Source organism: Cyanobium sp. LEGE 06113 (assembly GCF_015207615.1).
In genome coordinates this window covers 109,647-326,704 of sequence record NZ_JADEWM010000002.1, presented here as the reverse complement: position 1 = coordinate 326,704, position 217,058 = coordinate 109,647, and the positions used below count along the sequence as shown (strand labels likewise).

Genomic DNA, 217,058 nt, shown 5'->3' with positions numbered 1-217,058 from the left:
CATCCGAAACGAGCTGCGCCAGTGCCGCGGCCTGCGCAAGCTGCACCTCGAGACCGCCCGGCTGGGGGCGGGGCTGCAGATCCTGCACTGCGTGCTCTTCCCCGACCCCCGCTTCGACCTGCCGGTGTTCGGTGCCGACATCGTGGCCGGACCGGCCGGGGTGTCGGCCGCGATCGTGGATCTCTCCCCCGTGGACGATGCCCTGCCTGGAGCCATCGAGGCGGCCCTCGCGGCTCGCCCCCGGCGCAGCTACGCCCAGGAGCGGGAGCTGCCCGGCTGGGGCTCGATCTTTTCGCCCCATGTGCGCTTCATCCGCCCCGTGGGTCCGGAGGAGGAGCAGGCGTTCATCGACGAGGTGGACGAGGTGCTGGAGGTGCTCACCGCCGCGCTGCGGGACACCCCGCCTCAGCCCCTGGACGACCCCGCTACCGTCGGTCGATGGAACGGCCAGCTCCGGTACTGCAAGCAACAGAAACAAAACGACAAGACACGGCGGGTGCTGGAGAAGGCCTTCAGCCCGGACTGGGCCGACCGCTACATCGAAGAGCTGCTTTTCGACGATCCACCGGCCCTGTGAAGCTGCTGGGTGTGGAAACCTCCCGGCGCAGGCTCCTTCTGGCTGTGGGCGGCACCGTGCTGGTGGTGCTGGTGGGTTGGGCCGTGGCGCAGCGGCTGAGGACTGCGTCCACGTCGATGCCGGCCCAGACCGCTGGCAGCGCTGAGCGGCCCGCCGCCCCGGAGGCGGTCGCGGCCCTGGGCCGTCTCGATCCGAGCGGCGAGGTGCGCAGCCTGGCCGCCCCGATCAGCGGCATCGGCGGCAGTCCTCGCATCACACGTCTGCTGGTGCAGGAGGGCGATGCGGTGAGCGCCGGCGACCTGCTGGCGGTGTTTGACACGGCCGCCCCGCTGCAGGCCCAGCGCCGCGTGGTGGAGGTGCGCATCGCCAATCTGCGCAGCCGCCTCACCGTGCAGACCCGCGACATCGCCCGCTACCGCTCCCTGAGCCGCCAGGGCGCCATTCCGAGCGGTGAACTCGACACCCGCGAAACCACCCTGCTCGAGCTCGAAGGTCAGCTGCAGGAGGCCCTGGCCGAGCGCGATCGCCTTGAGGCCGATCTGAAGCTCACCTCGCTCAGGGCCCCGATCAGCGGCACGGTGCTGCGGCTCCATTCGCGGGTCGGCGAGCGCCCGGGTGAAGACGGCGTGCTCGAACTGGGGGCGAACCAGCGCATGGAGGCCTTGATCGAGGTCTACGAGAGCGACATCAACCGGGTGCGGCTGGGGCAGGCCGTGAGCATGACCAGCGAAAACGGCGGCTTCGAGGGCAAGCTCAGCGGCGAGGTGGTGCGAATCAGTCCCCAGGTGCGCCAGAGGGCCGTGCTCGAGACCGATCCCACCGGCGACGTGGACGCCCGCATCGTGGAGGTGCGGGTGAAGCTCGACCCCGATGATGCCCAGCGGGTGCGCGACCGCACGGGCCTCAAGCTGATCGCCCGCTTCACCCCCTGATGTTGCAGCGCCTCTGGCAAGCGCGCCGGATTCCCCTGGCCTGGCTGCTGCTCTCCCGCCAGCCCCTGCGGCTGGCGGTGGCCCTGGCGGGCATCTCCTTCGCGGGGATCCTGATGTTCATGCAGCTGGGTTTCCGCGATGGGCTGTTCGACGCCAGCGTCACGATCCACAAGCTCTTCGACGCCGATCTGGTGATGATGAGCCCCCGCACCATGAGCTCGATCGGCATGGCTGGCTTTCCCCGGCGCCGGCTGATCCAGGCCATGGGGGATCCCGCCGTGCAGGGCGCCACCCCCGTGCACTGGAACCTGCTGCTCTGGCGCAACCCCGTGAGCGGCAACACCCGCTCGATCCTGGCCCTGGGCTTCGAGCCGGCCGATCCCCTGTTCCTCGACCCGGAACTCGCTGAGAAGGCCCGCAGCCTCACCCAGAAAGGGCGGGTGCTGTTCGATGAGCGCTCCAGGCCGGAGTTCGGCCCGATCGCCGAGTGGTTCAAGCAGGGCCGCACGGTGGAAACCGAAGTGGCGGGCACCCGGGTGCGGGTGTCGGGGCTGGTGACCCTGGGCCCCTCCTTCGGCGCGGACGGCAACATCCTCACCAGCCGCGAGACCTTCCTGCAGCTGCTGCCGGGCACGCCCCCGGGCAGCATCGAACTGGGCCTGATCCGGCTGCGGCCCGGCAGTGACATCGAGGCGACCCGCCAGCGCCTGGAGAGCAGCCTGCCCAGCGACGTGCGGCTGTTCACCAAGGCGGGCTTCGAGGAGTTCGAGAAGACCTACTGGCGCACCAGCACGGCGATCGGCTTCATCTTCACCCTGGGGGCCGCCATGGGCTTCGTCGTGGGCTGCGTGATTGTGTACCAGATCCTCTATTCCGATGTGAGCGACCACCTGCCTGAGTACGCCACGTTGATGGCCATGGGCTATCGGCTGCCGATTCTGCTGGGGGTGGTGGCGCGGGAGGGCCTGATTCTGGCGGTGCTGGGCTACCTGCCGGCCTATGCCGCCGGCCTGGGCCTCTACGCCCTGGTGCGCAACGGCACCAACCTGCCCGTGGCCATGAACAGCGTTCGGGCCACGGTGGTGTTCAGCATGATCCTGGTGATGTGCCTGGGATCGGCGGCCCTGGCCATGCGCCGCCTCGGTGACGCCGACCCCGCTGAGATCTTCTGATGGCCCGATCCCCGAGTGAGCCCCTGGTGGCCGTTGAGGGCCTGAGCCATTGGTATGGCGAGGCAGAGATGCGCCGCAGGGTGCTCCAGGACGTGACGCTGACCATCGCGCCAGGGGAGGTGGTGCTGCTCACGGGGCCCTCCGGCTGCGGCAAGACCACCCTGCTCACCCTGGTGGGAGCCCTGCGCAAGGTGCAGGAGGGCTCGGTGCGCCTGTTCGGCTGCGAGCTGCACGGGGCGGGTCGTTCGATCCGTCAGCAGCTGCGCCAACGCATCGGCATGATCTTCCAGGGCCATAACCTGCTGCGCTGCCTCACTGCCGAGCAGAATGTGCAGATGGGGGCAGACCTGCTGCCGGGCCTGGGCTACCGCGCCCGCCGCGATCAGGCGCGCGAGTGGCTGCGGGCGGTGGGCCTGGGCGACCACCTCAACAAGCTGCCCCACGACCTCTCCGGCGGCCAGAAGCAGCGGGTGGCGATCGCCCGGGCCCTGGCCGCCCAGCCCCAGTTGCTGCTGGCCGATGAACCCACCGCCGCCCTCGACAGCCAGAGCGGCCGTGAGGTGGTGGGGCTGCTGCGCCGCCTGGCCCGCGAGCAGGGCTGCGGCGTGCTGATGGTGACCCACGACCCCCGCATTCTCGATGTGGCCGATCGGCTGCTGCAGATGGAGGATGGCCGGCTGGCCGAGGCCTCCCTGGAGCTGGCGGGGGCCGTCGGCCCTTGAGGGAAGGGCGGTGAGTAGGATCCAGTCATCTCAACCCCCACGATGCCTCCCGTATGTCCAAGCGCAGGAATCTGAAGAAGGAAAAACAGGAACGCAACCGCGCCTACGCGCGCAAGTTCAAGAAGCGCAAGCTGCGCAACGATGGTCGCGGTGAAGGCGTGGGTAACGGCGTGACCGGCACGGCCAACAACGGCGGCGCCGCCGACTGATCAGTCGGCCTGGCTGGCGAGTGGCTCGGTGGCTGAACAGCTCTCCGCGCCAGAGCAGGGACCCCGAGGGGTCCCTTTCTCTTGGCCCTGCCCTCGAGCCTGAAGACCAGACCGTGATGCCCAGACCATGATGATGGTGGCCAGGTCATGGCGGCCGGTTCGGTGCGCTGCAGCGGGTTCATGTTTCTCAGCGTTGTCATCCCGACCTACAACCGCCTGCCGATCCTGCAGAAGTGCCTGGCGGCCCTGGAGCAGCAGGATTTTCCTGCCAGCGCAGGCGACTACGAGGTGGTGGTGGTGGATGACGGCTCCACCGACGCCACCGTGGCCTGGATCGAGGCCGAGGCGGCGGCCCTGCCGCACGTGCGCCTGCTGCAGCAGAGCCATGGCGGTGCGGCCGCGGGCCGCAACCGCGGCGTTGAGGCCGCCCGGGGCGAGGTGGTGGTGTTCATCGACAGCGACCTGGTGGTGACCCCGTGCTTCCTGCTCTGCCACACCCAGGCTCTGGAGCAGGCCTGGCAGCGCCTCGGCCACCAGCGCTGCTTCACCTACGGGGCTGTGATCAACACCTCCAACTTCAACGAGCCCACGGCGGAGCGCCACAAGCTGCGGGATCATTCCTGGGCCTATTTCGCCACCGGCAATGTGGCCATCGCCCGCGAGCTGCTGGAGCAGGCCGGGCTGTTCGACACAGGTTTTCAGCTCTATGGCTGGGAGGATCTCGAGCTGGGCGAACGGCTCCGGCGCCTGGGGGTGGCGCTGATCCGCTGCCCCGAGGCCGTGGGCTACCACTGGCACCCGGCCTTCCGGCTGGAGCAGATCGCCGACCTGATCCGGGTGGAGAGGGAGCGGGCCAGGATGGCCCTGGTGTTCTTCCGCAAGCACCCCAGCCAGCGGGTGCGGATGATCACCCAGTTCACCTGGTATCACCGCCTGCTCTGGGAGCTGCTCACCCTGGGCGGCCTGCTGAATGAGCGCAGCCTCAGGCCGGTGCTGGCCTGGCTGGTGCGCCGCGATCGGGCGGCCCTGGCGCTTGAACTCTTGCGGATTCCTCTCAATCGCCTCGGGGTGCGCACCCTGCAGCTGGAGGCACGGCGCCAGGGCCTGGCCTGAGCGCATGTTCCAGGGTCCGTGAGGCATCGCTTTGATAAGGTGCTCTGGTCCAACTTCATTCCGCACACCTGCGTGTTTCGGGTGATCACGGGCTCCAACCCAACCGGGGACGCCACCGCAATCGGTGCTGTCTGCGGAGAGTGGAGCGCTTCGATCCCTAGGCAGGTGGAGGCAAACCCGAAACCCCCCACACCATGGCTGTTGTCACTCTCTCCGAAATGATGGAGGCTGGCGCCCACTTTGGGCACCAGACCCGTCGCTGGAATCCCAAGATGTCGCGCTACATCTACTGCGCGCGCAATGGGGTTCATATCATCGATCTCGTGCAGACTGCTGTCTGCATGAATAACGCCTACAAGTGGGTCCGCAGTGCGGCTCGCAGTGGCAAGCGTTTCCTGTTCGTGGGCACCAAGAAGCAGGCCTCCGAAGTGATCGCCCTGGAGGCCAGCCGTTGCGGCGCCGCCTATGTGAACCAGCGCTGGCTGGGCGGCATGCTCACCAACTGGACCACGATGCGGGCCCGGATCGAGCGGCTCAAGGATCTGGAGCGCATGGAGGCCTCAGGCGCGATCGCCATGCGTCCCAAGAAGGAAGGGGCTGTGCTGCGCCGCGAGCTCGACCGCCTGCAGAAATATCTGGGTGGCCTGAAGAGCATGCGGCGCCTGCCCGATGTGGTGGTGCTGGTGGATCAGCGCCGTGAAACCAACGCCGTGCTCGAGGCCCGCAAGCTCGATATCCCCCTGGTGTCGATGCTCGACACCAACTGCGACCCCGATCTCTGCGACGTGCCGATCCCCTGCAACGACGACGCCGTGCGTTCGGTGCAACTGGTGCTGGGCCGGCTGGCTGATGCCATCAACGAAGGCCGCCACGGCGGCGAGCAGGGTCAGAACGACGAGGCCTGAGCAGACCAGCCTGAGCCGGAGCCCACGCTCCGCCCCCTGACTACCCTTTCACCCTGAGTTCCTCACCCATGGCTGAGATTTCAGCAAAGCTGGTCAAAGACCTGCGCGACAAGACCGGCGCCGGCATGATGGATTGCAAGAAGGCGCTCACCGAAACCAAGGGAGATGCCGACAAAGCGATCGAGTGGCTGCGCCAGAAGGGCATCGCCTCCGCTGAGAAAAAATCGGGCCGCACCGCTGCCGAAGGCGCCATCGGCTCCTACATCCACACCGGCGCGCGGGTTGGCGTGCTGGTGGAGGTGAACTGCGAAACCGATTTCGTGGCCCGCGGCGAAATCTTCCAGGAGCTGATCCGCAATGTGGCGATGCAGATCGCAGCCTGCCCCTCGGTGGAGTACGTGAACACCGATGCGATTCCAGTTCAGATCGCTGAGCGGGAAAAGCAGATCGAGATGGGCCGCGATGATCTGGCCGGCAAGAAGGAGGAGATGAAGGAAAGGATCGTGGCCGGCCGGATCGGTAAGCGCCTCAAGGAACTGGCCCTGATGGATCAGCCCTACATCAAGGACAACACCCTCAGTGTGGCTGAACTGGTCAAGCAGGTGGCCGGCAAGGTGGGGGAGAACATCCAGGTGCGACGGTTCGTACGCTTCAATCTCGGTGAGGGGATTGAAGTGAAGCAATGGACTTCGCCGCCGAGGTGGCCGCCATGCAGGCCTCCTGATCTGCTGGACCTCGACCCGATCCGATCCATCCCAGCGGACCGTTCCGCCCCCCCTGCCGTGGAAGCACTCCAGGATGCCCACCGCAGACTCGGCGCCATCAGGGCGGGGCTGGAGCAATCCAACCCCGAGCTCTACCGCCACCTGGCTCTCTACCTCCAGGTGCTCAGAGACGCTCTGCTGAATGCGATTCAGCAGGCCTGCTTTCATCTGGCCACCCAGATCGAGCCGGAGCGCTACGCCAATCTCTCCGCCCGGCAGCGCCGGCAGTGGCACCTGCGCATGGCCGACCTGGCCAGGCGGGCCAAGACCCTGCTGACGGTGGAGCAGGTGGCGGCCATGGCGGCCCAGATGGCACGGCTGCGCCAGCGTCAGGCCCAGGAGGAACGGGCCCGGTTCCAGGACTCCCTGGCCCAGGAGCCCGGCCGAACTGAATCCGGCACCCCCGAGGGCTCCAGCCGGTCGGGCCGCTCGATCGAGCTGGGTCTGGAGCCGCCGATCGATCTCCAGCGGCTGGGCTCAAGCGGCCCCGATCTGACAGGCCTGCTGCAGGGGCTCGGCCCAGGTTCGGGTGCTGGGTTCAATCCCGGATTCAGCCCGGATGTCAGGCCTGAGCCTGCCCACCAGAACTCCATCGAGCCCTCTCCCCCCGAGCCTGCGCCATCGGAGCCAGCCCCAGCCGAGCAGCCCCCAGCGGATGCGGGCCCGGCTCAGAGCCTCCAGGCCATGCTGCAGGCCTTCTCCGAGGCTCTCGAGACCGAGCGCCCAGAGGGCCCCGCACCGACCGATGCTGATGCCGGCGGCAGCGATGGCCACGGCGGCGCGGCGGGCCCGCCCTGGCAGCAGGCCGACCGTGAGCAGGACGCCCGCCACCCCTGGAGCGGCAGCCGCCTGCCCACCGACCCCATCGACCTGCTCATCTGGCTGGAGGGCTACGAGAATGCGCTCAGCCGGCGGCTGCGCAATCTCTCCCATGCCCTCAACGTCGATGGCCTGCGGCTGGGTGTGACACCGGGGTTGTTGCCCGTGGGCCTGCTCGATGCGGCCCTGCAGGGTGAGGTGGACGTGCTGCCGGCTCCCCCCAACCTGCTGCGCTTGCAGGTGCCGGCGGAGGAGAACGGCTCGGGACCCTCCATCGTCCTGGCGGCCGTGCTGCTGCGGCTCGCTGATCTGGAGTTGGAGAACCCTCGCCTGCGCACCTGCCGGCAGCGGCTGCAGCAACACGGCCTGGAGGTGCGCAGAATGGCGCAGCGTTACCGCCGGGTCCAGCGGCGGGTACGAATCCTGGAGGCGGAGCAGCTGTGGCTGGAGGACAACCGGGAGTCCACCGGTCGCCCCCCCCCGGGCAACCCCTAGACGCCACGCCTGGCTCGCCGGGCCCTGCCCCAGCCATCGAGTGGCTGCGCCTCCTGCAGCAGGCGTTGCTGCTCGAAAGTGAGCGTGGTTTCGCCGATCTGCTCGGGCGGCGGGAGCGGTTCAGCGGCTTTCTGGCCCGCAGCCTCCAGGCCCCGCCCCAGGAGATCACTGCCGGCCACTCCCGCTGCCTCGAACTCGCGGCTGCCTTTGCTGGCTACGCGGAGCTGAGTTTGGCGCGGCGCCAGAGCCTGGTGCGCGACTGCCGCCAACATCTGCACCAACTGCGCCAGGGCCTGGAGCCAGCCAGGCCGATGGGGCCGCCCCGGCTGCGGCTCATGGCTGCGGCACCGCCGCCAACGCCCACGGCTGCCGGCGGCCTGCTCCCCGACACGCCCCTGGGGGAGATCCGTGGCGTCGGTCCACGCACGGCAGCCCGGCTGGCTCAGCTGGGGCTGTTCGTGGTGCGCGACCTGGTGCACTACTACCCCCGCGACTACCTCGACTACGCCAACCTGGTGCGCATCGAGGGGCTGCGGGCTGGCAGCACCGCCACGATCGTGGCCACGGTGCGCCGCTGCCACGCCTTCGCCAGCCCCCGTAACCCCAACCTGGCGATCCTGGAGCTGCAGCTCAGCGATCCCACCGGTCGCCTGCGGGTGAGTCGCTTCATGGCCGGCAAGCGCTTCACCAGCCCGGGCTGGCTGAAGAGCCAGCAGCGCCTCTACCCGCCGGGCGCCAGCCTGGCCGTGAGCGGTCTGGTGCGCGAGACGCCCTATGGCCCGGCCTTTCAGGACCCGCTGATCGAAGTGTTGGAGAGCCCCCAGGCGCCCCTGCGCTCCGAGGCGATCGGCCGGTTGTTGCCGGTCTACGGGCTCACTGAGGGCCTCGGGGCCGACCGGCTGCGCCAGGCCGTGGCCAGCGTGCTGCCTCTGGTGGAGTCGTGGGGAGACCCCCTGCCGCCCCCTCTGCGCCGCGCTGAAGGGCTGATGGCCAGGCCTGAGGCCCTGCGCCAGATCCATGCCCCCCGGGATCAGGAGAGCCTCAGGGCCAGCCGCCAGCGGCTGGTGTTCGATGAATTTCTGCTGCTGCAGCTCGGCCTGCTGCAGCGCCGCCGCGCCCTCACTCAGCGGCCCTCCCCACCCCTGCAGAGCCCCAGCAGGAACAGCCTGGTGGCGAGGTTCCTGGAGCTGCTGCCCTTCCAGCTCACCGCGGCCCAGCGGCGCGTGCTGGAGGAAATCCGCGCCGATCTGGCCCGTCCCCAGGCGATGGCCCGGCTGCTGCAGGGGGACGTGGGCAGCGGCAAGACCGTGGTGGCGATCGCCGCCCTGCTCACCGCCATCGACGCCGGCTGCCAGGGGGCCCTGATGGCCCCCACTGAGGTGCTGGCGGAGCAGCATTACCAGAAGCTCTGCGGCTGGCTGCCCCAGCTGCACGTGACCTGCGGGCTGCTCTCCGGCTCCACCCCCGCCCGCCTGCGCCGCCAGCTGCTCAGCGACCTGACCCAGGGCACCCTGCAGCTGCTGGTGGGCACCCATGCCCTGCTGGAAGATCCCGTGGCCTTCGCCCGGCTCGGGCTGGTGGTGGTGGATGAACAGCACCGCTTCGGCGTGGCCCAGCGCAACCGGTTGCTGGCCAAGGGCCTCCAGCCCCACCTGCTCACCATGACGGCCACGCCGATTCCCCGCACCCTGGCCCTGTCGGTGCACGGCGACCTGGAGGTGAGCCAGATCGACGGCCTGCCGCCGGGCCGCACGCCGATTCAGACGCGCCTGCTGCGCGCCGGCGAGCGCCAGCTCGCCTACGAGCTGATCCGGGAGGAGGTGGCCAGGGGCCAGCGCGCCTACGTGGTGCTGCCCCTGGTGGAGGAGTCTGAAAAGCTCGACCTCCGCTCCGCCGTGGCCGTGCACCGCCAGCTCAGCGAGGAGGTGTTCCCGGAGCTGCAGGTGGGCCTGCTGCATGGCCGCCTGGCAGGTCCCGACAAGCAGGCCACTCTCCAGGCCTTTGCGCGGGGGGAGAGCCAGGTGCTGGTGAGCACCACCGTGGTGGAAGTGGGTGTGGATGTGCCGGAGGCGAGCGTGATGGTGGTGGAGCACGCCGAGCGCTTCGGGCTCGCCCAGCTGCACCAGCTCAGGGGCCGGGTGGGCCGGGGCGCGGCAGCGTCCCACTGCCTGCTCATCAACGACAGCCGCCAGGCCCTGGCCCGGCAGCGGCTCGATGTGCTGGTGCGCTCCAGCGATGGCTTCGAGATCGCCGAGATGGACCTGCGCCTGCGGGGGCCTGGCCAGGTGCTGGGCACGCGCCAGTCGGGCCTGCCTGATCTGGCCCTGGCCAGCCTCATCGACGACGGAGCGGTGCTGGAGCAGGCCCGCGACGTGGGGGGGCGGATCCTGGCGGAGGACCCATCCCTGGAGCGTCACCCCCGGCTCCTGGCCATGCTGCAGAGCCAGCGCGCCAGGCTGACTGCAGGAGCCCGGCTGAACTGAGGGCCGAGGCCCGCTGAACGCAGCGGCACGCCGTCAGGCCACACTGAAGGCTGCACTGGAGTGGCGATGCCGCGGCGTCCCTGGAATTCCGTCCCCATCGAGCCGCGGCGGGACCCCCTGGTTCCCCTGCCGCCCAACCTGTTGCGCCTGGAACCCCACCCCTACACAGCCCTGGGGGCTCCCTACGGCCCTGGAGGATCGCCCTTTCAGCTACGCCAGGAGGTGATCGACCGACTGCTCGACTCCCAGGAGGCTCTGCAGGAACAGCAGCCCGACTGGCGACTGGCCATCTTTGATGGCTGGCGCCCCCTGGCCGTGCAGGCCTTCATGGTGGAGCACACCATGCTTGAGCTCTGCCGCAAGCGCGGCGTGGATCCGGCCGAAACCAGCCCTGTCCGGGAGGCCCTGACGGCGGAGGTGGGGCGCTTCTGGGCCGATCCTGATGAGGATCCAGCTGCCCCGCCCCCCACAGCACCGGCGCAGCCGTGGATCTCACCCTGGTTGACCATCGGGGTTTGCCCCTCGACATGGGCTCGGCGATCGACGCCATCGGGCCTGTGTCCTCACCGGACCACTTCGAGGCTGTGGCCCAGGGAGCGGCCAAGCCGGCCCAGCGCACCTGGGCGCGGGGCTGCCACAGGCGACGGCGTCTGTTGCGTCAGGTGCTGCAGCAGGCCGGCTTTGCCCAGCACCCGAATGAGTGGTGGCACTTCAGCTGGGGCGATCAGCTCTGGGCCTGGAGCCGGGGCGAAGCCCAGGCCTGCTACGGAAGGGTGGAGCCGGAGCCGGGCTGAGCGGTGGCCGGCGGCGCGGAGGAGGATGCCGGCGCCATCAGCTCCAGGTAGAGCGCGTTGGCCTCATCGCGCTGCATCAGGCCCTTGGCCACGCAGCGTCGCAGGCTTGACGCCGTCATCTCCCCCTGCAGGGTCCTGAGCCGGGCGATCACGGCCGGACTCTGGTCGGCAAAGGGCTCCAGGTGGCGCTCGAACGCCTCGCGGATCGCCTCGGCTTGGCAGCTGAGCGGATCAGGGTCATAGATCGTCGGTGTGGAGGGGGGCGGCGCTGGCGACCTCCGGCCCTGGGCGGCCAGGGGGGTGACAGTGGCGGAGCTGAGCAGGGCCAGGGCAAGCGATGCGGCCCACACGGGGGGGGGGCCGCAGGAGCGGCCGCGCCGCGGAACGGTGCCCACGTCAGGCCGAAGCCAGCAGGGCCTGCACAGCAGGCCGTCCGCTTCTGGCCACGAAGTCACCGAAGCTCAGCCGGCCCCCGGCGTCCTGCCAGGCTCGCAGCAGCGGCTCGAGGGTCTGCTCCAGGTCGTCGAGGGGCATCTTCTCGAGATAGGGCTCCGCCAGCCGACTGAGGTTGGGGGTGCCGCCCAGCCACAGCTGGTACTGGTTGACGCCGCTGCCCACCAGCCCGATCTCCGCCATGTAGGGCCGGGCGCAGCCGTTGGGGCAGCCGGTCATGCGCACCAGCACCGGCTTGCTGATGGCGAGCCCCTGCATCAGGGTGTCGAGCCGGCCGATCACATCGGGCAGGATGCGCTCGGCCTCGGTGACGGCCAGGCCGCACAGGGGCAGGGCCGGGCAGGCCAGGGCATGGCGCTCCAGGGGGGGCGGCGCGTCCGGTGTCTCGAAGCCGAGGGCGATCAGCTCGGCCCGGATGCTGGCCTTCTGGGCGGTGCCGATGTTGCAGAGCAGCAGATCCTGGTTGGGCGTGAGCCGCAGATCCAGCTTGTAGGTGTCCACGAGGTGACGCAGGCCACGCTTGAGCTCGCCGCCGATGCGGCCGCAGAGCACCGGCAGGCCCACGAACCAGAGCCCGGGGCTCTGGCGATGCCAGCCCAGGTAGTCCTCCAGCCTTGGCTTGGGCTCCTGGCGCATGGCCTTGATCGGATGGGCGAAGTAGCGCTGCTGCAGCTCCTGCCGGAACCAGTCCACGCCCCGGTCGTGGATGAGGTACTTCATCCGCGCGTGGCGGCGTTGGTCGCGGTCGCCATGGTCGCGCTGCAGAGCCACGATCGCCTGCACCAGATCGAGGATGTGCTCGTAGGCCACTGACCCGAGCGGATCGGCGGTGCGGGCGAAGGTCTCCTCCTTGTTGTGGGTGCGGCCCATGCCGCCGCCCACGTAGACGTTGGCCGCCAGGGGCCGGCCCTGGGGGTTGCAGAACAGCACCAGGCCGATGTCCTGGGTGAGCAGATCCACCGAGTTGTCCCCGGGCACCGTGACCGCCACCTTGAATTTGCGCGGCAGATAGGTGCCGCCATAGAGCGGCTCGGCGGCATCGCCGCTGAACACGGCGCCCTCGGCCTGGCGGGCCTTGGCGCGGCGCACCGGCAGGTTCGGCTTGATGCGGTAGCTCAGATCGCCGTCCACCCAGAGGTCGAGATAGGAGCCCTCGGCGGCCTGGGGAGCCAGCAGATCGGCGATGGCGTCAGCGAGATCGCGGGCCGCCGGGTAGCCGCCCGTGCTGTAGGGGGCGGCGGGCGCCATCACGTTGCGGTTGATGTCCCCACAGGCGGCCAGGGTGGACCCCAGGGAGCGCACGATCGTGCCGATCACCTCCTTGAGGTTCTCCTTGCGCACCCCATGCATCTGGAAGGCCTGGCGGGTGGTGACCCGCAGGGTGGCGTTGCCGAGCCGATCGGCCAGCTCGTCGATGGCGAGATAGAGCTGGGCCGGAACGCGGCCAGCCGGGTTGCGCAGGCGCAGCATCATCTGCCACTCCTTGTCGTGGCCCTTCTGGCGCTTGTCGCGGTTGTCCTGCTGGTAGCTGCCGTGGAACTTGAGAATCTGGACGGCGCTGTCGGTGAAGTTGGGCGCCTGATTGCCCAGCTCGCTCAACAGCGGTTCGCGCAGGTGACCACTGCTGGCCTTGAGTTGTTCGAACTTCGTCGGCCCTGACGTCACGATTGCGGCAACCACCCAAAAGCCTGTTGACGGTAGCGAACAAGGCCCACCGGCAGCCTGATCAGTTGCAGACGGCTCCATACAGTTGGCGGTTGCTGTTGCGGTTGGCGTGTCCACCTTTCTTCTGGAGATCGGAACCGAGGAGCTGCCGGCCGATTTCGCTCGCCTGGCTGTGCCCCAGCTGCAGGCGCTGGTGGCCCGCGACCTGGACGACCAGCGCCTCAGCCATGGCCGCCTGGAGGTGACCAGCACACCACGGCGCCTGGCCGTGGTGGTGGACGGGCTGCCCGCCTGCCAGAGCGAGCGGCGGGAGGAGCGCAAGGGGCCGCCAGCCAGTCAGGGCTTCAAGGACGGCGTGCCGACCCAGGCGGCTCTGGGCTTTGCCCGGCGCTGCGGCGTCGAGCCGGCGGCGCTGGAGGTGCGCCCCACGGCCAAGGGCCCGTTTGTGTTCGCGCGGCTGCTGGAGCCGGGACGGCCCACCCGTGAGGTGCTGACGGAGTGCATTCCCGCTTGGATTCAGGGGTTGCAGGGCCGCCGCTTCATGCGCTGGGGGGAAGGAGACTTCCGCTTCTCAAGGCCGGTGCGCTGGCTGGTGGCCCTGCTCGATGCCGAGGTGCTGCCGGTGTGGCTGCCGGGCAGCGATCCAGAGGTGCGGGCCGGCCGCCTCAGCCGGGGGCACCGGCTGCACCCGCAGCCGGTGCCGATCGCCGCGGCGGACCAGTACGGGGCCAGCCTCGCCGCCGCCGGGCTGGAGGTGCACCGGCAGCTGCGGGCCGAGCGGATCAGCCAGGGCATCCAGCGGGCGGCCGAGGCGCTGGAGGGCCGTCCGGACCTGCCCGGCGACCTGCTGGAGGAGCTCACCGATCTGGTGGAGCAGCCGCTGCTCCTGCAGGGGGCGCTGGACCCCGCCTACCTGGCCCTGCCAGCCGAGGTGCTCTGCACCGTGATGCGGGCCCACCAGCGCTACGTGCCGCTCTACCGCCGCAACGCCGCGGTGGATCCCCTCGCCTTTGAAGCACGGGATGTGCTGCTGCCCGCCTTCCTGTGCGTGGGCAATGGCTCGCCGGACTCCCTCGACACCGTGCGCCGTGGCAACGAGCGTGTGCTGCGCGCCCGGCTCGCCGATGCCCGTTTCTTCCTGGAAGCTGACAGGGCCGTCTCCAGCCTGGAGCGGCGCGAACAGCTGGCCCGGGTCACCTTTGCCGAGGGACTGGGCTCCCTGCGCGACCGGGTGGAGCGACTCGAGTGGTGCAGCCAGGAGCTGCTGCAGGCCCTGGCGCTGCCCCCGGACGTCGCCGAGGCGGCCCTGCGGGCGGCCCACCTCTGCAAGCACGATCTGGTGAGCCAGATGGTGGGCGAATTCCCCGAGCTGCAGGGCATCATGGGCGCCAAATACCTGCTGGCCGAGGGCGAGCCGCGGGCGGTGGCCCTGGCGGTGCTCGAGCACTATCTGCCGCGGGGTGCCGCAGACGCGCTGCCCCACAGCGCTGCCGGGGCCGTGGTGGCTCTGGCCGAACGCCTGGAACTGCTGTTCAGCATCTTCGCCAAGGGTGAGCGGCCCAGCGGCTCCTCCGATCCCTACGGCCTGCGGCGGGCGGGCAATGGCCTGCTGCAGATTCTCTGGCAGCAGGGTTGGCGGCTGGATCTGCAGGGGCTGCTCCTGGCCGGCAGCCGCCGCTGGGCCAGTCTGTTTCCTGAATTCCGGATCGAGCCGGCGGCCCTGGCGGCCGACCTGGGCGACTTTCTGGCCCAGCGCATCGCCAGCCTGCTGGAGGAGGAGGGCCTGGCGGCCGACCTGGTGGCGGCGGTGGCGGGAGCCGGGCTGCCGAGGCAACGGCTGCTGGCCGATCCCGGTGCGGTCCGTCAGCGGGGGCTGTTGCTGCGCGAGCTGCGTCAGCAGGGGCGGCTGGCGCCGTTGCAGGCTGTGGTCACCCGGGCCACAAGACTGGCGGAGAAGGGAGCTCTCGATCAGCACACGCTCAGCCCCGAAGCCGTGGTGGAGCCGGCGCTGTTCGAGAAGCCCAGCGAGGCGGCCATGCTTGCCGTGCTGCAGCGGCTGGAACCACTCGCCAAGGAGGCTGCTCAGAAGGCCGCGTTGCCTGGCTTGGCGGCGCTGGCGGCGGCCCTGCAGGAGAGCGCTGCTGCCCTGGCCGCCTTCTTTGATGGCGACAGCAGCGTGATGGTGATGGCTGAAGACAGTCGCATCCGCAGCAACCGTCTGGCCCTGTTGAGCGTGCTGCGCAACCAGGCTTCGGTGCTGGCTGACTTCAGCGCACTCCAGGCCTGAAGCCTCGCTTCAGGCGCTCCGCTGGATCACTGGCCGGCCAGCACAGGTTCCCGTTCCTGATCGGCTGACTTGTCCTGGCTCGTGCCGGTGCCATTCGCCGGGCTGGCGGCTGCCTGGGCAGCCAGTTCACCGCGCATCTTGATGCCGCCCTTGATGGTGCTGACAGCCAGCATGGCGGCCACTTCATCGTCATCGCGCACGGCGCTGTCGACGGGTTTGTAGGTCTGGGGGGCAAGGGCATTGCCGCGCAGCACGGCGGCCATGGTGAGCACGGTGAGCTTGATCTGTTGCCAGGGGTTCATCGCCACCACCCGCTTGTAGAGGTAGCTGTCAAAGGTGAGGCGCTGCACATCTTTGTCATCGCACATCTCCACGAACGCTTCCCTGGCAGCGTCATTGGAGTAGAAGATGTTCTGCAGAATCTCAAGCACCTTGTAGGTGGCACCGTACTGGCGATCCCAGGTCTTGATGTATTTCTTGAGATCGGCCTGGGTCGGGATGCGCTGCCCTGCCTGGCTGCTGGCCACGATCTGCTCGGCGCACATGCGGCCACTTTTGGCTGCAAAGTAGATGCCTTCGCCGGAGCTCTTGGTCACGTAGCCCGCGGCGTCGCCCACCAGGGCCATGCGGCCCACCACGCGGCGGGGCCTGGGATGCTCAGGAATGGGGTGGGCTTCCACCTTGATCACCTCGCCATTGACGAGCCGCTTGCGGGCCCGCAGCCGGATGCCTTCCTGCAGACCCTTGATCAGAGACTGGTTGTTCTGCATGGTGCCGGTACCGACGGCCACATGGTCGTACTTGGGGAAGACCCAGGCGTAGAAGTCCGGCGAAACGTCGGTGCCGACGTACATCTCAGCGAGGTCTTCGTAGTAGCTCATCTCCTTGGCCGGCAGCCGGATCCGCTCCTGGAAGGCGATGGCCACATTGTAGTCGCCGGCATCCATCGCCTTGGCGACCCGGCTGTTGGCACCATCAGCGCCCACGATCAGGTCAACTTCGAGGGTTTTGCTCTCACCGGTGGCCTCGCCGGTGCCGTAGTCGGAGTAGGTGAGGGTGTACGGGCCCTGGCGGTTGACGCCGGTGTCGATCTTGGTCACCAGACCGTTGACCAGATGGGCACCGAGATCAGCGGCGCGGTTGCGCAGGAAGGAGTCGAGCACCTCCCGGCGGCACATGCCGATGTATTCGTTGTTGTTGTCCAAATGAATATCCACCTCCCGGTTGGAGGGAGAGATCATGCGCATGTTCCGAACCTTGCGATCGATGATCGAATCGGGAAGGTCGAATTCGGAAACCATGCAAAGTGGAATCGCCCCACCACAGGGTTTGGCGTTGTCGAGCTTGCGCTCGAAGATCCACGTCTGGATACCGGCCTTGGCAAGCACCTCGGCGGCACAGGACCCACTGGGGCCACCGCCCACCACTGCGACACGCAACATCAGTTGAATGCTCCGCCAAAAGAAAGCTGTCGGCCGAAACTAACACCGCTGCCTGGTCTGGCGGGGGGATTTCCGGTTTCGCCAAGGAGATTGTGATTTGCCGCCGGCAACAACGGGCCGACATGGATGCAATCGCGCATACCCCAGAGGCCGAATCGTGGCGCGAGTATGACGAAGCTGTAACAATTTAAGGCCTTGGCTTGGGGCGCCCGTCGGCCTGGCGCGCCTCACTGGCTCTTGGGCCCCGGGTCCGCTTGCATGGGTGCTGTGATGCCGCCCTGGCGTGGCGCTGAACCCCAGACTGCCCACCCACCGCTCCTCTGGCGTCGTGCAGCCCGATGACATCCCTGTGGCTCGCCGGCAGTTGCCTGCGGCAGCACCGACGCACCCACTGGCGCGGCTGGGGCGGCTGGGCCTCTCGCTGGTTCTGGTGCTGCTGGCCGGGGGGCTGCTGCTGCCCCAGAGCCGCCAGGCCCTGCAGCGGTGGCTGGCCCCCAGGCCGGTGGAGGGCCTCGATGCCAGCCAGACCGCCGATGGCCGCCTGCTGGGTCACTTTCCCTATGACGAGGCCGACCCCGCCGTCCTGGTGAGCGTGGCGCCGGGGCAGGAACTGCATCGCGACGCCGCCGAAGCCCTGGCCGCCATGCGCCGGGCCGCGGAGGCCGACGGCATCTCCCTGGTGCTGCTGAGTGCCTACCGCTCCAGGGCCCTGCAGCGGGAGATCTTTTTCGATGTGAAGGCGGAGCGCAACCAGAACGCCCGCGAGCGGGCCGAGGTGAGCGCACCGCCCGGCTTCTCTGAACACAGCACGGGGTATGCCATCGATCTGGGCGATGGCCGCATGCCCCAGACCCATCTCTCCGAGGACTTTGCCGCCACGCAGGCCTTCCGCTGGCTGGAGGACCATGCCCAGCGGTTCCATTTCACCCTGTCGTTTCCCGCAGGCAATCCCCAGGGCGTGAGCTACGAACCCTGGCACTGGCGCTTCGAGGGCACGGCCGAGGCGCTGAAAGTGTTCGAGCCCGCCCAGCGTCTGGCCCCCTGAGCCGGGATCAGCCTGGCAAGGGGATGGAGTAGTCTGTTTTCTTGGCTACAGACTGAACCGTAGGAATTCTCAATTTATGAGCGGCGCACATTCAGGCACGCCGATTCGCAATATTGCGATCATTGCCCACGTTGACCACGGCAAAACCACCCTCGTCGACGCGCTGCTGGCCCAGTCGGGCATCTTCCGCGACAACGAAGCGGTGCCCACCTGCGTGATGGACTCCAACGATCTGGAGCGCGAGCGCGGCATCACGATCCTCAGCAAGAACACGGCGGTTGATTTCGAAGGCATTCGCATCAACATCGTCGACACCCCTGGTCACGCTGACTTCGGCGGCGAGGTGGAGCGCGTGCTGGGCATGGTGGATGGCTGCCTGCTGATTGTGGACGCCAACGAGGGGCCCATGCCCCAGACCCGTTTCGTGCTCAAGAAGGCCCTGGAGAAAGGGCTGCGTCCGATCGTGTTTGTCAACAAGATCGACCGGGCCCGGGTGGATCCGGAGATCGCCGTGGACAAGGTGCTCGACCTTTTCCTCGAGCTCGGTGCCGACGACGACCAGTGCGATTTCCCCTACCTGTTCGGCAGCGGCATGGGCGGCTACGCCAAGCCCGACATGAAAACAGAGAGCGACACCATGCGTCCGCTCTTCGACGCCATCCTGCGCCATGTGCCGCCGCCGGTGGGGGACCCCGCCAAGCCGCTGCAGCTCCAGGTCACCACCCTCGACTACAGCGATTTTCTCGGCCGGATCATGATCGGCCGCATCCACAACGGCACCATCAAGGCGGGTCAGCCCGCTGCTCTCCTGCGCGATGACGGCAGCGTCAAGCGCGGCCGCATCAGCAAGCTGCTCGGCTTCCAGGGCCTGCAGCGGGTGGAGATCGCCGAGGCCAGCGCCGGCGACCTGGTGGCCGTGTCCGGCTTCGATGAGGTGAACATCGGCGAGACGATCGCCTGCCCGGACAATCCCGAGGCGTTGCCTTTGATCAAGGTGGATGAGCCCACCCTGCAGATGACCTTCGTCATCAACGACTCCCCCTTCGCCGGCAAGGAGGGCAAGTTCGTCACCAGCCGTCAGGTGCGCGATCGGCTGCAGAAGGAATTGCTCACCAACGTGGCCCTGCGGGTGGAGGACACCGACTCCCCCGATCGCTGGTCGGTGAGCGGCCGGGGTGAGCTGCACCTCGGCATCCTGATCGAAACGATGCGCCGCGAGGGCTATGAGTTCCAGGTGAGCCAGCCCCAGGTGATCTTCCGCACGATCGATGGCACCCCCAGCGAGCCCTACGAAACCCTCGTGCTCGACGTGCCGGAAGCATCCGTGGGTGCCTGCATCGAGAAACTCGGTAGCCGCAAGGCGGAAATGCAGAACATGGAAACCACCAGCGACGGCCGCACCCTGCTGGAATTCGTGGTGCCGGCCCGCGGCCTGATCGGTTTCCGCGGCGAGTTCATCCGTGCCACCCGCGGTGAGGGAATCATGAGCCACTCCTTCCTCGACTACCGGCCCATGCAGGGCGATGTGGACACCCGCCGCAGCGGCGTGCTGATTGCCTTCGAGGAGGGCACGGCCACCTTCTATGCCCTCAAGGGGGCCGAAGATCGCGGCCAGTTCTTCATCACTCCTGGCACCAAGGTCTACAAGGGCATGATCGTGGGTGAGAACAGTCGGCCCCAGGATCTCGAGCTCAACGTCTGCAAGGCCAAGCAGGTGACCAACATCCGCTCCGCTGGCGCCGAGGTGCTCGACACCCTGCAGTCACCTGTGCAGATGACTCTGGAACGCGCCCTTGAGTACATCGGTCCCGATGAAATGCTCGAGGTGACACCGGAATCGATCCGGCTGCGCAAGCTGCCCTCCAAAAAGGCGGCCAAGCGCTGAGCGTTCAGGTTCAGATCAAGGTCCGATCCAGGTCCAGCTCCATGCTCGATCCCGAAGAGTCAGCCCTGCTGGGCGATGCCCGCCTCGGCGCCGCCATCGCCCAATTCAATGCCGGCGACTGGTATGGCTGCCACGACAGCTTTGAGGAGCTCTGGCACGAGACGGCAGGCCCGACCCGTCCGGTGCTGCAGGGCCTGCTGCAGATTGCCGTGGGCCAGCTTCACCTCGAACGGGGCAATCGGCGCGGTGCCACCATCCTCACGGGTGAGGGGCTGGGGCGCTTGCGCGACTGCCCGCAGGACGCCCTGGGCCTGGATCTCGCAGCCGTTTGCCGCAGTGCCGGCCTCTGGCTGCAAGCCCTGCAGGGCCCTGAGCAGAACCCGAACCTGGAGCCGCCCCGGCTGCTTCCAGCCAGGGCAGCGTCGCAGCCCTCTGTAGATTGAATTCTGCGTTCAGGCAGCCCCGGTCCTTGCCCCTGTCTGCCTTCCATCCCGCCAGCGTTGCCCTGCTGGGTCTGGCTGCGTTTGGCCTCCCCGCCTCCTCCCTGGTGGCAGGAGCCAGGGCGCAGGAGATGGCCACGCCAGCGGCCGCACCCGAGACGGCCCCTCTGACCGGCGTGGTGACGATCGAATCCGACCTGCAGAGCGCCGACAACGCCACCGGAATCCTCTCCGCCAGCGGCAATGTGCGGATCGTCTACGGCGATCAGGGGGTGGTGGCCACGGCCCGCCAGGCCCAGTACTTCAGCCGTGAGGGTCGCCTGGTGCTGAGTGGCGATGTGGATGTGCTTCAAGGGGATGGCAACAGCATCCGGGCCGAGCGGCTTGTTTACTTCGTGGAGAACGAACGGCTGGTGGCCGAATCGGCCCCCGGCGAACAGGTGACCACCCTCTACCGCTTCCCCCCCACCCAGGCTCCGGACCCCGCCGCCCTGCCATGACGCTGGAGCTGAAGCAGGTGGTGCTGGCCATCGGCGGCCGGGTGCTGGTGGACCATGTCTCCCTGCACCTCGAACCGGGCGAGGTGGTGGGCCTGCTGGGTCCCAACGGCGCCGGCAAGACCACCACCTTTGGCCTGGTGACGGGCCTGATCCGCCCCGACGCAGGGGCCGTGCTGCTTGACGGCCGCGAGATCAGCAAGGTGCCGATGCCCCAGCGGGCCCGCCTCGGCATCGGTTACCTGCCCCAGGAACCGAGCGTGTTTCGCCAGCTCGACGTGCGCAACAATCTCAGGCTGGCCCTGGAATCCAGTCGCACCCCCAGGCCTCTGCGCCGCGAGCGGCTCGAACACCTGATCGAGGATTTTCACCTCAGCGCCTTTCAGCACCGCCGCGGCTACCAGCTCTCGGGCGGCGAGCGGCGCCGCACCGAGGTGGCCCGCGCCCTGGCGGTGGGAGCGGAAGGCCCCCGCTACCTGCTGCTGGATGAGCCCTTCGCCGGGGTGGATCCGATTGCCGTGGCCGATCTGCAGGACCTGATCCAGCAGCTGCGCGGCCGGGGCATGGGGCTGCTGATCACCGACCACAACGTGCGCGAGACCCTGGCCATCACCGATCGGGCCTACATCCTCTCGGAGGGCGCCATCCTGGCTTCAGGCACGTCCGAGCATGTGGGGAACGATCCCCTCGTGCGGCAGCACTACCTGGGGGAGGGTTTCAGACTGTGAGCGGCACCCCTCTGGCCCTGGATCGGCTGCAGCGCCAGGTGCTGGCGCCCTGGCGGCGGCTGCCGCTGCTGGATCGCTGGCTGCTGGGCGAGTTGTTCGGCCCGCTGGTGTACGGCGTGGCGGCCTTCACGGCGGTGTCGCTGTCGGTGGGGGCCGTGTTCGAGCTGGTGCGGCGGGTGGCGGAATCGGGCCTGCCGCTCGACGTGGCCCTGCAGGTGCTGCTGCTGGAGCTGCCCTCGTTTCTGGTGCTCTCCTTCCCCATGGCCACCCTGATGGCCACCCTGCTCACCTTCAGCAAGCTCTCCGGCAACAGCGAACTCACGGCACTGCGCAGCGTTGGGGTGCCCACCTGGCGGATGGTGATGGCGGCCGTGGCTCTCTCGCTGGTGATGACGCTGCTCACCTTCGGCTTCAACGAAGCGGTGGTGCCGCGCACCCTGAGCCAGGCCGAGGCCACCCTGAGCCGGGCGATCGGCAGGGCCGTGGCCGGCGAGCAGAAGGACAACGTGCTCTATTCCCGCTACGGCAGGGTCGAGCAACCCGATGGCAGCACCAGGCGCGGCCTCACCCACATCTTCTATGCCCAGCGTTTCAACCAGGGTGTGATGGAGGATGTGACCCTGGTGGACATGAGCCGTTCGGCCCATCGGGTGATGCTCACGGCCAAGCGGGCCCGCTGGAGTGATACTGAGGCCCAGTGGGAGTTTCTCGATGGTCGGGTGTTCGGCATCGGCGGCGCCGATTCCGACGCGATCACCTCCGCCCGCTTCGATCGCTACCTCTATCCGCTCGGCAACCAGCCGATGCGGGTGGCCAAGCTGCCCACCGACGCCAACGAGATGACCATCGGTCAGGCGCGCACGGCGGAACGGCTGCTGCGGGAATCGGGCGACGAGCAAGCGGCGCGCAAACTGCGGGTGAGGATCGAGGAGAAGTTCGCCTTTCCGGCGGTCTGTCTGGTGTTTGGCCTGATCGGCAGCAGCCTGGGGGCCAGGCCCCACTCGCGGCGCAGCCGCAGCCAGGGGTTCGGCCTCAGCGTGCTGCTGATCTTCGGCTACTACCTGGTGGCCTTCAGCTTCAGTTCCCTGGGCGTCAAGGGCACACTTGAGCCCCTGTTCTCCGCCTGGCTGCCCGTGGTGATCGGCCTGGTCACGGGCTTCGTGCTGTTACGGCAGGCCAGCCGCTGACAAGCTGACGCCATCACCAGCCAGACTGGGAGATGACTCTGCGCTGAAACCTTGCCTGATCTGCTCCACGATCCGGTTCTTGCCCTGGGCCTCGCCGCCTTCGCCCTGCTGCTGCTGGTGCTGCCTCTGGCGTTCTGGGCCCTGAGTGGCGGTCGCAACAGCTCCGTGGTGCGGGTGCTGATCGCCACGGCCAACCTCTGTCTCACCGCCCAGCTGGTGCTGCGCTGGATCGATTCCGGCCATTTCCCGATCAGCAATCTCTACGAGTCGCTCTGTTTCCTGGCCTGGGGCTGCACCCTCACCCAGCTGCTGGTGGAGCGCAGCTGGCCATCACCGCTGGTGCCGGCTGCCGCCACGCCGATGGCGCTCGGCTGCGTGGCCTTCGCCAGCTTCGCCCTGCCCGATCGGCTTCAGGAGGCCTCCCCCCTGGTGCCCGCCCTGCGTTCCAGCTGGCTGGTGATGCACGTGAGCGTGATCATGTTGAGCTACGCGGCCCTGCTGGTGGGATCGCTGCTGTCGGTGGCCGTGCTGTTCACCGACAGGGGCCGGGCCCTGGAGCTGCGCAGCAGCTCGATCGGCAGCGGCGGCTATCGCCAGGCCCAGCTGGCCTGCGATGGTCCGGGTGCCATGGCGGCGCCGATGAAGCTCTCCAGCGTGTCGATTCCGATCGCCGAGCAGCTCGATTCACTCAGCTACCGCACGATCACCGTGGGCTTTCTGCTGCTCTCGGTGGGATTGGTGAGCGGCGCGGTGTGGGCCAACGAGGCCTGGGGCAGTTGGTGGAGCTGGGATCCGAAGGAAACCTGGGCCCTGATCTGCTGGCTGGTGTATGCCGCCTACCTGCACACCCGCCTGATCCGTGGCTGGCAGGGTCGCCGCCCGGCGATCGTGGCCTCGGTGGGTCTGGTGGTGATCGCCGTCTGCTACATCGGCGTCAACCTGCTGGGCATCGGCCTGCACAGCTACGGCTGGTTCTTCGAGAGCTGAGCGCTGAGACACCAGATCTCCCCCTCTGGGGAGCCTGGCCGGTTCAGCTGTTCAGACCGCCACGGGGGCGGGCCGGCGGCTCTGACGGATGCCGGTGATGGCGTCGGCATAGCTGGGCTGGTTGAACACGCCCGAGCCGCTCACGATCGCGTTGGCTCCGGCTTCGATCACCTTCCAGGCGTTCTCGGCCTTGATGCCGCCATCCACCTCGATCCAGGGATCGACGCCCTTGGCATCACACATCCGCCGAAGGTCACGAATCTTGTCCACCTGGCTGTCGATGAAGCTCTGGCCCCCGAAGCCGGGGTTCACGCTCATGACGAGCACGAGATCGCAGAGTTCAAGGCAGTACTCGAGCGTGTCGATCGGGGTGCTGGGGTTCAGCACAGCACCGGCCATCTTGCCGAGATCGCGGATCTGGGCCAGGTTGCGGTGCAGGTGCGGACAGGCCTCCACCTGCACCGAAATGATGTCAGCGCCGGCCTTGGCGAAATCAGCCACATACTTTTCGGGCTCCACGATCATCAGATGAACGTCCAGCGGCTTGCTTGTGACCGGCCGCAGCGCCTGCACGATCAGGGGGCCGATGGTGATGTTGGGCACGAAGCGGCCGTCCATCACGTCCACGTGGATCCAGTCTGCACCGGCCGCATCGACGGCCCGCACGTCATCCCCGAGCCTGGAGAAGTCGGCGGAGAGGATCGATGGTGACACCACCAGGGACTTGCTGCTCATGGGACGGCCGCTGGGCTAGGGGAAATTCAGTGTAGTTAAGGCCCCGCCAGGCCCTTGGCTGCGCCCCCGGGCCGGCCGGGAGGCGCTGCCATCGCTGATACAGTGAGGCCCGCTTCCTGACTGAGATTCCGCACAGCAGCTGCCATCTCAGGCCCGATCACGAAGCCTCCTCCCCTCTTGCCGGACCACTGTGGATCGCACCCTTATCCAGGAAATTCTCGAAGTTGTCGAACAGGCCGCCATCGCCTCGGCCGAACTCACGGGCCTGGGCAAGAAGGACGAGGCTGACGCGGCTGCCGTGGAGGCGATGCGCAAGCGCATGGGCCAGATCGCCATGCAGGGTCGCATCGTGATCGGCGAGGGCGAGCGGGATGAGGCGCCCATGCTCTACATCGGCGAGGAGGTGGGCAGCGGCACCGGCCCCGGCGTGGACTTCGCCGTGGACCCCTGCGAGGGCACCAACCTCTGCGCCAACAACCAGCGCGGCTCGATGGCGGTGCTGGCCGCCTCAGACCGTGGCGGCCTGTTCAACGCCCCGGACTTCTACATGAAGAAGCTGGCGGCGCCCCCGGCCGCCAAGGGCAAGGTGGACATCCGCAAGAGCGCCACCGAGAACATCGAGATCCTCAGCCAGTGCCTCGGCATGGCCAAGAGCGACCTGGTGATCGTGGTCATGGACCGTGCCCGCCACAAGGACCTGATCGCCGAGATCCGCGCCACCGGCGCCCGGGTTCAGCCCATCTCCGACGGCGACGTGCAGGCCGCCATCGCCTGTGGCTTCGCCGGCACCGGCACCCACTGCCTGATGGGCATCGGCGCCGCACCTGAGGGCGTGATTTCAGCCGCCGCCATGCGCGCCCTTGGTGGTCATTTCCAGGGCCAGCTGGTGTACGACCCTGCCGTGGCCCAGACCAAGGAGTGGGAAGGGCTCACCCGGGAGGGCAACCTGGCCCGCCTGGCCGAGATGGGCATTGCCGATCCCGACAGGATCTACGAAGCCAACGAGCTGGCCTCCGGAGAGAACGTGGTGTTCGCTGGCAGCGGCATCACCGATGGCCTGCTGTTCCACGGGGTGAAATTCGAGAAGGACTGCACCCGCACCAGCTCGCTGGTGATCAGCACCCTCGACAACTCCGCACGCTTCACCGACACCGTGCACATCAAGGCCGGTGCCCAGAGCATCGCGCTGCGCTGAGCCGGCACCGATCAGCTCACACCGCGCTGCCACCATGCACATCGCCGTTGTCGGTCTGAGTCATCGCACGGCTCCAGTGGAGATCCGGGAGCGCCTCAGCATCCCGGAGCAGGCCATGGATGCCTCGCTCCAGCAGTTGCGAGACGACGATCAGGTGCTGGAGGCCTCCATCCTCAGCACCTGCAACCGGCTGGAGATCTACACGCTGCTGCGCCATCCGGAGCAGGGCATCTCCTCGATCGGGGCCTTCCTCAGCCAGCACTCCGGCCTGGCGGTGGATGAGCTCACCCCCCACCTGTTCACCTACCACCACGAGCAGGCTGTCGACCACCTGCTGCGGGTGTCGGCCGGTCTGGATTCGCTGGTGCTGGGCGAGGGCCAGATCCTCTCCCAGGTGAAGAAGATGGTGCGGCTCGGCCAGGAGCACCGCTCACTGGGCCCGATTCTGAACCGGCTTCTGAACCAGGCGGTGAGCACCGGCAAGCGGGTGCGCACCGAAACCAACCTGGGCACGGGTGCCGTCTCGATCAGCTCGGCGGCGGTGGAGCTGGCCCAGCTGAAGGTGGGCCAGGCGCGGGGGGTCGATGACCTGGTATCCCTCGATCAGGAGCAGGTTGCCGTGGTGGGGGCCGGCCGCATGGCGCGGCTGCTGCTGCAGCACCTGCAGGCCAAGGGATGCCGGGGTGTGGTGCTGCTCAACCGCACCGTGACCCGAGCCGAACAGCTGGCGGCCGATTTTCCGGTTCTGCCGGTGCAGTGCCGCCCCCTTGAGGATCTCGACCACTGCCTCAGCACCTGTTCGCTGGTGTTCTGCAGCACGGCCGCCGAGGACCCGATCATCAGCGCCGAGCGCCTGACCGGCCTCAACCGCCGCAGCTCCCTGATGCTGGTGGACATCGGCGTCCCCCGCAACATCGCCGCCGACTCCGCCGAGGTTCCTGGTGTGCAGGCCTACGACGTGGATGACCTTCAGGAGGTGGTGGCCCGCAATCAGGAAGCCCGCCGTGAGATGGCCGCCGAGGCCGAAGGACTGCTGCATCAGGAGTCTCGCCTGTTTCTGGAATGGTGGGACGGTCTGGAGGCGGTGCCCGTGGTCAACAGACTGCGGGTGCGGTTGGAGGACATCCGCGAGCAGGAGCTCCAGAAGGCCCTCAGCCGCATGGGGCCCGATCTGTCAGCCCGGGAACGCAAGGTGGTGGAAGCCCTCAGCAAGGGCATCATCAACAAGATCCTTCATACGCCGGTCACCAACATCCGGGCACCCCAGTCGCGCACCCAGCGGCGCTCGGCGATGCGGGTTCTGGAGGAGCTGTTTGAGCTTCAGGAGGACGATCCCAGGCCGTGATCTCCCTTTCCGTGACCTGCATCACCTGATCGAGGTGTTGGTCACCACAGTTGAAGCCGGGCCCGCGCCCGGCACTGCCCCGCCGGAACCCCAGTCCTGTACGGTCGCCCCATCAGAGTAGGAATCAGGAAACATGAAACGCGTTCTAGCCATCATTCTCGGGGGGGGAGCCGGTACACGCCTCTACCCACTCACCAAGATGCGTGCCAAGCCGGCGGTACCTCTGGCCGGCAAGTATCGCCTGATCGATATTCCCATCAGCAACTGCATCAACTCAGAGATCAACAAGATCTATGTGCTGACCCAGTTCAACAGTGCCTCCCTGAATCGACACCTGTCGATGAGCTACAACCTATCCGCCGGCTTCGGCCAGGGCTTCGTGGAGGTGCTGGCTGCCCAGCAGACCCCCGACAGCCCGAGCTGGTTTGAGGGCACGGCCGATGCGGTGCGCAAGTATCAGTGGCTGTTCCAGGAGTGGGACGTGGATCACTACCTGATCCTCTCCGGCGACCAGCTCTACCGCATGGACTACAGCCTGTTTGTCCAGCACCACATCGACACCGGTGCCGATCTCTCCGTGGGCGCCCTGCCGGTGGATCCTGTCCAGGCCGAGGCCTTCGGCCTGATGCGCACCGATTCCCAGGGCCACATCCAGGAGTTCCGGGAGAAACCCAAGGGTGCCGACCTGGAGGCGATGCGTGTGGACACCGAGAGCCTGGGCCTCTCCCACGAGGAGGCGGCGCTGCGGCCCCACCTGGCTTCCATGGGCATCTATGTGTTCAGCCGCCAGACCCTCTTTGATCTGCTGAACACCAATCCCACCGCCAAGGACTTCGGCAAGGAGATCATTCCCATCTCGTTGGCCCGTGGAGATCAGCTGCGCAGCTACCTGTTCAATGACTACTGGGAAGACATCGGTACAATTGGTGCCTTCTATGAAGCCAATCTAGCCCTCACCCAGCAGCCCAACCCTCCATTCTCGTTCTACGACGAAAGGTTTCCGATTTACACACGCCCCCGCTACCTGCCGCCCAGCAAGCTTCAGGACGCCCAGGTCACCGAGTCGATCATCGGCGAGGGTTCCCTGCTGAAGGCCTGCAGCGTGCATCATTGCGTGCTGGGGGTCAGGAGCAGGGTTGAAAACAACGCGGTTCTGCAGGACACCCTGGTGATGGGCTCGGATTACTTCGAGTCCTCCGAGGAGCGCAAAGCCCTGAGGCAGAGCGGCGGCATTCCGATGGGCGTGGGCAGTGGCACCACCGTGAAGGGCGCCATTCTCGACAAGAACGTGCGCATCGGCAAGGACGTGACCATCATCAACAAAGATCACGTGGAGGAGGCGGATCGCCCCGAACTGAACTTCTACATCCGCAACGGAATCGTGGTGGTTGTGAAGAACGGCACCATCGCTGATGGCAGTGTGATCTGAGGCTCCAGGGCCTAATCAGGCCAGGAGATGCTGACACAGGCGCCCGGGTTGTGACGGTTCAGCCCCGCAGGCCGGGGCTCTGGCCACACTGAGGGCACAGCCCTTTTTCCAACTGCATGGGTACGGCACATTTCGGTCTGATCGGTCTCGGCGTGATGGGCGAGAACCTGGTTCTCAATGCCGAGCGCAACGGGTTTTCGAGCGTTGTCTACAACCGCACCTACGCCAAGACGGAGGCCTTCCTGCAGGGCCGGGGCGCCGGCAAGGACATCGTTGGCGCCAAAACCCTGGAGGAGTTCGTAGCGGCCCTGGAGCAGCCCAGGCGGATCCTGATGATGGTGAAAGCCGGCCAGCCGGTGGATGACACCATCGCCTCGATTGCCCCCCTGCTGGCGGAGGGCGACCTGCTGATCGATGGTGGCAACTCCCTCTACACCGACACGGAACGGCGGGTGGCGGAGCTGGAAAGCAAGAGCTTCGGCTACATCGGCATGGGGGTGTCCGGCGGCGCCAAGGGAGCCCTGGAGGGCCCCAGCATGATGCCCGGCGGCACCCGCAGCGCCTACGACGCCATTGAGCCGCTGGTGCGCAAGATGGCGGCTCAGGTGGAGGACGGCCCCTGCGTCACCTACATCGGTCCAGGCGGTGCCGGTCACTTTGTCAAGACCGTGCACAACGGCATTGAATACGGCATTGAGCAGATCCTGGCCGAGGCCTACGACCTGATGAAGCGCTGCGGCGGCATGGGCGGCGACGCCATGGCCGATGTGCTGGGTCTGTGGAACAGCAGCGAGGAACTGGCCTCCTTCCTGGTGGAGATCACCGAGGTGTGTCTGCGCACCAAGGACCCCGCCAGCGGCGGCGATCTGGTGGAGATGATCGTGGATGCGGCCGGCCAGAAGGGCACCGGACTCTGGACGGTGGTGAGCGCCCTGGAGATGGGGGTGCCGGTGCCCACCATCTATGCGGCCCTGAATGCCCGGGTGATGAGCTCCCTGCGGCCGGAGCGCCTCGAAGCCGAGGCGGTGCTGCCCGCCCCGCCGGCCCATGCCGTCGATCTCGGCGATGCCGCTGCGGGCCTGCCCCCCCTGCGCGATGCCTGCATCGCCGCCTGCATCGTGAGCTACGGCCAGGGCATGGCCCTGCTGCAGGAGGCCTCCAAGCTGCACGACTACGCCCTCGACTTCGCGGCCATCGGCCAGATCTGGAAGGGCGGCTGCATCATTCGCGCCCGACTGCTGCAGCGCATCCAGGATGCCTACACCGCAGCGCCCGAGCTGCCGAACCTGATGCTGGATCCCTGGTTTGCCGAGCAGATCAACCAACGGCTGCCGGGGCTGCGCCAGATCGTGGCCGGGGCCGCCCTGGCTGGGATCCCTGTGCCCTGCCTCTCGAGCACGCTCGACTACATCGACAGCTACCGCACCGCTCGCCTGCCCCAGAACCTGGTGCAGGCCATGCGCGACTGCTTCGGCTCCCACACCTATGAGCGGGTCGATCAGCCAGGATCGTTCCACACCGAATGGATCAGCTGAGGCGCAACCGATGCAACCTGCCAGCACCCGATCGGAGGGCACGGCCTACAGCGTGGAGCGATGGGACAGTGGCGAGCAGCTGGCCCACCGCGCCGCCGAGCTTATCGCCACGGCCATCGACCTGGGCCTGGCCCAGCGGGATCGCTGCCAGATCGCCCTGGCCGGTGGCACCACCCCCGAGGTGGCCTACAGCCGGCTGGGGCAGGAGCGGCTGGCCTGGGATCGGGTGGATGTGCTGCTGGGCGATGAGCGCTGGGTTCCAGCCGATGACCCGGCCAGCAACACCCTGATGCTGCGGCGCTCGCTGCTGGCCCAGCCCCCCGGCAGCGGCGCCCGCCTGCACCCGGTGGCCACCGACCTGGCCAGTCCGGAGCAGGGGGCCAGGGCCTATGCCGAGCTGCTGCGCCTGCTCTGCCCCGGCGATCCGCCGATTCTGGATCTGGTGCTGCTCGGCCTCGGCGACGATGGCCACACCGCCTCTCTGTTTCCGGGCACCGGCGCCGCCCTGGAGCGCCAGCGGCTGGTGACGGTGGGCGAGGGCAAGGGACTGCCCCGGATCACGCTCACGGCGCCTGTGCTCTCGGCAGCGCGGCGGGTGATCTTCCTGGTGAGCGGTGCGGCCAAGGCCCAGGCCCTGCAGAGGCTGCTGGATCCGATGGACCTGCGGAGCGCACCCCGGCGCGGCTGGTGCAGCCCTCCACCACCATCACCGTGCTCGCCGACCACGGGGCGGCAGGGGCGCTGGCGTGATCGAGATCGTCACGGGGGATGGTTTCAGCGGCTGGCAGGCCCTGAACGACACGATCATGGGGGGCCGCAGCCAGGGGCGCTGTCAGGCCGGTCCTGGCGGTCTGCAGTTTCAGGGCGAGCTGGTGGAGGAGGGCGGCGGGTTCGTGAGCTGTCGCTCGCCCCTGTTCTCTCCGCCCCTGGATCTCTCCAGCGCTGAAGGCCTGGAACTGGAGCTGGCGGGCGGTGGGCGGCGCTTCAAGCTGGCGCTGGCCTGCGCTGACGGAGTGGCCGGACTCACGGAACTGATCCCCGGCGGTCTGCGCTGGGTGGTGGAGTTCGCCACCCAGGCCGAAGGCAGCACGCAGCTGAGCGTTCCCTTCAGCAGCCTGCGCCCCTCGGTGCGGGCCCGACCGGTGGGCCTGCCGCTGCGTTTCGATGCCTCCCGCATCAACCGGCTGCAGTTGCTGCACTCCCGCTTCGGCGATGACGGCAGCCCGAATGCGGGTTTCCGGCCCGGCCCGATCAGCTTCAACCTCCAGGCCATCCGTACCTATCCCTGACCCCAGCGACCTGCCCGAGGCCGACCTGGCCCAACGCGTGGCGGCGGCGGCCGATCTCTGCCGCAAGCCGCTGCGCCACGCCGTGCTGACCGCAAAGGATCAAGCTAAGCCGGACGCGCCCAGCCTGGAGCAGATGGCCGAGCTGCAGGACTGCTGCCTGAAGCTGGAGGTGCGCAGCCCTGCCGGAGAGCGCCTTCCTGAGGAAGACCTGGAACTGGAGCTCTACCGCAGTGGCGATGACCTCCACCTCACCCTGGCCTGGGCTGCGGACCCGGAGCTCCCCATGCTCTGGCAGGGGCGCCATCCGGTGTGGATGAGCAGCAACGGCAGTCGCTGCGAACGGCCAGGGGCGGGGCTGCCGCTGGAAGCGCTGGCGCGGCGGTTGCGGGCCCTGCTGAGGCCGGAACCGCCCGCTCCGGATCTGCTCAAGCCAGATCGGTGACAGCCCCGAGGCTGCTGCTGCTCACCAGGCGGGCGTACTTGCCCAGCACGCCCGTGCGGTAGCGGGGTTCGGGGCGCACCCAGGCCGCCCTTCGGCGCTCCAGCTCTTCAGCAGCCACGTTGAGCTGCAGCAGCAGCTGATCGGCATCCACGGTGATGCTGTCGCCCTCCTCCACCAGGCCGATGGTGCCGCCAACGGCCGCTTCCGGCGCCACGTGGCCCACCACCAGCCATAGGAACCCCCGGAAAAGCGACCATCAGTGATCAGGGCCACCGATTCCCCCAGCCCCTGGCCCACGATCGCGGCGGTGGGGGAGAGCATCTCGCGCATGCCGGGGCCGCCCACCGGCCCCTCGTAGCGCACCACCACCACATCCCCGGCATGGACGGCGCCGGCCAGGATCGCCTCCAGAGCACTCTCCTCACTCTCGAACACCCGCGCCGGCCCGGTGATCACCGGGGTCTTGACGCCGGAGATCTTGGCCACGGCTCCCTCTTCCGCCAGGTTGCCCTTGAGGATCGCCAGGTGGCCCTTGGCGTAGAGGGGCCGGCTGAGGGGGCGGATCACATCCTGGTCTGCCGGTGGGGTGGAGGGCACGTCGGCCAGCACCTCGCGCAGGGTGCGGCCCTCGATGGTGCGGCAGTCGCCATGGAGCAGGCCGGCCTCCAGCAGCAGCTTCATCACCTGGGGGATGCCCCCGGCCCGGTGCAGTTCCACCGTCACATAGCGGCCACTGGGCTTGAGATCGCAGATCACCGGCACCCGCTGGCGGATCACTTCGAAGTCGTCGATGCTGAGGGGCACGCCGGCCGTGCGCGCGATGGCGAGCAGGTGCAGCACCGAATTGGTGGAGCCGCCCACGGCCATGATCACGCTGATGGCGTTTTCAAAAGCCTCCCGGGTGAGCAGATCGCGGGGGCGGATGTCGGCGGCGATCGCCCGCACGAGCACTTCGGCGGAGCGGGCGGCACTCTCGGCCTTCTCCGGGTCTTCGGCCGCCATGGTGGAGCTGTAGGGAAGGCTGAGGCCCAGCACCTCGAAGGCCGAACTCATCGTGTTGGCGGTGAACATGCCACCGCAACTGCCGGCACCGGGGCAGGCGTTCTTCTCGATGGCGGTGAGCTCGGCCTCGTCGATGCGGCCGCCGGAAAACTGGCCCACGGCCTCAAAGGCGCTCACCACGGTGAGATCGCAGGGCCCGAGTCTGCCGGGCTTGATCGTGCCGCCGTACACGAAGATCGCCGGGATGTTCATGCGGGCCATGGCCAGCATGGCTCCGGGCATGTTCTTGTCGCAGCCGCCCACCGCCAGCAGGCCGTCCATGCTCTGGGCGTTGCAGGCGGTTTCGATCGAATCGGCGATCACCTCGCGGCTCACCAGGGAATACTTCATCCCCTCGGTGCCCATCGAGATGCCATCGCTCACCGTGATGGTGCCGAAGGTCTGGGGCATCGCCCCCGCCAGCTGGGCGGCCTGCTCGGCACGGCGGGTGAGGTCGTTGAGGCCGAGGTTGCAGGGGGTGATCGTGCTGTAGCCGTTGGCGATGCCGATGATCGGCTTGGCGAAGTCGCCGTCGCCGAAGCCCACAGCCCGCAGCATGGCCCGGTTCGGGGAACGCTGAACGCCCTGGGTGATGGCAGCGGATCGGAGCATGGCCTCAGCGGAAAGTGCCTGCAAGCAACTTACCGAGAGCCCTGACGGCCAATGCTGAGGGTTTCCAGCTGACGGCGCACATCCTCGATGGCCTCGTTGAGCTGGTGCACCTTCTGGTGCAGCTCCCGGTCATTGCTGGCCGCCAGGGAGGCCGGTGCCGGCAGGCCCTCCACCGCCCCACCGCTCTCCTGCAGCCGCGAGAGCCGCAGCACCCGCTGCTGGCGCATGCTGCCGCGGCGCTGATCCGCTTTCGACAGCAGCCACCAGCCCAGGCCGGCCGCGCCGAGCACGGCTCCGGCCAGGGCACTGATCAGCAGGGCCGAGGAGTCGCCGGCAGCGGCGCCGGCCGCCGCACCGCCTGGGTGTCTCTGACCAGCCTGGCGATCAGCCATCAACAGTGCACAAGTGTTCCAACCCTAGGCAGAGGCAGCGGCCGGGACGACAGCTCCGTTTCCGGGGATGCCGAACAGCCTTTCAGCTACAGCGCCGATACCCGGCTCAATCGCCCCATCGCCGGTCAGATCAGGATCGATGCAGCCGGCGTAGAGGGTGAGACTGGGAAACTGCTCACCGATGGCCTTCAGGCCCGGCGAGGCCACCAGGGCCGTGATCACCCGCAGCCGGTCGCCCTCAACCCCCCGCTGCCGCAGTTGGTGCAGCAGCTCCAGCAGGCTGTGGCCGGACGCCACCTCCGGTGCGAACACCAGCACGCCGCAACGGCTCTCGATCTCTGCTGGCAGCAGGGTGCCGAGGCGATCCACGTGGCGCACACGGGCCGCCGGCAGCACCGCCCGGGCCCCATCCCAGAGCCCCAGCCCGGCCGTGAGCACGGGCAGGGCCAGGATCGGCACCTCCCCATCCACCACCCGACCTTCGGTGGCGCCCAGACAGCCCTCGATGGCGGTGTTGCGCTGGGGCAACCAGTCGCGCACGGCCTCGTAGGTGAGCCAGCGGCCCAGCTCAGCTGTGGCGGTGGCGTAGACGGCCGCTGGGGTGTGCCTGCTGCGCAACACACTGAGCCAGTGGCCGATCAGGGGGTGGGGGGGAACCACCACCCGCAGGGTCATCCCCATGGTTGCCATAACTTGATGCCTCACCGTAGTTGTGCGTCCATGGCCGGCATCCGCTCGCCGCTCCACCCCCTGTCACGCCTGCTGCTGGTCGGGGTGCTGTTGCTGGGGGTGCTGGTCGGTGGATCACCGGCGGCCCTGGCGATCACCGCCCCCGAGCTGCGCGGCCAGCGGGCCGTCCAGGATCTGCAGCCCGACATGCACGGCCGCAACCTGCGCCAGCAGGAATTTCTCAAGGCCAGCCTGGATGGTTTCGACTTCAGCGAGGCCGACCTGCGCGGCGCCGTGTTCAACGGCAGCTCCCTGCGGCAGGCGAATCTGCAGGCAGCCAACCTCGAAGACGTGGTGGCCTTCGCCAGCCGTTTTGACGACAGCAACCTGGAGGGGGCCGTGCTGCGCAACGGCATGCTGATGCAGAGCCGCTTCCGCGGCAGCCGGATCGACGGGGCCGACTTCACCGACGCCGTGCTCGACCTGCCCGAACAGAAGGCGCTCTGCGCCCGGGCCAGCGGCACCAATCCGCTCACGGGAGTGAGCACCCGCGAGAGCCTCGCCTGCCGCCCATGACCACCCAATCTTCCGTCCGTCTTCCCGTCACCGTGGTGACCGGCTTCCTGGGCGCCGGCAAGACCACCCTGCTGAGGGAGCTGCTGCTGCATGGAGGCCAGCGCCTGGCGGTGCTCGTCAACGAGTTCGGCGAGGTGGGGCTCGATGGAGCCCTGCTGCGCAGCTGCGGCTTCTGCCCTGAGGAGGAGATCGGCTCGCGCCTGGTGGAGCTCACCAACGGCTGCCTCTGCTGCACGGTGCAGGACGACTTCCTGCCCACCATGCAGCAGCTGCTGGAGCGCGCCGACCAGCTCGACGGCATCCTGGTGGAAACCAGCGGCCTGGCCCTGCCGGAACCGCTGCTGGCGGCTCTGGGCTGGCCCGAGATCCGCAGCCGCACCTGGGTGAATGGCGTGGTCACAGTGGTGGATGGGGCCGCCCTGGCCCAGGGGTCGGTGGTGGCGGATCCTGCGGCCCTGGAGGCCCAGCGCCTGGCCGATCCAAGCCTCGACCACCTCACCGCCATCGATGAGCTGTTCGCCGAACAGCTGGAGTGCGCTGATCTGGTGCTGGTGAGCCATGGCGATCAACTCGATGCCGCTGGTCTCGAGCGCATCCAGGAGCGGGTGACGCCGCTGGTGCGCCCCGGCACGCCGCTGCTGCCCATGGAGCGCGGTGGCATCGATCCGGCATTGGTGCTGGGGCTGGCCGCAAAGCAGCCTGACGGCTCGGCCGCTGAGCATCTCAGTGCCGATGACCACCCCCACGACGGCGACAACCACGACCATCACGACCACACCCATGTGGCGATGGAGTCGGTGGCGCTGGAGTGGAACGGCGAGTTGGAGCGCTCATCCCTGGAGGCTGCCATCCGCCGCCTCTGCCAGGAGAAGGGGATTGTGCGGGTGAAGGGCCGGCTCTGGATGCGCGGAAAGGACAGACCCCTGGTGCTGCAGGCGGTGGGCCCGCGGCTGGAGAGCTGGTTTGAGCCTGCCGCCCAGCCCCATGCCCCCGGGGTGGAGCTGGTGCTGCTGGGCTTCGGGCTCGACCGGCACCAGCTGGAGCAGGCCCTGATCCAGCAGCCCTGATCCGGGGCTAGCGCCTAATCCAGGGGGAAATCGCCCTGGGCGCAGACCCCGTTCCAGCAGAGGGCGGGGTCGTCTGTCCAGCGGGCCTCGACGGGAATCCAGACAGGCGATGGATTGCCAGGGCTGGGTCGCTGCATGGTCACGGCCCCGCGGCCGTCATGGCGGAACTCCAGGCGCTGATCGTCGAGCAGCAGACTCCAGCGCTCTCCCAGCCTCTCCACCAGCAGACTGCAGGCGCGCCACGGGCCTGAGCTCTGGCGACAGCGCAGGGGAATCGGCTCGAGTGGCCGCACAGGTTCACGCTCAGCATGGGACCCTTCGGCCTGCGTCCCACCAGCCGGGGGCCCTTCAGGTGGAGGGCTGGCCAACGCGGGCAGCAGCAGCAGCAAGGCCACCAGGCAGCCGTGACCGAGGCAAGCCAGCATGCGGTGCCCTGCACAACGACCCCTTCAACCTGTCCACGGGCCGGGGATGGGGGCCATTGGGCTGCCAAGATTTAACAAACAACGGCTGTGTCGTGCCCGTCTTCAGCGCTCGCGTGCAGGTCTCCCTGCGACCTTCGGTTCTCGACCCTGCTGGGGAGGCCACCAGGGCGGCAGCGGCCCGCCTGGGGGTGACCAGCCTGCGCCGACTGCGCATCGGCAAGGCGATCGAGCTGGAACTGGAGGCTGCCGATGCCACTGCAGCCAGGCAGCAGGTGGAGCTGTTGGCGCAGCGGTTGCTGGCCAACCCGGTGATCGAGAACTGGAGCCTGGAGCTTCAGGAGCACGGCCAGGTCCAACCCACAGGAGCGCCGCTGTGAGCGTGGGGATCGTGGTGTTTCCCGGCTCGAACTGCGACCGGGACGTGCGCTGGGCCCTGGAGGGGTGCCTGGGGCTCGAAACCCGTTTCCTCTGGCATGAAGAGCGCGACCTGGGCGGGCTCGATGCGTGGTGCTGCCGGGGGGCTTCAGCTATGGCGACTACCTGCGCTGCGGCGCGATTGCTCGCTTTGCTCCCGTGCTCGAGGAGGTGCGCAGCTTCGCCGAGGCCGGAGGGCCGGTGCTGGGCATCTGCAACGGCTTCCAGGTGCTCACCGAAATGGGCCTGCTGCCCGGGGCACTCACCCGCAATGGCCGCCTGCACTTTCTGTGTGAGCCGGCTCTGCTGGAGGTGAATCCCGGCCCGTGCCGCTGGCTGCAGGGCTACGGGGAGAAGGAGCGCATCAGCCTGCCGATCGCCCATGGAGAAGGCCGCTATCAGGTGGAGGCTGATGATCTGAAAGCCCTGGAGGAGCACGGCCAGGTGGCGCTGCGCTACGCCGCCAACCCCAATGGATCAGTGGGCGATGTAGCCGGCCTCTGCAACAGAGCCGGCAATGTGTTGGGGCTGATGCCCCACCCGGAGAGGGCCTGTGACCCGGTCCTGGGGGGCATCGATGGCAGCCGGCTGCTGCAGAGCCTGCTCAGCTGACGGCAGCGAAGAAGTCTTTCGACTTCACGGGGTCGGGGTTCATGGTCTTGTCGCCGGGCTGCCAGTTGGCGGGGCAGACCTCATCGGGGTGGCTCTGCACGTACTGGAAGGCCTGCAGCACCCGCAGGGTTTCATCGACGCTGCGGCCCACCGGCAGGTTATTGATCGTGCTGTGCATGATCACGCCTTCGGGATCGATGATGAACAGACCGCGCAGGGCGACGCCGGCGTCTTCGTCCAGCACCTCGTAGGCGCGGGCAATCTCCTTCTTGAGATCGGCCACAAGTGGGTAGCTGATGTCGCCGATGCCGCCATTCTTGCGGTCGGTCTGAATCCAGGCCAGGTGGCTGAATTCGCTGTCCACGGACACGCCCAGGACTTCGGTGTTCTTGGCGGCGAAGTCGCCGTAACGGTCGGAGAAGGCGGTGATCTCCGTGGGGCACACGAAGGTGAAGTCGAGGGGATAGAAGAACAGCACCACGTACTTGCCGCGGTACTGGGAGAGGGAGATCTCCTTGAACTCCTGATCCACCACGCAGTGGCGGTGAAATCAGGGGCCTGCAGGCCGACGAGGCGGGTCATGCGCAAGTGCGAGCGAAGGGGGCGGAGGACGCCATCGGGCTCAGCTGAGCGAACTCGATCCGACTTCCAGTTACATCCTACAATTTATCACAAGCTTCTGCAGGCCAGGCCATAGGCTGGCAGCAACTCGTGGAGTTGATGGAATGGGTTGGGATCCAGGCGTGCTGCGCAAATACAACACCACAGGCCACTTCCGCCTGCTGAGCCAGCTGCGCGGCGAGCTCAAGGCCCATCCCCTGGTGCGCCCCAAAGAGGGCCAGACCATCGGTGAAGTGAATCGCAGCAAGGGGCTGATCCGGGCGATGGAGGCCCGGGGCACCGGTCGCAGCCGCCGCGCCGTGGCGGCGGCCCAGGCCGCAGCGGCCTTCCCGGTGGTGGTGAGCGACGAGAGCCTGGAGGCCGCCCAGCGCGACCCTGAACTGGGCCTGTTGCCCAACGCCACCGCTCTCGACTGAGTCAGCTGGGGCTCAGCGCAACACGACACAGGTCTTGTTCAAAGACCCAAGAAACGCTGGTCGTGCCAGGAGAGGCCAAGGCGGCATGGCTCGGGGGAGACTTGAACTCCCGACCTTGGGGTTATGAATCCCACGCTCTAACCAGCTGAGCTACCGAGCCCTACTGGCCTCTCCAGCCGGCTGACTGTATCAGGCGCGGGGTGGCAGGAACTGGAGCGGGTTGGCTGCACCCCGGGAGGGGGGATGGATCTCGAAGTGGAGGTGGGGACCCGTGCTGCGGCCTGTGCTCCCCATCAGCGCAATCAGGGTGCCCTGGGCCACGTCCTGGCCGGCCGTCACCATCAGGCGGCTGTTGTGGGCGTAGAGGGAGCGGCTGCCGTCTGCGTGGGCGAGGGTCACCAGATAGCCGTAACCGCCGTCATGCCAACCGGAGAAGGCCACTCGGCCCCTGCGGGCCGCCACGATCGGCGTGCCCACGTTGTTGGCCACGTCAATGCCCTTGTGCATGCGTCCCCAGCGCCAGCCATAGCCGGAGGTGAACACGCCCTTGGTGGGCCAGATCCAGCCATCGGGAACAGGCTGCCTGCTGTCGAAGCTGTTGTTTTCCGTGCCGAGGCCAGGAATCTGGGGCCAGCTGAGGCCGCCGCTGGTGGAGGGCTTCAGGCCCAGGACTGCCCGCTGCCGGACCGGTTCGGCCTGGACCAGCTTCACTTCATTGCCGGCCACCAGGCGGGCGGTCTGCATGCCGGGGTTCAGCTTCAGCAGCTCAGCCATGGTGAGGCCGTAGCGCTGGGCGATGGCCATCACGGTGTCGCCGAGGCGCACAACGCCCTTGGACTGCAGCGGGGGAGGGGACTGAAGGGGAGGCGTGCGGCGCAGCTCAGAGGTGTCGACCGAGGCCAGCAGCTTCACGGCGCGGGTCTGCTGCGCCGGTACCACCAGCCACTCTCCGCGATCAAAGCGATGGTCGGTGTCCACGTCGTTCAGATTGGCCAGCCGCTCGCTGCCCATGCTGAGGTCGCGGGAGAGCTCATCGATGCTCACCGGCTGGCGTACCTTCACCCAGAGCTTCTGGGCGCTGGGGCGTGGCCGGGCCGCCAGCAGGGTGTCGATCGAGGCGTCATCCGACTCTGCGGGAGTGAAGGCCTGGGTGACGGCAGGCACGGTGGCCGCCAGGGCTGCAGAGAGAAGGATGGACGTTTTGATTGGTGACAAAGGCTTCAAAGGTTGTTCCCCAAAACGACAAAGCTCAGTAGAGAAGCCGAGATCCCTGAGCCGCGCAGACCGTAGCGGACGAGCCCCCCAGGATCAAGTGCGTCTCGACACGGAATCCATCGGGACGGTTGCTCCCGCCCGCTGCCCCGGGACCGCACCGGGCGGGGGCAAGCCTGCCTCAGCCTGGGATCTCAGCCGCTGATCGGCTCCTGCTGACGCAGGGCCTCGAACAGCACAATCCCCACCGACACCGACAGGTTGAGGCTGCGCACCCCGCCCTCGGGATGCTGGCGTGAGCGAGCCATCGGAATGGTGATGGCCTCGTCGGCCTGGGCCAGCACGGGGGGGGGCAGCCCATCGCTCTCGCGGCCGAACAGCAGCCAGTCGTCGGGCCGGAAGCGGATGGCGGTGTAGGGGGTGGTGGCGAGGGCGCTGAGGGCCAGCAGCCTTCCTCCGCACTGCTGGCGCTGACGCTCGAAGGCGGCCCAGTCGGCGTGGCGGCTGAGGGGCACGTAGGGCCAGTAGTCGAGCCCGGCCCGCCGCAGGCTGCGGTCGCTGATCTCGAAGCCGAGGGGCTCCACCAGATGCAGCTCCTGGGCCGTGGCGGCGCAGGTGCGGGCCACATTGCCGGTGTTGGGCGGAATCTGGGGCTGATAGAGCACGATTCGTGGCATGGGATCAGCGCGGCACAGGCTCACTGATGGCCTGCAGGTCAAGGGCCCGGCCGGCCACCACCAGCCAGGAGCGCTGGCAGCGGCGGGCCAGTTCCTGCTCCAGGGCGCCGAGCCGGTCGCGGAACAGGCCGCCGATTGCCGTGGGGGGGACCACGCCCCAGCCCGTCTGCTCACTCACCAGGATCAGCCGTCCCGGGCAGGCTTCCACGGCGCTGGCCAGGGCCTCCACACTGGCCTGCCAGCTGAGCGGCGGCTGCTCCAACCCCCAGGCCACCCAGGAGCCGAGCGCATCCACCAGCGCCAGTTCAGTCGGCTGCAAGTGGCTCAGGCCGTCCGCCAGCCCCTCCTGCAGCTCCGCCAGAGCCCAATGAGGCGGGCGGCGTTGGCGGTGGATCTCAAGCCGGGCCTGCCAGTGGGGATCCTCGAGATGGCGCCCGGCGGTGGCGACATACAGCACCGGTCCAGGATGCTGCCGTGCCAGGTGCTCGGCCCAGCGGCTCTTGCCACTGCGGGCCGGGCCGGTGACCAGCTGACGGCGGGGGGCCAGGGCCCCGCCGCTGGAGTCCGGAGAATCAGCCGCCACCATTCATGTTGCGCAGGGTGGCCACAGAAGAGGGCGACACGCGGTTGAGGTAGCGGAAGATCCAGTACTTGAACACCGTGGCCAGGATCACCGGGAAGGTGGCAATGAACAGCAGGATGAAATTCTCCTGGGCGGGAAGACCGAAGTGGTTGGCCACCCCATCCAGCAGCACGGTCCAGCCCTCGGGGCTGTGAAAGCCCACAAAGATGTCTGTGAACAGAATGATCGCAAAGGCCTTGGCGCTGTCGCTCAGGCCATACACCAGTTCATCCAGAAAACTGCGCAGCACCTGAAGGTCGCGGCGCCACACCACGCACACCAGCACGAAGCCCACCAGCCCGCCCAGGTCGGCGAGCACGTTCTTGATGGCGTGGGTGCTCTCCTGATCCGCCTCCTGTTTCAGCTCCTGGGCGCGCTGGGCCAGCTTGGTGTGCAGCTCGGTGGCACTGGGCAGCTCCTGGCCCCTGAGCAGCGAATCGAATTCGATTTCGGCCCGGTACACCCGCAGTTGCTCGACGGCCCGCTCCTCCAGCTGGGGTTTGGGGTAGCTCAGAAAGGCATAGTCGGTGGCGAAGCGATCCACCAGGGGCGACACCACATAGGTGCGGCTGATCTGCTGCACGAGCACAGGCACCAGCACCAGCAACAGCAGAATCCGCAGCGACACCAGGGTGGAATCGCGGCGCCGGCGGAAGCCGGCCACCATGTTGGCCTCAGCCTCCGGATCGAGCTGGCGGCGCACCTGGTTCACCACGCCCAGCAGGCTGCGGGGCAACACCTCGGGTGTGCGGCTGATGGCGGGCAGGGGATTGCGCCTGCCGTCGTAGCGCGCCAGCACCGATTCGATCAACTGCAGCTGGCGCAGCTCCTGGCCGACCAGCTCACTGCGATGCTGCCCCAGGCTCGCCAGGCTCTGCCGGCAGACCTCCAGGGCCGCCTGGAAACGGCGCAGCAGCTGCGCCTGGGCACCGGCGGGCAGGGGCAGCACGATTTCAGGACGCACCGGGCGGTCGTTGTAGTGCTCCAGCTCGATGGTCTGAATCAGCAGGGCAGCCTCATAGCCCCGCTCCAGGTCGTGGCTGAGGTCGAGCGCCTGGGCGCGGCGGAAGGAGCCGAGCCAGTTGGTGATGGCCATGGATGCTCAGCGGGAGAAGACCCACCAGGTGGCCATCGGCACCACCGTGCCCACCACCAGCAGCACGATCACCCAGGTGAAGGCCTTGCTGTCAGCGGTCTCCTCCCGGGTGGGCACATTGGTCGGCAGTGTGGAGGCCTCCACCTGCAAGGGCTCGCCGGGATCCTCTCCGGTGTCCAGCACGGTCTGCAGGCGGGCGATGCCATCGAGGCTGGCCTGGCGGAAGCGGGCCCCTTCGCGGATCGGCTGGGCCATGGTGGTGCGCGCCGTGCTCTTGAGCAGCTCGGCGTTGAGCCGGCTGTCGAGGGCCGCAGACGCCACCACGGCGGCGGCGTTGGTCTTGGTGTCGATCAGAAACAACAGCTGGCCCTTGTCGCTGCCCTGCACCGCCCAGCGCTCCAGCAACTGCTGGCCGAGCTGGCGCAGGCTGATGCCGTAGTCCAGCCGCTCCACGGTGACCAGATGGGCCTCCACCTGGGCTGCCTGCAGAGCATCCAGCTCCCGGCTCAGCTCGCCATTGGCGGCGCGGCTCAGCACCTGGGCCTGATCAAGCACCCGCTCCTGGGGCGCATCGGCAGGAAAACTCGCCGCCGACACAGCCAGGGCAGGGGTGGCGGCTCCGAACAGGAGCAGCAGGCTCACCAGCGCCGCCCAGCAGCGCCGCAGGCTGGGGCCGATGGGGCGTGGCTGGGACAGGGGCATCATCAAGGGCCTGGGCGCGCGTGCCTTTAGTTTGCCTGCTCTGGCCAGGCCTGGCTGAAGGTCGCCTGGTTCCCATCGCGCCGCCGCTGCCATGAGCCTGCCCGCGCCAGCGAAGCTGTGCCTCAGCTGCGGGCTGCTTGGCCTGGCGCTCACGGTGTCGAACCAGCTCACGGCCGGAAGCCTCAGCCCCCCCCTGGAACGGGCCGGCGTGCTGGCCAGCCTGCTGGCGGTGGGGCTGATGCTGGTGGCCGTGCTCTGGACCAGGGCCGTGCCGGAAGCGGCGGCCCGCGCGCCGCTGACGGGCCGGGAGGGGTTGGAGCTGGCCGAGGGGCTCTCCGCTGCCGTGGCCGAGGAGCTGGGCTGGGGCAGCCGGATGCTGCTCACGGCCACCCCCGCCGCCGTGGTGCTGGTGCAGTGGAAGCAGAACTGCCTGCTGCGGCGTGGCCTGTTGGCCGACACCCCCTTCACGCCAGGGGCCATCTGCCGCCAGGCCATGGCCAGGGGCCGGGTCATCTCCCTGGTGAACCTGGCGCTCTACCCCGGCCGGGAGGAATTTGCGGCCCTGTTGCCAGAGTTGCCTGCTGTGGTGGTGCAGCCGCTGGGGGAGGCGGGTGTGCTGGTGGTGGGGGGCTGGGCGCCGCGCTGCTTCAGCCGCGCCGACCTCACCTGGATCGAGGGCTGGAGTCAGCGGCTCACAGAGCGATTGGCGGGCGTTTGCGCTCCCCCCGGGGTGCCGCCGGATCCGGCCCCAGGGACGGAGCGCGGGGAACCTGCAGCTGGGTCCTGACGCGACCGGAGCCACCGCCCCCGAAGCGGACAAAGCCATTCTCCGCCACCTTGCCCGTGAGGCGATCGGCCCGGGTCAGCTGCTTGTTGGCCTCCCGGCGCAACACCACGCCACCGCTGGCCTCCACGGCCCCACTGTCCCAGTTCCACTGGCAGCGCTGGGCGGTGAGGCGGTCACCGGGTTGGCTGAGCTGGCAGCCGGAGCCCACCACGGCCAGGGAGGTGCCGAAATCGATGCTGAGTTGATCCCCCACCAGACGGGCTTCCCCCATCTGGGCCTCGAAGGGCGAGTCGGTGCTGAGCAGGCGGCGGGGGAGGTCGATGCGGGCGTCCCGGGCCGTGAGTGTGCCGTTGCGGTCGGGGTCGTCCACCCGAACGGGGCCCTGCAGATCGATGGTCTGGCGGCGGGTATCGGCGGTGAGCGACGGTGCGCTCAGCCGCTGGGGAGCGCGGTCTGGCAGCTGGCGCTCGCCCCGCACCGGCCCGCGGCCCTGCAGGGAGCCGGTGCGGGGCAGCCAATCGACGCCTTCCATGGCCAGGCGGAGGGGATCGGGCCCGCTGCGCACCAGGGTGGGAGCACCCCGCAGCTCCAGGCGATCGGCATCGATCAGAAAGCGCGCCCGCTGGCTGGTGAGCCGCAGGTCGGCCTGGGTGGCCACGGGGTTGCGGTCCAGTTCCATCAGCTCGCGGGCCGGATACCAGCGCACCCGCTGGGCGGTGATCACCAGGGGCTCGGCCCCATCCTCGAGCCGCTGCAGCCGGGTCGCTCCCTCCAGCTGCACCACCTCGCCGTCATTGAGCACCACGCCGTTGGCGGCCGTGAAGCGGTAGGCCGGCTTGCCGTTGCTGTAGAGCACCCCCTTGAGATCGCGTGACTGAGCCACCCGGCGGCTGAGGTCGTAGCGGGTTTCCGGGCTGGTGAGTTCCCAGAGGGGCCGCCCCTGGGCGTCCTGCTGGCGCAGGTTGAGGCTGCGGAACACAAACGGCTGGGCCGCCTCCGGTTCACGCGGGCGGCTGCGGCAACCAGCCGCCTGGACCAGCAGAGCCAGGCTGAGCAGGGCAGCGCCGAAACGCCTCACAGGGGGCCGTCGAGCTCGAGCCGCAGCATCACGGGCTCCGGTTCAGGCAGGGCCTGGCCTGGCTCCAGAACGCCCCAGCGCTGGGCCTTCAGCCAGGGGGAGGCCGCCGTGGCCAGCGAGGAACCTGGACCTGGGCCGGAGTCGGCGTCGCTGCCCAGGGGCTCCTGAGCCAGCTGGGCCAGCATCCGGCCGGAGAGCTCCGGCACCAGCGGCGCCAGCAGCACCGCCACCCAGCGGGCCGCTTCCAGCACGGCATAGAGATCAGCGGCCACCGCCGCCTCCTGGCCCGGTTGCTTCATCTGCTTCCAGGGGGCCTGATCGTTCAGATAGCCGTTGGCGGTGCCGGCCAGCTGCAGCACGGCCTCGGCGGCGCGGCGAAATTTGAGGGCATCGAGACCCTCGCGCACCTCGCCGGCGGCATGGGCAGCCGCCAGAGCCAGGGGGTGCTGGTCGCTGAGGGCGGTGCCGGCTGGTGGCACGGCAGCCGCGAACCACTTGCGGGCCATCGAACTGGTGCGGTTGAGCAGGTTGCCGATCGTGTTGGCCAGGTCGTTGTTGACCAGATCGCTGAAGCGTTGCTGCTGGAAGTCGCCATCGTCCCCGAATGGGATGTCGCGCAGCAGATACCAGCGCACCGCATCGCGGCCGCAGCGCTGCAGCAGCACGTCGGGATCGAGCACGTTGCCCAGCGACTTGCCCATCTTCTGCCCCTCCCGCGTCAGAAAGCCATGGCCGAAGACCCGCTCCGGCAATGGCAGGCCGGCGGAGAGCAGCATGGCCGGCCAGTAGACGGCATGGAAGCGCAGGATGTCCTTGCCGATCACATGCAGCTGGGCGGGCCAGCCCTGCTGCAGCAGCTGATTGAGGTCGGGTGGCGCCGCCCCCGGGGCTGGGTCCTCCAGCAGGGCCGACAGATAGCCCAGCAGGGCGTCAAACCACACATAGAAGGTATGGCCCGGATGGCCCGGCACCGGGATCCCCCAGGGAAGATCGAGGCGGGAGATGGAAAAATCGCGCAGTCCCTGGGCCACGAAGTTCTCCACCTCACGGCGGCGGCTGGCCGGTTCAATGAAACCGGGCTGGCGGATCAGGCTCTCAATGGCCTCCTGGTAGCGGGAGAGCCGAAAGAACAGGTTCAGCTCATCGCGCCATTCCAGGGGCTTGCGGTGGATGGAGCACTCCGGATCCTGGGCCTCGTGGGGATCGTCCTTGAACTCCTCACAGGCCACGCAATACCAGCCCTGCTGCCGGCCCTCCACCACATCGCCACTGGCCTCCACCCGGGCGAAGAACTGCTCCACCAGCTGGCGGTGGCGGGGGTCGGTGGTGCGGATGAAGCGGTCGTGGCTGATCTGCCAGCGCTGCCAGAGATCCCGGTAACCGGCACTCACCTGGTCGCAGTGGTCCTGGGGGGAAACGCCGGCGGCCTCGGCGGTGCGTTGGATCTTCTGGCCGTGCTCGTCGCAGCCGGTGATGAAGGTGACCCGCTCACCCCTCAGGCGCTGGTAGCGGGCCATGGCGTCGCAGGCGATGGTGGTGTACGTGCTGCCCAGGTGGGCGCGGTCGTTGACGTAATAGAGCGGGGTCGTGAGGGTGTAAGACATGCGGCGGGAAATGGCCCTGTGCCGGTGCCGGATCCTACTGAGCACTCCGCTGCCTCCTCCGCCGATCAACCCCATGCAAGACGAGCGGTTTCCCATCGTGGTGTGGGGCGGCGGCAGCGGCGGTGTGGCGGCCGCCCTGCAGGCAGCCCGGGCCGGCAGTGCCACCCTGCTGCTCACCCCGGGGGGCTGGCTGGGCGGCATGGTGAGCGCCGCCGGCGTCTGCTGCCCTGACGGCAACGAGCTCAGCCCCTGGCAGAGCGGCCTCTGGGGGGCCCTGCTGAGGGAGCTGGCCCGCCGCGAACCCGGTGGGCTCGATCACAACTGGGTGAGCTGCTTTGGCTACCGGCCGGCCACGGCGGAGGCGATCCTGCGCCACTGGGTGGCCGGCACAGAGGGGCTCACCTGGTGGCCCTGCTGCCGCCTGCGGCAGGTGGACCGCCAGGGTGACCGCATCAGCCGGCTGCTGGTGGAGCGCTCGGGCCCTGGGGGGCCTGATGGCGCGGGAGCCCCTGCGGACACCGTGGCGCTCCATCCTGAGCTGGTGATTGATGGCAGTGATCGGGGCGAGTTGCTGGCCCTGGCCTCGGCCGGTTTCCGCCTCGGCTGGGAGGAGCAGGAGCTCTGGCAGGAGCCCAGTGCCCCGTCGCGGCAGCGCCTCAGCAGCGAACCCTTCTTCCAGGCCCAGCCGGTGCAGTCGCCCACCTGGGTGGCGATGGGCCGCCTGCGCGCCCAGCAGGGGTGTCCCGCCGGCAAGCGCAGCCTGCCACCACCCTTCGCCGGTGCCACCAGCCGCTTCGGCCTGGAGCGCACCCTCACCTATGGCCGCCTGCCCGCTGATCTGGTGATGCTGAACTGGCCCCTGCACGGCAACGACTGGCACGGCCAGGGCCACTGGCCCAGTCAGCTGGAGCGGGCCTTCAGCCTTGAGGCGGCTTCAGATCCCTGCGCCCAGGGAGAGCTCGAGCAGGCGATGCAGGCCCATAGCCTCGCCTTCGCCGCCGCCCTCGAGGAGGCCAGCGAGGGCTGGCTGCAGCTGGCCGAGCTGTTTCCCCTGCACCCCGGCAGCGCCGACCTGGCGGGGCCGTCGCCCCTGGCCCTGATGCCCTACTGGCGCGAGGGCCGCCGGCTCAAGGGGCTGAGCACGGTGCTGGAGCAGCAGCTGCTGCCCCAGGCCGAGGGCGCTTCCATCGCCCCCCTGCCCTGGCGGCAGGGCCGCATGGAGGCGATCGCCGTGGGCAACTACGCCAACGACCACCACTACCCAGGCCCCGACTGGCCCCTGGCCCCGAAGAGCTGCCGCTGGGGCGGGCGCTGGAGTGGCACCCCCTTCTGCATGCCCTACGGCGCCCTGGTGAGCGCCGACACGGTGAACCTGCTGGCAGCCGACAAGGCCACCAGCGTGAGCCACATGGCCAACGGCGCCACCCGCCTGCAGCCCCTGGTGCTGAACGTGGGTCAGGCCGCCGGCCTGGCGGCGGCCCTGTGCCTGCGGCTGGGCTGTCGGCCGGCGGAGCTGCCGGTGCTGCAGCTGCAGCAGGCCCTGGTGCAGGACCCCCTGGCGCCGGCTGGCCCCCTGCCCCTGTGGGATACGCCCTGGCATCACCCCCACTGGCGGCAGCGCCAGCTGGCGGCCCTGGCGGATCCGGCCCTGGTGGGAGTCGATGGCGCCCTGGCCCGGGGCGGTCGCGCCGAACGCGGTGCAGATCTGGACCCCCACCAGGCCCCGGCCGAACCCCACGAGCAGATCTGGTCTGGCCTGTTGACCCCAACCGGCGACGGAGGATACGTGCTGGAGCAGGGAACCAGCCGCTGGCCCGTGATCAGCCTGGAGCCGGCCCTGCACGCCTGGCTGCAGGAGTTGTCCGGTCCTAGGCAGCTGAGCCTGGTGGCTGCGCCAACCCCTGGGGCCCCTGGTTGCGGGTGTCGAGGCTGGCGAGCTGATCAGCTCCTGGCGATCAGTCGCAGCTGGTCGCGCAGCGGATCCACCTGCTGCACTCTCACCAGCAGGGAATCGCCCGGCTGGGCCCCCGCTGGGCACTCCGCAGCCAGATCCATGGCCAATGTCTCCAGGTGCAGCAGACCAAGCCCGTCCTGGGGCCGAAGCCAGCGCAGGAAGGCCGCCTCCCACTGCTCGCTGCGATGGGCTTCGAACCACACCTGCTGCCAGTGGCGCTGATCGTCACGACTGATCTGGATGCCCTGGCGGATCGGCGCCTCGATCGCCTGCAGCACCTCCTGCAGGGCCTCGGCATCGAGGGTGGGCTCCCCCTGCTGCTGGGCCCAGAGCTGGCGCTGCACCAGCAGGTCGCCGTAGCGGCGGATCGGCGAGGTGGCCTGGACATAGGCCTCGAGGCCGAGGCTGAAGTGCGGGCTCGGCTGGCTGCCCGTGTGCCCGCGGCTGAGGCAGCGCTTGAGGGCGGCATGGCGCACCGGGCCGGCGGGCAGAGCGTTGAGCTCGGCGTCCGGTGGCAGTTCGGCCGGCAGCTGGCTGCGGTAGGGCAGGGCCAGCCCGTGCTCCTGCCCGTAGCCCGCCACCACGGCACCGGCCAGGATCATGGCCTCGGCCACCAGCTGCCGGGACGCCCCGGGCTCGGTGATTTCCAACTGGGGCTCGCCGTCAGACACCCGGATGCGTCCTTCCGGCTGATCCATCAGCAGCGCCCCCTGGGCCAGCCGCCACTGGCGACGCCGCTGCAGCAGCAGATCCAGATCGCTGAGGTCCGGGTCCTGCGGTGGCGCCAGCTCGATCAGCTCATCGGCGTCGGCATAGCTGAGCCGGTAGGCGGGCCGCACCCAGCTGCGCAGCAGGCGGCTGCTGGCCACGGCCCCTTCCTCGGTGAGTTCCACCCCCAGGCTCCAGGCGGCATTGCGGCAGCCGGCCCGCAGGCTGAGGGGCCCGGTGGCCAGGGCCGGGGGGAACATCGGCAGGGTGCCGCTGGCCAGGTAGAGGCTGCTGCCGCGGCGCCGGGCTTCCAGGTCCAGCGGTGACCCCGCGGACACCAGGCGGCCTGGGTCAGCCACGTGGATCCAAAGGCGCAGGCCGCCCTGCGGCAGGCGTTCGAGGGCGAGACCGTCGTCGATGTCCCGGGTGTCGGGGTCATCGATGGTCACGCAGTGCTGGTGGCTGAGGTCCAGGCGCTGGTCGTCGCAGGGCTGGGGCTCGGCGGCCAGGAGGATCAACCGCTCGGCTTCCGCCTCCAGCGCGGCGCTGAAGCCTGGTGCCAGCTGCTGGCCTGCAGGGAAGGCAGGCGGTGGCGGTCCCATTGGCCCAGGTCCACCAGCAGGTGGCGAATGCCGCCGCCATCGGTCGTGCAGCGGGCCGCGTGCAGGGCGCGGGCCAGCTCCACCGGCAGGGGGGTGTCCTGGTCGCCGCTGGCCCAGGCCAGCAGCAGGTCGAGTTCAGCCTGGTGCTCCAGCGCCAGCGCCTGGCGCTTGATGGGGGCCCGCCGCCGCAGGGCGTCATGCCACTGGGCCTGGCGCTGCTGCTGCCGGGCCAGGCGATGGCGCTCCTGCCTCAGGCGGCGCAGATCGTCGAGGGGTCGGGCGCTGATGCCCTGCTGGCGGCTGCGGAACCAGAGCTGGGGGCCCTGGAGCCACTGCCAGCAGGCGGCCATCACCTGGGGTTCGCGGCTGGAGGCCACCAGCTCGGCCCAGTCGTGAAAGGGCCAGAGGCCCTGGTCTTCGCTGAGCAGAAGCCAGGCGGCGGCGAAATCGCGGCGTCGCGGCAGGCTCTGCGCCACCTCGGCCTCGCTGAAATCCCAGGGGGCAACCCCCAGCCGTGGCGGCGCTGAGGCAGCACCGGCAAGGGGAAGGATCAGCTCCACCTGGCGGCGGGGGAGCTGCTGCTGGCGGTGGTGGAAGCCCACGCTGAGCTCCAGCCTGGATCCCTGGATCTGGAGCACCACAGCGAGGTGGGCACCCCGCTCGTCGCTCACGCCGACCAGATCGCCGGGATGGAGTGCGGCCTGGGCCAGAGGATGCTCAGCCTTCGGGGTTCACGAACGGCAGCAGCGCCACGATGCGGGCCCGTTTGACGGCGTTGGTGAGGTCACGCTGCTGCTTGGCGGTGAGGCCGGTGAGGCGGCGGGGAAGGATCTTGCCGCGCTCGGTGATGAACTTCTTGAGCAGATCGACGTCCTTGTAGTCGATCGGATCACCGGGCTTGATCGGCGATAGACGCTTCTTGAAAAATGAACTGGCCATGGGAGAGAACGAAGGGAGAGGGGGAAGAAGACAGGCAAGGCCGTTGCGTCACCTGGCCACGACCAGCGCGTGGCTCAGGTGGTCGGGTTCACTTGATTTCCTTGTGAACCGTCGACTTGTTGCAATGGGGGCAGAACTTCTTCAGCTCCATGCGTTCGGTGGTGTTGCGGCGGTTTTTCTCCGTGGTGTAACGGGAGACACCAGGAGACCGCTTGGCGGGGTTGGACCGGCATTCGGTGCACTCGAGAGTGATCACGATCCGGACGCCCTTGTTCTTAGCCATGAAGGACGTTGCGCCGCGTGTGCGATGCGAAGGGGACAAGGGTGGACTTTACCTTCCCGCCCCACTCCCGCCCGGCTTCCGCCAGTCAGCGGGGGCCAGCCGCCCGTGGCTCCCTAGGATCCGCCCCTGGCTGACGCAGAACGGGAACCATGCGGGTATCGCTCCAGTGGCTGAAGGAGCTGGTCCGCATCCCAGAGTCCGGCCGATTCAGCTGGCCGACGCCTGAGGCCTTGGCGGAGCGGCTCTCCGTGGCCGGCTTCGAGGTGGAGGCGATCGAGAACCTCGCCGAACGCGCCGCCGGCGTGGTGGTGGGCCTGGTGCAGGCGCGCGATCCCCATCCCGACGCCGACAAGCTGAGTGTCTGCCGGGTGGACGTGGGCGCCGCCGAGCCGCTGCAGATCGTCTGCGGGGCCGCCAACGTGCGCGCCGGCATCCACGTACCGGTGGCCCTGGTGGGCACCACGCTGCCGGCGGTGAACCTCACGATCAAGCCGGCTGAGCTGCGCGGTGTGGCCAGCAGCGGCATGATCTGCTCGCTCAGTGAGCTGGGGCTCGAAGGCAGTTCGGGCGGCATTGCCGTGCTTGAGGAGCTCGTGGCTGAGCTGCCGGCGCTGGGCAGCCCGGTCGGTCCGTGCCTGGGGCTCGACGACGTGGTGCTGGAGCTGGCGATCACCGCCAACCGCCCAGACGGGCTGGCGATGCAGGGCATGGCGCGCGAGGTGGCGGCGCTGCTTGGGCTCCAGACCTGCCTGGATGTGCCCCCCCAGGCCTGCGCTTCTGCGCCCCTGCCGGTGAGCCCTGCCAGCCGGCAGGTGATGCAGCGCGGCGGACTGTTCAGCCTCACAGCCCTCACAGGCCTGCAGGTGGCAGAGTCGCCAGCGTGGCTGCAGCGCCGCCTGCACAAGGCCGGCATCCGGCCGATCAACAACGTGGTGGACATCACCAATCTGGTGATGCTGGAAACGGGCCAGCCCCTGCATGCCTTTGACCGCGACCGCGTGGCTGCCCTCAGCGGCGGTCAGCCCGATCCGGCCCTGCTGGGTCTGCGCCAGGCCACGGATCAGGAGCCGTTCACAGCCCTGGATGGGGAGAGCCGCCAGCTCAGTGACGAGGCCCTGGTGGTGACCTATGCCGACCAGCCGATCGCCCTGGCCGGCCTGATGGGCGGCGCCGCCGAAGCCGTGGCGCCCGACACAACCGCCATCTGGCTGGAAGCCGCGGTGTTTGCCGCCCAGGACGTGCGCCGCTCGGCCCGCAGTGTGGGCCTGCGTACAGAGGCCAGCAGCCGCTTTGAGAAGGGCCTGCCCCTGGAGGCCACCCTGGCCGCCAGCGACCGGGCCTGTCAGCTGTTCCAGCAGCTCTGCGGCGCCCGGGTCGAGCAGCGCTGGCTGCAGCAGCGGCCCCTGAGCCCGGCAGCTCCCCTGCACCTGCGCCGCGATGCCCTGCACAACCTGCTGGGCCCGGTGCTCGTGGAGGGGCAGCCGCAGGATCTGGAGGACAGCCGCATCGAGGCAACCCTGGCCGCCCTGGGCTGCAGCCTGGAGCCCGACGACGAGGGCTGGACCGTGCAGGTGCCCTCCTCCCGGGCGATCGATCTACAGCGGGAGGTGGACCTGATCGAGGAGGTGGCGCGGCTGGTGGGCTACGACCAGTTCGCCAGCCACCTGCCCGACCCCATGGAGCCGGGCGGGCTGGAGCCGGCCCAGCAGGCGGAGCGGCGGCTGCGCCGAGCCCTCTGTGGCGCCGGCCTGCAGGAGTTGTGCAGCTTTTCCCTGGTGGCCGAGGCACCGGGCCGGTTGCCGCTGGCCAATCCCCTGCTGGCCGACTACGGCCATCTGCGCGACAGCCTGCACGGAGAACTGCTGGCGGCGGCGCTGCGCAACCTGCAGAGCGGCCAGCAGGGCTTCTGGGGCTTTGAGATCGGCGCCGTGTTCACGGCAGACGGCGATCAGCGCCAGCTGCTGGCGGGGGTGATCTGCGGGGAGCGCCGCTCAGAGCGCTGGACCAGCAGCGGCAAGCCCTGCCCCCCCGATTACTTCCGCGCCCGCGGGATCCTGCAGCAGGGGCTCGCGGCCCTGGGCCTCAGCACCGAAGACCGCCCCCTCGCCGACGAGACCCTGCTGCATCCGGGCCGGGCGGCCCAGATCGTGCTGGAAGGCCGCCCGGCCGGCTGGTTCGGTGAGCTCCACCCCGCCGAGGCCGATCGGCTGGACCTGCCCCAGGGCTGCCATCTGTTCCAGTTGGAGCTGGCTCCCCTGCTCGCCGCCGCCACCCGTGCCAACCGCTGGCAGCCGGCGTTCCGTCCCTTTGCCACCGTGCCGGCGGCGGAGCGGGACCTCGCCCTCGTGGTGCCGCTGGCCACCCGGGCGGCCGCCCTGCTGCAGGTGATGCGCAAGGCGGGCAAACCGCTGCTGGAGCAAGTGGAGCTGGTGGACCGCTACCAGGGCGCCCAACTGGGCGCAGACCAGTGCAGCCAGGCCTTCCGGCTGCGCTACCGGGAAGCCGGCCGCACCCTCACCGACGCCGAAGTGGAAAAGGCCCATTCCAAGATCCGTCAGGCCCTGGAAACCCAGCTCGGGGCACAGCTGCGCAGCTGAGTCGCCTGCCGGCGCCCTCAGCCGTGGGCGGGTGGCCTGGCATCGGATCGGCGCAGCACGGCCAGAGTTTCCACGTGGCTCGTCTGGGGAAAGAAATCCAGCGGCTGCAGCTGATCCAGTGCGAACAGCTCGCCTTCCAACAGCAGTGCCAGGTCGCGGGCCAGGGTGGCCGGATCGCAGCTGAGGTAGAGGAGGCTGGCGGGAGGCCGGTGGCGCAGCGCCTCCAGCACCGCCGGCTCCAGCCCCTTGCGGGGAGGATCGAGAAACACCGCCTGGCAGCGCTCCAGCCAGGCGGGCAGCAACTCGGCCACCGCTCCAGCCTCAAAGCTCGCCACAGCCTCGAGGCCATTGGCCGCCGCGTTGTGTTCGGCCAGCCGCACCGCCTCGGGATTGCGCTCGAGGCCGTGGACGCGCCAGCCGCAGCGCGCCAGCGGCAGGCCGAAGGTGCCGATGCCGCAGTAGGCGTCGATCAGCAGGCCGGGCGGCTGGCTGGCCAGGGCGTTCTGCAGCAGGGGCACCACCCGTTCGGCCTGGGGGGTGTTCACCTGAAAGAAGGTGTCGGAAGCGATGCGCAGCTCCAGGCCGGCAAAGCGCTCCACCAGCCAGCTGCGGCCCGCCACCAGCTCCGTGCAGGGCCCCAGCAGGGTGTTGGTGGCCAGGGGCTGCAGGTTGAGCGTCACCCCCACCAGCTCCGGCCAGCGCTTCAGCCAGCGGTCCGCCCAACGGGGCAGTTGATCCAGTTCCGCGTGGCTGCTCACCAGGGTGAGCAGCAGCTCACCGGTGTGCTGCCCCAGCCGCAGGGCCAGATGACGCAGGCCGCCACCGGCCTCCAGTTCCCGGTCCACCGGCCAACCGGCGTCGTCGAGATCGGCCTTGAGGGGCGCGATCAGGGCATCGAGCCGCGGATCGAGCACCGGACAGTGGTTCATGTTCACAATCCGGTGGGTGCCGCGGCGGTAGTAGCCCGCTCGCACCAGGCCATCCTCTCGCCGCTCCAGCGGAATGATCGCCCGGTTGCGGTAGCCCAGGGTGGCCGGCGCGGCCAGGGCTGGAGCCACGCTGCTCTGCAGCCCCCCCAGACGTTCCAGGGCCTGCTGCACCCTGCTGCCTTTCCAGGCCAGCTCCGCCCCATCCTCCAGATGCTGCAGGCTGCAGCCGCCACAGCGCTGGGCCAGGATGCAGGGGGACTGACGGCGCTCGGGGGCCGGTTCGATCACGCCCACCAGCTCGGCAATCCAGTGACGCCGGGCCCGGTGCACCAGCTGGGCAGCCACCATCTCGCCGGGCAGGGCGCCTGGCACGAAACAGGCCATGCCATCCACCCGGCCCACGCCCTGGCCGTCATGGGTGAGACCATCCACCCGGAGATCCACCCGTTGCCCCACCGTTGTGCTCACCACTGAGCCTCGACCCTAGGTCGTGCAAAGGGGCGTTACACCTTGAGTGCTGACCCGTACTGGACGCGCCGGAGTCGATACAGTGACGCCTGCATCTGGTCGCTGCAATGAGCGTCGTTCGGGATCTGATCCTTCAGGCAGACGACCAGCTTCGCTATCCAAGCGGCGGCGAGCTGCGATCGATGGTGGACTACCTCAGCGGCGGCGCCCGGCGGCTGGCGGTGGTGCGTTCCCTCACCGACAACGAGAAGAAGATCGTTGACGAAGCCGCCAAACAGCTGTTCAGCCGCAAACCCGACTACGTGGCCCCCGGCGGCAATGCCTACGGCCAGAAGCAGCGGGCTCAGTGCCTGCGCGATTACAGCTGGTACCTGCGCTTGGTCACCTATGGGGTGCTGGCTGGCAGCACCGAACTGATCCAGCAGATCGGCCTGGTGGGAGCCCGCGAGATGTACAACAGCCTGGGCGTGCCGATGCCCGGCATGGTCGAGGCGATGCGCACCATGAAGGATGCCGCCCTCTCCCTGCTGTCCACCGACCAGGCCGCCCTCGCCGGTCCCTACTTCGACTACCTGATCCAGGGGATGCAGACCCCCACCTGAAGCCTTTCGGCTCCGGCACTCAGCGACTCACCACCTCCCAGGCCCCACGATCTGCCGCACCCTGCAGCTTGTGGGGCTTTTTCGTGGCGAACGCTGCCGCTGCATTGGGCGACGCGTAGCGAGCCACTTTTCGCATCCAGCTCGTCCCGCCCTGGTCTCTCGCCGGGACCCAGAGCGAGTCCCAGGAGAGATGACCGAGCCACCCTCAAGGCCTCCACCCAGATCTGTCGCATAGGGGGACATCGGTAGCCAGCCAACAAGCCACGCATGTGTCCCCCGCCAGCAGAGCAGCTCAAGATCCTGAAAGCAGGCCCTGGCGCCGAGCCTGGAACCACTGGCCACCGAGGCTGCTCAAGCCATTGGACCAAGCCAGAGAAACCCTGGGCGCGCTCATGAAGACAGTCTCAGCGGTCGCGCGTGAGTCCCTATCACAGTCTCGCTAAGAGCCGTAACTGGGACTCTCTAGAGAGCCCAGCAGGTTGGCGACTTCCTTCCCTGCCAGCGACCCTGCGTACCTGCATTAGACACAGGTACGCAGGGTCAGAGAGTTCAGTGTCTGCAGTGTCTTTCAACAGCAGGGCCAGTTTCTGGACACGATGCGAGAGGCTGTCTGGACAAGGCAATCCTCGCTCCTGAGCCCATGCATCAGTGTTGAGCCGTCTCCATGCGCAGCTCACCAGGGCTTGCGGGAGTGGACGGGAAGCCGTTCAAAGCGTAACGACGAGTGTCTGCCGCGAGCGAGCAGCCGAGTCAAGGCTGGTTCCTCCAGGGTCCAACGGCCCGGAAAGCGCAGGTGAAAACACTGAAAAAACACGATCCCACTTGTCGCTCTCGGGTCCCAGTCGGGACGCACAGGTGGCCCCACATGGGACTGGCAAGAACGGCGTAAGGCGCAGAGGCGACTCCGCGCTCCAGCCGGGTGCTGTCTCCAGCCAATCAGGTTGAACTGCGTCTTTGGGCCCCCACGCACTCCGTGTGCGAAGTCGCCCGCCCGCAAGGCTGGACGGGCGCCCCCGTTTCTGCGCCAGCGAATTCGATGGCTTGTGACAGGACGATCGGGGGGCCAAGCGAGAGGCGCAGGCGTCTCAGTCAGGTCTCGGCAAGGGACCCATAGCGGGACTCGACCGGGTCGTGTGAGATGCCTATGTTCGATGCCATTCCCGCCTCTGACGGACATCAGCATCAGCGCGTGCGGTACAGCTCCTTGAGCAGCTGGTAGGCCTCGTTCAGGCGACGCATCAGATCATCCGACCCTCCCGCGTCTGGATGGTGGGCCAGGGCCATCTCGCGGTAGGCCTCGCGGATCTGGGGCAAGGTGAGTCGTTCGCCCGGATCCGTGGGCAGCTCCAGCAACTTCAGGGCCCCCAGCAACGTCATGGTGTGCTCCAGGCTCTGGAACGAAGTGCCGCTGCGGCGCTGGCGGAAACGGTGCACGAAGCGTCGGATCAGCGTGGGGATGCGGAGCTCGAGGGTGGCACTGCTGAAGGGGTCTTCCAGCACGCCGGCCATCACCATCACCTTGGCGAAGCTGGCCGGACCCTCAGGCCAGGACGGAGCCACCAGACGCATCACCTCCCGGCCCAGCGACCAGGTGAACAGCCGCCCCTCGCTCTGGTCACTCTGGGGCCAGATGTCCTGGGCGATCCAGAGCATCGCGGCCTCGAGCACCGGCGCCGAGGCGGGCTGGGCATAGAGCTCCTGCCAGTGCTGATCTGCCCTGGCCAACGCCAGGGTGAGGCGTTCAACCGGTACCTGGGGCATCGGCTCCAGGCGGGTGGGGGGGTGCTTGGCCTCTGGATCGAGGCAGCGCCGCAATTGGTCACTGCGGCGTTGCACGAAGCCCGGCAGGTCGATGCCGCGCCTGGACCGGCGGGAGCCTGAACCACCGCTGGACTCAGGGTCAACCCGCTCGTCGGCGGCGGGCTGATCCCGGCGTGACAGCTCCGAGAGGGGATCCACCAGCAGCTCTCCCGGTCGGCTGCCGGCCAGGAGTACAAGGGCGCCGCATTCATCGAAATCGCCGTTCTGCTCAGGCGACGCTGCGGAGGATCCTGCCGCCGCTGACAGCGGCGGGGCCAGGCTGGGCGGGTCACCTTCCTGGCAGGGGTGCTCCACTGGTGCCGCCGACACGACTGCCACGCCAGGCTGGGGCGGCTCCAGAGCAGGTGGATCGACGACTGACTGGCCGCCTGAGCCTGCCGAGGGTGCTGCGGCGTCGGCCCCCAGCTCCAACTGCTGTGGTGCCAGGGATGCAGAGCCATAGAGATCCACCTCCTCGCCCTCAGGACCGAGCAGGTGGTGCAGAAGCCGCTCCAGCACAGCGCCGCGACTGCGGCAGCCGAGTTCTGATTTGAGCACGTCGATGCGGCTCACCAGCTCGGCTGAGAGGCGCAGGCTGACCTGCTTGAAGTCCCTGGGGTCGTCGTCAGCCATGCCGCCCCGAGCCCGGGTGCCAGCTCACCGCTGCATCAGCTCACGCATGATCCGTCGCTGGGCATCGAGGGCCTCCTGGTAGCGATCGAGCAGATCGGGATTGACCGTGGTGGCGGCCTGTCCCCTTGGCAAAGCAGGTGGGCGGGTGACCGCAGGGCCGGGGCGCGCGGCCTGGGGAGCGGGCATGACGCGGGCGGGCGCGGGGTTGACTGCCCTTGGTGGGGCGGCCGCCCTGGGAGCCGGGGCCGGCTGGCGGGGAGCGGGAGCCACTGGCCTGGGGGCAGGAGTGGCCGGGCTGGAAGCGGCCTGGGCCTGTTGCCGCGCCTGCACCATGGCGAGCTGGCTGATCGGAACCACACTCAGCAGATGGCCGGGCGTGGCATCAGCGGGGTAGACGAGACTGACGCGCACCGGATAGCTGCTCCCCCCACCAGGAAGATTGAGCGTGGCGAGGGAGAGACTCTCGCCCGAGCGCATACCCACATGGACCTCCTGCAGTCCTTCGGGTGTGCGGATCTGAATCGAGCCGCGGAAGGCGGTGAAGGTGTTGACGCCCGGGATCGTGGGATGACTCATCACCAGCTCGTAGGAACCGGAACCTTTCAGGTTGAGATCCACATCGAAGCGCACGCCGTAGGTGCCGACGTTGTCGAGAGAGGAATCGATCATGCGGCTGGCCAGCTGGTTCACCTGCACATCACGGGTGCCGAAATGATGGCGGTCAGTGCTGGTGAGCGGCACATGCAGGGGACCTTGGCGCTTCAGGTCATGGGTGATGGAGGCCTGATATTCATCCCCCAGGGCCACCCCGCCGACCCGGGAAAACACCCGGCGATTCTTGATCGCGGCGAGCTGATTGAGATACACGCGCCCAGGTGCCAGGCGTCGTTGATCCAGAACCCTGACCAGATCTGCATCGCTGTAGGGATTGCTGGCAGCCACCACCGCCATCTGGAACGGCCCGTTGCTGCGTCCCCGCAGCAGGGCATTGGCGATGCCGAGGGCCGGCAACTGGGTGCGGAACAGCACCACGCGGCTGCGGGCGGGGATGGTGATCGTCTCACTGAGACCACGATCCAGACTGCCCCGCAGCATCTGGACCGCCGTGGCATCCCCGGGGCCGGTGTTCCAGGGGCGGACACCCAGGGGTTTGACGCCCATCAGGTTGTTGGCCAGGTAGGGCGCCTCGAAGCTGTTGCGAACGGCACCGCGATCAAAGCTGATCTGAATGGGCCGTTGGCCCGGGTTGATCAGGATCAGCCCAAGGGTGAGCTCGGTGCGGCGCTCACCGGGGCGGATCTGCTTGCGGTAATCCGGGAAATATTTGTGGTGCATGTGCACCCCGAAGTCACCGTTGAAGGTGAACTCAGCGTTCTTCAGGGCAGCGCCGTTTTCTGCCGCGTAGGTCACCCCTGGTTCCGTGGTGATCAGAATGCCCGGACCCTCCACCTCCTCGGGCTGGTTGGAGTGCAGCACCGGCACGCTGTTGAAGTTGCCATTGAGTGCCCTGGCCCGTTGACCGGCCATCAGGGCCACGGCCGCCTGGGCGGGCTGGGCAGCGACCCCCACCGTGGCAATGGCCACCACCAGGACCATGCGACAGAGGCCGCCTGGGTTGGGCAGCAGCCTTGGAGCAACCAACGATCTCAATCGTCTAAGGGGGGAGAGTGCTGTGGTGCTGCGGTGCCCTTGGACGGGTCGGCGCCGCAGAGAATGCCTTGGAGAGCAGAAGCCGTTCAGGGAGCAACCACGCAGGCGAGGGCCATGCAAGGACGTCCGCGGCGCTGCATCTGAGCGGGAGAATCCGGATCACCTTACCGGAGCCGATCCCCGCTGGGTTCAGCCGCTGCTCCGCCGGGGCATGGATCGAGGGCCCGCTCTCAGGCGGGCCTGGCCACCGCTAGAACCTTGTTCTACGACTCCACTTCCATGTTTCCCCCCTTCGGTTGCTGTGGCCCTGCTGAGGCCGCCGGCGATGGTCTGCGCCGCCACCAGGAGCGCAAGCTGCGCATGCTGCGCTTCTGGCGCGATGGCATCGAGCGCCAGCTGGCGGCGGTGAGCGCGGCGATCAGCACCCTGGAACAGCAGATGCAGCGGGATGCTGCTGAACCCCAGGGCTGAGCAGCCAGCCCCGCAGCTCGGCGAGCCCCTTGCGCAGCCGGCGTTGCACCGTCATGGGGCTCACCTGCAGGGCCGCTGCCGTTCTCCTGTAACTCCAACCCCCCAGGATCACCTTCTCCACCACGAGCCGCAGGGGTTCCTCCAGCCGGGCCAGCAGCAGCGCGGGAGCCTCCTGTGAGCCGTGGTCATGGTCCTCGTGGCTGGCGCCATCCCCGTGGCCGGCCTCAAGCTGCAGCTCCTCCAGCGAGGGCAGACGCACCAGTCGCTCGGCGGCCATCAGCTGCTGCCAACGGGCCTGGCTCAGGCCCAGCTGGCGGCGCAGCTCCTCCTCCGTGGCGGGGCGATGGTGGGTGGCGAACCACTCAGCTCTCAGCCGGGCCAGCCGCTGCCGCTGTTCATCGAGGCGCCGGGGCAACCGGATCGGCAGAGCCACGTCGCGGAGGTAGTGGAGCAGGGCCCCCCGGATGTGGGGCCGGGCGAAGGCCTCGAAGGGCGTGGCCATGGCGGGCCGGTAGAGCTCGGCGGCCCGCAGCAGGCCCATCAACCCCACCTGGATGAGGTCGTCGAGGGGTTCCGGGCAACGGTGGTGGTAGTGCAGGGCAATCGGCCGCACCAGGGCCCTGTACTGCTCCACGCGGCGGTTGCGGGCCGCGACGCCGCTGGCGCCTGGAGCTGGGGCGAGGCCAGCGACGGATTTGGAACGAGTGGCTGTAGAGGTTGTCATAGGAGGGTGCCAACGGAAGAGTGGCTAAGAGCAACCCCATCGGGCTGCCTTGTTTCCAGCGACGCCCATCCCCCGCTGCCCTGGCAACCGTGGAACCACTGAATCTCGGGGCCTGGGCCTCAGAGCGGTGTGGCCACCCGCCGCAGCAGCTCCCAGGGGCCGTGGCACAGCAGCCAGGAGAGATCGGAGCGCTTCGTGGCCAGCAGATAGCCGGCGAACCCGAGCCCGTTGACGCTGTAGCCGGCGCAGTGCTCCTGATCCCGCCGCACCGTCAGAAACCACTCGTCATCGAAGAGCAGGTTGTAGGGATGGCGTGGCTGGGGATCGTGCCGGGGATCCCCCAGGCCGAGCTCTTCCGCATGGCGCAGGTAGAGCGCTTGCAGCTCCGAGGGATCGTTGGGGCACTGGCGGGCACTGAGCCGGTAGCACCAGGGCCAGGCAGGGCTCTCCTGGCGGAGCTGGCTGCGGAACGTCTCCACCAGGGGGCAGCTGGCTTCGCCGGCGTGGCGGGGCAGCAACTGCAGATGGCGATGGGGCTGGCTGGCCCCCGCAGCGGCGCAGCTGTTGAAGAACCAGAAGCCCGCGGTGTCCTCGGCCAGGTAGGCCACGGCCTGCCAGTCGGCCAGGGCGATCCAGCCGGCCTGGGGCGCCCAGTCCTGCGTGATCACCAGCAGGTGGCCAGGCTGCACGGGGAACTTGTTGAGCAGCAGCACGTGGCTGTGGCCCAGTCGCTCCACCTCCAGCGCCCGATCCCAGGGCAGGAAGGGATTGGGCCGAGGCCCCTCCCGGCGCAGGTGCTTGGGAGTGGCGCTCAGCAGGCGGCGCAGCACGAAGGGCTGCAGGGCGGGCTGGGCCACCAGCTCGGTGCGCAGGGGCACCAGATCACCACTGCCCTGGGCGGCCTGGGAGATCTCCAGCGCCGCCTTCCAGAGCCGTTCAACCCGCACCGGCCTTCAGACGCGCCAGCGAGGCCCCCTGGTAGTAGTGGCCGAGGATCTGGTTGTAGCGGTACCCCTGCTTGGCGAGGTCCTGGGCACCGTGCTGGCTCATGCTGGCGCCGAGATGGCCGTGGGCTTCCAGGCTGATCTGTCGGTTGGCGGCGTAGAGGCTCTCCACGATCGCGCCCTGGTAACTGAGGATCAGGCCCGCGGTGGAGGCGGCGGCCTGGCGGGTCGGCTCGCTGACGCTGGCCATGCCTCGGTAGGCCTGCCAGCGGGTGGTGTCGCCCAGATGCCAGTGCCGGTCGGCGGGCCTGGCCATGTGGGCCAGGGCATAGGAGCGGGCCGCCACCGCCTGGGCCCGCAGGGCCTCCGGCGACCAGCTGCTGGGCATCTCCGCCCCTACCACCGAGGTGATGTAGGTCTCGAGGGGGAGGTGGTTCACCAACCGCAGCCGGCCCTGCTGCTGGATCAGCCGGATGCGGCCGGCATAGGGCTGACCGTTGACCAGCAGGGCTTCGCCGCTGGTCTGGAACCAGGCTTCCGGCACGGCCTGCAGCGCACCGGAGAGACGCACCCTCTCGCCGGCACCACCCTGCTGGAGCAGGGCCCCGTCGCGGCTGAGCAGTTGCCAGGGTCCCCGGGCCGAAAGGCTGGGGTCGGCGCCGGCCCGTAACAGGGCCACGCGGATCTCGAGGTCGAGGGGGGCGGCGGCGGCGGGCTCAGCCAGCCCCAGCGAAGGGGCCTCTGGGGTGGGCAGGGGGTCCATCCTGCGGGCCTCGAGGCTGCGCAGCTGGTCGGCGTCCGCATCCGTGTCAAGGGCCGGCGGTGGCACCGCCATTAGCGTGTCGAGCAGCTCCCCCTGAACGCTGCCGTAGGACTGGGGAGCCAGGGTCTGGGCGGCAAAGCCGGTGGCCACGGCCACGACGGCCAGGGGCGTGGCCACCAGCATCTGCCGGGTGAAGGGACTATTCAACCTCAGCCCAAGCGGCCAGGAAAGTCGTCTCCAGAACCGAGATGCACGTGTCCGTCCCAAAGGAGATGCCCCGATCCGCTCAAGCGGATCATGCCTGAAAACGCGGCCTCGCACACCATGCCGCCCGGCCTGGGGGAACACTGCCAGCCCGCCACCCTGGGCAGCTCCAGCTGCTGCAGCCACCAGGGCGCTACCAACGCATGGGCAGAGCCCGTGACGGGGTCTTCATCGATGCCCAGCCCGGGCGCCAGAAACCGGAGCTGGTAGCGGCAGGTCTCGTTGAGCACAGCCGGCGCCGCCGGCCCCTCAGCAGCGAGTGGCTGCATCAGCACCAATCCAGGGCGTTGGCCGGGCGGAATGGCGCTGGCCGGCAGAACGGCTGAGGCCAGGGGGGCCGAGGCCGGCAGCAGCAGGACCGTGTAGCCGAGAGGGGACGTCCAGTGGCCCTCAACGCCGCAGGCCAGCCATGTGCTCACCAGGTTGCCCAGTTCCTGGGGCAGCGGGGCAGGCACCAGGCCACTGCTGGGCAGCACGATCCAGCCGGCAGCCAGGCCATCCCGCGTCGTTGCGGGGCTGGTGAGCAGCCTGGCCTCCAGGGGGCCGCTGAGGCTGTGGAAGCGCAGCGTCGACCCCGGCGCCACCAGGCCCCAGTGGCCCAGGGCCAGCAGCGCCGCCAAGGTGGCATGGCCGCAGAGGGGCACCTCACAGGTGGGCGTGAACCAGCGGAGCTGCCACTCCTGCTGCTGCCGCCAGAGGAAGGCGGTCTCCGATTGGTTGAGGCTGCGGGCCAGCCCCTGCAGGCAGCTGTCCGGCAGCGGCTGGTTGACCAGCACCACAGCCGCTCCGTTGCCGCTGCAGGGCCCTGAGGCAAAGGCCTCCACCAGCACGGCGGGAAGCTTCATGGCTGCGCCCACGGCTGTGGCTGTGGCTGACCCTGGACCTCGGGCCGCAGCTGGCGCTGCATCAACGCCTGGGCCGCCTGGTCTGGACTGCAGCGACCATCCAGCAGAGCCACCACCTGGGCCGTGATCGGCAGCTGCCAGCCATGGCGATCCGCCAGCACCAGGGCCGCACGGGCCGTGCGCAGGCCCTCCACCGTGGCCCCGATGCTGCGCTCCACCTCCGCAGGGGCCAGCCCCTCCGAGAGCAGCCGGCCGCTGCGGTAGTTGCGGCTGAGGTCACTCGTGGCCGTGGCCATCAGGTCGCCCAGGCCAGCCAGGCCATAGAGGGTGGCGGGCTGGCCCCCGAGACCGGCGAGCACCACACCGATCTCCGCCAGGCCTCGCGTCAGCAGGGCAGCCCGGGCGTTGGCCCCCAGGGCGAGACCGTCGGCGACGCCGGCCGCCACGGCGATCACGTTCTTGAGTGCCCCTGCCACTTCGGTGCCGATCGGATCGGGATTCGTGTACAGGCGCAGGGTGCTGCTGCTGAGCTCAGCCTGCAACCGCTGGGCCAGCGGCAGGTCGTCGCTGGCGAGCACCGCGGCGGCGGGCAGGCCCTGACGCAGTTCCGCAGCCAGGTTGGGGCCGCTGAGCACCAGCAGCGGCACCGCGCCGAGCTGGCGGCGCCAGAGCTGGCTCGGAGTGGCCAGCAGGTCGAGGTCGAGGCCCTTGGTGCAGCTCAGCAGGGGCGTGCCCGAGGGCCAATGGGGCCCAAGCCAGCGGGCCAGGCCTTCGATGCCCGCCATCGCCACAGCCGCCACCACCAGATCGGCCCCAGGCAGCACCCCGGCGGGGGCGACCCCATCGCGCCGGGACCAGCTGCTGAGGCTGTGGCCCTGCTGCTGCCACAGCTCAGCCAGGGTCTGGCCCCAGGCTCCGCGGCCGAGCACGGCGATGCGAAGGGGCATGGGGCAGCGCGGCGAGGGAGCCGTCAAGGTTGGCACCATGGGGCCTCCTCGGCTCCCCCCCGGGCCCGCTTCTCCTGAGCCGCCATGGCCCGTGCCGATTCCGTCTTCCGCTCCTGGTGTGGTCGGGCCCTGGTGGTGGGCTGCGGCGGCATCGGCCAGGCCCTGCTGCGGGAGCTGGCCCGCCGTGCGCCGGCTCTGGAGTTGCTGGGGGCCTCCCGGCGCGACTTCCGCACGGCTGAGCCTGCCGTGGCCTGGCTGCCTCTGGATGTGACCTGTGATCACAGCCTGCAGCAGCTGGGCGAGTCCCTGGCGGAGGGGCCACCGCTACGGCTCGTGCTCAACAGCACCGGGCTGCTGCATGACACCGAGCTGCAGCCCGAGAAGCGGCTGTCCCAGGTGAGCCGCTCGACCCTGGAGCGCAGCTTCGCGGTGAACGCCTTTGCCCCGATTCTGCTGGCCCAGGCGATCGAGCCGTTCCTGCCGAAGCAGGAGCCCTTTCATCTGGCCAGCCTCTCGGCCCGGGTGGGCAGCATCGGCGATAACGGCCTGGGGGGCTGGTATGGCTACCGGGCGGCCAAGGCCGCCCAGAATCAGCTGTTGCACACCCTGGCCCTGGAATGGCGCCGGCGGCTGCCGCTCGGCTGCGTCAGCCTGCTGCATCCCGGCACCACCGCCACGGCCCTCTCAGGGCCCTTTCAGGCCAATGTGCCCCCCGAGCGGCTGTTCAGCCCCGAGCGGGCCGCTGGCCACCTGCTCGATGTGCTCGAGGGGCTGGGGCCGGAGCAGAGCGGGCGGTTCTGGGCCTGGGATGGAGCGCCGATCCCCTGGTAGCGACAACGGGCTGGGCACCAGCTCAGGCGGCGTGCTGACGCAGCACCTCCAGGGGGATCACCTCCAGGGTGCTGGCCTCGGTGGCCTGCAGCCGCACCGGTGGCGCCATGCCGTCTTCGTAGGCCTCCAGCCAGCGCGGTGCGCAGACGCACCAGTGGTCGCCGGCTCGCAGGCCGGGGAAGCCGTACTGCGGCGCCGGGGTGCTCAGGTCGTTGCCCTGGGCGCGGCTGTAGTTGAGAAAGGCCTCGTTGACCACACAGCACACGGTGTGGCGGCCCAGGTCGGCGCCGTTGGTGCGGCAGTTGCCGTCGCGGAACCAGCCGGTCATCGGCTCACAGCTGCACAGCTCCAGGGGCTCCCCGAGCACGTTCTGGTCGGCCACCGGCCTGGTACTGGTCTGGGTCACGTGGTCCAAACAGACTGCGTTGGCCAGTCTGGCGAATGTGACGGACTGCCCGCCATCTCGGCAAAGTTCGGCCAGATGGTTGACGGATTCCGGGGGGGAGGCGTTAAAGGTCGGAGAGCGCGATCCAACCGTCGTTCTGTGCGCCCCCCTACATGAGCTGGGAATTCACCGAGGATGCGGCCTTCCTGGCCCTCTGCGATGCCTACAAAGAAAGTGGTGAACCCTCCGCCATGGAGTTCCTGGCCCACGGGGAGGGGGCGTTCCATTTCCAGGAGCTCACCCAGAACGCTGCTGGGGAGGGCCTCGACCTCAGCGACTCCTCTGACCTGGAGCAGTTCCAGCAGGAGGTGATCGACAGCCTCGAGGAGATGTGCAGCTGAGGCCGGAGCCCAGCCCCGGCGCTCAGCCTCGCCAGCTGCTGTGATCAGGCGTAGAAGAAGGCGATCTCCTTGGCCTTGAGCCCCTCCCAACCGGCCGCCTTGAGGCGGGCATCGAGGCTGGCCTGGTCCAGATGCTTGGAGCCGGTCTTGACCACCCGGTTGCGCATCGATTTGGTCACGCCGCTGCGGGCCCGGCGGCTTTCGAGCTCCATCACCTCTCTGTAGAGGCTGAGCATGCCTGCGGGGATGGGTGAACCGTCCAGGTCCACTCCCGCCTGGATGGCGGCATCGACACCATCAGGACCGGCAATCGCCATGGAAACTCCAGGGAGGAGCCCCCAGGCTACGGGGCCTCCAGGGCCCCCTGGCGCGCCGTCAGGCACTGAAGTAGCGGGCTTTGCTGTGCAGGGCCACCAGGGCCGTGGTGCTCTGCTCGGGCTCCAGCTGGTCGCTCTCGTCCATGCTCAGCCCGATGCGCTCAGCGCCGAGCCACGCCAGTTGCTGGCGCGAGTCGGCCACGTTCGGACAGGCCGGGTAGCCGAAGGAGTAACGGCTGCCCCGGTAGCGCTGGGCGAGCACGTCGCGCAGTGCCTGGGGCTCCTGGGCCGCGAAGCCCAGCTCGCGGCGGATGCGGGCGTGGAGCCACTCGGCGAGGGCCTCGGCCATCTGCACGCCCAGGCCGTGGAAGTAGAGGTAGTCGGTGTACTGGTCGGCCGCGAACAGCTCCCGGGCAAACTGACTGGCCCGCTCGCCCATGGTCACCGCCTGCATCGGCATCACGTCGGTGGCCACGGGCTCGCCGGCGGGGCCGCTGGCCAGGTCGCGGTAGAAGTCGGCGATGCAGTAGCGGTTGCCGCCGCGCTGGCGTGGCAGTTCGAAGCGGCCCAGCTGCTGAGCGGGGTTCCGAGGGTCAAACAGCAGCACGGCATTGCCCTGGCGGCCGCAGGGGAAATAGCCATAGGCCACCCGGGGAGTGAGCAGCTGCTCCTCGAGGCAGCGCTGCTGCCACTGCTGCAGCACCGGCTCCGCCTTGGCGACCAACATGGCCTCGTAATCCTCGCGGCTCTGCTGCTGGGTCTTGCGCAGCTGCCACTGACCGGCAAAGAGGGCGTTGCGATCGAGATAGGCGAACACCTCGTGGAGGGGAATCTCGGCCGCGCTGAGCACGCGGCTGCCCCAGAAGGGCGGTTCCAGGGCCTGCTCCTCCGGCACGGTGTCGGAGCGGTGATCGTTGGGGCCCGCCTGGGCTTTCTGGAGGCTTCTGCCGGCGCCACCTCGGCACCTGTGGCTTCCCCGTCATCTGGCCGGGTGGACGGGCTGTCGCCGGGCTCCACAGCCGGGCCGTCACTGAGGCCCACACCCTCCGGGGTGCCGTTGAGAAACCCTTGCCGGTCGTCCCAGCCCTCGGCCGCCTTGGCCTCCATCAGGGCGTCCATGAAGCGCAGATCCGCAAAGGCATCACGGCCATACACCACTTGGCCCGCATAGGTGGCGCGGCAGTCGCCGTGCACGAAGCGGGGCGTCAGCGCCGCGCCGCCGAGAATCACCGGGGCAGTGATGCCCACCTCATTGAAGGCCGCCAGATTGTCCTTCATGAAGGCGGTGGACTTGACCAGCAGGCCACTCATGGCAATGCAATCAGCCTGGTGCTTCTGCTGAGCTTCGATGATGGCATCACAGCTCTGCTTGATACCCAGGTTAATCACTTCGTAGCCATTATTTGTGAGGATGATATCAACGAGATTCTTGCCGATGTCGTGCACATCGCCTTTCACGGTGGCGATCAGAAACTTGCCCTTGCTGGAGCTCTCGCCTTCGAGCCGCTCCATGTGTGGCTCCAGGGTGGCCACGGCAGCTTTCATGGTTTCGGCGCTCTGCAGCACAAACGGCAGTTGCATCTGCCCTGAGCCGAACAGCTCGCCCACCACCTTCATGCCATCGAGCAGGAAGGTGTTGACGATGTGCAGGGCCGGGTAACGCTGCAGCGCCTCTTCAAGCGAGCCCTCCAGCCCGATGCGCTCACCATCGATGATGTGCTGCTTGAGCCGCTCTTCCACCGGCAGATCAGCCAGGGAAGGGCCTGAGGCACGGGCCTCCTTGGCGCTCACTCCTTCAAACAGGGTGGTGAGCTCTGTGAGGGGGTCGTAGGTGCAGATGGCCCCCGGCTGGTCACTCTCGAAACGGCGCTCGTCGTAGATCAGATCACGGCACACCTGCTGGTGCTCCTCACTGATCTTGACCAGTGGCAGGATCTTGGCCGGGCTCACGATGGCCGCATCCATGCCGGCCTGGCAGCACTCGTGCAGAAACACCGAGTTCAACACAATGCGAGAAGCTGGTGAGAGCCCGAAGCTCACATTGCTCACACCGAGCACCACGTGAACACCCGGCAGGTTCTCGCGGATCAGGCGGATCGACTCCACCGTGGCCATGGCATTGCCCCGGTCTTCCTCGATGCCCGTGGAGATCGGCAGAGCGAGGGGATCGTAGAAGAGCTCATGGGCCGGAATGCCGAACTCCAGGGCATCCCGGTAGGCGCGCTGGGCAATCACGAACTTGCGCTGCGCCGTGCGGGCCATGCCTTCCTCGTCGATCGTGCCCACCACCACGCCAGCCCCATACTGGCGGGCCAGTTCAAGCACCTTGAAGAAGCGTTCGTCGCCGTCTTCGTAGTTGGTGGAGTTGAGGATGCACTTGCCACCGGCCACCTTCAGGCCCGCCTCCATCTTCTGCCACTCGGTGGAATCGAGCATCAGCGGCAGGTTCACATTGGTCACCAGCCGACTCACCAGGTCGTGCATGTCGCGCACGCCATCGCGACCCACATAGTCCACGTTCACATCGAGCACGTGGGCGTTCTCCTTCACCTGGCCGCGCGCCACCGCCACCAGGCCATCCCAGTCCTCCTCGGCCAGCAGCTCACGCACCTTTTTGCTACCGCTGGCGTTGAGGCGTTCGCCGATGATCAGGAAGGAATTGTCCTGGTGATAGGGCGTGGTGCCGTAGATCGAGGCCGCCGCCGGCTCCACCTGCAGCAGCGGCCGCGCGTGGCGGGTTTCGGGGGTACGCACGGCCCGTGGCGCCGGCCTGAGGCTGGCCGCCATCTCCGTGAGGGCGCCGATGTGGGCCGGGGTGGTGCCGCAGCAGCCGCCGATCACCTGCACGCCGAGATCCTCCACGAAGTGCATCAGCTGCATCGTCATCTCCACCGGCGTCAGCCGGTAGTGGGCCACGCCGCCCACGTTCTCCGGCAGACCCGCGTTCGGGATGCAGCTCACCACGAAGGGACTGTGGGCGCTGAGGTAGCGGATGTGCTCCTTCATCTGCTCCGGCCCGGTGGCGCAGTTGAGGCCCAGCACATCGATCGGGAACGGCTCCAGAATCGCCACCACAGCCGCGATGTCGGAGCCCACCAGCATGGTGCCGGTGGTTTCCATGGTGACGCTCACCATCAGTGGCCGGCGCTCACCGGTGCGCTCGAAGGCCACCTCGATGCCCTGCAGGGCGGCCTTGATCTGCAGCACGTCCTGGCAGGTCTCCACGATGAAGAGATCCACATCGCCGGCCAGCAATCCCTCGGCCTGCTCGGCGAAGGAGGCCTTCATGGCGTCGAAGTCCACATGGCCCAGGGTGGGCAGCTTGGTGGTGGGGCCCATGGAGCCGGCCACGAAGCGGGGCTTGTCGGGGGTGCTGTAGGCGTCGGCCACCTCGCGGGCCAGTTCGGCGGCGCGCTTGTTCAGCGCAAAGGCCTGGTCGGCGATGTCGTATTCGGCCAGCACCAGGGAGGTGGCCCCGAAGGTGTCGGTTTCGATCACATCGGCGCCCACCTCCAGGAACTGCCGGTGCACGGCCTGCACCGCATCCGGACGGCTGATCACCAGATACTCGTTGCAGCCCTCCAGGGCCGCACCGCCGAAGTCCTCGGCGCTGAGATCCATCTGCTGCAGCGAGGTGCCGGTGGCACCGTCGAACACCAGCACCGGGCGCTCAGGGGCGTGCAGGCGCTCGAGGAAGCCCAGGCGCTGGGGCTTGGATCCGGCCGTAGGGGCCTCAGCGGCCGGACTCGATGACAGGGCTGGGGTCATGGCGACGTGGTCATGGCTGGGGCGTCAGCTGTCGAGGCGAAGGCGGGTCACCCAGTGCTCATAGGCGGGATCGCGGCCTTCCGTGATCGCCACGAGCCGCTCGCGCAGCCGCTCCATCACCGGGCGCTCCGTGGGCAGGTCGGTGGTTTCCACCCGCCGTACCGGCGTCACCTTGGCGGCGGTGCCGCTCAGGAACACCTCCTCGGCGATGAACAGCTCGCTCTTGTCCACGCCGCGCTCGATCACCTCCAGGCCCATGGAGCGGGCCAGTTCGATCACGCTGGCGCGGGTGATGCCCTCGAGAATGTCCTGATCCACCCCGGGGGTGATCAGCTGTCCGTCCCGCACGAGGAACAGATTCATGCCACTGGCCTCGCTCACCTTGCCGCGGCTGTTCATCAGGATGGCCTCGTCGAAACCGCTCTGCACGGCCTCCGTCTTGGCCAGGGAGCTGGTGATGTAGGCCCCACTGATCTTGCCGCGCAGGGGCAGGGAGCGATCCTCCTGCCGCGTCCATGAACTGATCCGGCAGCTCACGCCCTCCGGCGACAGATAGTCGCCCAGCTCAAGCCCGTAGATCAGGAAGTTGGTTTCGATGTTGTGCAGGCGCGGGGCGATGCCGAGGTCACTGGTATAGACAAACGGACGCAGATACACCGGGCAGCTGGGCTGGTTGGCCTGCAGAAAGGCCACGATGGCCTCGTGGATCGTGGCCTCAGGCAGATCGGTGAGCAGCAGCCGTGCGCTCTGGCTCAGGCGCCGGGCATGGCGATCAGCCCGGAACAGCAGAATCTCCCTGGGGTCGGCCGGATTGGGCAGGGCGCGCATGCCGCCGAAGGCCCCCGTGCCGTAGTGCAGGGCGTGGGTGGCCACCGAGAGCGTGGCGTCCTCGAAGCGCACAACCTTGCCACCGAACCAGGCATAGGGCAGGAACTGATGCATGGGTGCGCGGGCTGCGGGTAGGGCCTGGGTGCCCCGATCTTCTCACTGCAGCCAGCAGGATGGGGGGCATGCACAGGCTGGCGGCGCAACCGGGGGGATCGGAACAGGCTGATGCTGGCGCCTATGTGGAGCAGCCCGCGGCCCCGGTGCTGCTGCTCACCAGCGCCGACACCGATCTGGTCAGCATCGAGCGGGTGCTGTCGGCTGAGCCGGCACTGGTGGGGGCTGAGCTGCGGGGCCTGAACCTGGCGGCCTTGGCCCACCCGGCCGTGATCGACCACTACCTCTCCAGCACCGTCCGCCACGCCCGGCTGGTGGTGGTGCGTCTGCTGGGTGGGCGCGGCCATTGGAGCTACGGGCTCGACCAGCTCAGGCTCTGGGCACAGGGGAGCCTGGCTCCGGGCGGCCAGGGGGGCAGCAGGCTGGCTCCACGGCAGCTGGTGGTGCTGGCCGGCACGGCGGAGGATGAGCAGGCGCTGGCTTGCTGCGGCACGGTGGACCCCGAGCTGGCCCTGGCCCTGGGGCGCTGCCTGCGCGAGGGCGGAGCGGCCAACGTGCGGCTGGTGCTGGCTGCCCTGGGTGCGCTGGCCCGGGGGCAGGTGCCAGCGACCCCAGTGCCCCAGCCGCTGCCGGACCCCACGCCCCACGACTGGCGCGACGAAGGCGGACCGCGGGTGGGGGTGATCGCCTATCGCGCCCTGCTGCAGGCCGGCGATGTGGACCTCATGGAGAGCTGCCTGGCGGCCCTGCGGCGCCAGGGCCTCTGCCCCCGGGGTCTGTGGGTGAGTGGTCTGCGCGAGCCGGCCGTGCAGCGGGGGGTGGCCGATCTGCTGGGCCGCGAGGCGGTGGAGGCCGTGCTGTGCAGCACCTCCTTCGCCTCGGTGCAGTTCGAGGAGGCCGGCCTGGGCGCGCCGCTGTGGGAGGCCCTGGCCGTGCCGGTGCTGCAGCTGCTCTGCAGCAGCCGGCCGCGCCAGGACTGGCAGGCCAGCAGCATCGGCCTGGCCCCCACCGATCTCACTCTGCAGGTGGCACTGCCGGAGCTGGACGGCCGCATCACCACCCGGGTGGGGGCCTTCAAGCAGACGCGCCGGGCCAGTGAGCAGCTGGCCTCCGCCCTGCAGGGGTACCACCCGGACCCGGAACGGCTCGACTGGATCGCCGCCCTCACGGCCCGCTGGGTGACGCTGCGTCGCACGGCGCCCCAGGAGCGCCATGTGGCCCTGGTGCTGGCCAACTACCCCACCCGCAACAGCCGCCTGGCCAATGGCGTGGGGCTGGACACACCGGCCTCCACCGCCCTGATGCTGCGCTGGTTGCGGGACGCGTGCCTCAGCCTTGGTGACGGCCCCCTGCCCGAGGACGGTGACGCCCTGATCCAGCAGCTGCTGGCAGGCCTCACCAACGACGCCGAGAGCGGCCACCGCCCCGCCCTCGACCAGTTGCCGTTGGAGCACTACGAGGCCTGGTATGGCGAGCTGCCGGTTGAGGGCCGCAATCGGCTGGAGGCGGTGTGGGGGCCACCCGGCCAGGACGCCGGCCTGGTGCCGGGCCGCAACGGGCGGCCGGCCTTTCCGATCCGGGGGCTGCGCTTCGGCCACGTGGTGGTGCTGATCCAGCCCGAGCGCGGCTACGACCGCGACCCCAGCCTCTGTTACCACTCCCCCGATCTGCCGCCCACCCACGCCTACCTGGCCCAGTACCTCTGGTTGCGGGAGCTTTTCGGCGCCCATGTGGTGGTGCATGTGGGCAAGCACGGCAACCTGGAATGGCTGCCCGGCAAGGGCCTGGGCCTCTCGAATCAGTGCTATCCGGAGTGGGCCCTGGGGCCGATGCCCCACCTCTATCCCTTCATCGTCAACGACCCCGGCGAGGGATCCCAGGCCAAACGCCGCAGCCAGGCGGTGATCCTCGACCACCTCACCCCGCCCCTGGGCCGGGCCGGCCTTCACGGTGAGCTGCAGCAGCTGGAGGCCCTGCTGGATGAATACTGGGAGGCCTGCCAGCTGGGCAGCGAGCGACGCGTACCGCTAAGGGCCACGCTGCTGGAGCGGCTGCAGTCGCTGGAGCTGCCCCTGGGGAAGGTGGAGGAGCGCAGGGAGTCGGAGCTGGAGGCACGGCTGGAGGCTGCCGACGGCTACCTGTGCGAGCTGAAGGAGGCCCAGATCCGCCTGGGGCTGCACACCTACGGCCAGCTCCCCGCCGAGGCGCCCCTGGCGGAGCTGCTGCTCTGCCTGGCCAGGCCCCCCCAGGCGGGGGTGGCGGGCCTCACCCAGGCCCTGGCTCGGGATCTGGGCCTGGAGCTCGATCCCTGGGCCGATCCCGAGGAGCTGCCCCTGCCCACCGGTGACGGCCAGCGCCTGCTGGCCCGCGCTGCCGGCAACGCCACGGCCATCAGAACCGTGGGCGATGCCGTGGCCTGGCTGGAGGAGCACGCCCTGGAGCTCTGCCAGCAAGAGCTGGACGATTCGCCCAACCGCGGCAAGGAGGCACCCCAGCCAGCGGTGGGGGGCCTCGTGATCGGTGAGAGCACTCAGGCGACCCTGCAGCACCTGCGCCAGCAACTCCTGCCACGACTGCTGGCCTGCGCCGACGCGGAGAAGCAGGCCTTCCTGGGGGGCATCGCCGGCGAGCGCATCGCCGCGGGCCCGGCCGGCGCCCCCACCCGCGGCCGGCCCGACCTGCTGCCCACCGGGCGCAATTTCTACTCGGTGGATCTGCGCGGCCTGCCCACCGAGGCCGCCTGGGACCTGGGCCGCCGCAGCGCTGAGCTGCTGCTCGAACTGCACCTCCAGGACGAGGGGGAGCCGCTGCGCCAGCTCGCCCTTTCGGTGTGGGGCACCAGCACGATGCGCAACGGCGGCGAGGACATCGCCCAGGCCCTGGCCCTGCTCGGGGTGCGGCCGGTCTGGGACGGCCCCAGCCGCCGGCTGGTGGATGTGGAGGTCATTCCCCTGTCCCTGCTGGGACGCCCCCGGGTGGATGTGACCCTGCGCATCTCAGGCCTGTTCCGCGACGCCTTCCCCCAGCTGGTGGCCTGGGTCAACCGGGCCACGGCCCTGGTGGCCGGCCTGGATGAGGACGGCAGTGCCAACCCCCTGGCGGAGGCGGCCCGGCGCGAGGGCCACAGCGCCCGGGTGTACGGCTCCGCCCCGGGGGCGTACGGCGCCGGCCTGCAGGGCCTGATCGACAGCGGGGCCTGGGAGCAGCGGAGCGATCTGGGGGAGGCCTTCCTGGCCTGGAGCAGCTGGCGCTATGGCCCCGCAGACGGCATATCAGGCGGGACCCCAGCTGCTGGCCTGCTGGTCAGCCCAGACCGGGGTGGCCTCGAGCAGCGGCTGCGGGCCGTGCAGGTGGTGCTGCACAACCAGGACAACCGCGAGCACGACCTGCTCGACTCCGATGATTACTACCAGTTCCAGGGGGGCCTCAGCGCCGCTGCCGAGGGCCTGCAGGGCCGGGCGCCGGCACTCTGGTTCGGCGACCACTCGCGCAGCTCACGCCCCCGCCTGCACCGGCTGGAGAAGGAGTTCGACAAGGTGCTGCGCAGCCGGGTGCTCAACCCCCGCTGGATCGACGCCATGCGCCAGCACGGCTACAAGGGCGGCTTCGAGATGGCCGCCAGCCTCGACTACCTGTTCGCCTACGACGCCAGCACCGGCCGGGTGCCGGACTGGGGCTACGGAGCGATCTGCGAGCGCTGGCTGCAGGATCCCGAGGTGCGCGCCTTCCTGGAGCAGCACAACCCCTGGGCGCTGCGGGACATGGGCGAACGTCTGCTGGAAGCCCACCACCGCGGCCTCTGGGAGGGGGCCAGCGACACCCAGCTCGCCGGCCTCAGGCAGTTGGTGCTGAGCAGCGAAGCCAGCATCGAGCAGGCCTGACCTCAGGTGTTGAGGTCCTTGACCATCTGGCGGAAGGGATCGATGGCGCCGGGCTTGCCCGTGGGCTGCTGGGTGATCTGGGGCTGGGCGGTCTTGGCGGCGGCGGCCTCCTCCTTCTCCTGCTTGATGGCAGCAGGCCCCCCGGGCACGTTCACCCCGGCGGAGGAGCCCTTCTTGCGCTGGTCCAGCTGGGCCGCGGACATCTGCTGGGGGAAGGTCTTCTTCACCGGCGTGGGCACGCCTCCGGAGAGGTTCAGCCGCTGATCAGAGGCGACACCGCCGGGCATGCCTTCGGAGATCCTGTCGAGCTTGGTCTCCATCGAGGAGACCTCCACCACCATCTCCTTGTTGCCGGGGTTGTCGGCGCTGCCTGGGAAGGTGTGGCGAATGGTGTTGGAGCGCTTCATCAGGTTGACGTCGCCCAGGCTGCTGGAGGCGTCGGCGTCCAGGAACATGGCCTCCGTCTTCTTGGCGGGCTGGCGCTTGGTGACTGGGGCGCTCTTCGCATCGGAGCCGGAAGAGAACAGGCGATCAAACAGACCCATCGACTACCAAGAGAATGCTTCTACAAACCCTAGCGGCCATGGAGGTGCAGGCCATGGGTATCCGTACCACAACTCATCAATAGGCCCCGGGCCAGCAGGTCTCTGGCGATCGCCTCGCAGACGAGCGGGGTGGGCTGCCAGCGGGGCTGCATGCCGTAGTCGTACCAGGCCTCAGCGCCATCGAAACCGAGCTCGCCGCCGCGGCGATCAGCCGCTGGAAGGGCAGCCGGTAACGGGCCGGATGGGCCAGCAAGGCCAGGCCCCCTGCGGCATGGATCGCCTCCACCACGGCGGCGGCCCGCAACTCAGGACCCACCACAGCCTGGCCCAGCAGGTAGGGCGCCAGGCTGGGATGCTGTTCGGCGAAGCCGAGGGCGAGCACATGCACCAGGCAACCCTCCAGCAGGCAGCTGATCTCAACCCCCCGCCAGAGGGTGGGGGCCCGGACCCCGGCGGCTTCTGCCGCCTGAAACGCCTCGAGCACCAGTGGGTAGGAGCCGAGGGCGTGGTGGTCGGTGACGGCCAGGTGCTCCAGGCCGAGGGCCAGGGCCTGCTCGGCGAGGCCACCCGGACTGAGACTGCGTCGCTGCAGGTGGTGTGGCAATGAAAGTTGAGCTTGCTGGGACAGCTGCCGGGCTCCACACCGGCCAGCACCGCCGCCAGGGGATGCTGCGATCGGATCAGGCTGCCGGAGCGCATCGCCATCACCCCGTTCAGGCCCCGCCGGCCAGCTGCTCAGCCCTGAGCCGCCGCCAGCGGGCATAGAACTGGATCGAGGCCGCCATGGCCACCACCAGGGCCACCAGGAACCAGGTGGCCGCTCCGGTGGGGAACTGGTTCTTGAACACCACCAGCATCACCACCACCACCAGCAGCAGGGTGGGAAGTTCATTCAGGGCCCGCAACTGGCGGCCGCTCCACTGGCAGTCCTGGCGCTGCAGCTGACCCATCAGCCGGTAGCAGAAGGCGTGGTAAGCCAGCAGCGCCACCACGAAACCCAGCTTGGCGTGCATCCAGCCCTGCTGCAGCCAGGCGGGATTCACCAGCAGCAGCCCTACCGCACAGACCACCGCCACGACCATCCCCGGGGTGGTGATGATGTTGGCCAGGCGCCGCTCCATCAGGCTGTATTGCTGGTGGAAGGCCTGCTGCAGGGGCGGCTCCAACGCCTCCGCCTCACGGTGGTAGATGAACAGCCGCACCAGATAAAAAAGCCCGGCGAACCACACCACCACTCCCACGATGTGGAGGGTCTTGAACCACAGGTAGGCCTCAGGAGGCCAGGTCATGGCGAGCAACATGCCGCACTGGTGGGGCTTGTTCAGGGTAGGGGGCACCACAGGCGGCGGCCGGTGGCCTCCGAACGGGTCAGCTGATCGCCAGCATGGAAGCTGTCTGGAGCGGGCCGTGGTACAGCCAGCCTCCCCGATCGTGCTGGTCTTCGATGGGGGTTGTCCCTTCTGCCGCCACTTCGCTGAACTGAGCGAGCTGCGCAGCGGCATCCCCCTCCTCGAGATCCGCGATGGACGGGCCGACACGGCCCTGCGCCGGCAGCTGGGCGCCCTCGGCTATCACCTGCGCGACGGTGCCATGGTGCTGGAAGAATCCAGGGTTTGGCATGGCGCGGAGGCAATCGCCTGGATCTGCGCGCGAATGGAACCCAGCGCGGCTCTGCTGCGGGTGCTGGCCCCGCTGATGGCCGACAGCCAACGCAGCCGCATGCTCTACCCGGGGCTGTTGCTGGCCCGGCGCCTCGCCCTCGGCTGGCGCGGCCTGCCGGTGGATCCAGAGAGCGAGGGCCTGGCCGAGAGCGGCTGAGGCCTCAGAGTGAACGGCCTCAGGAAGAAGCGCGGGCCTTGCCTGCAGCTGCGGCGGCCTCCCAGGCGGTGACGCCGGCCAGCACAAGAAACCCACCCAGGCCGATCAGCTGGTTGCGTTGCATCAGATCAGGCTGCAGAACCGGGTCGAATCCCTGGGCCTGCAGGGCCCCGGCCACGAACCAGGCCGTGGCCAGGGCTGAGGTGATCCAGTAGGCCTTCCAGCGCCGTTGGTAGATGTAGCCCGTGCCGAGCCCCGGCACCAGGTTCAGCACAACCGCCACCCAGAGGCTGCCGCTGGCCAGAATCTGCTGCTTGCTGAGGGGTTCCATGGGCGGCAGGGGGAACAGCCAGGCACGTTGGCCCCACCTCTAGCGCACTGGAATGGGTCTGGCGCACTGGAATGGGCCCTAGGCTCCACGCCAGCACAGGTCCAGTCCATGGTCACAGAGAAGATGAAGCAGTACATCCCGCCGGCGGGCTCCGAGGCGTTCAGCTACGAGCCGGTGGAGCGTTTCGGCGAAGGTCTCACCACCAATCGGCCCTGGAATGTCTCTGCCCTCAGCGGCGTGGAGCGGCTCAACGGCCGGGTGGCGATGCTCGGCTTCCTGGCCGCCGTGGTGGGGGAACGGCTCAGCGGCGAGGGCATCGTGGGCCAGCTGGCCGCAGTGCTGCGCTGGTATCTGGGCTGATGCTGGCCATGATCCAAGGCGTGCTCGCCGGCCTGGTGGCCCTGCTGCTGCTGGTGCCCGCCCCGGCCCTGGCCACCGACCTCCAGCTGGAGTTGCGCCGCATTGATGCCACGGGCGTGGGCGATCCGATCGGCAGCCTCAGCCTGCGCGACACGCCCGGGGGCCTGGAGATCCAACCCGCGCTGGCAGGCCTGCCCCCCGGGGAGCACGGCTTTCACCTGCATGCCCTCGGCAGCTGTGAGCCCGGCATGGGTGAGGCAGGGCCTGTGGCCGGCCTCGGCGCTGGCGGCCACTGGGATCCGGACGGCAGCGGCCACCATGACGGCCCCAACGGCAACGGCCACCGCGGCGACCTGAGCCGCCTGATCGTGGCTGCCGATGGCAGGGCCCACGAGGCGGTGCGGGCCCCACGGCTGCAGGTGAGCGACCTGGCCGCGAAGGCCCTGATCGTGCATGCCGGCGGGGACACTTACACCGACACGCCGCCGCTTGGGGGTGGTGGAGCCCGTATCGCCTGTGCGGTGGTGCCCGCCTGAGCCGGGCTGAAAGGTTGCACTCGGAGCCCTAGGGTGGATCCGGGTAACAGCAACCTTTGGGTGTGATCAACATGTTCACAATTGAAAAGGCCACCAGCATCTTTCCGGAGACACTCAAGGCGGATGTGGTGCCTGCCATCACCGCCCGCTTTCGTCTCCTGAGTGCAGAGGACCAGCTGGCACTGATCTGGTTCGCCTATCTCGAGATGGGGCGCACCATCACGATCGCGGCTCCTGGCGCCGCCAGAATGCAGTTCGCGGAAGGAGTGCTCAATCAAATCAAGGCGATGAATTTCGCCGAGCAGAGCCAGGTGATGTGCGATCTCACCAACCGCACGGATTCACCGATCTGCCGCACCTATGCGAATTGGTCTGTGAACATCAAGCTGGGCTTCTGGTATCAGCTTGGCGAGTGGATGGCCGCGGGCCTGGTGGCTCCGATACCCGAGGGTTACAGCCTTTCGGCCAACGCGGTGGCCGTCCTCAGCTCCCTCAAGGAAGTGGATCAGGGCCAGCAGATCACCCTGCTGCGCAACTTTGTGGTGGACATGGGCTTTGACCCGGCCAAGGGTGAAGGCCAGCGGGTGATGGAACCCGTGGTGGCCCCCACGCCCGAAGACAGCCGCAAAAAGGTGTTCATCGAGGGGGTGATCAACCCCACCGTGAACAGCTACATGGACCTGTTGAACGCCAACGACTTCGACAACCTGATCCAGCTCTTCCTGCCTGACGGAGCCCTGCAGCCGCCGTTCCAGAAGCCCATCGTGGGCACTGATGCCGTGCTGCGCTTCTTCCGGGAAGACTGCCAGAACCTGCGGCTGCTGCCTGAGCGGGGCTACGCCGAGCCCGCCGACGGCAATTTCACCCAGATCAAGGTCACCGGCAAGGTGCAGACCCCCTGGTTCGGAGCTGGAGTGGGCATGAACGTGGCCTGGCGTTTTCTGCTCGATCCCGAGGGCAAGATCTACTTCGTGGCGATCGACCTGCTGGCCTCACCGGCTGAGCTGCTGAAGTTCGCCCCTTGAGCCCATCGCTGTGAGTGGCACCAGTTGCAGGGGCTTGCTTCTCGCCGCTGGGATCGTGCTGGGCTGGCTGCTCAGCCTGGTCGCCCTGGTCGCCCTTGAAGCGCTGGGGCTGGCTGGGGGCCTGCTCGCCGTGGCGGTCATGGCCCGCACCCTGGCCCAGACGGGCCTGTTCATCGTGGGACATGACGCCATGCACGGTGTTCTGCTGCCGGAACATCCCCGTTGGAACGACCGGCTTGGAACCGCCAGCCTGGGGCTCTACGCCGCCCTTCCCTACGGCCGCTGCCACCGCAATCACCTGCGCCATCACCGCGAGGAAGCGACTCCTGGAGACCCGGACTTCCACCCGGATCCCCACGCCGGCCCGTTGCGCTGGTATGGCCGCTTCATGGGGGGCTACCTCTCCAGCACCCAGATGGCCAGGTTGTTGGTGGGCTGGATGGGGCTCACCGTGCTGCTGCACAGCCTGGCTGGGCTGGGCTGGGACCGGGCGGCCCACAGCGTGCTGCTCGGTTGCACCCTGCCCCTGCTGCTCAGCTCCCTGCAGCTGTTCCTGGTGGGCACCTATCTGCCCCATCGCCAGCAGCGTTCCGGCTCCGGTGGTGCCACCAGCCTGGATCTGCCGGTCTGGGCATCGTTACTGGCCTGTTATCACTTCGGCTACCACCGGGAACACCATGAGGCGCCCACCGTCCCCTGGTTTGCCCTGCCCCGGCGGCGACTCGCGTCGGGCGACGCAGGCTCGGTATCCTTGGACACAAGGAATTGCTCGGACCGCTTGCCGTGATAGAGACCACCCTGGAGGGATGGACAGAGACTGAGCAATCAATCGCCCGCGAAGCCTTTGATCGGGCCTACCGCCGCGCCATCGCCAAGCTGATCGCCAGGGTGAGGGCAAGTGTGGAGGAGTTGGAGAGCGCCGACACCGTATGGCGTCTGCACGACTACCTCAGCATTGAGCGCCACACCATGGAAGGTCGCTTCGACTTCCGCCTGCAGGGCATCCTGTTTGTGTTTGCCAGCCTGGTGAAGGATGGCCTGCTTGACCTCAGCGAACTCGACGGTCTGGAGACGCAGAAGCTGGCCAAGATCACGGCGATGTCGCGCTTCTGACCCCCCCTCTGACGGACCTGGGGAGACTCCCCAGAGCCCATGGAAGTGGCCTGATCAGGGCAGAAAACCCAGGTCCCGGAGCTGGGGCACCAGCCATAGGGGGATGCCATCCAACTCCCAGCGCCAGAAATCACCACGACCGAGGTAAACAGCCTCCCGACTGAGAAACGCCTGAGCGAGGGTGGCAAGGTCGATCTGCCGAAGCGCGTCCTCGCGGTTGGAGCGACGCAGCCGGGCTGAGGCTGACTGAGCTTTGGAGCGAGCTCGGCCAGGCCATCGGGTGAGTCCCTGCAGGTCAACGGCAGTGGTGCCTGTCATGGGCTTCCGGCTGACCCCGGTAGCTGAAGAGGCCCAAAGGTAACCGCACCTGTTCCAAAACGCTCACAGCTGCGCTGCCCAGTGCAACAAACCGCCCAACGGCAGAGAAGAACCCAGCCGACCAGAATGGCCCTATGACCCATGGCCATCTTGGTTTTGCCTCCCCCGCCCTGCTGCTCTGGTGCGGGCTTGTGGCCCTCAAGCTGGTGGGCTGGCAGCAGCGCTGGCGCCAGCATCAGGCTCGGCAGCTGGGCCAGGCCTTCCAGGTCGAACTGCGGCGGCGCCAACAAGCCAGGCCGGCTTACTTCTGGAAGCGCTGATCGGTTTCCAGCCAGCGTTCCAGGGCAGCCAGGCCCTCGATCGAGGCCCAGATGGTGAGACCGAACACCAGCACCCCACCGGCCGCCAGGATCGTGGCCACCAGCAGGGGAATGGCCGCCAGCGCCACCAGGGGGATCACCACCACGGCACCCACGGCAGCCAGGCCCAGCACAGGGGCCACGAGGGCCGATGGGGGACCATGCCGGAGCGATTGAAGCGAGGCCATGGCACCCTTAGCCCATCAATGGATCCATTCTGCTCTGCACTCCCCGTGGCTTGCGTTGCCCCTGGGACGGTGAACCGCACCGCCTGCAGGGCGGTGGCCAGGGGGCCTCAGGTGGGCAGGCTGTGGCGCAGGGTCTGCTCGAACTGCACCAGGTGGCGACGGTTTTCCTCACTGGGATCCTGCAGGTAGCGCTGGCGCAGGTCCTGCAACAGGGCCGCCATGCTCGGCGGCAGCAGCGGGTGCTGCCCGGCGGCATCCAGCCCCAGCAACAGCGTTTCCACGCCACAGCTCTCGAGCAACTCCGGCTCCTGGGGAGCGGGCCCATAGATCAGCACCGTGGCGCCGGCGGGGGCATGGAAGGTGAGCAGCTCAAAGGGGAAAATCACCCTCTCCAGGGCAAAGCCACCCGATCCGCTGCAGCAGAGCATCACCAGGTGGGAGCGCTCATTGCGGTAGCCACAGTCGAGCATCGGTTCGAGCATGGGTCCACGCGCCTGGTACACCACTGTTTCGGGTCTGCCCCAGGCAAATCCGTGGTAACGCGCACCGAATCAGCCCGATGAGCAACTGCACTCATGGGCAAACGGGCTGTTTGGTGGCAGCCCCACAGAGGGATGTGGTCAGTTCTTCCTGCGGCAGTAGCCACCACCCACGTTCATCCAGCCCTCCAGGCACGCCTTGCCGTTGGTGGGCGTGACCGTGTAGTTGAAGGCCCCCAGGTTGCTGCACTTGCCGTTGAACAGATCCACATAGCCCAGCGGGCAGATGGTGCCGATCTTGGGCACCACTTTCTGGGCCATGGCCGGAGGGGCGATCAGGGCCAGGCCCGAGCAGGCCAGCAGAGTGGCCAGGGAGCGAGGCAGGAGAGGTCGCAGCACGGGTCGCAGCAGCAAAGAAAGAACGTTGTCCTCAGCATGCCTCAAAGAGCCGGCCAGAGCACCTCAATCCAGCGATCACCGCTGAACAGCCCCTGCCCCCAGCGCTGCTCGAGGTCGGCCAGGGGCTTGGCGGCCACAGCCTGGTCGGCCCCGAGCCCCTGCTCTTTCAGGGCCGTCAGGCGCTGCTGGGCCGTGGCGAGCATGGCCCGGTAGGTGGCGAGGTCGTCGCGGCTGCCGACGCTGCCATGGCCCGGAATGATGCGAGTGTCGGGCCCGGCCAGGGCCAGGACCCGATCGACGCCGGCAATCGCCCCCGCCAGGGTGCCGCCGTTGCCGGCGTCGATGAAGGGATACATGCCGTTGAACCAGACATCCCCGGCATGGATCACATCCGCCTGCTCGAAGCGCACCAGCACGTCGCCATCGGTATGGGCCGCCGGCAGGTACTCCAGATCCAGCTGTTCGCCGTTGAGCGAGAGCTGCAGGCTCTGCTCGAAGCTCACCACAGGCAGGGCCTCCGCTGGAGCCGGAGCGGTCACCAGGTTGAAGGCCGGAATGCTGGAGCCCTCCGCCAGGCGGCGACGCACGTTCTGGTGGGCCACGATGCGGGCGCCGGTGCGAGCGAAGCCGGCATTGCCGTCGGTGTGATCGAAGTGGAAGTGGGTGTTGATCAGCCAGGTGGGGTCGCTGCCTCCCAGGGCCCTCACCGCCGCGCGCACGGCGGTGCCCAGACGCTCGAACTTGGCATCCACGAGGAGAGTGCCCTCGGCTCCGGTGAGCACGGCGATGTTGCCGCCCTCGCCGCCGATCACCGCCACTGCCCCCCGCATGGGTGAGGCCAGAAAGGGTTCGGCTGCTGCGCCATGAGCACTGCGCAACCAGGGACTGTGCCATGGACTGAGCAGCCCCACGGTCAGGGCCGCACTGAGGGCAAGGACAGGCAGCCAGCGGGAGCGGGGCGGCACGGCTGTAAGACAGAGAGCAGCACCATTCTCCCGGCGGCCGGACTCCGCAGAGCTGCGGCCGCCGGGGCTCTGCGATTTCAGGCCCAAGCTTCCTCCCGCAGGGCCTGCCATTGGGTCTGCAGCGATTCCGGCACGCGCCTGGGCAGGTAATCACGGGGATCGCTGGGGCCGTGACGCAGCACAGCGTTCACCAGCAGAGCTGGGGTGCGCCCGCGGTTGATGGCGCCGTGGGGAACACCGGGGGGGATGCGCACCCAGACGCCTTCGTCTTCCCGCAGACTGATGCGTCTCAGGCTCCTTTCCTGGAGCACCACCAGGTCGATGCAGCCGCGCAGCACCATCAGCTGATCGGTCTGCTGTCGATGGCAGAAGAGCTCACAGGCCGCCTGGGGGCTGATCTCGGCGATCAACGTTTCATCACAGGGCTGGGGTCTGGAGAGAAAGGCTTGGCCGGAACGGCTGCCGGCGAAGGGCAGGAGTTCCACCTGGCGCGCAAGGGACATCAACGAAATCACAAGTGCGTGAAGTTTCGCGACCGGTTCGGCCTTGATGTCGCATTAGCTGATACCCAATGGGCCAACTCCCCTGGCCTGTGACGGTTTCCACACGGCGGGGGAGCGGGCCAAGCGGGCGCTCAGGCCATGTCGAGATCGGCATGCAGCAGATCCATCGCCGCGTGCACCGGGATCGTCACGGCGTCGCCCAGCTGGAGTGTGGCGGCCAGGTTGCTGAGGATGTTGCGCTCGTCGTCTTCCAGGGGGCCATCGGAGCGCATGATCTCCGCCGCCACGGCATAGGCGGTGGCGCGCTGGCCGGCGTTGAGCACCTCAGCGGCACGCACCATCAGGTGCTGGGGACCATCGCGGCGCAGGGTGGCCATCAGGCCATCCATCAGGCCCACCATCTGCTCAGGGGTGTAATCGCGGTAGGGATGGCGGTAGTCGAGCGCATGCCGCAGAGCCCTGGAGCCGGCCATGGTGAGGCTGCCGTCCCAGGAGACAGCCGCCAGGGCCAGGGCCACGAAGGCCACGGCGGGATAGAGGGGCGCTGTGGTGTCCAGGGCCGTGGGAGAGCTGAGCGTGGAGGTCATGGGGAGCGACGGCGAAGGGCCCTGGTTCCAGGGAGAACTCCAGCCAAGACCTGGGCCACAGCCCTTGGCGGTAGCGATGCAGACCATGCCGCCACAATGAAGAGGAATACTCAGCCCACCCCTCGACCCGGCGCTGCATCGTCCGTGGGGCCGTCGACCCAGCCCTGGTAGAACGCCTCGATCTGGCCGGAGCGCAGCATCCGCAGCAGGCTCACGTCCAGGGGCTTCTCCAGGGGGCTGTTGAGCGGCATGGCAAAGCCGTAGGTCTCCTGGGCCAGGCTGAACGGCGCCAGCTTCAGATCCAGCCGGGGATTCTGGCTGAGGTAATAGCGCAGGGCTGGCGAGTCGTAGATCACGGCATCCACCTTGCCGGCCGCGAGCTTGGCCACCGCCGCCTGCAGGGTGGGTTGCTGGCTGAGGCTGGCCCCGCTCAGACGCCCCCACTTCTCACTGGTGGTGCCCTTGACCACGGCCACGGGGCGGTTGCGCAGGCCCTCCACCGACTGGATGCCGCCACCGGGCACCCGGGCCAGGGACACCGTGAAGGCCGAGGCCAGGCCGGCGGTGATCGAGGACACGGCCAGCAGAGTGATCATCATCCACACCGCGGCAATCACCCGGCCCAGACGCGTCACCGGGGCCCGGTCGCCGTAGCCCACCGTGGTGAGCGTGACGATCGCAAACCAGAGGCCGTTGCCCACCCCGTGGAGGTAGTGGGGTGGGAAATGCTCTGGATTACGGCGCCGCTCCGCCAGCCAGATCAGGTTGCCCACCACGAACAGCGACAGCAGCAGCAGCCCGATCGACGACAGCGCCGCCACCTGAAAGAAGGGCTTCACTCGCGCCCACAGCCCCCCATCCCGCAGGGGCACCAGCACGCCCACCTGGCCGAAGAAGTAGGGCTGGGTGAACTCGATGGCCCCACTGCTGAGGCGCTCAGGGGTGATGCTGATCGGGCCGATCGCCAGGTCGAGTTCACCGCGCTCCAGGGCCTTGAGGTTGGCGGCGGTGTTCGCCTTCGGTACGAGCTCGGCCTGGAAGCTGTTCTCCTCCGCCACCACGCGCCAGAGATCAGGTGTGATGCCTTCCAGCACATCCCCCCGCCGGATCAGGAAGGGCGCGTTGCCGCTGATCCCCACCCGCAGGGGCCTGGCTGAGGCAGGTTGCAGCCCCAGGGCGGTTGGCAGCAGCAGCGCGGCGCCGACCAACGCACGACAGAGCAGGGAGGCGGCGCGGCCGGGGATGTTCAACACAACAACTGTCGCGACCCTGGCGACCCTAAGGGCCGCGAGCCGGCTCAGCAGCGGCGCTTCAGCGGCGGCCGGAGCGCATCAGCGAGACCACCAGCCACACCCCCAGCACGTTGGCGGCCACGAACAACCCCTGGCTCAGCTGGCGCAGCACCTGCAGTTCCGACTGGGTGGCCATCACCGTGGCACTCATCAACAGAGCGGCCACCAGGATCGCCAGGGCAATGCGGCGCGACAGCACGTCCAGGTTGGCCAGCAGCCGATCCAGGCCCTGCAGCTGGAAGGCAAACACCAGCTCATCGCCGCTGAAGCGCTGCAGCAGGCCGCTGAGCTGGCGCGGGGATTCGAGCAGGAGGCTGCGCAGATCGAGGCCGAACTGCATCACCCGCTGCTGGGGCAGCAGCAGGGCTCGCGCCATCAGCCGGCTCACCAGAGGTTTCATCGCCTCGCTGAAGTTGAACTCCGGCGTCAGCGCCCGCCCCACCCCCTCCAGGTTGGTGATGGCCTTCACGAACAGGCCGAGGTTGCCAGGCACCTGCAGGCCCGAGTTGCTGGCGATCTGCAGCAGATCGGCCAGGAAGTGGGCAAAGTTGAGCTGCTGCAGCGGCTTGGCGAAGTTGGCGCGGATCAGCTGGTCGAGTTGCCGCCGCAGGCCGCGCCGGTCCGCGGTGCTGGCCTTGGGCGGCGCCAGCTGCACCAGCAGATCGGTGGCGCGGGCCGGATCCTCGTTGAGCAGGGCCAGCACCAGATCCAGCACCAGGGTGCGGGTGCGGGGGTCGAAGCTGCCCACCATGCCCAGATCCAGGATCGTGATCGTGCCGTCGCTGGCCACCATCAGGTTGCCCGGATGGGGATCGGCGTCGAAGAAACCCTCCACGAAGAACTGTTCCACGAAGGCCCCGAGCAGGGCATCGGTGGCGGCCTCGACACCCCCGGCGCGCTGTTCCAGGGCAGAGCGCGCCTCCTGGCTGAGGATCGGGTCTCCCGTCAGCCACTCCAGCACCAGCACCGCCGGGCCGCTGAACTCCCGGAACAGCCCCGGCACCCGCAGCCGGCCATCCCCCACGAAGCTGGAGCGCTTCAGCACGTCCGCCAGTCGTTCGGTGTTGCCCGCCTCGCGGCGGAAGTCGATCTCGCCCTCGAGGGAGGCCACCAGTTGCTCCGCCAGGCCCGGCAGGTCGTAGCTCGACCCCAGCGGCGTCTGGGCGGCGAGGGCGGCGATCTGACGCAGCAGCTGGCCGTCTTCCTCCACCTGGCGCTCGATGCCGGGCCGCAACACCTTCACGGCCACGGAGCGGCCATCGGCCAGCTCAGCCCGATGCACCTGGCCGATGCTGCCCGCCGCCAACGGGGTGGTGGCAAAGCTGGCGAACATCTCGCTGGGCGGCCGTTGCCACTGCTCCAGCAGGCGCTGCTCCACCTCGCTCCAGGGGGCCGGGGGCACGGAACTCTGCAACCGCGCCAGGGCGCGCACATAGGGGTCTGGCAGCAGGTCCGGGCGGGTGCTGAGCAGCTGGCCGACCTTCACGAACACGGGCCCCAGCTCGGTGAGCATGCGGCAGAGCACCTCCGGAGCCGGCAGGCTCGGCTGGGTATCAGCGGCGGTACCGAGCTGGGCGCTCAGCAGACCGAGCAGATAGTCCCACTGGTGCTGGGACACCACCTTGACGATCTCGATGGCGCGGGAGGAGCCGCTCAGCATGGGGGCTTGGCCGACACTGCCGCCATGGTGGCGGCTGGGAGCAGGCTGGAGAGCCCGGGCAGGCCTGCGATGGGCGAGGCATGATCGAGCGCCAAGCTGATGGCGGCAGCGTCAGGGCTCCAGGCCTGATCCGGCCGCTGGCTCCCCGGGACATTCCCCAGGTGGTGGCCTGGGCCCGCGCGGAGGGATTTTGTCCCGGCCAAGGAGATGTGGCCAGCTTCCGCCACACCGACCGCCAGGGACTGTGGGTGAAGGAGCTCGACCAGCGGCCGATCGGCTGCATCGCCGGCGTGCGCTACAACGCCAGCTACGGCTTCATCGGGCTGTTTCTGGTGGATCCGGCCCAGCGGAGCCGGGGCCACGGCCTCGACCTGTGGCGCACCGCCATGGCCCACCTGGCTGCCCTGCCCTGCATCGGCCTGGAGGCGGCGCCCGAGCGGGTGGAGGACTACCGCGGCTGGGGCTTCCGGCCGGCCTCCCCCACCCGGCGCTGGCAGGTGATGGCGACGGGAGACGAGCGCCCGATCGATCCCCACGACGGCCTCGACCTGGTGCAGGGGAAGCGGTTGCCGCGGCGGGCCGTGCAGGCCTACGACGCCCTGCGCGAACCGAGCCCACGCCCCCACTTTCTGGCCGACTGGCTGGGCCAGGAGGCCGGCAGCGTGCTGGCCCTGATCGACGGGCAGGGCCAGTGCCACGGCTTCGGCCGGATCCGGCCCTGCCTGCTACGGCGGGGAACGGGCTGGCGCATCGGCCCCCTGCTGGCCGACAGCCCGGCGCTGGCCGAACGCCTGCTGCTCGGCATGCTGGCCCGTCACCCCGGCGTGGTGCTGATCGATGTGCCTGGCGCCAATCCCCACGGGGATCCGCTGATGCGGCGGCTCGGCTTCCAACCCCTGAGCACCGTGCTGCGCATGTACCGGGGGGAGCCACGGCGGGTGGGACTGGGCGACGTCTACGGCCTGGCCTGCCTGGAGCTGGGCTGAGACAGCCGCTGCCTGCCGCCAATCCGCCACGCGATTCCGGCTGTAGACCAGAGACAGGATTCAGGGATCACCATGCCCCGGCTCAAGATGGGATGGCCACTTCTGGCCTCACTCGGCGCCGGCCTGGCTGGGCTCCTGGTGCTGCCGCTGCTGATGCCAGGCCAGCTGCCCCTGCGCCCCGGTGCCGCCAGCGCGGCCGCCCTGCCCGATCCGGCCCTGGATCCGGGCCGTCGCCCCGGCCCCGACCAGACAGCCGTGCTGGCGGGTGGCTGTTTCTGGGGCATGGAGGCGATCTTTGAAGAGGTGCGGGGGGTCAGCAGCGTCGAGACCGGCTATGCCGGCGGCTCCGGCGCCACGGCCCGCTACGCCGAGGTGAGCCGGGGCACCACCGGCCATGCGGAGGGCATCCGCATCACCTACGACCCGGGCCAGGTGAGCTACGGGGAACTGCTGAAGGTGTTCTTCGCCGTGGCCCACGACCCCACCGAGGTGAACCGCCAGGGGCCCGATGTGGGCGAGCAGTACCGATCGGCGATCTTCAGCGACGATCCCCTGCTGCAGAACGTGGCGCGGCAGTACATCGCCCAGCTCAATGAAGCCGGCAGCTTCGCGAAGCCGATTGCCACCCAACTGGAGAGCAGCGCCCGCTTCTACCCCGCCGAGGACTACCACCAGGACTTCGTGCGGCGGAATCCACGCCACCCCTATGTGCTGGTGCACGACATCCCGAAGCTGGAGACGTTCCGCAGCACCTTCCCTGAGTTACGGCAGTAAGGACCGGTGGCCGGGGCCGGCAGCTTCGGGTGCATGGTGGGGTCCACCACCCCATGCACCAGCACCCCGATGAGCCAGCCCAATGAGCCGCCCTGGCAGGGGCTGAACCAATCGGCGCTGGTGCGGTTCCTGCTGCTGCTCGCCTGCGGCTGGGCGCTGGTGCAGCTGGTGGCGTTCTTTCGGCCGGTGCTCACCCTGTTCATCGCCGCCGCGGTGCTGGCTGTGCTGCTGGAGTACCCGGTGCGGCGGCTGGTGGGCCTGGGGTGCAGCCGGGGCCTGGCGATCCTGATCACCGGCCTGGCCGCCTTCGGCAGCGGCAGCCTGTTGGTGGCTGTGCTCGGCTTCCAGCTGGTGAACCAGGGCAGCAGCCTGCTCAACGACCTGGTGCTGGGGCTGCAGCGCCCCGATCTGCCCTTCCACGACTACTTCAGGACGATCCAGCTCGCCCAGGTGCTGGACCTGCTCCGCGACAGCCTCGGCAGCGGCCTGGGAATGATCGGCGGGGCCTTCTCGAACCTGTTCGCCGGCGTGATTCTGCTGGTGATTGTGATCTACATGCTGGTGGACAACGGCGCCACCTGGAGTCAGGTGCTGCAGCTGTTGCCTGAGGAGGTGCGCGGGCGTTTCGACCGCAGCGTGCAGAAGAATGTGCTGGGGTTCCTGCGCGGCCAGATCACCCTGATGCTGTTTCTGAGCCTGGCCAGCTTTCTGGTGTTCGCCCTGATGGGGGTGAAGTTTGCCCTGATCCTGGCGATCGTGGTGGGAGTGCTGGATGCCATCCCCGGCATCGGCGCCACCCTGGGCGTGATCGCGGCCAGCAGCGTGGTGTTCCTCACCCAGGGCCAGTGGCTGGCTCTGCAGGTGGTGATCGCTTCGGTGGTGCTGCAGCAGATCCAGGACAATCTGATCCACCCACGGGTGATGGGCCGGGCCCTGCAGATCCGCCCGGTGGTGCTGTTCTTTGCCCTGTTTGTTGGAGAGCGGCTGGCGGGCCTGCTGGGAGTGTTCCTGGCCATTCCCGTCACGGGGATGATCCTGGGCTGGGGTAAGGAAGAGGAGCAAGACTCCGCCTCCAGCCCTCAGCGGGGTGGCCCGTTGTAGATCAGTTCTTCCACGACCGTTCCATCCGGAGAGATACGAATCTCCGTTTCCAGGCTGGGGGCAAGATCTCGCTCCTGCCAGGCCGGTGGGCCGCCCATGAAGCTGAAGACGAAACCGTCGCTGTCGCTGCTCACGAGGCAGGGATTATCGAGGGCTGCGGTGGCGAACATGCAGCTCGCCGGGCGGTAGACCTGAAGCCCTCCGTTGATCTTCACGCTGCGGGTGCGGGCCGTGTTGATGGCGCGGACAGCCTCAATGGGCACCCGGTCCTGGGCCTTCAGGGGCGGAGCGGCGCCCAACAGGGCGGAAAGGGCGCCGAACACCATGAAGGCACGGGCAGCGCCTGGCATCGGGATCTGCATGACGGGCAATGGCGGTTTGGTCCGATCTAGTTCCTGACCCGGTGGAAGGCAAGACTGCAGCGCAGCTTCTTCAAGACCCACCCAGCTCAGGGAATAGGCATCTCAGGGGAAAGTCTGCTCAGGGCGGGGTCTGCTGAAGGCGGGGCCAGCGTGACGCGCCGGAGGAAGGCTTCGGCTGCAGCAGCCAGGCCATCGCGACGCTGGCGATCCATGCGATCCAGCAGCCGCACCATCATCGAGAGGCGGGGATTGGCCTGGAAGAAGGCCCGGTGGCGCTCGATGAAGCGCCAGTAGAGACCATCCCAGATGTCACACCAGGGGCCGCGTTTGACATCGCTCATCTTGAGGATGTAGTTGGAGCCGCAGATGTAGGGCTTGGTGGCAAATAGGCCACCGTCACTCATCAGGCCCATGCCGTAGACGTTCGGCCCCATCACCCACTCGTAGGAATCCAGGTAGCGCTCCATGAACCAGCGGTGCACCTCCAGAGGCTGGATCTCGCAGAGGAGCATCAGGTTGCTGATCACCATCAGCCGCTCGATGTGGTGGTTGTAGCCCGTGCGGTTCAGCCTTCCGATCGCCGCATCCAGTGGTGGCAGGCCGGTGCTGCCATCGCTCCAGCAGGGGGCCAGCCGGCGCTGGTGATGCCAGAAGTTGCTGGCGGCCTGGCGCTCGCCGTGGACGCGATCGATGCCGCGCACGAACTCCCGCCAGCCGATCACCTGGCGCAGGAAACCCTCCAGCGAGGCGATCGGTACCGGCGCGCCGGCGGCATCCCGGCGGTGCGCGTGGGTCAGGGCGGCCTGGATCACCCCGGCCGGGCTCAGCAGGCCGATGTTGAGCAGGGGAGAGAGCAGGGAATGGTGCAGGCTGCCCCGGCTCTGGCTGAGGGCGTCCTCATAGGGGCCGAAGGCATCGAGTCGCTCCTGCAGGAACCGCTGCAGCCAGGCCTCGGCGCCGTCGTGATCGAACGGGATCCAGAGGTCTCCCAGCTCGCCGGGGTGAGTGGCGAAGTGGGTGGCGATCAGCTGCCGCACCGCCGCTTCATGCGGGCTGGCCGCCACGGTGGGGAGCGGTGGCTCCTGATAGTTCTTCGGCAGCCGGCGGCGGTTCTCGCTGTCGAAACTCCAGCGGCCGCCGCTGGGGGTGCCGTCGGCCTCGAGCAGCAGTCCCAGGCGACGGCGCTGCCGCTCGTAGAAGGTCTTCATGAACGGACGGCGCCGGCCTTCGAACCAGGCGCGGCTCTGGGCCACGGATTCGAGGAAGGCGGGTGAGGGCAGCAGGGTGAGCTGCACCCCTCGCTCCCGGCAGAAGGCCTGCAGCTGCTGCTCGAAACCGCGGTCAGCGATCTCGGCCAGCCTCAGCTCCCGGTCTTCGCACAGCTCCGCCGCCAGCCGCTCCCAGAAGGAGCAGCCCTCCGAGGCCGGCAGTTCGAAATAGCGCACCGCCAGCCCCCGGGCGCTCAGGGCGTCGCGGAAGCTGCGCATCGCCACAAAGGTGTGCAGCAGGCGCAGCTGGTGGTAGCGGTAGGCCGAGGCGACGGCCAGGTCTTCGATCATCAGCACCCGGCTGGCGGGGGCGAGCTGCAGGGGTGAGGCACGGAACCAGTCGCGGTGCAGCTGGTCGCCCAGGATCAGGGTGAGGCCCATCAGCTTCGCCCCGGCGACTCCAGGCCATCGCCCGGGGGGCCCTCGCCGGCCAGACGACAGGCGCGGCGCGCCACCGCCGCCGCGTAGCCCCTCTCCACCGTGCCGCGCTCGGGGCTGAGGTGGCCGTCACGGCAGTCCACCACCAGCCGTTCCCGATGGCCCCGCTGGTCGTCCACCCGCAGTCGCAGCTGCCAGTGGTGCTTGGCACTGCGGGTGATCTCATCGGCGCACACCGGCCCCACGCAGAGGCCTGGGGCGGCCAGGGCCGGCGCCGCCCCCAGCAGGGTGACGAGCTGGAGCAGGCCGCCCAGCACCAGGGCCAGCAGCTGGAGCCAGGGCCGCCCTGGGACACGCTGAGCGCTGAGCTCCCTCAACCGGCCAGCTCCAGGGGCTGGTCAGCCTCCCGCTCGGCCGGCGGCTCCCCCTTCACGCCGCTTTCCGCCTCGCCCTGGGGATGGAAGTACTCCCACACCTGGCGGGCCAGGGCCGGCCCCATGCCGGGGGCGGTGGCGATCTGCTCGGGGCTGGCCAGCTGGATGGCATCGATCGAGCGGAAATGGGCCAGCAGGTCCTTGACCCGCTTGGGGCCCAGACCGGAGATGTCGGAGAGCCGGGAGCGCGTCATGCGCTCGCCGCGCTGCTGGCGGTGGAAACTCACCGCGAAGCGGTGGGCCTCATCGCGCAGCCGCCGCAGCAGCTGCAGCCCCAGCTGTTCGGGCTCACTCTCGAGCGGGCTGGTCGCCCCAGGCACGAACACCTCCTCCCGCTGCTTGGCCAGGGAACACACCACCAGGTCGTCGTGGAGGTTGAGTTCCCGCAGGGCCTCCATCACGGCGGAGAGCTGACCCTTGCCGCCATCGATCATCACCACATCGGGCCAGTCGTTGAGGCCGCCGGTGTGCAGGGCGGTGCCGGCCTGACGGCGCAGCTCCAGCAGGTCGGCGCCCTCGGCCTTGGCCTGGGCCCAGCGGCGGAAACGACGCCGCATGATCTCGGCCATGGCCATGAAGTCGTCGGAATGGCCGGCGCGGATCGAACTGCTCTGGATCCTGTATTTGCGGTAGTGGTGCTTGGCCGGCAGGCCGTCGATGAACACCACCTGGGAGGCCACCGCATCGCTGCCCTGGATGTGGCTGATGTCGTAGCCCTCCACCCGGCGCGGCGCCACCGTGAGCTCCAGCAGCTGGGCCAGATCCTCCGTGGCCAGCAGGTTCTGTTCGCTGGCCCGCTCGGCCCGCAACAGCTCATAGCTGGCGTTGCGCACCACCAGATCGATCATCTCGGCCTTCTGCTGGCGCTGCGGCACCGCCAGCCGCACCTTGCGCCCCCGCTGCTCACTCAGCCAGCTGCTGATCAGCTCCTGCTGGGGCAGGGGGAACTGCAGCAGCAACTCCGGCGGGATCTCCACCGACTCCACCTGGCTGTAATGCTCCTCCACCACCCGTTGCAGAATGCGTCCCAGGGCGCCCTCCTCGAGGGCTGGCAGCTCCGTGACCTCCGCCATGTAGCCCAGCCGCCCCACCAGCTTGCCGGCCCGCACCTGGAACAGCTGCACCGCCGCCACCCGTTCGCCGGCGGCCAGGGCGACCACGTCGCGGCTCACCGAGCTGTCGCCGCTGCTCATCTTCTGGTCGGCGGTGAGGGTGTCGATGCCCTGGAGCTGATCGCGCACGCGGGCGGCACTCTCGAAATCCAGCCGCTCGGCATAGCGCTCCATCTGGCCCTGCAGCAGGGCCAGCAGCTCGTCGTTGCGGCCCTGGAACACCATCGCCACCTGGCGCAGGGTCTGGTGGTAGTCCTCGGAGCTGATCTTCTGCTGACACACGCCCGGACAGCGGCCGATGTCGAAATTGAGGCAGGTGCGGTCGCGGTACAGGGGCCGGGGCCGCTGGCGCAGGGGGAACACCCGCTTGACCACGGCGAGGGTGCGGCGCAGCAGGCCCACGTCCACGTAGGGGCCGTAGAAGCGATCCAGGGGGGAGCGAAAGCGGCGCTGGCGGGTGATGAAGATGCGGGGGTAGGCCTCGCTCCAGGTGATGCAGAGGTAGGGGTATTTCTTGTCGTCCTTGAGCAGCACGTTGAAGTGCGGCTGATGGTGCTTGATCAGGTTCGACTCGAGGGCCAGGGCCTCGGCCTCACTGTCGGTGACGATGAACTCCAGCTCGCAAACCTGGCGCACCATCAGGGCGATGCGGGGGCTGTGGCCGTGGCCGCTGCCGCTCTGGAAGTAGCTGCGCACGCGCTGGCGCAGCACCTTCGCCTTGCCGATGTAGAGAATGCGGTCGTCGCTGTCCCGCAGCAGATAGCAGCCCGGCTCGGAGGGAACCTCCTTGAGCCGGGCCGCCAGCCGCTCGGGTTGCTGGATCAGGGGCGAAGTGCTCACCGCCGGCGCCGCCCTGGCGAGGGCCTCAACCGCCGTACTTCCAGCCCGTGCTGCCCAGCTCCAGGGCATCGCCGTCACGGTGCAGGGTGGCGGCCTTCACCTCGCCCACGAACACGGTGTGGTCGCCCAGGGCCACCTGGCCCACCAGCTCGCACTCCACGGCGCCGAGGGCGTTGTCCAGGATCGGCAGGCCCAGCTCGCCCATCTGGAAGGGAGCGGCATCGAAGCGGCCACCCATCCCCTTCTGGGGCTTGAAGAACACGGCAGCGAGATCCTTCTGGTCGGCGGCGAGCACGTTGAGGGCGAACTTGCCGGTGCGCTGGATGATGCCATTGCTGGTGCTGTCGGCCCGCACGGCCATCACCACCAGGGGGGGCTCGAAGGAGCCCTGGGTCACCCAGCTGGCCGTGAAACCATTCACCTCCTCCCCCTCGGCCACCCCGCAGATGAACACCCCGTGGGGGATCTTGCGCAGCAGGGTCTTCTTGGCTTCAGCGTTGAGGGTGGAGGTGGCCATGGCGGACGGGAGGCCCCGGGGGGGCACATGGAACGATCCCAACTCTAGAAACCCGGCAGGGGCAGGCATGGAGCTGGCCTCACCCATAGGCTGGCCGGATGCGCGCCCTCTACCCCGGCAGCTTCGACCCCCTCACCCTCGGCCACCTCGATCTGATCGAGCGGGCCAGCCGCCTGTTCGATGGCGTGGTGGTGGCCGTGCTCCAGAACCCCGGCAAGCAGCCGGCCTTTCCGCTTGAGCAGCGACTCGAGCAGATCCGCACCGCCACGGCCACGCTCAGCGGGGTGGAGGTGGGCAGCTTCGACGGCCTCACCGTGGAGTGCGCCCGTCGCAATGGCGCCCAGGTGATCCTGCGCGGCCTGCGGGCCCTGAGCGACTTCGAATTCGAGCTGCAGATCGCCCACACCAACCAGAGCCTTGAGCCCCGGGTGGAGACGCTGTTCCTCGCCACCGCCGTGCACCACAGCTTTCTGAGCAGTTCCGTGGTGAAGGAGGTGGCCCGCTTCGGCGGTGATGTGCACCACATGGTGCCGTCTGGAGTGGCGGAAGACCTCTCCAGGCTTTTTAATCGGAAGGAATGCGGGACGTCCAGCCATGGCTGAAGCCAATATCACGGTGCTCGATCAGATCGACCAGATCGAGGATCTGCTGCTGGAGGGCACCCGGGTGCCGTTCAGCGGCGGCCGCCTGGTGAATGAGCAGGACGCGATCGAGGTGATCGATGCGGTGCGGGAGGCCCTGCCCAGCCAGCTGACCCAGGCCGTGGGTCTGCTGCGTCAACGGGAGGACTTCATCGCTCAGGCCCGCAAGCAGGCCGAGGAGATCGTGGCGGTGGCCAGGCGGGAGCGCGAACAGTTGATCAGCTCCGCCTCCGTTCGGCAGGAAGCAGAGAAGCAGGCCGCCGAGATGCGGGAACAGGCCCGCCAGCAGGGCGACCACCTGATGATGCAGATCCGCCAGCAGGCCGCCAGCGCCGAGCAGGAGCAGCAGACCCGCCTGGCCCAGATGGAGAACCAGTTCGCCACCAGGCGTCAGCAGCTGGAACAGGAGGCGGCTGAGCGCAACAAGGTGCTGATCGAGCAGCACGAGCGCAACCGCCAGCAGGCGATGGCCGAGCTGGAGCAGGTGCGGCAGGAGGGCCTGCGCGTTCAGCGCGAAAGCCAGGCCGAAGCCGAGCGGCTCCACAACGATGCTCTGCAGTTCCGCCAGCAGACTCAGCAGCAATGTGACGCCGCCATTGCCCGCACCCGCCAGGAAGCCGCCGGCATCAGCGAGGGCGCCAACCGCTACGCCGAACAGGTGCTCGGTGAACTGGAAGGCCGGCTGAAGGAGCTCAACCAGGTGGTGGTGAGTGGCCGGCGCGAGCTGGTGCGCCTGCAGACCCCCGACATGCAGCAGGACACCACCAAGGCGGCCGCAACGGCCGAGCCCACGGCGATCGGCGGCGGTGGTCGCCGCCGCCGGCTTGCCAACCGCCTGGGCCAGCTGGCCGGCTGATCAGGCCGGGCAGAGTTGGGTCTGCTGCGCCTGGCGCAGCAGCTGGCCGATGCGGGTGTTGGGGTTGCCGGATCCATTGCTGATCGCGCTCACGTAGCGGGGGCCTCGGCTGGTGAGCAGCACCCCACTGATCGAACGCACGCCCCTGAGGGTGCCCGTTTTGCCGAAGAACTGGCCCTGCAGGGGGGTGCCCTTGTAGAGGTGCCGCAGGGTGCCGCGCTGGCCGGCCACCGCCATTGAGGCCAGGTAGTTTCTGCTGTAGGGGTGCTGGTCCATGCGCAGCAGCAGGGCCGTCACCGAACGGCTGGTGAGGCGATTGGTGCGGTCCAGGCCGCTGCCATCGGCAACGCGCACGCCCTGCATGGGTACGCCCTGCTGGGCCAGCCACTGGGTGGTGAGCTGCTGGGCCTGGGTGAGGTTCCAGCTGCCGGCGGCCTGACGCATCAACACCTCGGCGGTGAAGTTGTGGCTCTCGGTGTTGGCCAGGCTGAGCAGATTGTGCATGGGCGCCGAGTTCTCCTGGTGCAGCAGCACGGCCTCGGCGGGAACCGGGTTGGTGGCGGCCACAAACACCACCTGGAGGCTGCCGCCCTGCTGGCTGGCGCTGCGCTGCATCAGGGTCTGGAGCCGGGAGGGTGGGTTCAGCACCGAGTCGTGGATGGCGTTGCTGGTCACCGCCAACCGGGTGATCGGTGCGCCGTAGGCGTAGTAGCGGTCATCGACGCTCCAGCCCCGCGGCCACCAGGCCTGCTTGGGTTCCTCGGCCACCTGCAGGCGCACCTGAGAGCCCGGTTGACCACTGGAGCCGCCGGAGCCCATGGCCAGTTTCGTGAGCCGCTGCAGCTGGGGCAGGGCCAGATCGGGGTCGCCCTCGCCGGTGAGCCGCAGGGAGCCATCGGGAAGGCGCCAGAGGCGGGTGGCGAGGCGGTAGTCCGGCCCCAGCCGATCGAGGGCGTAGGCGGTGCTCACGAGCTTGGCGTTGGAGGCGGGCACCCGCGGCCGCAGGCCATTCACATCGGCCAGCAGCTGGCCTCGGCCATCGGCGATCGTGACGCTCCAGACACCGGCCTCGCCACCCAGCACGCTCTGAACCCGCTGCTGCAGGGCTGGACAGCTGACCTGGGTCTGGAGCTTGGGCAGGCCGATCGGCGGTGGCGCCGCCGGCAGCTGGGCCAGGGGGGCCGGCTCCAGCTCGAAGGCCCTGATCGCCGGCCTGGTCTGGGCCTGGGCGGCGCTGGCCAGCAGGGGCAGGCCAAGGCTCAGGGGCAGGGCCAGGCCCGGCGCCAGGCGGGTCAGACGGCGGTTGAAACCAGGCATGTCAGCCCTCCTCGATGGCGATTCCGGTGACGTTGCCGTTGACCCGGTAGCCCTGGCCCTCGATCTCGATCGGAGCTCCGACCTTCACGGTCTGGTTGCCGAACACCACGCCGCCGCTCGCCTTGCGGCCCTGGGCCTTGAGCACGAAGCGGGCGTCGAGGTTGCTGAAGTCGCGGCCGGTGGGATCAGTGGCCGTGACCACGGAGCCATCCGGCTGAACGGCCAGCAGGCGCCGCTGCAGGGGCTGGATGCGCTCGATATCCACCGAGCCGTGGGGTTGGTTGCGGATCACGATCGCCACCTTGCCCTCGGCCCTGGCGGCCTCAATCAGGCCGGCAGGGTCGGCCACGGGCACGCCGCGCACATCCACCAGCACCGTCACAGGCACCACATCGCCAGTGGCCTGGGCCACGGCCCCGGAGAGCTTCGGGCTCCAGATCACGCCCGCGGCGGCAAGCACCACGGCAGCCAGGGCAGCGGCATCCACCACACTCCAGCGACGGGGCCTGGCGGCAGAGGTCTCGGGGCTCATCGGCAGGCGCAGCGTTCGGCGCACTGTAAAGACGTTGGCCAGCCCGCACCAGTTGGCCCTGAACGGTGGGGCGCCGCTTCAGTTCTGCAGGCCTTCGATGAGGCTGTCCAGGGCCTTGAGGCTGCCGGCCATGCCGGCACCGCCCTCACCCGCCAGGGCCTCGGTGCGCTGCTCGGCATCGGGTTTCTGCTCAAAACCGGCCACAAAGCGATGGCCGTCGGGGTCGCGGCGGTAGAGCTCCCAGGCGGCGGGGTAAGCGCGCCGCAGCGCTCCATCGCCCAGGGGAATCAGCGCGTAGGCGCTCTGCCAGCCGGAGAGGAAGCCCTTGCGGCGTTCGCGGGCCACGCTGCCGATGCCCACAGCGGCATCCTCCAGGCTGCCGTTCAGCATCAGCACCAGTCCCCGGTGCAGGGCGCACACCTGCTCCACCTCCTCGTAATCGGCCGGGGTCGGCGCCACCAGAAGGATCACCCCCTCGCTGCCGCCATCGGCCTGCTGCAGCCGCATCTGGTCCCGCAGGCTGCCCAGCTGGGGGGCCAGGTCAGGGGCATCGCGCTTGGCCAGAGCCGTGGCGCCGGCGTCTGGGAACAGCATGCGGAGGTCATCGCGACCCTGGCCGAGGTTCGCCAGCAGGCGCAGGGCCACGGGCATCAGCCTCAGCCCCTCGAAGCGGAGCTCGGCGGTCCAGAGGCCTTTGCTGGCGCTGTCGAGGGCAGCCTGAATGGCCTGCAGGGCCTCGGCCTCGGCTGTTCGCAGATCGGCAGGGAGCATGGTCAGGCCGGGGGTTCCACGGGCCGGGAGTGGGGCGACCTTAACCAGGGCATCGCTGATCCAGCTCCCTCCAGGCTGCCGCCAGGGCCGGCGGCACCAGCTCCAGGCTGGCGGCATCAAGCCAGGGGCCCAGGCTCAGCCGCAGGCCCGCGGCGGCCGCAGCCGTGGAGTACCCCATCGCCCGCAGCACCGGGCTGGCCCCCAGCCCGGTGGCGCTGGAGCCACTGCTGCAGGCCGAGCCACTGCTGGTGGCCAGGCCATGGCGCCACAGAGCCCGCACCAGTTGCCGTCCCGACAACGGCTCGCCGCCGCTGCCGCGGGCCAGCAGGCTGATGTGGTGCGGCAGCCGCTGCAGTGGGGCCTGGCGTGGATCGACACCGGTGAGCTCCAGGCCAGGCTGCCGCAGCAGCGCGGCCAGCAGCTGATCGCGCTGGGCAGCCAGCGGGTCCTGGCCGTCGTGCTGCCGAAGGCGCTCCTGGGCCAGCTCCAGGGCCGCTGCAAACCCGGCCACCAGCGGCACGGGCTCGGTTCCGCCGCGGCGGCCGCCCTCCTGGCCGCCACCGCGCATGGGCGCAACGAAGGGCAGCCCTGGCCGCACCAGCAGGGCTCCCACGCCCCTGGGCCCCTGCAGCTTGTGGGCAGCGCAACTGAGCAGATCGACCGGCAGTTGGTCGAAGTTGAACAGCCGGTGGCCCACCAGCTGGACCGCATCCACATGCAGGGGCACCCCGGCCTGGCGGCAGCGGGCACCGATGGGCTCGATCGCCTGCACCGTGCCCACCTCGCTCTGGCCCCAGATGATCGACACCAGCCGGGTGGGCGGCTCCAGCAGCGCCTCGAACGCCGCCAGGTCGAGGCGGCCGGCACGGTCCACCGGCACCGTCTGCACCTGCCAGCCCCGCTCCTCAAGCCGTGCCGCCGCTGCCGTGGTGGCGGGATGCTCCACGGCCGAGAGCAGCAGACGACCCGGCGCCAAGGGAGCCGCCGCACCGAGCAGGGCCATGTGGATCGCCTCGGTGCCCCCCGAGCTGAACACGAGGCGTCGGCGCCGCAGCCGAGGCCGGCGGCGATGCGCATCCTGCAGCGCTCCAGCAGGTCGGCGGCCTCCAGGCCGAAGCCGTGCAGGCTGGAGGGGTTGGCCCAGGCGGTGCGCTGGGCCGCCGCCATGGCCGCCAGCACCTCCGGCGCCGGCGGAGCGGTGGCGCAGGCATCGAGGTAGAGCGGTGCCGGATCAAGCGGTGCCAGCTCAGCCACCACCGCGTCAGCCGCCGAAGCTGGAGGGGCGTTCAGCGCGGGCGCGGGTGCGGTCCTCCAGAGACGTGGTGGCCAGGTTCACCAGGTCGTCGAGGGAGCTGGAGCTGAGCAGGGCCGCCACTCGGGCCCGGGCCTGGGCGGAGGGGCAGGCCTCCGGGCGGATGCAGCCCTGGGCGCACACCGTGGCGCAGTCGATGGCGGGGGGCTGGTCAGGGGCAGCAGGCGGCACGGTGGAGTCGGCCAGAGGCTCAGAAGCGGCAGATGCTGCCTCGGCGGTGATCTCTGCTGGGGTAACGGCCTGGTCCCAGAGGGAGGGGGCCAGCACCGCATCGAACACCGCCTCGGCGGGACCGGTCATCAGCAGGTGGTCGCTTGCGGAGTCCCACGCGATCAGCAGCGGGCCCCCGGGCAGGTCGAGACGGGCGCGCCGATCGGCCAGGCCAAGGCGGTGGCACACCACCAGGGTGGCGCAGGCGCCGGTGCCGCAGGCCAGGGTGGGGCCAGCGCCGCGCTCCCACACCCGCATCACCAGATGGCCGGGATCGAGCACCTGCACGAAATGCACGTTGGTGCGGGCGGGGAAGGCGGGATGCACCTCCAGGGCCGCGCCAAAGCGCTCCAGGTCGATCGCCTCCACATCCGGCACCGGGATCACCACGTGGGGGTTGCCCATGCCCGCGGCCCCCACCGCGAAGCGCTCGCCGGCGGCCTCCAGGATTCCGGCGGGGATGCCGGCCTCGCCGCGTTCCAGGGTGGTGGGAACGGCATCTGGCTCCAGAAAGGGGGCCCCCATGTCCACCCGCACGCTGCCATCGGCCTGCAACTCGGGAACGATGGGACCCGCCAGGGTTTCGATCTGCCAGGAGCGGCCAGGGAGGTCGCCGTCGCTGTCGGCGAGAAAGCGGGCCAGGCAGCGGATGCCGTTGCCGCACATCTCCGGCTCGCTGCCGTCGGCGTTGAAGATGCGCATCCGCAGCTCGCCGCCCTCTCGGGGCGGCAGGGCCAGGATGAGGCCATCGGCGCCGATGCCGAAGCGCCGATCACAGAGCAGCTGAATGCGCTCCGCTGTCAGCCCGAAGCCGTCATCGCTGCTGGCGGCCTCGCGTGCATCGAGCATCAGGAAGTCGTTGCCCAGCCCTTGGTATTTGCTGTACTGCAGCACGATGGGAGGTCCCCAACCTGGTGTGAATCCTATGCAGAGCTTCCTCGAAGCCCGCTCCAGCGTTCTCGACACCTCCCTGCCCAGCGTCCGCCACGTGCAGGACCTGATCCGCCGGCGCCAGACCGTGGCGATCCAGGTCAGCGGCGGACCGGCACTCGAAGGGTTGATCCGCTGGCAGGACGTCCACGCCATCGCGCTGCAGCAGAGCGGCGATCCCCCCGAAGGACCGCCACTCACCCTGATCAACCGCGACCAGGTGAGCCTGATCCGCTCCCTGGGCTGAAATCGACGCTCCCCAGGCCTGTGGCACGATCACAGCTGGGATTCCGACCTGCTGACGTGAGCGAGAGCAACCGCTACCAACCGCAGGTCATCGAAGAGCGCTGGCAGGCGTTCTGGGACGAACAGCAGGCCTACCGCACCCCCGAGCCGCAGCCCGGAAGCGGCGCTGACGCCGACGGAGGCGGCGAGCCCTTCGTGGCCCTGTCGATGTTCCCCTACCCCTCGGGGAACCTGCACATGGGCCATGTGCGCAACTACGTGATCACCGATGTGATCGCCCGGGTGCAGCGCATGCGCGGCAGGGCGGTGCTGCAGCCGATGGGCTGGGATGCCTTCGGGCTGCCGGCGGAGAACGCGGCGATCGAGCGGGGCGTCGACCCCGGCTCCTGGACCGACCGCAACATCGCCGCCATGCGCAGCCAGCTGCAGCGGCTGGGCCTCTCGATCGACTGGGACCGGGAAGTGGCTACCTGCCACGCCGAGTATTACCACTGGACTCAGTGGCTGTTCCTGCAGTTCCACGCCGCCGGCCTGGCCTATCAGAAGGAGGCCACCGTGAACTGGGACCCGGTGGACCAGACGGTGCTCGCCAACGAACAGGTGGACGGTGAGGGCCGCTCCTGGCGCTCCGGCGCCTGGTGGAGAAGCGTCGCCTGCGCCAGTGGTTCCTGAAGATCACCGCCTACGCCGACCAGCTGCTCGACGACCTGCCCAAGCTCACGGGCTGGCCGGAGCGGGTGCGCACGATGCAGGCCAACTGGATCGGCCGCAGCACGGGCGCTGAACTCAGCTTTGCCGTGGTCGATGCCGACGGCCGCGACAGCGACCAGCGCATCCGCGTGTTCACCACCCGCCCTGACACCCTCTACGGCGTGACCTATGTGGTGCTGGCGCCGGAGCATCCCCTGGTGGCGCCGCTCACCAGTCCCGAGCAGGAGCTGGCGGTGACGGCCTTCTGCGATCTGGTGAGCCGCCAGAGCGACCTGGAGCGCACGGCAGACGACAGCCCCAAGCGCGGCATCCCCATCGGCGCCCGGGTGCGCAACCCCGCCAGCGGCGCCCTGATCCCGCTCTGGATCGCCGACTACGTGCTGGCTGACTACGGCACCGGCGCCGTGATGGGCGTGCCCGCCCACGACCAGCGCGATTTCGTGTTCGCCCGGCAGTACGAGCTGCCGGTGCTGCAGGTGATCATCCCGGAGGGCAGCGACGAGCACGCCTACGAGGGCGGCGCCTGGACCGAAGCAGGCATGCTGATTCACTCAGGCCCCTTCACCGGGCTCGCCAGCGCCGAGGCCAAGGCCGCGATCACCGCCGCCGCCGAGCAGCAGGGCTGGGGTGAGGGCAAGGTGCAGTTCCGTCTGCGCGACTGGCTGATCTCCCGCCAGCGCTACTGGGGCTGCCCGATCCCGATGATCCACTGCGAGAGCTGCGGCGTGGTGCCGGTGCCGGCGGAGCAGCTGCCGGTGGAGCTGCCCCGGGATGTGGCGATCAGCCGCAAGGGCGGCTCACCCCTGGCCCAGCTGGAGAGCTGGTGGCAGGTGGACTGCCCCAGCTGCGGCCGGCCGGCCCGCCGCGAAACCGACACCATGGACACGTTCATGTGCTCCAGCTGGTACTACCTGCGCTACAGCGATCCCCACAACAGCGCCCTGCCCTTCAGCCGTGAGGCGGTGGACCGCTGGCTGCCGGTGGACCAGTACGTGGGCGGCATCGAGCACGCCATCCTGCACCTGCTCTACGCCCGATTCTTCACCAAGGTGCTGCGGGACCGCGGCCTGCTGGGTTTCGATGAACCCTTCCAGCGGCTGCTCACCCAGGGCATGGTGCAGGGCATCACCTACAGGAACCCCGGCAGCGGCCACTACATCGCCCCGGCCGATGTGGCTGACCCCACCGACCCCCGCGATCCGATCAGCGGCGAGGTGCTCGACACCTACTACGAAAAGATGTCGAAGTCGAAGCACAACGGCGTCGATCCAGCCCGGGTGATCGAGCGCTACGGCGCCGACACGGCCCGCATGTTCATCCTGTTCAAGGCACCCCCGGAGAAGGATCTCGAGTGGGACGATGCCGACGTGGAGGGCCAGTTCCGCTTCCTGCAGCGCCTCTGGCGGCTGGTGGAGGCGGCCCAGGCCAGGGGCCTGCGGCTGGCTGGGTTCAGTTCGGAGGGCCCTTCCAGCGGCCTCGGCAGCGCTGACCCGCCGCAACTCAGCCCAGCCGAGCGGGAGCTGCGCCGCGCCGTGCACACGGCCATCGCGGCGGTGAGCGACGACCTCGACGGCGATGTTCAGTTCAACACCGCCATCGCCGAGCTGATGAAGCTCAGCAATGCCATGGCCGAACACCTGGAGGCCAGCGGCACCGCCGTGGCCCGGGAGGCCCTGGCCAGCCTGCTGCTGCTGCTGGCACCGTTTGCTCCCCACCTGGCCGAGGAGCTCTGGAGCCAGCTGGAAGGCGGTGGCAGCATCCACGGCCAGGCCTGGCCCCAGGTGGATGCCACGGCCCTGGTGCGCGACACGATTCCCCTGGTGATCCAGGTGAAGGGCAAGGTGCGCGGCAACCTCGAGGTGCCGGCCGATGCGGACAAGGCCACCCTGGAGCGGATCGCCCTGACCAGCGACATCGCCGCCAAGTGGCTGGAGGGCAAGCCCCCCAGCCGGGTGATCGTGGTGCCGGGCAAGCTCGTCAATCTGGTGCCGTGACAGCGTCGCTGCCGCCCCGCAGCTGGCCGGCATGGAGCTGGCCCGCATAGGGGCCCCGGCCATCGAGGCAGGCGCTGCCGCAGTGGCAGCCCAGGCTGATCGCCAGTGCCGCCTCCCAGCCCGCCGCCAGGCCGGCGCTCACTCCGGCGGCGAAGCTGTCGCCGGCGCCGTAGCTGTCGAGCACTGGACGCTGCCGCGGGGGCGCCAGAAAGGCCCCGAACGGCCAGGCCTCGCCGCCGGCTGCCCCCGCGGTGGCGATCCGCAGGGTCGGGGCGGGATCGAGGGCCCCCGGCGGCACCTGCTCGGCTGGATCGAGGCCGCTGCCGATCAGGGCGTCGAGCCGCACCCCGGCCTGCTGCAGCACCGGCAGCCGCACCCGGGGCGTGGCCGCCAGCAGCCGCGCCGCCCTGGCCTGGCGCAGGGCCGCGACATCGGCGGCCGTCACGAACACGCCATCCAGCCCGGCCAGGCTCTCCCAGGGCAGGGGATCGGCGGCCTCGGGACTGAGCCGCTCGCCGATCACGGTGATCGTGCGCTCGCCGCTGCGATCCACAAAGGTGAGGCCGCGGCGGGTCGGCGCCTGACGCCAGGCGACTTGGAGGTCGAGGCCGAGGGCCGTGAGCGCCGCCGCCGCCTGCTCCCCCACGGCATCCCTGCCCAGGGCGGTGAAGAAGGGCACCGGCCGCCCCAGCAGCCGCGCCAGCTGCACGGCCACCACGGCGCCGCCCCCCGCCGGCAACTCCAGGGCGGAGGGGCAGGAGAGGATCTCGCCCGGCCGGGGCAGGTGCTCCACCTCCAGGAACGTGACCACCTCCACATGGCCCACCACGGCCAGCTGCAGCGGCGGCAGCGGCGGCAGGGCCTCCAGGGGCAGGGGCGCAAAAGGGCTGATCGGCGCAGTGGACAACGGCATCGACGCGGCCGGGCCGTGCCCGGCGACCGCAGGCTCCACAATGGCGGTCAGTGAGGGCTCCGCGGTGCGGCTGCTGCACACCTCCGACTGGCATCTGGGCCGCAGCTTCCACGGCCACGACCTGCTGGCCGCCCAGGCCGAGGCCATGGACCGGCTGGTGGAGCTCAGCCGCGAGGCAGCGGTGGAGCTGGTGGTGATCGCCGGCGACCTCTACGACCGCGCCATCCCCCCGGCGGAGGCGGTGCGCCTGTTCACCGACACCGTGGCCCGCCTGCGCAGCAACGGGGCGGCGGTGGTGGCGATCGCCGGCAACCACGACTCCCACGTGCGCGTGTCGGTGTACGACGAGCTGCTTTCGGCGCTGGAGGTGACGATCCGGGGCCGCTGGCAGCGCTCCGATCAACCCGTGCTGCTCAGCCCCCGCTCTGGCGGCAGCCCCGTGGCCATCTATCCACTGCCCTACCTGGAGCCGTTGCTGGATGGGCCCGGTCTGCAACAGAACGCGGAGCAGCCCCTCACCAGCCAGCGCCTGCGCCACCCGGAGGTCACCGAGCTGGCCCTCAACCGCATCCGTGCCGACCTGGCCCGCCGCCCCGGCAGCCGCTCGGTGCTGGTGGCCCATGCCTTCGTGGCAGGCGGCAGCAGTTCGGAGTCGGAGCGGGAGCTCTCGGTGGGCCATGCCGAAGCGGTGCCGGTGGCCATGTTCGGGGGCTTCCACTACGTGGCGCTCGGCCACCTGCACCGCTCCCAGCAGCTGGATGGTCCGCGCCTGGCCTACAGCGGCACCCCCCTGCCCTACTCCTTCTCGGAGGAGAGCCATGTGAAGTCGGTGCGGCTGGTGGAGCTCGCCGCCGATGGCAGCCCCAGTGTGGAGGCGGTTCCCCTGGGGGTGGGGCGGCCCCTGCGCAGCCTCAGCGGCGACCTGGAGAAACTGCTGCGGGATCCCGAGCTGGCCTCTGCCGAGCAGGCCTGGGTGCGGGCCGAGCTCACCGACCCGCTGCTGCCCCAGCAGGCGATGGCGCGGCTGCGGCAGCGCTTCCCCCATGTCGTGGAACTGCGGCACCGGCGTCCCGAGGGCGAAGGCCTGAGCAGCAGCGCCCGCAGCCAGCGGATCCGGGCCGCCAGCAGTCCGGAACAGCGCCTGCTGGCCTTCTTCGCCGATCAGCAGGGCCGCCCTCCGCTGCCGGCGGAGGAGCAGCTGCTGCGGCAGGCCCTGGCGGCAGCCGGCAGAACGGGGGAGCGATGAGGCCGCATCAGCTGGAGATGCAGGCCTTCGGGCCCTACGCCGAGGCGGTGACGATCCCCTTCGATGCCCTCTCCCGCGATGGCCTGTTCCTGATCCACGGCAGCACCGGTGCCGGCAAGACCTACCTGCTCGATGCCCTCTGCTTCGCCCTCTACGGCGACGTGAGCGGGGAACGCAGCGTCAAGGGCCTGCGCTCCGACCATGCGCCGCCCCAGGCCATTCCCCAGGTGGCGCTGGAGTTCTCCGCCGCCGGAGCACGCTGGCGGGTGGAGCGCCAGGCCGCCTGCGAGGTGGCCAAGAGCCGCGGCGAGGGCACCACCAGCAAGCCCGCCCGGGCCAGCCTCTGGCGCTGCCAGGGGGAGGAACGGCAACCGGTGGCCTCTGGGATCGCCGAGGTGGGGCGCGAGGTGGGGCGGCTGGTGGGGCTGGACGCCGCCCAGTTCCGGCAGGTGATCCTGCTGCCCCAGGGCCGCTTCGCCGATGTGCTGCGGGCCAGGCCCGAGGAGCGCGAAACCCTGCTCAAGACCCTCTTCGACACGGCCCTCTACCAACGGGCCACGGAGTGGCTCTCGGAGCAGGCCAGGCAGGCCCGGGACCAGCTGGAGCAGCGGCAGAGCCAGCAACGGCAGACCCTCAGCCAGATCGCCGAGGCCTGGGCGCCCTGGCAGAGGGAGTGGCCGCAGCAGCTGGAGCTCACCGATGGTGGCCCCCCCGAGCGCGCCGCCGTGCAGGCTGCGATCGAGGGCCTGCTGCGGCAGGCCAGGGAGCAGCTTTCAGCGGCAGAGGCGGTCTTCAGCGGCCGCCAGAGCGCCCTGGGGGACTGCCGCAGCCAGCTGGAGCAGTGGCAACGGCGTCAGCAGGCTCGCCTGCGGCTGCAGGCCCTGGAACAGGAGCTGCCGGCGATCGCGGCCCTAAGGCAAGTCACTCAGCGCGCCGAGCGCGCCGAAGCGGCGCGCCCCAGCCTGGAGGCCGCCGCCGCCGCCCAGCAGCAGCTGGAGCAGGCCGCCAGCAGCTGCGCTGAGCAGCTCAACCAGTTGCGGCAGCAGCGGGATCGGGCCCAGCAGCTGCCTGAGGCCGTAGCCCAGCTGGATCTGAAGCAATGCCCCGAGCCCCGGCTCCTCAGCGGCTGCCTCAATCTGCTGGCCACCCGGGAGCGGGAGCTCGAGCAATTGCTGGGGCTGGCCCGGGAAGCTCACCAGGCCCGCCAGGCGATTCAGGAGGTGAGCCTGGCCCTCCAGGAGGCCATGGACCGCAGCCGCCAGGGCGAGGAAAAGGTGGCCGAGCAGGAGCAGGGCCGCAGTGGCCTGCTGGAACGGCTGCAGGCCTGCCGTTCCGCCCGGGATGGGCTGGCAGGGCTGGAACAGAGGGCCAGGGCGGCCCAGTCCCTCACCCAGACCCTGCAGCAGTGGCAGCGGGCCCAGCAGCAGCTGGGGAGCACTGCCGGGGCGGCCCTGGCAGCGGAAGCGCGGCAACAGCAGGCGCGAGGCCACCAGCTCGACCTGCGCGAACGGCAGCTCCAGGGCATGGCCGGCCGCCTGGCCACTGGCCTGCAGGCCGGCGAGGCCTGCCCGGTGTGTGGCTCCCTGGACCATCCCCAGCCGGCGGCGGCCCAGGCCGATGCCGTGGCCGATCAGGCCATGGAGGCGGCGGAGCGCCAACTGGAGCTGGCCACCCAGGCTCTTTCCGAAGCGCGCGCAGGCCAGGCGCGGCAGCAGGCGCTGCTGGAGGGCCTGGAGGCCCAGCTGCGGCAACTGGGCTGGGGCGACAGCCCTGTGACCGGGCCGGCCATGCAGACCTCCCCGCCAGCCCAGGCAGCCGAGGCCGCACAAGCGGCGCAAGCGGCCCTCACCAAGGCCCAGCAGGACGCCAAGGCACTGCCGCAGCTGGAGCAGGACGTCGCCAGCGTCGATCAGCGGCTGCAGCGCTACCGCAAGCGGCTGGAGGAGCTGCGGGAGGAGGGCGGCAGCCACCGTGAGCGGCTGGCCCAGCAACAGCAGCACGCGGCCACGTTGCAGGCGCGGCTGGAGCAGGGCCTGGGGGGCGACCACGACCCCAGCCCCCTGCTCGAGGAAGCCCAGGCGCTGCGGGCGGGCTTCGAGGCCCTGGCGGAGGCGGCCCGGCTGTGGAGCACGGCGGCGGCCCGGGAGGCGGAGGCGCGGCGCCGCCTGGACACCGACCTGGTGACAGCGGACTTCGCCGATCGCCGCGCCCTGGCCGAGGCCCTCGCCGCCTCGGAGCAGCGTCAGACCTGGACCACCCGTCTGCGGCAGTTCGAGCTGGACCTGCAGCTGCAGCAGAAGGTGCTCGCCGAGCCGGCCCTGCAACAGCTCCCGGAACCCAGCCCAGACCTGGCCGGCGCCGAGGCGGCCCTGGCCGCCAGCGATGCGGCCCGAAGAACGGCCCTGGCCCGCTTCACCCGCGCCGAAGGCGCCTGCGCCGCCATCACTGACCTGCTGGCGCGGCATCGGCAGGGGGAGAACGAGCTCGCCGCGGAGCTGACCCACAGTGACCTGGTGCAGGGGGTGGCGGCCCGCTGCCAGGGCAGGAGCGAACCGAACATCTCCCTGCAGCGCTGGGTGCTCTCCGCCTACCTGGAAGAGATCTGCGGCTACGCCAACCAGCGGCTGGGCCAGATGACCGCTGGCCGCTACGAACTGCGGCACTCCGATGCCAGCGGCCAACGGCGCGGCAGCCAGGCGGGCCTCGGCCTGCGGGTGCTGGACGCCTACACCGCCGAGGAGCGGGAGGTGTCGAGCCTGTCGGGGGGTGAGACCTTCCAGGCCTCCCTGGCCCTGGCCCTGGGGGTGGCGGATACGGTGCAGGCCCACAGCGGCGGCGTGGCCCTTGACACGCTGTTCATCGATGAGGGGTTCGGCAGCCTCGATGCGGACAGCCTGCAACTGGCCATGGATGAACTGGATCGCCTGCGGGAGGGCGGACGCATGATCGGCCTGATCAGCCACGTGGGCGCCCTGCGGGAGCGGATCCGCTGCGGGCTTGAGGTGATCGCTTCGGAGCGGGGCTCCCGGGTGGTGCTCGGTACGGTGACGTCACCATGAGCAGCCCTGTCCGTCTGCGCGCGCTCCAGGCTCTGCTGGCGGGGCTGCTGGCCCTCGTGCTGACCCTGCTGCCCCTGGGCCCGCTGCGGCCGGGGCTGCAGGCGATGCCGCTGCGCCAGGGCAGCCCGGAGCGGCCCCTGCCGGAGAGCAGTGAAGCCCTGGCCAACCGTTCCCCGTTCAGCCAGAGCGCCTACTACCCCCTGGCCCTGCAACCGGATCGGCAGCTCTACCGGCCCCATGCCGACTGGATGGGACAGCTGATCCTGCCCTCGGTGGAGGAGAAGGCCCTGCGCCGCGGCGACTGGGTGTGGCTGGATCTGGAGCAGGCGCCACCGGGCCAGGAGGCCCTGATCGGCCAGCGGCTCGGCCTCAGCTGGGCCGACCAGCCCCGCCTGCAGGCGATGGTGGAGGCCGTGAGCACCGATGTGCGCCTGGGCCAGGCCGCCCGTGACGCCGCTGCCGCCGCCAACGTGGTGCCCACCCGCCTGGATGGCCGCCTGGCCGTGGGGCCGCTGCAGTCCCTGGCCGGAGCCCGCCCCCAGGACAGCGTCAGTGTGCGGCTGGAAGGGGTGAGCCTCGAGGGCGACACGCTGCGGATCAGCAAGCCGCCGCTGCAGACCACTGGGCGCTGGCTGGGGCTGGTCACCGTGCTGGGGCGCGACAGCAGCAGCGGCGATCCCCACCGCTGGCGGGTGCGGCACTACGACCGCTCCGACGCTGACTTCTCCGGGGTGGAGGAGTCGATCAGGATTCCGAAGCTGCCGCCGGATCGCTTCGGGCGGGTGATGCTGGATCCGAGCGGGCTGGTGGCCTCGGAGCTGAACCCCGAGGGCTGGCTGATCAGCGGCGCCCCGGGCCCCGATGGGGTGTTCACCGTGCAGGCGCTGCAGCCGCGGGCCCTGCTGGGCCTCAAGCCCACGCAGGTGGTGCGAGGCACGGCCGCAGGGCTGAGGGAGATCGACCGCGAAAACTGGGCGAAAGCAGCCCTGCGCGGGGGCACGCTGACCAGCACCGCCATCACCTCGAAGCCCGAGGAGCTGCCCCTGGCGCAACCCGGGCAGCGGGCCCTGCTGATCCATCTGTTCGGCGGCATCGGCGGACGCGATGGCGAACCTTCCCCGGCCTGGACCACCACCGGCCATCTGGCCCTCGGCGAGGCCGAAGTGGTGCTGGATCCATTCAGCGGCGAGCCCCAGCTCGATCTGCGCTACCACCAGATCTATGCCAACAACCCCAACGGCATCGTCTCGGGCAGCCAGGACTGGAGCGCCTACGCCGGCAACCTGCAGCGGGGCTGGCTGGGCACCCGCCCCTTCTCGGATGTGCTCGTGCCCCTGGACGGGCCGCTGCTGGATGCCCTGGCCCTGCAGGCGGAAATCATCAGTGCCCGCTACCGCACGGGCGATGGCCACGGCGTGGCGCTGGTGACGCCTGCCACCTCCTGTGTGCAGGATTCCAGCCAGGCCCTCTGGATCGCCCTGGATCAACTGCGCGCCGAACAACGGCTGGCCGGGATCGCGCCTGATCCGGACAGCCGCCTGAGTCGCCTGGGGCGGGGCCTCGAGGAGCTGCTCACGCCCTTCGGCATGGTGCGCCCCGACTGGCGCCACAACGCCCAGGTGACCGCCATGGCCGGCACGGGGTTGCGCCAGGACTCCCCAGGCGGGGTCGCCCAGCCCGCCTTCATGGCCAACCAGGGGCCGGTGGCGGTGCTGCTCAGCCTGCGCTCGATGCTGCCGCGCCGGGCCCATGACGGCCTCGCCACCGTGTTCCTGCGCCAGGGGCTGCCGCTCTGGATCCTGCGCACCAACCAGATCCCCGGCAACAACCCCGCGCTGGAGCCGGTCGCCCCCACCACCGTGCTCGGGCATCTGCCGGTGGTGGGCACCCTGGTGCCGCGGCTGATGGATGGCCTGGTGCCACCGTTGCTGGGGGCTCCCCTCGGCTTTTCGGTGCTGGTGCTGCTGCTGTATGGCGCCCTGGCCCTGGGGATTGGATTCGCCAGCGGCTTCCTGAACGGAGCCTGGCGCTGGGGAGGGCAGGGCGGGGCAGGCTGGCCCGGCCTGCTGCGCCGCGCCGCTGCTCTGCTGGTGCTGCCGGCGCTGGTTGAGGAGCTGATCTTCCGAGGCCTGCTGCTCCCCCATCCGCTCGAAGGGGTGCCTGGCCCCGCCATGGCGGCCTGGGGGGCTCTGAGCGTGGGTCTGTTCGTGGCCTACCACCCCCTGGCGGCCCGCCTCTGGTACCCCCAGGGCCGGGCCGTCTCTGACGACCCCCGCTTCCTGTTGCAGTGCACCCTGCTGGGCAGCGCCTGCGTGCTCGTCTACGGCCTCACCGGCTCGCTCTGGTCGGCGGTGGGGTTGCACTGGCTGGCTGTGGTGGTGTGGCTGGAAGCCCTGGGGGGCCAGCAGCGGCTGGGGCCCAACAGCCTGGACTGACCAGCCGCCATTCCCCTCGTGCAGCGCCCAGAGCTCAGTCGAGCGGCACCTCGACAAACTCCACCAGCCCCTCCCGCAGCAGCACCTCGGCGATGGCCGGGCCCGTGGACACGGCGCGGATGCGCTCGCTGACGCGATCGAGGGCCTGCTGGGGATCGCTGCCCTGGGGCAGGGTGGCCAGCACGTCGGGCAGGGCAAGCTGGCCGATGGCGATCACCGGCTGACCGGCCACCATGCCGGCCTGCAGGAACTCCGTGAGGGTGAGGATGCCCAGGGGCGAGGCGGTGCCGGTGGCCAGGGCCAGGTTGGTGAGGCGGGTGGCGATGCTGGTGCAGCGGTGGGCGATCGATCCGGCACCCACGGCCCCGGTGATCTCAGCCACCGGGGCCAGATTCGTGGAGCTGAGGGCCGGCACCGCCATCGGGTTCGTCACCACATTGAAGGAGGGTTTGGGGATCAGGCCGAGGCCGATCCAGTAGCTCCCCTCAGCTTCGACACAGCCAAAGCCGTAGACGGCCTCACCGCTCAGGCGGGCTACGCCGGGTTCACCGGCCCCGGAGGCGGGCATGGCAGCGGCGGCGGCAGGCAGGGCCAGGGGCAGGCCGACGGCCAGGGCCGCGCTGGCCAGCAGCTGGCGCCAGCGCCGTGCGGCCGGGTCAGGGGAGAGGGCGGTCTTAGGAGCAGGCGGATAGGGGGCTGGGCGTGGCTCAGGCATGGGCTGCTGGGGGATCGGCAGCCCCCATGATTGCCGCAGCAGGCCCCGCTGGCAGGGCTTCGTCGCCATCGGCCGGGATCCGCTCCGCCAGGGCCAGGCAGGCATCCATCTCCTGCCAGAGCAGTTCTCTGCGCTCCGCGGTGACGGCATAGGAGCGGTGATGCAGATCCCGCCCCATGTAGATGAGGGCGGCGCGGACCCGGCGCCAGTCGTCCGGGCCCAGGGGCGAAGCCGGCGACGGGCCCGCTGGGCTGGCCCCGCTCATGCCACCAGCACAGGGGCCGGGCGGCGACGGGCCCGGGGGGATGACGGCCGGGCAGGTCCAGCCACCAGGCGGGCCTTGCCATGGGCAGCGCTGCTGACAGGGGCCGTGGGGCGACGCCTGAGGCCCTGGCGCAGAGCCAACCAGCCATCGACCAGCCAGACCACGGCCATCAAAACCAGAACCAGGAGCTCGGGGGCTGACGTTGAGGTGGCCGGAGCTGAGGTGGCCGGAGCTGAGGTGGTCGGAGCTGAGGTGGCTGGGGTTGGCTGCGCTTCCACGGCAGGCTGGACCAGAGCCAGAGTCTGGAGGGCCACCGGGGTTTCCAGCAGCGCGTCCCAGGGGGCCGCCGGATGGGCCCGGAAGAAGCCATCCGAACGCCTGCTCAGCAACCGTTCCGAGAGGGTGGGATTCATGGGCGCCCTGGCGCTGCGGCGCCCAGCTGGTCCTCCTGTCTTAACGCCCTTTGGCCCAGCTGCCAGTGGCAAGGGAATCGGCCTGGCCCGGGTCCGTTCCAGCGGTGGCGTCAAGCCGAGGCGGCCAGGCGCTGGCGCAGCAGGGGCAGTTCCCGATCGATCAGCTCCCGGGCCTCCTCCAGGTTGGAGACCTGGCCGAGGGGCACGCCGCTGCCATGGGTGATGCGGAACAGCGGCGGGGCCGAGGGTTCGGCGGCCAGCTCAACGCTGCAACCGCGGTGGCTCCAGGAGGCAAGGGCTGGGGGTCGGTCCATCACGCTCTCCCTTGAGTCTCATGCCTTGATTCCACTGAAGGGGAAGGGTCTTGGTTTGGCAAGGCCGCGGTGTGCGCCTGCGCACCGGGCGGGGGCGAGCGGGCAGGATGGGCCCACTGACGGATGGACCATGGAAGCGAGCTGGAAAGGTGCCGTGATCGCCAGCAGCGACGACATCGTGATGGTGGAGGGGAACGCCTACTTCCCCGCCGAGGCCCTCAACAGCGCCCTGGTGCGGCCCTCCGAGCACCGCAGCGTCTGCGGCTGGAAGGGGGAGGCCCACTACTACGACGTGGTGGTGGACGGAGCGGTGAACGCCAATGCCGTGTGGACCTACCCGGAACCGAAGGAGGCCGCCCGCCAGATCCAGGGCCGCGTGGCCTTCTGGAAAGGCGTCAGCGTGCGCTGAGCAGCGCCGCGATGCCTGCCGATCCGGCCGTTCTCGACGTTGACCTGCTGCGCTTCGAGCGGGGCGATCAGCGTGCCCGTGAGGCCGTGGTGGACGGGGTGCGCCGCAGCCTGGCCACCGGCTTCGTGACCACCAGCCACGACCTGCCCCTGGACCTGCTGGATGAGGCCTATGGCCTGCTGGAGCAGTTCTTCCAGCTGCCCCAACCCCGCAAGCAGGCCTTCCGGGTGGAGGGCGCCAGTGGCCAGACCGGCTACACCGGCACCCTGGTGGAAACCGCCGCCGGGGCGTCCCGGGCCGACTGGAAGGAGATGCTCAACTGGGCGGAGCCGATTCCGGCGCACCACCCCCTGCGTCGGCGCTACCCCCTCCTCTACCCGGAGCAAGGCCTGCCGGAGGCCGCGGTGCCGGGCATCAGCGCGGTGCTCACCGCCTTCCACGCGGCCATCGCCGCGCTACAGCGCCGTTTCCTGCGGGTGATCGCCGTGGGTCTTGGGCTGGATGAGGCGATCTTCGAGGCGATGGTGGCCGAGGCGCCCACCCTCACCCGAGCGGTGCACTACCCGCCCATGCCCCAGGCACCTGCGGGGGGCCACCTGTGGGCTGCCCCCCACGCCGACATCAACCTGATCACGGCCCTGCCCCGGGCCACAGCGCCGGGGCTGCAGGTGTTGGTGGGGGAGCAGTGGCTGCCGGCCACGCCGCCCGAGGGCCATGTGATCCTCAACAGCGGCCTGATGCTGGAGCGCCTCAGCAATGGCCTGATCCCCAGCGGCTGGCACCGGGTGATGGCCGATCCCGCCGCCAGCGGCTCCCGCCTGAGCGTGGTGCAGTTCTGCCATCCGCGACCCACCACGGTGCTGCAGCCCTTCAACGCCTGCTGCAGCGCCGAGCGCCCCCAGCGCTGGGCAGGGGAGCTGGCGGCTGATGTGCTGGAAGACACTCTCTACCGGATCAATCTGCTGACCGCTGATGGTGACGGGGGCAGCCAGGCGACTGCTCCAGCCGCCTAGCCACGCTGGTCGGCATGCTGGAGCCCTGATCCCACCCCCTCGCGATGGCCTGTTCCAGCTGCGGCAGCTGGTCGGTGAAGGCAGACCGCAGCCTGGCCGGCCGCTTTGTGTGCGGGCGCTGCGGGCGCCCGCTCGGCCTCAAGGCCGAGAAGCAGGTGAGGCGCCGCAGCGGAGGCTCGGGGCGGCGCCTGCCCCGCCCACGGCTTTGGTGGCTGCTGGGTCTGCTGGCGCTGGGAGCCCTTCTGGCCAGTCTGGAACCGGGCCGACGCAGCCCCAGGCCGTTGCCGCCCTCAGGCTCCCAGCCACCGGGACGGGCGCTCTGACCCCCTGAAGCCAGCAGCTAGCGGGAAGCGGAGCCACGGGCTGCCGCCTGGTCGCCATCCCACTGGAAGCCATCATCGTTCCAGGCGCTGGGATCCTCGATCGGCTCCAGGTGGGTCAACACATGGCTGCGAGGCAGGGCAGCGGCAATGTCGTGCTCCAGGGCGGAGCAGAAGTCATGGCCCCGCTGCACGCTCCAGTGACCCGGCACCAGCACGTGCAGGCTCACGAAGCGGCGGGAGCCGGCCACCCGGGTGCGCACGGCGTGGAAGGCCACCTGATCGCCGCTGCGGGCTGCCAGCAGCCGGGCGAGCCGCTGCTGATCGGGCTCGGCCAGGGAGCGATCCATCAGCCCGGAGGCCGTCTCACGCAGCAGCTGCCAGCCCGTGAACAGGATGTTGGCCGCCACGGCGATCGCCACCAGGGGATCCAGCACCGTGAGGCCCGTGAGCGGCACCAGCACCAGGGACACAACCACCCCAAGGGAGGTCCAGACATCGGTGAGCAGGTGCTGGCCATCCGCCCGCAGGGTGATCGAATCAAAGCGCCGCGACGCCCGCAACAGCAGCACCGCCACCAGGCCGTTGAGGGCCGTGGCCAGCAGCGACAGCATCAGGCCCAGGCCCACCTGCTGCAGGGGCTGGGGGTTCAGCAGCCGGCCAAAGGCGCTCTGCAGGATCAGCAGCGCCGCCAGCACGATCAGGGCGCTCTCGAGGCCGCTGGAGAAGTATTCGGCCTTGAAGTGGCCGTAGTTGTGCTCGCGATCGGCGGGCCTGGCCGCCAGGGTGAGGGCCCAGAAGGCCCCCAGCGCCGCCGCCAGATTCACCAGGGATTCGAGCGCGTCGGAGTACAGGCCCACCGATCCCGTGAGGCGCCAGGCCGCGAGCTTGATCACCATGGTGCTCACGGCCGCCCCAACGGACAGCAGGGTGTAGGAGCGGGGCGAACGAAAGCCGATCACAGGACCCTGGCGGGCTCGCATTGTGAAGCCCCCCGGAGCCTGGCGGCAGTCTGCTGGGCGACCGTGGGCCAGGCGAGGGCCTAATTTGCGGGCCTTGGTGTCGTCCGTTCACGCCCCTCTGCCCATGCGGTTTCTGGCCCTGCACCTCGAACCCGGCAGCGACGTGCGCCAGTCCCTGGAGCAGCTGGCCGCCCAGGAGGGCGGCCATGGCTTCGTGCTGAGCGTGGTGGGGAACCTCACCCAGGCCTCCTTCCAGTGCCCCGGCGAGGCCGGCCCCACCGTGCTGACGGGAGAGCTGGAGATCATCACCCTGCAGGGCACGGTGGCTGCCCAGGAGGTGCACCTGCACCTGAGCTTCTCCGACAACGCCTGCCAGGTGTGGGGCGGCCACCTGGAGCCCGGCACGCTGGTGTACAAGGGCGCCGACCTGCTGGTGGGGCTGTTCGATGCGGAGCCGGGCCCCGAGCAGCAGAGCGCTGAACCCCTGATGGTGCCCCTGGCCCAGGCCGCCACGGTGCCCCGGGTGGAGGTGGCGGTGCTGCCGGGCTGTCCGTTCTCAGCGCGGGCGCTGCGCATGCTGCGCACCCTTGGCATTGCTCACCGGGTGATCGAGCCCAGCCAGCCGGGCAGCGTGCCCCAGGTGTTCATCGACGGCGCCTTCATCGGCGGCTATGACGCCCTCGCCGAGCTTCACGCCCGCGGCAGCCTCGATGGCCTCCGCGGCGCCTGAAGGGTTGTGTCCGCTCAAGCCCGCCTGTTGCCATGACCCGCCTGCAGCTGCAAACCCAGGCGGGCTGCGGGCTGGCGATCGGCCGCTACCCACGCTTCCGCTACGACGCCCGGGGCGGCAGCGGCAGGCCAACCTGCACCCCTGTTGACGACAGGCTGGAGATCGTCTTCGACCCAGCCGACCTCAGCATCCCCCCGCTGAACTGGCGCACAACGCAGGTGCTGGGGCTGCCCCTACCGCCGGGGCTGCAGATCGCCATCGAACCCCTCACTCTCGCCGGCCAGCTCGTGCCGGCCAGCGGCGCCGTGACGCTGCGCTTCGAGGCGCGCTTCCATTGCAGCTGGGCCGGGCTCTACCGTCCGCCGCCGCTGCTGGTGACCACGGATCTCAGCACAGGATCGGTGGCTGGCCAGCGCCACCACGCCAAGGGCAGCCCCCTGGATGCACGCGGCCAGGGTTGTCTGGTGGGCGTGGCGCGGGTGCCCCCCAGCGGCGATCCCTGGCTCGACGGCTTTCTGGGCCTGCCGGATGACGCCCTGGCGGTGCTGCGCTGTGGGTTTGATGGGTTGAAGGGGGAAAGGAGTGCAATGGATGCCGCAGACCTTCCATAGCCAGTCGTGTGATTGACATCATTTCGGGCCGGATGCGGTTTCCCGAATCTCCATTGAGGACTACAGCCGGGATCTGCAACTAGGAACTGCAGCTGCAACGCCACCTACAGGAAGCCATCGAGATCACCAGCCGGGGAGTGAGCTTTGTGGTCAGCTCGGACACCGGTTCAGGGCAGTCAATCGGCTTGCTCATGCCGATCGGCACTGGACAGGATCAAGAGATCCGAAGGTGATCGATGATGCCCAGGGCCTGGAGATCCCGGTGCTCGGGGTGCGACTGGAACCGGAAGTCGAGCGCCAGCTCGGCAAGAGCCACAGCACCTGCATGCGCGAGGCTCTGCACCACTACCTGCAGCGCTTCGGCAACGCCGAGGAGGCCAGGCGACAGTCCCAGCTGCTGGCAGCCCAGGAGCCTCAGGGGCATTGGAGCGAGCAGCTGCCGGATTGGGGCGACTGGACGGCATGACGGCAATGCTCTTGCGCCGCGGCGTCGTGGTGACGGTGGCCAGTGCTGGGGTGTACTCCTCCAAGCCCAGGCCTGCAGTGGTGGTTCAACCTGATCGCTGGCTGCAGGCGCACCCCAGCGTCACGCTCTGCCCGCTCACCAGCACCCTGGTGGAGGCCCCACTGGTGCGCATCGCTGTGGCACCGAGCGATCGCAACGGCCTGCGCAAGCCATCTCAGCTGATGGTGGACAAGTTGTTCACTGTGCCGGTCGTTGCCATCGGCGGCATCCTGGGCCAACTGGAGCCCCAGGGGCTCATCGAGCTGGACCTGGCCCTGCGTGGCTGGCTGGAGCTGCCCTGAGGTAGCCAAAGCTCGCTCGTTCGGTTTGTCATCCCCAGGCCCGGCTTGGTCGTGAAGGTGCTGGCTGGGCCCGGCCCTTCCACCACCTGGATTCGCCATTGGCCTTGGAGCAGATCGCTGAACGGCTGCTCCAACAGGGCAAGATCATCAATCGTTCCAAGCCAGTTCGCTATGCACGCAATCCCTCTTCAAGCTGAGGATTCAGCAGCCTCGCCACTCAGCCCTCCAATCTCGGCCTGGTGCCGCTCGGCACCACCGTGAGCCCGATCGGGGCCAGGGCGATCAGCGCCAGCTTCACGTGCTGGATGCCGAAGGGGATGCCCACGATGGTCACGAAGCAGGCCAGGGCCGAGCTGAGGTGGCCGATGGCCAGCCACCAGCCCGCCAGCAGGAACCAGATCACATTGCCCACCAGCCCCAGGGGGCCGGTGCCGAAGTCGGAGCGGCCGGTGAGTTCCTGGCGGCTGATCGCCTCCTTGCCGAAGGGCCAGAAGGAGAAGTTGCCGATCACGAAGCAGGCCCGGGCCCAGGGAAGCCCCACCACGGTGAGGGCCGCCACCAGGCCGGCCAGCCACCAGCCCAGGCCCATCACAAAGCCCCCCAGCACAAACCAGAGAACGTTCAGCAGAAAACCGAGCATCCCTTCACCTCTGCGCAGCAGTGTGGCGCTGGCGCAGCTTCAGCCTGCCCCGGCTGCCCTAGTTTGACCCGGTGGCCCTGGCCCTGGCGCCTGACGCTGCCCCCCATGTTCTTCCGGATCCACCACACCCTCCACTACCACTACGACCAACCCGTGTTCCTGGAGCCGCACACGCTGCGGCTCACCCCCCGGCAGAGCGCCACGCAGCGGCTGCTGAGCCACACCCTCACAGTGCGGGAACCGCCTGCCGGCAGCACGCCAGTGGAGGAGCCCGGCGGCGCCGACACCACTGAGATCTGGTTCACGGGCCTGCGCCAGGAGCTCTGGATCCACACCACCGCCGTGGTGGAAACGCTGCGCCGCAACCCCTTCGACTGGATCCTCACCGATCCCAGCGCCCAGACCCTGCCCCTGCGCCACCCCCCCGCCACCGCGGCGGCCCTGGCCCCCTTCCTGGGACAGGCCGAGCCGAGCGTGGCGGCCTGGGCCGCAGAGCTGGCGGCCCAGGCCGGCCAGCGCAGCACGGACATGCTGCTGTTGCTGGCCGACCGCATCCACCACGGCTTCGAGCACATCGGTCGCTTCGACGGCGAACCGATGGCGCCCGCTGACACCCTGGCCCAGCGCCGCGGCGCCTGCCGCGACACGGCCATGCTCTACGTGGCGGCCTGCCGCAGCCTCGGCCTGGCGGCCCGCTTCGTGAGCGGCTACTCGATGCACCACCCGCCAGAGGTGAGTGAGCACGAGCTGCATGCCTGGGCGGAGGTGTGGCTGCCCGGCGGCGGCTGGCGCGCCTACGACCCCAGCCTCGGCCTGGCCGTGGCCGATGGCCACGTCACCCTGGTGACGGCCGCCGATCACCACCTGGCGGCGCCGGTGAGCGGCCACTACCGGGGCACCGGTGTGGGCTCCCACATGCACTACCGGGTGCGGGTGGAGGCGGGGCCTGATCCCGAGGGATTCCAGCCGCGCCAGGGCCTGGCCGTGCTGGCCGACCCACGGCTGAACCGCGACACCGCCTTCAGCCCCGAGGAGCGGCGCAGCCTGCAGCTGGAGGCCCGGCTGCCCGCGGCGGTGGAGAGCCTCGAGCAGCAGGTGGAACGGGTGTGGCAGGGCTTCGCTGGCCTGCAGGGCAGCCTCGAGCGCTTCACCTACCTGGACCGGCTGCGGCGCAGCAACCGAACCCTCTTCCACGCCTTTCTGCAGGAGCACATCGAGGCGGCCCTGCCCGTGGTGTACACCCCCACCGTGGGGCGGGTGATCCAGGGCTTCAGCCACAGCCACCAGCCGCCTGACCTGGGCGCCTACCTCACGCCGGAGATGGAACCGCGGCTGCCCGAGCTGCTGCGCCAGGCCGCCGAAGGCCCGGTGGATCTGATGCTGATCACCGATGCGGAAGGAATCCTGGGGCTGGGCGACCAGGGCGTGGGCGGCATCCACATCTGCCAGGGCAAGCTGGCCGTCTACACCCTCTGCAGCGGCCTCCACCCGGGCCGGGTGCTGGCGGTGGCGCTCGATGTCGGCACCGACAACGCCGCCCTGCTGAGCGATCCCCTTTACCTCGGCAGGCGTCAGCCGCGGCTGCGGGGCGAGGCCTACGACCGCTTCCTTGACGCCGTCGTGGCGGCGGCCCAGCAGGTGTTCCCGGGCGTGTTTCTGCACTGGGAGGACTTCGGCAAGCTCCAGGCCCGGCGGGTGCTGGATCGCTACCGCGAGCAGGCCCCCAGCTTCAACGACGACATCCAGGGCACCAGCGGCGTGGCGGCGGCGGCGGTGCTGGCGGCCTGCCGGGGGCTGGGCACCGGTCTGGCCGAGCAGCGCATCGTGATCTTCGGTGCCGGCACAGCCGGCTGCGGCATCGCCGAACGGCTGCTGAGGCTGCTGCAGGCCGCCGGCCTGAGCTCCCTCCAGGCCCGCCAGAGGATCTGGGGCCTCGATCGCCGCGGGCTGATCGTGGCAGCGCCTGGATCAGACCCCACCGCCGCCCTGGCCCGGCCTGCCGAGGAAGCAGAGCGGTTCAGCCGCAACGGCCAGGGGCAGATCGGGCTGCTGCAGGTGGTGCAGCAAGTGCGGCCCACCGTGCTGATCGGCACCTCCACCGTGGCCGGCGCCTTCGACCAGGCAGTAGTGGAGGCGATGGCCACCGGCACGGAGCGCCCCGTGATCCTGCCCCTCTCCAACCCCACCAACCTGGCCGAGGCCAGCCCCGCCGATCTGCTCGCCTGGAGTGGCGGCAGGGCCCTGGTGGCCACCGGCAGCCCCTTCGCCCCGGTGCCCTGGGACGGCCAGGAGCGCGTGATCGGGCAGTGCAACAACTGCTTCCTCTACCCCGGCCTGGGCTTTGCCTGTGTGGCCGTGGGCGCGACCCGGGTGAGTGAGGCCATGATCGATGCGGCCCTGGAAGCCCTGGCGGCCACCATTCCCGCCGCCCGGGATCCGCTGGAGCCGCTGATGCCACCCCTCACCCGGGTGCAGGCCGTGTCCCGGGCGGTGGCGGAGGCGGTGGCCCTGATGGCCGTGCAGCAGGGGCTGGCGGAGCGGGCCAGCACGCCGGCCGAGGCGCTCCAGTGTCTCGATGCAGCCCGGTGGGAGCCCCGTTACACCGCCAGCTCGGCCGTGGGGTAGGCCCGTGGCGGCACCAGCCGCTGGGACCGGGCGGGGGCGGTCAGCTGGATCGGCACCAGGCTGCGCCGGAACCAGTCGTCGGGGGGAATAGGGCTGAGCAGACGGCCCAGCACCGCCAGCAGGGCCAGTGGCTCAAACGGCGCCCGCCGGTGGGGCCAGAGGCCGCTCTGGCGGTAGAGCCGCTGCTGGAGGGTGCGCTGCTGGCGGGGGCTGAGGCCACTCCAGAGGGCCCCAAGGCGATGGCCGCGGCACGCCGCCAGCTGCAGGGGCCAGCACTCCTGGCCCCAGGTGAGCTGCAGCAGTGAGGCAGGGCCAGCCAAGGGGAGCGCCACCTGGCCAGCCTGCCGAGCGGCCGGAGCCAGGGCCAGCTCCACCCCCTCCTCGCTGATCGCCCGCAGCAGCACCGGCTGGCCATCCAGGCAGGCGGGTTCACGCACGGCGAACCAGGGCAGAGCGGAACGTCGCGGACGGTCCCAGCAGCAGCGCAGGGCGAGCAGCAACAGCAGGGCGTTGATCAGGCTCCAGCTCACCCCCAGAGCCAGGCTGGCAGGGGTGACCGGCGCCAGCGCCGGCCCAGTGGGATCCTGCGCCCAGCCGAACAGATTGAGCAGGGCCAGCAACTGCAACAGCAGCAGCACCAGCAGCGGCAGCCAGAGGCGGGGATCGGCGGCCTGCCTGCCGGCTATGGCCAGAGCCTTGGGGGTCACCTGGAAGCGCAGCGGGCGCTGCAGGGCCCAGCGGCAGATCGTCGCCACCAGCGGGATCAACACGATCCAGCGGTACAGCTCAGGCAGCAGGCCGGTACGGGCCTGGTTGCTGAACCAGCGGGCCAGCAGCAGCTGGGCGCCAAAGAAGGGCAGGGCATAGCGCAGCAGGCCTGCGGCGGTGATCTGCAGAGGCAGCACGCCCAGCACGCCGATCATCAGCGGCATCAGGGCCAGCAGCAGCTGCGGCAGGGCGTTGAACCAGTGCAGGATGCCCTCCAGAAAGGCAAGCCGCTGCAGGGGCGTCAGCCCGGCAATGCGCAGCGGACTGGCGCCGGTGCGCAGGGTCTGGAGGGTGCCGCTGGCCCAGCGGCAGCGCTGGCGCACCAGGGCCGAGGCCGTGAACGGCGCCAACCCGGCGCTCAGCTTTTCGGGCAGATACACGCACTCCCCACCCGCCGCCGTCAGCCGGATGCCGGTGGCCAGGTCCTCCGAGGAGGTGCCCGTGTCGAAGCCCCCCACGGCCAGCAGGGCCGAACGGCGCACCAGGAACGACGTGCCGGCGCACACCACCGCGCCGACGCCCTGGCGCACCGGTTCGATCCAGCGGTAGAAGCTCTCCTCATCGGGCATCAGCCAGCGCTCCAGCCGCAGGTTGCGGATCACCGGATCGGCGCTCATGTAGGTCTGGGGCGACTGCACCAGCGCCACCCGGGGCTCATCGAACAGCCCCACGCTGCGCAGCAGGAATGTGTTGAGCGGCACCACGTCGGCATCGAACACGGCGATCAGCTCGCCCTGCAGCAGGGGCAGCACGTGGTTGAGGTTGCCGGCCTTGGCATGCTCGCGGCCGGCGCGGGAGCTGTAGCGGCAGCCCAGGCGCCGGCAGAGCTCCTGCAGCTCAGGACGAGCGGCGTCATCCAGAAGCCACACCTCGGCCCGGGGGTAGGTGAGCGCCAGACAGCCCCGCAGGCAGCGCTCCACCAGCTCCAGCGGTTCGCCGAAGGTGGGAATCAGCACATCCACCCAGGGCAGGGGCACCGAGACAGAACCCGCCGGTTCCAACCGCCGCTGCACCCGGGCGGCCGCCCGTTCCGCCCGAGGGGCGATGCGCGGATCAGGGGCGAGGCTGAAGGCTAGCTGCAGGAAGCTGTGGGCCAGCAACCAGGTTTCGGCGAGCAGCACCAGCACACTCATTGAGGTGCTGAGCCAGTCGTCCAGCACCAGGGTGCTGGTGAGGCGCCACCACCAGTAACGGCCGGCCAGCAGAGCCAGCAGGGCCACGGCCCAGGGAAGGCGCATCAGAACACGTCAGGGCTGGGGCGCCGGAGCGGGCGCCGGCGGTGGGCACACCTTGTTGGTGAAGTCGCAGGCGTAGACAACCGACTTCTGCCAGCTGAGCGGAATCTCCAGCAGATCCCGCGGGCCGCTGATGCCCTGGGCCACGAAGATCAGTGCCGCGATCACATTGGCCGTGATGTGCAGCCGCCGCCAGCGCAACTGGCGCAGGATCTCCGGCCGGGCCGCCACCGAGAACAGCATCAGACCGGTGAGCCCCATGCCACCCCAGAAATGGGATTGCCAGAAGGCCGGATCGAGGGGGTTGTCACTGAGGCGCCACACCTCGGGCTGCAGTCCCAGACCAATCACACCAGCCCAGCAGAGCAAAGCGAAGCTGGCCCGGTAGATCGCCTCCTTGGCCCGCCAGAGCGCCACCAGCGCCGCCACGGTGCCAGCCAGCACGAGCAGCAACAGGCCGCTGCGGCCGGGCGTAAGTGCCGAGGGCTGCTTGGTGCTGATCACCACCACCATCGCCAGCAGTTCGATGCCCACCACCGCCGCCGCCAACCAGCGGCCGAAGTCCACATGCTCGCCGCCCACGCTGGGGGGCAGCTTCAGTTTCTGAACGCGCCGCTGGCGGGTCTGCTGAGCCAGGCGCAGCACCAGGCCGAGCAGGGGGTACACCAGCACCACCGCCAGGGCGGGGTGTATGACCCAGAGCCAGTCCGTCGTTGTCATGGGCGTAAGGGCGCTGAGCAGAAGCTGCTTGTCAACTACAAGCTAGGAAGCGGATTGGATTGGGCACGATCGTCAACACCTGCTGACGACCACGCGATGACGGGATCAATCGACCAGGAGCAACAGCTGCTCACCATTCACACCACCGTGGCCAACCTGGACGACGCCAGGCAGCTGGCGCGCCGGGTGGTGGCGGGAAGGCTGGCCGCCTGCGCCCAGCTGCAGCCGATCGACAGCCTCTACTTCTGGAAGGGCGAACTGGTTGAGGAGCAGGAGATCCGCATCAGTTTCAAGACCAGCAGGGGTCATCAGCCGGCCCTGATGGAGCTGATCCGGGAGGCACACCCCTACGAGCTGCCGGAGATCTCCACCACCCCGCTGCAGGATGTCGATCCGGCCTATCGGCGCTGGCTGATCGAGCAGGTCCAGCCCTCAGGGGCGCCGGCTCCAGCGCAGGAACCGAAGAAGGAGCCGGAGCAGGAGCCAAAGAGCCCCTGGCAATCCGATCCCATCGCCGAACGGTAGTCATGGATACAGGCACGCCCTTGGCAGCCTGTGCTCCCTTGCGGAACAAACCATGACGACTCTCCTCCAATCCCTGGCCCTGGCTGTGGTGCTGGCCGGCTCCTTCGGCGGCCTGGCCCAAGCCGAGCAGCGCGGTGGCCCCCATTCCGGTGGCTACCGGCCGCTCTCCCCTGCTGAACACGCCCAGATGAAGGACGACTGCGCTGCCCCCAGCGCCCCCTGCGGCTGGTGATCCCAGCCTCTGGGCAGCACGGCTGAACTGAAGCGCCATTGCACCCCGCTTCAGCCCGGCCTTCACTGGAGCCGGCCAGACAATCCGGCTCCTGGCCGTCGCCATGCTGCTCTCGTTGCTGCTGATCGCCCTGCTCACCGGGGCTGGCTGGTGGCTGGCCGAGGCCACCGCGATCGGCCGCCAGCTGGGCACCACCCTGTTGGTGCTGTTCCTTGGCCTGCTCACCACCAACCTCTTCGGCTGGAAGGCCGAGGCGGCGGCCGAAGCCCTGGTGACAGGGCCGCTCACCTCCCTCGCCATCGCCCTGTTGCTGCTGGCGGTGGATCTGCGCCGGGTGTGGCCCGGGGCGCAGCGGCTGCTGCAGCCCTTCGCCACGGCGGTGCTGGCGGCCGTGCTGGGCACCGGCCTGGGGGCATGGCTGCTGGGCGGGCGGCTCGGTGCCGATCTGCCGGCCCTCAGCGGCCTGTTCACGGCCACCTTCAGCGGCGGCAGCCTCAACTTCGTGTCGGTGGCCCGCACCCTGCAGCCCCCTGAGGGCCTGGTGCTGGTGGCCACCGCCGCCGACCATGTGGTGTTCAGCCTCTGGTTTCTGATCAGCCTGGCCCTGGGGCGCCGCCACAGAGCTCACCCAGCCGAATCCCTCAGCGCCACAGCCGGCGCCGAGCCCTCGGCCAGTTCTGAACAGATCGCCAGCTCCGCAGCCTGGGACCCCGCCAGTGCCCGTCCCCGCGACCTCCTGAGCCGGGCCGGCGGCGTGGCCCTGCTCTGGGGGGTGGTGATCGTGGTGATCAGCGAGGCGGCCACAGGCGTCCTCCAGAACTGGTGGCCCGGCGCCCCCGGCATCCTGGTGCTCACCAGCATCGCCCTGGCGGCGGCCCAGCTACCGGCCCTGTCCCAGTTGCGGCTCAGCTATCCGCTGGGGCTGCTGCTGATCCAGCCTTTCTTCACCGTGATCGGTCTCAATTCACCCGTGCAGGGCCTGCTGGGGGAAGGCCGCTGGGTGTTTGCCCTGGCCAGCCTGATCGTGGCCGTGCAGGCGCTGGTCGTGCTGCTGGTGGGCCGCTGGCGGCACTGGGGACTGGCCGACAGCCTCGTGGGCTGCCAGGCCGCCGTGGGTGGCCCCAGCACCGCCCTGGCCCTGGCCGGCGCCCTCCAACGCCCCGATCTGGCCCTGCCGAGCGTGGCGATCGGCCTGCTGGGCTATGTGGTGGGCACCTACCTGGGCCTGGTGATGGCCGGCCTGCTGGCGGGCTAGGGGATTGGCCGCCGCCGGGCCTGCCGTTGCTGCCATCGGGCCCCCAGAATGCCGACCGGTTCGGAGGCGCGGCGATGCCGATCATCGACGTGCGCCAGTTGAGGAAGCATTACCGGGTGGCCGAGAAGCGCCCGGGGCTGCGCGGCACCCTGGAGCACCTGGTGCAGAGGCGCCACCGGGATGTGCCGGCCGTGCAGGGGGTGAGCTTCCAGATCGAACCCGGCGAGATGGTGGGCTTCCTGGGCCCGAACGGCGCCGGCAAGACCACCACCCTCAAGATGCTCACCGGCCTGATCCACCCCAGCGGCGGCTCCGTGCAGGTGGCGGGCTGTGTGCCCTTCCAGCGCCAGGAGCGCTTCCTGCAGCAGATCACCCTGGTGATGGGCAACCGCCAGCAGCTGATCTGGGATCTGCCGGCCCTGGACAGCTTCCGCGTCAATGCCGCCGTCTACGGCATCGATGACAGCACCGCCGAGCACCGCATCGCTGAGCTGGCCGAGATGCTGGAGCTGGGCAGCGAACTGCGCCGCCCGGTGCGCAAGCTCTCCCTCGGGCAGCGGATGAAGGCCGAGCTGCTGGCGGCGCTGCTGCATCGGCCGGCCGTGCTCTTTCTCGATGAGCCCACCCTCGGCCTCGACGTCAACGCCCAGGCCCGCGTGCGGGAGTTCCTCGCCGACTACAACCGCCGCACCGGTGCCACGGTGCTGCTCACCAGCCACGACATGGGTGACATCACGGCGCTGTGCCCGCGGGTGCTGCTGATTCACCAGGGCCGGCTGTTCCACGACGGCTCATTGGAGCGGCTCACCCAGGAGCTTGCCCCCCACCGCCAGGTGCGCCTGGAGCTGCAGCAGCTGCAGCCGGCCGGCTGCTTCGAGGCCTACGGCCTGGTGGACGAGCACCAGGGCCACCATGTGCGGCTGCGCATCCCGCGCCAGCAGCTCACCGAGCAGGTGGCCGCCCTGCTCAGCCGCTTCGAGGTGAGCGATCTGGAGGTGGCCGACCCCCCGATCGACGAGCTGATCGGCGGGCTGTTCCGCCGCGAGGCCGGCCGATGAGGGGCCTATGGCGCCCGCGACGGACCTGGCGCATCGCCCGGGCCCTGCTCGTGACCCAGTACGCCTACATGCTCGAGTACCGGGCCGAAATCGCCCTCTGGGCGCTCTCGGGCGTGCTGCCGCTGATCATGCTGGGGGTGTGGAGCGGCGCTGAGGCCAACGGCGCCTCCGGGCTGGATCCGATCCAGCTGCGCCGCTATTTCCTGGCCGCCTTTCTGGTGCGCCAGTTCAGCGTGGTGTGGCTGATCCACGTGTTCGAGGAAGACACCCTGCAGGGCAAGCTGTCGCCCCTGCTGCTGCAACCCCTGCTGCCGTTGTGGCGCTATCTGGCCGCCCACGTGGCCGAGCAGGGCACCCGGGTGCCCTTCGTGGCCCTGATGCTGCTGCCCCTGGCCCTGCTGCTGCCAGGCGGGCTGTGGCTGCCTCCGGCGCCGCAGTTGCTGCTCGGCCTGCTGGCGATCGGGGCCGCCTTCCTGCTGCGCTTCCTGCTGCAGACCGTGGTGGCGATGGCCTGCTTCTGGACCGAGCGCGCCGCCGCCCTGGATCGGCTGCTGCTGATTCCCTACCTGTTCCTCTCCGGCCTGGTGGCCCCCCTCGACAGCTTCCCTCCGGGCCTGCGACGGCTGGCCCTCGCCACCCCCTTCCCCTGGATGGTCGACTTCCCGGCCCGGCTGCTGGCGGGGTTGCCGGTGTCGGCCCCACTGGGCTTCGCCACCATTGCCGCCTGGTGCGCCCTGTTGCTGCCGATCGCCGCCTTCCTCTGGCGCCGGGGATTGAGGCGCTATTCCTCCATGGGGGCCTGATGACGACACCCCTGCTCCCCTCCAGGCTCGGGCGCTACCGGCGCAGCCTGGGCCGCTTCTGGGCCACGGCCCTGAGCGCTGAGCTCGAATACCCGGCCAACTTCTGGATCGAGGCCCTCTCGGTGCTCGGCAACCTGGCCGGCAGTGTGTTCGTGCTGGGGCTGCTGTTCGGAGGGCCGCAGCGGCAGAGCACCGCCAACCTGGGAGGCTGGAGCTGGGATGAGGCCCTGGTGGTGCTGGGCCTCTACACCGTGCTGGATGGCTTCACCACCAGCCTGCTGCAGCCCAACCTGAGCCGCATCGTGGGGCATGTGCAGAACGGCAGCCTCGACTTCGTGCTGTTGAAGCCCCTGGACAGCCAGTTCTGGCTCTCCACCCGCATGATCTCGCCCTGGGGGCTCCCGGGGATCCTGGCCGGCTTCGCTCTGTGCGGCTGGGCAGCCGCCCGGGCCGGTGCCAGTTGGAGTCCCCTGGGGCTGGCACTCAGTGCCGCCCTGCTGGTGGCCAGCGCCGTGATCCTCTACAGCCTCTGGTTCGTGCTGGCGGCCCTCAGCATCTGGTTCGTGAAGGTGTGGAACGCCACCGAGGTGCTGCGCTACACCCTGGTGGCCGGCCGCTATCCGGTGACGGCCTACCCCCAGGCCCTGCGGCTGGTGTTCACCTTCGTGCTGCCCGTGGCCTTCCTCACCACGGTGCCGGCCGAGGCGGTGCTCGGGAGAGGAGAGCCCCTGTGGGTGGTGGGCGGCCTGGCCATGGCGACGGCCACCTTCCTGGGCAGCCGCTGGTTCTGGCGCTACGCCCTGCGCCACTACACCAGCGCCTCCAGTTGATCGGGCTGGGCCACCACGAGATCCTCGGGGCGGCCCCAGTCGCCCTCCACGACGTAGCCTGGCTGGTTGGCGCAGAGGTGGCGCAGGATCCAGAACAGCGGCTCGGCGGAGGGCACCTCCAGGGCCTGGCGCATCTGCTCCAGGCTGCGGGGCTGGCCATCGGCGAGCAGCTCATGCAGGCGGCCCTGCAGTTCCAGGATCGAGGCGGCGGCCAGCTTGCCGGCCTCCACGCCGGGTTGGTCGTAGGCGTTGATGTTCACCAGTTCGGCGTAGAAGCCCACGGCGCGCTCGAACAGGGCCACCAGCACGCCCAGGCTGCGGGCATCGAAGCGGCGCAGGGTGATCGAGAGGCTCTGGCGGCCGCTCTCCATCAGGGCCGTGCGAGTGCCCTGCAGGAACCCCTCCAGCACGTCCCCGGGGCACTCGCCGTTGAGGGCGGGAAGGTCAGCGGGGTCGTCGAGGGCCTCGATGAAGGTCACGAAGAAGTTGTCCACGCCATCGCGCAGCTGCTGCACATAGGCGTGCTGGTCGGTGGAGCCCTTGTTGCCATACACGGCGATGCCCTGGTTCACCACCTGGCCGTCGCGATCGAGACGCTTGCCGAGGCTCTCCATCACCAGCTGCTGCAGGTAGCGGCTGAACACGGCCAGCCGGTCGCGGTAGGGCAGCAGCACCATGTCGCGCTGACCACGGCCATGGCCGGCCACGTGCCAGGCGGCCGCCATCAGGGCCGCGGGGTTCGCCTCCAGCTCGGGGCAGCGGGTGGCGGCATCCATCTGGGCGGCGCCATCGAGGAAGGCGCGCAGATCGGCCCCCACCAGGGCGGCGGGCAGCAGCCCCACGGCGCTGGTGATGCTGGTGCGGCCCCCCACCCAGTCGAACATGTCGAAGCGGGCCAGCCACTGCTCCTGCACGGCAAGGCTGTCCAGACGGCTGCCCACCATGGTCACCGCCACGGCCTGCTGGGCCCAGTGGCCGCCGAGGCTGCCCAGCCGTTCCCGCACCTGCTCCATGGCGATGCGCGGCTCGGGCGTGCCGCCGGACTTGCTCACCACGATCACCAGGGAGGTACGCAGGCGCTCCCCGAGCCGGGCCAGGGTGCGGCTGATGCCCTGGGGATCGACGTTGTCGATGAAGTGGAAGGGCAGCCCGCAGCCCTCCTGCTGCAGGGCCTCGATCACCAGCAGGGGGCCAAGACCCGAGCCGCCGATGCCGATCCAGAGCACATCGCTGAAGGGCACCCCACCGGGGGCCTGCAGGCTGCCGGAGAGCACCCCGGCCCCGAACGCCTCGATCTGGTCGATCTCGGCGGCGATGTGATCGGCGGTGGCGGCATCCGGTGCCAGCTCAGGGGCCCGCAGCCAGTAATGGCCCACCATCCGCTGCTCATCGGGGTTGGCGATGGCGCCCCCCTCCAGGGCCGCCATCGCCGTGAAGGCCGAGGCGAAACCTGGCGCCAGGCGGCTGAGGTCGGCCTGGTTCAGGGCCATCCGACTCACATCGAGCCAGACCCCCAGGCCAGCGTGGTACCAGAGCAGGTCACAGAAACGGCTCCACTGGGTGGCGGGGCTGGAGCCATCGAAGTCGGCAGGCATGGAGTCGGCTGGGGTTGCGCCCAGGGGCGCCGGATCTGACGCCCAGAAACTAGGGCTGATCCCGGCGAGCCCCTGTATCAAGTGCCGGCCACAGGACCGTTCGGCTCCGGGATCAAAGGCTGGACAGGCTTCTTAAAATGAACTTTGGCTTTGTTGTGCTGCCTGTGCCCCTGCCTCTCGCGCCCGAACTCCGCCCTGCAGGGCAGTCGTGTCGCCGCCGTGCTGGGCTGTGATCGATTGCGCCCTGCCGGCAATGAGGCCCCTCGGGGGAGGGGTGCGGCTGAGGCGGCGGTTCGGCGTGCTGGCGGCCCTCGGCTTGGCCCTGCTCAGTCCGGCGGGGCGCTTGGAGCCCCAGTCGCCGCTGCTGATCGATCCGGGCCTGAGCGGCAGCGTCAACACGCCCGATGGCGGCACCCAGGCCGATCCGTTGCAGTTTTCGGCCAGTGAGCTGCAGGAGCTGCAGCGCCGTTTCGGTGTGCATGGCCCCCAGCCCCGCCTGGCCCAGCTGTTCACCGAGGGCATCGACCAGTTCGAGCCCCTGCGCAGCCATGCCCTGGGGAGGCTGGAGGAACTGCGGCCGGTGATTCTGAGCGAGTCGGCCCGCCACCACATCAACCCGATGCTGGTGACGGCCGTGTTGTTCGATGAGATGCGCCACGCCAAGCCAGGGGAAGATCTGCCCCTGGCGGCCCACTCCGGCCTGTTCAGCACCCATGGGCCCGCTCAGCTGGGCCTCGGCGAGATGGTGCACCAGGGGCTCCTGGAGGCCGACGCCTCCGACGAGCAGGTGATGGAGGCGCGTCGCCAGTTGCTCGATCCAGAACAGAACGTGCGCCTGCTCGTGGGCAAGTTCGCCCGCCTCAGCCACGATCTGGACTTCCCCACCGACCGCGTGCTCCAGGCCAGTGCCAGTCCCCGTGAGGCCAAGGCCCTGGCCACCCTCGCCTACCTGCACAACGGCAAGCTCGACTATCACCGCCGCATCCTGCGCTCGATGCAGGATCCGGAACTGCACGCCCTGCTCTACGGCCAGCGCCGGCCAGCCCTCTCCCCCCTGATCTGAATTCAGCTGCGGCTCAGGTCAGTTGAGGGCCGTGGTGGTGGCGGGGCGGTCACAGAAGGCCTGCAGAGCTGAAAGCCGCGTCTTCAGGGCCTGCCAGTCGAAGCTGCGGGGATCCATCCGCTCGCCGCCCAGATCCACCGCCTGGTGGGTGGTGATGTGGTCAGGGGAAATGGGGAAACGCTCCATCCAGTCGGCCAGCAGCACCGCCAGGGCGTCGTATTGCGCCGGCGTGTAGCCGCTGTGGCTGGGGCCGGTGTCCTCGCCATCGAGGGGAGTTTCCAGGCTCACATGCAGGGCGAAGTTGTTCACCGAGCCGTTGAAGTCGGGATTGGTCACGACCACTGGCCTCGGAAGGCGGAGTTGCCCGCCCCGAAGGCACGGGAGCTGGGGTCGAGCAGCAGCACCGTCTTGCCATCCAGGCCGATCACGGCGTGGTAGCTCACCTGGTCTTCGTCGCGGGGATGGGGAGTGAGGAAGGTGTTGATCGCCGAGCCGATGCCGAAGACCGTTTCATGGAGGATCACCACCCGGGGGGTGGGATCGAGGGGGTTGCCGAAGGCATCGCGGTTGAAGCGGGTGCCGTAGTTGCTGGGGTCGATCCTGAGCCGCAGGGGTGCGGTGCGCAGGCGTTCGAGCTGGGCCCGCAGCCGCGGTGAATCGGCTGAACCCGAGCCGGCACAGGTGCCGCCCGCCAGGGGCGAAGTCCAGTCGCTGGGAACGGGGGGAGCGGGGGCATTGCGCCGGCCCGCCCGGGGCGCCATGGGGGGCGAGCGCACCTCCTCCAGCAGTTCCATCAGGGTGGCCTGGCTGGGGTCTCCAGCCGAGGCACCGCCCAGGGTGGCTGCGAGCCAGCCGATGCCGGCGAGAAGAAGCACACCCGAGGCCGCGACGCCGGCCACCATGTAAGGACGCTGGCGCAGGTTCACGGCAGCTCCAGGGACAGCCAGCGATGGCGGCGGTCCAGGCTGGCCGCGTCCGCCTCGGCGTCTGGCTTGAGGTCCCAGGCCTCAACGGCGGGGGAGGCTGGTCTCAGCAGGGTGGTTTTCACCTGGCCATCGCGGGCATAGAGCAGGGGGATGCCGGCTTCAGCCGTGCTCAGGGCAGCCTCGGGCTGCAGCAGCTGGGCCACGTCGTCTGGTTGATGGAGGCGCCACCCGTGCAGGGCCAGCAATTCATCGCCCACCATCAGTCCAGCCTGCTGGGCAGGAGAGTCCCGCACAACGCGCTGCAACGTCAAGCCCCCTGTGCCACTCTTCAGCTGCCACCCCACCCAGGCGCCACTCTGGCTGCGGGGCTGGAGGCTGAGTCCCACATCGGCCAGATAGGCGGCCAGGGGGGGATCCTCCAACCCCTCCAGCCACGCCGGCAGCAGGGTCTGCAGATCCGGGGCCTGGGCGGCGAAGGCCTCCAGCAGATCGGTTTCGTGGTAGCCCCGGCCCACGCAGCCGAGCCGGCGCCAGAGCTGGCGCAGCACCACCGGCAGCCCACTGCCGACGCGGCGCAGGTGCAGGTCGAGCACGAGGGCCAGCACCGCCCCCTTGAGGTAGTAGCTGATCTGATTGTTGGGGGCATCAGCGTCAGCGCGGTAGAGCTTCACCCAGGCCTCCTCGCCGCTCTGACGCAGGCTCTGCACGGCCCGGCCCGGGGTGAGCAGATAGCGGCTGAGATCGGCGCCGAGATCGTCGAGCACCTCAGCGGCGCTGCACAGCCCGGCGCTGTGGGGCAGGAGCTGGTCCACGTAGCTGGTGATGCCCTCGGCAAACCAGAGCGTGGGGATCACCACAGCCTGGCCGTAGTCGTAGGGACTGAGCTCGGCCGGCCGCAGCCGCCGCACGTTCCACTGGTGCAGGTATTCGTGGGCCACCAGCTGCAGCAGCTTGCGGCGCCCCGCAGGCTGCGCCAGGCGGCGCCGGCCGAACTGCAGCACCGTGCTGCTGTCGTGCTCGAGGCCGCCATAGCCATTCGCGTTCAGATGAAGCACGAACAGATAGGCAGCGGCGGCAGGCCGCTCCACCCCCATCAGGCGGCAGCAGGCCAGACACACCTGTTCCACATCCCCCAGCCAGCGGGGGGCCGGCGAGGGCAGATCCTCCCCGGAAAGAGTGCGGCCCCAGCTCACCCAGCGATGGGGGACCCCGGCCACGCTGAACTGGTGACAGCGGTGAGGCCCCACCTCCACCGGCGTGTCCACCAGCTGATCGAAGCTGGTGGCCCGCCAGCCGCCGGAGGGGTTCTCAGGCAGGGGAACAAAGGCCTGCCACTGCGGCGGCAGCCGCAGCTCCAGGGTCTGGGGGCTCCAGCGCTCCCCCTCCAGCTCGAGCACCACGGCGGCCAGGGCCAGAAAGCCGTGATCGCCGTCGAGGTGGCAGGTGCGCACCGTGAGCTCGGTGGCCAGGATCCGGTAGCGGATCTCCACCGGCTCCAGATTGGGCAGCGCCACCTGCCACTGGCTGGTGCCGACGCGGCGCAGAGGCAGGGCCTGCCCCCCCTGGTGCAGCTCCAGACCCTCCAGCTGCCGCACGTAGTCGCGAATCAGGTAGGAGCCGGGCGTCCAGGCCGGCAGCGCGAAGCGCAGCTGCGGGCGCCGGGGCGTGTGCTGCAGCCTCACCCCCACCAGGTGGCTGCTGGGCTGACTGAGATCGAGCTGAAAGCGAGGGCAGGCTGGGGCAGGCGACGACACAGGCTGGTTCAGGTGCTGACGCTCACCTGGGCATCGCTGAAGTGGAGCGCAGCGTCCCTGAGGGCCATCCGGGCGGCGTAGGCGCGGGTGAGCCGACCCAACAGCCCCTGCAGGGAGCGGCTGCGGCTGAGGCGCTGCAGATCGCCCACCAGAGCCAGGGAGTTGTCGGGCTGGCGGCGCCAGCCCAGGCACAGATCCGCCTCCACCCTCACCTGCAGCGCCACGGACTGGCGCTCATCGGCGAAGCCCCGCAGCACCCCGCCGTAGCTGGGGGTGAGCCCGAGGGCCTCAAGGCTGGCGGCCAGTCCCTCAACGTCGCGGAACTGGGTGGGCAGGATGGAGAGATGGGACATGGAGCCGAGGCCCGCTTTGTCTGACCCTAGCGATCACTGGCCCAGCATCCAGTGGCCGTTGCCACCCCAGGCCGCTGTCGGTGGCGGCCAGGGGGACCGGCCGTTGCGCCTCGGCGTGATGGCCTCCGGGGCAGGCAGCAATTTCGAGGCCCTGGTGGAGGCCACCCGCCGCCCGCCTCCGGCCCTGCAGGCCGAGGTGGTGCTGCTGGTGGTGAACAACCCGGGCTGCGGTGCCCAGCAGCGGGCCGAGCGGCTGGGGGTTCCCTGCCAGCTGCTCGATCACCGGCTGCAGCCCAGCCGCGCCGCCCTCGATGCCGCCCTGATCGCAGCCTTCGATCAGGCCCGGGTGGATCTGGTGGTGATGGCCGGCTGGATGCGGATCGTCACGCCCTCGTTGATCAATGCCTTTCCGCAGCGGTTGGTGAACCTGCATCCCTCCCTGCTGCCCAGCTTCCGCGGCCTCGATGCCGTCGGCCAGGCCCTGGCGGCGGGGGTCACCCTGAGCGGCTGCACCGTGCACCTGGTGAGTGAGACGGTGGATGCGGGCAGGATCCTGGTGCAGGCGGCGGTGCCGGTGCTGCCGGGCGACAGCCGCGAGCAGCTGGCGGCACGCATCAGGCCGCTGGAGCATCGCCTCCTGCCCCTCGGGGTGTGCCTGGCCGCCCAGGCGCTCGGACTGGCGAACTAGGGGTAGAAGGGCAGCAGGGGCAGGCCGGCAGTGGCCTCCAGGCCGGCCATCAGATTGAGGCACTGCACTCCCTGGCCCGCCTGGCCCTTCACCAGGTTGTCGATCGCGCCCATCACGATCAGCTGGCCCGTGCGCGGGTCGGCCTGCACCGAGAGCAGGGCACGGTTAGTCTGCCGCACCCACTTGGTGGAGGGGTAAGTGCCCACCGGCAGCACCTGAACGCAGGGGCTGTTCGGGTAGGCGGAGCTCAGCACCGTGCGGCAGTCCTCCGCGGTGAGGCCGGGGTCGCGCAGGCGGGCGTAGAGGGTGGCCAGCAGGCCCCGCACCATCGGCACCAGGTGGGGAGTGAACTGCAGCTGGATCGGTTGGCCGGCCACCTGGGTGGCGATCTGCTCGATCTCGCTGGTGTGGCGGTGGCCCACCACGCCGTAGGGGGCGATCGCCTCGGCGGCCTCAGCCAGCAGCAGGTTTTCCTTGGCGGCGCGACCGCCGCCGCTGGTGCCGGTCTTGGCATCGATCACGATGCCGCTCGTTTCGATCAGGCCCTGCTTGAGCAGGGGCAGCAGACCCAGCAGGGAGGCGGTGGGGAAACAGCCGGGGGCGGCCACCAGGCGCGCTGTGGCCAGGCGGCGGCCCTCCCACTCGGGCAGGCCGTAGACCGCTTCGGCGCAGAGGTCGGCATCTGTGCGGGGCACCGCCTCGGCCTCGGCGCTGTACACCGCCTGCCAGGCCTCCAGGGAGCGGTAGCGGTAGTCGGCGGAGAGATCCACCACCCGCACGCCGCGCTCCAGCAGCGGCGGCACCAGCCGGGCGGCGAGGCCGTTCGGCAGGCTGAGCACGGCAAAGTCGGCGGCGGCGGCGATCGCGTCGGGGTCAGGGCTCTGCACCAGCGGATCGCCCGGCAGGGGCAGGAAGGGCGTGATCGCGCTCCAGCGTTTGCCACTGCTGCGCTCGCCGCCCAGGAAGCTCACCTCAAAGCCGGGATGGCCCTGCAGAAGCCGCAGGGTCTGGAGGCCGCCATAGCCGCTGGCACCGATCACCGCGACGCGCTTTCTGGCCATGGCGGAGCCCCGATGGAGAGGTGGTGCGGGCTTTATAAAGGATGATTGCACCGGGCCCCTGGGTCCGACCGCCCCCGTTGACCGCCCTGAGCAACCCATCCGTCGCCAGCTCCGAGGCGACCGTGACCGGTGCCATCCGCTTCGATGCCATCGCCGATGCCCTCGCCGCGATCCGCAACGGTGAGTCGATCGTGGTGGTGGACGACGAAAACCGCGAAAACGAAGGCGACCTGATCTGCGCCGCCCAGTTCGCCACCCCCGAGCAGATCAACTTCATGGCCACCGAGGCGCGGGGCCTGATCTGCCTGGCCATGGAGGGCGAGCGCCTCGATGCCCTCGATCTGCCCCTGATGGTGGATCGCAACACCGACGAGAACCAGACGGCCTTCACCGTGAGCGTCGATGCCGGCCCGGAGAACGGGGTGAGCACTGGCATCTCGGCCGATGACCGGGCCCGCACCATCCAGGTGGCCATCCATCCCGGCAGCCGCCCCAGCGACCTGCGCCGGCCGGGCCACATCTTTCCGCTGCGGGCGCGCCAGGGGGGCGTGCTCAAGCGGGCGGGCCACACCGAAGCCGCCGTCGACCTGGCCCGGCTGGCCGGCCTCTACCCCGCCGGAGTGATCTGCGAAATCCAGAATGCCGATGGCTCGATGGCGCGGCTGCCCCAGCTGGCCGCCTACGCCCGCCGCCATGGTCTGCGCCTGATCAACATCGCCGATCTGATCGGCTACCGCCTCGACACGGAGCGCTTCGTGCGCCGTCAGGCCGAGGCCGCCCTGCCCAGCAGCTTCGGGGAGTTCCGGGCGATCGGCTACCGCAATGAGCTCGATGGCAGCGAGCATGTGGCCATCGTCAAGGGCCATCCCGAGCAGGCCAGCGCGCCCGTGCTGGTGCGGGTGCACAGCGAATGCCTCACCGGCGATGCCTTCGGCTCCCTGCGCTGTGACTGCCGGCCCCAGTTGGAGGCGGCCCTGCGGATGCTGGAGGAGGCCGGCGAAGGGGTGGTGGTGTATCTGCGCCAGGAGGGCCGGGGCATCGGCCTGATCAACAAGCTCAAGGCCTACTCGCTTCAGGACACGGGCCTGGACACGGTGGAGGCCAACGAGCGGCTGGGCTTCCCCGCCGACCTGCGCAACTACGGCGTCGGCGCCCAGATCCTCAGCGACCTGGGCGTGCAGCGGCTGCGGCTGATCACCAACAACCCCCGCAAGATCGCCGGCCTGGGCGGCTATGGGCTGGAGGTGGTGGACCGGGTGCCCCTGGTGATGGATCCCGGCACCCACAACGCCGCCTACCTGGCCGTGAAGCGCTCCAAGCTCGGCCACCTGATGGGAGACGGGCCGAGCTGCCCCCTGGGGCTCACCGCCGTACTGGCCTGGAGTGGCGTCGCCGACGAGTCAGGCGGACTACCGGACGCCGCCCGGTCGGAGCGGCTGGACCATCTGCAGGCCTGGGCCCTGGAGCAGGGGCTGCTGCTGGGGCGCGAGGAGCACCCCCGCCTGCTGGCCCTGCTGAACCAGCCCGGCCTGGCTCTGCTGCTCAGTTCTGGGCGGGGGGCAGACGGCCTGCGGGAGCAGGGCATCAGCGACCTTCTACGCCGGCTGGCCGCCTGGCCGCACACCGAAAGCGTGGCGCTGCTGCTCACTCCCGATGCCCAGCGCACGGCCCATCCCAGCGCCCAGCTGCAATGCCAGCACCGCCCCCTGGCGGAGCTCCAGGGGGGCGGTGTGGCGGGGCTGCCGCTGCAGGCCGAGGCCTTTCTGGTCTGGCGCTGAGCCCGGCAGCGACCGCAGCGGATCGGTCGCGCGGCAAGCTCAGTCCTGAATGGTCAGCTTGTTGATCTTGCTGCCGTTCTTGAGGGCCTGCACCACATCCATGTTGGTGGTGTGGCCGAACACGGTGTGCACGCCGTCGAGGTGGGGCTGGGCCTCATGGCAGATGTAGAACTGCGAGCCGCCGGTGTTCTTGCCAGCATGGGCCATGGCCAGGGTGCCCGACTTGTGCTTCTGGCCGTTGATCTCGCAGTCGATGTGGTAGCCGGGGCCGCCGGTGCCGGCCATGCCGGGGGCACCATCACGGCTGTTGGGGCATCCACCCTGGGCCATGAAGCCCGGGATCACGCGGTGGAAGGCGAGGCCGTCGTAAAAGCCCTCCTTGGCCAGCTTGGTGAAGTTGGCCACGGTGTTCGGGGCGTCGGCATCGAAGAGCTCGAGCTCGATGCTGCCGGCATCCGTCTCCATCAGGGCTTTGGTCATGGGGGGATGGCAGAAAGCACGACTGTATGGGGCCGGCACGACAATGGGGCCGGTTTGCGCCGCCCGCCAGAGCGCGGCTCCCACCCGAAGCCCCCGATGCCAACACCCCCCATCACCACCACCCCCGCCCCTGCCGAGCAGGCCCCCACCAGCGCCGCGCCCGATCTGCGCCGTGCCCGCCTCGGCGTGCTGGGGGGCAGCGGCCTCTACGCCATGGACGGGCTGGAGGACATGCGCGAGATCAGCGTCGAGACGCCCTTCGGCCCCACCTCCGACAGCCTGCGGCTTGGGCGCATCAACGACCTGGAGGTGGTGTTCCTGGCCCGCCATGGCCGCCACCACAGCTTCACGCCGAGCGAGGTGCCCTACCGGGCCAACCTCTGGGCCCTGCGCTCGCTGGGCGTGCGCTGGATCCTGTCGGTGTCGGCGGTGGGATCCCTGCAGGAGCAGTTCCGGCCCCTCGACATGATGGTGCCCGATCAGTTCATCGACCGCACCCACCAGCGCCCCCTCACTTTCTTCGGCGAGGGAGTGGTGGCCCATGTGACCGCGGCCGATCCCTTCTGTGGCGCCCTCAGCCGCCTGCTGGCCGATGTGGGCGACAGCCTGATGCCGCCGGGCCGCCACATGCACCGCGGCGGCACCTACCTGTGCATGGAGGGGCCGGCCTTCTCCACCAGGGCCGAGTCCGAGCTCTACCGCAGCTGGGGCTGCGGCGTGATCGGCATGACCAACCACACCGAGGCCCGCCTGGCCCGCGAGGCCGAGATGGCCTACGCCACCCTGGCGATGGTGACCGACTACGACTGCTGGCACCAGGAGCACGCCTCGGTGACGGTGGAGCTGGTGATCGACAACCTGCGCTCCAATGCCGCCCTGGCCCAGCAGATCGTGCGGCTGGCGGCCGAGCGGGTGGGCGAGCTGCGACCCAGCAGCAGCTTTCACCAGGCCCTGCGCCATGCCCTGATGACGCCGGCCGAGCAGGTTCCCGCCGAAACGCGCCGCCGCGTGGACCTGTTCACCAGCCCCTACTGGGGGCCGTTCAGCGGCTGATCGCCCCGGCCGCTGCAGGGTCTGCTCAGCCCAACGTGGCGCCCAGGGCAGCGAGGGTGCGGCGCAGGCTGGGCCCATGGGTCGCCAGGGCCTCGGCTGCAGCGGCGGCCTCCAGCCCAGCGGCCTGCATCAGCAGGGCCAGTTTCACGGAACCGCCGGAGCGCTCCAGCAGTGTCATGCCTGCGCTGCGCTCCACCCCGGCCAGGTCGCGCAGGATGCGCAGGGCCCGGTCCTCCAGCTTGGCGTTGGTCACCGCCACATCCACCATGCGGTTGCCGTACACCTTGCCCAGGCGCACCATCACGCCGGTGGAGAGGATGTTGAGCGCCATCTTGGTGGCCGTGCCCGCCTTGAGGCGGGTGGAGCCCGCCAGCAGCTCGGGGCCGGTGAGCAGGCGGATGTCGATGCTGCAGGGCATCGGCACCTGGTCGGCGGGCACGCAGGCCATGGCGATGGCCAGGGCGCCGATGGCCGAAGCATGGGCCAGGCCGCCGAGCACATAGGGGGTGGTGCCCCCGGCCGCAATTCCCACCAGGCAGTCGCCGGGCCCGAAGCCCAGGGCCTGCAGATCGCTGCGGCCCGCGTCTTCCAGGTCTTCCAGCCCCTCGGAGCTGCGCAGCAGGGCCGGCGCGCCGCCTGCCAGCACCCCCTGCACCAGCTCCGGCGGGCTGCAGAAGGTGGGCGGGCACTCCGCCGCATCCAGCACCCCCAGCCGTCCGGACGTGCCGGCACCCAGGTAGAAGAGACGCCCCCCGGCCCGCAACCGGGCGGTGATCGCCTCGATGGCGCTGCTGAGGGCAGCGGCGGCGGCGGCCACCGCTCGCTGGGGTTCGAGGTCGTTGTCGATGAACAGCTCCACGAGCTCGGCGGTGGGGAGCTGATCAAGGCTGGCGCTGAGGGGATTGGCCTGTTCGGTGAGCAGATGGCCCCGATCGGCCCCCGTGGCGGCGGCCGGACTCACAGCAGGCCCTCCAGCTGGCGCCGAAAGGCCTCAAGCTCGGGATCGCCGCTGCTGATCGGTTCGGCCGGGGTCTGCTCACCGGCAGGATCGGCACCTTGCTGGCCGGAGGCTTGGGGGGCCTCCGAGGCGGCCACGGCGCCGGTGGCGGCGGTCTGCTCCTGCCAGGTGGTCACGTCCATGTTGCGCTCCGGCGGCGCGATCAGCAGCCGGTCCTCCGGGCTCTGGGGCAGGAAGCCCACGGGCACGAAGCGGGCCTCATAGCCCGATTCCTGGCAGAACTGCTCCATCTCAGGTCGCTCGAGGGCCTCCACACAGGGCACGGGGAAGTCCTGGGCTTCCAGCAGACCCGCATAGCGCTCGGCGTCATCGCGGGCCTCGAACAGCAGCACCACCGTGCGGCCGTTGATCTCGAGGGAATGGATCCCCTCCTGATCGGTTCCGGGATCGAAGAGCAACACGTGCACCGGCATGGGAGGAGCTGGGAGGAGGGGCGCAGGAGCTCCACTCTCTCATCGCCCGCCTGATTCCTGGGAAGCCTCCTGAGCGGGCTCCTCGGCAGCCTGGTCGGCCAGCTCCTGGAGGCGGCCATAGAGGGCTTCTTCCGCATCGGCCAGTTGATCCGGCAGCACGATGCGCACCTCCACCAGCTGGTCGCCCCGCTGGTCGCCCCGCTCCATTCCCCGGCCCCGCAAGCGCAGCAACCGACCACTGGACGAGCAGGGCGGCACCGTGAGTTTCACCGGCCCGCGCAGGGTGGGCACCACCACCACACAGCCCAGGGCCGCTTCGGCGGGGGTGAGATCAAGGCTGTACTGCACCCGCAGGCCATCGATGCGCAACCCCTCCTCCGTGCGCACCCGCAGCTGCAGAAAGTGATCCCCACCGCCGGGGGCGACGCCCTCCAGGCGCAGCCGCCAGCCATCGCCCGCCATGGCCGGTGTCCACACCTCCACGGCGGTGCCGTCGGGCAACTCCAGCTCCACCCGCTCCCCGTGCAGCGCCTGCTCGGGGCTGAGGACCACCGTGCTCTCGGCATCCGTGCTGGCCTGCACCGGAGGCGGTGGGGCTGGCGAAGGCGTCACGGAGCCGCCCGGCCCTCCCCAGTCACTCGCCGGGTCAGCGCTGCCGTCGGCATCGCCTCTGCCGCTGTGGGCATCGAAGCCATCCTCCGCAAACGGCTCCTCCTCGAAGGGTTCCGACGACGTGGCGTCAACACCCGATGCCCCGTCATCGAACGGAGTGGAGCGAGAGCGCTGCCGCTGCCCGAAGAGCGCCTCGAGGTAAGTCTCGAAACGCGGAAAGCCGCTGGCGAAGGGATCCGTGGGCACCGCCGTTCCGGAGCCTTCGCCTCGCTCCCAGGCCGCTCGGCGGCGGGGGTCGGAGAGCACCGCATAGGCCTCGTTGACCAGCTTGAAGCTCTCCTCGGCGCTGGGGTCGTTGCCGTTGAGATCGGGGTGAAAACGCCTGGCCTGGGCGCGGAAGGCACGCTTCAGGCTGGGGAGATCGGCACCCGGGTCAAGGCCGAGCACCGCCCAGTAGTCCGATGGGGCCGAGGAACGCACTGCCACAGGAGTCAGCCGTCAGCCCAGGGATCGTCATCGGACACCCGGGAGATCGACCTTCCCTGGCGGGAGGCGCCCTGGAAGGAGCCCCGGCCAGTGGGGGCCGCTGGCTCGGCAGGACGCGAGCGGGGCCGGTTCAGATCGAGGTCTGGATCGTCTGACCGACCACCCCTGGCACCATCCCAGCGATCCTCATCCCAGCGGTCGTCATCCCTCTGGACGTCGGCCCTCTGGACGTCGGCCCTCTGGTCGTCCAGGTCAAGTTCATCGGAGCCTGGGTAGTCCATCGGCTCCTCACCACGGGAGTAGCCCCGATCTCCATAGGCGCTGGCGGCAGAGCTGCGGTCGCCGTAACCGGGCTCGGCGTAGCTGCGGTCGGTGTAGCTGCGGTCGTCGTAGCCGGGTTCGCTGTAGCCGTAGCCCCGATCGCGTTGATTGCGGCCTGGCGAGCCCAGGTTGTCGTAACCACCACGGGAACGGCCGGCGGGCATGGCCCAGGGGTCACTGCCCGGCCGACTCCAGTCATCCCAGTCGTCATCGTCGGCAAACAGCTCATCCTTGAGCGAGCCCAGGGTGTTCTTGAGGCCCTGCAGCGGGCCCTGCTCACTGCGACGTTCGCTGAGCAGGCGCCGGTTCAGGGCGTACACGGCCTCCTGCAGTTGGCTGACAGCCAGCTCCAGCTCCCCGACATCGCTGCTGCCGCTCTGCTCCAGGGCCATCAGGTCCTGCACGTCGCGCAGAGCCAGCTCCACAGCCCGCTGCTGGCGCTCGGCACCGTAGGGGCCCAGTTCCACCGAGGCATCCCGCAGCCGCCGCTCCGCCTGGGCGATCAGGGTGAGGGCCTTGTTGCGGCGGTCGAGTGCGGAGCGCTTGCGCCTGTCCTCCGCCGCCTTCTCCTCAGCCTCCTGCAGCAGCCGGGCGATCTCCTCCTCGCTGAGGTTGGAGCCTCCCTGGATGCTCACGCTCTGCTGGCGGCCCGTGGTGCGGTCGGTGGCAGACACCTGCAGCAGGCCATTGGCGTCAATGTCGAACGACACCTGCACCTGGGGCACTCCGCGGGGAGCCGGCGGGATGCCGGAGAGGCGGAAGCGGCCGAGACTCTTGTTGTCGGCGGCCATCTGCCGCTCCCCCTGCAGCACGTGGATCTCCACGGAGTTCTGGTTCGCCTCCGAGGTGCTGAACAGGTCGCTCTTGCGCACCGGGATCGACGTGTTGCGTGGGATCAGCACCTTCATGGCGCCGCCGATCGTCTCCAGACCCAGACCGAGGGGCGTCACGTCGTTGAGCATCAGGTCGCGCAGCTCACCGGTGAGGATGCCGGCCTGCACCGCAGCGCCGATCGCCACCACCTCATCGGGATTCACCGACTGACAGGGCTCCCGCGGCACCAGGGTGCGCACCATCTCCTGCACCATCGGCATGCGGGTGGAGCCCCCCACCAGCACCACGTCGTCGATCTCATCGGCCGCCAGGTTGGAATCGCGCAGGGCGCGCTGCACCGGGCGCAGCAGCCGATCCAGCAGATCGGGGCAGAGGGCCTCGAAACGGCGGCGCTCCAGGCTGGTTTCAATGTGCAGGGGGCCGTCGGAGCCCGTGGCGATGAAGGGGAGCGAGATGGGCGTGCTCTGGACCCCACTGAGCTCCATCTTGGCCTTCTCCGCCGCCTCGGTGAGGCGTTGCAGGGCCTGGCGGTCACGGCGCAGGTCGAGGCCGTGCTCCTGCTGGAAGCCATCGGCCAGCCAGTCCACGATGCGGCGGTCCCAGTCGTTACCGCCCAGCTGGGTGTCACCGCTGGTGGCCTTCACATCGAACACCCCCTGGGCGATCCGCAACACCGACACGTCGAAGGTGCCGCCGCCGAGGTCGAACACCAGCACCCGCTTCACGGCGGAGCGATCGAAGCCGTAGGCCAGCGCCGCCGCCGTGGGCTCGTTCAGGATCCGCTCCACGCTGATGCCCGCCAGGCGGCCGGCGTCGCGGGTGGCCTGGCGCTGGGCGTCATTGAAGTAGGCGGGCACGGTGATCACGGCCGCCTCCACCGGCTCACCGAGGTAGGTGGCGGCATCGTCCACCAGCTTGCGCAGGACGCTGGCCACCAGTTCTTCCGGCGCGTACTCGCGCTCGGTGGCGGGGCACACCACCCGCACGTTGCCCTGGTCGTTGGCGCGGATCGTGTAGGGCACGCCCAGGCTCGATTCCTCGAGCTCGTCCCAGCGGCGCCCCACGTAGCGCTTGAGGTTGGCAAACGTGTTGCGGGGATTGAGCACCAGCTGCCGCCGCGCCAGCTGCCCCACCAGCAGCTCCTGGTCGCGGTTGAAGCCCACCACCGAGGGGGTGGTGCGGCTGCCCTCGGCGCTGGCGATCACCGCCGGACGGCCGCCCTCCAGCACCGCCACCACCGAATTGGTGGTCCCGAGGTCGATGCCGACGATGCGACCCATGAACTGCGCGGCCCCGTCACCCCTGTGGCGCCCCAAAACTACCGGGCTGGCCGGCGTTAATCACGACTTAATGCACCGGCAGGGAGCGCTTCGTACATTCCTGGGGACCGGACCGCCCGTGGACTGACCACAGCGCGCCCGGATCGCCATGACCGCAGCCGTGCCCCCCATAGCCAGCGACGACGCCTTCACGCTGCGCCGCCGACCCCCCTCAGACAAGCTGGTGGACATCGGTTTTCGCCAGCTCACCCTCTGCCTGGCCTCGGTGGTGGCCATTGCCCTGCTGGGCATCTTCATCGTGGTGCTGCGGGGCTCCCAGGACGCCATCCAGGCCTTCGGACTGCGTTTCCTCACCACCTCGGCCTGGGATCCGGTCAACGATCAGTACGGCGCCCTGATCGCCATCTACGGCACGCTGGTGAGCTCGCTGCTGGCCCTGCTGATCGCCGTTCCCCTCGGCGTGGGCACGGCGATCTTCATCACCGAAGACCTGGTGCCGACGTTCGTGCGCAACGCCGTGGGTCTGATGGTGGAGCTCCTGGCCGCCATCCCCTCGGTGGTGCTGGGCCTCTGGGCCATCTTCGTGATGGAGCCGGCCATCCGGCCGGCCCTGAATCTCCTCCACGGCCTGCTGGGCTGGTCGCCGTTGTTCGACACCGTGCCGCGTGGGCCAGGCATGGCGCCGGCGATCCTGATCCTGGTGGTGATGATCCTGCCGATCATCACCTCGATCTCCCGCGATGCCCTCAACCAGGTGCCGGTTGAACTGCGGCAAGGGGCCTACGGCGTGGGCACCACCCGCTGGGGGGCCATCACCAGCGTGATCCTGCCGGCGGCCGTCTCGGCCATCACCGGCGGGGTGATGCTTGCCCTCGGCCGCGCCATGGGCGAAACCATGGCCGTGACCATGATCATCGGCAACGCCCTCAACTTCAGCTTTTCCCTGCTGGCTCCGGGCAACACGATTGCGGCGATGCTCGCCAACCAGTTCGGGGAGGCCAGCGGCATCCAGGTGTCAGCGCTGATGTATGCGGCCCTGGTGCTGATGGTGCTCACCTTCCTCGTCAACGTGTTGGCCCAGTGGCTGGTGCGTCGTCTCAGCCTCCGCTACTGAATTCCCACCCATGGCGACCATCTCCACCGCCCGCGAAGAACGCGAGCTCACAGAGAGCCTTTTTGCGAGGCGGCCTCTCACTTTCGATCGCTCCCTGAAGCGCAACAGGATCAACCGGCTGTGCACCGGCATCGCCGGATTGTTTGCCGTGACGGCGGTGCTCCCCCTGTTCCTGGTGATCCTCTACGTGCTCCTGCAGGGCGGCCGGCTGATCAGCTTCAGCATGTTCACCGAGCTGCCGCCTCCTCCTGGCCTGGACGGCGGCGGCATCGGCAATGCCATCCTGGGCACCATGCTGGTGACCCTGATCGCCTCCCTGATCGCGGTGCCGATCGGTGTTGGCGGTGGCATCTACCTCACGGAATATTCCCAGAGAGGCTGGTTTGCCAAGTTCGTGAGCTTCGGCAACGACGTGCTGGCCGGCGTGCCCTCGATCATCTGCGGCGTGTTCGTCTACGGCATCGTGGTGGCCACCCGCATCTTCTTTGATCAGAGCTACAGCGCCATGGCCGGTGGCATCGCCCTGGCCACCCTGATGTTGCCCACGGTGATCAAAACCACCGATGAGGGCCTCAAACTCGTGCCCCAGGAACTGCGCTGGGGGGCCTACGGCGTGGGGGCCTCCAAGTTCGTGACAGTGATGCGCATCACCCTGCCGGCGGCGTTCACGCCCATCGCCACAGGCGTGGTGCTCGGCATTGCTCGGGCCGCCGGGGAAACCGCCCCGCTGATCTTCACGGCCCTGTTTTCACCCTTCTGGCCGGAGGGAGTGTTCAACCCGATTGCCACCATGTCGGTGTTGATCTTCAACTTCGCGATCATGCCCTACGAGGCCCAGAACGAACTGGCCTGGGCGGCCTCCTTCGTGCTGGTGATGATGATTCTCGTGGCCAATCTGCTGGCCCGCTGGATCGCCAGTTTCTCTCGCGCCTGAGCGCCACCTGGTTCTTCCCTGCACCTCCAACACCATGACCACCGCCAGCACGATCAGCATGTCCCACACTCCGGCCTCCGCTCCCGACACCTGCCTGGCCCTGGAGAACGTGACCATCTCCTACGGCAGCTTCGAGGCGGTGAAGAACGTCTACATGGACATTCCACGCGGCAAGGTGACGGCCTTCATCGGCCCTTCCGGCTGCGGCAAATCCACGGTGCTGCGGGCCCTCAACCGCATGAACGACCTGATACCCGGCTGCCACCTCAAGGGCCGCGTGGTGTTCGACGGACATGACATCTACGCCCCCAACGTGGATGCGGTGGAGGTGCGTCGGCGCATCGGCATGGTGTTCCAGAAACCCAACCCCTTTCCCAAGACGATCTACGAAAACATCGCCTTTGGAGCCCGCATCAACGGCTACCGGGGCGACATGGATGAACTGGTGGAGCGCTCCCTGCGCAAGGCAGCGGTATGGGATGAGTGCAAGGACAAATTGAAAGAGAGTGGTCTGGCCCTCTCCGGCGGCCAGCAACAGCGCCTCTGCATCGCCCGGGCCATCGCCACCGAGCCGGAAGTGATCCTGATGGATGAACCCTGCTCCGCCCTTGACCCGATCTCCACCCTCAAGATCGAGGAGACGATGCATGAGCTCAAGCGCAGTTTCACGATCGTGATCGTGACCCACAACATGCAGCAGGCCGTGCGGGTGGCGGACCTCACCGCCTTCTACAACGCCGAGGCGGTTTCAGGTGGCTCCGGCAAGGTGGGCTATCTGGTGGAGTTCAGCGAAACCGAAAAGATCTTCAACAATCCAGCCCAACAATCCACTCAGACTACGTCACCGGCCGCTTCGGCTGAAGCCAGCCGTTTGGCGAGCATGAAAAAGCCAGCACAAAGGCTGGCGGGGAAGCGGAGAGGGAGGGATTCGAACCCTCGATAGAGTTGCCCCTATACAGCATTTCCAGTGCTGCGCCTTCGACCACTCGGCCACCTCTCCAGCGGCTAAATGGGGCACTCAGGTGGCAATGTAGCAGCATGACCACGACCTACCCGATCACTGTCCACTGGCGCCAGAGCGGACGCACCATCCGCCATCAGGTGCCGGAGGGGGCCTACATCCTGCGCAGTTTTGAGGAGCAGGGTGATCCGCTGCCATTCAGCTGCCGCAACGGCTGTTGCACCGCCTGTGCCGTGCGGGTGCTCAACGGCCAGATCGACCACCGCGAAGCCCTGGGCCTGTCGCGCGAACTGCGCGAGCGCGGCTACGGCCTGCTCTGCGTGGCCCGGGCCATCGGCCCCCTGGAGGTGGAAACCCAGGATGAGGATGAGGTCTACGACCTCCAGTTCGGCCGCCACTTCGGCCGCGGTCAGGTGCGCCCCGGCCTGCCCCTGGAGGAGGAATGAGCGGCCCCGCAGCGGCCTCAGATCGGGCCCTGGTCGAGTCGGGCCTGACGCCCTCCGAGCGGGACAACCTGGTGGCGGTGGCCCGGCGGGCTGCTGAGGCCGGTGGCGCCCTGTTGAGCGAGAAGTACGGCCGCGTGCGGCAGGTGCGGGAAAAGGGTCGCTGTGGCGATCTGGTCACGGAGGCGGACCTGGCCGCCGAGGCCGCCGTGCTGGCCCTGCTGCAGCGGGAAACGCCTGAGTTCGGGGTGCTGGCCGAGGAGAGCGGCCGCCGCAGTGGCCAGGGCTGCTTCGAGTGGTGCGTCGACCCCCTCGACGGCACCACCAACTTCGCGCATGGTTATCCGTTCTTCGGCACTTCAGTGGGGCTGTGCTGGCAGGGCACACCCCTGCTCGGCGCCCTGGCGGTGCCGGCTCTGCAGGAGCTCTACTGGGCCGCGCCGGGCCTGGGCAGCTGGTGCGACGACCAGCGCCTGGGCTCCAGTCAGCGGCTGCAGGTGAGCGACTGCGCGCGCCTCCAGGACGCCCTGCTGGTGACCGGCTTCGCCTACGACCGCTTCCAGCGGCTCGACAACAATTACGCCGAGTTCGCCCACTTCACCCACCGCACCCATGGGGTGAGACGCGGCGGGGCCGCCGCGGTGGACCTGGCCTTCGTGGCCGCCGGCCGCCTGGATGGCTACTGGGAACGGGGCCTCTCCCCCTGGGACCTGGCCGCCGGCGTGGTGCTGGTGGAGCAGGCCGGCGGGCGGGTGAGCAGCTACGGCGGCGGGCCCCTGGTGCTGGAGCAGGGCCGGCTGATCGCCTGTGCTCCAGCCCTGCAGCCCGCCCTGATTGAGGGCCTGGCCGCCTGTCGGCCCCTGGCCGGCGCCAGCTTCGGAGCTCCGGAGCTGGATGGGGCCGCCGCCCAGGCCGCTCCATAGGATCGGGCGGCGTTCCAACCGCCTGCCTCCATGGCCCTGCAACCCGCCGCCGGCGCCCGGGATCTCAACCCGCGCCAGGTGGAGCGCAACCGACGCATCTGTGCCGATCTGGCGGCGATCTACCGGCTGTGGGGCTACCAGGAAGTGGCGCCGCCCGGCTTCGAGCGGCTCGACACCCTGGCCGCCGGCGGGGGCATCGATGGCCGCGAGTTGGTGCGCCTCGCCGCCGACGAGCCGCTCGGGCTGCGGCCTGAGTTCACCGCCTCGATCGCCCGGGCCGCCGGCACCCGCATGGCCGAGCGCCCCAGGCCCCTGCGCCTCTGGACCGAGGGCAGCACCTTCCGCAGCAGCGTGGGCGATTCCGGCCTGCAACGGATCCACGAGCAGCTGCAGAGCGGCGTGGAGCTGCTGGGAGAAGCGTCGGCGGCAGCCGATGCCGAACTCACCCGGCTGCTGCTGGCGGCAGCCGGCAACCTCGGTCTGCGCCCGGAGCACAGTCCGAGGCTGCTGGTGGGGCATCACGGCGTGCTCGGCGCCCTGCTGCAACAACTGCCCGCCGCCCAGCGGGCAGCCGCCCGTGCCGCCCTCACCAGCTTCGATCCGATCGCCCTGGAGCAGCTCCAGCTGCAGGGCACCGATCGTCAGCGGCTCAGCGCCCTGATGCGGCTGCGGGGCGAGGCCTCCCAGGTGCTGTATCAACTGGAGCAGTGGCTGGGTCCGATCCCCTTGCTCGAAGAGCTCAGCCACACCCTGGCGGTGGTCACCCCGGCGGCGCAGCGGCTCGGGGTGGAGGTGCAGCTCGATCCCACCTACCAGCCCCACTTCGCTCTCTACGACGGGCTGGTGCTGAAGCTGGTGTGCCAGGGACCCGACGCCCCGGTGGCGATCGCCGGTGGCGGCCGCTATGACGCCCTGGTGGGGCGCTTCAGCGGCGAGGGCCAGGCCGCCGCAGGCGTGGGCTTCGCCTTCCATGTGGAGGCCGTGCGCGAGCTGCTGGCCACGGGGGCGGGCAGCAGCGCCTTGAGCGAGCCCGGCGGCGGCCCCGAGCTGGTGGCCTATGGCGCGCCGCAGCAGCTGGCCCAGGCCCTCGACAGCCTCGAAGCCCTGCACCGCAGCGCCATCAGGGCCGAACTGCTGCCGAGTCCATTCAGCAGCCACGCCGCCGCTGAGGCGGTCGCCCGCGAGCGGGCCTGCTCCAAACTGCACTGGCTGGCTCCCTAGGATCCGCCGCAGTCACGCCTGTCCTGATGGCCCACACAATCGTCACCAACATCTGTGAAGGGGTGGCCGATTGCGTCGATGCCTGTCCGGTGGCCTGCATCCACCCCGGCAAGAGCGCCAACAGCAAGGGCACCGGCTTCTACTGGATCGACTTCGACACCTGCATCGACTGCGGCATCTGCCTGCAGGTGTGTCCTGTCAACGGCGCCATCCTGCCCGAGGAGAAGCCGGGGTTGCAGCAGGGCGGCTTCCAGTAGGTTTCAGGCTCCGAATCCTTTTTTATGTCCTGGATTGGCGGGAGCCTTGCGATGCTCTCCACCCTCTCGATCACGGCTGTGGCGGGGCTCAGCCCGGCCCAGGCCAGCTGCAGGTTCCTGGTGCCCCTGGGCGGGGGCGGCGATCCGGTGGTGGCCAAACAGATCGGTCCTGACCGGGCCCTGGGCCGCACCAACTGGAACACCGATTTCGTTGTGGATCGCGACTACAAGAGCTACCGCTTCTTCTTCACCTCCGCCTCCACGGAGCGGGCCCTGTTCCCGATTGCGGGTTTCATGGTGTTCACCGATGGGGCCAACCTGCAGGTGATCAATGAAACGCCCACGTTCAATCCAGGCGAGGGCCGCGAGTTCGGCCCCTTCAAGGCCGTGCCGGGCCGGCGCAGCCGGCTGATGAACTTCCGTGTGGGCTCCAGCAACCACCCAGGCTCCCTGGGCTTCAGCTATCGGATTTCCGTGAAGGGCTGTGAGTAGGGGGCGTCGCCAGGGACAGGCTGGGTGAGTCGTCCAGGCGTCAGACGCTTCTGGTCGTGGTTGAGCACCTGTCTGGTGCTGGCGGTGCTGGCCTCGGCGCTGCTGCCGGGCTCTGAGCCCCTGCGCCAGGAGCCGGCGGGGGCGCCGCCACCACTGCGCCGGGAGCTGCGCAAGTTCTGAATCGGGCCTGCAGGTCCGCAGCAGACTGGCTCCCCAGTCGGCTCGGACACCTGTGGTCTTCAATCAGCAGTCCCTCGATCGGCTCGGCCGCTTCGGGATCCGTGCCCTGCGCATCGTGGCCAGCACCATCGCCATCGTCGCCGCGGTGCGGGGCGACTGGGGCACCGGCGTCAGCGGCGGCCTCGCCTGGCTGCTGTTCGTGCAGGTGGAGCGCAACCTGCCTCCTGCGGCCGAGGGCAGCGACGCCACCACTAGAAGCGAAGCCAAGGCTGACAGTGATAGAGAGCAAGTCTAGAATCGGCCGAGTGATCGATGGCACCGTTGCAAGCCGAGAGGCTGGCAGGCAGAGGCTGATCCAGAGAGAACAGTTAACCGCTGCTGCCCAGTAATCCCTAATTCACTGGCAGCAGAACCTCAGCTGGGCAGGGACCGCTCCATTGCTTTCCGCAGGGACTGGTAGCGGCGGCAGTTCAGCACTGCTAGCCCTGCACCTACCCCCGGAAGCGACTCCACGCGTGGTGGCAGCCTGGCCCTTCAGCTCTATGAAATGATAAGATATCCTACCAACACTTCCGTTAAGCCTTGAGGGCAGCCTGAGATCGGGTAGCAAGGAATCAACAATAGTTCCTTAGGTTCTATGGCTCGTTTCAACAATACCGGTCAGTCTGGAGCTGACGGCGCCAACGCAGGCACCAATGGATCACGAGGTTTTTCCTTTTCAATCTTTTCAAGAGCATCTAGCGGCCTCACGGGTTCTAGAGGAGATAATGGGATAATAATCTTCGATCCAAGCGGCAAGAATGGTCGCACCGGCGGTACTGGATTCAGCGGCCTATCTGGTGGGGATGGTGGGGACGGAACCAATGGGGACTCGGGTGGTAACGGAGCCTTCGGGCTGACAATCGCACGGCGTCAATTAAGGAAGGCCCGTTCCAGATTTGTCATCAGAGGAACTGGTGGAAACGGTGGCGCGGGCCGAGATGGAGGATCTGGAGGCTTTGGTGGTAGAGGCCAGGGTGGCGGAAGAGGAGGTACAGGAGGTGCAGGAGGCAACGCCTTTCCGGCTTCTGCCTCCCCTGGAGGTGTTGGAGGTAACGGTGGCAGGGGAGGTCGGGGTGGCGATGGTGGTGCGGGCGGGGATGGTGGAGATGGCGGAGATGGTGGGGACGGCGGGAACGGGATCATTTTCCAAGGCCGCCGCCTCAAACTCGGCAACAAGTCAGACAGAATCATCGGCAGAGGCGGATTAGGTGGCAACCTGGGTGCAGCAGGATTGAGTGGCTCAGGTGGATCCCGCGGCGATCGTGGTTTTGGTGGTAACGGGGGCCAGGGTGGGTTGAGTGGCACTGTTTTCATTAGGAGGAGATCAGGATTCTCTGGTTCTCGTGGCTTCTTTGGCTCCTTCGGCGCACCAGGCCAGGCTGGTGAAGCAGGCTCAGCTGGTCAGCGGGGTTTTGGCATCTTTCTAACTGGCAAGCTCAACACGCGTGGCGGCCGCGACAGGGTTGACGCGCGCGTTGGAGGCTTCGGAGGCGGTGGCACCTTGCTTCTTGGCGGTGAAAATGACAGAGTTTTTGGCTTCGGAGATATCACGTTGAATGGCCAGAGCGGCAGAGACAGACTCTCTCTTCCTGGCACTGCCAGTGATTACACACGATCCCGAAATGGAAGGAGAACACGCTTCAGCCAAGGAGGCGTCACCATGACCGTGATTGGCTTTGAATCCATCTCCTTCCTAGGCTAATCATCACACTCTCATCACCTCAATCTAGATCAACCAGGACTGAGCTCCTCGTGAGTGATCGTCACCATGACTTACTCTTCGTGACGATCGATCACGGTGGGTCTGAACGCATTGCAGGTTACACCTTGAATCATTGCATCAGCATGAGATCCTCATGGATTGGGGCCTAACGCTCCCCCAAAAAACGTGCTTCGCAGCTGTCAACACACTTCCGCTGCCACGAACAGATCCATCCGCAGACAGTGACCGGCCCAGCAGCGAGCCCCAACCACCAGTCTTCGGTCCATCAGTTTTGGGTATCGCCGCTCGCCTCCCGGCTCAGCCGGGGCATGGCGATGCCATGTGCCGCACGCATGGCCGTTGACAGTCACCCGATTCATGGCTAGTACGTGCGTACTACGCGTCATGAAAAATGACGATCGCCTCCCCTTACGCCGTCTTCCGTGCAGCCGATCTGGGCTGGTCTCACGCTGCCTTCCTGCCCCTTGGGGCACCCGTTGGTTCGACTGGCCAGAGACGACCCAGCAAGCGTTCACCCCGCCGGCTGATCCTGGAACCCAGGACACTGGAGCAGCTTGAGCTCTGGACAATTGAGTCCGACGTCTTGGCCTCCCCATGAGTTCCAGACGGGCGTCCAGGGCAGCCATAGCAGCGACTGGCTGCGGCCAGGGCTGGAGAAGCAGGACGGTTTCCTGCCCATGGCGCCCCCTTGGCGAGACGCCGTGCAGCGATGGATCCTGAAGGTCGCGACCTTGCCATTGGGACTGTGCTTCAAGCCGAACAGGGCCAGATCCAGATCCATACCGAGAACATCTTCCCGATCATCAAGAAGGCCGTCTACAGCGGCCATGAGGTGTTCCTGCGGGAACTGGTGAGCAATGGCGTGGATGCCATCAGCAAGCGCCGCATGGCCGCCATGGCCGGCGACTGCAGCGAGGGCGAGGAGGGCAGGATCCAGATCCGCATCGACCGCGAGGCCAAGACCCTCACCATCTCGGATAACGGCATCGGCATGAGCGCCGACGAGGTGAAGCGCTACATCAACCAGGTGGCCTTCTCCAGCGCCGAAGACTTCCTCGAGAAATACAAGAACGAGGGTGATGCCATCATCGGCCACTTCGGCCTGGGCTTCTACTCCAGCTTCATGGTGGCCAGCCAGGTGGAGCTGGTGACCCTCAGCGCGCGGGAGGGCAGTGAGGCGGTGCGCTGGAGCTGCGATGGCTCCCCCAACTTCAGCCTGGAGGCCTCAGAGCGCAGCGAGCCAGGCACCGATGTGATCCTGCATCTGATGGAGGAGGAACTCGAGTACATCGAGCCCTCCCGCATCCGCACCCTGATCACCACCTACTGCGACTTCATGCCCGTGGCGGTGCAGCTGGAGGGTGAAACCGTCAACAAGCGGGAGGCTCCCTGGCGCAAGAGCGCCCGCGAGCTCAGCGACGACGACTACATCGAGCTCTACCGCTACCTCTACCCCTTCCAGGGCGACCCCCTGCTCTGGGTGCACCTCAACACCGATTACCCCTACACCCTGCAGGGCATCCTCTACTTCCCGAAGTCCAGCGGCCGGGCCGACTGGGAGAAAGGCGAGATCAAGCTCTACTGCAACCAGGTGTTCGTGAGCGATTCGATCAAGGAGGTGGTGCCCCGCTATCTGCTGCCCCTGCGCGGCGTGATTGACTCGCCGGACATCCCCCTCAATGTGAGCCGTTCGGCCCTGCAGACCGATCGGCGTGTGCGCTCGATCGGCGGCTTCGTGGCTAAGAAGGTGGGCGATCGCCTCAAGGAGCTGCACCGCGACGACCCCAGGCGCTATGCCGAGATCTGGGAGTCCGTGGCTCCCTTCATCAAGATCGGCGCCATGGAAGACGACAAATTCGCCGACCAGGTGGCGGATCTGGTGCTGTTCGGCACCACGGCTGCAGCCGCTGCCGGTGAACCCGACGGCGAAGCCGCCGAGGGCAGCAGCCTCGATCCGATCCCGGCTGAGGGCGGCAAGGCCTTCACGACCCTGCTGGGCTACCGCAGCCGCCTCAGCGGGGACCACGACAAGCGCGTGCTCTATTGCACCGACGAGGCTGGCCAGGCAGGCCCCCTGGCCCTGTGGAAGAGCCAGGACGCCGAAGTGCTGCTGGCCGACACCTTCATTGACACCCAGTTCATCCCCTGGCTGGAGATGCGCCACGAGGACCTCAAGTTCCAGCGGGTCGATGCCGAGCTGGATGACTCCCTGCAGGAGAAAGAGAGCGAACTGGCCGATGCCGAGGGCAAGGACAGCTCGGAGAAGTTGCGGGAACTGTTCAAGAGCGCCCTCAACGACGACCGGGTGACCCTCCAGATCCAGGCCCTCAAGGGCGACAACGCCCCCGCCGCCCTGATCCTGCTGCCGGAGCAGATGCGCCGCATCAATGACATGGGCGCCCTGATGGAGCAGCGCCTGCCGGGCCTGCCCGATTACCACGTGCTGCTGATCAACCGCCGGCACCGGTTGGTGGAAGGACTGCTGAAGCTCAGCGCCGGCTCAGTGATCACCGGTTCGGGCAGCTCCCCCAGCCAGGAGCTGGCCAGCGCCCTCAGCGCCCACCTCTACGAGATGGCCCGCCTGGCGGTGGGCGGCCTCGAGCCCAACCAGCTGGCCGGCTTCCAGCAACGCAGCGCCGACCTGATGGGTCAGCTGATGGAGCGCGGCCTCTGAGCCCCTGCGGAGACGGCACTCAAGGCCTCGACTCTTTGGTAAAGTCTCCGCTTGGGCTGATGCCCAGAAGTTGTTCTGAACGGTTGTAGGTCATGTCCCGGGTCTGCCAGCTCACCGGCAAGCGCGCCAACAACGGCATGGCCGTCTCGCACTCCCACGTGCGCACCAAGAAGCTCCAACAGGTGAATCTCCAGGAGCGCCGCCTCTGGTGGGCCGAGGGCAAGCGCTTCGTGAAGCTGCGGGTGTCCACCAAAGCCCTCAAGACCATTCAGAAGAAAGGCCTCGGTGCCTACGCCAAGGAACTGGGTGTGAACCTGGCCAAGCTCTGAGCACGTGCTGCCCTCCTGACTCCGGCCTCATGCTTCGCCGCAAGCTCCTGGCCAGCGCCGTGCAGGGCAGCCTGCTTGCCGCGGCTTCGCTGCTGATCCGTCCGGCTGGTGCTTGGGCTCTTGGTGGAACACTGCCTGAACTCAACGCTCCGGCACCCCAGTTCCGGTTGCCCGGTGTGGCCCCCGACCCGGCTGGCCTCCGCGGCCCAGCCGATCCGCTGCCCACGGAGCTGTCCCTGGCAGATTTTGCCGGCCGTTGGTTGGTGCTCTATTTCTACCCGCGCGATTTCACCGGCGGCTGCACTCTCGAAGCACGCGGTTTCCAGAACGACCTGCAGGCGTTTCAGCGGGCCGGCGCCGACGTGGTGGGCGTGAGCGCCGACGACGCCGACTCCCACGCCTCCTTCTGCAGTGAGGAAGGGCTGGTGTTCCCGCTGCTGAGCGACCCTGGCGGGAAGGTGAGTCAGCGCTACGGCTCCTGGATCGCTCCGTTCTCGCAACGCCACACCTTCCTGATCGACCCCAGCGGGGTGCTGCGCAGCCGCTGGGTGGCCGTGCGCCCCAGCGGCCACAGTCGTGAGGTGCTGGCGGAACTCTCCAGGCTGCAGGCTCTTTCGGCCTGAGCTGAGCGTCAGCCCTTTCACTCCACAGCCTCCTGCTGGGGGAGGGTCAGCGCGCCGCGGTGGTGGAAGGCGCCGCTCGATCCAACGCTGGCTGTGAGCAGACGCACCGTGGCCGGGCTGGCTTGACCGCAGGAAGAATGCTTGATTTGCACAGAGACATCAGCCATCCGCCAACAACCATGAGGACCGTGACGCCGCGATGGCCTTCCCGCTGGAACCCTGCCGGCGCACTGGCAGCGGTGCTGGGTCTGGGCCTGGGCCTGGTCCTGGGGGCCTGGGTCCAGAAGGCGGGCACGTCTGCGGCACGGGAGCCTGAGCCGGTGCTGAGCTCCGCGCCGACAGAGGGCAGTCCTCGCAGCTGGGTCGTGCGCGGCGATGGGGTGAACCTGCGCGAGAAGCCGTCCCTCTCCGCCGCCGTGCTCACCACCTTGACCTCTGGAGAAGTGCTGGACAATCTCGCTGCCGGCCAAGGGAGGGGCGCGACTGGTGCGATGTGCAGCCCCTCGGTGGCGGCGCCAGGGGATTTGTGGCCGCCGAGCTGCTGAAGCCTGCGGTGGCACCCGATGAGGCGATGTCCGTTCGGCGTGGCGCGGACGGCAGGGGGTGACGCCACGGTGGTGGTGATCCGCCCGGATGGCCGCAAACGGGCCCTGTTCTTGCGCAGGGGCCACCCCAGCCTTGCCGGTGGCCAGCTGGAGGCCTGAAGGTCATCCAGCTGGCGGCCCGAAGGCTCCCTCCAGGACGCGGCGGTGCACCGCCGTGGACCGCCGCAGCGCTTCAATCCGCTGGTCGTTGGGAGGCCTGTCGAGGCTCTGGCGCCACTGGATCAGCAACGCAGCGGCATCGACGGGGCGATTCAGCTCTGCCAAGGGGCAGTCAAGGGAGAGGGCGGCGGCGCTGACCTTGGGGTCGTAGCTGAGCGCCGCCACGGGCGCTCCCGCCGCCGCCGCCAGGATCAACCCATGCAGGCGCATCGCCAGCACCAGCCCGGCGCCGGCGCACACGGCCATGGCCTCGCGCGGGTGGTCGCAGCAGAGCTCCCGGCTGCGGGCCGCCAGCCCAGAACCCAGCAGACCCTGGCTGAGCAGCAAGGCCAGCAGGCCGCGGTCCTCCACGGCATGGAAGGGCAGCCAGATCACATCGCGCTCGGGTGCCAGGAGCTCCAGGGCCGCCAGCCAGGGCCGCCAGGCTTCTCCCTTCAGCTGGACCGTCGGCCGAAAACAGAGCACGAGCGGGCCGCCCATGCCATGCCACGGCTCGGGAGCCACGCTCCACACCGGGTCAGCACCCACCAGGGGCTCGGCCCTGGCCCCGAGACGCTGGGCCAGGGCAGCCGAGGTGGCATCACGCCAGCTCACTGTCGTGATCGCCGGCAGCAGGCCCCGCACCAGCCAGCGGCTGCGACGGCGGCGCAGGGGCCCGAGCCCCTGGCCCCAGAGCAGCACGGGCTTGCCCAGGCTGCGGGCCAGCAGCACCAGACAGCCGTAGTACACCAGGCTCAGGAAACTGGTGGAGTCCTGCAGCAGGCTGCCGCCGCCGAACAGCAGGGCATCGCAGCCGCCCAGGGCCGCCATCACGGCGCCCAGGTCGGTGCGATCCACGCAGGCCACGCCGAAGCGTTGCCGCACCAACGCCTGATCCCGCGCCGTGACAACGGGGCGGCAGCCCGGCGGCAGGCTGGCCAGCAGCACCTCCAGCAGGGCGTCGTCGCCGAGGTTGTGCTCGCCGTAATAGCCCACCAGCAGGGGGCGTTCACGCAGGGGCATGGCGGGCAGGGGGGCAGGCGCCATCCCTACCACCGCAAGCGGCCGGAGTCGCCCGGGGAGCCGGGGAGCCGCTCAGACAGTGGTGCTCCCACCCAGGCCGCCAGCACCCCGGCGCCGAAGCCCGAGGCATGGCCGATCCAGCTGACCCCCGGCGGACTGAACAGGGGCAGCAGCGACGGCAGCAGCCCCCCGTAGGCCACCACGCAGCCCACGGAGAGCAGGATCGGCCAGGGCCGCCGCTCCACCAGGCCCACCGCCAGCAGGTAGCCCAGCAGGCCGTAGACCACCCCGGAGAGGCCATGGCTGGCGTTGTGCCACAGCAGCCACACCGGCAAGGAGCAGAGCAACACCGAGGCCCAGACGCGCAGGTAGGGCCGCAGGCCGCGGGAGAGCACCAGCCAGGAGAGCGGCAGGAACCAGAGCGAATTGCTGAACAGGTGCGCGAAGCCGCCATGGCTGAAGGGCGACGTGAACACCCCCCACACCGGCCCTCCCGGCACCAGCGGCAGGTTCCAGCGGCCGCCGAACAGCAGCTGATCCAGCAGCTCCTGCAGCCAGGGCACCGCCAGGATCAGCACGGGAAGCAACAGGCGGGCGCGCAGGCCCATGGGCTCGGTCGCCACGGAGGGGTGGATCTCAGTGCCAGAGTCTGGCCATGCACGCGCTCTCCCTGCCGACCTGGTGGATCCACATCGCCTCGGTGCTGGAGTGGATCGCCGCCATCGCTGCCGTGCACAGCTACGGGCAGCGGCGGCGGGAGGGCGGCTGGCGCTGGCTGGCGCTGGCCATGCTGCCGGCCCTGGTGAGCGCCATGGCCGCCTGCACCTGGCACCTGTTTGACAACACCGCCGCCCTGGAGGGCCTGGTGGTGCTGCAGGCCGGCTGCACCCTGCTGGGCAACGGCGCCCTGGCCATCGCCGCCCTGCACCTGCTGCGCCTGCAGCGCGCCTCCCAACCCCCAGGCGCCGGATGACAGCGTTGCCGCAGCTGATGCAGGCCCTGCTGGAGCGGCTGGCCTCGGTGGATCCAGGCCCCCTGTTTGTGCTCTCCCTGCTGCCCTATCTGCTGTTTCTGTGGTGGGCGCGGCAGGTAGAGGCCTTCCCCAGGCTCGCCCTGCGGGGTTTTCAGCTCACCCTGCTGTTCGTGGCGGTGACGATCCTGGCCGCCGTGGCGGCCGAGCAGTTCTGGGGCCGCCAGCTGGCCGATGTGGATCCGCTGCACGGCGGCGCCGAGGTCTTTCTCACCCTGGCCAACCTGGTGGTGGTGCTGGGCTTCGTTGGCCAGAGCCCGCCACCGCAGCCACCGGAGCCCGGAGCCGGCGGATGAACAAGTCTTAAGGCGCGCGGCCCAGGGCTGCGCAGCCCCAGAAGATGGGGCGTCGGCTCCTGATCCATGTTCGCTCCTCTTCTGGCTGTGGCCCCCGCCACCCTCACCTGGTCGCCGAAGGTGGCGTTGGTGATGATCATCTGCAACGTGATCGCCATCGCGATCGGCAAGGCCACCATCAAGCAGCCCAACGTGGGTCTGCAACTGCCCAACAGCTCCCTGTTCGGCGGCATGAGCCACGGGGCCATGCTCGGCACCCTGAGCCTGGGCCACATCCTCGGCATCGGCACCATCCTGGGCCTCGCCTCCCGCGGCGTCGTCTGAGCGCCTCAGCGCCAACCCAGCAGGTAGGGCAGGGCCCGCAGCCCATAGCGCTCAAAGCGGTAGTCAAACAGCAGGGCGGAGAGATCCTCAGCCCTGCGGGTTTCCAGGCCCCTGAGCAGGCGGTCGAGATGACGATCGCCCGCCCCCTCATCCAGGCCAAGCCAGATACGCCGGGCCAGACGGCCACTCAGGCTCCAGCGCCATCCCAGGGCTGAAGCCAGCCGACGTCGATACTCGCGCAGCAGCGCCTTGGGCCCCAAGCCGTCCTGTAGGAGCAGTGGCCCGAGCACATCGGCGCTGGCCATGGCGTGGCGAATCCCCTCGCCGCCGAGCAGATTAGCGGTGCTCACGGCATCCCCCAGCCCCAGCAGCCGGCCGTGGCCATGGGCCTCGCGGCGTTGCACCGTGCTGCGGATCAGGCCGCCGTGGCGATCCAGCACACGGGCCCGGTCCAGCCCCAGCCGTTGCAGCAGGCGCGCCAGCTCCGGGCCGAGGGGCAGCTGTTCGCTGCGGCCATCCAGCAGCCGGCAGACCCCCACCTTGAGCTGGCCGGGGGCCATCGGGAACACCCAGCCATAGCCCTGACGCACCCAGTCGCTGCCGAGGCAGAAGGTGAGCCGATCGGCCCAGCGCTCGCCCAGCTTCGGGTCCACCTCCAGCAACCACTCCACCCCCAGGCCTCGCACCAGCGTCCCCTGGCCCGGGGCGGGCTCACCCAGCAGCGCCCGGGACTGGCCGCTGGCATCCACCACCCAGCGGCTCTCGATGCTGCGGGGCGTGGCGCTGCCCGGGGGACACAGCCAGGTGCGCATGGCCTGGCCCCCTGAAGCCCCGCAGGCCACAGCACGCCAGCCGAGCCGCAGTTCCACCCCCAGCTGACGGGCCTGCTCCGCCTGCCAGCAGCGCAGAGCACCGAAGTCCAGCACCGCACCCAGAGGGCGCCGGCCCCACCACTGCCGTTGCCCGGCGGCGGGGCCCAGCAACTGCCAACCGCTCCAGCGAGAAGCGATCACCTGCTCGGGTAGTCCGAGGCCCTGCAGCGCCGCCAGCGGCAAGGCCGCGCTGCTGAAGGCCGCCTGGGCCAGATCGGCCAGCCGATCCGCCAGCATCACCCGGGCCCCGGCCCGGGCCAGCTGCAACGCCAACCTGCCGCCGGCCGGGCCGGCCCCCACCACAAGCACATCGAGACGCTCGCCCGGGCTCCCCACAGGAGCCAAGGGGCTCAGACCGCCAGGGGCTTCACCGGCATCGAGAGCCGCAGGCCGGTCCCGAAGCGCTCCAGGATCCTGTCCGCCATCTGGGGCGGTGTGAGGCCGAGGGCGCTCTTGCTCTGGGCCGGTGAGGCGTGGTCCACCAGCTGGTCGGGAATGCCGATGCGCAGCACCGGCACGAGCACGTCGTGGTCGTTGAGGCACTCGGTGATGGCGGCGCCGAAGCCCCCCGGCAGACAGCCCTCCTCCATGGTCACCACCCGGCCGATGCGCCGGGCCATCGGCAGGATCAGGGCCTCATCCAGGGGCCGGATGAAGCGGGCATTGATCACGGCGGCCCGGATGCCCTGCTCCTGCAACAGACCGGCGGTGGCCATGGCGGGATACACCATGGCGCCATAGGCCACGATCAGCAGGTCATCGCCATCGGCGAGCAGTTCGCCTCGGCCGATCTCCAGAGGCTCGAAGCCCTCCTCGGCCAGGGGAGCCCCTTCGCCCTCGCCCCGGGGAATGCGCAGGGCGCAGGGTCCGCTGTGCTGGATGGCGGTGATCAGCATGCGCTGCAGTTCGGCCTCATCCTTCGGGGCCATCACGGTGAAGTTGGGCACCGCCCGCAGGTAGCTGATGTCGTACTGGCCCTGGTGGGTGGGGCCGTCGGCGCCGACGATGCCGGCGCGGTCGAGCACGAAGGTGACCGGCAGCTTCTGGATGCCCACGTCGTGGATCAGCTGGTCGAAGGCCCGCTGCAGGAAGGTGCTGTAGATGGCACACACGGGGCTGAGGCCTTCGCAGGCCATCCCGGCCGCCATGGTCACGGCGTGCTGTTCGGCGATGCCCACATCGAAGTATTGATCGGGCAGAGCCTTCTCAAGCAGGTCGAGGCCCGTGCCGGTGGCCATGGCGGCCGTGATCCCCACCACCAGGGGATCCTGCTCGCAGATCTTCACCAGCGTCTGGCCGAACACCTTGCTGTAGCTGGGCGGCTTGGGCTTACTGGAGGGGTAGGCCTTGCCACTGACCAGGTCGAAGGCGCCCTGGGCGTGGTAACCCACCTGATCGGCTTCGGCGTAGGGGTAGCCCTTGCCCTTGGTGGTGGCCACATGCACCAGCACCGGGCCGTCGTGGGCGTGGGCCTGCTGGAACACCTTCACCATGCCGGCGATGTCATGGCCGTCGATCGGGCCCATGTAGGTGAAGCCCAGCTCCTCGAACACGGCGCCCAGCTTGGGCACCGCCAGCCGCTTCATGCTCTCCTTGAGGTTCTTCAGTTCAGGCGGCAGCTCGCCGTGCATGAACGGCAGGTGCTTGATCGCCTCCTCGGCGTTGTCCTGCAGGAACTGCAGCGGCGGGCTGTGCCGCATGCGGTTGAGGTGGGTGGAGAGGGCCCCCACCGGCGGGCTGATCGACATGTCGTTGTCGTTGAGCACCACCAGCAGCCGGGTGTGGGGCAGATGGCCGGCGTGGTTGATCGCCTCCAGAGCCATGCCGCCGGTGAGGGCACCGTCGCCGATCACGGCCACACATTTGAAGTCTTCACCGCGGCGGTCGCGGGCCAGGGCCATGCCCAGAGCGGCGGAGATCGAGGTGCTGGCGTGGCCGGCGCCGAAGTGGTCGAAGCTGCTCTCGCTGCGCTTGAGATAGCCCGCCACGCCTCCCTGCTGACGCAGGGTGTGGAAATCCTTGTAGCGACCGGTGATCAGCTTGTGGGGATAGGCCTGGTGGCCCACATCCCATACCACCTTGTCGTGGTCGAGGTCGAGGGTCTGGTACAGGGCCAGGGTGAGTTCCACCACTCCGAGGCCCGGACCGAGGTGGCCGCCGCTGGTGCTCACCACCTCGAGGTGGCGCTCCCGGATCTGGCGGCCGATCGCTTCGAGCTCGGCGGTACTGAGGCCGTGCAACTGGTTGGGGTGGCTCAGCTCGCTGAGATGCATCACGACCCTGGCGTTGTGAGCAATCTAGGGGGTTCCCCTGGGGCACCTGCGCAGATTGCGACACTGGGGACATGAGCCAGCAGCCCCGAAACCCCAGCGCCGATGTCGCTCCGGCAGAGGTGGCCCCAGACCCCGACGGCTATCTGCAACGCATCCTGCGGGCCAGGGTCTACGACGTGGCGATCGAATCGCCCCTGGATCCGGCCCCCAACCTCTCCAGCCGGCTGGGCAACCAGGTGCTGCTCAAGCGGGAGGATCTGCAGCCGGTGTTCAGCTTCAAGCTGCGCGGCGCCTACAACAAGATGGTGGGGCTCAGCCCGGCGGAGCTGGAGCGGGGCGTGATCGCCGCCAGCGCCGGCAACCACGCCCAGGGGGTGGCCCTCGGCGCCCAGCGGCTGGGCTGCCGGGCCGTGATCGTGATGCCGGTCACCACGCCTGAGATGAAGGTGCGGGCCGTGGCCGCCAGGGGCGCCGAGGTGGTGCTGCACGGCGACACCTACGACGACGCCTACGGCCATGCCCTGCAGCTGGCGGCGGAGGCTGGCCTCAGCTTCATCCACCCGTTCGACGATCCCGATGTGATCGCCGGCCAGGGCACGATCGGCCTCGAAATCCTGCGGCAGTGCTCCCATCCACCCGATGTGATCTACGTGGCGGTGGGGGGCGGCGGGCTGATCGCCGGCATCGCCGCCTACGTCAAGACCCTCTGGCCGGGGGTGCAGATCGTGGGGGTGGAGCCACGCGATGCCGACGCCATGGCACGCTCCCTGGCCTGTGGCGAGCGGGTGCGGTTGGAGCAGGTGGGGCTGTTTGCCGATGGCGTGGCCGTGCGCCAGGTGGGTCGCCACACCTTCGCCCTGGCCCAGCGCCATGTGGATCGGATGGTGACCGTGAGCAGCGACGAGATCTGCGCCGCCATCAAGGACGTGTTCGAGGACACCCGCTCGATCCTCGAGCCCGCCGGCGCCCTGGCCGTGGCCGGCATGAAGGTGGACGTGGAAGGCCAGGGACTCCAGGACCGCACCCTGGTGGCGGTGGCCTGCGGCGCCAACATGAATTTCGATCGGCTGCGCTTCGTGGCCGAGCGGGCTGAGCTGGGGGAGGAGCGCGAGGCGATGCTGGCCGTGGAGATCCCCGAGCAGCCCGGCAGCCTGCGGCGCTTCTGCCAGATGCTGGGGGATCGCAGCCTGACCGAGTTCAGCTACCGCCTGGCGGACCCTCGCCGGGCCCACATCTTTGTGGGAGTGCAGATTCAGGGCCATGCCGACACCCGGGCCCTGCTGGCCAGCCTGGAGCCTCCGGCTTCCCCTGCCTCGACCTCAGCTGCAACGAGCTGGCCAAGCTGCACCTGCGCCACATGGTGGGGGGGCGGCTGCCGGCCAGTGCGGGCAAGGCCCTCGACCAGGGCGAAGAACTGCTGTACCGCTTCGAGTTTCCCGAGAAGCCCGGCGCCCTGATGGCCTTCGTGAACGCCCTGCAGGCCAGCTGGAACATCAGCATCTTTCACTACCGCAACCACGGCGCCGACGTGGGGCGCATCGTGGTGGGGGTGCAGGTGCCGCCCGGGGAGCGGGGAACCTGGCAGGAGTTTCTGGACGGGCTGGGCTACAGCCACTGGGACGAGAGCACCAACCCGGCCTACCGGCTCTTCCTCGGCTCCAACGGCTGAGGGGAGACATCCCTGCGGCTCTCCCTTAGTTTGCTGGCACCACCAGGGCCGAGTGCCATGGGTGTCGACCCCGAAGCCAGCACGCCTGAAACCGAGAACCCGGAGGCCGGTCCTGCTGGGCCGAAGCCCCTGAACCTCTCGCTGCCGGCCCACCTGGAGGCGATCCTCTATCTCAAGGGCCGCCCCCTGAGCCTCTCCGAGCTGGCCGCCATCGCCGGGGTGGACAACGACAGCGCCGAGCTGGGCCTGATCACCCTGATGGCCGACTACGCCCACCGCGACACGGCCCTGGAGATCAGCCAGGACGGCCACACCTATGGCCTGCAACTGCGCGAGAGCCTGGCGGATCTGGTGCAGAACCTGGTGCCGGTGGACCTCTCCACCGCGGCCCTGCGCACCCTGGCCACGATCGCCCTCAAGAAGCGCATCCTGCAGTCGGAGCTGGTGGAGCTGCGCGGCTCCGGCGCCTACGACCACATCAAGGCCCTGCTCGCCGAGGACTTCATCGAGCGACGGCGCCAGAGCGATGGCCGCTCCTACTGGCTCAGCCTCAGCGAGAAATTCCATCGCACCTTTGCGGTGAAAGCGGAGGAACTGCAGCCCCGGCCGCGCCGCTCTGCATAGAGTCGGGGTTCATCCCACAGGCCCATGCAAGTTGCCGCCCAGGTGCTGAGCGTTCTGAGCAACACGCTGCAGATCTATTCCCTGCTCCTGCTGGTGCGGGTGCTGCTCAGCTGGTTCCCCAACCTCGACTGGAGCAATCCGGTGCTCTCGAGCGTGAGCTCGATCACCGATCCCTACCTCAACGTGTTTCGCGGCCTGATCCCACCGATCGCCGGCCTCGACCTCTCGGCGATCCTCGCCTTCCTCGCCCTCAGCCTGGGCCAGCAGCTGCTGGGCAGCGCCAGCGTCAGCATGATGGCCTCCCTCTACTGAGCCAGCTCCTGTTCCAGGGGCAGCAGTTCGTCGTCGACTCCGGCGCGGACCCGTACCGGGGCGCTGAAGCCCCGGGCCTTGACGTTGCGGAAGCGAATCGGCTCAGGCGTTCCCGCCGGCACCGAAACACGCAGGGCGAAGGTGGAACGGCCTGGCGGCACGTCACCGATGGATCCCACCCTGGAGCGGTTCTGGAGCACCGGTTCACCGCTGGCATCCACGATCAGGGCGAACACATCGGTGTCGACCACGGGCTTGCGGCTGCTGTTCAGCACCGTGCCCCGCATGGCGTAGCAGCTGGGGGCTGCGGCCCGCCTCAGATCGGGCTGGGCGGCCACATCATCCGCCGGGCAGGGATCCAGGGTCACGTCGTTGACCTTGAGATCGAGGGCCCAGGCCGGCGGCGCCAGCACCAGCAGCAGGGCGAGCAGCAGCGCCGGCAGCCACCGACGCTGGCCAAGCGGCCTGACAGGGCTCCCAGAGCGCGTCCGGTGGGACAACGGAACAGGGGGTGAGCGGAACTGGAGCATGGGGGAACCTGGCTGGGAAGCAGAGCTGGGTCGCGCCTCAGCGCAGGTCACCATCGCCTGAGATCACGTTACGGGCGGCGCGACTCGCCAGTTTGTCCAGGTTGGCACTGGCCACGGCGTCGAGGTCGAGCTCCAGCTCGGTGGCCAGCTGGGCCACGTACCAGAGCACATCGCCCAGTTCGAGCTGCAGGGCCTGGCGCACCTCCTGGCTGAACACGCCGCCGCGGTCGCGCAGCACCTTCTTCACCTTGTCGGCCACCTCGCCCGACTCGCCGCACAGGCCGAGGGTGGGGTAAATGGGATTCTCACCGGCGCCGGGATAGACAGCGGTCTGGCGCGAGCGCTCCTGGTAGGTCCGAAAGTCCATCCAAGCCAGCACCAAAACTGGGCCGATGGTAGTTTCAACCTATAGATCGCCACTGCGATGCCCCAACCCGATCTCATGCGTCGCACCAAGATCGTCGCCACGATCGGGCCCGCCACCGAGTCCCACCAGCAGCTCAAGGCTCTGATCCACGCCGGGGCCACCACGTTCCGACTCAACTTCTCCCACGGCGATCACAGCGAACACGCCGCCCGCATCGAGGCGATCCGCCAGGTGTCCGTGGAACTCGGCGAACATGTGGGCATCCTCCAGGACCTGCAGGGCCCGAAGATCCGCCTGGGCCGGTTCGTGGATGGCCCGATCACGCTGGCGCAAGGGGCCCGCTTCAGTCTCACCTCCAGAGATGTGGCCTGCAACCAGGAGATCGCCACCGTCACCTACGGCAGATTGGCCGATGAGGTGACTCCCGGCAGCCGCATCCTGCTGGATGACGGCCGGGTGGAAATGCTGGTGGAAGAGGTGGACATCCCCCAGCAGACCCTGCACTGCAGCGTCACCGTTGGAGGTGTGCTCAGCAACAACAAGGGCGTGAACTTCCCGGATGTGCAGCTCTCGATCCGGGCTCTCACTGACAAAGACCGCGAGGATCTGGCCTTCGGGCTTCAGCACGGCGTCGACTGGGTGGCGCTCAGCTTCGTACGCAACCCCTCCGACCTGCTGGAGATCAAGGAACTGATCGCCAGCCACGGCCACGACACACCCGTGGTGGCCAAGATCGAGAAATTCGAGGCCATCGATCAGATCGATGACATCCTCATGCTGTGCGACGGCGTGATGGTGGCCCGCGGCGATCTGGGCGTGGAGATGCCGGCTGAGGAGGTGCCGCTGCTGCAGAAGGAATTGATCCGCAAGGCCAACAGCCTGGGCATTCCGGTGATCACGGCCACCCAGATGCTCGATTCGATGGTGAGCTGTCCGCGGCCCACCAGGGCCGAGGTGAGCGATGTGGCCAACGCCATCCTGGATGGCACCGATGCCGTGATGCTCTCCAACGAAAGCGCCGTGGGCGACTTTCCCGTGGAGGCCGTGGCCACGATGGCCACCATCGCCCGTCGCATCGAGCGCGACTACCCCATGCGGCAGATCGACAGCCGCATGGCCACCACCATTCCCAATGCGATCTGCCAGGCGGTGAGCAACATCGCCCGCAACCTCAATGCCGCCGCGATCCTGCCCCTCACCTCCAGCGGCGCCACCGCCCGCAATGTGAGCAAGTTCCGGCCCAGCACCCCGATCCTGGCGATCACCAGCGAAGCCCAGGTGGCCCGCCAGCTGCAACTGATCTGGGGCGTGAATCCGCTGCTGGTGGCGGAGCAGACCTCCAGCACCAGCACCTTCAGCCTGGCCATGGGCCTGGCACGCGACCGCAGCTACCTCCAGGACGGCGACCTGGTGGTGCAGACGGCCGGCACCCTCTCCGGGGTGAGCGGCTCCACCGACTTCATCAAGGTTGGCATCGTCACGGCGGTGCTCTCCCAGGGGGTGGGCATCGGCACCGGCTCGATCAGCGGCCGGGTGCGCTTGGTGGGTTGCCCTGAGGAGGCCGTCGCCATCCAGATGGGCGAGATCCTGGTGGTGCGCGAAACCAGCGCCGCCTACGAGGAGGTCTTTCACCGGGCCAAGGCCGTGATCACCGAAAGCGGCGGCCGCGAGAGTCATGCCGCTGTGACGGCCGAGCTCACCGGCATCCCCGCCATCGTGGGGGTCACGGGCGCCCTCGAGACCCTGCTCGACGGCGAGATCGTGACCCTGGATCTGCTGCATGGCCTGGTGCACCGGGGGGCCAGGAGCCACAACGCCGACCCCATCGGCGCCATCGTCTGACCATCCCGTTCTGCCCCACGCCATGGCCTCGAAGCTGCCCCTGGGCGAAACCGTGGGCATGGCCCTCTCCACCCTGAGGGCCAACCGCCTGCGCAGCCTGCTCACCATGCTGGGCATCGTGATCGGCAATGCCTCGGTGATCACCCTGGTGGGGGTGGGTCGGGGCGCCCAGAACCTGGCCGAGGGCCAGCTCAGCAACCTGGGCGCCAATGTGCTGTTTGTGGTGCCGGGCAACAACGACACCCGGCGCCAGGGGATCGACTTCCCTAAGACGCTGGTGCTGGAGGACGCTGAGGCGATCGCCGAACAGGTGCCCTCCGTGAAACGGGTGGCACCCCAGATCACCCTCAGCGAGGTGGTGCAGGCGGGGGGGTTGAGCAGCACCGCCTCGGTGAATGGCATCACCCCGGAATTCCTGCCCGTGCGCCAGTTCGAGATGGCCCGGGGGCGCTTCATCTCGGCCAACGACATGGAGGCTGCCGCCAGCGTGACCGTGATCGGCCCCGACCTGGCCGACAAGATGTTCCCGGGGGGCACGGCCGTGGGGCGCACCCTGCGGATCCGCACCCAGCCCTTTGAGGTGATCGGCGTGCTGGAGGCCAAGGGGGCCGTGTTCGGCCAGAACCAGGACGAGAACGCCTACGTGCCGCTCAGCGCCATGGTGAGCAAGCTCTCGGGGCGGGATCCCACCTATGGGGTGAGCCTCAACTTCATCAGCGTGGAAGCCCGGGATGGCGACAGCACCGGCGCTGCAGCCTTCCAGATCACCAACCTGCTGCGCCAGCGCCACAACATCCTGCGGGAAGACGACTTCGCCGTGCGCTCCCAGCAGGATGCGCTCACGATCGTGAGCACGATCACCGGCGGTCTCACGCTGATGCTGGCGGCCATCGGCGCCGTGTCCCTGCTGGTGGGCGGCATCGGCATCATGAACATCATGCTGGTGTCGGTGAGCGAGCGCACCGAGGAGATCGGCCTGCGCAAGGCCCTGGGGGCGCGTAGCGGCGACGTGCTGCTGCAGTTCCTGGTGGAGTCGCTGGTGCTGGCCAGCCTGGGTGGGGCGATCGGCACTGCGGTGGGCATCGGCACGGTGAGCCTGGTGGCCCTCGTGACGCCCCTACCAGCGACGATCGGCGCCGGCACGGTGCTGCTCACCGTGGGACTCTCAGGATCCATCGGCCTGTTCTTCGGGGTGGTGCCGGCGCGCCGGGCCGCCGGCCTCGACCCGATCGTGGCCCTGCGCAGCCTCTAGCCGCAATCCCAAAGAAAGCCTTAAGACAGGCAAACCGTGGCGAAGGCCACCAAGCGGGCGATTGATTCGATGCGTTTATGGGTGGTATCGAATGTGGTGAGACCCTTGGGCTGGCTGGAATGCGGCTACCGGAACAGCAGCGATCGCATGGTGATCGCCCGCTGCGTGGGGCCTGAGGAATTTTTCCTCGAGCGCGTCGTGTTCCCCTTCGAACTGCTCAGCTTCTCCTGCCCGGCCGACTCCGAGCTCAAGATCTGGACCCATGGCCTGGGCGGGCCTGAACTGCTGGAAACCGTGGCCGTGGACGACCTGGTGATCGAGACCGGCTCAGCAGCCATCCCCCTGACCCAGGCTGACCCTGAGCTGGACGAGAGCCATGGCACACCGCTGGTTCCTCAGGAGCTGATCCAGCCGCCCTTCTCTGCTCCAGGACCGGAAGCAGGCCCAACCCCCCGCAGCCAGTACGCCAACCCCCTGACGTACCAGGCCATCAGCGCCGCCGCTCTGGTGCAGGCCTGGGGCTCCGCTGGCTGAATCCAGGCTGCGGCGGTCCGAAAGCCAGGCGGCACCGTTACACTTGTTAAGAAAGTGTCTCAGCTATGAATCAGCGCTGGCGATTGATTGCTCTCTGGTTGCTGCCGCTGGCGGTGGTGGCCTTCCTCGGCTGGCAGATCCTCAGCAGCGGAGGGATCTCCAATCCCAGCCAGGGCGGAGCCACCACCGCGCCTCGCAACGCGGCCGTGGCCCGCATGAGCTACGGCCGCTTCCTCGACTACGTGGATGCCGGCCGGGTCACCGCGGTGGACATCTTTGACGGTGGCCGCAGCGCTGTGATCGAAGCGGTGGATCCCGAGCTCGACAACCGTGTGCAGCGCCTGCGGGTGGACCTGCCCGGCGTCGCTCCCGAGCTGGTGAATCAGCTCAAGGAGCAGGGCATCAGCTTCGACATCCATCCCCCCAAGCAGGCGCCGCCGGCCCTGGGTCTCCTCGGCAACCTGCTGTTCCCGCTGCTGCTGATCGGCTCGCTGATCTTCCTGGCACGCCGCTCCAGCGGCATGCCAGGCGGCCCCGGCCAGGCGATGCAGTTCGGCAAGACCAAGGCCCGCTTCGCGATGGAGGCCGAAACCGGCGTCAAATTCGACGACGTGGCTGGTGTGGAGGAGGCCAAGCAGGACCTCGAGGAGGTGGTGACCTTCCTCAAGACCCCCGAGCGCTTCACCTCCGTGGGCGCCAAGATCCCCAGAGGCGTGCTGCTGGTGGGCCCCCCCGGCACAGGCAAGACCCTGCTTGCCAAGGCCATCTCTGGTGAGGCCGGTGTGCCCTTCTTCTCCCTCTCCGGCTCGGAGTTCGTGGAGATGTTCGTGGGCGTGGGTGCCAGCCGCGTGCGCGACCTGTTCAAGCGCGCCAAGGAGAACAGCCCCTGCCTGATCTTCATCGATGAGATCGACGCCGTGGGGCGCCAGCGGGGCGCCGGTGTGGGCGGCGGCAACGACGAGCGGGAGCAGACCCTCAACCAGCTGCTCACCGAGATGGACGGCTTCGAGGGCAACAGCGGCATCATCATCATCGCCGCCACCAACCGGGCCGATGTGCTCGATTCGGCCCTGCTGCGCCCGGGCCGCTTCGACCGCCAGGTGCAGGTGGATGTGCCCGACATCAAGGGGCGCCTCTCAATCCTGAAGGTGCACTCCCGCAACAAGAAGCTCGCCGATGACGTGAGCCTGGAGATGATTGCCCGCCGCACCCCGGGCTTCTCCGGTGCCGACCTGGCCAACCTGCTCAATGAGGCCGCCATCCTCACGGCCCGTCGCCGCAAGGAGGCCACCGGCCTGGCAGAGATCGACGACGCCGTGGATCGGGTGATCGCCGGTATGGAGGGCAAGCCGCTCACCGATGGCCGCAGCAAGCGCCTGATCGCCTACCACGAGGTGGGCCATGCCCTGGTGGGCACCCTGGTGAAGTCCCACGACCCGGTGCAGAAAGTCACCCTGATCCCCCGCGGCCAGGCCCAGGGGCTCACCTGGTTCTCCCCCGATGAGGAGCAGATGCTGGTGAGCAAGGCGCAGCTGCGGGCCCGCATCATGGGCGCCCTTGGGGGCCGTGCTGCCGAAGAGGTGGTGTTCGGCCATGCGGAGGTGACCACCGGCGCCGGGGGGGACATCCAGCAGGTGGCTTCGATCGCCCGCCAGATGGTGACTCGCTTCGGCATGAGCGACCTGGGCCAGTTCTCCCTGGAAGCCGGCAACCAGGAGGTGTTCCTGGGTCGCGACCTCATGACCCGCAGCGACGCCTCCGACCGCATGGCCAGCCGCATCGACGTGGCCGTGCACCAGATCGTCGAGAGCTGCTACAAGGACACCGTGAAGTTGGTGGCTGAGCACCGCACCTGCATGGACCGGGTGGTGGAGCTGCTGATCGAGAAGGAGAGTCTCGATGGCGAGGAATTCAGGGCCATTGTGTCGGAATTCGCCACCGTTCCCGAGAAGGAGCGCTTCTCGCCCCTGATCGTCGAACCGGCCCTGCCCAGCAGCTGACCACCACTCTGAACAGCAAAAAGCCCGGCCTAGGCCGGGCTTTTTTCTTCAGGCCTGACGCACGGCTTTTCAGACCGGACGCACGGGGCGTTTTTCGATCACTTTGTCGATCAGGCCATAGCCCACCGCTTCGGCCGGCGACATGAAGAAATCGCGGTCTGTGTCTTCTTCAATCCGGGGCATGGGTTGGCCGGTGCGATCAGAGAGCTCCTGATTCAGCTTCTGCTTGAGGTAGAGGATCTCATCGGCCTGAATACGGATGTCGCTGGCCTGACCGCGGGCGCCCCCAGGGGCTGGTGGATCATGATCCGGGAATGGGTGAGGCTGCTGCGTTTGCCCTTGGTGCCGGCACAGAGCAGAAAGGCGCCCATCGAGGCGGCCAGGCCGACGCAGACCGTTTGCACATCGGGCTTGATGTGCTGCATGGTGTCGAAAATCCCGAGGCCGTCATACACCGATCCCCCCGGGGAATTGATGTAGAGGAAGATGTCCTTCTCAGGATCTTCCGCTTCCAGAAACAACAACTGGGCAACGATGCGGTTGGCCGATTCGGCTGTGACGGGCTCTCCGAGAAACACGATCCGCTCGCGCAGCAGCCGCGAGTAGATGTCAAAGGCGCGTTCCCCCCGGCCCGACTCCTCAATCACAATCGGAATCATGGACCTGGACAGTGAACTGGCTCGATCCTACTGAGCGTGGGCGGCTAGGGTCGCCGCACCTGAACCGACAAGCAGCGTGAGCGCCGCCCTGACCGTCTCCGACAGCAAGCGCGCTTTTCATCGCGCCTTCCCCCATGTGATCGCGCCCCTCTACCGGCGCATGGTGGATGAACTGCTGGTGGAACTCCACCTGCTGAGCCGCCAACAGGGCTTCTCGGCCAACGGCCTGTTCGCCTGTGGCCTGGTGCAGGTGTTTGACGGTTTTGCCCGTGGTTACCGCCCGCCCGAGCACAAGCCCCAGCTTCTCGCGGCCCTCTGCAGTGCCACCGGCTTCGATGCCGCCCAGCTGCGCCAGGAATCGGACAGCTGCCGCGCCGCCATGGGCCACCACAGCGTGGATGCGGTGAAGGGCTGGATCGAGGCCCAGGGGGAGGGTGCTCCTGAGCCCCTGGCCTCCGCCCTCGCCAGCATCCGTGAGCCTGGCTTCCACTACTCCCGCTTGATGGGCGTGGGGCTGTTGAGCCTGCTGGAGCAGGCCCAGGGCGCCGATGCCATGGATCCCGCCACCCTGCGCGGCTACGCCCACGACCTCGGCGGCGCCATGGGGCTGCTGCGGGAGCGGCTCGACAAGGACCTCAGCCTCTACGCCAGCAACCTGGAGAAGCTCGCCCAGGCCGTGGAGCTGATGGAGGAAACCGTGGCGGCCGAGCGCCGCAAGCGCGAGCGTCAGCAGGCGGGCCTCAGCGGCGTGGCGCCGGCTGAGGGTCCTGCGGCCGGGGAGACTCCGGCACCGGAAGGGGCTGAGAAGACGGAGCCGCAGGCGTCAGCCGCAGACGCGCCCACAGCCGGCTGATCGCCTCGTTCTGATTGGCCGGGCGCTGCGCTTCCACATCCAGGCTCTCCGCCTGCATCAGCGGTCCAGGCAGGGTTTCGGGCAGCAGGCCCAGGGCCCCGAGCTGGCGGGGACGAAGCCTGAGGCTGAGCAGCGGGGCGGCGTCGCCCTGCGCCAAAGCAGCTCCGGGCCCAGTCGTGGGGGCCGGCCCCAGGAACATCAGCAGCTCCGGGGCACTCCCGGGCCGGTTCAGCCAGCGCCAGCCTCCCACCACCTGGCCGTCCTGCCGCTGCCAGAGGCTGGTGGGCAGGGTGGCTGAGCCCCCAGGGGGTCCACCAGCCGCTGGGGGCAGGCTCTCCAGGCCCTCGCCCTCCAGCACCGGCCCAAGGCGGCCCAGGAATTCCGCCCAGGCCTGGCGCTGTTCTGCTGCAGGGGCGAGCTGCAGCGTGATCGCCGCCTGGAAGGGGCCCGCCCCCACGGCCCGCACGCCGAGACGGAACGGGGTGCTGCGCAGGCGCCGCAGGTCGGCGTCATCGACGCCATAGCGCGACAGCAGCGGATCACGGATCAACTGCCGGTTGAGCAACCCCTGCAGCAGCACCTCCAGCGTGCGGCCCTGCAGGGTGAGCAGGCTGCCCGGTGGCCAGGCTGGAGCCGAGGCCCCAGCCGGCCGGGCGGCGGCCTCCGCCTGTGGCACAGAGGCCAGCAGAGCCGTGCTGCCCGCCGCCTCGCCAGCAGCCAGGAGCTCCTCCCCCTCCAGCGCCAGGCTCACGCAACCCTCCTGAAAGCTCTGGAGCAGGGGCGCCAGCGGCCCCACCATCCCCCCGAAGGCCACGGGCGACCAGAAGGCCGCCTGCTCCGTCTCCAGCCGCTCCAGGCAGCGCTGCTCCAGACCACGGCGCTGGCGCGGCAGGGCCTGGAGCTGGTCGGTGAGCAGGCGGTGGGAGAGAGGGTCAGCGGCCACCACCAGCAGGTCGTCCACCTGAACGCTGTGGGGAGGCCTGGCCAGGGCACCGGTGAGCATGGGCCTGGGCAGCGGCAGCACCAGATAGGCCCCACCATCGCCCTGGCGGCCCCAGAACTGCCACCACAGATTGCGCTGCTGGCCCCAGAGGCGTTCGGCGCTCTCGGCCCCCAGGCGCTGCTGCCACAACTGGGGCACCGGCCGGGAGGGGGCCGCGGGAAAACTCTGCAGCAGGGCGGCCTGGGCCAGCAGGCGGCCCAGACCTTCCGCCCTGGGGCGGGGCAACATCCAGAGGGCCAGGACAGGCCCCAGCAGCAGCAGCAGGGTGACGCTGGTAGTGACCCGCAGGGGCAGGCGCGGCAGGCGCGGCAGCCGCAGGCTGCGCAGAGACTCCACCAGAGCGAGGCGCTTCATGCCAGAGCCCCGTAGAGGGTGGTGCGCTGCCGCACCGGCCGGCCCAGGTGGGTGGCGGCGGAGCGCAGGGCGGCGGGGGTCTGGGCGGTGCCGCCCCGGGCGCCGGCCATGGTGGTGATGTGCTCCTCCATCAGGGTGCCGCCGAGGTCGTTGCAGCCCCAGCGAAGCGCCTGCTGGGCCCCCTCCAGGGTGAGCTTCACCCAGCTGGGCTGGTGGTGCGGTATCCAGGGGCCAAGGATGAGGCGGGCCTGGGCGGTGAGCAGGAGCATGGCGTCCAGGTCGGGCTGGTCGCGTCCCACCCGGGAGCGCAACGGGGCCGGGGCGGCGGTGCCCACAAACGGCAGCAGCACGAATTCCGTGAACCCGGTCAGGCCCCTGGCCAGGGCCCGGCTCTGCAGGGTCACGAGGGTGAGCAGGTGGGCCGCGATGTCCGCCGCCGCCTCGATGTGGCCCGCCATCAGGGTGCTGGTGGACGCCAGGCCCTGCTGATGCACCTCGAGCATCACCGCGACCCACTGGCGCGCTGTGAGCTTTTCGGGGCAGAGCTGACGACGCACCCGCTCACTGAGCACCTCGGCGGCGGTGCCGGGCACGGAGCCCAGGCCGGCGGCCCTGAGGCGCATGAGCACCGTGGCAAGGGGCAGGCCGTCCTGCTCCGCGAAGAAGAGCAGCTCCTGGGGGGAGAAGGCGTGCAGGTGCAGGCCCGGCGCGGCCTCACCCAGCTGGATCAGCATCCGCTCGGCGTAGGCGAGCTGGCTGCCGTGCAGCCGGGCCTCTGGGTTGAGGCCCCCCTGCAGACACAGTTCGGTGGCGCCCTCCCTGTGGGCCTCGGCGGCGCGCTGCATCAGCTGCTCGGGCTGGAGCCAGTAGGCCCCGGGCTCGCCCGCATCCCGCCGGAAGGCGCAGAAGGAGCAGTGCTTCACGCAGTAGTTGGACATGTTGAGGTTGCGGTTCACCACGTAGGTGACCGTCTCGCCGGCCAGCTGCCGCCGCAGGGCGTCGGCCCGCTGGCGCAGCGCCTCCAGATCCGCTCCCGCCCACGGCCGTGACAGCACGGCCAGAGCCAGCCGGGGCAGCTCAGCTGCCTCCAAGGCTGCGGCATCGAGGCCCTGGCTGAGCAGGGAGGTGTGGGCCTGCTGCAGGGCATCCAGCAGAGCGCAGGCCTCCTGCACTCCACTGCCGCTGGATCCAGGCCGGGAGTTCCGTTCCAGGGGAGGGTCGGCCTGGGGGGGCGGCACCAGCAGCTCAGCCGCGTCGCGCCAGGCCCAGGCTGCGATCGGCGCCGCTGCGGCGGAGCGCAGGAGTGGGGATGGCGTCACGACCGGGGTGGGCTGCCGCTGCTGCTGGAACGGCGGCCGGCCCTGATGCCGGACGAGGCCTTGCCGCTGCTGGCGGACTTGGCGGCTTTGCTGCGGGCACCGGGCTTGAGCGGTGCTGCAGAGCTGTCGCGGCGGCGGCGGCGTCGATCGCGCCACTCGACGGTGGAGAGATAGACCACGCCGAGACTGACAAACAGCAGCAACGCGGAAGCAACGCCAGCGAGGAGCTGGGTGCTGCTGAAGGGCAGATCAGCCACCGGAAGGGAAGGGTCGGGGGTCGAGAAGGGGGCAAGGGCAGACGCCCCAGCGGCGGCCCATGGGCTGGGCGATCAGAAGCTGATGCTGTTGTCGCCGTGACGGCCCCAGACCACCATGGCGATCGAGAAGGTGAACAGGGCAGCCAGGGAGGCCCAGCCCAGGGTGATCAGCATGGTGGAAACGCGTGGCGTAGCGGCAGTGTACCTAGGCTCCACCCACTCCGGACAGGTCATCACCATGGTGAGTTCGTCCCCGACTGCCGTGCGCGAGCGGCAACTGGTGCGTCAGCCCTACCCCAACTATCGGGTGGTGGTGCTCGACGACGACGTCAACACCTTCCAGCACGTGGTGGAGTGCCTGGTGCGCTTCATCCCGGGGATGCAGCCCGACCAGGCCTGGGACCTGGCCCAGCGCATCGACGGCGAGGGCTCAGCCGTGGTGTGGAGCGGTCCCCAGGAGCAGGCCGAGCTCTACCACCAGCAACTGGGGGCCGAGGGCCTCACCATGGCTCCACTGGAGCGGGACTGATGGGCCGGGTCGTGGTGACCCACAGCACCTACCTGGAGGGGTTGATCCCGCTGTTGCGGCGCCTGGCCAGATTGCCCCGCATCGACACGGTGACCCCCGCCGTAATCAGCAGGGTTAAGGGCCGCAGTCCGAACCTGCGGCTGCGGGTGTCCACGCCGATCCGGGGGGGCCACAAGCTGGTGGCGCGGCGGGGCTCCAGTGCCCAGGAGGTGTTCGTGGTGACGACCTGCAGCGGCGAGCAGCTGCAGGCCCTGGTGGATCAGCTGCTGGAGGGGTGAGGCGCCTGGGCCAGGCTCAGGCGCAGCTGGCTTGCCCCCTGGCGCTCATACACCGCCGGGGCCGTGAAGCGCGCATAGGCCCCACCGCCGCGGAACCACTGGTCGCTCTGGAGCTCCAGGTCTTCCGGCTCGAGCAGCCAGCGCTGGCGCAGATAGGTGAGGTAATCGGCCGGGTTGGTCTGGGGGGCATGCCAGTGCACCACGGCGAAGGCGGCAGCCCGCACCCGGTAGACCCCGTCGCTGCCCTCCTGGATCTCCTCCTGGAGCAGGAAGCTGCGGAAGCGGCTCTGGGAGGCCTGGGCCTCCAGCTGGGCGGGGGAGCCTTCGAGGGGGTACTTGCGCAGGTAGAGCTGCCTGGCCCTCGGGAACACGGGCCCCGGAGCCAGGGAGAGGAGGGCGATGAACGCCTCCTGGAAGGTCGGTGCCGGCGGCTGAACGGAGGCTGAGGGGTCCATCACGGCTGGCTGCGTCCACACCCTCCCACCTTGGCGGCTGATCGACCAGACCTGACAGCAAAAACCCCCGGGCCCGTAAGCGCCGAGGGAGAGGAAGAGGATGGACCGCCGTGCCGTTTTGCCCCAGTGTTCGACCTGGAGTTACCAGAAGGGGTGTCAGGAGCGGGGCTTCATTTCCGGCTACGAGGCCGGTTTACGTCGCTTCCGCCGCAGACTCCCCATGTCGAAAGAGGAGTCAGATCAGAAAACTGTAAAAGGCAGTCACCAACAAGGCAGTCCGCAGAAAGCTTAGGGCCTTGGGCCGGTTTCCGAGCCCCTCAACGCAAGACGACAAACTCAATAGCTGGGGTTGGGCCAGATCGCCCGCACCTGCTCGAGGCCATGGCGCGCCTGCCGCCTGCGTTCTGCGGCGGTGGCGCCATCGAGGAGCAGGGTCACATGGCCGAGCTTGCGGCCGAGCGCAGCCCCCTGCTTGCCATACCAGTGCAGGCTGGCGCCGGGGAGGGCGGCCAGGGCACGGCGCTGCTGGGCATAGCTGGCCCTGGAGCGCTCGTAGCCGAGCAGGTTCACCATCAGGGCGCCGGGCACCTTGAGCTCAACCTCGCCCATGGGCAGGCCGGCCACGATGCGGGCCTGCTGGCTGAACTGGCTGGTGTGGGCGGCCTCGATCGTCACGTGGCCGGAGTTGTGGGTGCGGGGAGCGATCTCGTTGATCTGCAGGCCTTCGGGGCCATAGAAGAACTCGATCGAGAGCACGCCCACGTAGTCGATGGCCGTGAGCAGGGACACGGCGATGTTGCGGGCGAAGGCCTGCACGGCGTGGGGCACGTCGGCGGGCGCCAGCACCCAGTCGCAGACGCGGTGGTGCTGGTGGGTCTGCACCAGCGGATAGGAGCGCACGGCGCCTTGGTCATCGCGGCAGACCAGCTGGGAGAGCTCGATCTCGAAGGCCACGAAGCGCTCCACGATCCAGTCCGCCGGGTCCACGCTCTCGAGCAGCTCGGCGAGCTCATCGGCGTCCCGCAGCACCAGGGTGGCCTTGCCGTCGTAGCCGCCGGTGGCGGCCTTGGCCATCAGCGGAAACGACCAGCCGGCGGGCAGCTGCGGCGGGCCGGGAGTGGGTGCTGCGGGGAGCAGATCGGCCAGGTCGAACCAGGCGGGGGCGGGCAGCTGGAGCTGCTGCAGCAGCTGCCGCTGGCTGCGCTTGCTCACCAGCGGGGCGAGGGCCGCCACGCTGGGCACGAAGCGCACACCTTCGGCCTCCAGCTGGGAGAGCAGCTCCAGGTCCACCCATTCGTTCTCGAAGGTCACGGCGCTGCAGGCGCCGGCCAGCCGCCGCAGGGCAGCACCATCGCCGGGATCGCCCAGCACCACAGCAGAGGCCAGGCGGCTGGCGGGATCATCCGGCGACGGCGTCTGCACCACCAGGGGGATGTGGAGTTCAGCGGCGGCAGAGGCCAGCATCCAGGCCAGCTGGCCGCCCCCCACCACGCCGATCCGCGCCTCACCCTCGGGGGCGATCGTGGCCAGGGTTTCGGCCTTCAACGGGAGCACGGACACGGGCGGCAACGACGGGTCCAGGGGCCTGGAACGAACCGCCCAGGCCCCGCCCGAAAAGATGAAGACAAGGTTAGGGCGCCGGGGGGCTGGGCCTTTTCTCAGGTGAGGCCCTGGTCGCCGGCGAAGGCGAAGCGGATCAGGCTCAGCACCAGCACGATCAGGAACAGGGCCAGGCCCACCGTGCAGGCATAGGCGATCTCCAGTTCAGAGAAGGCCTGCTCATACACGTAGTACACGATCGTGCGGGTGGAGTCGGCGGGGCCGCCCTGGGTCATCAGGAACACCTCCTCGAACACCTTGGTGGCGGCGATCGCCGAGATCACGGCCACCAGGGTGATGTAGGGCCGCAGCAGCGGCAGTGTGATGTCCACGTGCTTGCGCCAGCCCTCGCTGCCGTCGAGGGCGGCGGCCTCGTAGAGGTCGGCCGAGATGCCCTGCAGGCCGGCCAGGAAGATCACCATGTAGTAGCCGAGCCCCTTCCACAGGGTCACGAGCATCACCGAGGGCAGGGCCAGCAGCGGCGAGGTGAGAAAGCCGATCGGGCTGAAGGCGTCGCCCAGCATGGCCCCCAGCCAGCCGTTGATCAGGCCGTTTTCGGCATAGAGCCAGCGGAAGGCGATGGCCGCCACCACGATCGACACCAGCACCGGCGTGTAGAAGGCGGCCCGGAACCAGTGGATGCCGGGAATCTGGCGGTTCACCAGCACGGCCAGGGCCAGGGCGCCGAGAACCACCGGTGGCACCACACCAATGAGATAGAGAAAGGTGGTGCCGGTGACCCGGAAGAACATCGGATCGGTGAGCAGGCGGCGCACGTTGGCCAGCCCCACGAAGCGCAGGGGCTCACTCACGTCGAGGCCGGTCTCGGTGAAGCTGATCACCAGGGCCATCGCCGCCGGGATCAGCACCGAGAGGCTGATCAGCAGCAGGGCCGGAGCCAGAAAGCCCCAGGCGGCCCGATGGCCGGGGGCCCGGGGAGCGGGTTTCGCGGGTGAAGTCGCCATCACGGCCCACGGGATGGGGCCATTGTGGAAGATGCCGTGACCGATGCTTCCGCAGCAAGCAGCCCCCTGAGCGCCATGGTGCAGCCAGACCGGCCAGCTGCCGATCCGATGGCCGTGTTGCGGCACGTGTTCGGCTACGCCAGCTTCCGCGGGCCCCAGGAGGAGATCGTGCGCCACGTGCTGGGCGGCGGCTCCGGCCTGGTGCTGATGCCCACGGGTGGCGGCAAATCCCTCTGCTATCAGGTGCCGGCCCTCTGCCTGCCCGGCGTGGCGGTGGTGGTGTCGCCCCTGATCGCCCTGATGCAGGACCAGGTGGAGGCCCTGCAGCAGGCGGGGGTGCGGGCAGCGGCCCTCAACTCCTCGCTCACGGCCGCGGAGGCCAGCGCGGTGTGGCGTCAGCTCAGCCAGGGCCAGCTCGACCTGCTCTACGTGTCGCCGGAGCGGCTGCTGGGGGGCGATCTGCTGGAGCGGCTGGCGGCCCTGCCCCTGGCCCTGTTCGCCATCGATGAGGCCCACTGCGTGTCGCAGTGGGGCCACGATTTCCGCCCCGAGTACATCCAGCTGGCGGTGCTGGCGGAGCGCTTCCCCCGGGTGCCGCGGCTGGCCCTCACCGCCACCGCCGACCCCCGCACCCGCGAGGAGATCGTGGCGCGGCTGCGGCTGGAGAGCGGCCGGGTGTTCCTGGCCAGCTTTGATCGCCCCAACATCCGCTACCTGCTGCGGGCCAAGGACGACGCCAAGGGCCAGCTGCTGCAGTTTCTGGAGCAGCACCGGGGCGAGTCGGGCATCGTCTATGCCCGCTCCCGGGCCCGGGTGGACCGCTTTGCGGCAGACCTGCGGGCGGCGGGCTACGAGGCGCTGGCGTACCACGCCGGCATGGAGGCCGAGGCGCGCAGCCGCACCCTGCAGCAGTTCCGCAACGGCAGCGGCGTGGTGGTGGTGGCCACGATCGCCTTCGGCATGGGCATCGACAAGCCGGACGTGCGCTTCGTGGCCCACCTGGACCTGCCCAAGAGCCTGGAGGCCTACTACCAGGAGACCGGCCGGGGCGGCCGCGACGGGCTGCCGGCGGAGGCCTGGATGGTGCATGGCCCGGGCGATGTGCCCCAGCTGCGGCGCTTCATCGACGACTCCGACGCCCCCGAAGCCCAGAAACGCATCGAACACGGCAAGCTCGATGCCCTGATCGGCTTCACCGAGGCACCCGGCTGCCGCCGCCAGGTGCTGCTGCAGCACTTCGGCGAGGCGCTGGCGGAGCCCTGCGGCAACTGCGATGGCTGCCTCGAACCCCAGGCGCGGGTGGATGTGACCGAGCCGGCCCGCAAGGCCCTCTCAGCGGTGTACCGCACCGGCCAGCGCTTTGGCGCCGCCCACGTGGTGGATGTGCTGCTGGGGGGCAACACCGAGCGGATCCGCCAGCTGGGCCACCAGGAGCTGAGCGTGCACGGCATCGGCCAGGAACTCGACCGCAGCCAGTGGCGCACCCTGCTGCGCCAGCTCACCAGCGCCGGCTACCTGCAGCCCAGCCCCGACGGCCACGGCGGCCTCTGCTTCGGCGCCGAGGCCCTGGTGAAGCCCCTGCTGCGGGGGGAGGCCAGCCTGGCACTGCCGTTGCCGCCCCCCCAGAAGGAACGGCGCCGCAGCGGCCGGGCCGGAGACGGCCGTGGAGCTGGGGGGCAACGGCCCGAACTCGACGCCGAGGGGGCCGATCCGGCCCTGGTGGCGGCCCTGAAGCTGTGGCGCCGCGACCAGGCCCGCCAGCAGGCGGTGCCCCCCTACGTGGTGTTCCACGACCGCACCCTGCTGGAGCTGGCCGTGCGCCAGCCCAGCAGCCTCGACGAACTGGGCCAGGTGAGTGGCATCGGCGCCGCCAAGCTGGAGCGCTACGGGGAAGCGCTGCTGGCGGTGCTGCGGCAGCAGGCGGAAGGGGGGAGTGAGGGAGTCAGTCCTCCGTCTTGAGGAAGCGCCCCGACAGGCGCACCCCCATCACCAGGGCGGCGATGCCGTAGGCCGCAAAGGTGAGCAGCTGGCCACTGGTGCCGGTCTCGTAGGTGCCGCGCTGCAGCAGCACGAAGTCGGCGAGGGAGGAGGCGGTGCCCCAGAGCAGCACCCACACACTCACGTAGGTGATGCCTTTGACGGTCTGGTTCATGCCGGCCTCTCAGTGGGAGAAAACTAGACGCGGGCCCCAGCGCAGCGGAGGCGGTACAACGCGGTGGCTGCCGCCGCCATCGGATCGATGCTGCCCGTCTGCCAGCCGCTGTGGGGCCTGCCGCTGTGGAGCCTGGTGCTGTGCAGCCTGCTGGGTGAGGCCAGCGCCGCGGCGCCACTGCACCCGCCACTTCATCAGCCCCTGCCTCCGCCACCGGTCGGACCGCAGGCCTCCCTGGAAGCACCCATTCCCGACTCAGCCAGTGGAGCCAGCACCACGCTCGCCCCCACGGACGAACCCACCCGCACGCCGGAGCCCAAGCCAGCTGGAGATGCCACCACCAAACCCGAACGCCCGGAGCTGGTGCCCCAGCAGGTTCCCGTCGGCGATCTCGCCCTGCAGCAGCTGCCGACCGATCCAACCCCGAGCGCATCCCAGCCCCCCGGCCCCCTGCACTACCCCCTGGCCGTGGCCGCCTCGGAGCAGGCCCCCTGGGGCTGGCGCTATTCCGCGGCGCGGGGCGCCTGGCGCATGCACATCGGGCTGGATCTGATCGCGCCGGAGGGCACCGCCGTGCTGGCGGTGCTGCCGGGAACGGTGCAGCGGGTGGCGGAGATCAGCGGCTACGGCCTCACGGTGCTGATCGACCACGGCGGCGGCTGGTCGAGCCTCTACGCCCACCTGCTGCGTACCCGCCTTGTGGCCGGCGACAGCGTGACGGCGGGTCAGACCGTGGGCCTGGTGGGCCAGAGCGGCTACGCCAGCACGGCCCATCTGCACCTGGAACTGCGGCAACGTCAGCCCCAGGGGCTGGTGGCGGTGGATCCCACGCCGCTGCTGCCGGCAGCCCCGAGCGGGGGCACACTGGCAACAGAGGCGCCAACCCAGCCCATTGATGGCCGCTCAGGAGCGGCTCCAATACGAGCTTTTCGGCAGGGCCAGCAGTTTGCTGGCCATTAGGGCAAAGGTGATCGGGTTGCATCACAGGTTTCACCCGCTGGATCACGTCGATTTCATATCCAAGCAACGTTCGCCACCCTCATGAGCAAGCAGCACCCCTCAGCCGTTCAGTCGATCGAGGAGATGCAGAACAATCTGCCCTACGCCGAAACGATCGAGAAGAAGCACTACAAGCGCGACCTTGAATCGCTCCAGATTGAACTGCTCAAGGCGCAGCGTCACATCAAGCTGTCGGAGAGCGCGTGGTGATCCTGTTCGAAGGTCGCGATGCGGCGGGCAAGGGTGGATCGATCAAGCGGTTCCGCGAACACCTCAATCCACGCGGCAGTGAACATGTGGCGCTGGCCAAACCCAACGATGCCGAAGCAACCCAGTGGTACTTCCAGCGCTATGTTCCGCACCTGCCAGCAGCGGGAGAAATCACGATGTTCGACCGGTCCTGGTACAATCGGGCCGGCGTCGAAAAGGTGATGGGCTTCTGTACACCGCAGCAGCACGCCCTGTTTCTGCGCCAGGTTCCCGGCTTTGAGCAGTCCCTCGTGAGCAGTGGAATTAGGCTGTTCAAGATGTGGTTCACCGTGTCGCAGGGCAGGCAGAAACTGCGTTTCGACGATCGACGCGACGATCCGCTCAAGCAGTGGAAGATTTCGCCCATCGACGAAGCCAGTGTGGCGAAGTACGACGCCTACACCGAAGCCCGCAACGAGATGCTGCTCGCCACCGACACCCTCGTGGCGCCATGGACGATCGTCAACTCAAACGAGAAGAAACGGGCCCGCCTCGGCGCCATCCGCAGCGTCCTCCATGCCCTGGACTACGAGCACAAAGACCAGGCGTCGCCTGTGAGCCCAATCCACGGGTCGTGCGCACGGCCCATTCGCTGTTCATCGACAACTGATCAGCTCGCCTCAGCGGCGCTGCAGGCAGGCTCGTGCCGTTCAACCCGTTCAACAGGATGTCCTTCAGCCCAGCTCTGAGCACCCAGGCACGGGCTGAAGTGCTCAGCAGTCCAGCGCAGGCCGCCGATGCGGCGTACCGCTACCGGATCCTGCTGGTGCAGGCCGGCCCAGCCCAGCTGCTGGTGCAGTGCTGGCGGCGCTCGCCTGAAGCCGCCTGGCAGCCCCATTGCGGCCCCACACCGATGGACCTCTTCATCCGCCGGTTTCTGCCTCCAGCGCAGCTTGCGCCCAGCAACTCGGTTTAGACACCGATGCTGCTGCTGCTGCCGTGTCGCCCCGGCTCAGAATCCCCGGACGTCACCGGCCGGCATGGTCACCGTTGTCCTTCCCCTGGCGCTGGCCTTCATCATGGTTGCCCTGGGGATTTCACTCACCCCGGCGGATTTCGGCCTGGCCCTGCGCCGGCCCCAGCCGCTTTTGGCTGGGGTGATCGCTCAGGTGCTGCTGTTGCCCCTGGTGGCCTTCGGGCTGATCCGCCTGTTCAACCTGCCGGGGGAGCTGGGCGTGGGGGTGCTGGTGCTGGCCTGCTGCCCGGGGGGGATCACCTCCAACGTCATGACCCGCCTGGCACGGGGTGACGTGGCCCTCTCGATCTCCTTCACGGCCCTGGCCAGCCTGTTCACCACGCTCACCCTGCCGCCGATCCTGAGCCTGGGGGGGCGGGCCCTGATGGGCACGGCCCTGCCGGCGGTGAGCATCACCGGCCTCGGCCTGAAGATGGGTCTGATGACCACCCTGCCGGTGCTGCTGGGGGTGCTGCTGAGGCAGCGGCAACCCGCACTGGCCAGGCGCTGGGAGCATCCCGCCGAGCGGATCGCCACCGGGCTGTTCGGGCTGATTCTGGCGGTCACGATCCTGGCCGAATGGCAGACCCTGATCGACAACCTGGCGTCGCTGGGGCCGGTGTTGCTGACGCTCAACGTGGGCATGCTGGCCATCGGCACGGCCGTGGCCCAGGGGCTGCGCCTGCCCGCCAGCCAGGTGAGCACGGTGGCGATCGAAAGCGGCTTCCAGAACGGCACGGTGGGAATCGCGGTGGGCGCCCTGCTGCTGGAGGCCTCCGGCTCGGATCTGGGGCTCTCGGCCAACAGCCTTCCCTTCTGGCCTGGCGGCGTTCGATCCCGCCAACCCCATGAGCCCTAGCCTCGCCCCACCCCCGCCCTCGCCCATGGCCGCCACCCCCGCCGCGATCCGCACCATCGCCGTGGAGCTCAGCACCAACCCCTACCCGGTGGTGATCGGCGAAGGCTGCCTGGCCCAGCTGGGCGAGCGGCTGCGGCAGCTGGGCCTGAAGGCCGGCACCAAGGTGCTGGTGGTGACCAACCCCGATGTGGACCGCCCCTACGGCGCCACGGTGCTGGCCAGCCTGGAGCGGGCCGGCCTGGCCGCCGAGCGGCTGGTGATCGAAGCCGGGGAAGACCAGAAAACCCCCGCCACCGTGGGCCTGATCCACGACGCTGCCTTCAAGCAGCGACTGGAGCGCGGCTCGTTGATCGTGGCCCTCGGCGGTGGCGTGGTGGGTGACATGGCCGGCTTCGCCGCCGCCACCTGGCTGCGGGGCATCGCCGTGGTGCAGGTGCCCACCACCCTGCTGGCGATGGTGGATGCGGCGATCGGCGGCAAGACCGGCGTCAACCACCCCGGCGGCAAGAACCTGATCGGCGCCTTCCACCAGCCGCGTCTGGTGCTGATCGATCCACTGGTGCTCAGCACCCTGCCGGAGCGGGAGTTCCGGGCCGGCATGGCCGAGGTGATCAAGTACGGCGTGATCGGCGATCCCGGGCTGTTCGACGCCCTCGAAACGGCAGCGCGGCAGCAGCCCGCCACCGCCCTGGCCAGCCGCGAGGCGGTGGGCGCCGAATTGCTGCACACCCTGCTGGAGCGCTCCGCCGCCGCCAAGGCCCGCGTGGTGGCGGCCGACGAACGCGAGGGCGGCCTGCGGGCGATCCTCAACTACGGCCACACCCTCGGCCACGTGGTGGAGACCCTCTGTGGCTATGGCACCTGGCTGCATGGCGAGGCCGTGGCGATCGGCATGGCGGCGGCCGGCGAGATCGCCGTGGCGATGGGGCTCTGGAGCCCAGCCGACCAGGCCCGCCAGCTGGCCCTGATCGACGCCGCCGGTCTGCCCAGGCAGTGGCCACCGCTGGACCCCGAGGCCGTGCTGCGCTGCCTGCAGGGCGACAAGAAGGTGCTCGAGGGCCGGCTGCGCTTCGTGCTGCCCACGGTAATCGGCAGCGTGGAGATCCGCGACGACGTGGAACGCGACACCATCCTCGAGGCCCTGCGGGCCTGCGCTCAGGGGTCGGAGCTGCTCTCGGGATAGTCCTCCTCCAGGGCCGTCTCCAGGGTGGTGAGCAGCAGCACCAGGGCCGCACGCGATTCGAGCTCGGCGCCGCTCACCTCGTGGATCCAGCGATGGCAGAGGTCTTCGATCTGCTGGAACAGGCCGGCACCGCGGCGCAGGGTGGCCATCACCCGCTCCACGCTCTCCTCATCCGCCTCCGGGGGCAACCCCACCACGTAGCGGCGGCCGTCATCGCCGATGTAGGTGAGCTGGCCCTCCACATCAAGGATGGGCGCCGCATGGGGTGTGATCGGTTGATCATCCCCGGTGTCGGGCGGAAAGCGATCCATGCAAACCCCTCGCCCTGCCTCCTCTGCTTAGCGAGACCTCAGCCCTTGCCAACCCCGGCGGCCTGGCAATCAGCACGTCTGATCGGTCAGAGCCAGGGAATCATCGGTAACGGGCGGAACCTTGCTGTTCCCGCCCACCGCGGGCAAGGTGGAGAGGCCCACGCAGCAGCCCCCCAGAGGCGCGATCGGCGATGAGCTGGAGTGAACTGGAACGGTTGGTGGAGAGTGCCGAGGCCGACGACGCCCTGCGCCGCGCCCTGAGCCACTGCCGCAGCGAGCCTGAGCTGGTGCTCGCCGCCCGCACCCTCGGCTACCGGATCACCTCACGGGATCTTGTGCGCGCGCGGATCCTCGATCGGCAGGAGCAGCCGCTGCGGCAGGAGACCCTCGCCGAGCCGGCTCCGGAGCGTTTCGGGGGGGAAGGCCTGCCCCTCGGCTGAGGCCCAGCTCCCAACGCTGAACCTGAGCCAGCCCCAGCCAACCAGCCAGGCTCAGCAGCCCCGCGCCGACGCAGGCCAGCCAGCCAGCAGCCAGGCCCAGGCCCCCACCAAGGGGCGCTCCGGCCAGGGCCGCTCCGCCCAGGGCGGCCGTGGACACCAGAGCCAGGCCCGTGAACAGCTGCAGCCAGGGCCGCAGCCGGCGCAGGCCGCGCTGGGCACCGGAGCAGGCCCGGCAGTGGCTCGTGTGGGCCTGCTGCCGCTCCATCAGGGCCTCACCACCGAGCCGGGGCGGCAGGGAGCGGCCGGGGAAGGGCTCGCCGCCGTGGTTCTCGATCCAGGCATGCAGGGCCCGCACGTACACATCCGAGCTGGTGGGCAGGAAGCAGGCCTGGGTGAAGGCTGAGCGGCCACCGCGCTGCTGCAGCCGCCGCTCCTGGGCGTGCAGGAACACCTGGTCGTCCTCCAACACGATGTGGTTGGCCAGGTGTTGCAGCCAGCGGGGCCGCAAGGGCAGCAGCAGCCTGGGCAATGCCGACTCGAACTGGAACGGAAAACGGGCGAACAGGCGGCATTCCCCCGGCCGGATCGGTGTGGCGTACACCACCGTGAGGATGCGCGCAAAGCCCTTGGCGGTGAGGTCGTGCCACATCAGGCCCGGCGCCGCAAAGGTGGTGAACTGGCTGCCGAGCTTGCCCCGGCGCGGCCCCTCCTCCCAGGTGGCCGTGAAACCCTCGGCGCCCTCACTGGTGATCAGGGCCTCCACCGGCGCCGCGTTCTCCCGCCGGCCCACGGTGCGGTGGTGGGTGAAGGGCACATGGCTCACATCCAGCACGTTCTCCAGCAGGGTGAGGGCATCCATGGGCAGATCCCGGAAGGTGTCCTGCACCAGCCAGCCGGGCTCCTCCAGGCTGGGCACCAGGGGCAGGGGACGCTGGCCCGCAAGCTCCGCCTCTCCCGCGAATACAAACAGCAGCCCCTGGCCGGTAGCCGTGGCGAACACACCGCAGCTCGAGCGGGCACTGGCGCAGGCGTTGCTGGCCTGGGCGGCGTCGGCCTGGGGGATGGCGGTGCAGTGACCGCTGCCGTCGAAACTCCAGCCGTGGTAGGGGCACTCCAGCTCTCCGCGGCCATTGAGCCGCCCCTCACTGAGGGGCACCAGCCGGTGCGGGCACACATCGGCAAAGGCGCGCCATTGCTCGGCCCCGGCGTCCCACCAGAGCACCAGGTCCTGCTCCAGCAGGGTGAAGGGCGTGGGCCTGGAGCGATCGAGATCGTCCAGATAGGCCACGGCATACCAGCGCTGCTGCCAGTGCTGACGCCAGCTCTCCTGCTCGACGCCAGGGGTGGGCCCGAGGGTGCTGACTGGAAGCGTGCCGGAGGAAGCCATGGGCTGGAATTGGCTTGCCGGATGATGGCGCGGCCGCATCGTCATCCGGGATCAGGCAGGCGCAGGCCTGCGAACACGCGCAGAAAGCGGCGGACGCTGATCAGCCGCAGCAGAGCTCTCCGGTGGCGGGAAAAGTCTTCCCAGCATCGGAGATCCACCCCGATCAGCTCAGGGCGTGGCGGAAGAGCGGCAAAGCGGTGTGGGGAGAGGTCAACGGCCTGCCAGATCAGCCCGACACCCCAGTCGGTGTTGACCACGCAGTAATCAAGAGCATGGCGCCGGCTCACCACATCGAGAAAGGCCAGGTACGTCTGGCCCATCCATTCCCCCGGGCGAGGCTCGGGGCACACCAGCGCAGGGTCGGGGGGATTGCAGTCATGCACCACGATCACTCCGCCAGGGCTCAACAGGCGGAGCGCGTAGTGGAGATCCAGGCTGGATGCCGTGTAGGTGTGATGCGAATCGATGAAGATCACATCGAAGCGTTTACCGGCCGCGACAACGCGCTGCAGACAGCTGGCCCCCTCGTCACCCTCCTGGCGGTGGTGCACAGGCAGCCCGTCCGAGAAGTCGGCCGGAGCGTTGTAGAGAACGCGGCGGCAATGCACAAACTGGCGGCGGCACACGGCCGCGAACCGCCCGCCTGTGGTGGGTGTGGCGATCTCGAGGTAACGGCTGTAGCCATTCGCCCAACCCAGGGCGTTCACAACATCCGCCTTGCCGCAGAGGGGATGGCGGTTCCGGTCGAAACAGCGTTCCGACAGCGCCACAAGATCACCAAGGTCTTGGGACTGTCCCGCCATCAGCGTCTGACTTCTCACCTTCCATGCCATTTCGAATTTAAGCGGTCAAGTGAGCGCCTCCCTGCCAGAAGGCCTGCCTGCCTTCGCGGCAGGCTGCTTAAGGTCATGGCCGATTCATCGGGTGTGCGGAATGGCCACGATTGCCGTGAGCGGAGCCTCCGGGAAGACCGGCTGGCGGGTGGTGCAGGAGGCCTTGGCCAGGGGCCACCAGGTGAAGGCCCTGGTGCGGCCCGCCTCCCAGCTGCCCGCAGGGCTGGAGGGGGCGGATGTGGTGCGGCTCGAACTGGGGGATACCGGAGCGCTGCAGCGGGCCCTGGCCGGCTGCGAGGCCCTGGTGATCGCCACCGGCGCCCGGCCCTCGGTGGACCTGGCCGGCCCGCTCAAGGTGGATGCCTTCGGGGTGCGTGAGCAGATCGGCGCCTGCACCGCCGTGGGCGTGAACCGGGTGGTGCTGGTGAGCTCGCTCTGCGCCGGCCGGCTGCTGCATCCCCTCAACCTGTTCGGGCTGATCCTGCTGTGGAAACGGCTGGGGGAGCACTGGCTCGAGCAGAGCGGCCTGGCCTGGACCGTCGTGCGGCCGGGGGGGCTGAGCGAGCGTGACGAGGGCCTCGAGAGCGAGGGCGTGGTGTTCAGCGGCCCCGACCAGCAGGAGAGCAACAGCATCCCCAGGCGCCTGGTGGCCCGCGTCTGCCTCGACTGCCTCGACACCCCGGCGTCGGTGGGGCAGATCGTGGAGATCACCAGCAGCCAGGATCAACCACCCCAGCCGCTGGCCGCCTGGCTCGCCGCCAGCTAGAGCAGGCCCCGGTAGCGCACCAGCAGCTGCACCATGGCCCAGGAGCCCAGGGTCACCTTCACGGCCACCAGCACGTTGAGCAGGGGGATCCAGCCGCCACTGTCGATCGTGCCAAAGCTGCCGCTGCCCCAGGGCACCACCCCCTCCAGGCTGAGCAGGGCCACCAGCAGGAAGGCCACCACCGCGGCTTTTTCCCACAGGTCGGCCCGGTAGCGCCGGTAGAGGCGATCCGCCAGCCGTACCGAGCCGCTGATCAGCAGCAGGCCGATCGCCGTTCCGCCGGACACGCCGGCCGCAAAGCCGCCGCCCGGCGAGAGGTGGCCCCGCAGGGCCAGCTCCACCGCCACCAGGGCGCAGACCGTTGACCCCAACTGGCAGAGCACCACCGAGGGGGCGTCCTGCAGGCCGCGGATGCGGCGCTGGCTGGGCTCGCCGCTGAAGATCCAGCGCACGCCGATCGAGGCCAGGGTGAACACCACCACCTCCGACACGGTGTCGTAGAGGCGGGTCTCGAGGATCACGGTGGCCACCAGGTTGGGCACATCGCCGGTGCGCAGCAGCAGCTCCAGCACCTGGTCGATCGGGGCCGGATCGGGCAGGGCCAGCGCCAGGGGTGACAGACAGAGCAGCACGGCGGCCAGGGCATAGACCCAGTTCATGGCGCCACCTCTCCGGGGGGGGCGCTGCCACCCTTAGGCGCCGGCGCTGGCTCCGGTCCCTCCGAGCGGATCAGCTCCAGCCGGTGGCCCTCCTGGCGCCAGTTGGTGGCCCCGGGCAGAGCGGCCAGATGCTCCAGCAGCTGGGGACGATGCAGCAGCAATGCATAGGAGGGCTCGGCCTCCAGGCGGATCAGGCGGCCGTGCAGGCCGGGTTCACCGGCCTGGGGCAGGGGCACCAGTTCCAGGCGCAGGTGCAGCGGCTCCAGCCAGGCCCGCAAGCGCTGGCTGATCGCCTCGGGCGGCAGCGCCCCACCGGGCAGGGCCAGCCGCAGCACCATCGAGGAGCGCAGGGCCACGGCATAGAGCGTGGTGGAGAGCAGGGTGCCCACCAGGGCCTCGGTGAGGGCCACATCGGCGGCACCGAGCAGGGCGTAGATCAGGGCCGCCACCGCGCCGAGGATGCCCCGCATCACCAGCGTCTGGTAGGGGTTCGACTGGGCCACCAGCAGGATCGCCGTGAGCGGCAACAGCGCCGTGATCGGCAGCAGCAGGGCCGCGTCACTGGTGAGGGTGAAGTCCATGGAGCTCAAGACGGATCTCCGGACGCCGTCTCGGGGCCCTTGGCCGGGGGCAGCGGCAGGGGCTGGGAGCAGCTGGCCAGCACGTAGCCGAAGATCGTGTTCCACACCACCAGCGACAGCAGCGCCAGCAGCAGCAGCGGCCATTCCGGCACGAAGCGCAGCAGCAGGCCCACCAGCATCAGGGCCGAGCCGAGGGTGTCGGCGATGCCCAGGTAGTGGAGCTTGCGCAGAAAGCTGGAGCGGCCCAGCAGGGGCCAGGTGCCGGAGAACCAGAGCACCAGGCCACTGAGCAGCAGCACCATGCTCACAACGCTGAGGTTCATCGGTCCACCCCCCGCAGCAGGTTGGCCAGCAGCATCACCGCTGAGTTGCCCACGCTGAGCACGATCACGCCCACGATGCCCAGCATCCAGTCGTCACGCACCACCGACACCGCCAGCATCAGGATCGCCACCTTGGTGGACACACTCGCGAAGGCCGCCAGCCGATGCCAGACATCCGTGGAATTGCAGGCCACCAGGATCGGCAGCAGCAGGGCCAGCACCATGCCCAGCAGGATCAGGCCCATGGCTTGCCCTCCGGCCTTGCCATGCGGTGCACCCGGTAGGCCCGCCCGTCCCGCTCCACCCCAAGCGCGATCGTGAGCGGCGTGAGGGTGATGCGGAACACCTCCAGAAAGGTAAGCAGGGCCGAGCCATGGGCCCTCACCGGCGAGGGCTCCACCCTGCCCTGCAGCCGCGAGCCCAGAAACAGCAGGGTGAACGCCTCGCCATAGGCCACCGGGATCGCCACCAGGCTGGCCAGCAACTGGCTCAGCAGCTGGCGCAGCGGCACGTGGCGACTGCGCCCCATCGGCAGGGCCAGGGCCACCGCCAGGCCGATCGCCACGTTGGTGGTGCTCAGATCGCCGCTGAGCAGGCACCAGATCAGCAGTCTCATCGCCACCGTGATCAGCCGGGCCATAGCGCCTCCCTCGGCATCAGGGCGGCCACCAGGGCGGCACCCACCACGGCGATGCCGCCGAGCAGCTCCTGCAGTCGCTCCAGATCGGGCAGCGGCAGCGGCAGGGGAGGCGGATCCAGAACCGGGCCGGGGGCCAGATCAGGGGCCGGGCTGGCCGTTGCCTGGCGACGCCGGCGCAGCGCCTGGGCCACCCGGCTGAGGCCAGCGTGAACCCCCACACCTGCGGCGATCACGGCCAGCGCCTTGAGGGCACCCCCCAGGGAGGGCAGGGGCCCCTGCAGCAGGCCGAGGGCCACCAGCAGCAGCAGCAGCAGCCCCACTCCTGCGGAAGGCCAGGGCCCCTGCCAGCGGATCGGCCGCCAGCAGAGCCTCGCGTAGACGGCGGCCGTGCCCACCTTCGCCACCAGCAGGGTACGCTCCAGCAGGGGGGAGAGCTGGCTGGCGATCTCGGCGTTGAGCTGGGTCTTGGTCCAGTAGCCCAGCAGCAGGGGCGCTCCGGCGATCGAGAGCGAGGCCAGCAGCAGGGGCAGGGCCAGCCCTGCCTGCAGCGGCTGCTGCCGCCAGCGGCTCAGATCCCGGCTGCCGGCGCGCCCGGCCACCAGAAACAGGCAGGCCTTGGCCAGGCCGTGGGCGAGGGCATAGACACCCCCCGTGACCGGGCTGATGATCACCAGGCCCACCTGCCCCAGGGTGCTCCAGGCCAGCACGCGCTTGAGATCGGTTTCAGCCAGCGCGTAGATCACCCCGAGCAGGGCACTAGCCAGGCCGATCGCCAGCAGCAGTGGCTGCAGCTGGGGCAGCTGGTTGGAGAGGCGCAGCAGCGGGCAGAGTCCGCCGGCCACCACGGCCCCCGAGAGCAGCGCCGACACCTCAGAGGGCGCCTCGGCATGGGTGCGGGGCAGCCACAGGCCCGAAAGGAACACCCCGGACTTGGCCAGCAGGCCCACCAGCAGCAGGGCCACCACCACCGCCAGGCTGCGGGGCTCCATGGCCGGGCTGGAGAGGGCCTTGAGGCGGAAACTCTCGGTCTGCAGATACAGAAGGGCGGCACCCACCAGGTACAGCGTCATCACGCTGTTGCTGACCAGCAGGTAGCGCAGGGCGATCCAGAGCTGCTGGGGCTGCCGCTTCTGCAGGATCAGCAGGAAGGCCGTGACGCCCACCACCTCCAGGGCCACGTAGAGGCTCACCAGATCCACGGCCAGGAAGGCCGAATTGAGCCCTCCCACCAGCACCATCACCAGCAGCAGGAACGGCCCCGGCGGCTGCCGCCGCCAGCTGTCCAGCAGCACGGCCAGGGCCACCAGGCCATTGAGCAGCAGGAAGGGAGCCGCCTGGGCATCGGCCTGCAGCAACACCCCCAGGGGCCCGGTGAGCTCCAGCGCCCAGGGGGCACTGAGCGGGAACAGCAGCACGCCCACCGCCGTGGTGCTGAGAGCGCAGACGAGGGCGAGCCAGCGGGCCAGCGAGGGCAGCAGCGCCGCCAGGAAGGCCCCCAGGAAGGGGAACAGCAGCCAGGCGATCAGCAGGGTGACGGTGGTGGTGGACATCACAGACCCCTCATCGCCACGGCTCTTGGGCCTCGGGCTGCTCGAAACTGAGGGCCTCGAGCAGGGGATCCACCGCCGAGAGGCGCGTGATCACCACCAGCAGCAGGGCCTGGATCGAAAGGCCGATCACGATGGCGGTGAGGATCACGGCCTGGGGGATCGGATCGGCCCAGGCTCCGATCGTGTCGAGGCTGTCGGGGTTGGCCACGATGGGGGTGCGCAGACCGCTGCGGGCCGCCACCAGCACGAACAGCGCCACGGCGGCCGTGCCCATCACGTCCATGGCCAGGGCCTTGAGGAAGAGATTGTTGCGGCCGATCAGTCCCAGCAGTCCCGCCAGGAGTGCACCCAGAACAAGGGCTTCCAGCAGGCGGAAGGTGTCGATCAGGGGGGGGACTCCCGGGCGCGACTGACAGTAACCGCTTCCCGCTGGAACCTGGCCCTGCCAGAGGCTTTTTGCAGCGATCCCGCCCGCGGCTCATGCGCTCCGGAGGAGCGCTTCCCCCCCGAACCCGCCGGGTTCCCGCAGAAACAGAGGTGGCTCCACGGCCTCGGGGAGAGCCCCCCGGCTGAAGGCCAGCCAGCGGAAGTCGCCGAGGGTGTGGGGGTCGACCAGGCGCAGCAGGGCCTCGCGGCTGGCCAGCAGGGCCGCCAGGCCGGCGCCATGGCCCTGCTGCAGCCCGTGCAGCCGCTGCGCCAGGCCCAGGGCGAGCAGGGCTTCCCCCTGGCGACACTGACCCAGGGTCCGCCAGCCGGCGGCCCTGGCCTCGGCCTGCAGGCTCTCGATGCAGAGGTGGGCAGTGAGATCCCAGGCGCCGGGCTCCTGCAGCGGATCCTGGCTGGCCTGCTGGCCGCGGTAGGCCATCAGGGTGCCAGCCGAGCGCTGCGGAGCGTAGTAACGCCACGCCTCCAGGGCGTAGTCGATCACCAGCAGCTGGCCCGCCTCCAGGGCCTGGCCGCAGGCCGCCAGCCAGGGGCCGACGCCCGGGTGCAGCTCCGTGCACCAGCCGGGCCCCCGCTGGGCCCCAGGCGGATCGAGGCCAAGGGCGCGCAGGGATGCCGCCGCCTGGGGCGGCAGGGGCCCGCCGGGCTCCAGCACGAGCAGGGGCTGGGCCGGGTGCTCATCCCGGAGCCGCACCTGCTGCTGGCGCCAGAGCGCCCCGTCCCACTCCACCCTCTCCACGGCCAGGGCATCGAGCACCTCATGGGCCAGCACCACGCCGCGCAGGGGCGCCTGGGCCAGCTCGGGCCAGTCGCTCCAGCGGCAGGGCAGGGGCGAGGCCTGCAGCAGCTGGCGCTGGCGCTCCGCCATGCCCGCATTGGGCTCCACCAGCACCAGGGTGAGGCGGGCGGCCAGATCGGGCCAGCCCAGCTGCAGCGCCTGGGCCAGCTGCAGGGCCAGGGATCCTTCGCCGGGGCCCGCCTCCACCAGGGCCAGGGGCCCAGGCCCCAGGGCCGCCAGCCAATCGGCCACCTGGGGTGCCAGCAGAGCCGCGAAGTCGCCCCCCAGCGAGGGGGCGGTGGCGAAGTCGCCGCCGGGGCCGATGCGCAGCCGGCCAGCGCCGTAGGCACCGTGCTCGGGGTCGTGCAGGGCCCAGGCCATGAAGGTGCTGAACGGCACCGCCCCAGCGGCTGCGCGCAGCCGCTGGGCCAGCCAGGCGGGGCAGGGGGCAGCGGGATCCGTCACGGCCGGAGCTGGGCTCGGGGAGAATGCATCTTCTCGGAGACAGGCGCATGGGCAGGGTTCTGGCAACACGGGCCGCGGCGACCCTGGCGGCGCTGGTGCTGCTGCTCGGCACCATGGTGGGAGCCGTGGTGGGCGTGGGCGTGGCTCCAGCCATGGCCTACGACAACCCGGAGCTGCTGCCCGACCACCCCACCCCGGTGATCGACCTGGCCCGGGCCCTCACCGATGGCCAGCGGGCCGACCTCGAGGAGCACCTGAGCCGCTTCGAGGCCGACAGCGGCTGGAAGCTGCGGGTGCTCACCCAGTACGAGCGCACGCCGGGGCTGGCGGTGCGCGACTTCTGGAATCTCGATGAGCGCAGCCTGCTGCTGGTGGCCGACCCCCGCGGCGGCAACCTGCTCAATTTCAACGTGGGCGATGCCCTGTTCGCCCTGATGCCGCGCACCTACTGGGTGGAGCTGCAGACGCGCTTCGGCAACCAGTACTACGTGCGCGACCACGGCGAGGACGGTGCCATCGTCGATGCCCTCGCCGCCGTGGAGACCTGCCTGGAGCGTGGCGGCTGCCAGGTGGTGCCCGGCCTGCCCAACGAGCAGTGGGTGCTGACCCTGGCCACCTCGATCGTGGGGGGGCTGATCGTGGGCTTTGCCGCCTACCCGCGCCATGAGGGGCGCCGGGTGGAGTGGGCCTGGGTGCTGCTGCTCTCGCCCCTGTGGGTGATCCTGTTCGGCATCTTCGGCGTGGCCCCGATCGTGACCCGCACCGACGACCTGCTGCCCCTGCTGCGCAACGCCATGGGCTTCACCGGCGCGATCGCGGCGGCGTATCTGATCGCCCAGAACACCGTGGGCCGCAACCGCATCAAGCCTGACGAAACCTGATCAGCCGCGGCGCCAGCCGTCGATCAGACCCCGGTGCTGCGGGGACCGATCTCATCCAGGGCCTCCAGCTGACAGCGCAGCGAATCTGCGGGCAGACAAGGGGGCTTGGGCGGCGTTTCGGGAACCACCGCCACGGTGTTGTTGAGGGCGTATTGAGCCCGCAGTTCGCTGAGGTTCTGCTCGTAGAAGCGGCGCAGTTCATGGAAGCGCTTCACCGGCTGGCCATAGAAGCTGTGGCCGGCCAGGGTGGGGAACGACGCCCACTCCGGCGCCAGGCGATGGGCCAGGTAGGGGGTGAACTGGCCCTGGTCAGCCAGCTGCAGCACGCCGCGGCGCTGGATCAGGTAGATGGCGGCCTGGTCCTGCACCGCTGGACCGAAGGCGTTGGGGCCGTGGAGCCGGAAGCCGATGGCGCGGGAGGCCATCGCCCAGGTGGGCGGCATGAACTGGTAGGCCCCGGCCGCGGCGCTGGCGTAGCGGGCCGTGCGGTTGACCCGGTTGGGGTGGCGATCCAGAGACGCCATCAGGCTGCCGCCGAACATGATCCGGTAGCCCTTGTCGTGGCCGCCGGCCCAGGTGCCTTCGGCGAAGCGGATCGTGTTGAGCAGAGCCCGGCGCTCGGGGGTGAGCGCGAACACCCGGGCGGTCGGGGGCGGCAGGGGCACCGACAGAGCCAGGGAATGGGGCAGCACCTGGGTGGGCTGCTGCTGAGGCTGGGCCTGGCGTTGCTGCGGTTGGCTGCGCAGCGGGGCAGGAATCACCATGGTGCTGCTGCCGGTTCTCAGCACCGTGCCCAGGGTCGTGGCCGTGGCCTGGGCGGGCCGAGCCTCAAGCAGGGCAAGGGGAGTGGCAAGCAGGGAGAACGATGCGACCAGCAGAGCGTTCGTTGTTTTGGCGAAGGACAAAACCAAATGCGAAAACAACATTACGGGCAGCAATTTGGCGACCGCTGGCCCGAAACTGTTGCTATCAGTGCCAATCGCACAAGCGTCCACTCAGGTGATTGACGGCACCAAACAGTTCAAAACACTGTGAGGGAGCGAATTTGCCTGCTTCTGAGTAACAGCAGAGCCGATCATGCCGGCGTCAACGATCGGATCTGCTGATCAGCCCAGGCCACGCTGCTCCGCCAGCTCGGTGATGGCCAGGGCTCCGCTGCCGGCACCGTCCTGTGGCAGGGGCTGGCCGGAGGGCGGCAGCAGGGGTTGATCCAGCTGCCAACGGCCCGCCAGCAGGTCGGCGCGGCTGAGCAGGCGGTGCTGGCCGTGGCGCCTGAGGGCCTGCTCCAGCACCGGCGCCTCGGCGAAGCCATCCCGGTGCACCAGGTGGATGCCCACGTTCTGGCTCATGGCCTCACAGAAGCTGCTGTAGCCCGGCTTGGTGATCAGGCGCGAGCAATGGCGCATCAGCTCCAGGGGCCGCACCTCCGCCGGCAGCACCCGGCCGTTGTCCGCCTCAGCCAGGGCAGGGTCGTGGCCCAGGAAGGTCCACTGGGGCCAGAGGCCCAGCAGGGCTGGATCGAGCGCCAGGCCCATCCCGCCGAAGGTGAGCAGGGCGCAGCGGTCCGGCTCGTCCGGCAGCTGCAGCTGCCGCATCAGGCCCTCCAGCTCCAGGCGGGGCTCGCCGGCTGTCAGCCCGATGCGGCGGCGTGGGATGTCCCAGGGCATCGGCATGGCCAGGGGGCACTCCAGCAGCAGATCGCCGCGGCGGTAGAGGGCCAGGCAGTGCTCGGCCCAGGCCTCAAAGGGGCCGCCGAAGGGCCGGTAGATCACATCCCAGCCGAAGCTCGCCAGCCAGATCAGGGGGGCCCCCACCGCCTCGGCCAGCAGGGCTGCCGCCGGAGGAACGTCACCGATCACAAGCACGGGCTCCCTCTGGGCCAGCAGCCAGGCCGCCTCCCGCTCCAGCTGGGCGGGCAGCTGGCCCTCCAGCTGCTCGAGGGCCACCAGGGTGGCGGCGGGATCGGAGCCCAGAGCGTCAGCCTGCAACACCCCCACATCCCAGCGGCAGGGTCGGTGCTGCACGGCCAGCGGCGCAAAGGCCGTGGCCAGGAAGGAGGGCGGCAGGGCGGTGGAGAGCACCAGCCGCCAGTGGGGCCTGAGCCGCTGCAGTGCCGCCAGCACCGCCGCGCTGCGGGAGCCGTGGCCGAAGCCGTGGGCACTGATGCAGGCGTAGATCAGCACGGCACGGCCGGAGCCGGAGCCGCCTGGTGCAGCACCTCTTCGTAGTGGAGGCAGCCATTGAGCCCATACCAGTGGTGGCTGGCCCGGCGCACCAGGGCACCGCCGCCGCCCAGGGGCTCGAGTTCCACCCAGGAGAAGTGGCGCAGGGCGCGACCAGCCAGGTCGTGGCCGTGGCGCGCCACAAAGGCGGCATTGAGATAGATGGTGCCCTCGCGGTCCACCGCCAGGCTGCGGCGATGGCCCTGGCCCCGGCGCAGGGCGTGGTGCATGTGGCCGAACACCACCAGGGGCACAGGACGATGGACCCGGATCTGGCGGATCGCCAGGGTGAGGTCCTGGTCGCCCCAGTCGCAGGCGGGCTTCTTCCAGTCGCGACCGCAGGGGTCATCGACGCCACTGCCCAGGCCCGCCGGGCCGCAGTGGGCCAGCAGCACCAGGGGCAGGGCCGGGTCAGCGGCGAGGGCGGCGGCAGTGATCCGATCAGCGGAGTCCTGGAGGGTCATCGGCCCGAAGGCCGCCAGCACGGCGCGGGAGAGGTGAAAGCCACCGCCGGCGGTGCCCGGGCGGGCACCCACCACGGCGACCCCCGGCGGCTCCAGCTGGCGCAGGCCCCAGCCGCAGTGCAGCTCCCCCAGGCAGGCGATCTGGCGCAGCAGGGTGCGGCCTGAGGCATCCCTGCCGGCGTCGTGGTTGCCGAGCACACAGGCCAGGGGCAGGGGCAGCCGGTTCAGGCGAGCCGGGATCTCGGGGCAGCCATCACTGAGATCACCCACCACCAGCACCGCATCGGGGCGCAGCAGCTCCAGCAGCTTGTGATCGCTTTGATCCCAGGCGCGTGGGGATCTCCCACCACGGCCAGACGCAGAACAGGCATCCACCACTACCTAGGCGGGCCCATCCTGGCCAGTAGGGGTGCCGCTTGGTTTTCAGGGGCGCCCACAGCACACACATCCGTACGCCTCGAAGCAGTTGCGGGTGCACGCCCTGGCAAGGCCAATGACTGGCGATCGTGCAGATGATCCGCGAGCTGGCGATCGAACGGCTGGTTCTTGGCCAGGCTGAAACCAGTGGCGGCTGACTGCACTCTCTAGGCTGGCTGATCCAGCCCCATGGGGAACCCGGTTGGTGTTCACGGCAGCTCACAACTCAGCCCGCCGCTCGCCAGGGCAGGCAGCCGCAGCGCCGCATGTGCCGGCCGCCAACGAACTGCCGGCGGCGATCGAATCCCTGCGCCGCCAGCGCAATGCCGTGATCCTGGCCCACTACTACCAGGAGGAGGCCGTGCAGGACATCGCCGACTTCATCGGCGACTCCCTGGAGCTGGCCCGCAAGGCCGCCGCCACCGACGCCGATGTGATCGTGTTCTGCGGCGTGCACTTCATGGCCGAGACGGCCAAGATCCTCAATCCCACCAAGACGGTGCTGCTGCCGGATCTGGAGGCGGGCTGCTCCCTGGCCGATGCCTGCCCCGCCGACGCGTTCGCCGCCTTCCGGGCCGAACACCCCGAGCACCTGGTGGTGAGCTACATCAACTGCTCGGCGGCGGTGAAGGCCCAGAGCGACCTGATCTGCACCAGCAGCAACGCGGTGGATCTGGTGCGCCAACTGCCCGCCGACCGGCCGATCCTGTTCGCCCCTGATCAGAACCTGGGCCGCTGGGTGCAGAACCAGAGCGGCCGTGAGCTCACCCTCTGGCCGGGCAGCTGCATGGTGCACGAAACCTTCAGCGAGCAGGCCCTGCTGCAACTGCAGCTGGAGCACCCCGAAGCCGAGGTGCTGGCCCACCCCGAATGCCAGCAGCACCTGCTGGATCTGGCCGACTTCATCGGCTCCACCAGCCGGCTGCTGGAGCGGGCGGCGGCCAGCGAGGCGCCGGACTTCATCGTGCTCACCGAGCCTGGGATCCTGCACCAGATGCGCCAGCGGGTGCCGGCCAAGGCCTTCTTCGAGGTGCCGGGCGCCGATGGCTGCAGCTGCAACGCCTGCCCCTACATGCGCCTGAACACCCTGGAGAAGCTGTGGCAGTGCCTGCACAGCATGGCTCCGGCGATCGAGCTGGAGGAGGAGCTGCGCCAGCGGGCCCTTGCGCCCATTGAAAAGATGCTGGCCATGAGCCGCTGATCAGGCCCGAGATCGCAGTTGCCGGTAGAGGCGGTAGCCGCGCCGCAGCCGCTCCAGCAAGGGGGTGGGAACCCGCAGACGCAGCGGGGCGATCACGGGGCGGTAGAGCAGGTGGTAGGCCCGGCGCAGGTCGCGCCAGGCATCGCAGGGCTCGGGATTGAGGAAGTCGGAGATGTCCACGATCCGGCCCCGGTCCCGGTGCAGCAGCACGTTGCGGCCATGCACATCGTGGCCGTGCAGGCCGCGGCTCTCGGCGTAGGCGATGGCGGCGTCGATGTCCCGCACCAGCTGCAGCGGTATCGGCACCCCCTCACTCACACAGTCGTAGAGCGTGGTGCCCTGCAGGCGCTGCAGCACCAGGTAGCCCTGGCCCACGTGGTGGCAGACAGAGAAGGCTGGGTGGGTGCCAATGCGGCGATACACCTCGGCCTCCCGGGTCAGACCCGGGCGACCCGGGGCATACACCTTCACCACCAGCTCGCTGTGGCGGGGATGGTGCAGCACCGCCGCATAGTTGCCGCTGCCGAGGCTGCGCCAGGGCGCGGGCAACTGCTCCACCACCACGGGGTCATGGGGGTGGAGGCTGCGGATCAGAAGCAGCGGCAGCAGTTCAGTCTCCACCAGGTCCAGAAAATCCTCAGGAACCGGCTGGCTGCTGCGGGGAGGCACGGACCCTGGGCGGAGCGCAAGAGGCTAGGGGCGGGAACCAGGCGCGTTCAGGTCGCTGGAAACGCTGCCGGGCCAGGAGGCCGATGGGCCAGTAGGTTTGCGCTCATTCGCAGCGGTGGGGGAACCACCATGCTCTGGCAGGCCGTGCGAGGCAGCCTGGGAATCCTGCTGCTGCTTCTGGTGGCATGGCTCTTCTCCCTGGATCGGCGGGCCACGCCGTGGCGGTTAATCGGGGTCGCCATGGCCACTCAGCTGGGCCTCGGCCTCCTGCTGTTCCATGCCGCGATCGGACGGTTGGTGTTCTCCTGGCTGAATGGAGCCATGGTGGCGCTGCTGGCCCCGGCCCGCACGGCGGCGGAATTCGTGTTCGGTCCGCTGGCGGTGCCCGGCGGGGAAGAGGGCAGCCTCGGCCTGATCCTGGCCTTCCAGGCTTTCCCGATCGCGATCTTCTTCTCGGCCCTCACGGCCCTCCTGTACCACCTGGGGGTGATGCAGCGGGTGATCCACGGCCTGGCCCGCTTTTTCCGCCGAAGCCTCGGAATCACGGGGGTGGAGGCCACCGTGGCCGCCAGCAATGTGTTCGTGGGGATCGAATCGATGCTCACGATCCGGCCCTATCTGGCCACGGCACGGCCCCATGAGCTCGCCGTGGTGCTCACAGCGGGGATGGCCACCATTGCCAGCACGATGCTGGGGCTCTACGTGGGGGTGTTGCAACCCTACTTTCCCGGCATTGCCGGCCACCTGATCACCGCCAACCTGCTGAGCGCGCCGGCTGCGGTGATGATGGCGCGCATCCTGGTGCCCGAGCCGCTGCCTCAGGGCACGCTGCAACAGCAGCCCCAGGCCCGCCCTGAGCCGCGCGGGCTGCTGCCAGTGCTGGCGGAGGCTGACCGCTGCGGCAGCAGCGTGGAGGCCATCACCCAGGGAGCCAACGATGGCCTGAAGCTGGCGCTGGGAATCACCGCCGTGCTGATCGCCTTCGTCGGACTGCTCACCCTGGCCAACACCGGCATCGGCTGGCTCGGAAGCTGGGTCGGCCAGCCCCAGGTCAGCCTGCAATCCCTGCTGGCCTGGGTGTTTGTTCCCTTTGTGTGGATGATCGGCGTGCCCTCTGCCGACGCTCTGGCCGCCTCTGAACTGCTGGCTCTGCGCCTGGTGGCCACGGAGGTGCCGTCGTTCGTGAGCCTGGCCGCCAGCCTCGAGGCCGGGACCTGGAGCGATCCGCGCTCGGTGGTGATCCTCGCCTACGCCCTCTGCGGCTTTGCCCACCTTCCCTCGCTCGGGATTTTTGTGGGTGGATTGTGTGCCCTGGCCCCGGAGCAGAAGGGCGTGGTGGGCAAGCTGGCCTGGCGGGGGCTGCTGGCGGCCACCCTGGCCTGCCTGCTCACGGGAGCCGTGGCAGGGTTGCTGGGGGGATTCACGGGGTTGGCTCTCACTGCCTGAGGCCGGAGTGTGCCGGCTGGCCGGGCCCTCAGGGCTTCGGCAGCCTCAGCGGCAGAGGCTCGTCGGGCGCAAGATGGGCGCCGATGGCATGAAAGATGCTGTCGGCTGCGTTGCTGTAGGCGCCGATGTTGTGCAACGACAGGGGGGCGTAGATCCGTTCCTGGATCAGCGCCGGGAGTGATTGGCCGGTGATGCGCTCGAGGGCCAGGCCAAGCAGCACATAGTTCGTGTGGGCGTAATTCGAGTTCGCTCTCGGCTCGTAGAGGAGCTCGTGCAGATTGGCGTAGGAGAGCTTCTCCTGGGTGGTGAGCTGCCGGAAGGGATCGGTGAGCTGATTCTCGATGAAGGCATCGTTGCCAATCGATGAAGGCATCGTTGCCAATCGATGAAGGCATCGTTGCCAATCTAGTAGTGGCGATAGCCGGAGGTCATCCGGGCGAGCTGGCCGTGCGTGACCCGATCGGCATTCGGAATCGACGGCAACTAGGCGGAGAGCTTGTCATCGAGACTCACCCTGTTGTCGTCCACCAGTTGGAGCAGCAGGGTGGCCAAAGAGGAGATGGCGACGGCGCCATTGTGGAAGTGCATGGCCGGGCTGGCGGGCACTCCCATGGCCGACTCTCCCCCGGCCCCGGTGACCACCTCCCTTCCATCGGTCGTGACGCGCACGATTACCCCCCGAGCTGCTCTGAGGCCGTCTGCTCAAGCACGATGCGCAGGATGGCGGCCGCCCGGGCCCCATCCGCCGCTCTTGCGGTGGCGCCGAGGCCTGCCAGTGGCGCGGCGGAGCTGAAGGCTATGGCAACGAGCAGGGTGGCCGCCAGGCCCAGCAGCGGTTGATGGCGGAGTGCGGTGGGACCGTGCATCAGCGACAGCCTCAGTACCTGTAGTTGGCCTCAAACAACGGCGCGTCGTCGGAAGGCTCGGAACCTGGCACGTAGGCCCCTCGGGCTGCCTGGCCGTTGGCGCGGGCCCGGGCCAGCAGGGCCGCCTGGCCGGCGGCTCGGTCGCGGCCCGACCAGTGCTTCAGGCAGGAGTGCTGCAGGGCCCGGCCAAAGGAAAAGCCCAGATGCCAGGGCGCAGAGGGGGCCGCCTGGTTGATGGCGTTGAGATAGAGGCTGGCCTCCTCCTCACTGAGGCCACCCGAGAGGAACAGCACCGCGGGCACAGCGGAGGGCACGGTGCGCTCCAGGGTGCGCAGGGTGTAGGCGGCGGCCTGCTCCGGCGACGGCGCCTGGGGGCAGGCCCGGCCGGGGAGGGTGAGGGAAGGCTTGAGCAGGGTGCCTTCCAGAAACACCCCGTGGAGCCCCAGGGCCGCATAGACACTGCGCAGCACCCACTCCTGCACGGCGGCTGTGGTCTCGATGTCGTGGTCGCCGTCCATCAGGATCTCGGGCTCCACGATCGGCACCAGCCCCACCTCCTGCACGGTGCGGGCATAGCGGGCCAGCCCCCAGGCGTTCTCGCGCACGGCCAGCTCCGAGGGCGCTCCGCCGCTGGAGATGGTGAGCACCGCCCGCCACTTCGCAAAGCGGGCGCCGTGGGCATGGGCCCGCGCTGCCCGCTCCAGCAGCCCCTTGAGCCCGGTGCACCAGCTCTCGCCCGGCAGGCCACCGGGCAGGGGCTCCACCCCCTGATCGAGCTTGATGCCCGGCACGATGCCCTGGGCCTGGAACAGCTCCACAATCGGCGGCCCCGGCCGGCCCGCCGCATCCACGCTGTGCTGGAACAGCGTTTCCTCATAGAGAATCACACCGCTGATCGCCTCCGACAGGCCCTCGCTGCTGGCCAGCAGGCTGCGGTAGGCACAGCGGTGGGATTCGCTGTTCTCCACGCCGATGGACGCGAAGCGCTTGCCGATCGTGCCGGTGGATTCATCCGCCGCCAGCAGACCGCTGCCTGCCCGGGCCAGGGAGGACGCGGTGGCCGCAAGCTCGTCGCGGAAGATGTCGAGCGCCATGGCAGGGGCAGAGATCAAGGTGCAAACCAGACGGGGCGGCTCAGCCAGTGCCCCACGGATCCAGGCAGGTCATATCCTTACAGAACGAACACTTTCAGAACGTATCCGTCCATGAAGGCCAGACCTTCGTAACGGTGTTTTCTTACAGCGAACCAGAGATTTTCTCCAGGAGCCACTCAAGGGATGGCCAGAGTTTGGCCTCAATCTTGAGGCCAGTGTTGCGCGGAATGTCAACGCCTCGACTGGCTTTTGAAGGTAAGACCGTTCGGTGACATCTGGCAGCTCGTCCATCTGCCAGGATTCGCCCCTCCGAACTCGCCTCAATGAAGCGCCAGCCCTGGCTCCTTGTGTGGGCTGCCACTGCAGCCACCGCAGCGGCTGTTCCGGGCACCCTGGCCCTGGCGCAAGGCCCGGGCCAGGGTGCCCAGAGGGCACTCTTCAACACCAAGGCTGAGGCCGAAGCGGCCGCCAGGCAGTTCAACTGCAAGGGCGCCCACCGGATGGGGAACCAGTGGATGCCCTGCGCCAGCCACGCTGGAGCCTCCGGCCAGAAGGCCAAACCCTCCCCCCAGCACTCCACACCAGTGATGCCTTGATGCCAGCTCCACCTGTTGCGGCACCCCCAGCCGCCACGTCCAAGCCCAGCTGCGGAGGCAAACCGAAGATCGTGGCCATCGGCATCGCTCCTCTGGGGATCATCTCGATCGGCATCGTGCCCATGGGCGTGATCAGCATCGGCGTGGTGCCCATGGGAGTGCTCAGCATCGGCGCCGTGGCGATGGGCGTGATCAATGCCTCCGTGGTGGGGATGGGCGTCGTGATCGCCGGGGTCAATGTGATGGGCGTCTGGTGGGCGGGGCTTGAGGGCATGGGCCCCTACCGCCTGGGGGGGGGCAGGGGCACGGCCACCAGCACGGCGCAAGCCAGGAGAATCTCTACGCCTACCCCGACCGGCAGACCGCCGAACAGAAGGCCAGGGAGCTCGGCTGCGAAGGCGTCCATGCCATGGGCTCGCTCTGGATGCCCTGCCAGGAGCACCCCGAATCGGCGCCCGCAGCGGTAACGCGCTGATGCCAGCAGCCCCCGCTCACACCAGCTCCGCCAAGGGCACGAAGCGGTAGCCGCGGCGGCGCAGGTCGGGGATGATCAGGCGCAGGATCTGCAGGGTGCGGCCGCTCAGGGCCGGCGTGTCGTGCAGCACCAGGATGCCGCCGGGGTGGGCGTTGATCGCCACGAACCGGCGCACGAACCAGATCGGCGGCCGCAGTGTGTCCCAGGGGAAGATGGAGCCGAGCACCAGCCGGTAGCCCTGCGGCGCCAGCCAGGCCAGCATCGCCGGGTGAAACCAGGCCTGCCCGGGCCGAAACCAGCGCCAGGAGAGGCGCTGCGGCGCGGCTGCCGCCTCGATCGCCCGCTCCGTGGCCTGGAGCTGCCGCAGGAACACGGGCCGGGGCAGGGCGCTGGCCCTTTCATCGCGCCAGAGGTGATTGCCGAGGCTGTGGCCCTGCTCCAGGGCCCGGCGGGGAAAGGAGGGGTCCAGGGGCAGATGAGAACCGATCAGGAAAAAGGTGGCCGGCAGCTCCAGCTGCCGCAGCAGCTCCAGCAGTGCCTCGGAGCCTGGCCCACTGGGGCCGTCATCAAGGCTGAGGGCCAGGCGCCGCTCCTGGCCTGGCCCACAGAACAGCACCTGCGGGTTGAGCGGGGCGAGCAACCCGCGGATCAGCCAGCTGGGAACCAGCAGCACGGCGCCGGCCAGGCCCAGCACCAGGGCGGCCACGACCAAACCGGGCAGCACAGACCCTGCCATCTCGGCGAGCCCCGCCAGGGCCGGCACGCTCAAGGCCCCGAAGGCGGGGGGGGACAACCATGGCGGCAACGGCAGAAGACGCAACGGCGATCACTCAAGAACGATGACACCCACCGCCGCCCCAGCGTTCGTTCCGGCGGGCCGGGCTAGGGCTGGAGCAGAGGCCATCCTGTGCCCCCCTCCAACGCCATGGCCACCGCCAAGAAGCCCACCGGCCGCAGCCGCCGCTCCAGCACTGCCCACAGCTCCGCAGCCACGGCAACGGCCCTCGCCGCTGCCCGCACGGTGATCTACTGCCACGGCATCTCCAACATGCCGCCGGAGCGGGAGCTCCGCTCCCAGTGGGATCAGGCGCTGTTTGGCGCCGAGCAGGGCGAGAGGACCCGCATGGCCTACTGGGTCGACCGCGAGCGCTACCCCCAGGCGGCGGGTGTGTCGATCCGCTCGATCGGGGAGGAGAACGCCCTGCTGCAGCCCCAGGGCGCAAGCCTTCTGGAAGCCTCGATCAGCCACAGCGACGCGCCGGTCGAGTCGCAGGCCTTCGTGGAGGCCTTGAGCGAGCAGCTGCAGCAGGCCGCTTTCACGGCAGCCCAGCAAGGCGCCCCCCTGGGGGGGCCTGCGGCGTTGTCGATGGAGGCCAAGGGCTTGTGGAGTCCGGTGACGGCCCTGTTCACCAAGGTGTTCATGGCCGACGTGAACGACTTCCTGTTCAACAAGGCCAAGCGCGCCCGCATGGTGCAGACGGTGAAGGAGCGGGTGGTCACCGGAGGCGGCCCCTTTGTGGTGATCGGCCACAGCCAGGGGAGCATGGTCACCTACCAGGCCCTGATCGAGCTGGCCGAGGAGCGGCCCGGGCTGGAGGTGGACCTGTTCCTCACCATCGGCTCCCCCCTGGGGCTGCCCCAGGTGACGGATGTGCTCCAGAAGTGGCACGGCAAGGCGCTGCCGATTCCCGCGGCGGTGAAGCGCTGGGTGAACATCGCCCAGGACGGCGACATCGTCTGCCTGGATCAGTCCCTGGCCGATGAATACAGCGCCGCGGGCAAACCCGCCGTGGTGGATGAACGGGTGGAGGGGCTGGTGTGGCCGCCGAGCAAGGCCCACGCCGCCGAGCGCTACCTGAGCCGCCGCGACACCCAGGTCACGGTGATGGGCGCGGTGGACCGCTCCCGTTTCCAGCCTGTGAGCCCCGTGACGGTGGCCCGCAACCTGGCCGACTCCCTCGATGACGACGCCAGGAAGCGGCGGCCGGTGCTGATCGAACTGATCGACCGTGCCCCGGCCGGCGCCCAGCAGGCCCCTGGGGCAAAGGGGGGGGACGCTTCCCTCCAGGCCACCAAGGCCAGGGTGCTGGCCTGGATCGACAGCCATGTGCTCCAGGGTCCGATCACTGCCGACACGGTGTTTCTGGAAGACCAGCTGGAGCACTACGTGGCGGTGAACCTCAACCGCGCCGAGGTGGAGACCCTGGCCTGCGACCTGAGCCAGCACTACGGCAGCGCCTCCCCGGCGGTGTACCGGATGTTCAGCAACAGCAAGAAACGGGCCCTGATCCGGCACTCCATCCACACGGTGCAGGCCCGCACCGCCCAGCTCGGCTACAACGCCCACGGCCAGGGCATCACCTGGGCCGTGCTCGACACGGGCATCGACCGCCACCATCCCCATTTCCACAACCCGGCCTTCGGCCCGGAGGGCAGCATCGCCGCGGACTGGGACTGCACCGGGCGCGGCGCCGTGCAGCCCGCCAGCGGCAATGACCCCAACGGCCACGGCACCCACGTGGCGGGGGTGATCGCCGGGGGCCTGATCCTTGCTGGCGGCGCTGAGGGGGCCGAGCCGATCGAGATGCTGGGCATGGCCCCGAGGGCCCGCCTGGTCACCTACAAGGTGCTGGCCGACAACGGCAGCGGCTACGACGCCTGGATCCTCAAGGCCATCGACCACATCTGGCACCAGAACCAGAGCAGCCGCCGCCTGGCGATCCAGGGGGTGAATCTGAGCCTGGGGGGCGCCTTCGATCCGGCCAGCTTCGGCTGCGGTGATTCGCCCCTGTGCGCCTCCCTGCTGCGGCTGGTGCGCCAGGGGGTGCTGGTGGTGCTGGCGGCGGGCAACGAGGGCAGCGGCGACATCGTGGTGAATGGCGCCAGCTCCACCCGCTCCTTCGATCTCTCGATCGGCGATCCCGCCAATCTGGAGGAGGCGATCGCCGTGGGCTCGGTGCATCCCACCCTGCCCCACCGCTACGGCACCTCCTACTTCTCCTCCCGCGGCCCCACCGCCGATGGCCGCCTCAAGCCCGATCTGGTGGGTCCGGGGGAGCGGATCCTCTCCTGCCGCAGCAGCAGCGATCCCGATCGCAGCGCCAGCCACGACCCGGGCCAGAGCCTCGATGAGCTCTACATCCCCCTCTCGGGCACGAGCATGGCGGCGCCCCACATCTCCGGCGTGCTGGCCGCCTTCCTCTCGGTGCGTCCGGAGTTCGTCGGCTATCCCGAGCGGGTGAAGCAGATCCTGCTGGAGCACTGCACCGACCTCAAACGCGACCGCTACCACCAGGGCGCCGGGCTGCCCAACCTCTCCAAGATGCTGTTGCACACCTGAGCGGAGCCAGGGGGCCTGAAGGGGCTTGGAGTTGGGGAGGTGCCCTCAGGCCAGGTCCTGGACCAGCACCACCCGGTAGCGGGCCTGGCCGGAGCGCAGGTGCTCGAGGGCGTCGTTGGCCTGCGACATCGGGAAGGCCTGGACCGTGGGGGCGATGCCGTGGCGGGCCGCGAACTCGAGCATGGTGGCCACCGTGGCGGGACTGCCAAGCGGGGATCCCGAGAGCGACTTCTGGCCCTGGATGAGCGAGAAGGCCCCAAGGGAGATCGGCTCAGCCACCGCGCCCACAGTGTGCAGCCGGCCGCGGGGCTTGAGCGCCGCCATGTAGGCGCCCCAGTCGAGGCTCACATTGGTGGTGTTGAGGATGAAATCAAAGCTGCCGGCGGCCCGGGCGAGCGCCTCGGCATCGCGGGAGTCGAGGGTGCTGTGGGCCCCGAACTGCAGGGCTTCGCTGCGTTTGGCCTCGCTGCTGGTGAAGGCCACCACCTCGCAGCCCCAGGCCCGCAGAAACTTGAGGGCCAGATGGCCGAGGCCGCCGATGCCGATCACGCCGACGCGATCGGTGGGCAGCACGCCGTACTGGACGATCGGGTTGAACACGGTGATGCCGCCGCAGAACAGGGGGCCGGCCGAGGCCGGGTCAAGGGCGGCGGGCAAGGGGGTGAGCCAGCTCCAGTGGGCCCGCACCCGGGTGGCGAAACCGCCGTGGCGGCCCACGATCGTGCCCTCGGCCGTCAGGCAGAGGTTCTGGTCGCCCGAGAGGCAGTTGGAGCAGCAGCCGCAACTGCTCGAAAACCAACCCAGCCCCACGCGATCGCCCATCTGCAGCCGCTTGGTGTGGCCGCCGAGGGCCACCACCCGTCCCACCACCTCATGCCCTGGCACGAACGGGTAGCTGGTGCCGCCCCAGTCGTTGTTGAGCATGGAGAGGTCGCTGTGGCAGAGGCCGCAGCTCTCAACGGCGATCTCCACCTGCTCGGGGCCCAGCTCCGGCGGGGTGTAGCTGAACGGCTGCAGGGGCTCGCCGACCGCGAGGGCGGCTAGGGCCTGGATCGGAGCGCTCATGGCGGCGGTGCTCAGCTCGACGGTCACGCTACGGGTGAGGCTGGCAGCATCAAATGGTGAGGGGGGCAGCGTCGCTGGCGGCGAGGACCTGCACCAGCAAGGCCTCGAGCTCGGGATCGCCATTGACCAGCCAGGCCATAGGCTCTGGACCCCAGGCTGATCTGATGCTGGGATGGATCCAGCGCCGATGGCCCGTTGAAGTCGCTCGAATCCGCCCTGCCGGTGCTGATCGTGGCGGTGGTCACCCAGTTGACGCTGGTGGTGCGCAGCTCCCTGGGAAACCGCAAGACACGGCGCTTTCTGCGGGCTGATCTCGCCACTGAAGCGCGGGAAAGCCTGCGGGGGCTGGATCTCTTCCTGGCCTCCTGCAACGGAGCCAACATCACCGATGTGAACCAGCTTGGGCCTGGACTGGCCATCGCGATCGCGCCGATCCAATGCAAGGCGGAATACGTGCGTCTGTCGACGGCGATCAAGGAGGCGCTGCCCACCCTGAGCAAGCAGGAGTTCAAGGCAGCTTCGTCGCTGAAGGGGGCTTTTCGCCTGATCATCGGCTACACCGAAGCCTGCAACAACTACTTCCAGATCCTCCAGAACGCCACGATCAGCCCTGGGATTTCGGAGGATGCTGTGGAGTTGCGACGCCGGATTTTCCGTGACTTCGGTGTTCAGGCCAGGCAGCAAATCAATGACCATGCCGACAAGGCCAGAACCGCGGCCAGCCTGATGCTGAAGGGCATGGACGACCAGGAACTCGAACCCCCCGATTCGGCCACCGCTGCGGGTTGGTAGGCAGGCTCTGGACCGGCGGCCTGTGGTGCAGGACTTCGGTGTGCTGCCCCTTGCCCTGCGCGAGGGCCTGGGCGGCCGGCGAGCGTCGCGGCCTGGATGGGCAGCCCTACGCCCTCGATCAGCGCAGCTTCTGCCGCCGCCGGCAGCAGACCCTCAGCCACCAGGGGCTGGAGGCCCTGGTGGGCTTCGAGATCGAATGGATGGTGGGGCGCACCAGCCCTGACGGCGCCTGGAGACCTGCCGTGCCGGGAGGCCCCTACGGCGCCGATCGGCTGGTGGAAGGCCTCGATTACCTCGCAGCCTTCGCCGAGGCCCTGGATGGGGCCTCTCTCGACTGGCTCCAGCTTCATCCCGAGTACGGCGCCGGTCAGTTCGAGCTCTCCCTGGCCCCGGGGTGGCTGGCCTCACCCCCGAGGGAGAAGCCCTGGTGGCGGGCCTGCTGCAGGAACTGCCGGCCCTGCTGCCGCTGGCCTGTGCCCTGGCGGTGTCCTACCGACGCCTGGCGCCCGGTCGCTGGGCAGCGCCGTTCCAGGTGTGGGGGGTGGAGAACCGGGAGGCGGCCCTGCGGCTGATTCCCGCCTCAGCGGTAGGGGAACCAGCCCACCTGGAGCTCAAGGTGAGTGACCTCAGCGCCAATCCCTACCTGCTGCTGGGAGCGGTGCTGGCCGTGATCGAAGCGTCGCTGCAAACACCTCGACCCTTGCCGGCGCCCGTCTCGGGAGATCCCAGCCACATGGACGATGGCACGGCCCCGCGCCTGCCCAAGGACCTGGCTGCCGCGACAGCGGCGTTCCACGGTAGCCGAGGCCCGGCATGCCGAGATCCGCCGCTGCGAGGGGATGGAGGAGCAGGCCCTGATCGCCTCCACCTGCTGCTGGCCCGTGGTCGGCTGAGCCGCTGCTCAGGCGCCGGTAGCTGCTGCGCCCGCAGACGATGGGCACAAGCCCGTGCAAAGGCAGGCAGTCGATCCCCTCTCACAGCTGGCTCCGATGCTGTTGGCGGAGGTTGGCAGCGGAGACATCGCGCCGGTCGGCCTCGCTAGAAAGTCGGTGTGACTCCCAGCACCCGGCCCCCCAGTGCCCTTCCCCCAGGCGCCCTGCTGCAGCTCACGCCCCAGGGGCTCTACTGCCCGGCGGCGGCGGCCTGGATCGACCCCTGGCGGCCGGTGCCCCGCGCCTGATCACCCACGCCCACGCCGACCACGCCCGGCCGGGCTGCGGCGAGTACTGGGCGATCGACGCCAGCGAACCGATCCTGCGCCAGCGCCTGGGGGCCAAAATCAACCTGCTGCCGGTGGCCTACGGCGAGCTGTTGCACATCGGCGACGCCCGGGTGTCGTTCCACAGCGCCGGCCACGTGCTGGGCTCAGCCCAGATCCGCCTCGAGGCGAGCGGCGAGAGCTGGCTGGTGAGTGGCGACTACAAGCGCTGCGCCGACCCCAGCTGCGCCCCGTTCGAGCCGGTAACGGCCGATGTGTTCATCACCGAGGCCACCTTCGCGCTGCCGATCTACCGCTGGCAGGGAGGCGCCGCCGTGGCCGAGCAGATCCGCCGCTGGTGGCAGGCGGCGCCGGAGCGGCCCTCGCTGCTGTTCGCCTATGCCTTCGGCAAGGCCCAGCGGCTGCTGGCGGAGCTCCACGCCATCGGCGTGGGCGAAGAGGTGCTGCTGCATGGAGCCGTGGACACCCTGATGCCGGCCTACCGCCAGGCCGGGGTTGCGATGCCGCCCACCCGGCCGCTGACGGCCCTCGACAAAGGCGAGGCCCTGGCGGGCCGGCTGGTGATCGCACCGCCCTCCGCCCACCGTTCCGCCTGGATGAAGCGGTTCAAGGCGCCCCAGACGGCCTCGTGAGTGGCTGGATGGCGGTGCGTGGCGCCCGCCGACGCCGGGGCTATGAGCGGGGTTTTGTGATGAGCGACCATGCCGACTGGGACGGCCTGATCCGCAGCGTGCGCGACAGCCAGGCCCAGCAGGTGTACGTGACCCACGGCAACAGTGACGGGCTGGCCCGCTACCTGCGGGAGGTGGAAGGCATCGCCGCCGACCCCCTGGATGGCCGCTTCAGTGAAGAGCGCGGCCAGGAGGAGAGTCAGCCATGAGCACGGCATGGGCTGAAATGAAAAATCCCTGCGGTGCAAGGGCACATCGCAGGGATGAAATAGATCAGGATCAGATCAGAACTTGTGCGCTCGCAAAGCCTCAACCGTAGAGATGTAGGTAATACAGGAAAAGTTATCAAAATACTTTTCGACCACCTTATTCTGGATGGCATCAGCCATTTCACGGCTGGATGTCAACACTTCGAATTTAATGTTGGAGAAGGTATGCGACACACTGGGCTCACCGGTTGATCGCACATTGCGGCTGCCTTCACCAGCGGCCGCAAGGATGGTGTAACCGGTAGCGCCCTCTGCCTTGATGATCTTGGCGATCTTTTTCAGCAGAATTTCTTCTGTGATGATGATCAACTTAAAGACTGGCTGGCTCATGGAAAATGACCTCAGATTGGAAGCATGGTAAACAACCTAGGATCTAGGCTTACTGGGCAAGCATATACTGGGCAAGCCCGATAAAGAGCGGAATGCCGATGGCGATCGCCACTGGCGTTCCGATGGCGGTGGAAGCACCGATGTAGGCAGAGGGATTGGCCGTGGGAATGCCAGCTCGAAGAGTAGGCGGCCCGGAGATATCAGAACTGGAAGCAGCGATCACAGCCAGCACAACGGCACCACCGATACTGAAGCCAGTGATCTTGTGAATGATCAGGCCGACGCCAAAGGCAATGAAACCATGAAGCAAAGGAGAAATGAAGGCATAGATGGCAAACCACTGGGCCACCTTGCGCAACTCATTCATACGCTGTGCAGCCTCCATACCCATGATGATCATGAGGATTGAAAGGAAGCCGCGGAAGAGAGGATCAAAAAATCCTTCATAGACACGCTCAGGCCTGGTCAAGATGCCAAGACCAACACCAAGCAGCATCGCCGTGACAGCAGAGCTCTGCAGACTGTCTTTGATGATCGGCCAGATTTCGACTTTTTCGGACGTGTCAGCGGATTTACGACCTGTGTAAACGCTGGCCACCACGATCGCCGTCACCAGCGCCGGGATGTCCATGAATGGATAAAGGGCAGCGCTCCAGGCCTCGTACTTGATTCCTGCCGACTCAAGCTGGGGCAGAACGGCGGCGAGGGTAGAACCACTCACAGCGCCAAAAAGTCCACCTGTTGCGATGGCATCAGTAAATTTGATGCCTGGCATCTTTCCTAGAGTGTACTGAGCAATCAGTACAATCAGGATGCCGATCAGCACAGCGGCAAGGGCTGGCAGAAGAATTTCTGAAAGGTTGGAATTGCGAATCGCAATACCTGCGCTCAAACCAATCTTCAAAAGCAAGAAGAAGGTGATGAACTTGTAAATGGCATCCGGGATTGCCAGCTGGCTACCGAATGAGGCTACAACGATGCCGCCGATCAGGAAGCCTAGGGTCGGAGACTGAATCTGCTTTATGAAAAGCTCAAGAAAGTCAGACAATTCAAATCCTCTGTTGGTTTAGTGATTGAGGTCGCTAAGAAATCAGGTCGTCGTGGAAGGATTCCGGACAAGTCTGCAACCAGATTGCCTGGTTCCAGAGCTTGTCTTCAAGCATCTCCAGGTGAGTACCGGAGATGCCGTCATCGCCACAGAATGGAGCAGAACCACACTCCGTGATTTTGGAGCCCAGCAGGGGGGGGAGGCTGCAAAAACGTCAGGAAAAGTCACCATCCGTTTGAATTTTCAGTCATGCGGGGGTGGGGGGAGCTCAGGAGGGAAGATAAACCCAAGGGGTTCTCCTCGTGCTTGATTCTGAGCACGCAGACCAGAGACGTTCAACTGGCCCAAAGACAGAGCTTTTAGCCATGCTGATTGACCAGAAAAATGCTGAGAAAGTCATACAGGGGAAGACCCCGCCGTGTGTCTCTTCAGTGAAAGGTGGTGGTTTGACGGAAAAAGGGAATGAGGCCATGGACGGTTCGCTCCAACCCATCCAGTCAGGTTCAGATCGCGCATGGGAGCTGACGACCGCACCATACCGTGAAGGCTGAATCCCCAGAGGGGCTAGGTGCTCTCAACAGGCAGACATGACTGGCAGCAGCAAAGGTTGGGTGACATTAATTCCATCTCAATGGGGTTGGGCGCTTGATGGACAAAGAGTTGCAAATCCTACAGATAAGCCTGGATTATCCGACAGGGTCATGGTATGGGCTTTCGACTCAGCAACGAATCCAATCCCTGTCTACCGCAGCCACCAGTTGGCCAATTCGCACCAGTGCGGACCGAGCTCTGATGGCCCAAGGCACACGTTTCCGGCGTGTTGTGAGACACAATCGCCTGTTTAGCTCGAACATGACACATGCTTCTTCTATACCAGCAATACGTTCCCGCAGTGCGGTTGCGGCGTCCCAGGTAGTGGTGTGAATCTGTAGGATCAGCTCCTGCTGAGCTGGGGCTGACGGCTCACCTCCCTGAGATCTCAGCTTTGGCAATGAGTAGGCCAGTCTGTGACCCTGTTCGGAGCACAACCAACAAACCGAACACCGACCATGATCCTCACCCATCGTGGTGGCTCTGAGCTGAGCCAACTCATGGAGGGCAGCACCTCAGGCGCCCTGATCCCAGAGATCGTGCACCGGGGCTTCCAAGACCTGCTTCAAGCCTGACGTCAGATTGACTCCACGTCGGGGTCTCCCAGAGCAAACCTGGCTCGATTGAGGCCGTGCTGGCACGGGATGGCGTTGTGCGGTGGGATCAACGTGCCTGCACTGCAGTAGCCGATGCGGAGCTTGTTGCCATCTGCTCCAGAAC

Annotated in this window: 219 protein-coding genes, 2 tRNA genes, 1 other RNA gene and 16 pseudogenes (1 of these 238 only partly in view); 123 read left to right on the top strand and 115 right to left on the bottom strand. The window is 69.0% G+C overall.

Translation table 11 applies throughout. From position 1 onward, the window contains the following. The 11 genes and pseudogenes from IQ220_RS05730 to IQ220_RS16465 all read left to right on the top strand — a co-directional run. Positions 1 to 577, top strand: the 3' portion of a protein-coding gene (locus tag IQ220_RS05730; RefSeq protein ID WP_370566343.1) for a phycocyanobilin:ferredoxin oxidoreductase. It extends 182 nt beyond the left edge of the window; the window shows 577 of its 759 coding nt (coding positions 183-759); the start codon falls outside the window, past its left edge; it ends in the stop codon at positions 575 to 577. Further along, positions 574 to 1,509: an HlyD family efflux transporter periplasmic adaptor subunit gene (locus IQ220_RS05725; protein ID WP_370566342.1), complete on the top strand. Its 936-nt coding sequence runs from the start codon at positions 574 to 576 to the stop codon at positions 1,507 to 1,509. The genes IQ220_RS05730 and IQ220_RS05725 overlap by 4 nt, the downstream gene beginning before the upstream one ends. After that, entirely contained in the window at positions 1,509 to 2,681 is a 1,173-nt protein-coding gene (gene devC, locus IQ220_RS05720; RefSeq protein ID WP_193913516.1) for an ABC transporter permease DevC, read from the top strand. Before IQ220_RS05725 ends, devC begins: the two co-directional genes overlap by 1 nt. Beyond that, positions 2,681 to 3,403 carry a DevA family ABC transporter ATP-binding protein gene (locus IQ220_RS05715; protein ID WP_186699789.1) on the top strand — a complete coding sequence of 241 codons (723 nt, stop codon included), beginning with the start codon at positions 2,681 to 2,683 and terminating at the stop codon, positions 3,401 to 3,403. The genes devC and IQ220_RS05715 overlap by 1 nt, the downstream gene beginning before the upstream one ends. Positions 3,404 to 3,456: 53 nt before the next feature. Beyond that, positions 3,457 to 3,612 (top strand): hypothetical protein, encoded by a 156-nt coding sequence (locus tag IQ220_RS05710; RefSeq protein ID WP_186699787.1) that lies wholly within the window; start codon positions 3,457 to 3,459, stop codon positions 3,610 to 3,612. 180 nt (positions 3,613 to 3,792) lie between these two features. Beyond that, positions 3,793 to 4,725, top strand: a complete 933-nt coding sequence (locus IQ220_RS05705) for a glycosyltransferase family 2 protein (protein ID WP_193913514.1) — start codon at positions 3,793 to 3,795, stop codon at positions 4,723 to 4,725. A gap of 194 nt (positions 4,726 to 4,919) precedes the next feature. Continuing rightward, positions 4,920 to 5,630, top strand: coding sequence for a 30S ribosomal protein S2 (gene rpsB / locus IQ220_RS05700; RefSeq protein WP_186699783.1), 711 nt, complete (start codon positions 4,920 to 4,922; stop codon positions 5,628 to 5,630). A 68-nt stretch (positions 5,631 to 5,698) separates the two neighbouring features. Further along, positions 5,699 to 6,354 (top strand): annotated as a pseudogene (gene tsf / locus IQ220_RS05695) (translation elongation factor Ts). Between the two features lie 58 nt (positions 6,355 to 6,412). Beyond that, positions 6,413 to 7,708: a hypothetical protein gene (locus IQ220_RS05690; protein ID WP_193913512.1), complete on the top strand. Its 1,296-nt coding sequence runs from the start codon at positions 6,413 to 6,415 to the stop codon at positions 7,706 to 7,708. Between the two features lie 44 nt (positions 7,709 to 7,752). After that, positions 7,753 to 10,191 (top strand): ATP-dependent DNA helicase RecG, encoded by a 2,439-nt coding sequence (gene recG, locus IQ220_RS05685; protein WP_193913730.1) that lies wholly within the window; start codon positions 7,753 to 7,755, stop codon positions 10,189 to 10,191. A 485-nt stretch (positions 10,192 to 10,676) separates the two neighbouring features. Beyond that, positions 10,677 to 10,985 (top strand): M15 family metallopeptidase, encoded by a 309-nt coding sequence (locus IQ220_RS16465; RefSeq protein ID WP_370566341.1) that lies wholly within the window; start codon positions 10,677 to 10,679, stop codon positions 10,983 to 10,985. On the opposite strand, the gene IQ220_RS05675 is transcribed toward IQ220_RS16465, so the two are convergent. Together IQ220_RS05675 and sir are read right to left on the bottom strand one after the other, a co-directional pair. Continuing rightward, complete coding sequence (locus tag IQ220_RS05675; RefSeq protein WP_193913510.1) at positions 10,955 to 11,380, bottom strand: hypothetical protein; 426 nt, start codon at positions 11,378 to 11,380, stop codon at positions 10,955 to 10,957. The two genes, IQ220_RS16465 and IQ220_RS05675, sit on opposite strands and share 31 nt — an antisense overlap. Before the next feature lies 1 nt (position 11,381). Then, entirely contained in the window at positions 11,382 to 13,118 is a 1,737-nt protein-coding gene (gene sir, locus IQ220_RS05670; RefSeq protein ID WP_370561688.1) for a sulfite reductase, ferredoxin dependent, read from the bottom strand. Positions 13,119 to 13,212: 94 nt separating this feature from the next. On the opposite strand from sir, the gene glyS reads away from it, so the two are divergent. Further along, positions 13,213 to 15,390: a glycine--tRNA ligase subunit beta gene (gene glyS / locus IQ220_RS05665; RefSeq protein ID WP_193913508.1), complete on the top strand. Its 2,178-nt coding sequence runs from the start codon at positions 13,213 to 13,215 to the stop codon at positions 15,388 to 15,390. Positions 15,391 to 15,416: 26 nt separating this feature from the next. On the opposite strand, the gene chlP is transcribed toward glyS, so the two are convergent. Beyond that, on the bottom strand, positions 15,417 to 16,832 hold the full coding sequence (chlP, locus tag IQ220_RS05660) for a geranylgeranyl reductase (RefSeq protein ID WP_193913506.1): 1,416 nt from the start codon (positions 16,830 to 16,832) through the stop codon (positions 15,417 to 15,419). A 289-nt stretch (positions 16,833 to 17,121) separates the two neighbouring features. Here chlP and IQ220_RS05655 point away from each other — a divergent pair, with 289 nt between their 5' ends. The 7 genes from IQ220_RS05655 (at position 17,122) to ccsB (ending at position 23,601) form a co-directional block, all read left to right on the top strand. Beyond that, positions 17,122 to 17,877 (top strand): D-alanyl-D-alanine carboxypeptidase family protein, encoded by a 756-nt coding sequence (locus tag IQ220_RS05655; protein ID WP_228007251.1) that lies wholly within the window; start codon positions 17,122 to 17,124, stop codon positions 17,875 to 17,877. A gap of 76 nt (positions 17,878 to 17,953) precedes the next feature. Next, positions 17,954 to 19,762: a translational GTPase TypA gene (typA, locus tag IQ220_RS05650; RefSeq protein WP_186699769.1), complete on the top strand. Its 1,809-nt coding sequence runs from the start codon at positions 17,954 to 17,956 to the stop codon at positions 19,760 to 19,762. Between the two features lie 41 nt (positions 19,763 to 19,803). Continuing rightward, positions 19,804 to 20,205, top strand: coding sequence for a DUF309 domain-containing protein (locus tag IQ220_RS05645; RefSeq protein WP_193913504.1), 402 nt, complete (start codon positions 19,804 to 19,806; stop codon positions 20,203 to 20,205). A 26-nt stretch (positions 20,206 to 20,231) separates the two neighbouring features. Further along, a complete protein-coding gene (locus IQ220_RS05640) occupies positions 20,232 to 20,702 on the top strand; it encodes an LPS-assembly protein LptD (protein WP_193913502.1) in 471 nt (156 codons plus the stop codon). Continuing rightward, the gene (gene lptB, locus IQ220_RS05635) at positions 20,699 to 21,427 is read left to right on the top strand and encodes an LPS export ABC transporter ATP-binding protein (protein ID WP_186699764.1); all 729 of its coding nucleotides are present in this window, start codon (positions 20,699 to 20,701) and stop codon (positions 21,425 to 21,427) included. Before IQ220_RS05640 ends, lptB begins: the two co-directional genes overlap by 4 nt. Next, positions 21,424 to 22,614, top strand: a complete 1,191-nt coding sequence (locus tag IQ220_RS05630) for an LptF/LptG family permease (RefSeq protein ID WP_370566340.1) — start codon at positions 21,424 to 21,426, stop codon at positions 22,612 to 22,614. The genes lptB and IQ220_RS05630 overlap by 4 nt, the downstream gene beginning before the upstream one ends. A 51-nt stretch (positions 22,615 to 22,665) precedes the next feature. Further along, positions 22,666 to 23,601 (top strand): c-type cytochrome biogenesis protein CcsB, encoded by a 936-nt coding sequence (gene ccsB / locus IQ220_RS05625; protein WP_186699762.1) that lies wholly within the window; start codon positions 22,666 to 22,668, stop codon positions 23,599 to 23,601. Positions 23,602 to 23,652: 51 nt separating this feature from the next. Here ccsB and rpe read toward each other — a convergent pair whose 3' ends face one another. After that, positions 23,653 to 24,336: a ribulose-phosphate 3-epimerase gene (gene rpe / locus IQ220_RS05620; RefSeq protein ID WP_186699760.1), complete on the bottom strand. Its 684-nt coding sequence runs from the start codon at positions 24,334 to 24,336 to the stop codon at positions 23,653 to 23,655. Positions 24,337 to 24,526: 190 nt separating this feature from the next. Here rpe and glpX point away from each other — a divergent pair, with 190 nt between their 5' ends. The 7 genes and pseudogenes from glpX to IQ220_RS05585 all read left to right on the top strand — a co-directional run bounded on the left by glpX (position 24,527) and on the right by IQ220_RS05585 (position 31,571). Next, positions 24,527 to 25,531: a class II fructose-bisphosphatase gene (glpX, locus tag IQ220_RS05615; protein WP_186699758.1), complete on the top strand. Its 1,005-nt coding sequence runs from the start codon at positions 24,527 to 24,529 to the stop codon at positions 25,529 to 25,531. Positions 25,532 to 25,565: 34 nt separating this feature from the next. After that, positions 25,566 to 26,876 carry a glutamyl-tRNA reductase gene (locus tag IQ220_RS05610; protein ID WP_193913500.1) on the top strand — a complete coding sequence of 437 codons (1,311 nt, stop codon included), beginning with the start codon at positions 25,566 to 25,568 and terminating at the stop codon, positions 26,874 to 26,876. A gap of 133 nt (positions 26,877 to 27,009) precedes the next feature. Further along, a complete protein-coding gene (locus tag IQ220_RS05605; protein WP_186699754.1) occupies positions 27,010 to 28,305 on the top strand; it encodes a glucose-1-phosphate adenylyltransferase in 1,296 nt (431 codons plus the stop codon). 116 nt (positions 28,306 to 28,421) lie between these two features. Then, entirely contained in the window at positions 28,422 to 29,840 is a 1,419-nt protein-coding gene (gndA, locus tag IQ220_RS05600) for an NADP-dependent phosphogluconate dehydrogenase (RefSeq protein ID WP_193814369.1), read from the top strand. 10 nt (positions 29,841 to 29,850) lie between these two features. Further along, positions 29,851 to 30,590, top strand: a pseudogene (gene pgl, locus IQ220_RS05595) (6-phosphogluconolactonase). Positions 30,591 to 30,646: 56 nt separating this feature from the next. Further along, positions 30,647 to 31,129: a CIA30 family protein gene (locus IQ220_RS05590; RefSeq protein WP_255460150.1), complete on the top strand. Its 483-nt coding sequence runs from the start codon at positions 30,647 to 30,649 to the stop codon at positions 31,127 to 31,129. Continuing rightward, a complete protein-coding gene (locus IQ220_RS05585; RefSeq protein WP_370566339.1) occupies positions 31,068 to 31,571 on the top strand; it encodes a hypothetical protein in 504 nt (167 codons plus the stop codon). The genes IQ220_RS05590 and IQ220_RS05585 overlap by 62 nt, the downstream gene beginning before the upstream one ends. On the opposite strand, the pseudogene ilvD reads toward IQ220_RS05585, so the two are convergent. From ilvD to upp, 3 genes and pseudogenes are all read right to left on the bottom strand, one after another. Next, positions 31,555 to 33,224, bottom strand: a pseudogene (gene ilvD / locus IQ220_RS05580) (dihydroxy-acid dehydratase). The gene IQ220_RS05585 and the pseudogene ilvD overlap by 17 nt on opposite strands. A gap of 29 nt (positions 33,225 to 33,253) precedes the next feature. Further along, positions 33,254 to 33,616 carry a hypothetical protein gene (locus IQ220_RS05575; protein WP_228008881.1) on the bottom strand — a complete coding sequence of 121 codons (363 nt, stop codon included), beginning with the start codon at positions 33,614 to 33,616 and terminating at the stop codon, positions 33,254 to 33,256. Positions 33,617 to 33,640: 24 nt separating this feature from the next. Beyond that, on the bottom strand, positions 33,641 to 34,297 hold the full coding sequence (upp, locus tag IQ220_RS05570) for a uracil phosphoribosyltransferase (protein WP_186699743.1): 657 nt from the start codon (positions 34,295 to 34,297) through the stop codon (positions 33,641 to 33,643). Positions 34,298 to 34,336: 39 nt separating this feature from the next. Here upp and IQ220_RS05565 point away from each other — a divergent pair, with 39 nt between their 5' ends. Together IQ220_RS05565 and cobW are read left to right on the top strand one after the other, a co-directional pair. Next, on the top strand, positions 34,337 to 34,861 hold the full coding sequence (locus tag IQ220_RS05565; protein ID WP_193913498.1) for a pentapeptide repeat-containing protein: 525 nt from the start codon (positions 34,337 to 34,339) through the stop codon (positions 34,859 to 34,861). Beyond that, entirely contained in the window at positions 34,858 to 35,928 is a 1,071-nt protein-coding gene (gene cobW / locus IQ220_RS05560; protein ID WP_193913496.1) for a cobalamin biosynthesis protein CobW, read from the top strand. Before IQ220_RS05565 ends, cobW begins: the two co-directional genes overlap by 4 nt. A 14-nt stretch (positions 35,929 to 35,942) precedes the next feature. Here cobW and IQ220_RS05555 read toward each other — a convergent pair whose 3' ends face one another. Next, positions 35,943 to 36,221 carry a hypothetical protein gene (locus IQ220_RS05555; protein ID WP_186699738.1) on the bottom strand — a complete coding sequence of 93 codons (279 nt, stop codon included), beginning with the start codon at positions 36,219 to 36,221 and terminating at the stop codon, positions 35,943 to 35,945. A gap of 224 nt (positions 36,222 to 36,445) precedes the next feature. On the opposite strand from IQ220_RS05555, the gene purS reads away from it, so the two are divergent. Then, positions 36,446 to 36,730: a phosphoribosylformylglycinamidine synthase subunit PurS gene (gene purS, locus IQ220_RS05550; protein WP_186699736.1), complete on the top strand. Its 285-nt coding sequence runs from the start codon at positions 36,446 to 36,448 to the stop codon at positions 36,728 to 36,730. Then, positions 36,727 to 37,379: pseudogene (gene purQ / locus IQ220_RS05545) on the top strand (phosphoribosylformylglycinamidine synthase subunit PurQ). Before purS ends, purQ begins: the two are co-directional and overlap by 4 nt. Here purQ and IQ220_RS05540 read toward each other — a convergent pair. Then, positions 37,372 to 37,961, bottom strand: a pseudogene (locus tag IQ220_RS05540) (peroxiredoxin). The pseudogenes purQ and IQ220_RS05540 overlap by 8 nt on opposite strands. Positions 37,962 to 38,104: 143 nt before the next feature. Between IQ220_RS05540 and IQ220_RS05535 the strand changes: the two are divergent. Then, complete coding sequence (locus IQ220_RS05535; protein WP_186699730.1) at positions 38,105 to 38,416, top strand: hypothetical protein; 312 nt, start codon at positions 38,105 to 38,107, stop codon at positions 38,414 to 38,416. A gap of 86 nt (positions 38,417 to 38,502) precedes the next feature. On the opposite strand, the gene IQ220_RS05530 is transcribed toward IQ220_RS05535, so the two are convergent. The 6 genes from IQ220_RS05530 to psb32 form a co-directional block, all read right to left on the bottom strand. Further along, a tRNA-Met gene (locus tag IQ220_RS05530) sits at positions 38,503 to 38,576 on the bottom strand. Positions 38,577 to 38,605: 29 nt separating this feature from the next. Further along, positions 38,606 to 39,580, bottom strand: a complete 975-nt coding sequence (locus IQ220_RS05525; RefSeq protein ID WP_370566338.1) for a peptidoglycan DD-metalloendopeptidase family protein — start codon at positions 39,578 to 39,580, stop codon at positions 38,606 to 38,608. A 242-nt stretch (positions 39,581 to 39,822) separates the two neighbouring features. Further along, positions 39,823 to 40,305, bottom strand: coding sequence for a tRNA (cytidine(34)-2'-O)-methyltransferase (locus IQ220_RS05520; RefSeq protein WP_186699726.1), 483 nt, complete (start codon positions 40,303 to 40,305; stop codon positions 39,823 to 39,825). A gap of 4 nt (positions 40,306 to 40,309) precedes the next feature. After that, complete coding sequence (cobU, locus tag IQ220_RS05515; protein WP_193913492.1) at positions 40,310 to 40,891, bottom strand: bifunctional adenosylcobinamide kinase/adenosylcobinamide-phosphate guanylyltransferase; 582 nt, start codon at positions 40,889 to 40,891, stop codon at positions 40,310 to 40,312. Beyond that, positions 40,878 to 42,023, bottom strand: coding sequence for a proton extrusion protein PcxA (gene pxcA, locus IQ220_RS05510; RefSeq protein ID WP_193815832.1), 1,146 nt, complete (start codon positions 42,021 to 42,023; stop codon positions 40,878 to 40,880). The genes cobU and pxcA overlap by 14 nt, the downstream gene beginning before the upstream one ends. Before the next feature lie 6 nt (positions 42,024 to 42,029). Beyond that, on the bottom strand, positions 42,030 to 42,725 hold the full coding sequence (gene psb32, locus IQ220_RS05505) for a photosystem II repair protein Psb32 (RefSeq protein ID WP_193913490.1): 696 nt from the start codon (positions 42,723 to 42,725) through the stop codon (positions 42,030 to 42,032). 91 nt (positions 42,726 to 42,816) lie between these two features. Here psb32 and IQ220_RS05500 point away from each other — a divergent pair, with 91 nt between their 5' ends. Then, positions 42,817 to 43,512, top strand: coding sequence for a cofactor assembly of complex C subunit B (locus IQ220_RS05500; RefSeq protein WP_228008879.1), 696 nt, complete (start codon positions 42,817 to 42,819; stop codon positions 43,510 to 43,512). Here the strand turns inward: IQ220_RS05500 and lptC are convergent. Further along, positions 43,418 to 44,590, bottom strand: coding sequence for an LPS export ABC transporter periplasmic protein LptC (lptC, locus tag IQ220_RS05495; RefSeq protein WP_193913488.1), 1,173 nt, complete (start codon positions 44,588 to 44,590; stop codon positions 43,418 to 43,420). The genes IQ220_RS05500 and lptC overlap by 95 nt on opposite strands. After that, on the bottom strand, positions 44,587 to 46,194 hold the full coding sequence (metG, locus tag IQ220_RS05490) for a methionine--tRNA ligase (RefSeq protein WP_193913486.1): 1,608 nt from the start codon (positions 46,192 to 46,194) through the stop codon (positions 44,587 to 44,589). The genes lptC and metG overlap by 4 nt, the downstream gene beginning before the upstream one ends. Before the next feature lie 73 nt (positions 46,195 to 46,267). Between metG and IQ220_RS05485 the strand changes: the two genes are divergently transcribed. Continuing rightward, a complete protein-coding gene (locus tag IQ220_RS05485; RefSeq protein ID WP_370566337.1) occupies positions 46,268 to 48,370 on the top strand; it encodes an FAD-dependent oxidoreductase in 2,103 nt (700 codons plus the stop codon). A gap of 161 nt (positions 48,371 to 48,531) precedes the next feature. Here the strand turns inward: IQ220_RS05485 and IQ220_RS16460 are convergent. The 4 genes and pseudogenes from IQ220_RS16460 to rpmG form a co-directional block, all read right to left on the bottom strand. Continuing rightward, a pseudogene (locus IQ220_RS16460) lies at positions 48,532 to 49,458 on the bottom strand (ribonuclease catalytic domain-containing protein); the annotation flags it as partial. Beyond that, positions 49,371 to 50,129: a hypothetical protein gene (locus IQ220_RS16455; RefSeq protein ID WP_370566336.1), complete on the bottom strand. Its 759-nt coding sequence runs from the start codon at positions 50,127 to 50,129 to the stop codon at positions 49,371 to 49,373. The gene IQ220_RS16455 and the pseudogene IQ220_RS16460, both read right to left, overlap by 88 nt. A 46-nt stretch (positions 50,130 to 50,175) precedes the next feature. Next, positions 50,176 to 50,397 (bottom strand): 30S ribosomal protein S18, encoded by a 222-nt coding sequence (gene rpsR / locus IQ220_RS05475; RefSeq protein ID WP_010308434.1) that lies wholly within the window; start codon positions 50,395 to 50,397, stop codon positions 50,176 to 50,178. 88 nt (positions 50,398 to 50,485) lie between these two features. Further along, positions 50,486 to 50,680: a 50S ribosomal protein L33 gene (rpmG, locus tag IQ220_RS05470; RefSeq protein ID WP_186699712.1), complete on the bottom strand. Its 195-nt coding sequence runs from the start codon at positions 50,678 to 50,680 to the stop codon at positions 50,486 to 50,488. A gap of 149 nt (positions 50,681 to 50,829) precedes the next feature. Here rpmG and pheT point away from each other — a divergent pair, with 149 nt between their 5' ends. After that, the gene (gene pheT / locus IQ220_RS05465; RefSeq protein ID WP_193913484.1) at positions 50,830 to 53,277 is read left to right on the top strand and encodes a phenylalanine--tRNA ligase subunit beta; all 2,448 of its coding nucleotides are present in this window, start codon (positions 50,830 to 50,832) and stop codon (positions 53,275 to 53,277) included. A 17-nt stretch (positions 53,278 to 53,294) separates the two neighbouring features. On the opposite strand, the gene rlmD is transcribed toward pheT, so the two are convergent. Further along, a complete protein-coding gene (gene rlmD, locus IQ220_RS05460; protein ID WP_370566335.1) occupies positions 53,295 to 54,674 on the bottom strand; it encodes a 23S rRNA (uracil(1939)-C(5))-methyltransferase RlmD in 1,380 nt (459 codons plus the stop codon). A gap of 107 nt (positions 54,675 to 54,781) precedes the next feature. On the opposite strand from rlmD, the gene IQ220_RS05455 reads away from it, so the two are divergent. Continuing rightward, a complete protein-coding gene (locus tag IQ220_RS05455; protein ID WP_186699708.1) occupies positions 54,782 to 55,276 on the top strand; it encodes an allophycocyanin subunit alpha-B in 495 nt (164 codons plus the stop codon). 1,182 nt (positions 55,277 to 56,458) lie between these two features. Here the strand turns inward: IQ220_RS05455 and IQ220_RS05450 are convergent. Beyond that, positions 56,459 to 57,709 carry a J domain-containing protein gene (locus IQ220_RS05450; RefSeq protein ID WP_193913482.1) on the bottom strand — a complete coding sequence of 417 codons (1,251 nt, stop codon included), beginning with the start codon at positions 57,707 to 57,709 and terminating at the stop codon, positions 56,459 to 56,461. 24 nt (positions 57,710 to 57,733) lie between these two features. Next, on the bottom strand, positions 57,734 to 59,305 hold the full coding sequence (locus tag IQ220_RS05445) for a DUF3370 family protein (protein ID WP_193913480.1): 1,572 nt from the start codon (positions 59,303 to 59,305) through the stop codon (positions 57,734 to 57,736). 333 nt (positions 59,306 to 59,638) lie between these two features. Between IQ220_RS05445 and IQ220_RS05440 the strand changes: the two genes are divergently transcribed. Continuing rightward, on the top strand, positions 59,639 to 59,830 hold the full coding sequence (locus IQ220_RS05440) for a sigma factor SigF (RefSeq protein WP_186699703.1): 192 nt from the start codon (positions 59,639 to 59,641) through the stop codon (positions 59,828 to 59,830). Here the strand turns inward: IQ220_RS05440 and IQ220_RS05435 are convergent. From IQ220_RS05435 to IQ220_RS05415, 5 genes are all read right to left on the bottom strand, one after another. Then, entirely contained in the window at positions 59,778 to 60,554 is a 777-nt protein-coding gene (locus tag IQ220_RS05435; protein ID WP_193913478.1) for a sigma-70 family RNA polymerase sigma factor, read from the bottom strand. The two genes, IQ220_RS05440 and IQ220_RS05435, sit on opposite strands and share 53 nt — an antisense overlap. Before the next feature lie 119 nt (positions 60,555 to 60,673). After that, complete coding sequence (locus IQ220_RS05430; RefSeq protein WP_193913476.1) at positions 60,674 to 61,501, bottom strand: ATP adenylyltransferase; 828 nt, start codon at positions 61,499 to 61,501, stop codon at positions 60,674 to 60,676. After that, positions 61,491 to 62,444 carry a SpoIID/LytB domain-containing protein gene (locus IQ220_RS05425; RefSeq protein WP_228008878.1) on the bottom strand — a complete coding sequence of 318 codons (954 nt, stop codon included), beginning with the start codon at positions 62,442 to 62,444 and terminating at the stop codon, positions 61,491 to 61,493. The genes IQ220_RS05430 and IQ220_RS05425 overlap by 11 nt, the downstream gene beginning before the upstream one ends. A gap of 26 nt (positions 62,445 to 62,470) precedes the next feature. Beyond that, a complete protein-coding gene (locus IQ220_RS05420; RefSeq protein WP_193913474.1) occupies positions 62,471 to 63,370 on the bottom strand; it encodes a PhzF family phenazine biosynthesis protein in 900 nt (299 codons plus the stop codon). Continuing rightward, complete coding sequence (locus IQ220_RS05415; protein ID WP_193913472.1) at positions 63,367 to 64,317, bottom strand: NAD(P)H-dependent glycerol-3-phosphate dehydrogenase; 951 nt, start codon at positions 64,315 to 64,317, stop codon at positions 63,367 to 63,369. Before IQ220_RS05415 ends, IQ220_RS05420 begins: the two co-directional genes overlap by 4 nt. An 84-nt stretch (positions 64,318 to 64,401) precedes the next feature. On the opposite strand from IQ220_RS05415, the gene IQ220_RS05410 reads away from it, so the two are divergent. Further along, positions 64,402 to 65,148 carry an SDR family NAD(P)-dependent oxidoreductase gene (locus tag IQ220_RS05410; RefSeq protein ID WP_186699694.1) on the top strand — a complete coding sequence of 249 codons (747 nt, stop codon included), beginning with the start codon at positions 64,402 to 64,404 and terminating at the stop codon, positions 65,146 to 65,148. A gap of 22 nt (positions 65,149 to 65,170) precedes the next feature. On the opposite strand, the gene IQ220_RS05405 is transcribed toward IQ220_RS05410, so the two are convergent. Beyond that, on the bottom strand, positions 65,171 to 65,563 hold the full coding sequence (locus IQ220_RS05405) for a DUF2237 family protein (RefSeq protein ID WP_370561684.1): 393 nt from the start codon (positions 65,561 to 65,563) through the stop codon (positions 65,171 to 65,173). A 143-nt stretch (positions 65,564 to 65,706) separates the two neighbouring features. Between IQ220_RS05405 and IQ220_RS05400 the strand changes: the two genes are divergently transcribed. Next, entirely contained in the window at positions 65,707 to 65,934 is a 228-nt protein-coding gene (locus IQ220_RS05400; protein ID WP_186699692.1) for a hypothetical protein, read from the top strand. Between the two features lie 44 nt (positions 65,935 to 65,978). On the opposite strand, the gene IQ220_RS05395 is transcribed toward IQ220_RS05400, so the two are convergent. The 3 genes and pseudogenes from IQ220_RS05395 to IQ220_RS05385 all read right to left on the bottom strand — a co-directional run bounded on the left by IQ220_RS05395 (position 65,979) and on the right by IQ220_RS05385 (position 70,961). After that, positions 65,979 to 66,251, bottom strand: coding sequence for a DUF4090 family protein (locus IQ220_RS05395; RefSeq protein ID WP_186699690.1), 273 nt, complete (start codon positions 66,249 to 66,251; stop codon positions 65,979 to 65,981). A gap of 58 nt (positions 66,252 to 66,309) precedes the next feature. Continuing rightward, positions 66,310 to 69,872: pseudogene (gene metH / locus IQ220_RS05390) on the bottom strand (methionine synthase). Between the two features lie 171 nt (positions 69,873 to 70,043). After that, a complete protein-coding gene (locus tag IQ220_RS05385) occupies positions 70,044 to 70,961 on the bottom strand; it encodes a branched-chain amino acid transaminase (protein ID WP_186699686.1) in 918 nt (305 codons plus the stop codon). A gap of 68 nt (positions 70,962 to 71,029) precedes the next feature. On the opposite strand from IQ220_RS05385, the gene cobN reads away from it, so the two are divergent. After that, a complete protein-coding gene (cobN, locus tag IQ220_RS05380; RefSeq protein ID WP_193913716.1) occupies positions 71,030 to 74,842 on the top strand; it encodes a cobaltochelatase subunit CobN in 3,813 nt (1,270 codons plus the stop codon). Positions 74,843 to 74,844: 2 nt separating this feature from the next. Here the strand turns inward: cobN and IQ220_RS05375 are convergent, their stop codons facing one another. From IQ220_RS05375 to hemJ, 3 genes and pseudogenes are all read right to left on the bottom strand, one after another. Continuing rightward, positions 74,845 to 75,387, bottom strand: a complete 543-nt coding sequence (locus IQ220_RS05375; protein WP_193913470.1) for a hypothetical protein — start codon at positions 75,385 to 75,387, stop codon at positions 74,845 to 74,847. A 29-nt stretch (positions 75,388 to 75,416) separates the two neighbouring features. Further along, positions 75,417 to 76,086 (bottom strand): annotated as a pseudogene (locus tag IQ220_RS05370) (PHP domain-containing protein). Between the two features lie 14 nt (positions 76,087 to 76,100). Continuing rightward, complete coding sequence (gene hemJ / locus IQ220_RS05365) at positions 76,101 to 76,676, bottom strand: protoporphyrinogen oxidase HemJ (RefSeq protein WP_186699681.1); 576 nt, start codon at positions 76,674 to 76,676, stop codon at positions 76,101 to 76,103. A gap of 118 nt (positions 76,677 to 76,794) precedes the next feature. Between hemJ and IQ220_RS05360 the strand changes: the two genes are divergently transcribed. Beyond that, on the top strand, positions 76,795 to 77,205 hold the full coding sequence (locus IQ220_RS05360; RefSeq protein ID WP_370566334.1) for a DCC1-like thiol-disulfide oxidoreductase family protein: 411 nt from the start codon (positions 76,795 to 76,797) through the stop codon (positions 77,203 to 77,205). Between the two features lie 19 nt (positions 77,206 to 77,224). Here the strand turns inward: IQ220_RS05360 and IQ220_RS05355 are convergent, their stop codons facing one another. Then, the gene (locus IQ220_RS05355) at positions 77,225 to 77,536 is read right to left on the bottom strand and encodes a hypothetical protein (protein WP_193814093.1); all 312 of its coding nucleotides are present in this window, start codon (positions 77,534 to 77,536) and stop codon (positions 77,225 to 77,227) included. A 108-nt stretch (positions 77,537 to 77,644) separates the two neighbouring features. Between IQ220_RS05355 and IQ220_RS05350 the strand changes: the two genes are divergently transcribed. The 6 genes from IQ220_RS05350 to IQ220_RS05325 all read left to right on the top strand — a co-directional run bounded on the left by IQ220_RS05350 (position 77,645) and on the right by IQ220_RS05325 (position 81,208). After that, positions 77,645 to 77,896 carry a chlorophyll a/b-binding protein gene (locus IQ220_RS05350; protein WP_225875854.1) on the top strand — a complete coding sequence of 84 codons (252 nt, stop codon included), beginning with the start codon at positions 77,645 to 77,647 and terminating at the stop codon, positions 77,894 to 77,896. A gap of 8 nt (positions 77,897 to 77,904) precedes the next feature. Continuing rightward, a complete protein-coding gene (gene sodC, locus IQ220_RS05345) occupies positions 77,905 to 78,432 on the top strand; it encodes a superoxide dismutase family protein (protein WP_193913468.1) in 528 nt (175 codons plus the stop codon). A 71-nt stretch (positions 78,433 to 78,503) separates the two neighbouring features. Continuing rightward, a complete protein-coding gene (locus IQ220_RS05340) occupies positions 78,504 to 79,457 on the top strand; it encodes an orange carotenoid-binding protein (RefSeq protein WP_193913466.1) in 954 nt (317 codons plus the stop codon). A 34-nt stretch (positions 79,458 to 79,491) separates the two neighbouring features. After that, entirely contained in the window at positions 79,492 to 80,244 is a 753-nt protein-coding gene (locus IQ220_RS05335; RefSeq protein ID WP_228008877.1) for a fatty acid desaturase, read from the top strand. Continuing rightward, positions 80,241 to 80,570 (top strand): hypothetical protein, encoded by a 330-nt coding sequence (locus IQ220_RS05330; RefSeq protein WP_186699671.1) that lies wholly within the window; start codon positions 80,241 to 80,243, stop codon positions 80,568 to 80,570. Before IQ220_RS05335 ends, IQ220_RS05330 begins: the two co-directional genes overlap by 4 nt. A gap of 452 nt (positions 80,571 to 81,022) precedes the next feature. Beyond that, positions 81,023 to 81,208: a hypothetical protein gene (locus IQ220_RS05325; RefSeq protein WP_193913462.1), complete on the top strand. Its 186-nt coding sequence runs from the start codon at positions 81,023 to 81,025 to the stop codon at positions 81,206 to 81,208. Here IQ220_RS05325 and IQ220_RS05320 read toward each other — a convergent pair. From IQ220_RS05320 to IQ220_RS05285, 8 genes are all read right to left on the bottom strand, one after another. Continuing rightward, complete coding sequence (locus IQ220_RS05320; protein ID WP_186700385.1) at positions 81,190 to 81,390, bottom strand: glypican; 201 nt, start codon at positions 81,388 to 81,390, stop codon at positions 81,190 to 81,192. The two genes, IQ220_RS05325 and IQ220_RS05320, sit on opposite strands and share 19 nt — an antisense overlap. 152 nt (positions 81,391 to 81,542) lie before the next feature. Next, a complete protein-coding gene (locus tag IQ220_RS05315) occupies positions 81,543 to 81,917 on the bottom strand; it encodes a DUF1830 domain-containing protein (RefSeq protein WP_228008876.1) in 375 nt (124 codons plus the stop codon). A 138-nt stretch (positions 81,918 to 82,055) separates the two neighbouring features. Then, a complete protein-coding gene (locus IQ220_RS05310; protein ID WP_225875849.1) occupies positions 82,056 to 82,313 on the bottom strand; it encodes a hypothetical protein in 258 nt (85 codons plus the stop codon). Positions 82,314 to 82,354: 41 nt separating this feature from the next. Then, positions 82,355 to 83,143, bottom strand: coding sequence for an MBL fold metallo-hydrolase (locus IQ220_RS05305; protein WP_228008875.1), 789 nt, complete (start codon positions 83,141 to 83,143; stop codon positions 82,355 to 82,357). Positions 83,144 to 83,355: 212 nt separating this feature from the next. Further along, positions 83,356 to 83,781, bottom strand: coding sequence for a cupin domain-containing protein (locus tag IQ220_RS05300; protein WP_193913458.1), 426 nt, complete (start codon positions 83,779 to 83,781; stop codon positions 83,356 to 83,358). Between the two features lie 131 nt (positions 83,782 to 83,912). Continuing rightward, complete coding sequence (locus IQ220_RS05295; RefSeq protein WP_193913456.1) at positions 83,913 to 84,368, bottom strand: tellurite resistance TerB family protein; 456 nt, start codon at positions 84,366 to 84,368, stop codon at positions 83,913 to 83,915. Positions 84,369 to 84,478: 110 nt separating this feature from the next. Next, positions 84,479 to 85,576 (bottom strand): transporter substrate-binding domain-containing protein, encoded by a 1,098-nt coding sequence (locus IQ220_RS05290; RefSeq protein ID WP_193913454.1) that lies wholly within the window; start codon positions 85,574 to 85,576, stop codon positions 84,479 to 84,481. A 103-nt stretch (positions 85,577 to 85,679) separates the two neighbouring features. Then, positions 85,680 to 87,320, bottom strand: a complete 1,641-nt coding sequence (locus IQ220_RS05285) for an AarF/ABC1/UbiB kinase family protein (protein ID WP_193913452.1) — start codon at positions 87,318 to 87,320, stop codon at positions 85,680 to 85,682. 80 nt (positions 87,321 to 87,400) lie between these two features. Here IQ220_RS05285 and IQ220_RS05280 point away from each other — a divergent pair, with 80 nt between their 5' ends. The 3 genes from IQ220_RS05280 to IQ220_RS05270 all read left to right on the top strand — a co-directional run bounded on the left by IQ220_RS05280 (position 87,401) and on the right by IQ220_RS05270 (position 90,181). Next, positions 87,401 to 88,306, top strand: coding sequence for a GNAT family N-acetyltransferase (locus tag IQ220_RS05280; protein ID WP_193913450.1), 906 nt, complete (start codon positions 87,401 to 87,403; stop codon positions 88,304 to 88,306). A 153-nt stretch (positions 88,307 to 88,459) separates the two neighbouring features. Further along, a complete protein-coding gene (msrA, locus tag IQ220_RS05275; protein ID WP_193913710.1) occupies positions 88,460 to 89,080 on the top strand; it encodes a peptide-methionine (S)-S-oxide reductase MsrA in 621 nt (206 codons plus the stop codon). Positions 89,081 to 89,149: 69 nt separating this feature from the next. Then, positions 89,150 to 90,181, top strand: a complete 1,032-nt coding sequence (locus IQ220_RS05270) for an AI-2E family transporter (RefSeq protein WP_193913448.1) — start codon at positions 89,150 to 89,152, stop codon at positions 90,179 to 90,181. On the opposite strand, the gene IQ220_RS05265 is transcribed toward IQ220_RS05270, so the two are convergent. The 5 genes from IQ220_RS05265 to IQ220_RS05245 form a co-directional block, all read right to left on the bottom strand. Next, on the bottom strand, positions 90,160 to 90,531 hold the full coding sequence (locus IQ220_RS05265; protein WP_193913447.1) for a hypothetical protein: 372 nt from the start codon (positions 90,529 to 90,531) through the stop codon (positions 90,160 to 90,162). The two genes, IQ220_RS05270 and IQ220_RS05265, sit on opposite strands and share 22 nt — an antisense overlap. Positions 90,532 to 90,629: 98 nt before the next feature. After that, on the bottom strand, positions 90,630 to 92,192 hold the full coding sequence (locus tag IQ220_RS05260; RefSeq protein WP_193913446.1) for a cryptochrome/photolyase family protein: 1,563 nt from the start codon (positions 92,190 to 92,192) through the stop codon (positions 90,630 to 90,632). Continuing rightward, the gene (locus tag IQ220_RS05255; protein ID WP_370566349.1) at positions 92,192 to 92,518 is read right to left on the bottom strand and encodes a hypothetical protein; all 327 of its coding nucleotides are present in this window, start codon (positions 92,516 to 92,518) and stop codon (positions 92,192 to 92,194) included. The genes IQ220_RS05260 and IQ220_RS05255 overlap by 1 nt, the downstream gene beginning before the upstream one ends. 44 nt (positions 92,519 to 92,562) lie before the next feature. After that, positions 92,563 to 94,644 (bottom strand): excinuclease ABC subunit UvrC, encoded by a 2,082-nt coding sequence (uvrC, locus tag IQ220_RS05250; protein ID WP_193913706.1) that lies wholly within the window; start codon positions 94,642 to 94,644, stop codon positions 92,563 to 92,565. After that, positions 94,601 to 95,092, bottom strand: coding sequence for a flavin reductase family protein (locus IQ220_RS05245; RefSeq protein WP_186699648.1), 492 nt, complete (start codon positions 95,090 to 95,092; stop codon positions 94,601 to 94,603). Before IQ220_RS05245 ends, uvrC begins: the two co-directional genes overlap by 44 nt. A 98-nt stretch (positions 95,093 to 95,190) precedes the next feature. Here IQ220_RS05245 and coaD point away from each other — a divergent pair, with 98 nt between their 5' ends. Together coaD and IQ220_RS05235 are read left to right on the top strand one after the other, a co-directional pair. Continuing rightward, on the top strand, positions 95,191 to 95,694 hold the full coding sequence (gene coaD, locus IQ220_RS05240; RefSeq protein WP_193913445.1) for a pantetheine-phosphate adenylyltransferase: 504 nt from the start codon (positions 95,191 to 95,193) through the stop codon (positions 95,692 to 95,694). After that, positions 95,687 to 96,589, top strand: coding sequence for a hypothetical protein (locus tag IQ220_RS05235; RefSeq protein ID WP_193913444.1), 903 nt, complete (start codon positions 95,687 to 95,689; stop codon positions 96,587 to 96,589). Before coaD ends, IQ220_RS05235 begins: the two co-directional genes overlap by 8 nt. Here the strand turns inward: IQ220_RS05235 and dacB are convergent, their stop codons facing one another. The 4 genes from dacB to IQ220_RS05215 form a co-directional block, all read right to left on the bottom strand. Further along, a complete protein-coding gene (gene dacB / locus IQ220_RS05230; RefSeq protein WP_193913442.1) occupies positions 96,590 to 97,906 on the bottom strand; it encodes a D-alanyl-D-alanine carboxypeptidase/D-alanyl-D-alanine-endopeptidase in 1,317 nt (438 codons plus the stop codon). Between the two features lies 1 nt (position 97,907). Then, entirely contained in the window at positions 97,908 to 98,438 is a 531-nt protein-coding gene (locus IQ220_RS05225) for a DUF4330 domain-containing protein (protein WP_186699641.1), read from the bottom strand. Between the two features lie 78 nt (positions 98,439 to 98,516). Beyond that, entirely contained in the window at positions 98,517 to 99,209 is a 693-nt protein-coding gene (locus IQ220_RS05220) for a DUF1995 family protein (RefSeq protein WP_186699640.1), read from the bottom strand. 40 nt (positions 99,210 to 99,249) lie between these two features. Further along, positions 99,250 to 100,245 (bottom strand): cysteine desulfurase family protein, encoded by a 996-nt coding sequence (locus IQ220_RS05215; RefSeq protein ID WP_370566333.1) that lies wholly within the window; start codon positions 100,243 to 100,245, stop codon positions 99,250 to 99,252. 33 nt (positions 100,246 to 100,278) lie between these two features. Between IQ220_RS05215 and IQ220_RS16450 the strand changes: the two genes are divergently transcribed. After that, complete coding sequence (locus IQ220_RS16450; protein ID WP_370566332.1) at positions 100,279 to 100,428, top strand: hypothetical protein; 150 nt, start codon at positions 100,279 to 100,281, stop codon at positions 100,426 to 100,428. A gap of 42 nt (positions 100,429 to 100,470) precedes the next feature. On the opposite strand, the gene dapF is transcribed toward IQ220_RS16450, so the two are convergent. Beyond that, positions 100,471 to 101,625, bottom strand: a complete 1,155-nt coding sequence (gene dapF, locus IQ220_RS05210; protein ID WP_193913440.1) for a diaminopimelate epimerase — start codon at positions 101,623 to 101,625, stop codon at positions 100,471 to 100,473. Between the two features lie 31 nt (positions 101,626 to 101,656). Here dapF and IQ220_RS05205 point away from each other — a divergent pair, with 31 nt between their 5' ends. Both IQ220_RS05205 and leuS read left to right on the top strand, forming a co-directional pair. Further along, positions 101,657 to 101,908: a hypothetical protein gene (locus IQ220_RS05205; RefSeq protein ID WP_193815182.1), complete on the top strand. Its 252-nt coding sequence runs from the start codon at positions 101,657 to 101,659 to the stop codon at positions 101,906 to 101,908. Positions 101,909 to 101,928: 20 nt separating this feature from the next. Next, positions 101,929 to 104,612, top strand: a pseudogene (leuS, locus tag IQ220_RS05200) (leucine--tRNA ligase). Here the strand turns inward: leuS and IQ220_RS05195 are convergent. Further along, positions 104,596 to 105,519, bottom strand: a complete 924-nt coding sequence (locus tag IQ220_RS05195) for a PfkB family carbohydrate kinase (RefSeq protein ID WP_228008873.1) — start codon at positions 105,517 to 105,519, stop codon at positions 104,596 to 104,598. The pseudogene leuS and the gene IQ220_RS05195 overlap by 17 nt on opposite strands. A 46-nt stretch (positions 105,520 to 105,565) precedes the next feature. On the opposite strand from IQ220_RS05195, the gene IQ220_RS05190 reads away from it, so the two are divergent. From IQ220_RS05190 to IQ220_RS05180, 3 genes are read left to right on the top strand one after another with little or no spacing between them, the layout of a single operon-like run. After that, positions 105,566 to 106,771, top strand: coding sequence for an exonuclease SbcCD subunit D (locus IQ220_RS05190; RefSeq protein ID WP_193913438.1), 1,206 nt, complete (start codon positions 105,566 to 105,568; stop codon positions 106,769 to 106,771). Positions 106,772 to 106,788: 17 nt separating this feature from the next. After that, the gene (locus tag IQ220_RS05185; RefSeq protein WP_193913436.1) at positions 106,789 to 109,830 is read left to right on the top strand and encodes an AAA family ATPase; all 3,042 of its coding nucleotides are present in this window, start codon (positions 106,789 to 106,791) and stop codon (positions 109,828 to 109,830) included. Next, positions 109,827 to 112,265 (top strand): type II CAAX prenyl endopeptidase Rce1 family protein, encoded by a 2,439-nt coding sequence (locus IQ220_RS05180; RefSeq protein ID WP_193913434.1) that lies wholly within the window; start codon positions 109,827 to 109,829, stop codon positions 112,263 to 112,265. Before IQ220_RS05185 ends, IQ220_RS05180 begins: the two co-directional genes overlap by 4 nt. A 34-nt stretch (positions 112,266 to 112,299) precedes the next feature. Here the strand turns inward: IQ220_RS05180 and IQ220_RS05175 are convergent, their stop codons facing one another. The 4 genes from IQ220_RS05175 to IQ220_RS05160 form a co-directional block, all read right to left on the bottom strand. Further along, positions 112,300 to 112,980, bottom strand: coding sequence for a hypothetical protein (locus IQ220_RS05175; RefSeq protein ID WP_193913432.1), 681 nt, complete (start codon positions 112,978 to 112,980; stop codon positions 112,300 to 112,302). Further along, positions 112,973 to 113,245, bottom strand: coding sequence for a hypothetical protein (locus IQ220_RS05170; RefSeq protein WP_228008871.1), 273 nt, complete (start codon positions 113,243 to 113,245; stop codon positions 112,973 to 112,975). The genes IQ220_RS05175 and IQ220_RS05170 overlap by 8 nt, the downstream gene beginning before the upstream one ends. Next, entirely contained in the window at positions 113,242 to 113,658 is a 417-nt protein-coding gene (locus IQ220_RS05165) for a hypothetical protein (protein ID WP_193913430.1), read from the bottom strand. Before IQ220_RS05165 ends, IQ220_RS05170 begins: the two co-directional genes overlap by 4 nt. A 110-nt stretch (positions 113,659 to 113,768) precedes the next feature. Then, the gene (locus IQ220_RS05160; protein WP_186699621.1) at positions 113,769 to 113,972 is read right to left on the bottom strand and encodes a hypothetical protein; all 204 of its coding nucleotides are present in this window, start codon (positions 113,970 to 113,972) and stop codon (positions 113,769 to 113,771) included. Positions 113,973 to 114,102: 130 nt separating this feature from the next. Between IQ220_RS05160 and IQ220_RS05155 the strand changes: the two genes are divergently transcribed. From IQ220_RS05155 to IQ220_RS05145, 3 genes are read left to right on the top strand one after another with little or no spacing between them, the layout of a single operon-like run. Then, positions 114,103 to 114,381, top strand: a complete 279-nt coding sequence (locus tag IQ220_RS05155; protein ID WP_186699619.1) for a DUF427 domain-containing protein — start codon at positions 114,103 to 114,105, stop codon at positions 114,379 to 114,381. An 11-nt stretch (positions 114,382 to 114,392) separates the two neighbouring features. Then, positions 114,393 to 115,394, top strand: coding sequence for an isopenicillin N synthase family oxygenase (locus IQ220_RS05150; protein ID WP_193913428.1), 1,002 nt, complete (start codon positions 114,393 to 114,395; stop codon positions 115,392 to 115,394). 44 nt (positions 115,395 to 115,438) lie between these two features. Then, positions 115,439 to 115,717: a transcriptional regulator gene (locus tag IQ220_RS05145; protein WP_186699615.1), complete on the top strand. Its 279-nt coding sequence runs from the start codon at positions 115,439 to 115,441 to the stop codon at positions 115,715 to 115,717. 17 nt (positions 115,718 to 115,734) lie between these two features. Here the strand turns inward: IQ220_RS05145 and IQ220_RS05140 are convergent, their stop codons facing one another. Further along, positions 115,735 to 116,673, bottom strand: coding sequence for a cation diffusion facilitator family transporter (locus tag IQ220_RS05140; RefSeq protein WP_186700365.1), 939 nt, complete (start codon positions 116,671 to 116,673; stop codon positions 115,735 to 115,737). A 127-nt stretch (positions 116,674 to 116,800) separates the two neighbouring features. Here IQ220_RS05140 and IQ220_RS05135 point away from each other — a divergent pair, with 127 nt between their 5' ends. The 4 genes from IQ220_RS05135 (at position 116,801) to IQ220_RS05120 (ending at position 118,824) form a co-directional block, all read left to right on the top strand. Further along, complete coding sequence (locus IQ220_RS05135) at positions 116,801 to 117,406, top strand: PCC domain-containing protein (protein WP_193913426.1); 606 nt, start codon at positions 116,801 to 116,803, stop codon at positions 117,404 to 117,406. A 32-nt stretch (positions 117,407 to 117,438) separates the two neighbouring features. Beyond that, positions 117,439 to 118,017: a hypothetical protein gene (locus IQ220_RS05130; RefSeq protein ID WP_193913424.1), complete on the top strand. Its 579-nt coding sequence runs from the start codon at positions 117,439 to 117,441 to the stop codon at positions 118,015 to 118,017. 229 nt (positions 118,018 to 118,246) lie between these two features. Continuing rightward, complete coding sequence (locus tag IQ220_RS05125) at positions 118,247 to 118,483, top strand: hypothetical protein (RefSeq protein ID WP_193913422.1); 237 nt, start codon at positions 118,247 to 118,249, stop codon at positions 118,481 to 118,483. Then, positions 118,480 to 118,824 (top strand): type II toxin-antitoxin system PemK/MazF family toxin, encoded by a 345-nt coding sequence (locus IQ220_RS05120; RefSeq protein WP_228008870.1) that lies wholly within the window; start codon positions 118,480 to 118,482, stop codon positions 118,822 to 118,824. The genes IQ220_RS05125 and IQ220_RS05120 overlap by 4 nt, the downstream gene beginning before the upstream one ends. A 217-nt stretch (positions 118,825 to 119,041) precedes the next feature. Here IQ220_RS05120 and IQ220_RS05115 read toward each other — a convergent pair whose 3' ends face one another. Then, on the bottom strand, positions 119,042 to 119,464 hold the full coding sequence (locus IQ220_RS05115; RefSeq protein ID WP_193913420.1) for a YccF domain-containing protein: 423 nt from the start codon (positions 119,462 to 119,464) through the stop codon (positions 119,042 to 119,044). 105 nt (positions 119,465 to 119,569) lie between these two features. On the opposite strand from IQ220_RS05115, the gene maeA reads away from it, so the two are divergent. Next, positions 119,570 to 122,089 carry an oxaloacetate-decarboxylating malate dehydrogenase gene (gene maeA, locus IQ220_RS05110; RefSeq protein ID WP_193913418.1) on the top strand — a complete coding sequence of 840 codons (2,520 nt, stop codon included), beginning with the start codon at positions 119,570 to 119,572 and terminating at the stop codon, positions 122,087 to 122,089. On the opposite strand, the gene IQ220_RS05105 is transcribed toward maeA, so the two are convergent. Beyond that, positions 122,062 to 124,095, bottom strand: a complete 2,034-nt coding sequence (locus tag IQ220_RS05105; protein WP_193913416.1) for a glycosyltransferase — start codon at positions 124,093 to 124,095, stop codon at positions 122,062 to 122,064. The two genes, maeA and IQ220_RS05105, sit on opposite strands and share 28 nt — an antisense overlap. A 9-nt stretch (positions 124,096 to 124,104) precedes the next feature. Then, complete coding sequence (locus IQ220_RS05100) at positions 124,105 to 124,812, bottom strand: DUF4079 domain-containing protein (RefSeq protein ID WP_193814685.1); 708 nt, start codon at positions 124,810 to 124,812, stop codon at positions 124,105 to 124,107. Positions 124,813 to 124,908: 96 nt separating this feature from the next. On the opposite strand from IQ220_RS05100, the gene cutA reads away from it, so the two are divergent. The 6 genes from cutA to IQ220_RS05070 all read left to right on the top strand — a co-directional run bounded on the left by cutA (position 124,909) and on the right by IQ220_RS05070 (position 129,515). Further along, positions 124,909 to 125,337, top strand: coding sequence for a divalent-cation tolerance protein CutA (cutA, locus tag IQ220_RS05095; RefSeq protein ID WP_193913414.1), 429 nt, complete (start codon positions 124,909 to 124,911; stop codon positions 125,335 to 125,337). 52 nt (positions 125,338 to 125,389) lie between these two features. After that, a complete protein-coding gene (locus IQ220_RS05090) occupies positions 125,390 to 125,569 on the top strand; it encodes a hypothetical protein (RefSeq protein ID WP_186699601.1) in 180 nt (59 codons plus the stop codon). A gap of 103 nt (positions 125,570 to 125,672) precedes the next feature. Continuing rightward, a complete protein-coding gene (locus IQ220_RS05085; RefSeq protein WP_193913412.1) occupies positions 125,673 to 126,824 on the top strand; it encodes a DUF819 family protein in 1,152 nt (383 codons plus the stop codon). 74 nt (positions 126,825 to 126,898) lie between these two features. Beyond that, the gene (locus IQ220_RS05080; RefSeq protein WP_193913410.1) at positions 126,899 to 127,882 is read left to right on the top strand and encodes an ATP-binding cassette domain-containing protein; all 984 of its coding nucleotides are present in this window, start codon (positions 126,899 to 126,901) and stop codon (positions 127,880 to 127,882) included. Next, the gene (locus IQ220_RS05075) at positions 127,879 to 128,685 is read left to right on the top strand and encodes an ABC-2 family transporter protein (protein ID WP_228008869.1); all 807 of its coding nucleotides are present in this window, start codon (positions 127,879 to 127,881) and stop codon (positions 128,683 to 128,685) included. Before IQ220_RS05080 ends, IQ220_RS05075 begins: the two co-directional genes overlap by 4 nt. Continuing rightward, on the top strand, positions 128,685 to 129,515 hold the full coding sequence (locus IQ220_RS05070; RefSeq protein WP_193913408.1) for an ABC transporter permease: 831 nt from the start codon (positions 128,685 to 128,687) through the stop codon (positions 129,513 to 129,515). The genes IQ220_RS05075 and IQ220_RS05070 overlap by 1 nt, the downstream gene beginning before the upstream one ends. Here IQ220_RS05070 and IQ220_RS05065 read toward each other — a convergent pair. Then, a complete protein-coding gene (locus IQ220_RS05065) occupies positions 129,494 to 131,110 on the bottom strand; it encodes a glucose-6-phosphate isomerase (RefSeq protein WP_193913406.1) in 1,617 nt (538 codons plus the stop codon). The two genes, IQ220_RS05070 and IQ220_RS05065, sit on opposite strands and share 22 nt — an antisense overlap. A 253-nt stretch (positions 131,111 to 131,363) precedes the next feature. On the opposite strand from IQ220_RS05065, the gene IQ220_RS05060 reads away from it, so the two are divergent. Continuing rightward, complete coding sequence (locus tag IQ220_RS05060; RefSeq protein WP_225875840.1) at positions 131,364 to 132,173, top strand: helicase DnaB; 810 nt, start codon at positions 131,364 to 131,366, stop codon at positions 132,171 to 132,173. A gap of 18 nt (positions 132,174 to 132,191) precedes the next feature. Here the strand turns inward: IQ220_RS05060 and IQ220_RS16445 are convergent, their stop codons facing one another. The 4 genes from IQ220_RS16445 to IQ220_RS05045 are packed head-to-tail and all read right to left on the bottom strand — an operon-like array spanning position 132,192 to position 135,206. Then, positions 132,192 to 132,509, bottom strand: coding sequence for an N-acetylmuramoyl-L-alanine amidase (locus IQ220_RS16445; RefSeq protein ID WP_370566331.1), 318 nt, complete (start codon positions 132,507 to 132,509; stop codon positions 132,192 to 132,194). After that, the gene (locus tag IQ220_RS16440; protein ID WP_370566330.1) at positions 132,506 to 133,099 is read right to left on the bottom strand and encodes a peptidoglycan recognition family protein; all 594 of its coding nucleotides are present in this window, start codon (positions 133,097 to 133,099) and stop codon (positions 132,506 to 132,508) included. The genes IQ220_RS16445 and IQ220_RS16440 overlap by 4 nt, the downstream gene beginning before the upstream one ends. Continuing rightward, a complete protein-coding gene (locus tag IQ220_RS05050) occupies positions 133,096 to 134,853 on the bottom strand; it encodes a PDZ domain-containing protein (protein WP_193913404.1) in 1,758 nt (585 codons plus the stop codon). Before IQ220_RS05050 ends, IQ220_RS16440 begins: the two co-directional genes overlap by 4 nt. Positions 134,854 to 134,861: 8 nt before the next feature. Then, on the bottom strand, positions 134,862 to 135,206 hold the full coding sequence (locus IQ220_RS05045; protein ID WP_186699595.1) for a DUF1257 domain-containing protein: 345 nt from the start codon (positions 135,204 to 135,206) through the stop codon (positions 134,862 to 134,864). Between IQ220_RS05045 and purN the strand changes: the two genes are divergently transcribed. After that, positions 135,190 to 135,894: a phosphoribosylglycinamide formyltransferase gene (gene purN, locus IQ220_RS05040; protein WP_193913402.1), complete on the top strand. Its 705-nt coding sequence runs from the start codon at positions 135,190 to 135,192 to the stop codon at positions 135,892 to 135,894. The genes IQ220_RS05045 and purN overlap by 17 nt on opposite strands. Here purN and argC read toward each other — a convergent pair. Beyond that, on the bottom strand, positions 135,891 to 136,955 hold the full coding sequence (gene argC, locus IQ220_RS05035; protein ID WP_193913400.1) for an N-acetyl-gamma-glutamyl-phosphate reductase: 1,065 nt from the start codon (positions 136,953 to 136,955) through the stop codon (positions 135,891 to 135,893). The two genes, purN and argC, sit on opposite strands and share 4 nt — an antisense overlap. A 41-nt stretch (positions 136,956 to 136,996) precedes the next feature. On the opposite strand from argC, the gene ribBA reads away from it, so the two are divergent. Continuing rightward, a complete protein-coding gene (gene ribBA, locus IQ220_RS05030) occupies positions 136,997 to 138,733 on the top strand; it encodes a bifunctional 3,4-dihydroxy-2-butanone-4-phosphate synthase/GTP cyclohydrolase II (protein ID WP_370566329.1) in 1,737 nt (578 codons plus the stop codon). A 39-nt stretch (positions 138,734 to 138,772) separates the two neighbouring features. Here ribBA and IQ220_RS05025 read toward each other — a convergent pair whose 3' ends face one another. Continuing rightward, positions 138,773 to 139,213 carry a peptidylprolyl isomerase gene (locus tag IQ220_RS05025; RefSeq protein ID WP_186699592.1) on the bottom strand — a complete coding sequence of 147 codons (441 nt, stop codon included), beginning with the start codon at positions 139,211 to 139,213 and terminating at the stop codon, positions 138,773 to 138,775. 96 nt (positions 139,214 to 139,309) lie between these two features. On the opposite strand from IQ220_RS05025, the gene mtnP reads away from it, so the two are divergent. After that, the gene (mtnP, locus tag IQ220_RS05020; RefSeq protein ID WP_186699591.1) at positions 139,310 to 140,266 is read left to right on the top strand and encodes an S-methyl-5'-thioadenosine phosphorylase; all 957 of its coding nucleotides are present in this window, start codon (positions 139,310 to 139,312) and stop codon (positions 140,264 to 140,266) included. A gap of 25 nt (positions 140,267 to 140,291) precedes the next feature. Here mtnP and murQ read toward each other — a convergent pair whose 3' ends face one another. The 4 genes from murQ to dnaK are packed head-to-tail and all read right to left on the bottom strand — an operon-like array spanning position 140,292 to position 145,230. Then, positions 140,292 to 141,227, bottom strand: coding sequence for an N-acetylmuramic acid 6-phosphate etherase (gene murQ, locus IQ220_RS05015; RefSeq protein ID WP_193913398.1), 936 nt, complete (start codon positions 141,225 to 141,227; stop codon positions 140,292 to 140,294). Further along, the gene (locus IQ220_RS05010; protein WP_193913396.1) at positions 141,224 to 141,697 is read right to left on the bottom strand and encodes a DUF3110 domain-containing protein; all 474 of its coding nucleotides are present in this window, start codon (positions 141,695 to 141,697) and stop codon (positions 141,224 to 141,226) included. Before IQ220_RS05010 ends, murQ begins: the two co-directional genes overlap by 4 nt. Before the next feature lie 39 nt (positions 141,698 to 141,736). Next, positions 141,737 to 142,789, bottom strand: coding sequence for a DnaJ C-terminal domain-containing protein (locus tag IQ220_RS05005; protein ID WP_193913394.1), 1,053 nt, complete (start codon positions 142,787 to 142,789; stop codon positions 141,737 to 141,739). Positions 142,790 to 142,800: 11 nt separating this feature from the next. Beyond that, positions 142,801 to 145,230 (bottom strand): molecular chaperone DnaK, encoded by a 2,430-nt coding sequence (gene dnaK / locus IQ220_RS05000; RefSeq protein WP_228008868.1) that lies wholly within the window; start codon positions 145,228 to 145,230, stop codon positions 142,801 to 142,803. A gap of 148 nt (positions 145,231 to 145,378) precedes the next feature. Between dnaK and pstC the strand changes: the two genes are divergently transcribed. The 3 genes and pseudogenes from pstC (at position 145,379) to pstB (ending at position 148,139) form a co-directional block, all read left to right on the top strand. Continuing rightward, entirely contained in the window at positions 145,379 to 146,344 is a 966-nt protein-coding gene (pstC, locus tag IQ220_RS04995) for a phosphate ABC transporter permease subunit PstC (RefSeq protein WP_193813840.1), read from the top strand. A gap of 10 nt (positions 146,345 to 146,354) precedes the next feature. Beyond that, entirely contained in the window at positions 146,355 to 147,278 is a 924-nt protein-coding gene (gene pstA, locus IQ220_RS04990) for a phosphate ABC transporter permease PstA (RefSeq protein WP_193913392.1), read from the top strand. Between the two features lie 58 nt (positions 147,279 to 147,336). After that, positions 147,337 to 148,139 (top strand): annotated as a pseudogene (gene pstB, locus IQ220_RS04985) (phosphate ABC transporter ATP-binding protein PstB). A 52-nt stretch (positions 148,140 to 148,191) separates the two neighbouring features. On the opposite strand, the gene IQ220_RS04980 reads toward pstB, so the two are convergent. Beyond that, positions 148,192 to 148,278, bottom strand: a tRNA-Ser gene (locus IQ220_RS04980). A 38-nt stretch (positions 148,279 to 148,316) separates the two neighbouring features. Between IQ220_RS04980 and IQ220_RS04975 the strand changes: the two genes are divergently transcribed. From IQ220_RS04975 to IQ220_RS04925, 11 genes are all read left to right on the top strand, one after another. Beyond that, entirely contained in the window at positions 148,317 to 148,685 is a 369-nt protein-coding gene (locus IQ220_RS04975; protein ID WP_193813842.1) for a 2Fe-2S iron-sulfur cluster binding domain-containing protein, read from the top strand. After that, on the top strand, positions 148,682 to 149,605 hold the full coding sequence (locus IQ220_RS04970) for an inositol monophosphatase family protein (RefSeq protein WP_193813843.1): 924 nt from the start codon (positions 148,682 to 148,684) through the stop codon (positions 149,603 to 149,605). The genes IQ220_RS04975 and IQ220_RS04970 overlap by 4 nt, the downstream gene beginning before the upstream one ends. Before the next feature lie 30 nt (positions 149,606 to 149,635). After that, positions 149,636 to 150,826: an ATP phosphoribosyltransferase regulatory subunit gene (locus tag IQ220_RS04965; protein ID WP_193913390.1), complete on the top strand. Its 1,191-nt coding sequence runs from the start codon at positions 149,636 to 149,638 to the stop codon at positions 150,824 to 150,826. A 26-nt stretch (positions 150,827 to 150,852) separates the two neighbouring features. Next, complete coding sequence (locus IQ220_RS04960) at positions 150,853 to 151,083, top strand: ferredoxin family protein (protein ID WP_193913388.1); 231 nt, start codon at positions 150,853 to 150,855, stop codon at positions 151,081 to 151,083. A gap of 51 nt (positions 151,084 to 151,134) precedes the next feature. Continuing rightward, positions 151,135 to 151,575 carry a hypothetical protein gene (locus IQ220_RS04955; RefSeq protein WP_186699578.1) on the top strand — a complete coding sequence of 147 codons (441 nt, stop codon included), beginning with the start codon at positions 151,135 to 151,137 and terminating at the stop codon, positions 151,573 to 151,575. A gap of 232 nt (positions 151,576 to 151,807) precedes the next feature. Then, the gene (locus tag IQ220_RS04950; protein ID WP_193913386.1) at positions 151,808 to 152,050 is read left to right on the top strand and encodes a hypothetical protein; all 243 of its coding nucleotides are present in this window, start codon (positions 151,808 to 151,810) and stop codon (positions 152,048 to 152,050) included. Positions 152,051 to 152,711: 661 nt separating this feature from the next. Then, positions 152,712 to 153,005, top strand: coding sequence for a hypothetical protein (locus IQ220_RS16210; RefSeq protein WP_193913384.1), 294 nt, complete (start codon positions 152,712 to 152,714; stop codon positions 153,003 to 153,005). 1,224 nt (positions 153,006 to 154,229) lie between these two features. Next, a complete protein-coding gene (htpG, locus tag IQ220_RS04940; protein WP_193913382.1) occupies positions 154,230 to 156,194 on the top strand; it encodes a molecular chaperone HtpG in 1,965 nt (654 codons plus the stop codon). Positions 156,195 to 156,286: 92 nt separating this feature from the next. Next, positions 156,287 to 156,523: a 50S ribosomal protein L28 gene (rpmB, locus tag IQ220_RS04935; RefSeq protein ID WP_186699574.1), complete on the top strand. Its 237-nt coding sequence runs from the start codon at positions 156,287 to 156,289 to the stop codon at positions 156,521 to 156,523. A gap of 29 nt (positions 156,524 to 156,552) precedes the next feature. After that, entirely contained in the window at positions 156,553 to 157,146 is a 594-nt protein-coding gene (locus IQ220_RS04930) for a peroxiredoxin (protein WP_186699572.1), read from the top strand. A 563-nt stretch (positions 157,147 to 157,709) separates the two neighbouring features. Further along, positions 157,710 to 157,850, top strand: coding sequence for a hypothetical protein (locus IQ220_RS04925; protein ID WP_193913380.1), 141 nt, complete (start codon positions 157,710 to 157,712; stop codon positions 157,848 to 157,850). Positions 157,851 to 157,853: 3 nt separating this feature from the next. Here the strand turns inward: IQ220_RS04925 and csaB are convergent, their stop codons facing one another. Next, positions 157,854 to 158,936, bottom strand: coding sequence for a polysaccharide pyruvyl transferase CsaB (gene csaB / locus IQ220_RS04920; protein ID WP_228008867.1), 1,083 nt, complete (start codon positions 158,934 to 158,936; stop codon positions 157,854 to 157,856). A gap of 2 nt (positions 158,937 to 158,938) precedes the next feature. Continuing rightward, entirely contained in the window at positions 158,939 to 159,520 is a 582-nt protein-coding gene (locus IQ220_RS04915) for a rhomboid family intramembrane serine protease (protein WP_193913696.1), read from the bottom strand. A 47-nt stretch (positions 159,521 to 159,567) separates the two neighbouring features. Between IQ220_RS04915 and IQ220_RS04910 the strand changes: the two genes are divergently transcribed. The 3 genes from IQ220_RS04910 to psaK all read left to right on the top strand — a co-directional run bounded on the left by IQ220_RS04910 (position 159,568) and on the right by psaK (position 160,562). Next, positions 159,568 to 159,885, top strand: a complete 318-nt coding sequence (locus IQ220_RS04910; RefSeq protein ID WP_186699553.1) for a DUF2499 domain-containing protein — start codon at positions 159,568 to 159,570, stop codon at positions 159,883 to 159,885. Next, positions 159,882 to 160,238, top strand: a complete 357-nt coding sequence (locus tag IQ220_RS04905; protein WP_228008866.1) for a DUF3593 domain-containing protein — start codon at positions 159,882 to 159,884, stop codon at positions 160,236 to 160,238. Before IQ220_RS04910 ends, IQ220_RS04905 begins: the two co-directional genes overlap by 4 nt. A 66-nt stretch (positions 160,239 to 160,304) precedes the next feature. Next, complete coding sequence (psaK, locus tag IQ220_RS04900; RefSeq protein ID WP_186699551.1) at positions 160,305 to 160,562, top strand: photosystem I reaction center subunit PsaK; 258 nt, start codon at positions 160,305 to 160,307, stop codon at positions 160,560 to 160,562. A gap of 5 nt (positions 160,563 to 160,567) precedes the next feature. Here the strand turns inward: psaK and IQ220_RS16205 are convergent, their stop codons facing one another. Then, positions 160,568 to 161,770, bottom strand: a complete 1,203-nt coding sequence (locus IQ220_RS16205) for an NAD(P)/FAD-dependent oxidoreductase (protein WP_370566348.1) — start codon at positions 161,768 to 161,770, stop codon at positions 160,568 to 160,570. A 14-nt stretch (positions 161,771 to 161,784) separates the two neighbouring features. Further along, positions 161,785 to 163,707, bottom strand: a complete 1,923-nt coding sequence (dxs, locus tag IQ220_RS04890; protein WP_193913378.1) for a 1-deoxy-D-xylulose-5-phosphate synthase — start codon at positions 163,705 to 163,707, stop codon at positions 161,785 to 161,787. A gap of 176 nt (positions 163,708 to 163,883) precedes the next feature. Here dxs and ilvA point away from each other — a divergent pair. The 3 genes and pseudogenes from ilvA (at position 163,884) to IQ220_RS04875 (ending at position 166,312) form a co-directional block, all read left to right on the top strand. Then, positions 163,884 to 165,376, top strand: a pseudogene (gene ilvA / locus IQ220_RS04885) (threonine ammonia-lyase, biosynthetic). A 57-nt stretch (positions 165,377 to 165,433) separates the two neighbouring features. Beyond that, on the top strand, positions 165,434 to 166,000 hold the full coding sequence (scpB, locus tag IQ220_RS04880; RefSeq protein WP_186699545.1) for an SMC-Scp complex subunit ScpB: 567 nt from the start codon (positions 165,434 to 165,436) through the stop codon (positions 165,998 to 166,000). A gap of 24 nt (positions 166,001 to 166,024) precedes the next feature. Beyond that, positions 166,025 to 166,312: a YggT family protein gene (locus IQ220_RS04875; protein ID WP_193913376.1), complete on the top strand. Its 288-nt coding sequence runs from the start codon at positions 166,025 to 166,027 to the stop codon at positions 166,310 to 166,312. Here IQ220_RS04875 and IQ220_RS04870 read toward each other — a convergent pair. Beyond that, positions 166,306 to 166,812 carry a hypothetical protein gene (locus IQ220_RS04870; RefSeq protein ID WP_370566328.1) on the bottom strand — a complete coding sequence of 169 codons (507 nt, stop codon included), beginning with the start codon at positions 166,810 to 166,812 and terminating at the stop codon, positions 166,306 to 166,308. The genes IQ220_RS04875 and IQ220_RS04870 overlap by 7 nt on opposite strands. A 67-nt stretch (positions 166,813 to 166,879) precedes the next feature. Then, positions 166,880 to 167,209 (bottom strand): nucleoside triphosphate pyrophosphohydrolase family protein, encoded by a 330-nt coding sequence (locus IQ220_RS04865; protein ID WP_186699541.1) that lies wholly within the window; start codon positions 167,207 to 167,209, stop codon positions 166,880 to 166,882. Between the two features lie 57 nt (positions 167,210 to 167,266). Between IQ220_RS04865 and pyk the strand changes: the two genes are divergently transcribed. From pyk to ftsH, 4 genes are all read left to right on the top strand, one after another. After that, a complete protein-coding gene (gene pyk, locus IQ220_RS04860; RefSeq protein WP_193913375.1) occupies positions 167,267 to 169,051 on the top strand; it encodes a pyruvate kinase in 1,785 nt (594 codons plus the stop codon). Between the two features lie 22 nt (positions 169,052 to 169,073). Further along, complete coding sequence (locus tag IQ220_RS04855) at positions 169,074 to 170,303, top strand: ABC transporter permease (RefSeq protein WP_193913373.1); 1,230 nt, start codon at positions 169,074 to 169,076, stop codon at positions 170,301 to 170,303. Between the two features lie 36 nt (positions 170,304 to 170,339). After that, on the top strand, positions 170,340 to 170,837 hold the full coding sequence (locus IQ220_RS04850) for a DUF1830 domain-containing protein (protein ID WP_370566327.1): 498 nt from the start codon (positions 170,340 to 170,342) through the stop codon (positions 170,835 to 170,837). A 65-nt stretch (positions 170,838 to 170,902) separates the two neighbouring features. Then, positions 170,903 to 172,837 carry an ATP-dependent zinc metalloprotease FtsH gene (ftsH, locus tag IQ220_RS04845; protein ID WP_193813862.1) on the top strand — a complete coding sequence of 645 codons (1,935 nt, stop codon included), beginning with the start codon at positions 170,903 to 170,905 and terminating at the stop codon, positions 172,835 to 172,837. Positions 172,838 to 172,906: 69 nt separating this feature from the next. Here ftsH and clpP read toward each other — a convergent pair. Beyond that, positions 172,907 to 173,496, bottom strand: a pseudogene (gene clpP / locus IQ220_RS04840) (ATP-dependent Clp endopeptidase proteolytic subunit ClpP). 76 nt (positions 173,497 to 173,572) lie between these two features. Between clpP and psb29 the strand changes: the two are divergent. Then, on the top strand, positions 173,573 to 174,349 hold the full coding sequence (gene psb29, locus IQ220_RS04835; RefSeq protein ID WP_193913371.1) for a photosystem II biogenesis protein Psp29: 777 nt from the start codon (positions 173,573 to 173,575) through the stop codon (positions 174,347 to 174,349). On the opposite strand, the gene IQ220_RS04830 is transcribed toward psb29, so the two are convergent. From IQ220_RS04830 to petN, 4 genes are all read right to left on the bottom strand, one after another. After that, positions 174,237 to 175,706, bottom strand: a complete 1,470-nt coding sequence (locus tag IQ220_RS04830; RefSeq protein ID WP_193913369.1) for a hypothetical protein — start codon at positions 175,704 to 175,706, stop codon at positions 174,237 to 174,239. The genes psb29 and IQ220_RS04830 overlap by 113 nt on opposite strands. Next, positions 175,703 to 176,827, bottom strand: a complete 1,125-nt coding sequence (locus IQ220_RS04825) for a CofH family radical SAM protein (RefSeq protein ID WP_370566347.1) — start codon at positions 176,825 to 176,827, stop codon at positions 175,703 to 175,705. The genes IQ220_RS04830 and IQ220_RS04825 overlap by 4 nt, the downstream gene beginning before the upstream one ends. A gap of 194 nt (positions 176,828 to 177,021) precedes the next feature. Beyond that, on the bottom strand, positions 177,022 to 177,282 hold the full coding sequence (locus tag IQ220_RS04820; RefSeq protein ID WP_186700904.1) for a hypothetical protein: 261 nt from the start codon (positions 177,280 to 177,282) through the stop codon (positions 177,022 to 177,024). Positions 177,283 to 177,354: 72 nt separating this feature from the next. Beyond that, positions 177,355 to 177,456, bottom strand: a complete 102-nt coding sequence (gene petN / locus IQ220_RS04815; protein ID WP_186699529.1) for a cytochrome b6-f complex subunit PetN — start codon at positions 177,454 to 177,456, stop codon at positions 177,355 to 177,357. Between the two features lie 64 nt (positions 177,457 to 177,520). Here petN and clpS point away from each other — a divergent pair, with 64 nt between their 5' ends. Next, positions 177,521 to 177,811, top strand: a complete 291-nt coding sequence (gene clpS / locus IQ220_RS04810; protein ID WP_193913367.1) for an ATP-dependent Clp protease adapter ClpS — start codon at positions 177,521 to 177,523, stop codon at positions 177,809 to 177,811. Beyond that, positions 177,811 to 178,089: a DUF2103 domain-containing protein gene (locus IQ220_RS04805; protein WP_186699525.1), complete on the top strand. Its 279-nt coding sequence runs from the start codon at positions 177,811 to 177,813 to the stop codon at positions 178,087 to 178,089. Before clpS ends, IQ220_RS04805 begins: the two co-directional genes overlap by 1 nt. Here the strand turns inward: IQ220_RS04805 and IQ220_RS04800 are convergent. The 4 genes from IQ220_RS04800 to IQ220_RS04785 form a co-directional block, all read right to left on the bottom strand. Continuing rightward, the gene (locus IQ220_RS04800; RefSeq protein WP_186699523.1) at positions 178,071 to 178,544 is read right to left on the bottom strand and encodes a hypothetical protein; all 474 of its coding nucleotides are present in this window, start codon (positions 178,542 to 178,544) and stop codon (positions 178,071 to 178,073) included. The two genes, IQ220_RS04805 and IQ220_RS04800, sit on opposite strands and share 19 nt — an antisense overlap. Before the next feature lie 98 nt (positions 178,545 to 178,642). Continuing rightward, positions 178,643 to 178,826, bottom strand: a non-coding RNA gene (gene ssrS, locus IQ220_RS04795) — 6S RNA. Between the two features lie 54 nt (positions 178,827 to 178,880). After that, a complete protein-coding gene (locus tag IQ220_RS04790; protein WP_370566346.1) occupies positions 178,881 to 180,098 on the bottom strand; it encodes a 5-(carboxyamino)imidazole ribonucleotide synthase in 1,218 nt (405 codons plus the stop codon). A gap of 104 nt (positions 180,099 to 180,202) precedes the next feature. Next, on the bottom strand, positions 180,203 to 181,108 hold the full coding sequence (locus tag IQ220_RS04785; RefSeq protein WP_193913365.1) for a carbohydrate ABC transporter permease: 906 nt from the start codon (positions 181,106 to 181,108) through the stop codon (positions 180,203 to 180,205). 75 nt (positions 181,109 to 181,183) lie between these two features. Between IQ220_RS04785 and recQ the strand changes: the two genes are divergently transcribed. Beyond that, a complete protein-coding gene (gene recQ / locus IQ220_RS04780) occupies positions 181,184 to 183,067 on the top strand; it encodes a DNA helicase RecQ (protein ID WP_193913362.1) in 1,884 nt (627 codons plus the stop codon). On the opposite strand, the gene IQ220_RS04775 is transcribed toward recQ, so the two are convergent. Beyond that, positions 183,051 to 183,260, bottom strand: coding sequence for a hypothetical protein (locus IQ220_RS04775; RefSeq protein ID WP_193913360.1), 210 nt, complete (start codon positions 183,258 to 183,260; stop codon positions 183,051 to 183,053). The genes recQ and IQ220_RS04775 overlap by 17 nt on opposite strands. A 63-nt stretch (positions 183,261 to 183,323) precedes the next feature. On the opposite strand from IQ220_RS04775, the gene IQ220_RS04770 reads away from it, so the two are divergent. The 6 genes from IQ220_RS04770 to aroB all read left to right on the top strand — a co-directional run bounded on the left by IQ220_RS04770 (position 183,324) and on the right by aroB (position 187,505). Continuing rightward, on the top strand, positions 183,324 to 184,220 hold the full coding sequence (locus IQ220_RS04770; RefSeq protein WP_370566326.1) for a M23 family metallopeptidase: 897 nt from the start codon (positions 183,324 to 183,326) through the stop codon (positions 184,218 to 184,220). Positions 184,221 to 184,301: 81 nt separating this feature from the next. After that, entirely contained in the window at positions 184,302 to 184,469 is a 168-nt protein-coding gene (locus tag IQ220_RS15605; protein WP_228008865.1) for a hypothetical protein, read from the top strand. After that, positions 184,463 to 185,197: a polyphosphate kinase 2 gene (gene ppk2 / locus IQ220_RS04765; RefSeq protein ID WP_370566325.1), complete on the top strand. Its 735-nt coding sequence runs from the start codon at positions 184,463 to 184,465 to the stop codon at positions 185,195 to 185,197. Before IQ220_RS15605 ends, ppk2 begins: the two co-directional genes overlap by 7 nt. Then, complete coding sequence (locus IQ220_RS04760) at positions 185,176 to 185,424, top strand: hypothetical protein (RefSeq protein WP_193913358.1); 249 nt, start codon at positions 185,176 to 185,178, stop codon at positions 185,422 to 185,424. Before ppk2 ends, IQ220_RS04760 begins: the two co-directional genes overlap by 22 nt. A 64-nt stretch (positions 185,425 to 185,488) precedes the next feature. Continuing rightward, positions 185,489 to 186,322 carry a bile acid:sodium symporter family protein gene (locus tag IQ220_RS04755; protein ID WP_193913356.1) on the top strand — a complete coding sequence of 278 codons (834 nt, stop codon included), beginning with the start codon at positions 185,489 to 185,491 and terminating at the stop codon, positions 186,320 to 186,322. Between the two features lie 25 nt (positions 186,323 to 186,347). Further along, positions 186,348 to 187,505, top strand: a complete 1,158-nt coding sequence (gene aroB / locus IQ220_RS04750) for a 3-dehydroquinate synthase (RefSeq protein ID WP_193913654.1) — start codon at positions 186,348 to 186,350, stop codon at positions 187,503 to 187,505. On the opposite strand, the gene IQ220_RS04745 is transcribed toward aroB, so the two are convergent. Next, entirely contained in the window at positions 187,478 to 187,816 is a 339-nt protein-coding gene (locus tag IQ220_RS04745) for a hypothetical protein (protein ID WP_193913354.1), read from the bottom strand. The two genes, aroB and IQ220_RS04745, sit on opposite strands and share 28 nt — an antisense overlap. Positions 187,817 to 188,007: 191 nt before the next feature. Between IQ220_RS04745 and IQ220_RS16005 the strand changes: the two are divergent. Then, positions 188,008 to 188,091, top strand: a pseudogene (locus tag IQ220_RS16005) (nitrogen fixation protein); the annotation flags it as partial. Positions 188,092 to 188,134: 43 nt separating this feature from the next. Here IQ220_RS16005 and IQ220_RS04735 read toward each other — a convergent pair. Next, the gene (locus tag IQ220_RS04735; RefSeq protein ID WP_193913352.1) at positions 188,135 to 189,643 is read right to left on the bottom strand and encodes a Rieske 2Fe-2S domain-containing protein; all 1,509 of its coding nucleotides are present in this window, start codon (positions 189,641 to 189,643) and stop codon (positions 188,135 to 188,137) included. A 41-nt stretch (positions 189,644 to 189,684) separates the two neighbouring features. Then, the gene (locus IQ220_RS04730; RefSeq protein ID WP_193913350.1) at positions 189,685 to 190,413 is read right to left on the bottom strand and encodes a class I SAM-dependent methyltransferase; all 729 of its coding nucleotides are present in this window, start codon (positions 190,411 to 190,413) and stop codon (positions 189,685 to 189,687) included. A 163-nt stretch (positions 190,414 to 190,576) separates the two neighbouring features. Here IQ220_RS04730 and IQ220_RS04725 point away from each other — a divergent pair, with 163 nt between their 5' ends. Next, complete coding sequence (locus tag IQ220_RS04725; protein WP_193913348.1) at positions 190,577 to 191,242, top strand: SDR family oxidoreductase; 666 nt, start codon at positions 190,577 to 190,579, stop codon at positions 191,240 to 191,242. On the opposite strand, the gene IQ220_RS04720 is transcribed toward IQ220_RS04725, so the two are convergent. The 8 genes from IQ220_RS04720 to IQ220_RS04685 all read right to left on the bottom strand — a co-directional run bounded on the left by IQ220_RS04720 (position 191,239) and on the right by IQ220_RS04685 (position 196,682). Beyond that, positions 191,239 to 191,901 carry a Na(+)/H(+) antiporter subunit B gene (locus tag IQ220_RS04720; protein WP_193814830.1) on the bottom strand — a complete coding sequence of 221 codons (663 nt, stop codon included), beginning with the start codon at positions 191,899 to 191,901 and terminating at the stop codon, positions 191,239 to 191,241. The two genes, IQ220_RS04725 and IQ220_RS04720, sit on opposite strands and share 4 nt — an antisense overlap. Continuing rightward, complete coding sequence (locus tag IQ220_RS04715; RefSeq protein WP_193913346.1) at positions 191,898 to 192,482, bottom strand: hydrogenase subunit MbhD domain-containing protein; 585 nt, start codon at positions 192,480 to 192,482, stop codon at positions 191,898 to 191,900. The genes IQ220_RS04720 and IQ220_RS04715 overlap by 4 nt, the downstream gene beginning before the upstream one ends. A 5-nt stretch (positions 192,483 to 192,487) precedes the next feature. Then, a complete protein-coding gene (locus IQ220_RS04710; protein WP_193814832.1) occupies positions 192,488 to 192,805 on the bottom strand; it encodes a monovalent cation/H(+) antiporter subunit G in 318 nt (105 codons plus the stop codon). Continuing rightward, positions 192,802 to 193,050: a hypothetical protein gene (locus IQ220_RS04705; protein WP_193913344.1), complete on the bottom strand. Its 249-nt coding sequence runs from the start codon at positions 193,048 to 193,050 to the stop codon at positions 192,802 to 192,804. Before IQ220_RS04705 ends, IQ220_RS04710 begins: the two co-directional genes overlap by 4 nt. Continuing rightward, positions 193,041 to 193,421, bottom strand: coding sequence for a Na+/H+ antiporter subunit E (locus IQ220_RS04700; protein WP_228008864.1), 381 nt, complete (start codon positions 193,419 to 193,421; stop codon positions 193,041 to 193,043). The genes IQ220_RS04705 and IQ220_RS04700 overlap by 10 nt, the downstream gene beginning before the upstream one ends. Positions 193,422 to 193,432: 11 nt before the next feature. After that, positions 193,433 to 194,995, bottom strand: coding sequence for a proton-conducting transporter membrane subunit (locus IQ220_RS04695; RefSeq protein ID WP_193913341.1), 1,563 nt, complete (start codon positions 194,993 to 194,995; stop codon positions 193,433 to 193,435). Positions 194,996 to 195,005: 10 nt separating this feature from the next. After that, positions 195,006 to 195,380 carry a cation:proton antiporter subunit C gene (locus IQ220_RS04690; RefSeq protein ID WP_193913652.1) on the bottom strand — a complete coding sequence of 125 codons (375 nt, stop codon included), beginning with the start codon at positions 195,378 to 195,380 and terminating at the stop codon, positions 195,006 to 195,008. A 93-nt stretch (positions 195,381 to 195,473) separates the two neighbouring features. Next, the gene (locus tag IQ220_RS04685) at positions 195,474 to 196,682 is read right to left on the bottom strand and encodes a class I SAM-dependent methyltransferase (protein ID WP_370566324.1); all 1,209 of its coding nucleotides are present in this window, start codon (positions 196,680 to 196,682) and stop codon (positions 195,474 to 195,476) included. A 47-nt stretch (positions 196,683 to 196,729) separates the two neighbouring features. On the opposite strand from IQ220_RS04685, the gene IQ220_RS04680 reads away from it, so the two are divergent. Then, entirely contained in the window at positions 196,730 to 197,563 is an 834-nt protein-coding gene (locus IQ220_RS04680; protein WP_186699475.1) for a TPM domain-containing protein, read from the top strand. Positions 197,564 to 197,586: 23 nt separating this feature from the next. Here IQ220_RS04680 and IQ220_RS04675 read toward each other — a convergent pair whose 3' ends face one another. Continuing rightward, entirely contained in the window at positions 197,587 to 198,327 is a 741-nt protein-coding gene (locus tag IQ220_RS04675; protein ID WP_228008863.1) for a glycoside hydrolase family 104 protein, read from the bottom strand. On the opposite strand from IQ220_RS04675, the gene IQ220_RS15600 reads away from it, so the two are divergent. After that, positions 198,326 to 198,598 carry a hypothetical protein gene (locus IQ220_RS15600; RefSeq protein WP_228008862.1) on the top strand — a complete coding sequence of 91 codons (273 nt, stop codon included), beginning with the start codon at positions 198,326 to 198,328 and terminating at the stop codon, positions 198,596 to 198,598. The two genes, IQ220_RS04675 and IQ220_RS15600, sit on opposite strands and share 2 nt — an antisense overlap. Before the next feature lie 71 nt (positions 198,599 to 198,669). Here the strand turns inward: IQ220_RS15600 and IQ220_RS04670 are convergent, their stop codons facing one another. Together IQ220_RS04670 and IQ220_RS04665 are read right to left on the bottom strand one after the other, a co-directional pair. Then, complete coding sequence (locus IQ220_RS04670; RefSeq protein ID WP_193913337.1) at positions 198,670 to 199,746, bottom strand: hypothetical protein; 1,077 nt, start codon at positions 199,744 to 199,746, stop codon at positions 198,670 to 198,672. Further along, a complete protein-coding gene (locus tag IQ220_RS04665; RefSeq protein ID WP_370566323.1) occupies positions 199,740 to 200,624 on the bottom strand; it encodes a TIGR04168 family protein in 885 nt (294 codons plus the stop codon). The genes IQ220_RS04670 and IQ220_RS04665 overlap by 7 nt, the downstream gene beginning before the upstream one ends. Positions 200,625 to 200,934: 310 nt before the next feature. Here IQ220_RS04665 and nadA point away from each other — a divergent pair, with 310 nt between their 5' ends. Next, positions 200,935 to 201,867 carry a quinolinate synthase NadA gene (nadA, locus tag IQ220_RS04660; RefSeq protein WP_370566322.1) on the top strand — a complete coding sequence of 311 codons (933 nt, stop codon included), beginning with the start codon at positions 200,935 to 200,937 and terminating at the stop codon, positions 201,865 to 201,867. Here the strand turns inward: nadA and IQ220_RS04655 are convergent, their stop codons facing one another. Beyond that, a complete protein-coding gene (locus IQ220_RS04655; RefSeq protein ID WP_193913335.1) occupies positions 201,868 to 202,536 on the bottom strand; it encodes a serine/threonine protein kinase in 669 nt (222 codons plus the stop codon). A gap of 129 nt (positions 202,537 to 202,665) precedes the next feature. On the opposite strand from IQ220_RS04655, the gene IQ220_RS04650 reads away from it, so the two are divergent. Beyond that, positions 202,666 to 203,982: a NupC/NupG family nucleoside CNT transporter gene (locus IQ220_RS04650; protein WP_193913333.1), complete on the top strand. Its 1,317-nt coding sequence runs from the start codon at positions 202,666 to 202,668 to the stop codon at positions 203,980 to 203,982. Between the two features lie 28 nt (positions 203,983 to 204,010). Here IQ220_RS04650 and IQ220_RS16000 read toward each other — a convergent pair whose 3' ends face one another. The 4 genes from IQ220_RS16000 to IQ220_RS04640 form a co-directional block, all read right to left on the bottom strand. Further along, the gene (locus IQ220_RS16000; RefSeq protein ID WP_255510841.1) at positions 204,011 to 204,355 is read right to left on the bottom strand and encodes a serine hydrolase domain-containing protein; all 345 of its coding nucleotides are present in this window, start codon (positions 204,353 to 204,355) and stop codon (positions 204,011 to 204,013) included. Between the two features lie 110 nt (positions 204,356 to 204,465). Next, complete coding sequence (locus IQ220_RS15995; protein WP_370566321.1) at positions 204,466 to 204,651, bottom strand: serine hydrolase; 186 nt, start codon at positions 204,649 to 204,651, stop codon at positions 204,466 to 204,468. Between the two features lie 2 nt (positions 204,652 to 204,653). Next, a complete protein-coding gene (locus IQ220_RS15595) occupies positions 204,654 to 204,848 on the bottom strand; it encodes a hypothetical protein (RefSeq protein ID WP_228008860.1) in 195 nt (64 codons plus the stop codon). 11 nt (positions 204,849 to 204,859) lie between these two features. Continuing rightward, the gene (locus IQ220_RS04640) at positions 204,860 to 205,942 is read right to left on the bottom strand and encodes a class I fructose-bisphosphate aldolase (RefSeq protein WP_193913648.1); all 1,083 of its coding nucleotides are present in this window, start codon (positions 205,940 to 205,942) and stop codon (positions 204,860 to 204,862) included. 323 nt (positions 205,943 to 206,265) lie between these two features. Between IQ220_RS04640 and IQ220_RS16435 the strand changes: the two genes are divergently transcribed. After that, positions 206,266 to 206,538, top strand: coding sequence for a DUF3721 domain-containing protein (locus IQ220_RS16435; RefSeq protein WP_186699455.1), 273 nt, complete (start codon positions 206,266 to 206,268; stop codon positions 206,536 to 206,538). Positions 206,539 to 206,929: 391 nt separating this feature from the next. Next, positions 206,930 to 207,013: pseudogene (locus tag IQ220_RS16430) on the top strand (hypothetical protein); the annotation flags it as partial. 16 nt (positions 207,014 to 207,029) lie between these two features. Here the strand turns inward: IQ220_RS16430 and IQ220_RS04625 are convergent. Next, a complete protein-coding gene (locus IQ220_RS04625) occupies positions 207,030 to 207,806 on the bottom strand; it encodes a polysaccharide deacetylase family protein (RefSeq protein WP_228008859.1) in 777 nt (258 codons plus the stop codon). A 114-nt stretch (positions 207,807 to 207,920) separates the two neighbouring features. Between IQ220_RS04625 and IQ220_RS04620 the strand changes: the two genes are divergently transcribed. Next, positions 207,921 to 210,353, top strand: a complete 2,433-nt coding sequence (locus IQ220_RS04620; protein WP_370566320.1) for a S8 family peptidase — start codon at positions 207,921 to 207,923, stop codon at positions 210,351 to 210,353. A 45-nt stretch (positions 210,354 to 210,398) separates the two neighbouring features. Here IQ220_RS04620 and IQ220_RS04615 read toward each other — a convergent pair whose 3' ends face one another. Continuing rightward, a complete protein-coding gene (locus tag IQ220_RS04615; RefSeq protein ID WP_193913644.1) occupies positions 210,399 to 211,418 on the bottom strand; it encodes an NAD(P)-dependent alcohol dehydrogenase in 1,020 nt (339 codons plus the stop codon). 195 nt (positions 211,419 to 211,613) lie between these two features. Between IQ220_RS04615 and IQ220_RS04610 the strand changes: the two genes are divergently transcribed. The 5 genes and pseudogenes from IQ220_RS04610 to IQ220_RS04600 all read left to right on the top strand — a co-directional run bounded on the left by IQ220_RS04610 (position 211,614) and on the right by IQ220_RS04600 (position 214,309). Beyond that, positions 211,614 to 212,210, top strand: a complete 597-nt coding sequence (locus tag IQ220_RS04610) for a hypothetical protein (protein ID WP_193913330.1) — start codon at positions 211,614 to 211,616, stop codon at positions 212,208 to 212,210. Between the two features lie 50 nt (positions 212,211 to 212,260). After that, on the top strand, positions 212,261 to 212,782 hold the full coding sequence (locus tag IQ220_RS15585; protein ID WP_228008858.1) for a glutamine synthetase: 522 nt from the start codon (positions 212,261 to 212,263) through the stop codon (positions 212,780 to 212,782). After that, positions 212,668 to 212,949, top strand: a pseudogene (locus tag IQ220_RS16425) (glutamine synthetase); the annotation flags it as partial. The gene IQ220_RS15585 and the pseudogene IQ220_RS16425, both read left to right, overlap by 115 nt. 1 nt (position 212,950) lies before the next feature. Beyond that, positions 212,951 to 213,103 carry a hypothetical protein gene (locus IQ220_RS16420; RefSeq protein WP_370566351.1) on the top strand — a complete coding sequence of 51 codons (153 nt, stop codon included), beginning with the start codon at positions 212,951 to 212,953 and terminating at the stop codon, positions 213,101 to 213,103. A 203-nt stretch (positions 213,104 to 213,306) separates the two neighbouring features. Then, positions 213,307 to 214,309: pseudogene (locus IQ220_RS04600) on the top strand (ligase-associated DNA damage response exonuclease). Positions 214,310 to 214,384: 75 nt separating this feature from the next. Here the strand turns inward: IQ220_RS04600 and IQ220_RS04595 are convergent. Both IQ220_RS04595 and IQ220_RS04590 read right to left on the bottom strand, forming a co-directional pair. Further along, on the bottom strand, positions 214,385 to 214,699 hold the full coding sequence (locus tag IQ220_RS04595) for a hypothetical protein (RefSeq protein WP_193814065.1): 315 nt from the start codon (positions 214,697 to 214,699) through the stop codon (positions 214,385 to 214,387). A 49-nt stretch (positions 214,700 to 214,748) separates the two neighbouring features. Beyond that, a complete protein-coding gene (locus IQ220_RS04590) occupies positions 214,749 to 215,747 on the bottom strand; it encodes a sodium-dependent bicarbonate transport family permease (protein WP_193913328.1) in 999 nt (332 codons plus the stop codon). Positions 215,748 to 217,058 lie beyond the last annotated feature (1,311 nt).

What these genes read in the sequence shown, in the direction of transcription:
- IQ220_RS15605 (WP_228008865.1), top strand. Translation starts at nt 184,302, where the DNA reads ATGAGCAAGCAGCACCCCTCAGCCGTTCAGTCGATCGAGGAGATGCAG.
- IQ220_RS05400 (WP_186699692.1), top strand. Translation starts at nt 65,707, where the DNA reads ATGAGCTGGGAATTCACCGAGGATGCGGCCTTCCTGGCCCTCTGCGAT.
- IQ220_RS05350 (WP_225875854.1), top strand. Translation starts at nt 77,645, where the DNA reads ATGGTCACAGAGAAGATGAAGCAGTACATCCCGCCGGCGGGCTCCGAG.
- IQ220_RS04725 (WP_193913348.1), top strand. Translation starts at nt 190,577, where the DNA reads ATGGCCACGATTGCCGTGAGCGGAGCCTCCGGGAAGACCGGCTGGCGG.
- IQ220_RS05170 (WP_228008871.1), bottom strand. Translation starts at nt 113,245, where the DNA reads ATGAGCGGGGCCAGCCCAGCGGGCCCGTCGCCGGCTTCGCCCCTGGGC.
- upp (WP_186699743.1), bottom strand. Translation starts at nt 34,297, where the DNA reads ATGGGGATGACCCTGCGGGTGGTGGTTCCCCCCCACCCCCTGATCGGC.
- IQ220_RS04915 (WP_193913696.1), bottom strand. Translation starts at nt 159,520, where the DNA reads ATGGGCCTGCGCGCCCGCCTGTTGCTTCCCGTGCTGATCCTGGCGGTG.
- IQ220_RS05585 (WP_370566339.1), top strand. Translation starts at nt 31,068, where the DNA reads ATGCGGGTTTCCGGCCCGGCCCGATCAGCTTCAACCTCCAGGCCATCC.
- IQ220_RS04700 (WP_228008864.1), bottom strand. Translation starts at nt 193,421, where the DNA reads ATGAGACTGCTGATCTGGTGCCTGCTCAGCGGCGATCTGAGCACCACC.
- IQ220_RS05145 (WP_186699615.1), top strand. Translation starts at nt 115,439, where the DNA reads ATGGCCTGTTCCAGCTGCGGCAGCTGGTCGGTGAAGGCAGACCGCAGC.
- IQ220_RS16450 (WP_370566332.1), top strand. Translation starts at nt 100,279, where the DNA reads ATGCGCATCCTGCAGCGCTCCAGCAGGTCGGCGGCCTCCAGGCCGAAG.
- ftsH (WP_193813862.1), top strand. Translation starts at nt 170,903, where the DNA reads ATGAATCAGCGCTGGCGATTGATTGCTCTCTGGTTGCTGCCGCTGGCG.
- IQ220_RS04595 (WP_193814065.1), bottom strand. Translation starts at nt 214,699, where the DNA reads ATGAGCCAGCCAGTCTTTAAGTTGATCATCATCACAGAAGAAATTCTG.
- IQ220_RS04735 (WP_193913352.1), bottom strand. Translation starts at nt 189,643, where the DNA reads ATGGCTTCCTCCGGCACGCTTCCAGTCAGCACCCTCGGGCCCACCCCT.
- IQ220_RS04975 (WP_193813842.1), top strand. Translation starts at nt 148,317, where the DNA reads ATGACCACGACCTACCCGATCACTGTCCACTGGCGCCAGAGCGGACGC.
- IQ220_RS05375 (WP_193913470.1), bottom strand. Translation starts at nt 75,387, where the DNA reads ATGGGTCTGTTTGATCGCCTGTTCTCTTCCGGCTCCGATGCGAAGAGC.
- IQ220_RS05280 (WP_193913450.1), top strand. Translation starts at nt 87,401, where the DNA reads ATGATCGAGCGCCAAGCTGATGGCGGCAGCGTCAGGGCTCCAGGCCTG.
- mtnP (WP_186699591.1), top strand. Translation starts at nt 139,310, where the DNA reads ATGCCAACACCCCCCATCACCACCACCCCCGCCCCTGCCGAGCAGGCC.
- IQ220_RS05340 (WP_193913466.1), top strand. Translation starts at nt 78,504, where the DNA reads ATGTTCACAATTGAAAAGGCCACCAGCATCTTTCCGGAGACACTCAAG.
- IQ220_RS04930 (WP_186699572.1), top strand. Translation starts at nt 156,553, where the DNA reads ATGCTTCGCCGCAAGCTCCTGGCCAGCGCCGTGCAGGGCAGCCTGCTT.
- IQ220_RS05355 (WP_193814093.1), bottom strand. Translation starts at nt 77,536, where the DNA reads ATGGAACCCCTCAGCAAGCAGCAGATTCTGGCCAGCGGCAGCCTCTGG.
- cobW (WP_193913496.1), top strand. Translation starts at nt 34,858, where the DNA reads ATGACCACCCAATCTTCCGTCCGTCTTCCCGTCACCGTGGTGACCGGC.
- IQ220_RS04745 (WP_193913354.1), bottom strand. Translation starts at nt 187,816, where the DNA reads ATGGATCGCTTTCCGCCCGACACCGGGGATGATCAACCGATCACACCC.
- IQ220_RS05455 (WP_186699708.1), top strand. Translation starts at nt 54,782, where the DNA reads ATGAGCGTCGTTCGGGATCTGATCCTTCAGGCAGACGACCAGCTTCGC.
- IQ220_RS04800 (WP_186699523.1), bottom strand. Translation starts at nt 178,544, where the DNA reads ATGGACCCCTCAGCCTCCGTTCAGCCGCCGGCACCGACCTTCCAGGAG.
- IQ220_RS16000 (WP_255510841.1), bottom strand. Translation starts at nt 204,355, where the DNA reads ATGCCTTCATCGATTGGCAACGATGCCTTCATCGAGAATCAGCTCACC.
- IQ220_RS05500 (WP_228008879.1), top strand. Translation starts at nt 42,817, where the DNA reads ATGAGCCTGCCCGCGCCAGCGAAGCTGTGCCTCAGCTGCGGGCTGCTT.
- IQ220_RS04960 (WP_193913388.1), top strand. Translation starts at nt 150,853, where the DNA reads ATGGCCCACACAATCGTCACCAACATCTGTGAAGGGGTGGCCGATTGC.
- IQ220_RS04785 (WP_193913365.1), bottom strand. Translation starts at nt 181,108, where the DNA reads ATGGCGACTTCACCCGCGAAACCCGCTCCCCGGGCCCCCGGCCATCGG.
- IQ220_RS05705 (WP_193913514.1), top strand. Translation starts at nt 3,793, where the DNA reads ATGTTTCTCAGCGTTGTCATCCCGACCTACAACCGCCTGCCGATCCTG.
- petN (WP_186699529.1), bottom strand. Translation starts at nt 177,456, where the DNA reads ATGCTGATCACCCTGGGCTGGGCCTCCCTGGCTGCCCTGTTCACCTTC.
- IQ220_RS05245 (WP_186699648.1), bottom strand. Translation starts at nt 95,092, where the DNA reads ATGGCCACCTCCACCCTCAACGCTGAAGCCAAGAAGACCCTGCTGCGC.
- IQ220_RS04760 (WP_193913358.1), top strand. Translation starts at nt 185,176, where the DNA reads ATGTCCTTCAGCCCAGCTCTGAGCACCCAGGCACGGGCTGAAGTGCTC.
- IQ220_RS05605 (WP_186699754.1), top strand. Translation starts at nt 27,010, where the DNA reads ATGAAACGCGTTCTAGCCATCATTCTCGGGGGGGGAGCCGGTACACGC.
- IQ220_RS05715 (WP_186699789.1), top strand. Translation starts at nt 2,681, where the DNA reads ATGGCCCGATCCCCGAGTGAGCCCCTGGTGGCCGTTGAGGGCCTGAGC.
- IQ220_RS05415 (WP_193913472.1), bottom strand. Translation starts at nt 64,317, where the DNA reads ATGCCCCTTCGCATCGCCGTGCTCGGCCGCGGAGCCTGGGGCCAGACC.
- chlP (WP_193913506.1), bottom strand. Translation starts at nt 16,832, where the DNA reads ATGTTGCGTGTCGCAGTGGTGGGCGGTGGCCCCAGTGGGTCCTGTGCC.
- cobN (WP_193913716.1), top strand. Translation starts at nt 71,030, where the DNA reads ATGCACAGGCTGGCGGCGCAACCGGGGGGATCGGAACAGGCTGATGCT.
- pyk (WP_193913375.1), top strand. Translation starts at nt 167,267, where the DNA reads ATGCCCCAACCCGATCTCATGCGTCGCACCAAGATCGTCGCCACGATC.
- IQ220_RS05575 (WP_228008881.1), bottom strand. Translation starts at nt 33,616, where the DNA reads ATGGCTGATCGCCAGGCTGGTCAGAGACACCCAGGCGGTGCGGCGGCC.
- IQ220_RS05065 (WP_193913406.1), bottom strand. Translation starts at nt 131,110, where the DNA reads ATGCCTGCCGACTTCGATGGCTCCAGCCCCGCCACCCAGTGGAGCCGT.
- maeA (WP_193913418.1), top strand. Translation starts at nt 119,570, where the DNA reads ATGTTCTTCCGGATCCACCACACCCTCCACTACCACTACGACCAACCC.
- IQ220_RS05155 (WP_186699619.1), top strand. Translation starts at nt 114,103, where the DNA reads ATGGAAGCGAGCTGGAAAGGTGCCGTGATCGCCAGCAGCGACGACATC.
- IQ220_RS05590 (WP_255460150.1), top strand. Translation starts at nt 30,647, where the DNA reads ATGGGGGGCCGCAGCCAGGGGCGCTGTCAGGCCGGTCCTGGCGGTCTG.
- rpe (WP_186699760.1), bottom strand. Translation starts at nt 24,336, where the DNA reads ATGAGCAGCAAGTCCCTGGTGGTGTCACCATCGATCCTCTCCGCCGAC.
- IQ220_RS16435 (WP_186699455.1), top strand. Translation starts at nt 206,266, where the DNA reads ATGAAGCGCCAGCCCTGGCTCCTTGTGTGGGCTGCCACTGCAGCCACC.
- IQ220_RS05060 (WP_225875840.1), top strand. Translation starts at nt 131,364, where the DNA reads ATGAGGCCCCTCGGGGGAGGGGTGCGGCTGAGGCGGCGGTTCGGCGTG.
- pstC (WP_193813840.1), top strand. Translation starts at nt 145,379, where the DNA reads ATGACCGCAGCCGTGCCCCCCATAGCCAGCGACGACGCCTTCACGCTG.
- IQ220_RS05710 (WP_186699787.1), top strand. Translation starts at nt 3,457, where the DNA reads ATGTCCAAGCGCAGGAATCTGAAGAAGGAAAAACAGGAACGCAACCGC.
- recQ (WP_193913362.1), top strand. Translation starts at nt 181,184, where the DNA reads ATGGTGCAGCCAGACCGGCCAGCTGCCGATCCGATGGCCGTGTTGCGG.
- IQ220_RS05610 (WP_193913500.1), top strand. Translation starts at nt 25,566, where the DNA reads ATGCACATCGCCGTTGTCGGTCTGAGTCATCGCACGGCTCCAGTGGAG.
- cutA (WP_193913414.1), top strand. Translation starts at nt 124,909, where the DNA reads ATGACGGGATCAATCGACCAGGAGCAACAGCTGCTCACCATTCACACC.
- IQ220_RS04925 (WP_193913380.1), top strand. Translation starts at nt 157,710, where the DNA reads ATGAGGCGATGTCCGTTCGGCGTGGCGCGGACGGCAGGGGGTGACGCC.
- IQ220_RS15600 (WP_228008862.1), top strand. Translation starts at nt 198,326, where the DNA reads ATGGTGCTGCTGCCGGTTCTCAGCACCGTGCCCAGGGTCGTGGCCGTG.
- IQ220_RS05180 (WP_193913434.1), top strand. Translation starts at nt 109,827, where the DNA reads ATGAGCAGCCCTGTCCGTCTGCGCGCGCTCCAGGCTCTGCTGGCGGGG.
- pheT (WP_193913484.1), top strand. Translation starts at nt 50,830, where the DNA reads ATGCGGGTATCGCTCCAGTGGCTGAAGGAGCTGGTCCGCATCCCAGAG.
- sodC (WP_193913468.1), top strand. Translation starts at nt 77,905, where the DNA reads ATGATCCAAGGCGTGCTCGCCGGCCTGGTGGCCCTGCTGCTGCTGGTG.
- dxs (WP_193913378.1), bottom strand. Translation starts at nt 163,707, where the DNA reads ATGCATCTCAGCGAGCTGAGCCACCCCAACCAGTTGCACGGCCTCAGT.
- IQ220_RS05090 (WP_186699601.1), top strand. Translation starts at nt 125,390, where the DNA reads ATGACGACTCTCCTCCAATCCCTGGCCCTGGCTGTGGTGCTGGCCGGC.
- IQ220_RS04970 (WP_193813843.1), top strand. Translation starts at nt 148,682, where the DNA reads ATGAGCGGCCCCGCAGCGGCCTCAGATCGGGCCCTGGTCGAGTCGGGC.
- aroB (WP_193913654.1), top strand. Translation starts at nt 186,348, where the DNA reads ATGGCCGCCACCCCCGCCGCGATCCGCACCATCGCCGTGGAGCTCAGC.
- IQ220_RS05425 (WP_228008878.1), bottom strand. Translation starts at nt 62,444, where the DNA reads ATGCTGGTGGCCACGCCCCTGGCCGTCGTGGCCGTGGCCACCGGCTTT.
- dacB (WP_193913442.1), bottom strand. Translation starts at nt 97,906, where the DNA reads ATGCCTGGTTTCAACCGCCGTCTGACCCGCCTGGCGCCGGGCCTGGCC.
- IQ220_RS16420 (WP_370566351.1), top strand. Translation starts at nt 212,951, where the DNA reads ATGGCACGGCCCCGCGCCTGCCCAAGGACCTGGCTGCCGCGACAGCGG.
- IQ220_RS05085 (WP_193913412.1), top strand. Translation starts at nt 125,673, where the DNA reads ATGCTGCTCTCGTTGCTGCTGATCGCCCTGCTCACCGGGGCTGGCTGG.
- msrA (WP_193913710.1), top strand. Translation starts at nt 88,460, where the DNA reads ATGCCAGGCCAGCTGCCCCTGCGCCCCGGTGCCGCCAGCGCGGCCGCC.
- IQ220_RS05270 (WP_193913448.1), top strand. Translation starts at nt 89,150, where the DNA reads ATGAGCCAGCCCAATGAGCCGCCCTGGCAGGGGCTGAACCAATCGGCG.
- IQ220_RS05300 (WP_193913458.1), bottom strand. Translation starts at nt 83,781, where the DNA reads ATGTCCCTTGCGCGCCAGGTGGAACTCCTGCCCTTCGCCGGCAGCCGT.
- IQ220_RS04805 (WP_186699525.1), top strand. Translation starts at nt 177,811, where the DNA reads ATGGGCCGGGTCGTGGTGACCCACAGCACCTACCTGGAGGGGTTGATC.
- IQ220_RS05295 (WP_193913456.1), bottom strand. Translation starts at nt 84,368, where the DNA reads ATGACCTCCACGCTCAGCTCTCCCACGGCCCTGGACACCACAGCGCCC.
- IQ220_RS05420 (WP_193913474.1), bottom strand. Translation starts at nt 63,370, where the DNA reads ATGAAGCTTCCCGCCGTGCTGGTGGAGGCCTTTGCCTCAGGGCCCTGC.
- typA (WP_186699769.1), top strand. Translation starts at nt 17,954, where the DNA reads ATGAGCGGCGCACATTCAGGCACGCCGATTCGCAATATTGCGATCATT.
- htpG (WP_193913382.1), top strand. Translation starts at nt 154,230, where the DNA reads ATGGATCCTGAAGGTCGCGACCTTGCCATTGGGACTGTGCTTCAAGCC.
- rpmG (WP_186699712.1), bottom strand. Translation starts at nt 50,680, where the DNA reads ATGGCTAAGAACAAGGGCGTCCGGATCGTGATCACTCTCGAGTGCACC.
- IQ220_RS04715 (WP_193913346.1), bottom strand. Translation starts at nt 192,482, where the DNA reads ATGGACTTCACCCTCACCAGTGACGCGGCCCTGCTGCTGCCGATCACG.
- uvrC (WP_193913706.1), bottom strand. Translation starts at nt 94,644, where the DNA reads ATGCCCTGGAGCTGGGCAGCACGGGCTGGAAGTACGGCGGTTGAGGCC.
- coaD (WP_193913445.1), top strand. Translation starts at nt 95,191, where the DNA reads ATGCGCGCCCTCTACCCCGGCAGCTTCGACCCCCTCACCCTCGGCCAC.
- rpsR (WP_010308434.1), bottom strand. Translation starts at nt 50,397, where the DNA reads ATGGCCAGTTCATTTTTCAAGAAGCGTCTATCGCCGATCAAGCCCGGT.
- IQ220_RS04695 (WP_193913341.1), bottom strand. Translation starts at nt 194,995, where the DNA reads ATGTCCACCACCACCGTCACCCTGCTGATCGCCTGGCTGCTGTTCCCC.
- IQ220_RS05075 (WP_228008869.1), top strand. Translation starts at nt 127,879, where the DNA reads ATGAGGGGCCTATGGCGCCCGCGACGGACCTGGCGCATCGCCCGGGCC.
- IQ220_RS04865 (WP_186699541.1), bottom strand. Translation starts at nt 167,209, where the DNA reads ATGGACTTTCGGACCTACCAGGAGCGCTCGCGCCAGACCGCTGTCTAT.
- IQ220_RS05440 (WP_186699703.1), top strand. Translation starts at nt 59,639, where the DNA reads ATGTTTCCCCCCTTCGGTTGCTGTGGCCCTGCTGAGGCCGCCGGCGAT.
- pxcA (WP_193815832.1), bottom strand. Translation starts at nt 42,023, where the DNA reads ATGGCCATCACCAACTGGCTCGGCTCCTTCCGCCGCGCCCAGGCGCTC.
- IQ220_RS04710 (WP_193814832.1), bottom strand. Translation starts at nt 192,805, where the DNA reads ATGAACCTCAGCGTTGTGAGCATGGTGCTGCTGCTCAGTGGCCTGGTG.
- IQ220_RS05185 (WP_193913436.1), top strand. Translation starts at nt 106,789, where the DNA reads ATGCAGGCCTTCGGGCCCTACGCCGAGGCGGTGACGATCCCCTTCGAT.
- devC (WP_193913516.1), top strand. Translation starts at nt 1,509, where the DNA reads ATGTTGCAGCGCCTCTGGCAAGCGCGCCGGATTCCCCTGGCCTGGCTG.
- IQ220_RS05070 (WP_193913408.1), top strand. Translation starts at nt 128,685, where the DNA reads ATGACGACACCCCTGCTCCCCTCCAGGCTCGGGCGCTACCGGCGCAGC.
- scpB (WP_186699545.1), top strand. Translation starts at nt 165,434, where the DNA reads ATGGGTGTCGACCCCGAAGCCAGCACGCCTGAAACCGAGAACCCGGAG.
- purN (WP_193913402.1), top strand. Translation starts at nt 135,190, where the DNA reads ATGGAGAGATGGGACATGGAGCCGAGGCCCGCTTTGTCTGACCCTAGC.
- IQ220_RS04650 (WP_193913333.1), top strand. Translation starts at nt 202,666, where the DNA reads ATGCTCTGGCAGGCCGTGCGAGGCAGCCTGGGAATCCTGCTGCTGCTT.
- cobU (WP_193913492.1), bottom strand. Translation starts at nt 40,891, where the DNA reads ATGGTGGCGGCTGATTCTCCGGACTCCAGCGGCGGGGCCCTGGCCCCC.
- IQ220_RS05645 (WP_193913504.1), top strand. Translation starts at nt 19,804, where the DNA reads ATGCTCGATCCCGAAGAGTCAGCCCTGCTGGGCGATGCCCGCCTCGGC.
- IQ220_RS05225 (WP_186699641.1), bottom strand. Translation starts at nt 98,438, where the DNA reads ATGAGCCCCGAGACCTCTGCCGCCAGGCCCCGTCGCTGGAGTGTGGTG.
- IQ220_RS05410 (WP_186699694.1), top strand. Translation starts at nt 64,402, where the DNA reads ATGGCCCGTGCCGATTCCGTCTTCCGCTCCTGGTGTGGTCGGGCCCTG.
- IQ220_RS04720 (WP_193814830.1), bottom strand. Translation starts at nt 191,901, where the DNA reads ATGAACTGGGTCTATGCCCTGGCCGCCGTGCTGCTCTGTCTGTCACCC.
- IQ220_RS04705 (WP_193913344.1), bottom strand. Translation starts at nt 193,050, where the DNA reads ATGGGCCTGATCCTGCTGGGCATGGTGCTGGCCCTGCTGCTGCCGATC.
- IQ220_RS05135 (WP_193913426.1), top strand. Translation starts at nt 116,801, where the DNA reads ATGCGGTTTCTGGCCCTGCACCTCGAACCCGGCAGCGACGTGCGCCAG.
- csaB (WP_228008867.1), bottom strand. Translation starts at nt 158,936, where the DNA reads ATGGCGCCTGCCCCCCTGCCCGCCATGCCCCTGCGTGAACGCCCCCTG.
- IQ220_RS04855 (WP_193913373.1), top strand. Translation starts at nt 169,074, where the DNA reads ATGGCCTCGAAGCTGCCCCTGGGCGAAACCGTGGGCATGGCCCTCTCC.
- IQ220_RS04640 (WP_193913648.1), bottom strand. Translation starts at nt 205,942, where the DNA reads ATGGCGCTCGACATCTTCCGCGACGAGCTTGCGGCCACCGCGTCCTCC.
- IQ220_RS05130 (WP_193913424.1), top strand. Translation starts at nt 117,439, where the DNA reads ATGACCCGCCTGCAGCTGCAAACCCAGGCGGGCTGCGGGCTGGCGATC.
- IQ220_RS05220 (WP_186699640.1), bottom strand. Translation starts at nt 99,209, where the DNA reads ATGCTCCCTGCCGATCTGCGAACAGCCGAGGCCGAGGCCCTGCAGGCC.
- IQ220_RS05535 (WP_186699730.1), top strand. Translation starts at nt 38,105, where the DNA reads ATGGGTTGGGATCCAGGCGTGCTGCGCAAATACAACACCACAGGCCAC.
- IQ220_RS05315 (WP_228008876.1), bottom strand. Translation starts at nt 81,917, where the DNA reads ATGCTCGAACCGATGCTCGACTGTGGCTACCGCAATGAGCGCTCCCAC.
- IQ220_RS04680 (WP_186699475.1), top strand. Translation starts at nt 196,730, where the DNA reads ATGGGCAGGGTTCTGGCAACACGGGCCGCGGCGACCCTGGCGGCGCTG.
- IQ220_RS05190 (WP_193913438.1), top strand. Translation starts at nt 105,566, where the DNA reads ATGGCGGTCAGTGAGGGCTCCGCGGTGCGGCTGCTGCACACCTCCGAC.
- IQ220_RS05325 (WP_193913462.1), top strand. Translation starts at nt 81,023, where the DNA reads ATGACCCATGGCCATCTTGGTTTTGCCTCCCCCGCCCTGCTGCTCTGG.
- metG (WP_193913486.1), bottom strand. Translation starts at nt 46,194, where the DNA reads ATGTCTTACACCCTCACGACCCCGCTCTATTACGTCAACGACCGCGCC.
- IQ220_RS15595 (WP_228008860.1), bottom strand. Translation starts at nt 204,848, where the DNA reads ATGCACGGTCCCACCGCACTCCGCCATCAACCGCTGCTGGGCCTGGCG.
- IQ220_RS05150 (WP_193913428.1), top strand. Translation starts at nt 114,393, where the DNA reads ATGCCTGCCGATCCGGCCGTTCTCGACGTTGACCTGCTGCGCTTCGAG.
- lptB (WP_186699764.1), top strand. Translation starts at nt 20,699, where the DNA reads ATGACGCTGGAGCTGAAGCAGGTGGTGCTGGCCATCGGCGGCCGGGTG.
- IQ220_RS05160 (WP_186699621.1), bottom strand. Translation starts at nt 113,972, where the DNA reads ATGGACCGACCCCCAGCCCTTGCCTCCTGGAGCCACCGCGGTTGCAGC.
- IQ220_RS04965 (WP_193913390.1), top strand. Translation starts at nt 149,636, where the DNA reads ATGGCCCTGCAACCCGCCGCCGGCGCCCGGGATCTCAACCCGCGCCAG.
- IQ220_RS05305 (WP_228008875.1), bottom strand. Translation starts at nt 83,143, where the DNA reads ATGCGGGGGGCAGTGGCGGTGATCGGCGGCGAGGGCGGCAACATCGCC.
- IQ220_RS05265 (WP_193913447.1), bottom strand. Translation starts at nt 90,531, where the DNA reads ATGCCAGGCGCTGCCCGTGCCTTCATGGTGTTCGGCGCCCTTTCCGCC.
- IQ220_RS05520 (WP_186699726.1), bottom strand. Translation starts at nt 40,305, where the DNA reads ATGCCACGAATCGTGCTCTATCAGCCCCAGATTCCGCCCAACACCGGC.
- IQ220_RS05485 (WP_370566337.1), top strand. Translation starts at nt 46,268, where the DNA reads ATGCAAGACGAGCGGTTTCCCATCGTGGTGTGGGGCGGCGGCAGCGGC.
- IQ220_RS04615 (WP_193913644.1), bottom strand. Translation starts at nt 211,418, where the DNA reads ATGAGCGCTCCGATCCAGGCCCTAGCCGCCCTCGCGGTCGGCGAGCCC.
- psb32 (WP_193913490.1), bottom strand. Translation starts at nt 42,725, where the DNA reads ATGCCCCTGTCCCAGCCACGCCCCATCGGCCCCAGCCTGCGGCGCTGC.
- IQ220_RS04875 (WP_193913376.1), top strand. Translation starts at nt 166,025, where the DNA reads ATGCAAGTTGCCGCCCAGGTGCTGAGCGTTCTGAGCAACACGCTGCAG.
- argC (WP_193913400.1), bottom strand. Translation starts at nt 136,955, where the DNA reads ATGGCCAGAAAGCGCGTCGCGGTGATCGGTGCCAGCGGCTATGGCGGC.
- IQ220_RS05100 (WP_193814685.1), bottom strand. Translation starts at nt 124,812, where the DNA reads ATGACAACGACGGACTGGCTCTGGGTCATACACCCCGCCCTGGCGGTG.
- IQ220_RS04905 (WP_228008866.1), top strand. Translation starts at nt 159,882, where the DNA reads ATGACAGCGTTGCCGCAGCTGATGCAGGCCCTGCTGGAGCGGCTGGCC.
- IQ220_RS05025 (WP_186699592.1), bottom strand. Translation starts at nt 139,213, where the DNA reads ATGACCAAAGCCCTGATGGAGACGGATGCCGGCAGCATCGAGCTCGAG.
- hemJ (WP_186699681.1), bottom strand. Translation starts at nt 76,676, where the DNA reads ATGACCTGGCCTCCTGAGGCCTACCTGTGGTTCAAGACCCTCCACATC.
- IQ220_RS05045 (WP_186699595.1), bottom strand. Translation starts at nt 135,206, where the DNA reads ATGTCCCATCTCTCCATCCTGCCCACCCAGTTCCGCGACGTTGAGGGA.
- IQ220_RS05395 (WP_186699690.1), bottom strand. Translation starts at nt 66,251, where the DNA reads ATGGCGATTGCCGGTCCTGATGGTGTCGATGCCGCCATCCAGGCGGGA.
- IQ220_RS05120 (WP_228008870.1), top strand. Translation starts at nt 118,480, where the DNA reads ATGACGGCAATGCTCTTGCGCCGCGGCGTCGTGGTGACGGTGGCCAGT.
- IQ220_RS05565 (WP_193913498.1), top strand. Translation starts at nt 34,337, where the DNA reads ATGGCCGGCATCCGCTCGCCGCTCCACCCCCTGTCACGCCTGCTGCTG.
- IQ220_RS04755 (WP_193913356.1), top strand. Translation starts at nt 185,489, where the DNA reads ATGGTCACCGTTGTCCTTCCCCTGGCGCTGGCCTTCATCATGGTTGCC.
- IQ220_RS04955 (WP_186699578.1), top strand. Translation starts at nt 151,135, where the DNA reads ATGCTCTCCACCCTCTCGATCACGGCTGTGGCGGGGCTCAGCCCGGCC.
- IQ220_RS05175 (WP_193913432.1), bottom strand. Translation starts at nt 112,980, where the DNA reads ATGCCTGAGCCACGCCCAGCCCCCTATCCGCCTGCTCCTAAGACCGCC.
- pstA (WP_193913392.1), top strand. Translation starts at nt 146,355, where the DNA reads ATGGCGACCATCTCCACCGCCCGCGAAGAACGCGAGCTCACAGAGAGC.
- IQ220_RS05235 (WP_193913444.1), top strand. Translation starts at nt 95,687, where the DNA reads ATGGCTGAAGCCAATATCACGGTGCTCGATCAGATCGACCAGATCGAG.
- ribBA (WP_370566329.1), top strand. Translation starts at nt 136,997, where the DNA reads ATGATTGCACCGGGCCCCTGGGTCCGACCGCCCCCGTTGACCGCCCTG.
- IQ220_RS05285 (WP_193913452.1), bottom strand. Translation starts at nt 87,320, where the DNA reads ATGCTGAGCGGCTCCTCCCGCGCCATCGAGATCGTCAAGGTGGTGTCC.
- IQ220_RS05010 (WP_193913396.1), bottom strand. Translation starts at nt 141,697, where the DNA reads ATGCCGGTGCACGTGTTGCTCTTCGATCCCGGAACCGATCAGGAGGGG.
- rpmB (WP_186699574.1), top strand. Translation starts at nt 156,287, where the DNA reads ATGTCCCGGGTCTGCCAGCTCACCGGCAAGCGCGCCAACAACGGCATG.
- IQ220_RS05080 (WP_193913410.1), top strand. Translation starts at nt 126,899, where the DNA reads ATGCCGATCATCGACGTGCGCCAGTTGAGGAAGCATTACCGGGTGGCC.
- IQ220_RS05450 (WP_193913482.1), bottom strand. Translation starts at nt 57,709, where the DNA reads ATGGCTGACGACGACCCCAGGGACTTCAAGCAGGTCAGCCTGCGCCTC.
- IQ220_RS05205 (WP_193815182.1), top strand. Translation starts at nt 101,657, where the DNA reads ATGCAGAGCTTCCTCGAAGCCCGCTCCAGCGTTCTCGACACCTCCCTG.
- dnaK (WP_228008868.1), bottom strand. Translation starts at nt 145,230, where the DNA reads ATGGGTCGCATCGTCGGCATCGACCTCGGGACCACCAATTCGGTGGTG.
- IQ220_RS05385 (WP_186699686.1), bottom strand. Translation starts at nt 70,961, where the DNA reads ATGCATCAGTTCCTGCCCTATGCCTGGTTCGGTGGCAAGGTTGTGCGC.
- gndA (WP_193814369.1), top strand. Translation starts at nt 28,422, where the DNA reads ATGGGTACGGCACATTTCGGTCTGATCGGTCTCGGCGTGATGGGCGAG.
- IQ220_RS04830 (WP_193913369.1), bottom strand. Translation starts at nt 175,706, where the DNA reads ATGAAGCGCCTCGCTCTGGTGGAGTCTCTGCGCAGCCTGCGGCTGCCG.
- IQ220_RS05435 (WP_193913478.1), bottom strand. Translation starts at nt 60,554, where the DNA reads ATGACAACCTCTACAGCCACTCGTTCCAAATCCGTCGCTGGCCTCGCC.
- clpS (WP_193913367.1), top strand. Translation starts at nt 177,521, where the DNA reads ATGGTGAGTTCGTCCCCGACTGCCGTGCGCGAGCGGCAACTGGTGCGT.
- psaK (WP_186699551.1), top strand. Translation starts at nt 160,305, where the DNA reads ATGTTCGCTCCTCTTCTGGCTGTGGCCCCCGCCACCCTCACCTGGTCG.
- IQ220_RS05105 (WP_193913416.1), bottom strand. Translation starts at nt 124,095, where the DNA reads ATGCGCCTTCCCTGGGCCGTGGCCCTGCTGGCTCTGCTGGCCGGCCGT.
- IQ220_RS05165 (WP_193913430.1), bottom strand. Translation starts at nt 113,658, where the DNA reads ATGAATCCCACCCTCTCGGAACGGTTGCTGAGCAGGCGTTCGGATGGC.
- IQ220_RS05445 (WP_193913480.1), bottom strand. Translation starts at nt 59,305, where the DNA reads ATGGTCCTGGTGGTGGCCATTGCCACGGTGGGGGTCGCTGCCCAGCCC.
- rpsB (WP_186699783.1), top strand. Translation starts at nt 4,920, where the DNA reads ATGGCTGTTGTCACTCTCTCCGAAATGATGGAGGCTGGCGCCCACTTT.
- IQ220_RS05115 (WP_193913420.1), bottom strand. Translation starts at nt 119,464, where the DNA reads ATGCTCGGTTTTCTGCTGAACGTTCTCTGGTTTGTGCTGGGGGGCTTT.
- IQ220_RS04675 (WP_228008863.1), bottom strand. Translation starts at nt 198,327, where the DNA reads ATGGTGATTCCTGCCCCGCTGCGCAGCCAACCGCAGCAACGCCAGGCC.
- IQ220_RS04775 (WP_193913360.1), bottom strand. Translation starts at nt 183,260, where the DNA reads ATGAACCAGACCGTCAAAGGCATCACCTACGTGAGTGTGTGGGTGCTG.
- IQ220_RS04910 (WP_186699553.1), top strand. Translation starts at nt 159,568, where the DNA reads ATGCACGCGCTCTCCCTGCCGACCTGGTGGATCCACATCGCCTCGGTG.
- IQ220_RS05260 (WP_193913446.1), bottom strand. Translation starts at nt 92,192, where the DNA reads ATGGGCCTCACCCTGATCCTGGGCGACCAGCTGCACCGCGACTGGTTC.